Origin of the sequence: Kitasatospora sp. CB01950 (assembly GCF_001905465.1) — a bacterium.
In the GTDB taxonomy this organism is placed as follows: Bacteria; Actinomycetota; Actinomycetes; order Streptomycetales; family Streptomycetaceae; genus Kitasatospora.
The window spans coordinates 290246-514396 of record NZ_LISX01000001.1 but is presented as its reverse complement, the minus strand read 5'-3'; the positions used below and the strand labels follow the sequence as shown (position 1 = coordinate 514396).

At 73.0% G+C, this 224151-nt stretch carries 205 protein-coding genes, 3 tRNA genes, 1 other RNA gene and 6 pseudogenes (2 of these 215 only partly in view); 91 read left to right on the top strand and 124 right to left on the bottom strand.

The features are described 5' to 3' along the window. Window positions 1–381, bottom strand: partial view of a lytic polysaccharide monooxygenase auxiliary activity family 9 protein gene (locus tag AMK19_RS02385; protein WP_073807620.1) — the 5' portion only. 207 nt of this gene lie to the left of the window's left edge; the window shows 381 of its 588 coding nt (coding positions 1–381); its start codon is at window positions 379–381; its stop codon lies off the left edge, out of view. 258 nt (window positions 382–639) lie between these two features. Then, window positions 640–1401 carry a phosphoglyceromutase gene (locus AMK19_RS02380; RefSeq protein ID WP_073807619.1) on the bottom strand — a complete coding sequence of 254 codons (762 nt, stop codon included), beginning with the start codon at window positions 1399–1401 and terminating at the stop codon, window positions 640–642. A gap of 112 nt (window positions 1402–1513) precedes the next feature. On the opposite strand from AMK19_RS02380, the gene AMK19_RS02375 reads away from it, so the two are divergent. Further along, a complete protein-coding gene (locus tag AMK19_RS02375) occupies window positions 1514–2797 on the top strand; it encodes an MDR family MFS transporter (protein WP_073807617.1) in 1284 nt (427 codons plus the stop codon). Window positions 2798–2804: 7 nt separating this feature from the next. Here the strand turns inward: AMK19_RS02375 and AMK19_RS02370 are convergent, their stop codons facing one another. The 3 genes from AMK19_RS02370 to mshA form a co-directional block, all read right to left on the bottom strand. Beyond that, on the bottom strand, window positions 2805–3284 hold the full coding sequence (locus tag AMK19_RS02370; protein ID WP_073807616.1) for an SLATT domain-containing protein: 480 nt from the start codon (window positions 3282–3284) through the stop codon (window positions 2805–2807). 32 nt (window positions 3285–3316) lie between these two features. Continuing rightward, window positions 3317–3832, bottom strand: coding sequence for a YbjN domain-containing protein (locus AMK19_RS02365; protein ID WP_073807614.1), 516 nt, complete (start codon window positions 3830–3832; stop codon window positions 3317–3319). 108 nt (window positions 3833–3940) lie between these two features. Further along, window positions 3941–5224: a D-inositol-3-phosphate glycosyltransferase gene (gene mshA, locus AMK19_RS02360; RefSeq protein ID WP_073808329.1), complete on the bottom strand. Its 1284-nt coding sequence runs from the start codon at window positions 5222–5224 to the stop codon at window positions 3941–3943. Window positions 5225–5486: 262 nt separating this feature from the next. Here mshA and AMK19_RS02355 point away from each other — a divergent pair, with 262 nt between their 5' ends. Next, window positions 5487–6311: a class I SAM-dependent methyltransferase gene (locus AMK19_RS02355; protein ID WP_241844203.1), complete on the top strand. Its 825-nt coding sequence runs from the start codon at window positions 5487–5489 to the stop codon at window positions 6309–6311. A gap of 258 nt (window positions 6312–6569) precedes the next feature. Here the strand turns inward: AMK19_RS02355 and AMK19_RS02350 are convergent, their stop codons facing one another. After that, window positions 6570–7097: an O-acetyl-ADP-ribose deacetylase gene (locus AMK19_RS02350; protein ID WP_143200014.1), complete on the bottom strand. Its 528-nt coding sequence runs from the start codon at window positions 7095–7097 to the stop codon at window positions 6570–6572. Between the two features lie 217 nt (window positions 7098–7314). On the opposite strand from AMK19_RS02350, the gene AMK19_RS02345 reads away from it, so the two are divergent. Then, window positions 7315–8721 (top strand): PP2C family protein-serine/threonine phosphatase, encoded by a 1407-nt coding sequence (locus tag AMK19_RS02345; protein WP_073807609.1) that lies wholly within the window; start codon window positions 7315–7317, stop codon window positions 8719–8721. 67 nt (window positions 8722–8788) lie between these two features. Here AMK19_RS02345 and AMK19_RS02340 read toward each other — a convergent pair whose 3' ends face one another. The 3 genes from AMK19_RS02340 to AMK19_RS02330 all read right to left on the bottom strand — a co-directional run bounded on the left by AMK19_RS02340 (window position 8789) and on the right by AMK19_RS02330 (window position 10233). Next, window positions 8789–9121: a DUF2516 family protein gene (locus AMK19_RS02340; RefSeq protein WP_241844202.1), complete on the bottom strand. Its 333-nt coding sequence runs from the start codon at window positions 9119–9121 to the stop codon at window positions 8789–8791. Between the two features lie 99 nt (window positions 9122–9220). Next, on the bottom strand, window positions 9221–9799 hold the full coding sequence (locus tag AMK19_RS02335) for a hypothetical protein (RefSeq protein ID WP_073807607.1): 579 nt from the start codon (window positions 9797–9799) through the stop codon (window positions 9221–9223). 29 nt (window positions 9800–9828) lie between these two features. Next, complete coding sequence (locus AMK19_RS02330; protein ID WP_073807606.1) at window positions 9829–10233, bottom strand: helix-turn-helix domain-containing protein; 405 nt, start codon at window positions 10231–10233, stop codon at window positions 9829–9831. 267 nt (window positions 10234–10500) lie between these two features. Here AMK19_RS02330 and AMK19_RS02325 point away from each other — a divergent pair, with 267 nt between their 5' ends. Genes AMK19_RS02325 through AMK19_RS02315 form a run of 3 tightly spaced genes read left to right on the top strand, consistent with a single transcriptional unit; the run spans window position 10501 to window position 12691 of the window. Beyond that, window positions 10501–11175, top strand: a complete 675-nt coding sequence (locus AMK19_RS02325) for a Type 1 glutamine amidotransferase-like domain-containing protein (RefSeq protein ID WP_073808326.1) — start codon at window positions 10501–10503, stop codon at window positions 11173–11175. Window positions 11176–11206: 31 nt separating this feature from the next. Continuing rightward, complete coding sequence (locus AMK19_RS02320) at window positions 11207–11830, top strand: HAD-IA family hydrolase (RefSeq protein ID WP_073807605.1); 624 nt, start codon at window positions 11207–11209, stop codon at window positions 11828–11830. Between the two features lie 42 nt (window positions 11831–11872). Then, window positions 11873–12691 (top strand): alpha/beta fold hydrolase, encoded by an 819-nt coding sequence (locus tag AMK19_RS02315; protein WP_073807603.1) that lies wholly within the window; start codon window positions 11873–11875, stop codon window positions 12689–12691. 46 nt (window positions 12692–12737) lie between these two features. On the opposite strand, the gene AMK19_RS02310 is transcribed toward AMK19_RS02315, so the two are convergent. The 4 genes from AMK19_RS02310 to AMK19_RS02295 form a co-directional block, all read right to left on the bottom strand. Continuing rightward, window positions 12738–12953: a hypothetical protein gene (locus AMK19_RS02310; RefSeq protein ID WP_073807602.1), complete on the bottom strand. Its 216-nt coding sequence runs from the start codon at window positions 12951–12953 to the stop codon at window positions 12738–12740. Window positions 12954–12957: 4 nt separating this feature from the next. Beyond that, window positions 12958–16014 (bottom strand): DEAD/DEAH box helicase, encoded by a 3057-nt coding sequence (locus AMK19_RS02305; protein WP_073807601.1) that lies wholly within the window; start codon window positions 16012–16014, stop codon window positions 12958–12960. Between the two features lie 207 nt (window positions 16015–16221). Beyond that, window positions 16222–18030: a vWA domain-containing protein gene (locus AMK19_RS02300; protein ID WP_073807599.1), complete on the bottom strand. Its 1809-nt coding sequence runs from the start codon at window positions 18028–18030 to the stop codon at window positions 16222–16224. Continuing rightward, complete coding sequence (locus AMK19_RS02295) at window positions 18027–19091, bottom strand: ATP-binding protein (RefSeq protein WP_073807598.1); 1065 nt, start codon at window positions 19089–19091, stop codon at window positions 18027–18029. The genes AMK19_RS02300 and AMK19_RS02295 overlap by 4 nt, the downstream gene beginning before the upstream one ends. Before the next feature lie 240 nt (window positions 19092–19331). On the opposite strand from AMK19_RS02295, the gene AMK19_RS02290 reads away from it, so the two are divergent. After that, window positions 19332–19958 (top strand): YceI family protein, encoded by a 627-nt coding sequence (locus AMK19_RS02290; RefSeq protein WP_073807596.1) that lies wholly within the window; start codon window positions 19332–19334, stop codon window positions 19956–19958. Between the two features lie 75 nt (window positions 19959–20033). Here AMK19_RS02290 and AMK19_RS02285 read toward each other — a convergent pair whose 3' ends face one another. Beyond that, a complete protein-coding gene (locus tag AMK19_RS02285; RefSeq protein WP_073807595.1) occupies window positions 20034–20996 on the bottom strand; it encodes a LysR family transcriptional regulator in 963 nt (320 codons plus the stop codon). Window positions 20997–21120: 124 nt separating this feature from the next. On the opposite strand from AMK19_RS02285, the gene AMK19_RS02280 reads away from it, so the two are divergent. Then, complete coding sequence (locus AMK19_RS02280; protein ID WP_073807593.1) at window positions 21121–22323, top strand: MFS transporter; 1203 nt, start codon at window positions 21121–21123, stop codon at window positions 22321–22323. A 1073-nt stretch (window positions 22324–23396) separates the two neighbouring features. On the opposite strand, the gene AMK19_RS02275 is transcribed toward AMK19_RS02280, so the two are convergent. Beyond that, window positions 23397–23891 carry a GNAT family N-acetyltransferase gene (locus AMK19_RS02275; RefSeq protein ID WP_073807592.1) on the bottom strand — a complete coding sequence of 165 codons (495 nt, stop codon included), beginning with the start codon at window positions 23889–23891 and terminating at the stop codon, window positions 23397–23399. A 357-nt stretch (window positions 23892–24248) separates the two neighbouring features. Between AMK19_RS02275 and AMK19_RS02270 the strand changes: the two genes are divergently transcribed. After that, window positions 24249–25031 (top strand): TetR/AcrR family transcriptional regulator, encoded by a 783-nt coding sequence (locus AMK19_RS02270; protein WP_073807590.1) that lies wholly within the window; start codon window positions 24249–24251, stop codon window positions 25029–25031. 6 nt (window positions 25032–25037) lie between these two features. Here the strand turns inward: AMK19_RS02270 and AMK19_RS02265 are convergent, their stop codons facing one another. From AMK19_RS02265 to AMK19_RS02230, 8 genes are all read right to left on the bottom strand, one after another. After that, entirely contained in the window at window positions 25038–26330 is a 1293-nt protein-coding gene (locus tag AMK19_RS02265; RefSeq protein ID WP_073807589.1) for a GNAT family N-acetyltransferase, read from the bottom strand. Window positions 26331–26586: 256 nt separating this feature from the next. After that, window positions 26587–27609 carry a GNAT family N-acetyltransferase gene (locus AMK19_RS02260; protein ID WP_073807587.1) on the bottom strand — a complete coding sequence of 341 codons (1023 nt, stop codon included), beginning with the start codon at window positions 27607–27609 and terminating at the stop codon, window positions 26587–26589. 105 nt (window positions 27610–27714) lie between these two features. Continuing rightward, on the bottom strand, window positions 27715–28959 hold the full coding sequence (locus AMK19_RS37895) for a C40 family peptidase (protein WP_073807586.1): 1245 nt from the start codon (window positions 28957–28959) through the stop codon (window positions 27715–27717). 342 nt (window positions 28960–29301) lie between these two features. Next, a complete protein-coding gene (locus AMK19_RS02250) occupies window positions 29302–30258 on the bottom strand; it encodes a hypothetical protein (RefSeq protein ID WP_073807584.1) in 957 nt (318 codons plus the stop codon). Between the two features lie 49 nt (window positions 30259–30307). Continuing rightward, the gene (locus tag AMK19_RS02245) at window positions 30308–32026 is read right to left on the bottom strand and encodes a threonine/serine ThrE exporter family protein (RefSeq protein WP_083646491.1); all 1719 of its coding nucleotides are present in this window, start codon (window positions 32024–32026) and stop codon (window positions 30308–30310) included. Between the two features lie 124 nt (window positions 32027–32150). Next, window positions 32151–32705, bottom strand: coding sequence for a Uma2 family endonuclease (locus AMK19_RS02240; RefSeq protein WP_073807581.1), 555 nt, complete (start codon window positions 32703–32705; stop codon window positions 32151–32153). A 150-nt stretch (window positions 32706–32855) separates the two neighbouring features. Further along, window positions 32856–35189, bottom strand: coding sequence for a tetratricopeptide repeat protein (locus AMK19_RS02235; protein WP_073807579.1), 2334 nt, complete (start codon window positions 35187–35189; stop codon window positions 32856–32858). Continuing rightward, entirely contained in the window at window positions 35186–37138 is a 1953-nt protein-coding gene (locus AMK19_RS02230; protein ID WP_073807578.1) for an ATP-binding protein, read from the bottom strand. Before AMK19_RS02230 ends, AMK19_RS02235 begins: the two co-directional genes overlap by 4 nt. 423 nt (window positions 37139–37561) lie before the next feature. Between AMK19_RS02230 and AMK19_RS02225 the strand changes: the two genes are divergently transcribed. Continuing rightward, window positions 37562–38719 (top strand): acyl-CoA dehydrogenase family protein, encoded by a 1158-nt coding sequence (locus AMK19_RS02225; protein ID WP_073807576.1) that lies wholly within the window; start codon window positions 37562–37564, stop codon window positions 38717–38719. Between the two features lie 71 nt (window positions 38720–38790). Here AMK19_RS02225 and AMK19_RS02220 read toward each other — a convergent pair whose 3' ends face one another. Then, window positions 38791–39048 carry a hypothetical protein gene (locus tag AMK19_RS02220; RefSeq protein WP_073807575.1) on the bottom strand — a complete coding sequence of 86 codons (258 nt, stop codon included), beginning with the start codon at window positions 39046–39048 and terminating at the stop codon, window positions 38791–38793. Between the two features lie 135 nt (window positions 39049–39183). Between AMK19_RS02220 and AMK19_RS02215 the strand changes: the two genes are divergently transcribed. After that, entirely contained in the window at window positions 39184–39519 is a 336-nt protein-coding gene (locus AMK19_RS02215; RefSeq protein ID WP_073807573.1) for a cupin, read from the top strand. A gap of 41 nt (window positions 39520–39560) precedes the next feature. Here AMK19_RS02215 and AMK19_RS02210 read toward each other — a convergent pair whose 3' ends face one another. Further along, window positions 39561–40148, bottom strand: coding sequence for a TetR/AcrR family transcriptional regulator (locus tag AMK19_RS02210; protein WP_073807571.1), 588 nt, complete (start codon window positions 40146–40148; stop codon window positions 39561–39563). Between the two features lie 109 nt (window positions 40149–40257). Between AMK19_RS02210 and AMK19_RS02205 the strand changes: the two genes are divergently transcribed. From AMK19_RS02205 to AMK19_RS02190, 4 genes are all read left to right on the top strand, one after another. Then, window positions 40258–41787: an MFS transporter gene (locus AMK19_RS02205; RefSeq protein WP_073807570.1), complete on the top strand. Its 1530-nt coding sequence runs from the start codon at window positions 40258–40260 to the stop codon at window positions 41785–41787. A 142-nt stretch (window positions 41788–41929) separates the two neighbouring features. Next, entirely contained in the window at window positions 41930–42208 is a 279-nt protein-coding gene (gene tatA, locus AMK19_RS02200; protein WP_073807568.1) for a Sec-independent protein translocase subunit TatA, read from the top strand. Between the two features lie 152 nt (window positions 42209–42360). Further along, on the top strand, window positions 42361–43650 hold the full coding sequence (locus tag AMK19_RS02195) for a hypothetical protein (protein ID WP_073807567.1): 1290 nt from the start codon (window positions 42361–42363) through the stop codon (window positions 43648–43650). Continuing rightward, a complete protein-coding gene (locus tag AMK19_RS02190; protein ID WP_241844201.1) occupies window positions 43647–44150 on the top strand; it encodes a potassium channel family protein in 504 nt (167 codons plus the stop codon). Before AMK19_RS02195 ends, AMK19_RS02190 begins: the two co-directional genes overlap by 4 nt. A gap of 8 nt (window positions 44151–44158) precedes the next feature. On the opposite strand, the gene AMK19_RS02185 is transcribed toward AMK19_RS02190, so the two are convergent. From AMK19_RS02185 to AMK19_RS02175, 4 genes are all read right to left on the bottom strand, one after another. Further along, window positions 44159–45694, bottom strand: a complete 1536-nt coding sequence (locus AMK19_RS02185) for a protein kinase domain-containing protein (protein WP_073807565.1) — start codon at window positions 45692–45694, stop codon at window positions 44159–44161. Window positions 45695–45754: 60 nt separating this feature from the next. Then, window positions 45755–45892 (bottom strand): hypothetical protein, encoded by a 138-nt coding sequence (locus AMK19_RS35795; protein ID WP_158071854.1) that lies wholly within the window; start codon window positions 45890–45892, stop codon window positions 45755–45757. Between the two features lie 329 nt (window positions 45893–46221). Then, window positions 46222–47115 (bottom strand): hypothetical protein, encoded by an 894-nt coding sequence (locus tag AMK19_RS02180; protein WP_073807564.1) that lies wholly within the window; start codon window positions 47113–47115, stop codon window positions 46222–46224. Then, the gene (locus tag AMK19_RS02175) at window positions 47112–47846 is read right to left on the bottom strand and encodes an RNA polymerase sigma factor (RefSeq protein WP_083646441.1); all 735 of its coding nucleotides are present in this window, start codon (window positions 47844–47846) and stop codon (window positions 47112–47114) included. Before AMK19_RS02175 ends, AMK19_RS02180 begins: the two co-directional genes overlap by 4 nt. A 310-nt stretch (window positions 47847–48156) precedes the next feature. Between AMK19_RS02175 and AMK19_RS02170 the strand changes: the two genes are divergently transcribed. From AMK19_RS02170 to AMK19_RS02160, 3 genes are read left to right on the top strand one after another with little or no spacing between them, the layout of a single operon-like run. Continuing rightward, window positions 48157–48846 (top strand): hypothetical protein, encoded by a 690-nt coding sequence (locus AMK19_RS02170; RefSeq protein ID WP_073807562.1) that lies wholly within the window; start codon window positions 48157–48159, stop codon window positions 48844–48846. 58 nt (window positions 48847–48904) lie between these two features. Next, the gene (locus AMK19_RS02165) at window positions 48905–49645 is read left to right on the top strand and encodes a tyrosine-protein phosphatase (RefSeq protein ID WP_073807561.1); all 741 of its coding nucleotides are present in this window, start codon (window positions 48905–48907) and stop codon (window positions 49643–49645) included. A 53-nt stretch (window positions 49646–49698) separates the two neighbouring features. After that, window positions 49699–50394 carry a class I SAM-dependent DNA methyltransferase gene (locus AMK19_RS02160; RefSeq protein WP_073807559.1) on the top strand — a complete coding sequence of 232 codons (696 nt, stop codon included), beginning with the start codon at window positions 49699–49701 and terminating at the stop codon, window positions 50392–50394. Window positions 50395–50421: 27 nt separating this feature from the next. On the opposite strand, the gene AMK19_RS02155 is transcribed toward AMK19_RS02160, so the two are convergent. Both AMK19_RS02155 and AMK19_RS34920 read right to left on the bottom strand, forming a co-directional pair. Beyond that, window positions 50422–50916: an NUDIX domain-containing protein gene (locus AMK19_RS02155; RefSeq protein WP_073807558.1), complete on the bottom strand. Its 495-nt coding sequence runs from the start codon at window positions 50914–50916 to the stop codon at window positions 50422–50424. 60 nt (window positions 50917–50976) lie between these two features. Then, a complete protein-coding gene (locus AMK19_RS34920; protein ID WP_073807556.1) occupies window positions 50977–51252 on the bottom strand; it encodes a hypothetical protein in 276 nt (91 codons plus the stop codon). A 118-nt stretch (window positions 51253–51370) separates the two neighbouring features. On the opposite strand from AMK19_RS34920, the gene AMK19_RS02145 reads away from it, so the two are divergent. Next, on the top strand, window positions 51371–53914 hold the full coding sequence (locus AMK19_RS02145) for a lysylphosphatidylglycerol synthase transmembrane domain-containing protein (RefSeq protein ID WP_073807555.1): 2544 nt from the start codon (window positions 51371–51373) through the stop codon (window positions 53912–53914). 22 nt (window positions 53915–53936) lie between these two features. Here AMK19_RS02145 and AMK19_RS02140 read toward each other — a convergent pair whose 3' ends face one another. Next, window positions 53937–54164, bottom strand: coding sequence for a hypothetical protein (locus AMK19_RS02140; protein WP_073807553.1), 228 nt, complete (start codon window positions 54162–54164; stop codon window positions 53937–53939). 109 nt (window positions 54165–54273) lie between these two features. On the opposite strand from AMK19_RS02140, the gene AMK19_RS02135 reads away from it, so the two are divergent. Continuing rightward, window positions 54274–55809 carry an ATP-dependent DNA ligase gene (locus tag AMK19_RS02135; RefSeq protein ID WP_073807552.1) on the top strand — a complete coding sequence of 512 codons (1536 nt, stop codon included), beginning with the start codon at window positions 54274–54276 and terminating at the stop codon, window positions 55807–55809. A 4-nt stretch (window positions 55810–55813) separates the two neighbouring features. On the opposite strand, the gene AMK19_RS02130 is transcribed toward AMK19_RS02135, so the two are convergent. The 3 genes from AMK19_RS02130 to AMK19_RS02120 all read right to left on the bottom strand — a co-directional run bounded on the left by AMK19_RS02130 (window position 55814) and on the right by AMK19_RS02120 (window position 58973). After that, window positions 55814–56626, bottom strand: coding sequence for an ABC transporter ATP-binding protein (locus AMK19_RS02130; protein ID WP_073807550.1), 813 nt, complete (start codon window positions 56624–56626; stop codon window positions 55814–55816). Between the two features lie 213 nt (window positions 56627–56839). After that, window positions 56840–57865: an iron chelate uptake ABC transporter family permease subunit gene (locus AMK19_RS02125; RefSeq protein ID WP_083646439.1), complete on the bottom strand. Its 1026-nt coding sequence runs from the start codon at window positions 57863–57865 to the stop codon at window positions 56840–56842. A gap of 76 nt (window positions 57866–57941) precedes the next feature. Beyond that, window positions 57942–58973, bottom strand: a complete 1032-nt coding sequence (locus tag AMK19_RS02120) for an iron ABC transporter permease (RefSeq protein ID WP_198953154.1) — start codon at window positions 58971–58973, stop codon at window positions 57942–57944. Between the two features lie 305 nt (window positions 58974–59278). Between AMK19_RS02120 and AMK19_RS02110 the strand changes: the two genes are divergently transcribed. Further along, on the top strand, window positions 59279–60334 hold the full coding sequence (locus AMK19_RS02110; protein ID WP_073807545.1) for an ABC transporter substrate-binding protein: 1056 nt from the start codon (window positions 59279–59281) through the stop codon (window positions 60332–60334). A gap of 199 nt (window positions 60335–60533) precedes the next feature. Further along, the gene (locus tag AMK19_RS02105; protein ID WP_073807544.1) at window positions 60534–61136 is read left to right on the top strand and encodes a superoxide dismutase; all 603 of its coding nucleotides are present in this window, start codon (window positions 60534–60536) and stop codon (window positions 61134–61136) included. An 80-nt stretch (window positions 61137–61216) separates the two neighbouring features. Here the strand turns inward: AMK19_RS02105 and AMK19_RS02100 are convergent, their stop codons facing one another. Further along, the gene (locus AMK19_RS02100) at window positions 61217–61582 is read right to left on the bottom strand and encodes a nuclear transport factor 2 family protein (RefSeq protein ID WP_073807542.1); all 366 of its coding nucleotides are present in this window, start codon (window positions 61580–61582) and stop codon (window positions 61217–61219) included. A gap of 215 nt (window positions 61583–61797) precedes the next feature. Further along, complete coding sequence (locus tag AMK19_RS02095; protein ID WP_073807541.1) at window positions 61798–62655, bottom strand: helix-turn-helix transcriptional regulator; 858 nt, start codon at window positions 62653–62655, stop codon at window positions 61798–61800. An 874-nt stretch (window positions 62656–63529) separates the two neighbouring features. Here AMK19_RS02095 and AMK19_RS02090 point away from each other — a divergent pair. The 12 genes from AMK19_RS02090 to AMK19_RS02035 all read left to right on the top strand — a co-directional run bounded on the left by AMK19_RS02090 (window position 63530) and on the right by AMK19_RS02035 (window position 78527). Beyond that, window positions 63530–66550, top strand: coding sequence for an AfsR/SARP family transcriptional regulator (locus AMK19_RS02090; RefSeq protein WP_073807539.1), 3021 nt, complete (start codon window positions 63530–63532; stop codon window positions 66548–66550). 528 nt (window positions 66551–67078) lie between these two features. Next, entirely contained in the window at window positions 67079–68179 is a 1101-nt protein-coding gene (locus AMK19_RS02085; RefSeq protein ID WP_073807538.1) for an N-acetylneuraminate synthase family protein, read from the top strand. After that, entirely contained in the window at window positions 68169–68966 is a 798-nt protein-coding gene (locus tag AMK19_RS02080) for an SDR family oxidoreductase (protein ID WP_073807536.1), read from the top strand. Before AMK19_RS02085 ends, AMK19_RS02080 begins: the two co-directional genes overlap by 11 nt. Window positions 68967–68988: 22 nt before the next feature. Next, window positions 68989–70983 carry a transketolase C-terminal domain-containing protein gene (locus AMK19_RS02075; RefSeq protein WP_073807535.1) on the top strand — a complete coding sequence of 665 codons (1995 nt, stop codon included), beginning with the start codon at window positions 68989–68991 and terminating at the stop codon, window positions 70981–70983. Then, the gene (locus AMK19_RS02070) at window positions 70983–71657 is read left to right on the top strand and encodes an RraA family protein (RefSeq protein ID WP_073807533.1); all 675 of its coding nucleotides are present in this window, start codon (window positions 70983–70985) and stop codon (window positions 71655–71657) included. Before AMK19_RS02075 ends, AMK19_RS02070 begins: the two co-directional genes overlap by 1 nt. After that, entirely contained in the window at window positions 71657–72589 is a 933-nt protein-coding gene (locus AMK19_RS02065; protein WP_073807532.1) for an SDR family oxidoreductase, read from the top strand. The genes AMK19_RS02070 and AMK19_RS02065 overlap by 1 nt, the downstream gene beginning before the upstream one ends. Beyond that, complete coding sequence (locus AMK19_RS02060) at window positions 72586–73926, top strand: D-arabinono-1,4-lactone oxidase (protein WP_073807530.1); 1341 nt, start codon at window positions 72586–72588, stop codon at window positions 73924–73926. Before AMK19_RS02065 ends, AMK19_RS02060 begins: the two co-directional genes overlap by 4 nt. Beyond that, window positions 73923–74618 (top strand): HAD family hydrolase, encoded by a 696-nt coding sequence (locus AMK19_RS02055; protein WP_073807529.1) that lies wholly within the window; start codon window positions 73923–73925, stop codon window positions 74616–74618. Before AMK19_RS02060 ends, AMK19_RS02055 begins: the two co-directional genes overlap by 4 nt. After that, window positions 74593–75588 (top strand): branched-chain amino acid transaminase, encoded by a 996-nt coding sequence (locus tag AMK19_RS02050; protein ID WP_083646437.1) that lies wholly within the window; start codon window positions 74593–74595, stop codon window positions 75586–75588. Before AMK19_RS02055 ends, AMK19_RS02050 begins: the two co-directional genes overlap by 26 nt. Then, complete coding sequence (locus AMK19_RS02045; RefSeq protein WP_241844200.1) at window positions 75581–76630, top strand: quinone oxidoreductase family protein; 1050 nt, start codon at window positions 75581–75583, stop codon at window positions 76628–76630. Before AMK19_RS02050 ends, AMK19_RS02045 begins: the two co-directional genes overlap by 8 nt. 54 nt (window positions 76631–76684) lie before the next feature. Next, the gene (locus tag AMK19_RS02040; protein ID WP_083646489.1) at window positions 76685–77488 is read left to right on the top strand and encodes an aldo/keto reductase; all 804 of its coding nucleotides are present in this window, start codon (window positions 76685–76687) and stop codon (window positions 77486–77488) included. A gap of 136 nt (window positions 77489–77624) precedes the next feature. Then, on the top strand, window positions 77625–78527 hold the full coding sequence (locus tag AMK19_RS02035; RefSeq protein ID WP_073807523.1) for a LysR family transcriptional regulator: 903 nt from the start codon (window positions 77625–77627) through the stop codon (window positions 78525–78527). A gap of 35 nt (window positions 78528–78562) precedes the next feature. On the opposite strand, the gene AMK19_RS02030 is transcribed toward AMK19_RS02035, so the two are convergent. From AMK19_RS02030 to AMK19_RS02005, 6 genes are all read right to left on the bottom strand, one after another. Further along, the gene (locus tag AMK19_RS02030) at window positions 78563–79834 is read right to left on the bottom strand and encodes an MFS transporter (protein ID WP_083646436.1); all 1272 of its coding nucleotides are present in this window, start codon (window positions 79832–79834) and stop codon (window positions 78563–78565) included. Next, window positions 79834–81198, bottom strand: coding sequence for a hypothetical protein (locus tag AMK19_RS02025; protein ID WP_073807521.1), 1365 nt, complete (start codon window positions 81196–81198; stop codon window positions 79834–79836). Before AMK19_RS02025 ends, AMK19_RS02030 begins: the two co-directional genes overlap by 1 nt. Beyond that, the gene (locus AMK19_RS02020; protein ID WP_073807520.1) at window positions 81195–81956 is read right to left on the bottom strand and encodes an SDR family oxidoreductase; all 762 of its coding nucleotides are present in this window, start codon (window positions 81954–81956) and stop codon (window positions 81195–81197) included. Before AMK19_RS02020 ends, AMK19_RS02025 begins: the two co-directional genes overlap by 4 nt. 43 nt (window positions 81957–81999) lie before the next feature. Then, a complete protein-coding gene (locus tag AMK19_RS02015; RefSeq protein WP_073807518.1) occupies window positions 82000–83253 on the bottom strand; it encodes an ATP-grasp domain-containing protein in 1254 nt (417 codons plus the stop codon). Between the two features lie 89 nt (window positions 83254–83342). Further along, window positions 83343–84350, bottom strand: a complete 1008-nt coding sequence (locus AMK19_RS02010; protein ID WP_083646435.1) for a TauD/TfdA family dioxygenase — start codon at window positions 84348–84350, stop codon at window positions 83343–83345. Then, window positions 84347–85609, bottom strand: coding sequence for an ATP-grasp domain-containing protein (locus tag AMK19_RS02005; protein ID WP_073807517.1), 1263 nt, complete (start codon window positions 85607–85609; stop codon window positions 84347–84349). The genes AMK19_RS02010 and AMK19_RS02005 overlap by 4 nt, the downstream gene beginning before the upstream one ends. Before the next feature lie 264 nt (window positions 85610–85873). Here AMK19_RS02005 and AMK19_RS02000 point away from each other — a divergent pair, with 264 nt between their 5' ends. Then, complete coding sequence (locus AMK19_RS02000; RefSeq protein ID WP_073807516.1) at window positions 85874–86467, top strand: SigE family RNA polymerase sigma factor; 594 nt, start codon at window positions 85874–85876, stop codon at window positions 86465–86467. After that, on the top strand, window positions 86467–87069 hold the full coding sequence (locus AMK19_RS01995) for a PASTA domain-containing protein (protein WP_073807514.1): 603 nt from the start codon (window positions 86467–86469) through the stop codon (window positions 87067–87069). Before AMK19_RS02000 ends, AMK19_RS01995 begins: the two co-directional genes overlap by 1 nt. A 130-nt stretch (window positions 87070–87199) precedes the next feature. On the opposite strand, the gene AMK19_RS36810 is transcribed toward AMK19_RS01995, so the two are convergent. From AMK19_RS36810 to AMK19_RS01985, 4 genes and pseudogenes are all read right to left on the bottom strand, one after another. After that, window positions 87200–87970: a transposase gene (locus AMK19_RS36810; RefSeq protein ID WP_241844199.1), complete on the bottom strand. Its 771-nt coding sequence runs from the start codon at window positions 87968–87970 to the stop codon at window positions 87200–87202. A 641-nt stretch (window positions 87971–88611) separates the two neighbouring features. Further along, window positions 88612–88725 (bottom strand): annotated as a pseudogene (locus AMK19_RS36805) (transposase); the annotation flags it as partial. Between the two features lie 2 nt (window positions 88726–88727). Beyond that, complete coding sequence (locus AMK19_RS36800) at window positions 88728–88922, bottom strand: hypothetical protein (RefSeq protein ID WP_241844198.1); 195 nt, start codon at window positions 88920–88922, stop codon at window positions 88728–88730. Window positions 88923–89998: 1076 nt separating this feature from the next. Then, window positions 89999–90859, bottom strand: coding sequence for a DNA adenine methylase (locus AMK19_RS01985; protein ID WP_206745150.1), 861 nt, complete (start codon window positions 90857–90859; stop codon window positions 89999–90001). A 63-nt stretch (window positions 90860–90922) separates the two neighbouring features. Here AMK19_RS01985 and AMK19_RS01980 point away from each other — a divergent pair, with 63 nt between their 5' ends. Further along, complete coding sequence (locus AMK19_RS01980) at window positions 90923–91138, top strand: helix-turn-helix domain-containing protein (protein ID WP_241844197.1); 216 nt, start codon at window positions 90923–90925, stop codon at window positions 91136–91138. Continuing rightward, window positions 91135–92034 (top strand): DUF7687 domain-containing protein, encoded by a 900-nt coding sequence (locus tag AMK19_RS01975; protein ID WP_143200011.1) that lies wholly within the window; start codon window positions 91135–91137, stop codon window positions 92032–92034. The genes AMK19_RS01980 and AMK19_RS01975 overlap by 4 nt, the downstream gene beginning before the upstream one ends. 496 nt (window positions 92035–92530) lie before the next feature. On the opposite strand, the gene AMK19_RS01965 is transcribed toward AMK19_RS01975, so the two are convergent. Both AMK19_RS01965 and AMK19_RS01960 read right to left on the bottom strand, forming a co-directional pair. Beyond that, the gene (locus AMK19_RS01965; RefSeq protein WP_073807508.1) at window positions 92531–93370 is read right to left on the bottom strand and encodes an IS5 family transposase; all 840 of its coding nucleotides are present in this window, start codon (window positions 93368–93370) and stop codon (window positions 92531–92533) included. Window positions 93371–93645: 275 nt separating this feature from the next. Continuing rightward, window positions 93646–93927: pseudogene (locus AMK19_RS01960) on the bottom strand (transposase); the annotation flags it as partial. 291 nt (window positions 93928–94218) lie between these two features. Between AMK19_RS01960 and AMK19_RS38535 the strand changes: the two are divergent. Continuing rightward, a complete protein-coding gene (locus tag AMK19_RS38535; RefSeq protein WP_073807504.1) occupies window positions 94219–94635 on the top strand; it encodes a tyrosine-type recombinase/integrase in 417 nt (138 codons plus the stop codon). Window positions 94636–94871: 236 nt separating this feature from the next. Here the strand turns inward: AMK19_RS38535 and AMK19_RS01945 are convergent. From AMK19_RS01945 to bldG, 12 genes are all read right to left on the bottom strand, one after another. Beyond that, window positions 94872–94945, bottom strand: a tRNA-Thr gene (locus tag AMK19_RS01945). A 98-nt stretch (window positions 94946–95043) separates the two neighbouring features. Further along, window positions 95044–95694: a leucine efflux protein LeuE gene (gene leuE / locus AMK19_RS01940; RefSeq protein WP_073807503.1), complete on the bottom strand. Its 651-nt coding sequence runs from the start codon at window positions 95692–95694 to the stop codon at window positions 95044–95046. 170 nt (window positions 95695–95864) lie between these two features. Further along, window positions 95865–97463, bottom strand: coding sequence for an alpha/beta hydrolase (locus AMK19_RS01935; protein ID WP_073807502.1), 1599 nt, complete (start codon window positions 97461–97463; stop codon window positions 95865–95867). Window positions 97464–97646: 183 nt separating this feature from the next. Beyond that, a complete protein-coding gene (locus AMK19_RS01930; RefSeq protein ID WP_073807500.1) occupies window positions 97647–98765 on the bottom strand; it encodes a hypothetical protein in 1119 nt (372 codons plus the stop codon). A gap of 168 nt (window positions 98766–98933) precedes the next feature. Continuing rightward, window positions 98934–100139 (bottom strand): DNA polymerase III subunit delta', encoded by a 1206-nt coding sequence (locus tag AMK19_RS01925; protein ID WP_073807499.1) that lies wholly within the window; start codon window positions 100137–100139, stop codon window positions 98934–98936. Window positions 100140–100290: 151 nt separating this feature from the next. Next, a complete protein-coding gene (tmk, locus tag AMK19_RS01920) occupies window positions 100291–103464 on the bottom strand; it encodes a dTMP kinase (RefSeq protein WP_083646433.1) in 3174 nt (1057 codons plus the stop codon). Window positions 103465–103542: 78 nt separating this feature from the next. Further along, on the bottom strand, window positions 103543–106437 hold the full coding sequence (gene topA, locus AMK19_RS01915; protein ID WP_073807497.1) for a type I DNA topoisomerase: 2895 nt from the start codon (window positions 106435–106437) through the stop codon (window positions 103543–103545). A 469-nt stretch (window positions 106438–106906) separates the two neighbouring features. Next, entirely contained in the window at window positions 106907–107395 is a 489-nt protein-coding gene (locus AMK19_RS01910; protein ID WP_073807496.1) for a DUF3592 domain-containing protein, read from the bottom strand. A 267-nt stretch (window positions 107396–107662) separates the two neighbouring features. Beyond that, window positions 107663–109189 carry a DUF7059 domain-containing protein gene (locus tag AMK19_RS01905; protein ID WP_073807494.1) on the bottom strand — a complete coding sequence of 509 codons (1527 nt, stop codon included), beginning with the start codon at window positions 109187–109189 and terminating at the stop codon, window positions 107663–107665. Between the two features lie 75 nt (window positions 109190–109264). Continuing rightward, complete coding sequence (locus AMK19_RS01900) at window positions 109265–110032, bottom strand: hypothetical protein (protein WP_073807492.1); 768 nt, start codon at window positions 110030–110032, stop codon at window positions 109265–109267. 192 nt (window positions 110033–110224) lie between these two features. Beyond that, window positions 110225–110641, bottom strand: coding sequence for an ATP-binding protein (locus AMK19_RS01895; protein ID WP_073807491.1), 417 nt, complete (start codon window positions 110639–110641; stop codon window positions 110225–110227). Window positions 110642–110796: 155 nt separating this feature from the next. Then, window positions 110797–111138, bottom strand: coding sequence for an anti-sigma factor antagonist BldG (gene bldG / locus AMK19_RS01890; protein WP_073807489.1), 342 nt, complete (start codon window positions 111136–111138; stop codon window positions 110797–110799). 222 nt (window positions 111139–111360) lie between these two features. Between bldG and AMK19_RS36395 the strand changes: the two genes are divergently transcribed. Next, window positions 111361–113727, top strand: a complete 2367-nt coding sequence (locus AMK19_RS36395; protein ID WP_073807488.1) for a DEAD/DEAH box helicase — start codon at window positions 111361–111363, stop codon at window positions 113725–113727. Between the two features lie 102 nt (window positions 113728–113829). Here AMK19_RS36395 and AMK19_RS36795 read toward each other — a convergent pair. The 7 genes and pseudogenes from AMK19_RS36795 to ssd all read right to left on the bottom strand — a co-directional run. Continuing rightward, window positions 113830–114147 (bottom strand): annotated as a pseudogene (locus tag AMK19_RS36795) (Rv3654c family TadE-like protein); the annotation flags it as partial. Window positions 114148–114170: 23 nt separating this feature from the next. Further along, on the bottom strand, window positions 114171–114566 hold the full coding sequence (locus AMK19_RS01875) for a TadE family type IV pilus minor pilin (RefSeq protein WP_073807486.1): 396 nt from the start codon (window positions 114564–114566) through the stop codon (window positions 114171–114173). After that, window positions 114547–114795 (bottom strand): DUF4244 domain-containing protein, encoded by a 249-nt coding sequence (locus tag AMK19_RS01870; protein ID WP_198953181.1) that lies wholly within the window; start codon window positions 114793–114795, stop codon window positions 114547–114549. The genes AMK19_RS01875 and AMK19_RS01870 overlap by 20 nt, the downstream gene beginning before the upstream one ends. Before the next feature lie 44 nt (window positions 114796–114839). Next, on the bottom strand, window positions 114840–115622 hold the full coding sequence (locus AMK19_RS01865; RefSeq protein WP_073808313.1) for a type II secretion system F family protein: 783 nt from the start codon (window positions 115620–115622) through the stop codon (window positions 114840–114842). A 155-nt stretch (window positions 115623–115777) separates the two neighbouring features. After that, window positions 115778–116845: a type II secretion system F family protein gene (locus AMK19_RS01860; RefSeq protein WP_073807483.1), complete on the bottom strand. Its 1068-nt coding sequence runs from the start codon at window positions 116843–116845 to the stop codon at window positions 115778–115780. A 127-nt stretch (window positions 116846–116972) separates the two neighbouring features. Beyond that, on the bottom strand, window positions 116973–118493 hold the full coding sequence (locus tag AMK19_RS01855; RefSeq protein ID WP_241844196.1) for a TadA family conjugal transfer-associated ATPase: 1521 nt from the start codon (window positions 118491–118493) through the stop codon (window positions 116973–116975). A 9-nt stretch (window positions 118494–118502) separates the two neighbouring features. Next, window positions 118503–119603: a septum site-determining protein Ssd gene (gene ssd / locus AMK19_RS01850; RefSeq protein WP_073807482.1), complete on the bottom strand. Its 1101-nt coding sequence runs from the start codon at window positions 119601–119603 to the stop codon at window positions 118503–118505. 678 nt (window positions 119604–120281) lie between these two features. On the opposite strand from ssd, the gene AMK19_RS01845 reads away from it, so the two are divergent. Continuing rightward, complete coding sequence (locus AMK19_RS01845; protein ID WP_073808310.1) at window positions 120282–121082, top strand: HAD family hydrolase; 801 nt, start codon at window positions 120282–120284, stop codon at window positions 121080–121082. A 458-nt stretch (window positions 121083–121540) separates the two neighbouring features. Here AMK19_RS01845 and AMK19_RS01840 read toward each other — a convergent pair whose 3' ends face one another. Beyond that, window positions 121541–122422 carry an oxidoreductase gene (locus AMK19_RS01840; protein ID WP_073807480.1) on the bottom strand — a complete coding sequence of 294 codons (882 nt, stop codon included), beginning with the start codon at window positions 122420–122422 and terminating at the stop codon, window positions 121541–121543. 245 nt (window positions 122423–122667) lie between these two features. On the opposite strand from AMK19_RS01840, the gene AMK19_RS01835 reads away from it, so the two are divergent. After that, the gene (locus tag AMK19_RS01835; RefSeq protein WP_073807479.1) at window positions 122668–123654 is read left to right on the top strand and encodes an ATP-binding protein; all 987 of its coding nucleotides are present in this window, start codon (window positions 122668–122670) and stop codon (window positions 123652–123654) included. Window positions 123655–124026: 372 nt separating this feature from the next. Then, complete coding sequence (locus AMK19_RS01830) at window positions 124027–126381, top strand: SulP family inorganic anion transporter (protein WP_083646430.1); 2355 nt, start codon at window positions 124027–124029, stop codon at window positions 126379–126381. Between the two features lie 96 nt (window positions 126382–126477). On the opposite strand, the gene AMK19_RS01825 is transcribed toward AMK19_RS01830, so the two are convergent. Beyond that, on the bottom strand, window positions 126478–126999 hold the full coding sequence (locus AMK19_RS01825; RefSeq protein ID WP_073807477.1) for a hypothetical protein: 522 nt from the start codon (window positions 126997–126999) through the stop codon (window positions 126478–126480). A 308-nt stretch (window positions 127000–127307) separates the two neighbouring features. On the opposite strand from AMK19_RS01825, the gene acs reads away from it, so the two are divergent. The 5 genes from acs (at window position 127308) to AMK19_RS34910 (ending at window position 132752) form a co-directional block, all read left to right on the top strand. Further along, window positions 127308–129260, top strand: coding sequence for an acetate--CoA ligase (gene acs / locus AMK19_RS01820; RefSeq protein ID WP_073807476.1), 1953 nt, complete (start codon window positions 127308–127310; stop codon window positions 129258–129260). A 228-nt stretch (window positions 129261–129488) separates the two neighbouring features. Beyond that, a complete protein-coding gene (gene nhaA / locus AMK19_RS01815; RefSeq protein WP_073807474.1) occupies window positions 129489–130778 on the top strand; it encodes a Na+/H+ antiporter NhaA in 1290 nt (429 codons plus the stop codon). Between the two features lie 125 nt (window positions 130779–130903). Next, window positions 130904–131380, top strand: a complete 477-nt coding sequence (locus AMK19_RS01810) for a phage holin family protein (protein ID WP_073807473.1) — start codon at window positions 130904–130906, stop codon at window positions 131378–131380. Window positions 131381–131479: 99 nt separating this feature from the next. Beyond that, complete coding sequence (locus tag AMK19_RS01805) at window positions 131480–132427, top strand: alpha/beta fold hydrolase (RefSeq protein WP_073808308.1); 948 nt, start codon at window positions 131480–131482, stop codon at window positions 132425–132427. A 130-nt stretch (window positions 132428–132557) separates the two neighbouring features. Further along, a complete protein-coding gene (locus AMK19_RS34910; RefSeq protein WP_241844195.1) occupies window positions 132558–132752 on the top strand; it encodes a hypothetical protein in 195 nt (64 codons plus the stop codon). 103 nt (window positions 132753–132855) lie between these two features. Here the strand turns inward: AMK19_RS34910 and AMK19_RS01800 are convergent, their stop codons facing one another. Together AMK19_RS01800 and AMK19_RS01795 are read right to left on the bottom strand one after the other, a co-directional pair. Beyond that, window positions 132856–133557 (bottom strand): metal-dependent hydrolase, encoded by a 702-nt coding sequence (locus AMK19_RS01800; RefSeq protein WP_073807471.1) that lies wholly within the window; start codon window positions 133555–133557, stop codon window positions 132856–132858. A gap of 125 nt (window positions 133558–133682) precedes the next feature. Beyond that, window positions 133683–134867 carry a MarP family serine protease gene (locus AMK19_RS01795; protein ID WP_073807469.1) on the bottom strand — a complete coding sequence of 395 codons (1185 nt, stop codon included), beginning with the start codon at window positions 134865–134867 and terminating at the stop codon, window positions 133683–133685. Window positions 134868–135012: 145 nt separating this feature from the next. Here AMK19_RS01795 and AMK19_RS01790 point away from each other — a divergent pair, with 145 nt between their 5' ends. Next, window positions 135013–135819, top strand: coding sequence for a DUF4389 domain-containing protein (locus tag AMK19_RS01790; RefSeq protein WP_073807468.1), 807 nt, complete (start codon window positions 135013–135015; stop codon window positions 135817–135819). A 7-nt stretch (window positions 135820–135826) separates the two neighbouring features. Here the strand turns inward: AMK19_RS01790 and AMK19_RS01785 are convergent, their stop codons facing one another. From AMK19_RS01785 to AMK19_RS01770, 4 genes are all read right to left on the bottom strand, one after another. After that, window positions 135827–136522, bottom strand: a complete 696-nt coding sequence (locus tag AMK19_RS01785; RefSeq protein WP_073807466.1) for an NUDIX hydrolase — start codon at window positions 136520–136522, stop codon at window positions 135827–135829. Continuing rightward, window positions 136519–137394 (bottom strand): endonuclease III, encoded by an 876-nt coding sequence (nth, locus tag AMK19_RS01780; RefSeq protein ID WP_241844194.1) that lies wholly within the window; start codon window positions 137392–137394, stop codon window positions 136519–136521. The genes AMK19_RS01785 and nth overlap by 4 nt, the downstream gene beginning before the upstream one ends. Before the next feature lie 109 nt (window positions 137395–137503). Beyond that, on the bottom strand, window positions 137504–138931 hold the full coding sequence (locus AMK19_RS01775; RefSeq protein ID WP_073807465.1) for an MFS transporter: 1428 nt from the start codon (window positions 138929–138931) through the stop codon (window positions 137504–137506). A gap of 94 nt (window positions 138932–139025) precedes the next feature. Then, the gene (locus AMK19_RS01770) at window positions 139026–139970 is read right to left on the bottom strand and encodes a hypothetical protein (RefSeq protein WP_073807463.1); all 945 of its coding nucleotides are present in this window, start codon (window positions 139968–139970) and stop codon (window positions 139026–139028) included. A 501-nt stretch (window positions 139971–140471) separates the two neighbouring features. Between AMK19_RS01770 and AMK19_RS01765 the strand changes: the two genes are divergently transcribed. The 3 genes from AMK19_RS01765 (at window position 140472) to AMK19_RS01755 (ending at window position 143690) form a co-directional block, all read left to right on the top strand. Then, entirely contained in the window at window positions 140472–140744 is a 273-nt protein-coding gene (locus AMK19_RS01765; RefSeq protein WP_073807462.1) for a heavy-metal-associated domain-containing protein, read from the top strand. 53 nt (window positions 140745–140797) lie between these two features. Next, the gene (locus AMK19_RS01760) at window positions 140798–143050 is read left to right on the top strand and encodes a heavy metal translocating P-type ATPase (RefSeq protein ID WP_073807460.1); all 2253 of its coding nucleotides are present in this window, start codon (window positions 140798–140800) and stop codon (window positions 143048–143050) included. Between the two features lie 196 nt (window positions 143051–143246). Next, window positions 143247–143690, top strand: a complete 444-nt coding sequence (locus AMK19_RS01755; protein ID WP_073807458.1) for an iron chaperone — start codon at window positions 143247–143249, stop codon at window positions 143688–143690. Window positions 143691–143694: 4 nt separating this feature from the next. Here AMK19_RS01755 and AMK19_RS01750 read toward each other — a convergent pair whose 3' ends face one another. Continuing rightward, a complete protein-coding gene (locus AMK19_RS01750; RefSeq protein ID WP_083646429.1) occupies window positions 143695–144597 on the bottom strand; it encodes a hypothetical protein in 903 nt (300 codons plus the stop codon). A 143-nt stretch (window positions 144598–144740) separates the two neighbouring features. On the opposite strand from AMK19_RS01750, the gene AMK19_RS01745 reads away from it, so the two are divergent. The 3 genes from AMK19_RS01745 to serS all read left to right on the top strand — a co-directional run bounded on the left by AMK19_RS01745 (window position 144741) and on the right by serS (window position 147171). Beyond that, complete coding sequence (locus AMK19_RS01745; RefSeq protein ID WP_073807455.1) at window positions 144741–144944, top strand: DUF4287 domain-containing protein; 204 nt, start codon at window positions 144741–144743, stop codon at window positions 144942–144944. A 34-nt stretch (window positions 144945–144978) separates the two neighbouring features. Beyond that, entirely contained in the window at window positions 144979–145773 is a 795-nt protein-coding gene (locus AMK19_RS01740; RefSeq protein ID WP_073807453.1) for an alpha/beta fold hydrolase, read from the top strand. A gap of 102 nt (window positions 145774–145875) precedes the next feature. Then, on the top strand, window positions 145876–147171 hold the full coding sequence (gene serS / locus AMK19_RS01735) for a serine--tRNA ligase (RefSeq protein ID WP_073807452.1): 1296 nt from the start codon (window positions 145876–145878) through the stop codon (window positions 147169–147171). Window positions 147172–147236: 65 nt separating this feature from the next. Here serS and AMK19_RS01730 read toward each other — a convergent pair whose 3' ends face one another. Together AMK19_RS01730 and AMK19_RS01725 are read right to left on the bottom strand one after the other, a co-directional pair. After that, window positions 147237–148325 (bottom strand): sensor histidine kinase, encoded by a 1089-nt coding sequence (locus AMK19_RS01730; RefSeq protein WP_073807450.1) that lies wholly within the window; start codon window positions 148323–148325, stop codon window positions 147237–147239. Continuing rightward, on the bottom strand, window positions 148322–148981 hold the full coding sequence (locus AMK19_RS01725) for a response regulator (RefSeq protein ID WP_073807448.1): 660 nt from the start codon (window positions 148979–148981) through the stop codon (window positions 148322–148324). Before AMK19_RS01725 ends, AMK19_RS01730 begins: the two co-directional genes overlap by 4 nt. 69 nt (window positions 148982–149050) lie before the next feature. Between AMK19_RS01725 and AMK19_RS01720 the strand changes: the two genes are divergently transcribed. Both AMK19_RS01720 and AMK19_RS01715 read left to right on the top strand, forming a co-directional pair. Then, the gene (locus tag AMK19_RS01720; RefSeq protein ID WP_143200008.1) at window positions 149051–150379 is read left to right on the top strand and encodes a diacylglycerol/lipid kinase family protein; all 1329 of its coding nucleotides are present in this window, start codon (window positions 149051–149053) and stop codon (window positions 150377–150379) included. Beyond that, the gene (locus AMK19_RS01715) at window positions 150376–150963 is read left to right on the top strand and encodes a phosphatase PAP2 family protein (RefSeq protein ID WP_073807444.1); all 588 of its coding nucleotides are present in this window, start codon (window positions 150376–150378) and stop codon (window positions 150961–150963) included. Before AMK19_RS01720 ends, AMK19_RS01715 begins: the two co-directional genes overlap by 4 nt. Here the strand turns inward: AMK19_RS01715 and AMK19_RS01710 are convergent. The 10 genes from AMK19_RS01710 to AMK19_RS01670 all read right to left on the bottom strand — a co-directional run bounded on the left by AMK19_RS01710 (window position 150951) and on the right by AMK19_RS01670 (window position 160877). Beyond that, window positions 150951–151625, bottom strand: coding sequence for a response regulator (locus AMK19_RS01710; RefSeq protein WP_073807442.1), 675 nt, complete (start codon window positions 151623–151625; stop codon window positions 150951–150953). The genes AMK19_RS01715 and AMK19_RS01710 overlap by 13 nt on opposite strands. After that, window positions 151622–154165, bottom strand: coding sequence for an ATP-binding protein (locus tag AMK19_RS01705; protein WP_073807440.1), 2544 nt, complete (start codon window positions 154163–154165; stop codon window positions 151622–151624). Before AMK19_RS01705 ends, AMK19_RS01710 begins: the two co-directional genes overlap by 4 nt. Before the next feature lie 104 nt (window positions 154166–154269). Next, the gene (gene kdpC, locus AMK19_RS01700; RefSeq protein ID WP_073807438.1) at window positions 154270–154887 is read right to left on the bottom strand and encodes a K(+)-transporting ATPase subunit C; all 618 of its coding nucleotides are present in this window, start codon (window positions 154885–154887) and stop codon (window positions 154270–154272) included. Window positions 154888–154906: 19 nt separating this feature from the next. After that, window positions 154907–156994 carry a potassium-transporting ATPase subunit KdpB gene (gene kdpB, locus AMK19_RS01695; protein ID WP_073807436.1) on the bottom strand — a complete coding sequence of 696 codons (2088 nt, stop codon included), beginning with the start codon at window positions 156992–156994 and terminating at the stop codon, window positions 154907–154909. After that, on the bottom strand, window positions 156994–158655 hold the full coding sequence (gene kdpA / locus AMK19_RS01690; protein WP_073807434.1) for a potassium-transporting ATPase subunit KdpA: 1662 nt from the start codon (window positions 158653–158655) through the stop codon (window positions 156994–156996). Before kdpA ends, kdpB begins: the two co-directional genes overlap by 1 nt. 1 nt (window position 158656) lies before the next feature. Continuing rightward, window positions 158657–158746: a K(+)-transporting ATPase subunit F gene (gene kdpF / locus AMK19_RS34905; protein ID WP_100588158.1), complete on the bottom strand. Its 90-nt coding sequence runs from the start codon at window positions 158744–158746 to the stop codon at window positions 158657–158659. Continuing rightward, window positions 158743–158928: a hypothetical protein gene (locus tag AMK19_RS34900; protein WP_143200007.1), complete on the bottom strand. Its 186-nt coding sequence runs from the start codon at window positions 158926–158928 to the stop codon at window positions 158743–158745. Before AMK19_RS34900 ends, kdpF begins: the two co-directional genes overlap by 4 nt. A gap of 118 nt (window positions 158929–159046) precedes the next feature. Then, a complete protein-coding gene (locus AMK19_RS01680) occupies window positions 159047–159889 on the bottom strand; it encodes an NAD-dependent protein deacetylase (protein ID WP_073807430.1) in 843 nt (280 codons plus the stop codon). 114 nt (window positions 159890–160003) lie between these two features. Further along, entirely contained in the window at window positions 160004–160345 is a 342-nt protein-coding gene (locus AMK19_RS01675) for a hypothetical protein (protein ID WP_073807428.1), read from the bottom strand. Beyond that, a complete protein-coding gene (locus AMK19_RS01670) occupies window positions 160338–160877 on the bottom strand; it encodes a universal stress protein (RefSeq protein WP_073807426.1) in 540 nt (179 codons plus the stop codon). Before AMK19_RS01670 ends, AMK19_RS01675 begins: the two co-directional genes overlap by 8 nt. A 184-nt stretch (window positions 160878–161061) precedes the next feature. Here AMK19_RS01670 and AMK19_RS01665 point away from each other — a divergent pair, with 184 nt between their 5' ends. Together AMK19_RS01665 and AMK19_RS01660 are read left to right on the top strand one after the other, a co-directional pair. After that, window positions 161062–161457, top strand: coding sequence for a universal stress protein (locus AMK19_RS01665; protein WP_073807424.1), 396 nt, complete (start codon window positions 161062–161064; stop codon window positions 161455–161457). A 98-nt stretch (window positions 161458–161555) separates the two neighbouring features. After that, window positions 161556–162746: an amidohydrolase gene (locus AMK19_RS01660; RefSeq protein ID WP_073807422.1), complete on the top strand. Its 1191-nt coding sequence runs from the start codon at window positions 161556–161558 to the stop codon at window positions 162744–162746. A 60-nt stretch (window positions 162747–162806) separates the two neighbouring features. Here AMK19_RS01660 and AMK19_RS01655 read toward each other — a convergent pair whose 3' ends face one another. Continuing rightward, window positions 162807–164273, bottom strand: a complete 1467-nt coding sequence (locus AMK19_RS01655) for an APC family permease (RefSeq protein WP_073807421.1) — start codon at window positions 164271–164273, stop codon at window positions 162807–162809. Window positions 164274–164324: 51 nt separating this feature from the next. After that, a complete protein-coding gene (locus tag AMK19_RS01650; protein ID WP_073807419.1) occupies window positions 164325–165539 on the bottom strand; it encodes an amidohydrolase in 1215 nt (404 codons plus the stop codon). A 181-nt stretch (window positions 165540–165720) separates the two neighbouring features. On the opposite strand from AMK19_RS01650, the gene AMK19_RS01645 reads away from it, so the two are divergent. Further along, window positions 165721–166377, top strand: a complete 657-nt coding sequence (locus AMK19_RS01645; RefSeq protein ID WP_073807418.1) for a GntR family transcriptional regulator — start codon at window positions 165721–165723, stop codon at window positions 166375–166377. Window positions 166378–166552: 175 nt separating this feature from the next. Further along, on the top strand, window positions 166553–167227 hold the full coding sequence (locus AMK19_RS01640) for a Crp/Fnr family transcriptional regulator (RefSeq protein ID WP_073807417.1): 675 nt from the start codon (window positions 166553–166555) through the stop codon (window positions 167225–167227). 64 nt (window positions 167228–167291) lie between these two features. Here the strand turns inward: AMK19_RS01640 and AMK19_RS01635 are convergent, their stop codons facing one another. The 5 genes from AMK19_RS01635 to AMK19_RS36385 form a co-directional block, all read right to left on the bottom strand. After that, on the bottom strand, window positions 167292–168113 hold the full coding sequence (locus AMK19_RS01635; RefSeq protein WP_073807416.1) for an MBL fold metallo-hydrolase: 822 nt from the start codon (window positions 168111–168113) through the stop codon (window positions 167292–167294). Then, window positions 168110–168301, bottom strand: a complete 192-nt coding sequence (locus AMK19_RS01630; protein ID WP_073807414.1) for a hypothetical protein — start codon at window positions 168299–168301, stop codon at window positions 168110–168112. Before AMK19_RS01630 ends, AMK19_RS01635 begins: the two co-directional genes overlap by 4 nt. A 95-nt stretch (window positions 168302–168396) precedes the next feature. Beyond that, on the bottom strand, window positions 168397–169239 hold the full coding sequence (locus AMK19_RS01625; RefSeq protein WP_073808307.1) for an NUDIX hydrolase: 843 nt from the start codon (window positions 169237–169239) through the stop codon (window positions 168397–168399). A 97-nt stretch (window positions 169240–169336) separates the two neighbouring features. Then, window positions 169337–169801 (bottom strand): RidA family protein, encoded by a 465-nt coding sequence (locus tag AMK19_RS01620; protein WP_073807413.1) that lies wholly within the window; start codon window positions 169799–169801, stop codon window positions 169337–169339. A gap of 2 nt (window positions 169802–169803) precedes the next feature. After that, entirely contained in the window at window positions 169804–169959 is a 156-nt protein-coding gene (locus AMK19_RS36385; protein ID WP_014136749.1) for a DUF4177 domain-containing protein, read from the bottom strand. Between the two features lie 275 nt (window positions 169960–170234). On the opposite strand from AMK19_RS36385, the gene AMK19_RS01615 reads away from it, so the two are divergent. Beyond that, window positions 170235–171245, top strand: a complete 1011-nt coding sequence (locus AMK19_RS01615; RefSeq protein ID WP_073808305.1) for an ArsA-related P-loop ATPase — start codon at window positions 170235–170237, stop codon at window positions 171243–171245. After that, window positions 171242–172387 (top strand): ArsA family ATPase, encoded by a 1146-nt coding sequence (locus AMK19_RS01610; protein ID WP_073807411.1) that lies wholly within the window; start codon window positions 171242–171244, stop codon window positions 172385–172387. The genes AMK19_RS01615 and AMK19_RS01610 overlap by 4 nt, the downstream gene beginning before the upstream one ends. Window positions 172388–172424: 37 nt before the next feature. Here the strand turns inward: AMK19_RS01610 and AMK19_RS01605 are convergent, their stop codons facing one another. Next, a complete protein-coding gene (locus tag AMK19_RS01605; RefSeq protein WP_035864045.1) occupies window positions 172425–172748 on the bottom strand; it encodes a WhiB family transcriptional regulator in 324 nt (107 codons plus the stop codon). 400 nt (window positions 172749–173148) lie between these two features. Between AMK19_RS01605 and AMK19_RS01595 the strand changes: the two genes are divergently transcribed. Next, a complete protein-coding gene (locus AMK19_RS01595; RefSeq protein WP_073807406.1) occupies window positions 173149–175452 on the top strand; it encodes a transglycosylase domain-containing protein in 2304 nt (767 codons plus the stop codon). A 94-nt stretch (window positions 175453–175546) separates the two neighbouring features. On the opposite strand, the gene AMK19_RS01590 is transcribed toward AMK19_RS01595, so the two are convergent. Further along, window positions 175547–176002 (bottom strand): GatB/YqeY domain-containing protein, encoded by a 456-nt coding sequence (locus AMK19_RS01590; RefSeq protein ID WP_073807405.1) that lies wholly within the window; start codon window positions 176000–176002, stop codon window positions 175547–175549. Between the two features lie 141 nt (window positions 176003–176143). Here AMK19_RS01590 and AMK19_RS01585 point away from each other — a divergent pair, with 141 nt between their 5' ends. The 4 genes from AMK19_RS01585 to AMK19_RS01575 all read left to right on the top strand — a co-directional run bounded on the left by AMK19_RS01585 (window position 176144) and on the right by AMK19_RS01575 (window position 178831). After that, window positions 176144–177088, top strand: coding sequence for a metallophosphoesterase (locus AMK19_RS01585; protein ID WP_073807404.1), 945 nt, complete (start codon window positions 176144–176146; stop codon window positions 177086–177088). 88 nt (window positions 177089–177176) lie between these two features. Continuing rightward, window positions 177177–177250, top strand: a tRNA-Pro gene (locus tag AMK19_RS01580). Window positions 177251–177328: 78 nt separating this feature from the next. Next, the gene (locus AMK19_RS35790) at window positions 177329–177475 is read left to right on the top strand and encodes a hypothetical protein (protein ID WP_158071851.1); all 147 of its coding nucleotides are present in this window, start codon (window positions 177329–177331) and stop codon (window positions 177473–177475) included. Between the two features lie 240 nt (window positions 177476–177715). Beyond that, window positions 177716–178831 (top strand): aminopeptidase P family protein, encoded by a 1116-nt coding sequence (locus tag AMK19_RS01575; protein WP_073808304.1) that lies wholly within the window; start codon window positions 177716–177718, stop codon window positions 178829–178831. An 18-nt stretch (window positions 178832–178849) separates the two neighbouring features. Here AMK19_RS01575 and AMK19_RS01570 read toward each other — a convergent pair whose 3' ends face one another. Continuing rightward, window positions 178850–179737 carry a LysR substrate-binding domain-containing protein gene (locus AMK19_RS01570; protein WP_073807402.1) on the bottom strand — a complete coding sequence of 296 codons (888 nt, stop codon included), beginning with the start codon at window positions 179735–179737 and terminating at the stop codon, window positions 178850–178852. 90 nt (window positions 179738–179827) lie between these two features. On the opposite strand from AMK19_RS01570, the gene AMK19_RS01565 reads away from it, so the two are divergent. Continuing rightward, a complete protein-coding gene (locus AMK19_RS01565) occupies window positions 179828–180205 on the top strand; it encodes a YybH family protein (protein WP_073807401.1) in 378 nt (125 codons plus the stop codon). 4 nt (window positions 180206–180209) lie between these two features. Here AMK19_RS01565 and AMK19_RS01560 read toward each other — a convergent pair whose 3' ends face one another. Then, window positions 180210–180737: a GNAT family N-acetyltransferase gene (locus tag AMK19_RS01560; protein ID WP_241844193.1), complete on the bottom strand. Its 528-nt coding sequence runs from the start codon at window positions 180735–180737 to the stop codon at window positions 180210–180212. Window positions 180738–180803: 66 nt separating this feature from the next. On the opposite strand from AMK19_RS01560, the gene AMK19_RS01555 reads away from it, so the two are divergent. Continuing rightward, window positions 180804–181586, top strand: a complete 783-nt coding sequence (locus tag AMK19_RS01555; protein WP_073807399.1) for an SURF1 family protein — start codon at window positions 180804–180806, stop codon at window positions 181584–181586. 16 nt (window positions 181587–181602) lie between these two features. On the opposite strand, the gene AMK19_RS01550 is transcribed toward AMK19_RS01555, so the two are convergent. Both AMK19_RS01550 and AMK19_RS01545 read right to left on the bottom strand, forming a co-directional pair. Then, complete coding sequence (locus AMK19_RS01550) at window positions 181603–182202, bottom strand: hypothetical protein (RefSeq protein ID WP_073807397.1); 600 nt, start codon at window positions 182200–182202, stop codon at window positions 181603–181605. Window positions 182203–182234: 32 nt separating this feature from the next. Continuing rightward, window positions 182235–184058 (bottom strand): S9 family peptidase, encoded by a 1824-nt coding sequence (locus AMK19_RS01545; protein WP_073807396.1) that lies wholly within the window; start codon window positions 184056–184058, stop codon window positions 182235–182237. Window positions 184059–184199: 141 nt separating this feature from the next. On the opposite strand from AMK19_RS01545, the gene AMK19_RS01540 reads away from it, so the two are divergent. After that, window positions 184200–184787, top strand: coding sequence for a DUF6197 family protein (locus AMK19_RS01540; protein WP_073807394.1), 588 nt, complete (start codon window positions 184200–184202; stop codon window positions 184785–184787). A 4-nt stretch (window positions 184788–184791) separates the two neighbouring features. Here the strand turns inward: AMK19_RS01540 and AMK19_RS01535 are convergent, their stop codons facing one another. Further along, complete coding sequence (locus tag AMK19_RS01535) at window positions 184792–185604, bottom strand: helix-turn-helix transcriptional regulator (protein WP_073807393.1); 813 nt, start codon at window positions 185602–185604, stop codon at window positions 184792–184794. Between the two features lie 139 nt (window positions 185605–185743). Here AMK19_RS01535 and AMK19_RS01530 point away from each other — a divergent pair, with 139 nt between their 5' ends. Continuing rightward, the gene (locus AMK19_RS01530) at window positions 185744–186502 is read left to right on the top strand and encodes an SDR family oxidoreductase (RefSeq protein ID WP_073807391.1); all 759 of its coding nucleotides are present in this window, start codon (window positions 185744–185746) and stop codon (window positions 186500–186502) included. 7 nt (window positions 186503–186509) lie between these two features. On the opposite strand, the gene AMK19_RS01525 is transcribed toward AMK19_RS01530, so the two are convergent. From AMK19_RS01525 to ffs, 8 genes are all read right to left on the bottom strand, one after another. Beyond that, window positions 186510–187550 carry a hypothetical protein gene (locus AMK19_RS01525; protein WP_073807389.1) on the bottom strand — a complete coding sequence of 347 codons (1041 nt, stop codon included), beginning with the start codon at window positions 187548–187550 and terminating at the stop codon, window positions 186510–186512. Continuing rightward, window positions 187543–188070 (bottom strand): SigE family RNA polymerase sigma factor, encoded by a 528-nt coding sequence (locus AMK19_RS01520; RefSeq protein ID WP_198953175.1) that lies wholly within the window; start codon window positions 188068–188070, stop codon window positions 187543–187545. The genes AMK19_RS01525 and AMK19_RS01520 overlap by 8 nt, the downstream gene beginning before the upstream one ends. 308 nt (window positions 188071–188378) lie before the next feature. Then, window positions 188379–189659 carry an aspartate kinase gene (locus AMK19_RS01515; RefSeq protein ID WP_073807388.1) on the bottom strand — a complete coding sequence of 427 codons (1281 nt, stop codon included), beginning with the start codon at window positions 189657–189659 and terminating at the stop codon, window positions 188379–188381. Window positions 189660–189911: 252 nt separating this feature from the next. Next, window positions 189912–190610: a DUF5063 domain-containing protein gene (locus AMK19_RS01510; protein WP_083646428.1), complete on the bottom strand. Its 699-nt coding sequence runs from the start codon at window positions 190608–190610 to the stop codon at window positions 189912–189914. After that, window positions 190603–191202 (bottom strand): recombination mediator RecR, encoded by a 600-nt coding sequence (recR, locus tag AMK19_RS01505; protein ID WP_073808297.1) that lies wholly within the window; start codon window positions 191200–191202, stop codon window positions 190603–190605. The genes AMK19_RS01510 and recR overlap by 8 nt, the downstream gene beginning before the upstream one ends. Before the next feature lie 213 nt (window positions 191203–191415). Then, window positions 191416–191766 carry a YbaB/EbfC family nucleoid-associated protein gene (locus AMK19_RS01500; RefSeq protein WP_380477306.1) on the bottom strand — a complete coding sequence of 117 codons (351 nt, stop codon included), beginning with the start codon at window positions 191764–191766 and terminating at the stop codon, window positions 191416–191418. A 129-nt stretch (window positions 191767–191895) separates the two neighbouring features. Next, window positions 191896–194061: a DNA polymerase III subunit gamma and tau gene (locus tag AMK19_RS01495; RefSeq protein WP_073807385.1), complete on the bottom strand. Its 2166-nt coding sequence runs from the start codon at window positions 194059–194061 to the stop codon at window positions 191896–191898. 65 nt (window positions 194062–194126) lie between these two features. After that, window positions 194127–194223, bottom strand: an RNA gene (gene ffs, locus AMK19_RS01490) — signal recognition particle sRNA small type. A 128-nt stretch (window positions 194224–194351) separates the two neighbouring features. Between ffs and AMK19_RS01485 the strand changes: the two genes are divergently transcribed. Next, a tRNA-Ser gene (locus AMK19_RS01485) sits at window positions 194352–194436 on the top strand. A 74-nt stretch (window positions 194437–194510) separates the two neighbouring features. Here the strand turns inward: AMK19_RS01485 and AMK19_RS01480 are convergent. From AMK19_RS01480 to cseB, 4 genes are all read right to left on the bottom strand, one after another. After that, window positions 194511–197069 (bottom strand): ABC transporter permease, encoded by a 2559-nt coding sequence (locus AMK19_RS01480; protein ID WP_073807383.1) that lies wholly within the window; start codon window positions 197067–197069, stop codon window positions 194511–194513. A gap of 65 nt (window positions 197070–197134) precedes the next feature. After that, window positions 197135–197869: an ABC transporter ATP-binding protein gene (locus AMK19_RS01475; protein ID WP_073808295.1), complete on the bottom strand. Its 735-nt coding sequence runs from the start codon at window positions 197867–197869 to the stop codon at window positions 197135–197137. 305 nt (window positions 197870–198174) lie between these two features. Then, the gene (locus AMK19_RS01470; protein WP_073807382.1) at window positions 198175–199473 is read right to left on the bottom strand and encodes a sensor histidine kinase; all 1299 of its coding nucleotides are present in this window, start codon (window positions 199471–199473) and stop codon (window positions 198175–198177) included. 5 nt (window positions 199474–199478) lie between these two features. Beyond that, on the bottom strand, window positions 199479–200150 hold the full coding sequence (gene cseB / locus AMK19_RS01465; protein WP_241844229.1) for a two-component system response regulator CseB: 672 nt from the start codon (window positions 200148–200150) through the stop codon (window positions 199479–199481). A gap of 597 nt (window positions 200151–200747) precedes the next feature. Between cseB and AMK19_RS36790 the strand changes: the two genes are divergently transcribed. After that, window positions 200748–201047 (top strand): helicase-associated domain-containing protein, encoded by a 300-nt coding sequence (locus tag AMK19_RS36790; RefSeq protein WP_073807379.1) that lies wholly within the window; start codon window positions 200748–200750, stop codon window positions 201045–201047. Continuing rightward, a pseudogene (locus AMK19_RS38530) lies at window positions 201044–201301 on the top strand (hypothetical protein); the annotation flags it as partial. The gene AMK19_RS36790 and the pseudogene AMK19_RS38530, both read left to right, overlap by 4 nt. Window positions 201302–201476: 175 nt before the next feature. On the opposite strand, the gene AMK19_RS01455 reads toward AMK19_RS38530, so the two are convergent. Then, window positions 201477–201755, bottom strand: a complete 279-nt coding sequence (locus AMK19_RS01455) for a type II toxin-antitoxin system RelE family toxin (RefSeq protein WP_073807377.1) — start codon at window positions 201753–201755, stop codon at window positions 201477–201479. A 3-nt stretch (window positions 201756–201758) separates the two neighbouring features. Beyond that, complete coding sequence (locus AMK19_RS01450; protein ID WP_241844192.1) at window positions 201759–202040, bottom strand: type II toxin-antitoxin system Phd/YefM family antitoxin; 282 nt, start codon at window positions 202038–202040, stop codon at window positions 201759–201761. Window positions 202041–202497: 457 nt separating this feature from the next. Between AMK19_RS01450 and AMK19_RS35785 the strand changes: the two genes are divergently transcribed. After that, window positions 202498–202659 (top strand): hypothetical protein, encoded by a 162-nt coding sequence (locus tag AMK19_RS35785; RefSeq protein ID WP_158071850.1) that lies wholly within the window; start codon window positions 202498–202500, stop codon window positions 202657–202659. A gap of 38 nt (window positions 202660–202697) precedes the next feature. After that, a protein-coding gene (locus AMK19_RS01440; protein ID WP_443134986.1) for an IS5 family transposase occupies window positions 202698–203626 on the top strand; the annotation gives its coding sequence in 2 pieces (ribosomal slippage) (window positions 202698–203076 and window positions 203076–203626; 930 coding nt in all). Window positions 203627–203641: 15 nt separating this feature from the next. Here the strand turns inward: AMK19_RS01440 and AMK19_RS01435 are convergent. After that, window positions 203642–204061, bottom strand: coding sequence for a DUF7144 family membrane protein (locus tag AMK19_RS01435; protein ID WP_198953152.1), 420 nt, complete (start codon window positions 204059–204061; stop codon window positions 203642–203644). A 166-nt stretch (window positions 204062–204227) separates the two neighbouring features. Here AMK19_RS01435 and AMK19_RS01430 point away from each other — a divergent pair, with 166 nt between their 5' ends. The 3 genes from AMK19_RS01430 (at window position 204228) to AMK19_RS01420 (ending at window position 205265) form a co-directional block, all read left to right on the top strand. Beyond that, window positions 204228–204647: an NUDIX hydrolase gene (locus AMK19_RS01430; RefSeq protein ID WP_073807372.1), complete on the top strand. Its 420-nt coding sequence runs from the start codon at window positions 204228–204230 to the stop codon at window positions 204645–204647. Between the two features lie 76 nt (window positions 204648–204723). Further along, a complete protein-coding gene (locus tag AMK19_RS01425) occupies window positions 204724–205002 on the top strand; it encodes a type II toxin-antitoxin system Phd/YefM family antitoxin (RefSeq protein ID WP_073807371.1) in 279 nt (92 codons plus the stop codon). Further along, on the top strand, window positions 204999–205265 hold the full coding sequence (locus AMK19_RS01420; protein ID WP_073807369.1) for a Txe/YoeB family addiction module toxin: 267 nt from the start codon (window positions 204999–205001) through the stop codon (window positions 205263–205265). Before AMK19_RS01425 ends, AMK19_RS01420 begins: the two co-directional genes overlap by 4 nt. 40 nt (window positions 205266–205305) lie before the next feature. Here AMK19_RS01420 and AMK19_RS01415 read toward each other — a convergent pair whose 3' ends face one another. Beyond that, entirely contained in the window at window positions 205306–209256 is a 3951-nt protein-coding gene (locus tag AMK19_RS01415) for a Pls/PosA family non-ribosomal peptide synthetase (protein WP_083646426.1), read from the bottom strand. A gap of 458 nt (window positions 209257–209714) precedes the next feature. Here AMK19_RS01415 and AMK19_RS01410 point away from each other — a divergent pair, with 458 nt between their 5' ends. Continuing rightward, a complete protein-coding gene (locus AMK19_RS01410; RefSeq protein ID WP_073807368.1) occupies window positions 209715–209960 on the top strand; it encodes a hypothetical protein in 246 nt (81 codons plus the stop codon). Window positions 209961–210132: 172 nt separating this feature from the next. Here the strand turns inward: AMK19_RS01410 and AMK19_RS01405 are convergent, their stop codons facing one another. Both AMK19_RS01405 and AMK19_RS01400 read right to left on the bottom strand, forming a co-directional pair. Beyond that, on the bottom strand, window positions 210133–210594 hold the full coding sequence (locus AMK19_RS01405; protein ID WP_073807366.1) for an SRPBCC family protein: 462 nt from the start codon (window positions 210592–210594) through the stop codon (window positions 210133–210135). Between the two features lie 96 nt (window positions 210595–210690). Beyond that, a complete protein-coding gene (locus AMK19_RS01400; protein WP_073807365.1) occupies window positions 210691–211536 on the bottom strand; it encodes a helix-turn-helix transcriptional regulator in 846 nt (281 codons plus the stop codon). Window positions 211537–211688: 152 nt separating this feature from the next. On the opposite strand from AMK19_RS01400, the gene AMK19_RS01395 reads away from it, so the two are divergent. Continuing rightward, window positions 211689–212468: an NAD(P)H-dependent oxidoreductase gene (locus tag AMK19_RS01395; protein ID WP_073807363.1), complete on the top strand. Its 780-nt coding sequence runs from the start codon at window positions 211689–211691 to the stop codon at window positions 212466–212468. Window positions 212469–212588: 120 nt separating this feature from the next. Continuing rightward, window positions 212589–213140 carry a nuclear transport factor 2 family protein gene (locus tag AMK19_RS01390; protein ID WP_083646425.1) on the top strand — a complete coding sequence of 184 codons (552 nt, stop codon included), beginning with the start codon at window positions 212589–212591 and terminating at the stop codon, window positions 213138–213140. A 134-nt stretch (window positions 213141–213274) separates the two neighbouring features. Here AMK19_RS01390 and AMK19_RS01385 read toward each other — a convergent pair whose 3' ends face one another. Further along, window positions 213275–214177, bottom strand: a complete 903-nt coding sequence (locus tag AMK19_RS01385) for an AraC family transcriptional regulator (RefSeq protein WP_073807362.1) — start codon at window positions 214175–214177, stop codon at window positions 213275–213277. Between the two features lie 101 nt (window positions 214178–214278). Between AMK19_RS01385 and AMK19_RS01380 the strand changes: the two genes are divergently transcribed. The 5 genes and pseudogenes from AMK19_RS01380 (at window position 214279) to AMK19_RS34885 (ending at window position 219356) form a co-directional block, all read left to right on the top strand. Then, window positions 214279–215181: an MBL fold metallo-hydrolase gene (locus AMK19_RS01380; protein ID WP_073807360.1), complete on the top strand. Its 903-nt coding sequence runs from the start codon at window positions 214279–214281 to the stop codon at window positions 215179–215181. 243 nt (window positions 215182–215424) lie between these two features. Further along, window positions 215425–215953, top strand: a pseudogene (locus AMK19_RS01375) (sensor histidine kinase); the annotation flags it as partial. After that, window positions 215917–216559, top strand: a pseudogene (locus AMK19_RS01370) (response regulator). The pseudogenes AMK19_RS01375 and AMK19_RS01370, both read left to right, overlap by 37 nt. A 189-nt stretch (window positions 216560–216748) precedes the next feature. After that, window positions 216749–217558 carry a class I SAM-dependent methyltransferase gene (locus AMK19_RS01365; RefSeq protein ID WP_073807358.1) on the top strand — a complete coding sequence of 270 codons (810 nt, stop codon included), beginning with the start codon at window positions 216749–216751 and terminating at the stop codon, window positions 217556–217558. A gap of 1099 nt (window positions 217559–218657) precedes the next feature. Next, window positions 218658–219356 (top strand): hypothetical protein, encoded by a 699-nt coding sequence (locus AMK19_RS34885; RefSeq protein ID WP_158071849.1) that lies wholly within the window; start codon window positions 218658–218660, stop codon window positions 219354–219356. Between the two features lie 54 nt (window positions 219357–219410). Here the strand turns inward: AMK19_RS34885 and AMK19_RS01350 are convergent, their stop codons facing one another. Continuing rightward, window positions 219411–220373, bottom strand: coding sequence for an ArsR/SmtB family transcription factor (locus AMK19_RS01350; RefSeq protein WP_073807353.1), 963 nt, complete (start codon window positions 220371–220373; stop codon window positions 219411–219413). Between the two features lie 117 nt (window positions 220374–220490). On the opposite strand from AMK19_RS01350, the gene AMK19_RS01345 reads away from it, so the two are divergent. Beyond that, on the top strand, window positions 220491–221291 hold the full coding sequence (locus AMK19_RS01345) for an alpha/beta fold hydrolase (protein WP_073807352.1): 801 nt from the start codon (window positions 220491–220493) through the stop codon (window positions 221289–221291). Between the two features lie 80 nt (window positions 221292–221371). Here AMK19_RS01345 and AMK19_RS01340 read toward each other — a convergent pair whose 3' ends face one another. Further along, window positions 221372–222307, bottom strand: a complete 936-nt coding sequence (locus AMK19_RS01340) for a LysR family transcriptional regulator (RefSeq protein ID WP_073807350.1) — start codon at window positions 222305–222307, stop codon at window positions 221372–221374. A gap of 126 nt (window positions 222308–222433) precedes the next feature. Between AMK19_RS01340 and AMK19_RS01335 the strand changes: the two genes are divergently transcribed. Both AMK19_RS01335 and AMK19_RS01330 read left to right on the top strand, forming a co-directional pair. Further along, window positions 222434–223741, top strand: a complete 1308-nt coding sequence (locus AMK19_RS01335) for an MFS transporter (protein ID WP_073807349.1) — start codon at window positions 222434–222436, stop codon at window positions 223739–223741. Between the two features lie 46 nt (window positions 223742–223787). After that, window positions 223788–224151 carry the 5' portion of a cysteine hydrolase family protein gene (locus AMK19_RS01330; protein ID WP_073807347.1) on the top strand. Its footprint extends 191 nt past the window's final position, so the window shows 364 of its 555 coding nt (coding positions 1–364); its start codon is at window positions 223788–223790; its stop codon lies beyond the right edge, outside the window.

Below are 224151 nucleotides of genomic sequence, written 5' to 3'. Positions count from 1 at the left end.
GCCCGGCTTGGTGATGAAGTACCGGAACGATGTGGTGGCGTGCCGCGCCTCGATGCTCCAGGTCAGCGTGAGCTGCTGACCTGCGGTCACCTTGGTGGTCGGCCAGCCGCCGCTGCGCGGGTCGTCCAGCTGGGCCCAGCGGGCGTCGCCGCCGGCGCACAGGGTGCCGTCGGCCGGGCCCTGCGCCGGGAAGCCCTTGGGGCCCTCGACGCTCTGCGGCTCCCACTGGATGTCGCCGCACTTCTTCACCACGCCCGAGCCGCACAGGCCGGCCCGGCTGGGCGGGGTGGTGATGTATCCGTGCGAGCTGGCGGGGATCGCCGTCGCCAGGGTCGCCGCCGCGGCGGCGATGCCGACCGCGAGGATGTTGCGCTTGCGCATGGTGCTCCTCCGTGGGGGTGGATGGAGTACATGCACGGGCACGCGCGGAGCCGCGTGGGGGTGCGGCCATCATTGGCATGCCCGCGCTGACATTGGCCCCACGCTAGAAGCCCCCACCGACCCCCGTCAATGGTCTGAACCAATCTTCGCGGTCTGAACCACTCGGCCCCGCCCGGCAGTTGACGGCCCGGGCACGGAACAGCCCCCTGGGCCGGGGCGTCGTTGCGCCGGGCAGGGGGCTGAGGAGGACGGGAAGCGTTACTTCTTCTTGCCCTGGTTCTTGACGGCCTCGATGGCGGCGGCGGCGGCCTCCGGGTCGAGGTAGCGACCGCCGGGGTTGACCGGCTTGAAGTCGGCGTCCAGCTCGTAGAGCAGCGGGATGCCGGTGGGGATGTTGAGGCCGGCGATGGCCTCGTCGGAGATGCCGTCCAGGTGCTTGACCAGGGCGCGCAGGCTGTTGCCGTGGGCGGTGACCAGGACGGTCCTGCCGTCGGCGAGGTCCGGCACGATGGCGTCGTACCAGTAGGGGAGCATCCGCTCGACGACGTCCTTGAGGCACTCGGTGCGCGGGCGCAGCTCGGACGGGATCTCGCCGTAGCGCGGGTCCCCGGCCTGGGAGTACTCGGCGTCGTCGGCGAGGGCCGGCGGCGGGGTGTCGTACGAGCGGCGCCAGAGCTGGAACTGCTCCTCGCCGTACTCGGCGAGGGTCTGGGCCTTGTCCTTGCCCTGCAGGGCGCCGTAGTGGCGCTCGTTCAGGCGCCAGCTGCGGCGGACCGGGATCCAGTGGCGGTCGGCCTTGTCGAGGGCGATCTGCGAGGTGCGGATGGCGCGGCGCAGCAGCGAGGTGTGCAGCACGTCCGGCAGCAGGCCTTCGGCGAGCAGCAGTTCGCCGCCGCGGGCGGCCTCCTTCTCGCCCTTCTCGTTGAGGTCGACGTCGACCCATCCGGTGAAGAGGTTCTTCTGGTTCCACTGGCTCTCGCCGTGGCGGAGCAGGATCAAGCGGTAGGTCGTGTCAGCCATGGGGCCAGCTTAGTGGAGGGGGAAATTCGATGGCCGGGCTGTCCATGTGCGCCGTAATGTGCGTCCAGCTGTTTGACCTCTTACCGTTTTCCGCTGTTCCGGGAGCCCTGCCATGCCCCTCGCCGCCCGCCTGGTGTCCGAAGTCCGAAGGGCCGCGGGCGGGCTGCCGCGCCAGTTCTGGTGGTTGTGGACGTCCACGCTGGTGAACCGACTGGGCGGATTCGTGGTCACTTTCCTGGCGCTCTATTTGACGGTCGAGCGAGGCTATTCGGCGGCCTACGCGGGCCTGGTGGCGGGCCTGTTCGGGGCGGGGTCGGCGGTCGCCGCGATCGGGGCGGGGGTGCTGACCGACCGGCTCGGGCGGCGGCCCACGCTGCTGGCGGCGCAGTTGTCGACGGCCGTGTTCACGGCGGTGCTGGGGTTCACGGACGGGCCGGTGGCGATCGCCGTGGTGGCGTTCCTGGCGGGCCTGGCGAACAACGCCTCCCGTCCGGCGGTCTCGGCGATGATCGCCGACCTGGTGCCGGCCGCCGACCGGGTGCGGGCGTACTCGCTGAACTACTGGGCGATCAACATCGGCTTCGGCGCGTCCGGCGCGGTGGCCGGTCTGATCGCGACGCACGGCTATCTGACGCTGTTCCTGCTGGACGCGCTGACCACTCTGCTGTGTGCGGTGGTGGTGTTCGCGAAGGTCCCCGAGACGCTGGCGCACGCGGAGGCGGAGGCGGCCGGGGAGCCGTCGGGCCCGCCGATCGGTCTGGGCGCGGTGTTCGGGGACGGCCGGTTCATGGCGGTGGTCGGGGTGAACCTGCTGCTGGCGCTGGTCTACCAGCAGGGCTCCACCACGCTGGCGATGGACATGGGGCAGCACGGCATCTCGTCGTCCCAGTACGGCCTGCTGGTCAGCCTCAACGGGGTGCTGATCGTGCTGCTCCAGCTGCCGCTGACCAGGCTGATGGAGGGCCGCGACCGCACCGCGCTGCTGGCGGCAGGCGCGCTGCTGACCGGCTGGGGCTTCGGGCTGACGGCGGTGGCAGGTTCGTCCGTCGCGCTGTACGCGATGACGGTGGTGGTCTGGACGCTCGGCGAGATCGTCAGCACGCCGACGATGATGGCGCTGGTCGCCGAGCGGTCCCCGGCCCGGGCCCGCGGCCGCTACCAGGGCGTGTACTCGCTGTCCTGGTCGCTGGCGTCCTTCGTCGGCCCGATGGCCGGCGGCCTGCTGCTGCAGTACGGGGGCAGTTGGGCGCTGTGGGGCGGGTGCGCGGCCGCGGGGACGCTGGCGGCCGCGGCGTTCCTGCCGATCGGCCGTCACCGGCCGGTCGAGCAGGTGGCCGAGCAGGTGGCCGAGCAGGTGGCCGAGCAGGCCGCCGAGCCGGTCGCCACGGCGGTCTGACGGCCGTTCACGACCCGGCGTCACCGCTGCCGGCCTGCCGCAGCCGCACCCAGCTGTCGTGGTCGTCGGCCAGGATCCGTTGGTACTCCTCCACCAGCTCCGCCACCTGTGCGGGGTCGGCGGGGGTGTCGCCGCACTCGACCTTCAGCAGGTCGAGGCGGCGGCGCAGCATGGACAGCCGTTGGACGGTTTCGGTGCGCTGGATCCACAGCGTCCGGTAGCCGAAGAACGCGGCCCAGGCGGCCAGCACCGTCACCAGCGCGCCGCAGGCCAGGGCGGCGTCGGCGAGCCGGTCGGCGAGCGGCTCGCCGACCTTGAGGCCGAGCAGCACGGTGATCAGCGCGGACAGGCTGACGGTGGCCAGTTGCAGGCTCAGGGCCCGCCGCCGGTCCCAGTCGCGACGGCGTCGGCGCTCCTTCAGTTCGCCGCCGACCTCGGTCTCCAGCCAGGCCAACTTCCGTTGTGCGGCGGCGTGTTCGTTGTCCATCGGTATCCTCCCCGGGCGGGAGGATACCGGGCTCAGCTGTCGGTGGGAGGGTTCTCGCTCGCCAGGTGGGCGAAGGCGGTGAGGTTGCGGGTGGACTCGCCGCGCTTGGTGCGCCACTCCCACTCGCGGCGGATCGCGGTGGCGAAGCCGAGTTCCAGCAGGGTGTTGAACGGTTGGTCGGCGTTCTCCAGCACGGTGCCCAGCAGCCGGTCCACGGCGTCGGCGGTCAGGGCCTCCAGCGGCAACCGGCCCACCAGGTAGACGTCGCCGAGCCGGTCGATCGCGTACGCCACGCCGTACAGGCGGGTGTTGCGCTCCAACAGCCAGCGGTAGACGCCCTCGTGGTTCTCGTCCGGGCGGCGGATCACGAAGGCGTTCACCGACAGGGTGTGGTCGCCGACCCGCAGCGCGCAGGCGGTGGACAGCTTGCGGGTGCCGGGCAGGGTGGCGACCAGCGTGTACGGGTCGGTGGCGGCCGGCTCCCAGGCCACACCGGCCTCGTCGAGCGCGGCACGGAGGAGGGGCAGTGCGTCGTCCTTGGCGGCCATGACCCCACGCTAACGGGCGGTGCGCCCCTGCGGGGTGTCGCCCCGGTCACGCCGTGCGGCCGGTCACGCCGTGCGGCCGGTCACGCCGTGCGCGCGGACGAGGCGGCGTCAGAGGTGGCGCGCGCGGAAGGCCATCGCGCCTGCGTAGACATCGGCGGTGGCGCCGGCCGCCGTCAGCCAGCCGAACGCCGCCGCGTGCCGAGCGGCGGCCGCGCCGCGGGCGCGGGCGAGCGCCGGGTCGGTGACGTAGGGCAGCAGGGCCTGCGCCCAGGCGTCCGGGTCGTGGCCGGGCACCAGGGTGCCGGTGCGGCCGTCGCGGACCGCGACCGGCAGGCCGCCGACCGCGGCGGCCACCACGGGGGTGCCGCAGGCCTGCGCCTCCAGGGCGACCAGGCCGAACGACTCGCTGTACGAGGGCATCACGAGGGCGGTCGCGGCGCGGTACCAGTCGGCGAGCTGCTGCTGGCCGACCGGGGGGCGGAACCGCACCACGTCGTTGATGCCGAGCTGGGCGGCGAGCTTGTGCAGGCTCTCGGGGCGGGCCAGACCGGTGCCGGACGGGCCGCCGACCACCGGCACCACCAGTCGTTCGCGCAGCTCCGGGTGGCGTTCCAGCAGCCGGGCGACGGCCTTGAGCAGGACGTCCGGCGCCTTCAGGGGCTGTATGCGGCCGGCGAACAGCAGCACCGCGGCGTGCTGCGGGAGGCCGAGCCGGTGGCGGGCCGCGGCGCGGTCGCCGGGGCGGAAGACGTCGAGATTGACGCCGGGGTGGACCACGGCGAGCTGCTCGGGGCGGGCCGCGTAGTGGTGGGCCAGCTCGGCGGCCTCCTCCGCGGTGTTGGCGATCAGCCGGTCGGCCGCGCCGACCACCTGGGTCTCGCCGATCACCCGGGCGGGCGGCTCGGGGGTGTCGCCCTCGGCGAGCGCCGCGTTCTTCACCTTCGCCATGGTGTGCATGGTGTGCACCAGCGGCACGCCCCAGCGCTCCGCCGCGAGCCATCCGACCTGGCCGGACAGCCAGTAGTGCGAGTGCACCAGGTCGTAGTAGCCGGGGCGGTGGCCGGCCTCGGTACGCAGCACGCCGTGGGTGAAGGCGCACAGCTGAGCGGGCAGGTCTTCCTTGAGCAGGCCCTCGTACGGCCCGGCCGTGACGTGCCGGACCAGCACGCCCGGGGCGAGCTGCACGGTCGGCGCGTCGTCGGAGTTGATCGCCCGGGTGAACACCTCGACCTCGATGTCGAGGTCGGCGAGGCGCTTGGCCAGTTCGACGATGTACACGTTCATGCCGCCGGCGTCGCCGGTGCCCGGCTGGTGCAGCGGCGAGGTGTGGACGCTCAGCATCGCGATCCGGCGGGGGCGGCGCGGACGCGAGGGGGCCGCCCCGCGGGGCATGCGGACGAGGTGGTCGGTCACCTGCGGAAGCCTCCCTGGGCGCTGCCCGTCGCCTGTCTCGGTGGTGCTGTCGGTGCGTCCGGGCCGTTTTCCGGCCGTTCACGCGCCGCCGCCCGCGGCCGGGAGCTGCGGGCGGATGGACGTCAAGCATCCCAACCGCGTCGTCGCGCCCGCGTATTCCCGCCCGCGTTCCGGCCCGCGTTCCCATTGGTGTTCCCGCCGGTGGACGGGGGCACCGGGGCGCTGCGTACGCTTGGTGACCATGGCCGTAAGCGACATGCCGTCGTCCCGGGGCCGGTCGAGCCGGCCGGTGGGGACGATCACTCGGGGGACGACGAACACCAACCGGCTGCGGCGGATGGACCGCTGGATCGCGTACACGCTGAGTCGGGCGCTGCGGGCGGCGCCGGCCCCGCCGGTCGCCGTGGACCTCGGGTACGGGGCGGCGCCGTGGACGGCGGTGGAGCTGGCGGCGCGGCTGCGGGCGGTGCGGGCGGACGTCCGGGTGGTGGGCATCGAGATCGACCCGGCGCGGGTGGCGGCGGCGCTGCCGATGGCCGATCCGCCGCTGCTGGAGTTCCGGCGCGGCGGCTTCGAGGTGCCGCTGCCCGGCGGGGCGCGGGCCCAGCTGATCCGGGCGGCGAACGTGCTGCGGCAGTACGACGAGGACCAGGTCGCCGAGGTGTGGTCGCGGCTGTGCGGGCGGCTGGCGCCGAACGGGTTGCTGGTGGAGGGCACCTGCGACGAGATCGGCCGGCGGCACGTGTGGGTGGCGCTGGGCCCGGAGGGGCCGCGGACGGTGACCTTCGCGGCCCGGCTGGGGAGTCTGGAGCGGCCCTCGGACCTGGCGGAGCGGCTGCCGAAGGCGCTGATCCACCACAACGTGCCGGGGCGGCCGGTGCACACCTTCCTGCGGGACTTCGACCGGGCGTGGGCGGCGGCCGCGCCGCTGGGCGCGTTCGGGGCGAGGCAGCGCTGGGCGGCGGCGTGCGCGGCGCTGGCCGCGGACTGGCCGCTGCGGGACGGGCCGACCCGGCGGCGGCAGGGCGAGCTGACGGTGGACTGGGCGGCGCTGGCGCCGCGCTGAGCGCTGCCGGGGCCGGGCGCGGCTGGGGCCGGGGCCGGGGCTGGACGCAGCTGGGGCTGGACGCAGCTGGGGCCGGGCTGCGTGAGACCGGGGCCGGGCGGGGTGAGACTTCCGCCCAAGTCCGGTCATCCGTTCGGCAGTTCACTCGAACGAGTTATCGAATACCCCTGGCGTGTTGACGCCCTGGCGCGCCACCATGGGGAGCGCCCGAATGCGCCGTCGCGCGCCCCCTGCGCGCCGGTCAGCGCCCCTGCTCTGCTACGCCCCCAGTTCGTCCCGCACCCCAGCGAACACCTCATAGGTCTCGGCGCCGAACAGCACGAAACGCACCTCGTCCAGGTCGGGGGCCGCCTCGGCCACGGCCGTCAGGGCGATCCGGGCGGCATCGTCCACCGGCCAGCCGAAGATCCCGGCCGAGATCGCCGGGAACGCCACCGTCCGCGCCCCCAGTTCCGCCGCCACCCGAAGGGATTCCCGATAACACGAGGCCAGCAGCTCCGCGCGCTGCCGGCGGTCCTCCGGCCTGAAGACCGGCCCCACCGTGTGCACCACCCAGCGCGCCGGGAGACGGCCCGCGGTGGTCGCCACCGCCCGGCCGGTCGGCAGGCCCTTGCCGTAGTGCGAGGCCCGCAGCTTCCGGCAGTCGGCGAGGATCTCCGGTCCGCCCTTGCGGTGGATCGCCCCGTCCACCCCGCCGCCGCCGAGGAGCGAGCTGTTGGCGGCGTTGACGACGGCGTCCACCTCCTGCTCCGTGATGTCACCCTGCACCAGCGTGATCCGCATCACCGCTGCTCAACTCCCGTCAACTCCGGTTCTGTGGTGGCGGAAACCCTACGAAATCCGGCCACCGCACGCGTGGCAATAACCACATCGCCGCCGCTCAGGCGAAGAAATCCTCGGAGATCACGTTATGGTCGCGGGAAGCTCCCCGATGCCCGGTGCCACACGGGCACCGTGGACGGACACCGGCCGTTGGCCTGTCGGGGAAAGGAAGGACCGACCGATGCCCGCTACGGGAGACGGGCGGGCACCCGACGCGACCGACCACGCCGGGTCCGCCGAGCGCAGTCAGAGCCGACCCGGCACGCCGCAGCGGGCCGCGGCGATACCGCATCCGCGCAGCACCCCCGCGGGCGGCGGCGAGCCGGCCCGGGCCGCGGCCACGGACTTCCGGGTGCTGGTGATCGAGGGCGACGGGCCGGAGCACCGGCTGTTCGAGTCGCTGGCCGAGGAGCTCGGCGGGCACGCCGAACTGCACCGGGTGGACGGCATCCGCGCGGCGCTGGCCCTGCTGCCGCCGACGCCCGGCGCGGGGCGGCGCGGCGCCCGGTACCCCGACTTCCAGTGCGTGCTGCTCGACCTCGGCGCGCCCGGCGAACTGCCGCCCGGCAGCGACGGCCTGGACGCGCTGCGCGAGCTGCTGCAGCGCGCCCCGCACACCGCCGTGGTGGTCCTCACCGACACCGCGGGCACCGGACTCGGCGCGGCCGCGGTGGCCGCCGGCGCCCAGGACTTCCTGGTCCGGCAGGACACCGACGGCCCGCTGCTGGCCCGCGCGCTGCGCTACGCGGTGGAGCGCAAGCGCGCCGACGAGTCGCAGCGCCGACTGGTGGAGGCAGAGATCCGCGGCCAGGAGAACGCCCGCCTTCAGCGCCACCTGCTGCCCACCCCGCTGCTGGACGGCGCGGGCCTGTCCTTCACCCGCCGTTACCGCCCGGGCCGCCGCCGCGCCCTGCTCGGCGGCGACTTCTACGACGCCGTCCGCACCAAGGACGGCCGGGTGCACGTGGTGATCGGCGACGTCTGCGGCCACGGCCCGGACGAGGCCGCGCTCGGCGTGGCGCTGCGGATCGCCTGGCGGGCCCTGGTGTTCGCCGGGCTCAGCGGCCAGCACCTGCTGACCACGCTGCAGCACGTCCTGGAGTACGAGCGGCGCAGCGACGAGATCTTCGCGACGCTCTGCATGGTGGTGCTGGACGCGCCGGGCGAGCAGGGCACGCCGGAGTCGGCGGAGCTGTTCCTGGCCGGGCACCCGGCGCCGCTGCTGCTGGGGCCGGACGCCGTCCCGATGCTGCTGCCGTCCGAGCAGGCCGGCCCGGCGCTGGGCCTGCTGCCGTGCGATGCCGCCCAGGCCACCTGGCCGGCGCTGCGGCTGGGGCTGGCCACCGGCTGGCGGCTGCTGCTGTACACCGACGGCCTGGTCGAGGGGAAGGTCGGGGCGGGTTCGCCGCGGCTGGGCCAGGAGGGCCTGATCGAGCTGATCGCCGACCACCAGGCCGCCGGGCTGACCAGGGGCCGGCTGGTGGACTCGGCGATCGCCGAGGTCGAGGAGTTGAACGGCGGGGCACTGACCGACGATGTCGCGGTGCTGCTGCTGGAGCGCAACCCGGCGCCGGTGATCATGGGCTGACGGCCCGTCGGACCGACGGAAGGGGCGGCCCCGAACGGGACCGCCCCTTCTCGTTGTGCCCGGTGGCTCACCAGGGGCCGTACGGCCCGGGGTTGCGGCCGCGGCCGCGCCCGTCGCCGAGCAGCTTGATCGCGGGGCGGACGTCCACCACGTAGACGATCGAGGCGACCAGGCCGACCAGCACCAGCAGGCCGGTGAGCGGGTTGGCGCCGAACAGCAGGTCCGCGCCCAGCGAGAGGCCGAGCACGACCAGCCAGAACCCCTTGGTCTTCTTGTCGGCGGCCCGGTACGCGTCCTCGCGCCGGATCGCCGCGTCCACGAACGCGAACGCCTTGTAGCCGATGATCGCCGTGGCCAGCCACCAGAACGGGTTCAGGAGATCGATGTACAGGAACGGCACCTGGTGCTCCTCACTCTCTCCTCCATCCTGGCACGGACCGCGCCCGGTTCAACGGCCTTCGGCAGTGTGCCGTTCCCCGCACTCGTCACGGGCGGACCGTCACTCGGAGTCTGCGGCGTCGGCAGCGGCGGCCTTGTGGGCGCGGACGGGCTTCTTCGCGGCGGACTTGGGCGCGGCGGGCTTCGGCGCGGCCTTGGCGCCGGCCGGCTTCGCCTCGACGGCGGGCTCGTCCACCAGGACCTCGGCGAGCACGACCTCCTCGACCTCGACCTCGGCGGCCGGGTCGGCGCCCGGACGGGCGGTGCTCGCGGCGTCCACCACGGTGCGGCCACGGACGGCCAGTTCGTCGTAGACCTCCTTGGCCTTGACCGCGAACTCCAGCGCCCGGCCGACCTGCTGCATCGCGAACTCCTGGGCCTTGGCCTGGAGTTCCTTGACGTCGGCGGGCAGCGCGGTGACCGCGCCGGTGACCTTGGCCTGGGCCTCGACCAGCCTGCTGCCGGCGTCCTGCAGGGCGGCGGCGGCCTTGTCCTGGGTGCCCTTGGGGTCGGCGGCGAGCGCCTCCAGCTGGCCGGGGACCTCGCGCAGCTTCTCGTAGGCGAGGTCGCCGGCGCCGGCCAGGGCGTACAGGGGGGTGGGGTCGGTGAGGGTCTTCTTGAGCTCGTCGCTGATCGGCATGTCGGTCCTCCGGTCGGGGTGCGCCCGCGTCAGGCGGGGTCGGTCGGGTGGGCGGCGGCGGCCGGGTGGGCGGCGGCAACCGGGCGGGCGGCCTGGTTCTCCTTCAGGAAGGCCTCGTACACCGCCAGCAGGGCCTGCTTCTGCCGCTCGTTGATCTGCGGGTCGGCGAGGATCGCGGCCCGCAGGCCCGGCCCCTGCTCGTCCCGCTCCTCCAGAATCCCGGCCTGTACGTACAGCGTCTCCGCCGAGATCCGCAACGCCTTGGCGATCTGCTGAAGGATCTCCGCGCTGGGCTTGCGCAGCCCGCGCTCGATCTGGCTCAGGTACGGGTTGGACACCCCGGCGACCTCGGCCAGCTGCCGCAGCGAGTACTGCGCGTTCCGCCGTTGCTCCCGGATGTACTCGCCGAGCGAGCCCACGTTCAGTGACGCCATGCCCGCAGTCTGCACCGCCCTGCTTGCAATTGCAAGCAGGTTGCTAGCGGGCGCACGCATCCGGGTGCCGAGGCCCCGCCGACAGCGCGGTTGCCGCCGCGGCGGACCGGCCGCTGCTGCGGCGGGCCGGTCTTCGGGGAAGGGACGGCGGCGGTGCGCCCGTTCGTGCCATGGTGGCGGGGCGGCCGGCCGTCGGCGCACGGACCGGCGTGCCGGCCAGGGCGCCGGAGGGTCGGCCGCCCCTGGAAGGCACGAGGGAAGGACATGATGAAGCTCCTCCTCACCGACTCCGGCGTCACCAACGCGAGCATCCGGAACGCGCTGGTCGAGCTGCTGGGCAAGCCGATCGCCGAGTCCGACGCCCTCTGCGTCCCCACCGCGGGGTACGGGGCGCCGACCGCCGACCCGGGCGGGCCGTGGCGGTTCGTCAGCGGCCGGACCGCCCACCCGATGACCGACCTGGGATGGAAGTCGGTCGGCCTGCTGGAGCTCACCGCGCTGCCCGGCATCGACCGGGCGCGCTGGGTCTCCTGGGTCCGGGAGGCCGACGTCCTGCTGGTCAACGGCGGCGACGCGCTGTACCTGGCCCATTGGATGAGGGAGTCCGGGCTGGCCGGGCTCCTGCCGTCGCTGCCCGACCTGGTCTACGTGGGGCTCAGCGCCGGAAGCATGGTGATGACCCCCCGTATCGGGGAGGACTTCGTGGGCTGGCGGCCGCCCGCCGGGGGCGACAGCGCGCTGGGCGTGGTGGACTTCTCGATCTTCCCGCACCTGGACCACCCGGCCTGCCCGGAGAACACCACGGCCGCTGCGGAACGGTGGGCGGCCGACATCGCGGGTCCGGCGTACGCGACGGACGACCAGACCGCCGTCAAGGTGGTCGACGGCGTCGTGGAAGTGGTCTCCGAGGGTCGCTGGAAGCGGTTCGACCCGGCATCATGAGCCGTTCGTCCGGCTGGGAGGGGTGACGGGGATGACGGACCGACAGATTCGCGCGGTGCTGTGCGACCTGGACGGGGTGCTGCGGATCTGGGGCGATCTGGCGGAGGTGGACGCGGCGCACGGCCTGCCGGCGGGCACCGTCGCGGGCGCGGCGTTCCGGTCGGAGCGGCTGCTGCCCGCCGTCACCGGGCTGGTCACCGACGAGCAGTGGCGGGCCGCCGTCGCGGACGACCTGGCCGCGGTGTGCGGCTCGGCGGAGCGGGGCCGGGCGGTGGCCGCCGCCTGGGGGCGGCAGCCGTCGTGGGTGGACCCGGAGGTGCTGGCGCTGCTCGCCGAGGCCCGGCGGAGCGTGCCGGTGCTGCTGGTCTCCAACGGCACCACCCGGCTGGAGGCGGACCTGGCGGCGCTCGGCCTGGACACCGCCGTCGACGCGGTGCTCAACACCGCTCGCCTCGGCGCGGCCAAGCCCGACGCCCGGGTCTACCTGGCGGCCGCCGCACGGGCCCAAGTCCCGCCCGCGCACTGCCTGTTCGTGGACGACAGCGCCGGCAACGTGGCCGCCGCCGAGGCCCTCGGAATGCGCGGCCACCACCACCGGGGTGCCGCCGGGCTGCGCCGGGCGCTCGCCGACGGCGGGCTGCTGACCATTCCGTGAAATACCCGGCGCTCCCGTCCGGGGGCATGCCAGCATCGCCCCATGACGACCTTCTCCGGGTACGACAGAACCACCCTGCACTACGAGCAACTCGGCGACGGCGCACCGCTGGTGGCGATCCCCGGCGGCCCGGGCGCGGACGCCCGCTACCTGGGCGCGCTGGGCGGCCTGGACGCGCACCGGCGGCTGATCCGCCTCGACCCGCGCGGCAGCGGCCGCTCCGCCGAGCCGACCGACCGGACGAGTTGCGCCTTCGGCTCGCAGGTGAAGGACCTGGAGGCGCTGCGCGAGCACCTCGGGCTGGACGCCTTCGACCTGCTCGGCCACTCCGCCGGCGCCCTCACCGCGCAGCGCTACGCCGCCGAATTCCCGCACCGGGTACGGTCCTTGGTGCTGGTGACGCCGGTCGGCCGGGGCGTCCGGGAGCCGGACGAGGCGGAGCTCGCGGCGATCCGAGCCTCCCGCGCCGACCGGCCCTGGTACCCGGACGCGGCGCGGGCGGCGGAGCTGATGGCCGCCGGGGAGGGTGATCCGGCGGAGCTGCTGGCGCGCATCACCCCGTTCTTCTGGGGCAGTTGGGACGACCGGGCGCGCGCCGCGAGCTTCGATCCGGAACTGGTGCCGGGCGCGCCGTGGATGCGGGAGGCCTTCTACGCGAGCGCGGGCGAGGCCGCCCCGGTGGAGGTGCCCGTCCTGGTGGTGGCGGGCGAGCTGGACGGGATGATCGGCACCGCCCCGGCCCGACTGGCCTCCGCGCTCCATCCGCGGGCCCGACTGGAGGTGATGGCGGGCGTCGGGCACCGGCCGTGGGTCGAGGAGCCGGCCGAATTCGTCCGCCTGGTGGACGAGTTCCTGGGCTGAGGAGTCAACTGCCCTTCGCTGCCCGGCAAATTCCCGGGCCGAGGCGTCAACTGCCTTCCACCAGGCGGCGGTAGTCGGCAGCCAGCAGCTCGGCCAGGTCGCGGCCGCGGACGGTGAGGCCGCTCGGGCCGAGGTGGTCGAGGGCCGGGTCGGGGCGCTCCGGCGGCGCGTCCGGCGGGCGGAGGGTGAACTCGCCCTGCCAGAAGGCGTCCAGACACTGGTCGAGCGGGCGGTCGGAGTCGGCGGGGCGGGGCGTCGTCATGGTGTCACTCCCCCACGGCGTCGGCGGACAGGGCGAGCAGTTCACGGAGCTGCTCGGCGGGCAGTTCGGTCAGCCACTGTTCGCCCGAACCGACCACGATGTCGGCCAACTCGCGTTTGGCCTGGACGAGTTCGGCGATCCGCTCCTCCACGGTGCCGACGCAGACCAGGCGGCGGACCTGGACCTCGCGGTGCTGGCCGATCCGGTGGGCGCGGTCGGTGGCCTGGTCCTCGGCGGCGGGGTTCCACCAGCGGTCGAGGTGGATCACCTGGTTGGCGGCGGTCAGGTTGAGCCCGGTGCCGCCGGCCTTCAGCGACAGCAGGAACACCCCTGGCCCGTCCGGGGATTGGAACCGGTCGACGAGTTCCTGCCGGCGCGGCGCAGACAGCCCGCCGTGCAGGTACAGCACCTGGGTGCCGAGGCGGCGGCGCAGGTGCGGCTGGAGCATCGCGCCGAACTCGGCGTACTGGGTGAACACCAGCGTCCGGTCGCCCTCCGCGAGGGCCTCCCGGAGCAGCGCGACCAGCCGCTCGACCTTGCCGGATCGGCCGCTCAACGGCGAGCCGTCGTGCAGCAGTTGGGCGGGATGGTTGCAGACCTGCTTGAGCCGGCCGAGGGCCGCCAGCACCGCGCCCTTGCGCTCGACGCCGCGCACCCCGTTCAGGCGGCGCAGCAGTTCGGCGACCACCGCCTGGTAGAGCCCGGCCTGCTCGGGCGTCAGGTTGCAGCGGACGGTGAACTCCTGTTTGGCGGGCAGCTGTTCGCCGATCTCGGGGTCGCTCTTCAGGCGGCGCAGCAGGAACGGGCCGGTGAGGCGCTGGAGCCGTGCGGCGACCTCCCGGTTGCCGGACTGCTCGACCGGGACGGCGTAGCGCTCCTTGAACGACTCGGCGGTGCCGAACAGGCCGGGGTTGGCGAAGTCGAGGACGGCGTGCAGGTCGGCGAGGCGGTTCTCCACGGGCGTGCCGGTGAGCGCGATCCGGGGGCCGGAGCGCAGCGAGCGGATCGCCCGGGACTGCCGGGCCGAGCGGTTCTTGATGTGCTGGGCCTCGTCCGCGACCACTCGCCGCCAGCGGATCGCGCGCAGCGCGGCGGCGTCCCGCTGGAGCACCCCGTAGGTGGTGATCAGCAGGTCGGCGGCCGGGTCGGGGGCCTCCCGCTCGGGGCCGTGGTGGAGGTGGACGCGCAGACCGGGGGCGAACCGGGCCGCCTCGCGCTGCCAGTTGCCGACCAGCGAGGTCGGGCAGACCAGCAGGACGGGGCCGCGGGCGCCGCGGGCATGCTCCAGGGCCAGCAGGGCGAGCGTCTGCACAGTCTTGCCGAGGCCCATGTCGTCGGCCAGCACCGCGCCGAGGCCGAGTCGGCCGAGGGCGTCCAGCCAGGCCAACCCCCGTTCCTGGTACGGGCGCAGGGAACCGGTGAAGCCCGGCGGTGGTGGGGTGCGGTGGGCGCCGGGGAGGCGGCCGAGGCGGCCCGCGAGCAGGTCGCCGAGCGGGCCGTCGGCGTGCACGACGGTGACCGGCAGGCCGTCGACGATCGCGCCGTCGTCCAGGGCGAGCCGCAGCAGCGTCGCGGCGTCCAGCTGCGGGTCGTCCCTTCGCGCGGCCAGGAACCTCAGGGCGGCGGCGAGTTGGGCCGCGTCCACCTCCACCCACTGGCCGCGGAGCCGGACCAGGCCCTGCTGGGCGCCCGCGAGCTCGTCCAACTCCTTTTGGGTGAGCGGCTGTTCGCCGACCGCGAGCTGCCAGCGGAAGTCCACCACGGCGTCCCGGTCGGCCTGCGCGGACCGCTTCACCGAGCCCGGCGCGGGGCCGCTGTGCGCGGTGGCGGCCAGGCCGAGGCGGGGGCGGCGACGCCACCACGCGGGCAGCAGGACGCCGTACCCGGCGGCGGTCAGCCGCGGGGCGGTGTCGCGCAGGAACGCGAGCGCGCCGGCCCGGTCCAGTTCGACGCCGGTGGGCCGGGTGCGGTGCAGGGCGGCCCGCAGCTCGGGGCAGAGCCGGGCGGCCCGGTCGAGCTCGGCGAGGTACGCCTCCACCGGATCGCCCAGACTGCGCGCCAGCGCGGCGAACCCCGGCCCGTCGGACCAGAGTTCGGCCGCCGGCAGCAGCAGCGAGGGCCGGTCCGCCGGACCGGCCAGCACGTCCAACCGCCAGTTCTCGTCCGGGACTTTCGCATCGGGGTCGTCCGGCGCGCTGCCCAGCGGCTCCGTCAGCCGGAACGCGAGCCGCACGTCGCCGGTGGGCTCCGTCCCGGCGCTCCACGCCGCGAGGCGCTCCGCGACGTCGGGGTCGGGCGCGGCGGGAAGGCGAGGGTCGGCGCGGCGGAGGGCTGCCGGCCAGTCCTGCGACGCGGCGGCCGTGGGCGGCGCTTCGAGCGCGGTGCGAGTCTCGTGGTCGGTGAGCGCGTCCAGGACGGCGGCCAGCAGGGCGCTGCCGGTGCGTTCCGCGCCGTCCTCGGCGCGGGCGATCGGCGGGCACCCGGCCGCGAGAGCGGCGGCCTCCCGGCCCGCCGGGCCGTCGAGCGCGGGCCGCCAACGCGCCGCCCACCCGTCCGCCTCCTCCACCAGCGCGGGCAGCACCCGGCCCCGGCCGACCAGCCGCCACGCCAGGTCGTGCACCGCCGTCAGCCACCGCAGCGACGCCCCGTATGCCAGCTCCGCCGTCCGGCCGCCGGGCAGCTCGACGGTCGTCCCCGGCCAGTACGGATCGAACAGCTCACCCAGCAGCTGCGCCGCCTCCGCCCGGTCGAACACCAGCGCCGGAACCCGCCACGCCTGCAGCACCAGCCCCTTCGCGGTCGACCCCACCGGCAGGTCCGGCGACGGCGTCGGCCGCGAGCCCAGCGTCGGCAACCGCAGACTCACCCACCGCTCGGCCCCCCGCGAAGCGAGCCACGCCGGGCCCGCACCAACAGCGGCGAGCAACCCCGCCACCTCGCCCGCCGAGCACGCGTACGGATGCCGCGATCCTTGGACGGCCCGCCCCGTGAACGCCCCCGCATCCTCCGCCCACACCCCGAGCCGGCCGTCGGCCCGCCACAGCGCATGCAGGACGTACATGGGAGAGAAGCCTCCGGCAACGAGAAGCGGGCAGGGCCTTCCACCATAGGTGTTGCGAGCACCGCCAGGGACGCGGGGAACTGCACGACAAGCGCACGCCACGTCCGCAAAGTCGCGATCACGTGCAGGTCATTGCCCTGCGTCGCGATCTTGCGGTCGGATCCTTCCGCTTCGCGCAGTTCCCCGCGCCCCTGGTGGTGCTCACGTTCACGCCACGTGGAAGACCGGCCCCCGAGGCGTGAACGGCAGCGTCGCGCCCTGCGGGATCAGGTAGGCGTGTTCCCGTCGAGGCACCCGCAGGACGTCGCACTCGGCGTCCGTGATGATCAGCACCGGTGCCGTGGCCGGGAAGTCCGGTGCCCGTGTCAGCAGGTCGATGCCGGGTTGGAGCACCGTCCCGCCGCGGCCGTGGATGCGGACGCGGGAGGCGAGTTCGGCCACCGGCAGGTAGCCCGCGTCGTGCGGGGCGGCGTCGCAGCAGACGAGGCGGGCGGCGGGGACGTCGCGGGCGGCGGCGTAGGAGGCGATCGCGCCGAGGGCCTTGCCGAGCAGGACCCGGCTCATCGATCCGGAGGTGTCGAGCACGACCCCGAAGGTGCAGCGCGGGGTCTCCTCCGGAGGAGAGTAGCGGCCGGCGCGCGGGATGTCGGGGCTGGCCGCCTGCCGCCGGGAGGGCCTCGCGTAGGAGCGGAGGGGTTCCGGCCGGGGCACGAACTCGTCGAACCAGCGGGCGAGTTGTGCGTCCCAGGGAAGTGGCGGGTGGGCGAGGGCGCGGATCTCCTCGACCAGTCCGGCCGGCAGCAGGCCGCGTTCGCGGGTGTGCAGGTCGAAGCCCTGGAGGAGCCCGCGCCGGTAGAACTCGTCGAGGTCGACGTAGCTGCCGCTGCCGGCCCGGGGCAGCGGTTCGCCGAGGATGTCGCCGAGGCCCTTGCCGCGCAGGGTGGCGAGGCGGCGCAGGCGGCGCTGGTCGCGGACGAGGCGGTCGTAGACCTCTTCCGCGGAGAGGCCTTTCAGCGCGGGGTCGTGGAGCAGTCCTTCGGGCATGTCGCCGACGCCCATCTCCAGCAGCCAGCCGTTGATGACGTAGTCGGCGGCGACGTTGAAGAGGTAGGGGTCGCGTCCGCCGGTGCGGTCGCCGTGGCGGAGGGCGGCGTGCAGCATCTCGTGGGCGAGGATGAAGCGCCATTCCTCGTCGGTGTGGCGGCGCAGCGGGTTGAGGTAGATCTCGCCGGCTTCGGCGTTGACGGCGGCGATGGCGATGCCGTGGGCGCGGGCGAGTTCGGCGTCGGCGACCAGGGTGAGGCCGGCGGCGAGGCCGCCGAGCAGGGGGTAGTGGGAGACGAACCAGCTGAGCGCTCGTTCCCAGGGGCGTTGCGGGCGGCGGGGGCCGTCGAGGTGTTCGCGGCGGCCGGCCGCCAGGTCCATCGCGGCGGAGACGGTGCGGGTGAGGGCGTGGGCGAAGGCGAGGGTCCAGTCCTCGGGGTCGTCCGCGCCCCACCAGGAGTGCAGGAGTTGGTCGGGTGCGTCGCCGGCGGTGCCGCAGGCGCGGTATTCGGCGGGGATGCCGTCGCGGCGCCAGCGGGCGGCAAGGGTCTCTTCGTCGCCGCCGGGCCAGACGGCGGGGAGGTCGTCGGGGGCGCGGCCGATGTGGAAGGTGGCGAGGAAGCGGTTGACGACGGTGCAGCGGGCGGCGAGGTCGGCCGCGTCGGGCTGGGTGCGGGGGCCGTTGGCGGCGGGGAGGTGGCCGAAGCCGAGGTGGAGCAGGGCGTGGGCGAGGGCCCAGGCCCATTCCTCGGGTTCGGCGCGGCGGGTGCGGTGGGCGTGCAGGGTGCCGTTGGAGGTGACGACGACCCAGCCGGTGGTGGGGTGCAGGGAGCAGTGGTCCTGCTCGATGGTGCACAGTTCGGCGGGGACGGCGGCGAGTGCGGGGTTGGCCAGGGCTTTGGCGAGTCCGGCGGCGAACGCGGCCCTGGCCGGGTCCTTTTCGGGCGTGTCGGCGGGGCGGCGGGTGCTCACCGGCGGGCCTCGACGAGTCGGGGCAGGTCGCGGGCGGCTTCGATGAGGAACCAGGACGGCAGCACGGGGTGGCCGTCGGGGCCGTCGGCGATCACGATCTGGGCGACTTCGACGGAAATCTCGGCGAGTTGGACCAGCAGCGACTTGGAGCGGTAGGCGTGCTGCCGGACGGTCGGCGAGGCGTGTTCCTTGCGGGCGGGCAGTTCCTTGACCAGGCGGCCGCGGAAGCTGTCGGCGAGGTAGTAGAGCAGGTCGCGGTCCTCGACCCGGTGCGGCCAGGAGGCGTCGCCCTTGAGGATGGCCTCCAGCCCGTACGCGTTGCGGACGATCTTGACGTAGCCGCAGAAGGCGACGGCGTGCGCGGGGGTGAGCAGGCCGTGCGCGAGGACCTTGAGGGTGCCCTCGTCGAGGTCGGTGCCGAAGGAGTGCAGCGCGTCGGAGAGCATGTGCCAGGCGCGCGGGGTGGAGAACGGTTCCTCGGTCTTGGGCGGGGCGGACCACAGGTGGTCGGGCCGGTCGGTGAGGTGGTCGGTGATCCACGGGTGGACGCCGTGCCCGGCGGCCCAGCCGAGCCAGTCGTCGGCACTGGCCCGCAGGTGGACGTGGACCAGGCGGTTGAGCAGCGCGGACGGCATCGGGCGGGCGAGTGCGCCGTCGGTGGCGCGGTTTCCGGCGCCGATCACGATGGAGCCGGCCGGGAGCTCGTAGTTGCCGATGCGGCGGTCCAGGATCAGCGAGTAGAAGGCCTTCTGGACGTCCGGGGTGGCCGCGTTGAGCTCGTCCAGGAACAGGCAGTAGGGCTGGTCGCGGGCGATGGTCTCGGGCGGGCAGAACCGGGAGCGGCCCTCGGGGGTGATCTGCGGGACGCCGATCAGGTCCTCGGGGGCGAGCTGGGTGCCGAGCAGCGAGACGCATTCCAGGCCGAGCGAGTCGGCGAACTGGTTGACCAGCGAGGACTTGCCGATGCCGGGCGCTCCCCACAGGAACACCGGCCGCACGGTGGCGAGTCCGAGCAGCAGCTCGGGGACCTGGGACGGCGACACGGTGACGGCTGACTGCACGAGTCTCCTCGGGAAGCGGTTGGGGGTTCGGCGGTCAGTGTGAACCGCCGGATCCGCCCGGCGCACCCGGTTTTCCGGCCGCCGCACGGCCGTCCACAGGCTGGGGACAACCGGCCGACCCAGACTTTGGACAACTTTCAACATCATGATTGAAAGTTGAACCAAGCCGGTGTACGGTGAAGCCACGGACAAGTTGAAGCCTCAACAACACGGCTTCGACCCTCACCAAGGAGAGAAGCCATGGGCATCTTCAACCGCAGCAAGAACACCACCGCCACCGTCGCCCCGGCCGCCGTCACCCCGGCCGCCACCGTCCAGGGCCCGGACCTCGCCCACCTGACCGGCGACTACACCATCGACGCCACGCACTCGAAGATCGGCTTCGCGGTCCGCCACGCGATGGTCACCAACGTCCGCGGCGAGTTCACCGAGTACGAGGGCAAGCTGCACCTGGACGGCGCCAACCCGGCCGCCTCCACCGCCGAGCTGGTCATCAAGGTCGCCTCGATCCACACCAACCAGGCCCAGCGCGACGAGCACCTGCGCACCGGCGACTTCTTCGAGGCCGAGGCCTTCCCGGAGATCACCTTCAAGTCGACCTCCGCCGAGCAGATCAACGGCGACACCTACCGCCTGCACGGCGACCTGACCATCAAGGCCACCACCCGCCCGGTCGTCCTCGACCTGGAGTTCACCGGGGCGGCCACCGACGTGTACGGCGCCAACCGGGTCGGCTTCGAGGGCGGCACCACCATCGACCGCACCTCCTGGGGCCTGACCTACAACGCCGCGCTGGAGACCGGCGGCGTGCTGATCGGCGAGAAGGTCAAGCTGGCCCTGGACATCTCCGCCGTGCGAGCCTCCTGAGACCGCCTGCCCCGGCCGCCCCGCGGCCCCCGGTACCGCCCCCGCCGTCCCCCTCGGCGGGGGCGCCGCCGTTTCTCAGGTCAACAGCGCGGCGTCCTCGGCCGGCAGCCAGCTCCCCGGCGGACGCGTCAACCAGCCCTCGTCGGCGGCGAGTTCGGCCGACGCTTCGCGCAGCGCGGCCAGCGCGGGGTGACGCAGTTCGGGCCGGTGCACCAGGCCGACCAGGCTGAGCGGCACCGGGTCGACCAGCGGCCGGGCGATCCCGCCCGGGATGTCCGGCCCGTCCGTGGTGGTGAGGATCGGGCTGCCGTGCCGGGTCAGATAGCGGGCGAACTCGGCGGCGCCGACCGGCGGGGTGCGGCCGGGCGCGGCGGCCAGGCCGTGTTCGGCGAGCAGCCGCAGGCCGAGGTCGGTCCACTCGGCGGTGTCGGGCTGCCCCGCGAACACGTCCACCGGATGCCCGTCCAACGCGGCCAGCGGCACGGCCGGCAGCGCCGCCAGCGGGTGCCCGAACGGCAGGAACACCGCCATCCGCTCCAGCCGCACCGGCGTGTGCGCCAGCCGGGCCCGCACGGCGCTCGGCAGCCCCGCGTACCTCCCGAACGAGACGTCCAGCCGGTGCGTCGCCAACTCCCTTGCGGCAGCGGTCAGTCCACCCAGGTAGCGGGCCAGCAGCTCGGCGTCCGGAAGGCGACGGCGGGCGGCGGCGAGCACCCGCTCGGCGGTCAGTTCGCGGTCGCCGCCGGGGCTGTTGACGTCCACCAGCAGCACTCGGGTCCCGCCGAGCGCGGTGATCTCGCGCTGAATCTCCAGCAGGTGGCGGGCCTTCGGCAGCAGCGCCGCGCCCGTGTCGGTCAACTCGACGCTGCGGGTGGAACGTTGGAACAGCGCACAGCCGAGTTCCCGCTCCAGCGCCCGGACGTCCCGGCTGACGGCCTGCTGGGCCAGGTGCAGGCGTTCGGCGGCGCGGCCGAAGTGAAGGGTCTCGGCGACGGCGGCGAAGCTGCGCAGCAGGCGGGGGTGGACGTCGTGGGGCACGGCCGGAGATTAACAACAGGATTCGGTCAATCGGGCGGAATAAGTGTTGGACCACGCACCGTCCCCGGCCCGAGGGTGGGGAACCGTCCCCCTCCCCCTCTCCTGCCGGAGTTGCGTGTTGTCCATGCCGTTCGCCCGCTACCGCCCGGTGTTCGCCGCGCCGGGCGCCCTCCCGTTCACCCTGGCCGGACTGCTCGGGCGGCTCGCCCTGGCGATGTACGGCGTCTCGATCGTGGTGCTGATCGCCGACCGCCGCGGCTCGTACGCGCTGGCCGGCGCGGTCTCGGCGGTCGGGGTGCTGGCCGGGGCGGCGCTGATGCCGCTGCTCGGGCGGCTGGTCGACCGGCTCGGACAGGCCAGGGTCGCCGTCCCCGCCGTCCTCGCGACCGCGCTGCCGACGGGTGCGCTGCTGATGTGTGTCCGCTCCGGCGCGCCCGACTGGACGCTGTTCCTGTGCTGGGCGCTGTCCGGCACCAGCCCCAACCTGGGCGGCATGGCCCGAGCCCGCTGGGCACACCTGCACCGGAACGACGCCGCCGCGCTGCATCGGGCGAACGCGCTCGAACAGTCCCTGGACGAGCTGTGCTTCATGGCCGGACCGGTCCTCGGCATGGTCCTGTGCACGACGCTCGCACCCGAGGCCGGACTGCTCGCCGCCTGGACCCTGGGCACCGTCGGCACCCTGCTGTTCGCCGCCCAGCGCGGCACCGAGCCCCCACTCCCCGAATCCACCCAACTCGCCTCCGCCGGGCGGGGGTTGATCGCCACCCGGGGCTTCCCGGCACTGCTCGCCGGGTTCCTCGCGGCCGGCCTGCTGTTCGGCTCGCAGGAGGTCACCACCCTCGCCTACACCGACGCACTCGGCCGACAGTCCGCGGGCGGCGTGCTGCTGGCGCTGGTCGCGGCCGGGTCCTGCGTCTCGGGTCTGGCGTTCGGCGCGATCCGGCCACGCCGCCCGGCCGCGGTCCGACTCGCGTTCGGCGCGGGCGCGATGACCCTGCTGATGCTCCTCCCGCTCGCCGCCGGCCGGGCCGGCGCGGGCCTGGTGGTGCTCGGCGCGGCACTGCTGGCCGCCGGCTCGGGCACCGCACCGACCATGATCAGCGGCATGACGCTGGTGCAGGAACTCCTCCCCGCGCACCGCATGAACGAGGCCATGGCACTGGCCGTCTCCGCGATCCTGGTCGGCATCTCCACCGGCGCAACCCTCGGCGGCGCCCTCGTCCAACACACCACCCCCGGCACCGGCTACCTCCTCCCCGCCACCGCCGCCACCCTCGCCCTCCTCACCACCCTCCCCGCCGCCCTCCGCACCCGCACACCCTGACGCCCAGCCAGAAATCCCGAACCCCCAAGCCCCAGCCACCACGCACACACCAGGACGGCCACACCCCGGGGCGAACCCGCAGCGAACCAGCCGCACTGACGGCCTGGCGGCCTGGCGGGCTGGCGGACTCGCGGACTCGCGGACTCGCGGACTCGCGGACTCGCGGACTCGCGGACTCGCGGACTCGCGGACTCGCGGGCTGGCGGGCTGGCGGGCTGGCGGGCTGGCGGGCTGGCGGGCTGGCGGGCTGGCGGGCTGGCGGGCTGGCGGGCTGGCGGGCAACGATCGGCCACGCTTCAAGCGAGCCCGCAGCAGGCAGCCTGGTTTCAGGACGAGCGTGCAGCAAAGCAGGCGAGCTGGCGGACAACAAGCGCCCACGCCTCGGGCCCAGGGCCCAGCGGGCAGGCGCACAGCGCCGTCGAACGCCCGCCACCGCCTGCGCTAACCCGGGCCCGGACCCGGACGGAACGACCGACCGGTCGAACACCGGCCACGCTTCAAGCAAGCCCACAGCAGGCGAACGCGCAGCGAACCAGCCGCGCAGCGGCGAGCTGGCGAGCTGGCGAGCTGGCGGACAACGAGCGACCACGCCTCGGATCAGGGCCCAGCGGGCAGGCGTGCAGGCGCGCAGCGCCGTCGAACGCCCGCCACCGCCTGCGCTAACCCGGGCCCGCACGGAACGACCTACCGGTCGAGCACCGGCCACGCGCGCAGCGGGCGGCCCGCTTCAGAGCGACGCGCAGTGGGCAGCCGCGCAGCGCCGGACGTCCGCCGCGCCCTGCGCCAACCCCGGCTCGGACCGACCCGCCCTGGTATCCGCCGCCGGCTTCCGCACGAAGCCGGCCGCGCGCAGCGCCACGCACCGCGACCCCGGCCCACACCGCCCGACCCTCGCCCCACACCCGATCCAACGCCGCACGAAGCCGGCCGCGCGCAGCGCCACGCACCCCGGCCCCGGCCCACACCGCCCGACCCTCGCCCCACACCCGATCCAACGCCGCACGGAACCAGCCGCGCGCAGCGCCACCCGCACGCGCCCCGCCCCGCCCCGTGGAGCCCGCCGCGCGCAGCGGCTAGCGCCAGCCGTACTCGTACTCCGCCAGCGCCGTCCCGTCCGGGAAGTGGGCGGTGCCGTGGCCGGTGCGGTGGGCACCGTGGCGTTCGTAGAAGGCGATCGCGCGGTGGTTGGCGGCCAGGACGTCGAGGCGGACGGGCCGTTCGGGGTGGCGGGCGAGGGCGGCGTGCAGCAGGCGGGTGCCGAGGCCGGCGCCGGTGCGGTCGGGGTGGACGTGGAGTTGTTCCAGGCGGACGACCCCGCCGTCCGGGACGAGGTAGGCGAAGCCGGCGAGGGTGCCGTCCGGGTCTTCGGCGAGCAGCAGGGTGGGGGTGTCGGCGGGCGGTCCGTAGTCCGCGGCGAGGCGCAGTTCCCAGAGCATCGTCTGCGCGCTGTCGGCGGCGAGTGCCGCGTCCGGGACGAGTCCGGCGTAGGCGCTGCGGCGGCTTGCGGTCAGCAGGGCGGCGACGGCGGCGGCGTCGGGTGCGCCGCCTTCGCGCAGGGTGGCGGGCATGTCGTCAGCTTTCCACACGCCGGGGGTTGAACACGTTCAAGAAGTGCCCTAGAGTCATCCACGAGCGATTTTGAACGCGTTCGAAATCGCAGGACTTCCGGCCGAGGAGGGGTCCGTCCGCCCGCCAGGGGGGCCGGTGGACGGCAGGTCGGGGGCAGGGGGGTGGCACGCCGGTGCTGGGGGGCACCGGGGCCGCCCGTCCGGTACCGTTTCGCCCTCCCGGTCCGGAGTTGTCCCGGTCCGGGCTAGGCTCGTTTTTCACAGCTGACTACTGGGGCGAAGCGAATGGCAGGCGGGGCGAAGGTGCCAGGAAACGACCGGGAACGGCCCGACGGGGGCCCGGTAGGGTCGGGCGACGTGGAGAGCGCGAGCGACCGGAACGACCCGGGCACCGGCGTGCCCGCCGCCGAACTTGCCGGCGGCCGGGCCCAGCCGAAGACCGACAAGAGCGAGGCCACTCGGGCCCTGATCCTGGAGACCGCGATGCGGATGTTCCAGGAACGCGGCTACGAGAAGACCACGATGCGGGCGATCGCCGCCGAGGCGGGCGTCTCGGTCGGAAATGCGTATTACTACTTCTCGGCAAAAGAATTTCTCATTCAGGGTTTCTACGACCGAATGACGTACGACCATGCGGCGGACGCCAGGAAGCGCATGGCGAATACCCGCGATTTCGCCACCCGGCTGGAAATCGCACTGAATTCCTGGCTCGACACGGCGGCCCCGTACCACGAGTTCTCCGCGCAGTTCTTCCGCACCGCCGCCGACCCGACCAGCTCGCTCAGCCCGTTCTCCAACGAGTCCCACCCGGCCCGGGCCACCGCGGTCGAGCTGTTCCGCGAGGTCTTGCAGGGCTCCGAACTCGCTCCCAAGCTGGACGCCGAGCTGGTCGAGCTGCTGCCCGACGTCCTGTGGCTGCACCTGATGGTCGTCGTCCTCTACTGGGTCTTCGACCGCACCGAGGACACCGAGCGCACCCGGGAATTCGTCCGCCGGTCGACCCCCATGGCGGCCCGGGTGATCAACCTCTCCCGTTACCGGATATTCCGGCCGATCGTCCGGGACGCCAAGGGACTCATTCAGGATTTCATTCTGCCGACCATCGGAAAGACCGCCGTCAAGCAGCCTCCCGCCGAATAGGGCCGGTCAGAAGCTGTCGGGGTTCCAGGGGGCACGGGCCGCGCGGAACAGTGCGTCCGCCCGGGCGGCGGCCCCCGGGGCGAGCTCGGTGAGGAGCGCGGCGTCGGCGAGCCGGGTGGCGGTCTCGGCGCCCAGGTAGAGAGTGCCGAGCGCACCGACGCCGAGTGCCAGATCGGCCGCTTCCTCGGTCGGAACAAGTCGGCCGGTGCCGTCGGCGGCGGTCTCCAGCGCCCAGCGGCCGGTCGTCCAGCCATACGGGTCGGTGACGTCCAGCACCAGGCGGCCGACGGCCTGGTAGCTGCGGGCGGCGAACGCGGCGGGCAGGTCGAGCAGGCGCAGCCAGGTGAAGTCGGAGTCGTCCTCGTGCGGGCGGGCGCCGCGCGGGTCGTTCAGCAGCAGCGGCAGCGGGTCGTCGGGCCGCAGGGCGGGGACGACCACGTGACGCACCCAGTCGACGGAGAACGCGAGCTTCCACAGGGCGTTGGCGGTCTGCTGGTCGAGCGCGAGGAAGTCCCGGACGTTCAGCGGACAGTCCGGGTAGGCGCCGTCGAACTTCTCGTCGACGGTGTAGTTGATCAGGCCGGTGACGGTGCCGTCGGCGGTGCGGTGGAGGGCGGTGAAGCCTTCCTTCCACTCGAAGCCGGGCAGCTCGATCTCGCCGGTGCGCAGCTGCCACCAGCGCGCCGGGCGGCCGATCGCGCCGGACTGCGTGCCCTGCCAGCGTTCGTGCAGCTCGGGGCCGTACTTGCGGACCTCCTCCAGGGTGACGAAGTCGATCCGGTGCCCCTCGTGGACGGGCAGTCCGGCCCGCAGGCCGCCGCTGCGCAGCACGTCCACCCGCCAGCCGCCGCCGCGGGTGGCGGGGCCGAAGCCGAAGCGGCCGTAGATGTTGTACTCGGCGGCGATCAGGATCGCGGCGGACAGGCCGCGCTCCCGGGCGGCCTCCAGGTCGTTGCGCATCATGCCGCTGAGCAGCCCGCGCCGGCGGTGCGTGGAGTTGACGGTGACGCCGGTGACCGCGTCCACCTCCAGCCGGGCGCCGCCGGGGACGGTCAGCTCGGTGTCGTAGCTGAGGAAGGTGGCCACGCAGCGCGGCCCCACCGGCGTCGGGTCGGAGTGGTCGAACGCCGCCTGCATCCGCCCCGGTTCGAAGATGACCTCGCGCCACTCCTTCGCGACCGCGACGTGCGGCCGCAGGAAGCCCCGGGCGATCGCCCTGTCCCACACGGTGAGTTCGTCACGGGTGATCGGCCGGATCTCAATGCCCTGGTCAGCGGGTTGCTGCGTGTCGTTGCCCATCCGGCCACGGTACGTCCGGCCCCGGTACCCGTCACCCGAATTTCCCTCCGCCGCCGCTCCCCGATGCCACGTCAGAAGCCGTCCGCAGCACTGGGAACCACGCCCGCCATGAACGCGCCCGGCTCTCCACCGCCGACCTGACCGCCCTCCCCGCCGCGGTGGAGACCGCCCCGGCCGGCCCGGCCCGCGCCTGCAACGCGCTCAAGGAGCAGTACGCGCCGGTCAGTTGGCTCTGGGCGGACCAGCGGGCCGCCGTTCACCGGTCCTGCTCCGCCAGCCTCCCGGCGAGGCCAGCCGCCGCGGTCTCGACCCAGTTCATGGTCCGGGCCGTCTCGTAGCCGAGCGCGTGGTTGATGCCGATCATGTGGGTGTTGACGGTGGCCGTGGTGGTGCAGATCCGCTCCATGTCCGGCCGCTCGTCGGCGATCCGTCGCGACATGGCGGCCTTCATCGCCAGGCCGAGCCCGTACCCGCGGTGCGCGGCCGGTACGGAGGTGTCGTGGATGTAGCCGATCTCCCGGCGGTGCGGGTAGTTGTGCACGACGTGGACGCCGACGACCTGCCCCGTGGCGGCCTCGACGGCGACGACGACCCGCTGCTCCGCGCCGGCCTCCGCCAGCTCGCGGTCGGCCTCGCGGATCCGCTCCGGGGTCCAGCGGGTCGGCCGGTAGGCGGTCCGGCCCGACGGGGCGTCCTCGATGGCCTGCCGGGCCGCGGCGAAGGACTCGACGAGCCGCTCGGGCGTCTCCCCCGTCCACTGCTCCAGCCGGTAGCCGGCCGGGACGGGCACCTCCCACAGCCGGGCGGGAGTCTCCGCGAACAGCAGGACCTGCATCACCATGCTGTGCGTCACCTCGAACCCGAGGCCCGCCGCCCACGCGGCGCCTGCGGAGTCGGGCTTCATCGGCTGACCGAGGACGGTGCCGCGCCCGGCCGCCAGCACGGCGGGCATCGCGGCCCGCAGCAGCGCGGTTCCGACGCCGCGACGCCGCAGTTCCGGGTGCACATGGACCTCGACCTGGGCGATCCCGCTGTTGGAGTCCTCGGGCAGCGCCACCCGGACCGAACCGGCCAGGCGTCCGTCCAGGGTGCCGATCCAGAAGCGGCAGGGCCCGTCCTCGACCGGCGGGGTGCGCAGGCGGCCGATCGCCGAGGCGTAGGTCAGCGGCGGGTCCTCGGGGAAGTCCGCCGCCACGGCCGCCGCCCGCATCGCGTGGTAGTCGGCCAACTGCCGCTCGGAGGCGTGGTCCGGGTCGAGCGGCTGTATGTCGAGGGTCACCGGATCTCCGTGTTCGCTGCGGCGCCGTGAAGCGGTCGGTTCGTGAGCCACCGGCTTCAGTGTGCGTCACCCGCACGGAGTCCGGGCGGACTTCTGCCGATCCGGTCAGGGGCGGGCGTAGAAGTCGGGGCGGCCCATGATCCAGAGGCTGGCCTGTTTGATGTCGGTGCCGGGGCGGGGGGCCTCGATCATCTGGTCGTCGCCGATGTAGATGGCGACGTGGTAGATGTCGGCGGCGCGGCCGGTCTTGGTCCAGAAGACCAGGTCTCCGGGGCGGAGGTGGTCGTAGCTGACGTGGGTGGATTCGGCGTACTGGTCGGCGGCGAAGTGGGTGAGGTTCTTGCCGCCCTTGCGCCAGGCCATCATCGTCAGGCCGGAGCAGTCGTAGCCCTGCGGGCCTTCGCCGCCCCAGATGTAGGGCAGGCCGATGACGGAGCGGGCGAACTCGATGGCGGCCGCCGCACCCTCGGCGGACCAGGGCTGTTCGCGGTCGGGGACGGGGTGCAGGTGGGCCGCGGCGGCGGCGCGTTCGGCCTCGGCGCGGCGGGCGGCCTCCTCGGCCTCGCGGCGGGCGATCTCGTCCAGCGCCTCCTGGCGTTGGCGTTCGAGGTCGACGCTGGTGTCGCGGGCCGCGGCGAGTTCGGCGAGCAGGGCCTCCTGGCGTCTGCCGATCTCGGCGACCTGGCGTTCCTGGTCGGCGAGCCGCCGTTGGGCGGCGTCCTTGGCGGTGCGGACGGTCTCGGCGGCGGTCCGGGCGGTGGCCTCGGCGGTGCGGGCCTCGGCGGCGGCGCGGGCGGCGGCCTTCGCGGTGCCGGTGGCGTCGTCGAGGATCTGCCGGGTCTGGGTGCCGGCGATGCCGACGGCGGTCGCCTGCGCGGACAGCTCGGCGGGGCCGCGGGATCCCAACAGGGCGTCCAGTGCGGCGAGTTGCGGGGAGGCACCCTGACGGTACATCTCGGCGACCAGCCCGGCGGCCCGGTCGGCGGCCCGGGCGCGGGCGGCCTCGGCGGCGACGGCGCGGCCGGCGGCGGCCTTCGCCGCCTGCTGGGCCTTGGCGAGGCGGGCGAGGGCGCCGTTGTACACCTCGACGGCCTGCTCGGCGACCTGCCCGGCCCGGTCGAGGTCGGTGCGGGCGGCGGCGAGCCTGGCCTCCAGGGCGGTGGCGTCGGCGGCCTTGGTGTCGGCGTCGGCCTTGGCCCTGGCGACCTCCTCGGCGGACGGGTACGCCTCGTCGTCCGGGTCGTCGGCGAGCCGGACGGCGGGGACGGCGGCGGGGGCGCTCGCGGCGGGCAGCAGGGTGAGCAGGGCGGCGGAGGCGAGGAGGAGGGCGGGGAGGAGTCTGCGCGGCATGACGGTCCTTCCTCGGCACGGTCCGACAATCGACCGGAGGAATCGACCGACTGTCCCATCACGTGACAATTCGGCCACGCACCGTCAGATTCTCAGACCTGACACGGTGTCAGCGCCATCGCCATGCAGCCACCCGAGTGAGATGTCCGATTGTCGGAAGACGGGGCCGCGCGAAGCAGGTGGGTCGGTCACGAACCCTACCGGCCGCATGCCGCCCGCTCCGCCATCCGACGCCGCATCAGCGCGCCGACCGCCCGGCCGCACCGCCCGCCCGGCCGCACCGTCGATCGCCTGGCCGCACCGCCCGCCGAAGGCCCGCCCAGCCCGTGCCCCGCCGCCGCGTCAGCGCGCCCGCTGCGGCGGCTTGCCGGTCGCGGTGGTGCGCGGCCGCCCGGCCCGGACGGTGCGGCGGCGGCGCTGGGCGCGGGCCCGCCGGGCCGGGTCGGTGGCGGGCGCGGCGGCCCGCCGGCCGCCGGGCGGCAGCGCGGTGGGGCGGTGGGCCAGCGCCCGGGCGGCCATCCGTTCGGCCACCGCGTGCGCCTTGGGGTGGCCGGCCGGCACCTTGTCGGGCGCCCCGGCGATCAGGTCGAACAGCCAGGTGCGCGCCAGGTCCGTCCGGGCGTGCAGCCGCCGTTCGCGCCGGGCGGCGCGGGCCATCCGGCGGGGCCGGTCGGCGTACCGCCAGCGCGCCCAGGGGCTGGACGGGCGGGCCAGCCGGATCGCGCCGATCCAGGACAGGCCGGGCACCATGATGCCGAGCAGTCCCGTCCACACCTTGCCCTTGAGCAGTGCGATCAGGCTGACCAGCGCGTTGCCGGCGATCACCGCGACCACGCCCCAGCGGGTGCTCTGGTTGGGCACCAGGCCGAGCGGCACGTAGCCGGTGAGCAGCAGTGCGGTGAGCAGGATGCCGAGAATCACCGCGTCCACCGACTTGCGGCCCTGTTCGCTCCAGTAGACGTCGTCCAGGTGGAGGATCAGCGCGAACTCGTCCAGCACCAGGCCGCAGCCGATGCCGAAGGACAGGCCGAACCAGTCGATCCAGGGGTGGCCGCCGTTGGTGGCGAAGACGCCGATGCCGCCGAGCAGCAGGAAGCCCAGGCCGAACACCATGTGGTGGATGTGCAGTCCGCCGGGGGTGATGTTGCCGGGCCACCAGCGGACCTTGGCGCGGATCATCCGGGTGCTGAAGCGGATGAACACGAAGGACGAGATGAACCCGACCAGCAGTAGGAACAGGGGCTGCTTGTGGGCGTCCACAATGTGGTGGCGGTAGCCGTCGAGCAGTGCGCTGAGCATCGGGTGGTGCCTTCGATCTCGGGTTCGGTTCGTCCGCGGGGCCGCCGGGTCAGAAGCCTCGGGTGCGTTTCGCGGCCCGGCGCGGGATCAGCAGGTGCGGGGCGTCGCGGTCGCTGGCGCCGGGGTTCTTCAGGAACAGCCGGGCCACCTCGCCGCCGAGGTTGACGCCGATGGCCAGCGCCAGCGCCAGCGCGACGGCCCGGCTGGCGGAGACCAGTCCGCTGGAGGCGTGGCCCTGGGCGAACGCCAGCATGCCCAGGTACAGCGCCGAACCGGGCATCAGCGGGCCCATCGCGGCGGTCACGTACGGCAGCGCGGAGGACGCCTGGAAGCGGGCCAGCAGCTGGCCGAACAGGCCGACCAGGCCGGCGGCCAGGCCGGTGGCGACGATCGCCGAGATCCCGGCGTTGTAGACCAGCACGCCGTACGTGGACCAGCCGATGCCTGCGTTCAGCACCACCATCGGCAGCGAGCGCCGGTCGGTCTGCAGCAGCATCGCGAAGGCCAGCGCCAGCACCATCGCGGCGAGCAGCTGGACCGGCGGCGAGGTGGTGCCGCCGATCGACTCGTCGGGCCGCAGCTTGGCGTTGTAGTTGACGCCGATGTACAGCACCAGCATCACGCCGATGACGATGCCCGCGACCAGGTACATCACCTCCAGCAGCCGGGCGGCGGCGGTGATGTAGAAGCCGGTCAGGCCGTCCTGCACGGCGGCGACCATCGCGCGTCCGGGCAGCAGCGCGAACAGCCCACCGGTGATCACCACGGAGCCGCGCAGGTGCAGCTCGTTGAAGGAGAGCAGGATGCCGCAGAGCGCGGCGGGCATCGCGGCGATCACGAACTGGTAGAACTCGGGCAGCCCGCGGCGGGCGATGAACGAGGCCAGCCGGTCGCCGACCACGGCGGCGGCGAACGCGGCGCCGAACACCAGCCAGGCCTTGCTGTCGACCCTCCCACCGACCAGGAACGACGCCGCGCCGGCCAGCAGCCCGGTGGCCATCGACAGCAGCCAGGCCGGGTACGGGTGCCGGTTGCGGCGGATCTCGGCGAGCCGCCGGTAGGCGTCGTTGACGGTCACCTTCTCCGCGGTGATGTCGGCGACCAGCTCGTACACGGCGGCCAGCCGCGTGTAGTCGGAGGTGCGGCGGCGCACCACCCGGTCCGCGGTGACCGGCGGGTCGATCAGCGAGGGCTGGTGGGAGATCGAGATCAGGGTGAAGGTGACCTGCGGTTCGCAGTGGTCGAGGCGGTAGGCGTGGGCGATGCCGAGCATCGCCGCCTCCACGTCCTCGGCGGCCTCGCCACTGGCCAGCAGCAGTTCGCCGATGCGCAGCGACAGGTCGAGGATGCGGGGCACGTTGCGCTGGGTCTGCGCACCGGCGGCCGGGTGCAGTTCGCGCGGGGTGCGTTCGAAGGCGGGGCGCTCGGCCATCGGCGTGCGCAGCAGGGTGCGCATCCGGTCCGGCCAGGGGGCGTCGCCGGGGGCGCCCTTGTGCAGTTCGGTCAGGTCCAGGCCGTACGCGGGGGTGTAGCCGGCGGCGTTCCACTCCTCGGGGGTGAGGGTGTCCTGGGCGAGCGGGTTGCGGGCGCGGACGGCCCCGGCGGCTTCCTGGGCGGCCGTGTGCCCGAGCAGCCCCTCGGTCTGCGCGGGCTCGGGTGCGTGCGGGACGCTGACGGTCCGTTCGATGGGCGGGGCGTCCGGACCGAGCAGCCCTTCGGTGGGCGGCGCCTCCTGCGCAGGTGCGCCCTCCGGCTTGCGTTCGGACACGGTGCTTTCCTCCGCCACCCCGGCAGCCGCCCGGTCGGGCTGCCTACTGGCTCCACCTTGCCCGATCGCCCCCGACGGTGCGAACAAGGGGTGCCCACTCCCGCCGGGCCGAGCTGGAACGACCTCAGAACCTCGAGGTGTCCAGCACCAGCCCGAACGGCTCCGGCAGCCTGATCGCCACACCGAACGGGTGCGGACCGTCCACCACTGCATAGCCCAGGTCGTGGGGCTCGGAGAACAGGGTGCACTCGCGGCTCTGCCGGTCGGCGAGCAGGTACAGCGGCGCGCCGTACTGGGCATAGCGCTTGCGCTTGGTGACGCGGTCGGTGTCGCCATTGGACTCGGAGGTGACCTCGACGACCAGCAGGGTCTGGTCGGGAGTAAGCGCGCCGGCTCCGGCGGCGAGGTCGTCCGGGACGACGGCGATGTCGGCCAGGTACCAGTTCGGGGACCCCGGCAGGTCGAGATTGCCGGATCCGCTCACGCAGCCGAGCTCGTCGACCCGGGCGTCGAGCTGCCGGCGGATCCGGGCGACGAGTCGTTCGTGGTCCCACATCGGTGACATCAGAACGATTCGCCCCTCGATGACCTGGGCCCACCGGTCGTCGATGAGCTGCACCGCATACTTCAGCGCCGCCTCGTGGTCCACGTCGCCGTACGCGATCGGCTGCGCACTCATGCCCGGCTCCCTCGCTCGCGTGTGGTGTCCGTCCAGACGCCTGAGATTCCCACCGTACCTGTCCCGGCCGACAGGCCGACCCGTTCCGGGAGCAGAGCTGTGCCCGCCCGTGGTCCGGGAGTTCCGAACCAAGGGCGGCGGTGGTGCGGGCTACAGGCCGTAGTCCTCGACGATCTTCCGGTGTCGGTCCAGGTCGACGCCGGCGGCGTCGGCGAGGGCGGGCCAGGCGAGGGGGTGGGGCCAGTGGGCGGTGAGGTCGGCGAGGAGGGCGTCGGCCTCCTTGGCCGAGGCGGTCGGCGGGACGCCGAGCGCGGCGTAGACGCCGGGCAGGGTCTCGTCCTCGTGGTGCGGGTCGGTGACCCGGTACTGGTCGCCGCTGTAGGCCCACACCGCGTACCCGGCTTCCTGGAGGGCGTCGCGCAGGGCGTACCAGGTGTCGTTGTCGGGGCAGCAGCCGTCGATCCAGTAGGTGGTGAAGCCGGCCGGGTCGAGCAGGGCGAGGTGTTCGAAGACCGGGTGCCAGTCGTCCTCCTGGCCGGGCTCGGGGCGGTCGTTGAGCACGGCGGGCGAGAACACCACGACGTCGCCGTGGTTGAGGTCGTGGTCGTCGCCGAGCACCGGCAGCACCCGGGCGGTGGCCGGGCCGGTGCGCAGTGCGGGCAGGTCGACGGTGGTGCCGTTGTGGCGGGGGGCGCGGATCTCGATCAGCTGCCACTCCTCGTCGACCGGGCCGCTGTCGGCGTCGAACTCGATGCCCAGGCGGGTGCCGGCGGCGCGGACGGCCGCCCAGTCGCGGTTGGCGGTGGCGGCGGTGATGAGGTGCCACAGGTCGGGGGGCTGGACGGTGCGGTGCTGCTCGTCCTCGTCGGCCTCGGCGGGGTCGAGGGCGTGTTCCAGGAGTTCCTGGTAGAGCCGCTGGGCCTCGACGTGGTCGCCGCGGCGGGTGGCGGCGGTGGCGGCGAGGCGGCGGGTGTTGAGGGCGTCCGGTTCGTGGGCGAGGACGGCGGCGCACTGTTCGCCGACCTCGGCCCAGCGGCCCTGGGCGGCGGCCCAGCGGGCGCGCAGCCAGTGCGCGTCGCCGGGGTCGGCGGAGAGCCGGTCGGCGAGCCGGTCGATGCCGTCGCCGTCCTCGGCGTCGATCAGCAGCTGGCCGAGCATGCCGGTGAGGTAGTCGCTGCCGGGGTCGAGTTCGAGCTGGGCCCAGAGCAGTTCGGTGACGGCGCGGGTGTGGCCGAGGGCGCCGAGCGCGCCGGCCAGGTTGAGCACCAGGACGGTGTCGGGTGCCTCGGCGGTGGCGAGGGCGGCGGCCAGCAGGTCGGCGCCGGTCTCCGGCTCGGGGCGGTTCTCGGCCAGCCACTGCGGCAACTCACCCACGGGGACGGGAAGTTCGGGGTGCGGCAGAACTTCGGCGGCGGCCAGCAGGTCGGCGACCTGTTCGGCGACGCCGTCGGTGCGGCGCAGTTGGCCGAGCTTGCGCGCGCCGGTGCGGGCCAGGGTGCGGGCGACCTCGCGGGCGCCGCGGGCGAGGGCGAGCCGGCCGGCGGCCAGCACGGTGGTGAGGCAGGGGCGGTGCGAGCCGGCGGCGTCGAGTTCGCCGGCCCACTCGGCGAGCCGGGCGCCGAGCGCGGCGTCGTTGGGGAACTCCCCTGCGGCGACCAGCAGTTCGACGGCGGCGGTCCAGCGGTGGCGGATGTCGGGGTAGCGGTCGGCCTCTTCGGCGGCGGGCAGCAGTTCGAGGGCGGTCGCGGCGCGGCCGAGGGCGGCGTGCTGGAGGGCGCGGCCGACCCGGAGCTTGCGGCGGTCGTCGTCGTCGAGGCGTTGTCCGGCGGCGACGTGGGCGCGCTCGGCGGTGTCGTAGGCGTCCAGGGCCTCTTGGTGCCGGCCGAGCCGGTGCAGGGCGGAGGTGCGGCTGTGCACGAAGGCCAGCGAGACCTGTTCGCCGGCCGCCCGGATCCGGGTCTGCGCGCGGTCGAGGTGGGTCAGCGCGTCGGCGGGGCGGCCGTCGTCCTCCAGGGTGTCGGCGTACTCCCGGGACAGGCAGTCGAAGCAGGCCCGGGCGGGTTCGACCCGCTCCAGGGTCTCCTCCAGCACGGCGAGCCGCTCGGGGACGTAGCCGGGGCCGTCGATGTTGGCGTGGCAGATGGTGAAGTCCTGGACGGCGCACACCGATTGGGGGCAGGAGGCGGTCTCCTCGCGGTGTGCGAACTCCAGCAGCGACACCGCCTCGGACATCGCGGCCTCGCCCTGGTTGCGCTTGTTCAGCAGGTTCTGCAGCCGCCAGTGCCGCAGGAAGACCTCGACCCAGGGCAGGCCGAGGGCGCGGGCGGAGGCCAGCGCCTCGGGGTACATGGCGTCGAGCTGCTCGTTGCGGCCCTCGACGGCGTGGCCGGCGATCTCGGCGAGCGCGTCGGCCAGCCGGTGCTGGCCGGACTCGACGAGTTGGCGGTGGGTGTCGTGCACCCAGGACCAGATGTCGGTGGTCATCGTTCCTCGTCCCCCTGCGGAGTGTCTGCGGAGATGGTGTCGGGCACCACCGACAGGCCGTCGGCGGGGACGGCGACGGTGAGCGCGGCGACCGCCGTGGAGATGCCGCCGAGGGCCGCGGTCAGGTCGCCGCCGGCCGAGCCGGAGGCCGCCGCCATGATCACCTTGAGCGAGCGCAGCAGCGCGGCGGCGGTGGCGGCCCCGGTGTGGCCGTCGCGGTAGGCGGCGAGCAGGTCGCGCACGGCGGGCGAGGCCAGGTTGAGGTAGAGCCGGGCCTGGACGGTGCCGTCGGTGCGGGCGGTGAACGCCCGGGCCAGGCGCAGCGCGGCGGACGGGATGCGGGCGTCGGCCCGGTCGTCCTCGATCCGGGCCTTGAGCTCGGCCTCGCGGTCGGGCACCAGCACCAGCGGCAGGCCGGGCGGGTCGAAGCGGGCCGGGACGAGCTGTTCGCCGTCGTCGGTGAGGGCGGCGCTCAGCCAGGCGTGCTGTTCGGCGGGCAGCGGCAGGTCGGGGGCGCGGAACAGTTCGCGGTTGCCGCTCTCGCTGCCGAGTTCGACGATCCGGCAGTCCCGCAGCTGCGCGTAGCGGCGCAGGAACGGCAGGACGGCGTACCGGTCGCCGCGGGCGATCGGCACCTGCATGGCGCGGTACAGCATCTCCTCGAAGCCGCCGCCGCTGCCGAGGGCGACGTGCACGGCGCCGTCGCCGGCGGCGCGCAGGGCGCCGGCGGTGAGTTCGCCCTGCGAGGTGGGGACGGGAACGTCGTCGGCGAGCAGGGTGAACAGCCGGTCGTCGCAGAGGGCGGCGCCGAGCAGTTCCTGGCCGTGCCGGGTGAGGATCCGCCGCCAGGCGGCGGGGTGCAGCCGGGCGGTCTCGTACAGGCCGTCGACGATGGCGTCGGCGAGGACCTGCTGGAGGGCCCGGTAGTGCTCGTCGCGCTGGAGGTCCTCGCGGCTGGCGGTGGGGGTGAGGCGGGTGGACTCGACGACGCCGCCGATGAAGCCGGCCCAGCTGGGCAGCAGGTCGCGGGCGTCGTCGGCGAGCAGCATGCCGCGCAGGTAGACGGCGAGGTCGCGGTTGTCGGTGGAGCCGTAGGTGCCGCCGTCCTGCACCCAGAGCAGGCCGACGGCGTCGGAGCGGTCCTCGGCGGGCTGCACGGGGAAGGCGGTGAGCGGTTCGAAGCTGCGGGCGAAGGCCGTGGCGAAGCGCATCCGGTGCAGGTGGGGCGAGCCGGGGACGTCCTGCCGCCAGGGCACCACGACGTTGTTGACGGCCTGCTCGTCGTCGCCGACGAACACCTCGATGGGCAGCAGCACGCAGTACCGGGCGAGGACTTCGCGCAGCGCCTCCTGGTCGGCGAGGTGGGCGTGCTCGGGCTTGAGCCGGAGCGTCACCACGGTGCCGGGCGCGGGCCGGGGCGGGGCCGCCTCGACGCTGTACTGCTCGCCGCCGCGGCTGCGGTAGGTGTGCGCGGCGTGCGGTTCGCGGTGCGAGGCGGTGGTGACGGTCACCTCCTCGGCGACCGAGAACGCGGAGAGGAAGCCCAGTCCGAACGCGCCGATGAGTTCCTGGTTGCCGGTCAGGTCGCGCAGCATCCGGGTGTAGCCGGTGCCGACGGTGGCCAGGTAGGCGTGGATCTCGGGTTCGGTCAGTCCGGCCCCGTTGTCCTCGATCGCCACCGTCCGCGCGGCCGGGTCGCCGGTCACCCGGATCAGTGGCCGGTAGTCGCCCTCCGGGTCCTCCAGCCTGCGCCGGGTGTGCGAGTCGTGGGCGTTCTGCACGAGTTCGCGCAGTGCCACCAGTGGCGTCGAGTAGAGGTGCGTGGCGAGCACGCCCACCAGGCCGCCGAGGTCGACCTCCGTGGTGCGGAGATTCTCCGACTTCTCGGATGCGGGGAATTCGGCGCCACTTCCGTCGGCGCCGGAAACGGGGGGAAGGCCATCAGACATGAGGCCCCAGTGTGCCAGTACGACAATCAGGCGACCACTGTTTTCGACATTCCCTTCTTCTGTCGATACTCGGTCAACTCCGGCCCGCCGCCCGGGCGATCGCCCGGAATCCCGCCAACCCGCCGAAATCCCACGCCATTTACCGACCCGCCCGAAACGGCGGCCGCCCATCCGTACGACTTTCGCACCAGTTTGCAGGGAGACCACCGCCGGACGAATTAGCCGCGCAGACTCCGCGCGTATGCGATCGGCCGGTTGCCCCCACCCGGGTCGACCGCGACCACCTCGAACTCGCCGTCCGTCGGCGGTTCGGCTGACCTCGGGCGATGGCGGTCCGGCGGGGCGTCGGCGACCCTGGACAGCGGAAGCTACCGGCGATTAACTTGACTGCGCGTCCAGCCGCCCGCCCGAAGGGAGCGCACCGTGCGCCGCACTGTGTACAACGAGGATCACGAGGCGTTCCGGGAGACCATCCGGGACTTCATCGCGAACGAGGTCGTCCCGGCCTACGAGAGCTGGGAGGAGGCCGGCCACCCGCCGCGGGACTTCTACCGCAAGCTGGGCGAGCTCGGCGTCTTCGGCATCGAGGTCCCGGAGGAGTACGGCGGCGCCGGCGAGACCGGCTTCAAGTACCAGGCGGTGATCTACGAGGAGACCGCCCGCGCGGGCGTCACCTTCGGCTCCTCCGGCGTGCACACCGGCCTGGTGCTGCCGTACCTGATGGAGTACGCCACCGAGGAGCAGAAGCAGCGCTGGCTGCCGGGCTTCGTCACCGGCGACATCATGACCGCGATCGCGATGACCGAGCCGGGCGCGGGCTCCGACCTGGCCGGCATCGCCACCACCGCGAAGCTGTCCGCCGACGGCACCCACTACGTGCTCAACGGCGCCAAGACCTTCATCACCGGCGGCGTGCTGGCCGACCTGGTCCTGGTGGTCTGCCGCACCGCGCCGTACGACCCGGCGGACCGCCGGGCCGGCCTGTCCATCCTGTGCGTGGACACCGCCTCCGAGGGCTACTCGGTCGGCCGCAAGCTGCAGAAGATCGGCCTGCGCACCTCGGACACCGCCGAGCTGTCCTTCACCGACGTGAAGGTCCCGGTGGGGAACCTGCTCGGCGAGGAGGGCAAGGCGTTCTCCTACCTGACCCACAACCTGGTGCAGGAGCGCCTGGCGATCGCGGTCGGCGCGTACGCCTCGGCGGCCGCCGCGGTGCAGTTCGCGGTGAAGTACGTCAAGGACCGCAAGGTGTTCGGCAAGGCCGTCGCCGAGTTCCAGAACACCAAGTTCTCGCTGGCCGACTGCCAGGCCCAGGTGCTCGCCCAGCAGGCCATGGTCGACCAGGCGCTGGAGCTGTACCAGAACGGCGAGCTGACGGTGGCGGACGCCGCCGCGGCCAAGCTGTTCTGCACCGAGTCGGCCTCCGAGGTTATCGACAAGTGCCTCCAGCTGCACGGCGGTTACGGCTACATCCTGGAGTACCCGATCGCCCGCCTCTACACCGACAACCGGGTGTTCCGGATCTACGGCGGCACCAGCGAGGTCATGCGCACCATCATCGCCAAGTCGCTCGGCCTGTAAGGCAGTTCGGACCCGCGGGCACGACGGAGGCGGGCACCCGGTCCGGGTGCCCGCCTCCGTCGTGTCCGCGGTCAGTTCGCGCTCGCGCGCCAGGCCTCCAGTCCGGCCGCCGACGCGGCCTTCGCCTGGTGCACGGTGCGCTGCGCGAGCGCAGCCGGGTGGGTCTCCAGCTGCTGGAACCAGCCCCGGCCCGCGTTCGCCAGGGCGACGCAGACCAGCGCCGTGCCGGTCAGTCCGACGACGGCGCCGATCCCCGTGAGGGCCACGCCGACGGTGAGCATGCCGCGGTTCACCTGGAAACCGCCGATGAATTTCTGATTGGTCGCCATAGGACCACCATCGGGCCGCTTCCCGGGCCCCGCACGCCGAACGGGCCTCCCGTTGACCCCTGCGCGTGGCCCGGCGCGCGGCGCCCGCGAAGCCTGCCTAGGGTCGGTCCGGGGGGCCGACGGACGGAGAACGCGATGACCGAGCAGCCGGCCCGGATCGACCTGAACGCGCTGGCCGAGGAGCACGCCGCCAAGGCCGCCGCCAGCCCGCACGGCCGCAGCGCCCATCTGCTGCTGCACGACGGCGTACTGCGGCAGACCGTGATCGCGCTGCGCGCCGGAGCAGTGCTGGACGAGCACAACGCCCCGGTCGCCGCCAGCCTCCAGGTGCTGCGCGGCCGGGTCGCGCTGACGGTGGCCGGCCGGCAGCAGGACGCGACCGCGGGCGAGCTGCACTCGATCCCGCAGGAGCGGCACGGCCTGCTCGCCCACACCGACGCGGTGGTGCTGCTCACCGCCGTCACCGCCTGAGCCGCCCGACCGCTCGCCTGCCCGGCCCGCGGTCGGGCGACTCAGGCGGCGGGCGCGCCCAGCACCTCGCCGCTGACCAGCGCCATCGCGCGCAGGTAGTCCTCGCCGCCGGGCACCCCGTCCGGGTCGATCAGCCAGTGCGCGGCCTGGCCGAGCAGCAGCGACTGGTAGAAGACGCCCTTGGCGAGCTCGTCCGGGGTGTCCTCGTGCTCGGCCTTGCCCTGGAAGAGCGCGGCCAGGCCGAGCCGGCCGAGCTTCTGCGCCTCGGCCAGCTGTTCGCGCAGCTTCGGGAGGCTCTCCAGCTGCCCGAGGATCTCGAACTGCACCGTCCACAGCCCCCGGTGCGTGGCGAAGCTGTCCCGCATCGCGTCCCAGGAGCGGACGAACCGCTCCTTCGGGTCGGCGATGTCCGCCGAGGAGGCCAGCGCCGTGCCGATCGCGGTGCCCCACTCCCCCATGGCCTCCACCAGCGCCTGGATCAGCAGCGCGTCCTTGGAGCCGTAGTGGTAGCCGATCGCGGCCAGGCTGACGCCCGCTCCGCTGGCGATGTCCCGGGCGGTGGTGCGGCCGTAGCCCTTCTCGTACAGGCAGTGCTTGGCGCTGGCCAGCAGGTCCTCGCGATTTCCCATGCGCCGATGCTACGGCAGTCCAAGACGCTTGTCTTGCTCGGACGTCTGGCACACCCGATTGAGACGTTTGTACTAGACAGTCGTGCAAGACGTCCGTACAGTCCTCGGCATGACCACCGACCACGGCCGCGCCGGCCGACGCGAATGGCTGGGCCTCGCCCTCCTCCTGCTGCCGACCCTCGTCCTCGCCATGGACATGGGGGTGCTGTTCTTCGCCGTCCCGTTCATCGCCACCGACCTGCGACCCAGCGGCACCCAGCAGCTGTGGATCATGGACATGTACTCGTTCCTGCTGGCCGGGCTGCTGATCCCGATGGGCGCCCTGGGCGACCGGATCGGTCGGCGTCGGCTGCTGATCGGCGGCACCGCCGCGTTCGCCGCGGCCTCGCTGGTGGCCGCCTGGACGGACGGCGCGAACCAGTTGATCGCCGCCCGGGCCCTGCTGGGCGTCGCCGGGGCGGTCTTCGGGCCCTCCACGCTGGCCCTGGTGCGCAACATGTTCCCCGACCCCAAGCAGCGGCAGGCCGCGATCGGCGCGTGGAGCGGCGTCATGATGGCCGGCGCCACCCTCGGGCCGGTGGTCGGCGGGCTGCTGATGGAGCACTTCTGGTGGGGCTCGGCCTTCCTGATCGCCGTCCCCGTGATGCTGCTGGCGATGGCCGCCGCGCCGTTCCTGCTCCCCGAGTACCGCGCCCCGCAGCAGGGCCGCTTCGACGTCGCCGGCGCCGTGCTGTCCGTCGCCACGGTGCTGCCGGTCGTCTACGGCATCAAGACCCTCGCGGTGGACGGCTGGAGCCTGCGCCCCTCGCTGGTGCTGCTCGCCGGTCTGCTGGTCGGCGTCGGCCTCGCCGTGCGGCTTCGCACCGCGGCGCACCCGCTGATCGACCTCTCGCTGTTCCGGATCCGCACCTACAGCGGGGCGATCACCGTCAATACCATCGCGATGTTCGCGATGATGGGCTTCTGCCTCTTCACCTCGCAGTACCTCCAGCTGGTCAAGGGATACGGCCCGCTCGCCGCCTCGCTCTGGGCGCTGCTGCCCAGCGTCGGCGTCGGCGCGGCGGTCGGCGGCTTCGGTGCGCTGGCAGGGCGGGTGCGGCCCGCGGTGCTGCTCACGGCCGGCTTCCTGGCCAGTGCGGCGGGCTTCGCCGCGATGGCCTTCGTCGCCCCCGACTCCTCGCTGGTGCTGCCGCTCACCGCCGCCGGGATCATCTCCGCCGGCGCGGTCGGCACCGTCAGCATCACCGGCGAGATGGTGCTCTCCGCCGCCCCCGCCGAACGGGCCGGCGCCGCCGGGGCCACCTCCGAGACCGCCCAGGAACTCGGCAGCTCGCTCGGCATCGCGGTGCTCGGCGCGGCCGGCGCAGCGATCTACCGGACCCGTATGGACGGCGCCGCCCCCACCGCCGCCCGCGACACCCTCGGCGGGGCCGTCACCACCGCCGCCCACCTGCCCGGCGACGCCGCCGAGCAGTTGCTCACCACCGCCCGCGACGCCTTCACCGCCGGCCTGCACGTCGCCGCGCTGGTCGGGGTGGTGGTGATGCTGGGCGCCGCACTCGCCGCCCACCTGCTGATGCGCCACCTGCGCCCGGCCGGGCAGCCCGCCGCGAACTCCCCGGTGGTACAGACCACATGACTGGTATCACCTGCATTTCGGCCGCTGTTTGCCGACGGGTGTATACGTTCGCCGATGAGGACAGGCATACTGGCCGGGTCGGGCCTTCCGCCCGGCCCAGACGTCACAGCGAGAACTTCCACGAAAGGACCGGTGGTCAGGGATGTTCCGTAACGGTCTTGAGCCCTGGCACATCCTCATCATGGTGGTGGTGCTGGTCCTGCTGTTCGGCTCGAAGAAGCTGCCCGAGATGGCCCGCGGCCTCGGCAAGTCGATGCGCATCCTGAAGGCCGAGACCAAGGCCCTGCGCGAGGAGGACGCCCCCGCCGCCGAGGCGCAGAACGGCACCGCCGCCTCGCAGGCCGCCGAGCAGCCCCGCCAGGCCGTCGAGCCGACCGTGATCACCAAGGCCGCCGAGACGTCGAAGTCGACCACGGCCTGACACCCGCCGGCCCCGGCCGGCGCAGCAAGGTCTTCCGGAGCCCCGGACCGCCAGTCGCGGTCCGGGGCTCCTTCGTCGCACCCGAGTGGCTGGCCGCTCCGTCCTGGTATCTGCTGGTAGCCACCTGACGGCGGATCACCTGGACGGTAGCGATGACGGACGAGTCCCCGGACGAGCGCGAGCTCGCCGCCCTGCGCGCCCGGGTCGCCTCCTTGGAGTCGCAGGAGCCCCGCCGCCACCACCGGGTGCGGTCGTTCTTCGCCGCGGTGCTGATCGTGCTGGCCGCGGTGCTCACCCCATTGGCCGTGGTCTCCTCCTGGAGCCGGGCGCAGGTCACCGACACCGGCCGGTTCGTGTCGACGATGGCCCCGCTGGCGTCCGACCCGGCCGTGCAGGGCGCGGTCGCCAACCGGACGACGGACGCGATCATGCAGCAGCTGCCGATCTCCGACCTGCTGAACGAGGTCGCGCCGACCGACCGGCCGGCCCTGAACGCGGTGCTGGGCAAGGTCGGGTCGGCGCTGACCGACGGGCTGACCGGCTTCGTCCACGACCAGGTGCTGAACGTCGTCCGGTCGGACGCGTTCCCCGCCATCTGGGAGGGCATCCTGCGCAACGCGCACGCCGCGTTCACCAAGGTGCTGACCGGGGAGGGCGGCGGCGCGGTGCAGGTGAAGGGCGACACCGTGACCCTGGACCTGGCCCCGGTGATCGTCCAGGTGAAGGACCGGCTGGTGGCGAACGGGCTGAGCCTGGCGGCGAACATCCCCGAGGTGCACACCGACTTCGTGCTGGTGCAGTCGGACGCGGTGAAGAAGGCGCAGACCGGGCTGCGGCTGCTCGACCTGGCCGGGTTCTGGGTGCCGGTGCTGGCGGTGGTGTGCGCGGTCGGCGGCATCCTGCTGGCGGTGCGCCACCGGCGGGCCACCGTCACCACGGCGCTCGCGATGGCCGTCGCGGCGGGCCTGCTGGGCATCGGGCTGACCGTGTTCCGGGCGCTGTATCTGGACAAGCTGCCCGCCGACGTCGACCAGGCCGCCGCGGCGGCGGTCTACGACACCCTGGTGCGGTATCTGCGGGCGGCGGTGCGGATGCTGCTGGCGCTGGGCATCGTGATCGCGCTGGCCGCCTGGCTGACCGGGCCGGGCCGGCGGGCGGGCTGGGTGCGGCAGCTGTGGCAGGCCGGCCTGGGTGCGGTGCGGCGGGCCGCCGAGGGGATCGGGCTGCGGCTGGGCCCGGTCGGCCGGTTCGTGCACCGGTGGAAGGCGTGGCTGGGCTGGGGCGCCGTCGTGGTGGCCGCGATCGTGGTGCTGACCTGGGGTTATCCGACGGCGGTGGTGGTGCTCTGGATCGCGGTGGTGCTGCTGGCGGTGCTGGCGGTGCTGGAGTTCCTGGACGCCCGGCCCGAGGAGCCCGCGGACCGGAAGGCCCCGTCGGCGTGAAGGAGCTGACGCGGGTGTACCTCGCCCTGCTGGGCGGTCCGGTGCTGCTGCTGACGGCGTACTTCGCGGTGCCGCTGGACTGGCTCGGGCCGCGCCACCCGGTGGTCAGCTGGGTGCTGTTCGGCACCCTGCTGGCGCTGCTCGGCACAGGCCTGCTGGGCGAGGCACGACGGCAGGTGCTGGGCCGACCGGGACGGCCCGTCCCGGTGATCGTGATGCTGCTGTGCGGGGCGCTGGTGGTGTTCGCGGGCGCGTACCTGGCGATGTCCAAGCAGCCGGGCGAGTTGGAGGGCCTGAACACCAAGATCGACGCGCTGTACTTCACGGTGATCACCATGGCGACCGTCGGCTACGGCGACATCCACCCGGCCGGGCAGGTGGCGCGGGTCGTGGTGATGCTCCAACTGCTGTACACCGTGGTGTTCCTGACCACCGGTGTGACGGCGTTGAGCCGTCAGGTGAGGACCCGGACGATCCGGCGGGCGCGCGGCGGCGAGTAGAGCCCGCGCTAGTCCTCGCGCTGGGCCTGCATGTGCACGGCGGTGAGCAGGCCGGCGATCCGGACCTGCCAGCCGTTGGCGAGGGCGGGCTCGACGGCCTTGTGCTTCTGGAGGTCCTTGACCAGGCGCTGGGCGTCCTTGAGGGCGCTCTCGGCGTCGTCGGAGCGGTGGTCGTTGACGTCCTGGGTGGCCTGGTCGAGGAGCGCGGTCAGGTCGTTCTGGCGGTCGCGGTCGCGGGCGAAGGAGGCCTGGGCGACGTCGGCGCGCAGCTGGGCGAGCTGGGCGATCACGGTGGGCTTGGCGCTCGTGGACGGCTTGGGCGAGGTGCTGGGGCGGGCCGAGGCGCTGGGCGACGGGGACGGGGGCGCGACGGGGGCGCTGCTCTCGGCCGTGGCGGACGGAGCACCGGCGGACGGCTGGGCCTTCGGGGTGGGGTCGCCGCCGCTGAGCGAGAACGCGGCGATGCCGGCCACGCAGGCGAACACGGCGGCGCCGACGCCCGCGTACACCAGCGGGTTGCGGCCGCGCCGGGGCTCGGGTGCCTCGTCCCGGTGGCGGACCGGCATCGCCATCGGCATCGGCGGGAGCACCGAGGTGCGCTGCTGCTCGGTCCAGGGCTGCCGCTGCGGCGGGGGCGGGGGCGGCGACGGCATGGTCGCGGGGACCGGCGGCAGGACCTGGGTGGCGGCGCCGAGCAGTTCGGCGGTGCGGTCGGTGGGTGCGGCCGGGACGGCGGCGAGCAGTTCGGCGGCGGCCGCGTTGGCGTCGGCGGGGCGCTGGTCGGGGTGCTTGGCGAGCAGCCGCAGGATCGCGGCGTCCAGCGCGGGCGGCACGTCGGGGCGGAGCGCGGCGGGCGACACCGGGTACTCGGTGACGTGCTTGAAGGCGATCGCGACGGGCGTGTCGGCGGTGAACGGCGGTGCGCCGGTGAGCATTTCGACCAGCACGCAGCCGACGGCGTACAGGTCGGCGCGGGCGTCGACGGCGCCGGCGGTGGCCTGTTCCGGGGAGAGGTAGGCGGCGGTGCCGATGACGGAGGCGGTCTGGGTGAGCTGCTGCCCGGAGGAGGAGCCGGCCCGGGCGATGCCGAAGTCCACCACCTTCACCCCGCCGTCGTGGGTGATCATGATGTTGCCGGGCTTGATGTCGCGGTGCACCAGGCCCTGGGCGTGGGCGGCGGCCAGCGCGTCGAGGACGGCGGCGGCGATGCCGACGGCGCGTTCCACCGGGAGGGTGCCGTGGTCGGCGATCAGCCGGCCCAGGGTGTCGCCGTGGACGAGTTCCATCACCAGGTACGGGGAGCCCTGGTCGATGCCGGAGTCGAAGACCGTGACGATCCGCGGGTGCACCAGCAGCGCGGCCATCCGGGCCTCGCGGGCGAAGCGTTCGGCGAACCGGGGGTCGTCGGCGAGGCCGCCGTTGAGCACCTTGACCGCGACCGGGCGGCCCAACTGGTGGTCCACGGCCCGGTAGACGGTGGCCATTCCGCCGACGCCGAGTATCTCGCCGAGCTCGTAGCGCCCGTTCAGCGCGCGTCCGATCATCGGATACTCCCCTCGTCGGTCGGGCACCCGTGAACCATAGCGGTGCGGTGCGGCAGGGCTTTACGGCCGCTGCACCAGCAGGGCGGCGAGCAGGGCGGCCAGGGCGGCGGTGAGCAGGGCACGCGGGATGCGCGACGAGCCGTGGACGGCCCGTCTGGCTGCGCGTTCGACGTGCGGCGAGGTGCGCGGGAAGCTCATCGCCGACTCGCCTGGCGGTGCGTCGGGTCGGTCACCGGGGACTCCAGAGGTTTTCGGGCGGGACGCCGGGGTGGGCTCCGGACGGACGGTGGACCCGGGGGAGTCCAGCCGTCCGTCCGGAGCGGTTCCGGCCGGCCGTGGACCCGGGGGAGTCCGAGGGGCCGACCGGAGCGGTTTCCGGACGGGCGGGGCCCGGGGGAGCCGTCCGCCCGTCCGGAAGTCGGTCCGGGCCGGCCGGCGGGCACAGGGGAACCCGCCGGCCGTCCGGAGTCGGGGCCGGCCGGGCGGTGGACCCGGGGGGAGTGTCCACCGCCCGACCGGAGTCGGTGTCAGTCCTGGCTGTTGCCCCCGCCCTTGGACTGGTCGCCGCCCCGGCCCGGCCGGGCCGAGGACGACGGTGTGGCGGACGCCGACGGGGACGGACCTGCCGACGGGCGGCCGTGGCCGTTGCCGCTGCCCTTGCCGTTGCGGTCGTCGTTCCGGTCGTCGTCGTTGTGGCCGCCGCCGCGGACGAGCTGCGCGCAGTACCCGTTGACCTTCTCCGGGCCGCCGGCGGCGCGCAGCAGTTCGGCCAGCGCCGGATCGACGGCGGCCTCCTTCGGCTTGGCGCCGCCCGAGACCCGGGCCGCGAAACCGCGACACAGTGCGACCAGGTCGGGTGCCTGCCCCGGGTCGGTGGACGCCGGGTCGGTGGGCCGACCGGATCCGCCGGCCGGGCGGCCGGCGGTGCCGGACGGCTTGGCGGTACGGCCCGGGGCGGTGCCCGGCGACGACGCGTCGGGCGTGCCCGAGGGCGGCGCGGACGCGGCGGCGGCCGGCGGGGTCGGGGCGGGACCGCCCAGGACCTCGGGCAGCCGGCCCGCCCCGGCGGCGACGGCGACCCCGCCGACGGCGGTCACGCCCAGCGCGACGGCCATGGCCTTCGCGCTGAGGGCCCGCGCGAGCGCGGTGTCCGCCATCTTTCGTCTCCGGTGCTGACTGGGGGCCGGCTGGCGACGAGCCTGCCGGAACGCGGCCAGGGCCCCCTCTTCGCCGGGCAGCGGGCCACCGTCCTCCGGCCCGGTCGCCGCAGCGGCGGCGAGCAGGTCGGCGAGCTCGGGCCGTCCTGGCACGGACTGCTGCCCGGCGGAGGGGTTCTGACCGGCCTCCGGGTCGACCGTCGTACCGCCGAGCAGCTGCTCGGCGGCGGCGCGATCGATCCGGCGGGATCGGTTGGTGCTCATCTCATATCCCTCAGCGTCGGCACCTGCGCCGGTGTCACACCCTGCGCGGAGATCTTTTTGCCGGCCGCCCGACGGGGTACCCCGTCGGCCGCTCCCCCGGTCTGGTCGAGGGCCTTGGCAAGCCGCCGCAGCCCCCGGTGCGCGGCCATTCGGACGCTGCCGGCCCGTTTGCCCAGGACCTTCGCGGCACTCTCCGCGTCCAGCCCGAGCACCACCCGCAGCAGCACCGCCTCGGCCTGGTCGGGCGGCAGCGAGGCGATCAGCGCGAGCGCGTCGGAGGTGGCGACGGTGGCCATCGCCTGGCCTGCGGTGTCCTCGACGGCGGCCAGCTCGACCAGGTACTCGACCGGCAGGTCGGCGACCGGACGGCGGCGCACCCGGCGCAGGTGGTCCATGGCCCGGTTGCGGGCGATGGTGGCGGCCCAGCCGCGGAACCCGTCCGCGTCGCCGCGGAAGCCCGGCAGGTCACGGGCGATCTGCAGCCACGCCTCGGACGCGATGTCCTCGGCGTCCTCGGCCCTGCCTCCGACCAGCACCCGCAGGTAGCGCAGCAGCCCGGGCTGGACGGCTCTGAACAGGACCCGGAACGCCTCTTCGTCGCCGTCCTGCGCGGCCCGGACGGCCTCGGCGAGATCGGCCCGCCGGCCCGCCGGGCGGTCCGGCGGACCCGGACGGCCGCGTCGGTCGCCGTCGTCCGCCCCGTGGTGTTCAGCACTGTGCACCCGCCACATGATGCGCCATCCGGATGCCCCGGCCCACCCGCGGGGCAGGGCCCCCGCCGTGGTGGAGCGGTGGCCGCAGGGTGTGGGGGCGGGCGCTGCACGGTGTGCGCCCGGTGCAGACCGAGGCTCCGTCAGTTTCGGGACCAAGGACCCGGACCGGGCCGACTTTCGTCCTGTCGGACGCTGTCGTTCGCCCGCGGTTTCCCCCCACTCCCTCGCCATACCGTACAAAAGAGGGACATTCCGTCCCCGATCCGGAGCGCGACGGCCGTCCGCGCGCCGCCGCCCCCTGCACCGAGGCAGAGACACGGGAGACGCCATGAGCACCGCCCAGGAGCTGTACGCGACGGGAATCCGCGAGCACTTCGCGCCCGCCCTGCGCGCCCTCGGCCTGCACGGCTGGCGGCACTCGTTCTCGCTGCCGGACCACGACCGGTGGGCGGTGCTCGGCGTACAGGTCGTCCACGCGGACGGGCGGGTGCGCTACACCGTCAACCTCTCCGTCACCGACAAGGCCGCCTGGGACCGGCGCAGCGTCCGTCCGGACGCCAACACGCCCACCGGGCTGGAACGTTGGCGCGCCCCGATCGGCGAGGTGATGCCGGTCGGCGGCGAGGTGTGGTGGGAGGTCGCGCCCGGCCCGCGCTGGCTGGTGGCCGTCGAGGACTCGGTGGCCGCCGTCCGCGGCTACGCGCTGCCCGAACTGCGCCGCCGGCTGCGTCCCGACGACCGCGGCCCCTACCTGCTCCCGGTCGCCCTCGACGGCGTCAACAACGCCCTCGCGATCGCCGGTGTCGCGCGCATCCAACGCGCCGAACTCACCGACGGCACGCTTGAGTTGCACGGCGCGTGGAGCCGCCACGACCCGGCCGCCCGGCAGGTCCTGGCCGGCGCCGCCCGCGGCTTCCTGTCCGCCCGCGACCGACGTTTCCGGCTGGTCAGGGCGCTCGACACCCTCGGCCGCCCGCTGTGGGAGTTCCCCGACGGGAACCACGACGAGGCCCACTGAGTCCCAGTCAGTACCGGGGCGGGAGCGCGCCGGTACCGACGCATCCGGGGGGAAGCACATGACAGGGACCGCCACCACGGCCGGCACCACGGCCGAGTTGCACGAGGCCCGCCGACTCGACTGGGACGGCTGCCTGAACGTCCGTGACCTCGGCGGCCTGCCCACCCGGGACGGCCGGCGCACCCGCACCGGCGCGATCGTCCGCGCCGACAACCTCGACCGGCTCACCGCCGAGGGCCAGAACGCGATGCTCGCGCACGGTGTGCGCACCGTGATCGACCTGCGGGACCAGGTCGAGTACCGGCCGCTGCTGCCCACTCCCGACACCGTCGACCTGGTCCGCATCCCGCTCGACGCGCTGGCCGGCCCCGACTGGTGGGCCCGCTTCGGCGCCCTCGACGGCACTCCGCTGTCCTTCCGCCCCTACCTCGACCACTGCCGCGAAGCCGTCGCCCGGCTGGTCTCCGCCGTCGCCCACGCCCGGGACGGCGGCGTCGTGGTGCACTGCGGCGCCGGCCGCGACCGCACCGGCCTGGCCGCGCTCGTCCTGCTCGCCCTCGCCGACGTCGAACCCGCCGCGATCGCCGAGGACTACCTGCTCTCCGCCCCCAACCTGCGGCCGCTGTGGACCCTCCTCGACCTGCCCGACGAGGAGGCCGGCATCGCCCGCACCCTCGCCGACGCCGGCACCACCGCCGACGGGGCGCTGCACCAGGTGCTCGCCGAGTTCGACGCCGCGCAGTGGCTGCCCGCCGCCGACGCCGCCGCGCTCCGAAACCGCTTCCTCGAAGGGAACTGACGGTCCGTTAATTGGTTCGCGCGCCGGACTGCGGGCGAACCATACTGCGCCGCATGGTGGATTTCGCCCTTTTCGACACCCGCGGCTACCCGACCGTCGACGTCCGCACCGGCTACGCCGGATGGGTCGACAGCTACGAACAGACCGTCCAGGACGCGATGGACGTCGACGTCCTGGCCCGACTCGCCGTCCCCGCCTGGTCCGAGGCCGGCATCGCCGTCGACCTCGGCTGCGGCACCGGCCGCACCGGCGCGTGGCTGCGCGGGCGCGGCGTCGGCGCGATCGACGGCGTCGACCTCACCCCCGAGATGCTCGGACGCGCCCGCGAACGCGGCGCCCACCGCAGCCTCACCGAGGCCGACCTGGCCGCGACCGGGCTGCCCTCCGGGGCGTACGACCTGGCGGCCTGCTCCCTGGTCGACGAACACCTCGCCGACCTCGGACCGCTCTACCGCGAGGCCCACCGCCTGGTCCGCCCCGGCGGCCTCTTCGTCCTGGTCGGCCTCCACCCCGCGTTCATCATGTCCGCCGGCATGCCCACCCACTACGACGGCCCCGACGGCCCGGTCGCCATCACCACCCACGTCCACCTCGTCGGCGACCACCTCACGGCGGGCCTCGCTGCGGGCTGGCAGCTCGCCGAGATGCGCGAACAGACCGTCGGCGACGAATGGATCGCCCTCAAGCCCAAGTGGTCCCGCCACCGCGGGCAGCCGGTCTCGGCGGCGTACGTCTGGCGCAGGGGCTAGCCGACTCGGAAGCCGGAGTTAGCCGACTCAGAAGCCGGAGTCGGGCGCCGTCACCACGCGCGTCCGTCCGTCCGCGCGCGCGGCGAGGCCCGCTTCGAGGCGGAGGGCGCGGGCGGGGCCCAGCAGGGAGAGCGCCTCGGGGACGGTCGCCCACCGGTAGGCGTCGAGCTCGCCCGCCGGGAGCGTGATCGGGGTGTCGGCCGGGAGGACGCCGAGGTCGAAGAGGAAGTGGCAGGCGGGGTGGCCGAGTTCGCCGCTGGGGTGGGTCCAGGCGACGGCCAGCAGGTCGCCCGCCTCGCGGTGGAGGCCGGTCTCCTCGTGGAGTTCGCGGGTGGCGCACTGCTGCGCGTTCTCGCCGAGGTCGACGGTGCCGCCGACGAACTGCCAGGCGTCCCGGTAGCCGGCCTTGACGATCAGGACGCGCCCGTCGGGGTCGGTGATCAGGCAGCCTGCGGCGGCGTAGACCCGGGGCAGGGAGGCGAGCCAGTCCTCGCGCGAGGCGAACTGCGGGGCGTCGGCCATGGGGCTCCTTCGGCGGGGGTGGGTGCGGGCGGCGCCAACTCTCTCACCCCCGCCGGGGGTTCAGTGCTCCGAGTGCCGTTCCGCGCCGCGGTGCCGGTGGCCGGGCAGGTCGGTGTGGGCGGCGGGCCCGTCGGCCGGGCCGGCCATCGCCGCCATCCGGCGGCCGCCGTGGCTGAACTCGGTGTCGCCGGGATAGCCGCTGCGGGTGGCGCGTTCGGTGTCGGTGTGCAGCTGGGGTGCGAGGGGTGCCGGGTCGGCTTCCATGGTGCGGTCCCGCAGGACCAGTTCGGTGCCCTCGCGGAGCCTGATCATCTTGTCGGTCGAGCGCTTGGTCATCGCCGACCTCCCTCCATCGGACCGATATGACCATTATCAGCCCGTATGCGGCACGCCGCTCCGAATTCCCTTGACCGAAAGGCCAGCTCAGGACCCTCGCGGTGTGGGACCATGCCGCGTGGCCACGGTGATACAAGCCGACGAATCCCAGGAACAGCGCAGCGCACAGTCCGCCCCGCGCGGCGGTCACGCGGACCGGGTCCGGCACCCGGCCGCCCTGATCCGGCTGGTGTCCGGGCTGTGCTGGATTGCCCTGGTACTGCTGCTCGCGGGCTACGCCCGCTCCTCCGCGCTCGGCCTGGACACCGACGTCTCGCGCGCCGCCGATCTGCTGCCCTGGCCGCCCGTGAAGCTCGCGGCGGCGCTCTGCGGCGGCGCGCTGCTGCTGGTGCCGCTGGGGTACGCCGTGGACCGGGTGGTGTGCGCCGACGGCCGACGGGTCGCGGACGGCGTCCTGGCGGCCGTCCTCGCGTACGGCCTCTCGCTCGGCCTGGACCTGCTGGCCGGCGACCTCACCACGCTCACCCACGCGCTGCCCGGCAGCGGCGGCCGCACCGACCCGGTGTACGGGCACCTCGCGCCGGTGCTGGCGTTCATGACGGCGATCGGCACCGCCGGCCGACGCCGCTGGCGCACCGCGCTGGCGGTCACGCTGACGCTCTCCGGCCTGTCGGGGCTGGTCACCGGGTACGCCACCCCGCTGTCCCTGGTGCTGTCGCTGCTGCTCGGCTGGACCACCGCGCACGCCACCCGGTACGCCGTCGGCGAGCCGGTCGGCACGCCCACCGAGGGGCAGATCGGCGCGGCGCTCGCCGCCAGCGGGGTGCGCACCGACACGGTGCTCGCGATCGGGCCCAGCCGCTACCTGGTCACCCAGCGCGACGGCCGCCCCGACCTGGACGTTCATCTGCTCGACCGGCACGTCCAGGCCAGCGGGCTGCTCGGCCACCTGTGGCTGGCGCTCCGGCTGCGCACCGCGCCCCGCCCGCTCGGCCTGCGCCCCCTGCGCGCCGGGCTGGAGCATCAGGCGCTGCTCGGCCACGCCGCGTCCGCCGCGGGCGCGCGCACCCGGACGCCCGTCGCCGCCGTCGAGCTGGGCCCGGACGCCGCGCTGGTCGCCTACCACCGGATCGACGCCCGGCCGTTCGCCGACCTGTTCACCGAGTGCGTCCCGGCCGCTTCGGCGGACTCCGGCAGCGCCTCGGTCGCCGGCAGCCCCTCGGTCGCCGGCAGCCCCTCGGTCGCCGGCAGCGCCTCGGTCGCCGACAGGCCCTCGGTCGCCGACCCCGACAGCAGCCCGACCGACGCGGAACTGCGCGACGCCTGGCAGCAGTTGGCGCTGCTCCAGCGCCGCCGGATCGCGCACCGTTCGATCTCCCCGCAGACGGTGCTGCTGGACGCGGAGGGCAAGGTCCACCTGGTCGGGCTGGCGCGCGGCGAGATCGCGGCCGGCGACCTGCTGCTGCGGCTGGACGTCGCCGGGATGCTGGCCGTCCTCGCGGTGCACGCCGGGCCGGAACGGGCGGTGCGGGCCGCGATCGACGTGCTCGGCCGGGGGGCGGTCGGCGCGGCGCTGCCGCTGCTGCAGCCGATCGCGCTGGCCCGCGACACCCGGGCGGCGCTGGCCCGGCACAAGCAGCTGGCGGGCGAGCTGCGCGCCGAGGTGCAGCGGCAGATGCCGCAGGCCGCCACCGAGCCGGTCCGGCTGGAGCGGCTGCGTCCGCGCACCGTGCTGACCGTGGTCGGCGGGATCGTGGCCGGGTTCGGGCTGCTCCAGTTCCTGTTCGGCATGGACCGGAACCCGATCTCGCTGGTCGCCGACTCGGACCCGCTGTGGCTGACCGCCGCGGCCCTGTTCGCGGCCGTCAGCTACCCGATCGCGACCTTCGCATTCAGCGGGTTCGTCCCGGAGAAGCTGTCGTTCCGGGCCACGCTGGCCGCCCAGACCGCCGGTTCGTTCGTCAAGCTGGTCTCCCCCGGCGGCATCGGCGGCATCGCGCTGAACACCCGCTACCTGCAGTGCGCGGGCATCCCGACCGCGCAGGCGCTGTCCAGCATCGGTGCGACGCAGCTGTTCGGCCTGGTGCTGCACATGCTGCAGCTCGCCGTGTTCAGCGCGCTGGTCGGCACTGCCGTCGGCAAGGGGCCGGTGGAGGAGGGTTCGGCGTTCCCGACCGACTTGGTGCTGGTGCTGGCCGCGGTGGCCGGGGCCGTCGTCACGGTGTCGGTGGTGGCGGTGCCGTCGCTGCGGCGGCGCGCCCAGACGCTGCTACGGCCGCTGCGGGCCGAGGTGCTGCCGCGGCTGCTCGACCTGGCCCAGCAGCCCGGCAAGCTCGCCGTCGGGGTGGCCGGGCAGCTGCTGGTGTCGATGTGCTTCGTGCTGAGCCTGTACTGCTGCACCCGGGCGGTCGGCCAGCACCCGGGGTTCAATCCCGTCGCGGTCAGCTTCCTGGCCGGCAACGCGGTCGGCAACGTCGCTCCCACGCCGGGCGCGGTCGGCGCGGTGGAGGGGCTGCTCGCGGGGGCGCTGGCCTGGACCGCGGGCATGGACCGGGGCACCGCGTTCGCCGCGGTGCTGCTGTTCCGGCTGCTCACCTTCGTGCTGCCGGTGCTGCCGGGCTGGGCGGCGTTCGTCTGGCTGCAGCGCCGCCGCGCGATCTGACCGCACGATCTGACCGCGCCGGTCAGTCCGCCCGGTGGTCCTCGTCGCCCATCGTGACCTCCCGGACCTGCTCCACCGCGTCCCCCTCGTCGGCGGGCTCGGCCCCCAGCGCGCGCTGCCGCCGCAGCACCTCCAGGTCGTCCACCTCCGGCTCCACCGCCTCCCGGTCCTCCTCGGCCCCCTCCACCACGGTCGGGGTCCGCTCGTCGTCGTCCTCGGGATACTCAGGGTTCTCCGCATTCAGGCGCATACCGCCAGTATCCGGCGCAAACCCCCCGAACCCACACCTTTGGAGCGGCGGGTCTCCCCTCGCGGCTCCTACGGTGGTGGGTGGGGCCGTGCGGTGGAGGGTGGTCGGGATGTTGGTGGCGGAGGTGGCCGGGGCGTCGGGGCGGTTGGCGGGGACGGCGGCGCGGTCGGAGAAAGTGCGGGTGCTGGCGGAGCTGTTCGGGCGGGTCTCGGCGCAGGAGGCGCCGGTGGTGGTGGCGTACCTGGCGGGGCGGCTGCCGCAGCGGAAGGTGGGGGTGGGGTGGCAGACGCTGCGGGAGCGGCCCGCGCCCGCCGGCCGAGCGACGCTGGAGGTGCTGGAGCTGGACCGCCGGCTGTCCGCGCTGGCGGCCCTCGCCGGGCCCGGCTCGCAGGGCGAACGCCGGCGGCAGGTGGGCGAGTTGATGGCGCTGGCCACCGAGCCGGAGCAGCACTTCCTGCTCGGCCTGCTCTCCGGCGAGCTGCGGCAGGGCGCGCTGGACGCGGTGGCCGTGGAGGCCCTGGCGGCGGCGGTCGGGGCGCCGGCCGAGGCGGTCCGGCGAGCGCTCATGCTGTCGGGCGAACTCGGGCCGCTCGCCGGGCAGTTGGTCGCCCGAGGGCCGGCCGCACTGGACGCCTTCCGACTGACCGTCGGCCGCCCGGTGCAGCCGATGCTGGCGCAGAGCGCGAAGGACGTCGACGAGGCCCTGGACCGGCTCGGCCCGTGCGCGGTGGAGGAGAAGCTCGACGGGGTCCGCATCCAGGCGCATCGGGACGGCGACGAGGTACGTCTGTTCACCCGCACGCTCGCCGAGATCACCGCCCGGCTGCCCGAAGTGGTCGCACTGGTACGGGAGTTGCCGCAGGAGCGGCTGGTGCTGGACGGCGAGGTGCTGGTGCTGGACGAGGAGGGCCTGCCGCGGCCGTTCCAGCAGACCTCCGGCCGGGTCGGCTCGCACGGCGAGCGCGCCGAGCACGCCGAGCACCCGCTGTCCGCCGTCTTCTTCGACCTGCTGCTGGCCGGCGACCGGGACCTGCTGGACGCCCCCGCCGCCGAGCGGCGCGCCGCACTGGCCGCCCTGGTGCCGGAGCGCGCCCGGGTGCGGCGGCTCCGGGTGGACGATCCGTCCGATCCAGAACAGCGGTTGCTGGCAAGGGAGTTCACCCGCGCGGCGACCGCCGAGCACCGGCACGAGGGGGTGGTGGTGAAGTCGCTGGACGCGCCGTACAGCGCGGGGCGGCGCGGCTCCTCCTGGCTGAAGGTGAAGCCCGTCCACACCCTCGACCTGGTGGTGCTGGCCGCCGAGTGGGGACACGGGCGGCGCACCGGGCGGCTGTCCAACCTGCACCTGGGGGCCCGGCGGGCGGACGGCAGTTTCGCGATGCTGGGCAAGACGTTCAAGGGCCTCACGGACAGCCTGCTGGAGTGGCAGACCGTCCGGCTGCGGGAGTTGGCGGTCCGCGAGGAGCGGTGGGGCGTGGCGGTGCGGCCCGAACTGGTGGTGGAGATCGCCTTCGACGGGGTCCAGCGCTCCAGCCGGTACCCGGAGGGGGTGACGCTGCGCTTCGCCCGGGTGCTGCGGTACCGGGAGGACAAGCGCGCCGCCGAGGCGGACACCGTGGAGTCCGTGGCGGCGCTGCTGCCCTGACCAGTCAACTCCCCATGGCAACGCGGCGGTTGGCGGCGGGGACGACCAACGGGGTGCCGGTCTCCGGGTCCGGGATCACCCGGCACGGCAGCCGGAACACCTCCTCGACCAGGTCGGCGGTGACCACGTCCTGCGGGGGCCCCGCGGCGACCAGCCGACCGTCCCGCAGGGCGATCAGGTGGGTGGCGTAGCGGGCGGCCTGGTTGAGGTCGTGCAGCACGGCGACCAGGGTGCGCCCCTGCTCCCGGTGCAGGCGGGCGCACAGGTCGAGGACCTCGATCTGGTGCGCGATGTCCAGGTAGGTGGTGGGCTCGTCGAGCAGCAGCAGCGGGGTCTGCTGGGCCAGGGCCATGGCGATCCAGACCCGCTGCCGCTGGCCGCCGGAGAGTTCGTCCACCGGCCGGTCCGCGAGGTCGGCGACGCCGGTGTCGGTCATCGCCTCCGCCACCACCCGCTCGTCCTCCGTCGACCACTGGCGCAGCACGCCCTGGTGCGGGTACCGGCCGCGCGAGACCAGTTCGGCCACGGTGATGCCGTCCGGCGCGATCGACGACTGCGGCAGCAGGCCGAGGGTCCGGGCGACCTGCTTGGCGGGCAGCGTGGCGATCGACTGCCCGTCCAGCAGCACCTGGCCCGCCGTCGGCTTCAGCGTCCGCGACAGCGCCCGCAGCAGGGTGGACTTGCCGCAGGCGTTCGGGCCGACCACCACGGTGAAGGAGTGGTCGGGGATGTCGACGCTCAGGCCCTCCGCGATGACGCGCTTCTCGTACGCGAGGGTCAGCTCACGACCGGCCAGGCGGGGCTCGGACTGGGCCATGGGAGGGCTCCGTTCAGGACGAGGACGGACAGACGGACGGGGGGACGGGGGACGGGGGACGGGAAACGGCGGGAAAGCGCTTGCCGCAGGCAGCAGGAAAGCGCTTGCCGCAGGCAGCAGGAAAGCGCTTGCCGCAGGCAGCAGGAAAGCGCTTGCCGCAGGCAGCAGGAAAGCGCTTGCCGCAGGCAGCAGGAAAGCGCTTGCCGCGCTCGTTCACAGCCGGCCCGCCCGGCGCTGGCCGGCCAGCAGCCAGACCAGGTAGCCGCCGCCGAGGACGCCGGTGACCACGCCGACCGGCAGTTGGTGGTCGGCGAACAGGTGCTGCGCGGCGAAGTCGGCGGTGACCAGCAGCGCGGCGCCGGTGCAGGCGGAGGCGGCCAGGTTGGGGCCGGGGGCGCCGGTGAGCCGGCGGGCGAGCTGGGGGGCCGTCAGCGCGACGAAGTTGACCGGCCCGGCGGCGGCCGCGGCAAGGGCGGCGAGCAGGACGGCCGCGCTCAGCAGGGCGAGGCGCAGGCGTTCGGGGCGCACCCCGAGGCCGCTGGCGGCGTCGTCGCCGAGTTCGAGGGCGCGCAGCGCGGGGCCGCAGCCGAGCAGCAGCAGCGGGAGCAGCACGACGAGGGCGATCGCGAGCGGGCGGGCCTGTTCCCAGCCGCGGCCGTCGAGGCTGCCGGTGAGCCAGAGCACCGCGCGGGCGGCGTCCATGAGTTGGGTGCGGGTCAGCAGGTAGCCGTTGATGCCGGTGAGGATCGCGGCGGTGCCGATGCCGACGAGTACCAGGCGGGCGCCGTGCACGCCGCCGCGCCACGCCAGGGCGTAGATCGCGGCGCCGGTGAGCAGTCCGCCCGCGACCGCCCCGCCGGCCAGCGCCTGGCTGCTGCCGCCGGCCACCACGACCAGCAGCGCGCCGGTGGACGCGCCCTGGGTGAAGCCGAGGATGTCGGGGCTGCCGAGCGGGTTGCGCACCAGGGTCTGGAACAGTGCGCCGGCCAGTGCCAGCGCGGCGCCGACCAGCAGTGCGGTGGCGACCCTCGGCAGCCGCAGCTGGTTGACGATGAAGTCCTCGGCGGGGCTGCCGTCCCCGAGCAGGGTGCGCACCACGTCCCCGGGCGCGAGCGGGTAGTCGCCGTGCCCGAGCGCCAACACCCCGGCCACCGCCGCGACCAGCAGCGCCCCGGCGCAGGCGGCCAGCGCCCGCGGCCGGTACCGCATCGAGAACCGGGCGACTCGCAACGTCCTCATGCCACATCCTTCCCTCGTCGCCTCGCGCGACCGCAGCACCTGCCGGCCGCCGTCGGCCGATGAATCGTCGTCGCCCTCATGCGCGTGCCTTCCCCCGTCGTGCGAAGTACAGGAAGAACGGCCCGCCGAGGACCGCTGTGACGATGCCGACCTGGAGTTCGCCGGGCCGGCCCAGGACCCGGCCGAGGACGTCCGCGCCGAGGAGCAGGACGGGGGCGAGCACCGCGCAGTACGGGAGCAGGCGGCGCAGGTCGGGGCCGGTGAGGGCGCGGACCAGGTGAGGGATCATCAGGCCGACGAAGACGATGGGCCCGCAGGCCGCGGTGGCCGCCCCGCACAGCAGGGTGACGGCGAGGATCGCGGCGGCCCGGATCGCGCCGGGCCGGGCGCCGAGTGCGCGGGCCGCGTCGTCGCCGAGGGCGAGCGCGTTCAGCGGGCGGGCCAGCGCGAGGGCGAGGACGGCCCCGACGGCGACGAACGGCAGGACGCCGAGCACGGTGGACGGCTGCGCGCTGGCGAGTGAACCGACCGTCCAGAAGCGCATCTTGTCGAGCGAGGCGGTGTCCAGCAGCATCACGGCGCTGACGTACGAGTACAGCGTGGCGTTGAGCGCGGAGCCGGCCAGCGCGAGCCGGGCGGGGGTGGCGCCGCGTCCGCCGCCGACGGCGTAGACCAGGGCCGAGACGACGGCCGCGCCGGCCAGCGCCCACCAGATGTAGCCGGTGAAGGAGCTGACGCCGAGGAAGGCAACGGCGGTGGCGACCGCGGCGGACGCGCCGGCGTTGATGCCGAGCAGTCCGGGGTCGGCGAGCGGGTTGCGGGTGAGGGCCTGCATGACGCCGCCGGCCAGGCCGAGCGCGGTGCCGGCGAGCAGGCCGAGCAGGGTGCGCGGCAGGCGCATCTCGTGGACGGCGGTCCAGCCGGGGGCGGTCGGGTCGGTCAGTCCGTGCCAGACCTCGGCGGGGCTCAACTGCCGTGCGCCGAGGCCGAGGCTGAGCACCAGGACGGCGAGCAGCACGAGCAGTCCGGCGGCCAGGCCGAGGGCGGGCGGGAGGCCGCGGCGGGGGGTGGCGGTGCCGGGTGTCGGGAGGGAGCGGGTGATGCTCACGGGTGCTCCGGATCGGTCGGGGACTGCCGGCGCGGGCCGGGTAGGACTCAACGCGCCGGAACTTAGGTTAGGTTAACCTATCTAATGCCGCGGCAGGCAGCCTCTGCCCGTCAAGGAGCGGCGTCCGGTGCGTGCTCTCGGCGTGCCGGTCGGAAGCCCTCGTACTGGGTGTACTCGGGTTTTCGGCCGGTGCGGCGAGAGTGCGTGCAGGGCGTCGCGACGGGGCGAAGGCTGCCTGCCGCGGCACTAGCGCCTACCGCCGCGGCCAGGCCCCCACGCCCCCTGCTCCGAACCGAGGTCCCGCCATGCCGTTCTCCTTCCGCCCGACCCGTCGCGGCCTGCTCGCCGCAGGCGGCGCCACCGCCCTCGGCGCGCTGCTCGCCGCCTGCGGATCCTCCGGCGACAAGGGCTCCGGCAAGGGCGGCGGCCAGGCCTCCGGCGGCGCGAACTCCGGTGCGGACAAGGGTCCGTGGAGCTACACCGACGACCGCGGCAAGACCGTCACCGCCAAGTCCGTGCCGACCCGGGTGGTGGCCTTCACCGGTGCGGCCGCCGCCCTCGCCGACTTCGGCCTGGACAAGCAGCTGGTCGGCGTCTTCGGCGAGACAAAGACCGCCGACGGCAAGCCCGACCCGCAGGCCGGCAGCCTGAACGTCGATCAGGTCGAGATCATCGGCAACGCCTGGGGCGAGTTCTCCATCGAGAAGTACGCGGCGCTGCGCCCCGAGTTGCTGGTGACCCACATGTACGACCCGGACGCGTACTGGTACGTGCCGGACGAGTCCAAGGACAAGATCCTGCAGCTCGCCCCGTCGGTGCTGACCTCCACCGGCCGGGTGTCGATCCGTCAGCCGATCGAGCACTACGCCAAGCTGGCCGAGTCGCTCGGCGCGGACCTGAAGGCGCCCGAGGTCGTCGACGCCAAGACCCGTTTCGAGCAGGCCTCCGAGGCGCTGCGGCAGGCCGTCAAGGCGGCCGGCGGAATCAAGGTGATGGCCTGCTCGGGCAGCGCCGACCTGTTCTACGTCTCCAACCCGAAGATCTCCTGCGACCTGCTCTACTTCGCCGAGCTGGGCGTGGAGTTCATCCAGCCGGAGAAGACCGACGGCGGCGACTACTACGAGGGCCTGAGCTGGGAGAACGCCGGCAAGTACGCGGCGGACATCCTGCTGCTCGACCAGCGTTCCACCGCTCTCCAGCCCAAGGACCTGGCCGCCAAGCCCGCCTGGGGGCAGCTGCCCGCCGTGAAGGCCGAACAGATCACCCCGTGGGACGCGGTGCCGCGGTTCTCGTACGCCGGTTTCACTCCGCTGCTGGAGCGCCTGACCGCAGCGATCCAGAAGTCCCGCAAGCTGGGCTGAGACCGTTCAGCGCCGGGTGGCGGGCCGCCAGGACGGCCCGGCGCCCGCACGTCCGCAGGCCGGCCGGGCGCCGCCCGAGGACATCCGGCGACACCCGACGCCACCAGCCCTTAATGCCCCATCAGTGCTCCTGCAAAAGAGTTGCAATAAGGTGGCCCTCGCAACGGATCATCCGTCGACCGAGAGGGGCTGCTCAACCATGGGTGCCTACACGCTGCCTGACCTGCCCTACGACTACTCCGCCCTGGAGCGGGCGATGTCCGCCGAAATCCTGGAGCTCCACCACTCCAAGCACCACCAGGCGTACGTCAACGGCGCCAACCTGACGCTGGAGCAGCTCGCCGAAGCCCGCGACAAGGAGCAGTTCGGCTCGCTGGTCGGCCTGCAGAAGACCCTGGCCTTCAACCTGTCCGGCCACGTCCTGCACTCGCTGTTCTGGCAGAACCTCTCCCCCGAGGGCGGCGACCGCCCGGAGGGCGCGCTGGCCGACGCCGTCACCGAGCACTTCGGCACCTTCGAGGCGTTCAAGCAGCAGCTCACCACCGCCACCGTCGGCGTCCAGGGCTCCGGCTGGGGCATCCTCTCCTGGGAGCCGCTCGGCAAGCGCCTGATCGTCGAGCAGGTCTACGACCACCACGGCAACGTGGGCCAGGGCACCGTCCCGCTGCTCGCCTTCGACGCCTGGGAGCACGCCTACTACCTGCAGTACAAGAACGTCCGCCCCGACTACGTCACCCGCCTGTGGGACGTCGTGAACTGGCAGGACGTCACCACCCGCTTCACCGCCGCCACTTCCGCCTGACGACTGCCCCGCAGACGACCGACGGCACCCGACGACCCTGAACTCCCCGGGGCCGCGCGCCACTTCGCGTGCGGCCCCGCTCAGAAGTCGAGGAACTGGTGGTCGCTTCTGATCAGCCCGTCCTCGGTGAACACCACGAAGTCGAATCCGACGGACACCACCGCCCCCGAAGCGCGCTCCACCATCTCCCAGCCGAACCGCACCGTCCCGTGGTGCCCGTCCGCATGCGGCGCGGCCCGGAACAGGTACTCCCCCGGCGCCACCCACCTCTCGTACGCACCGCCGATCCGCGCCTCCAACTCCTCGTGCCCGCACACCACTTGCCAGGGCGTGAAGTGCCGCGCATCCGGCGCGAACATCGCCGCTATCCCCTCCCGCCGCACCACCGGATCCGGCTCGTGCCACAGCCGGACGTAGCGCCGTGCGAACTCGTTCGGATCAGTCATGGCCGTCCTTCTCCGTAGCTTCCTCGATGTGGGGCCGGCGTCGTGTCGCCCGAACCCGCCGCTCACCCGCCCCGGCGGCACCTGCCTGCCGGCGACGGCCCGGTCTCTCCCGGGGGTTTCCCGGCACCGGCGCCCGGTCGCTCCCACGGGCCTCCCGGCGTCTGCGCCGATGACCGGCCCGGCCCGGTTCGCGGCCATTCTCTCGGCGGCGGCGGTCAGGGCGTTGAAGATTCTTGCTCGGTTCCCGCCGGGGAGTCCGCCCGTCGCAGCGTGGCCCGGACGACCTTGGGGAGCTCGCCGGCGTACTGGCGGAACACCCGGGTCAGGTGGGCCTGGTCGGCGAAGCCGTGCTTCGCGGCCAGTTCGCGCAGCGGCCGGCCGCCGTCGAGTTCCTCCACCACCGCACGCACCCGCAGCTGATTGCGGTAGCCGGTGAGGGTGCGCCCGGTGACCGCCCGGAAGACCCGGCTGAGGTGGAACGGGGAGCAGCCGAGCTGCCGGCCGAGCTCCTCCAGTCCCAGGTTCGGCGGCCCGTCGATCAGTGCGGCACAGGCCCGGTGGGCGAGTCTTCGGTGCGCGACGGCGGTCGCCGCGCGGGCGGGCTCGCGGACGGCGCAGGTCAGTCCGGCGACCAGGCGGTTGGCCCGCTCCGCCACCTCGAACGGCTCCGCGCCGGCCCGGCAGGCGGCGACCAGGCGGCGGTGGGCGAGGTCCAGGCGCGCGTCCACCGGCAGCACCCGCGAGGCGGCCGCGCCCGGGCACTCGCCGTGCACGTCCTGGTGGAACTGGAGCACCGTGCTCAGGTCGGGCGCCCGGGCCGGGCGGGCGACGGCCGCGTCGTCCCCGCAGCGCAGCAGGAAGCCCGTGGTCGGGTCGACGAGGTCCTCGCGGTCGCCGCTGCGCAGCACCAGGCACCCCGAGCGGATCAGCGAGACGACGAGCACCGCCCCGTCCGGCTGCCCGGTCGCGGCCGTCCTGAACGAGCGGTGGTCCTGACAGCACGCAAGCTCGGTGATCCGCAGACCTGCCTGCTGCGCCAGGCAGGTCCGTGCCGCCTGGAGATCCTTTGTCATGCCGCCCTCCTCGGTGTTCGAACCAATTCCTCGGACCAGCAGTCTGGTCGCGGCCGGGAGCGGGAACCCGGGCCGATGGGGCGCTTGGCGCGGACCAATTCAAAGATGACTCAAACACGCCAAAAGGCTGGACAAGCGATCTCGCCCGCCGCGCCTTTCCGGAATCCATTCCGCCGGAACGGAATTCAACCAACGCTGCACGATCCCCGCCCCATACCCCCACCGAACCGCCCGCAGGATTTGACCCCACAACCCGCACATTACGCTTTACAATGACCGTGGAAACACCGTCCTGCCTGATCACGGCACCTGCGACAGCGCCGCCCCGGCCCGCTCCGCATTACCTCGCCCATAGGCGCCCGACCGCACTTCGGGGGGAGCGGGACGGGCCATGTCGGCGACTGCCGAGAATACGCAAGCAACCTGCAAAATCCGACGGGCCGCAGCGGCCGGCGCCCCGCCCGGCCGCTGCGGGGCACCGACTCCGCCGGGGAGTCCGCAGGCCGGGACAGGGGCGTCGAGCACTGCCTCTGTCCGGGCGCGGGCCGTCCGCCGTCCCGCCGGACATCCCGACGAACACCACGAAAGGCTGCGAACACGTCACCGGCCGCATAAGGCCCGAACTGCATTTAAACGGACTTAAGTTTGGCATGCATACGTCCGTGTATGCTGGCTTGGCTCCTGGCATGTGCCACGGGCGAACAGGGGGTGTGAGTCTCACATGGAGCACTTGCAGGGAAATTCCACCACAACGGGAACCGCGACCGAAAATGAAAGTGCCACGGGTTATTGGCGCTTCGGACTCCTCGGGTCGCTGGAAGTCACCTCGGACACGCACCAGCGAAAGCAATTGGGTGGCTCGAAGAACGAGAAAGTGCTCGCCATCCTGTTACTGGAGTCGGGACGAGTCGTTCCCACCACCCGCCTGACGGCGGCACTGTGGGAGGAATTCCCGCCGCGCACCGCGACCCACCAGGTCCGCAAGGCGATCGGCGAACTCCGGCTCCGCATACCGAAGAACGTGGCGCGGATCTGCACCGAGGGGCCCGGCTACCGGCTCCAGCTGGAGTCGGCCCGGGTCGACCTGCACGAGTTCAAGCGGGAGCTCGAACTGGCCCGGCAGGCCGACCCGTTGAACTCCGCCGCCGTGGCGGGCCATCTGCGGTCCGCCCTCGCGCTGTGGCGGGGCGAGGCCCTGGCCGGAATCAGCGGCCGGATCATCGAGGCTGCGGCGACCGCCCTGGAGGACAGCCGGCTGGCCGCCTACGAGTGGCTGTGCAACGTCCAGGTCAATCCCGACGAGGCCGCCACCACCGTCTCCGAGCTGCGCGAACTGGTCGACCGGCATCCGCTCCGCGAGTCGCTGCGGCACGCGCTGATGCTCTCCCTGTACCGCAGCGGCCGGCAGGCCGAGGCGCTCGCGGAGTACAACCGGGCACGGGAGCTGCTGGCCGACGAACTCGGGATCGACCCCGGCGCCGCGCTCAACAACCTGCACGCGGCGATCCTCTCCGCCGACCCCGCGCTGCTGGCCACCGCGGAGCCCGCGCCGTCGCCCGCCGATCCCGCCGCACCGGGTGCGCCGGCGGCCCCCCGGCCCCCGGCCGCCCTCCCGGCCCCGGCCGCCCCGTCCTCCGTCGCCCCCCTCGCGCCCACGGGCTGGCCGCGGCAGAACCTCGGCACCCCTCCCCCCAGCACGCTGCCCTACGACATCGACGACTTCACCGGCCGGCAGGAGGAACTCGACTGGTTCACCGACCTGTTGAAGACCCCGGGCCCCGCGCCGCGGCTGATCGCCGTCGACGGGATGGGCGGGAGCGGGAAGACCTCGCTCGCCGTGCACCTGGCGCACCGCATCGCGGACAAGTTCCCGGACGGGCAGGTCTTCGTCGACCTGCACGGCTTCACCCCGGGCTGCGAGCCGCTGCGGCCGGAGGCGGTGCTGGACGTGCTCCTGCGCAGCTTCGGCGTCAACGGCGACCAGGTGCCCGAGGGCCTGGCGGAACGCACCGCGGCCTGGCGCACGGCCTGCGCGAACCGCAGGCTCCTCCTCGTCCTGGACAACGTGCTCGACGAGACGCAGATCCTGCCGCTGATCCCGTCGTCGCCGAACTGCCTGGCGATCGTCACCAGTCGCCGCCGGCTGGTGAACCTCGACGGCGCCGCCCAGCTCTCCATCGGGCAGCTGCCGCCGGAGGAGGGCGTGGCCCTGGTGGAGCGGATCGTCGGCGTCGAGCGGTGTGCGGCGGAGCCGGAGGCCGTGGCCCAACTGGTCAGCCTCTGCGGCGGGTTGCCGCTGGCGCTGCGGATCGCCGCGGCCCGGCTGCGGCACCGCCGGCACTGGACGTTCGGGCATCTGGTCATGCGGCTGAGCGTGCGCCCGACCGGTCTGGACGAGTTGAGCACCGGCGACCGCGACGTGGTGGAGAGCCTGAAGCTGTCCTTCCTGGTGCTCCGTCCGGAGCAGCAGCGGGCGTTCCGGCTGCTGGGCCTCAACCCGGGTTCCGACATCGAGGTCGGCGCGGCGGCGGCGCTGTTCGGGACGGCGTTCGAGGAGGCCGAGCGGATCCTCGAGTCGCTGATCGACGTGCACCTGCTGGAACAGCCCGAGTTCGGCCGGTTCAGCTTCCACGACCTGGTGCGGGACTTCGCCCGCAGCCTCGCCGCCTCCAGTGCCGAACCCCAGGAGGACGCGGCGCGGTTCGCCGCCCTGGTGGACTACTACGTGGCGGCCGCCGAGGCCGCCGCCGACGTGCTGTTCCCCGGGCGGCTGCGCTATCTCGCCGAGCCGGTCCCGGCCGAGCCGTACGTGCTGCCGGCCTGGACCCCTCAGCTCGCGCTGAAGTGGTTCGACCGGGAGCGCCGCAACCTGATCGCCCTGCTGCGGGCGGCCTCCGACGCCGGGCTGCACCGGCAGGCCGCGGGCCTGCCGCGCAACCTCGGCGCGTACCTGACCCTCCAGGAGCACCCGCAGGAGCTCCTGGAGGTGAACGAGATCTCCGTCGCGGCCGCCCGGCGCCTGGGCGACAAGCTGCTGCTGCGGCTGAGCCTGACCAACGCCGGCCTGGGCCACTGGCTGTCCGGGCTGTGCGGCCGGGGGATCAAGTACCTGGAGGAGGCGCTGGAGCTGGCGATCGAGATCGGGGACCGGCACGGCCAGGCCGCGTGCCTCAGCCGCCTCGGCTCGTTCCACAACTCGCTGGGCCGGTCGCAGGAGGCGCTGCACTACCTGCGCCGGGCGCTGCCGATCCTGCGCAGCCTGTCCGACCACCGCGAGGAGGCCAACGCCCTCAATGCGATCAGCTCCGCCCTCAACGTGCTGTGCCAGCACAAGGAGGCCGAGAAGGCCGCCTTCATGGCGTTGAAGCTGGGCCGGCAAATGAGCAACCTCAGCGACGAGGCGCTCGCCCTGCTCAACATCGCGGAGGCCCAACTCGGCCTGGCGGAGTGGGAGATGGCGATCCACCGGTTCCAGCAGGCGGCCGATACGTACGCCCAGCTGCGCAACACGACGATGGTCTGTGTGGTGGACGCCTGGCGGGCGTACGCGCTCCGGCGCGCCGGGCACGCGAAGCAGGCGATGGACCTGGCCGAGCGGGTGCTCGCGGTGGAGATCGGCTCGCCGATGCGCCGTGCCGCCATCGCCAACCTGCTCGGCGCCGTTCTGCTGCGCGAGGGGCACGAGCAGCGCGCCGAGGACCAGCACGAGTCGGCCCGCCGGGACGCCGGGGCGGTCGAGAACATCTTCGAACTCGCCCTCGCACTCGACGGCCTGGCCGCGGTCGCGCTGCGGAGCGGCCGGCCCGGCGCGGCCGCCGCGTCCTACGCCAAGGAGGCGGAGGCGCTCTTCGCCCGGATCGGCACGCCGGTGTGCTGCCGCCGGCAGGCCGAATAGCCGCTCCCCGGCAGGCTGAACAACCGTCCCCGCATCCCGTTCCCGGCGCTCCGCCTCCCGGCGCGCCGTTCCCGGCCCGTCGTCACCGAGCAGGTGGCGGCGGGCCGGCCGTTTCCGCCGCGCACGGGGGATCCGCGGGGAAGGCGGCCGGCCCGCCGCGGTCAGTGGCCGGAGGGGATGAGGTTCGGACTCGGGTTGTCCGTGGTGGGCCCTCCGCCGAACGCCTGCTCCCGGCCCGTCGAGGCGGCCCCGATCCCGGTGGTGGGAAGGGGAGTTGCGGCCGCGAGGGAAGGCACTCGGTGGGTGACGCGACGCATGACTGGAAGCTCCCTTTCCGTGGTGTGTGTGACGTGCGTGACCACGCTCGCACAGAGAGGTACCGATCGAGTCCTGTTCGAGCGCCGCTCGATCCCGGTGCGGGCTCCGCCCCCGGGAGCGGACTGGTACGGCCGCGGGACACCGCCTTGCGACGGTTGGCGCGCTCAGAAGGCGAATCGAGTAGAGCAAGAGCAAAGGAACGTGACACAGATGCGGGAATTCCATATCGGTGGCCACCGGATTGCCGATGACACCGACGCCTATGTGATCGCCGAGATCGGCCACAACCACGGTGGCAGCCTCGAACAGGCCGAGGCCCTCTTCCGGATGGCGGCCGAGGCCGGCGCGAGTGCCGCGAAGCTCCAGAAGCGCGACAACAAGTCCCTGTTCACGCGGGCCATGTACGACCAGCCCTACACCGGGCGCAACTCCTACGGCCCCACCTACGGCGCGCACCGCGAGGCGCTGGAGTTCGGCCTCGACGAGTACAAGCACCTCTCCGGCGTGGCTGCGGAGCTCGGCATCGACTTCTTCTCCACCGCCTTCGACCTGCCGAGCGTCGACTTCCTGGCCGAGCTCGACCTGGCCGCGATCAAGATCGCCTCGGCGGACCTGACCAACACCCCGCTGCTGCGCTACGCCGCGCAGACCGGCAAGGCCCTGGTGGTGAGCACCGGCGGCGCCACCATGGCGGAGGTCCGGCGCGCCTGCGAGGCCATCCTGCCGATCAACACCAACCTGGCCCTGCTGCAGTGCACGGCCATCTACCCGGCCACCCCCGAGGACCTGAACCTCTCGGTGATCCAGACCTTCCGCGAGGAGTTCCCGGAGGTCGTCGTCGGCTTCTCCGGCCACGACCTCGGCCCCGAGGCGAGCCTGCTGGCCTACGCCCTCGGCGCGCGCGTCGTCGAGAAGCACATCACTCTCGACCAGACGCTGCCGGGCACCGACCACGCGTTCTCGCTCAACCCGGTGGAGCTGGCCGAGCTGACCGCCGGTCTCCGCCGCGCCAAGGCCGCCCTGGGCTCGCCGATCAAGCGCTGCAGCGAGACCGAGGCCCCCGCGGTGCGCAAGATGGGCAAGAAGCTCGTCGCCGCGCGCGCGCTGCCGGCCGGCCACAAGCTCACCGCCGAGGACATCGCCTGCAAGTCGCCGGGCGACGGCCTCAAGCCGTACCAGCTGGAGCAGGTCATCGGCATGACCCTCTCGGTCTCGCTGACCGAGGACGACGCGATCCTGCCGGACCACCTGGCCGCCGGCGACGCGCTGACCGCGCTGATCGAATCCGAGGCCGGCACGCATGCCGATTGACCTGACCGGCCGGGTGGCCGTGGTCACCGGCGCGGCAGGTCGGCTCGGCACGGTGTGGAGCGGCGCGCTGCTCTCCGCCGGGGCCGACGTCCTCGGACTCGACCTCGGGGCGTCCGTCCCGGACGCCCTGGCCGACCTGCCCGCCGGCTCGGGGCGCTACCTGCCCCTGGCCGCCGACGTCACCTCGCGGGCCTCGCTCCAGGAGGCCCTCGCGACCTGCCTGGACGAGCTGGGCAGCCCGACCATTCTGGTGAACAACGCGGGCATCGACCACCCGCCCAGCGCCGAGCGGGGCGGCTGGACCTTCGCCGACGTCCCGGAGGAGTCCGTCGGCAGCATCCTGGACGTCAACGTCCGCGGCGTGCTGCTGATGTGTCAGGTCTTCGGCGTCCACATGGCCGAGCAGGGCCGCGGCTCCGTGATCAACATCGGATCGCTGTACGGGAACGTGGCCCCCTACCCGCCGCTCTACGACCACATCCCGCTCGACCCGCCGTTCCTCAAGCACCCGGCCTACGGCATGTCCAAGGGCGCGGTGCACAACCTGACCCGGTACCTGGCCGCGTACTGGGGGGCGGACGGCGTGCGCGTCAACACCCTGTCCCCCGGCGGCGTGCTCGGCGGCCAGGACCCGGAGTTCCGGCGGAAGTTCGCCGAGCGGGTCCCGATGGGCCGGATGGCGGTGGACGGCGACCTGACCGGTCCGCTGCTGTTCCTCGCCTCCGAGCTCAGCGGCTACGTCACCGGACAGGAACTGCTGTTGGACGGCGGCTATGTCAGCTGGTGACCGAACCCCCGAAGGAGAGACAATGCCCGTCGCCCTGCACCGGGTGGAGGTCGCGGAGATCACCCGCGTCCTCGACGGGGTGGCAGACCCCCTGGAGCGCTGCCGTGCCTTCTCGGCACTCACCCGGATCAACACGCTGTACATGGTGATGCGCGCCGGCTCGGGCCACCTCGGCTCCAGCTTCAGCGCCGCGGACCTGGTCAGCCACCTGTACCTGCACGAGATGCGCGAGCCGCTGGCCGAGGACGGGGACCTCTACTTCTCCTCCAAGGGCCACGACGCGCCGGGCCTGTACGCCGCGCTGATCGGCCTCGGCGGGCTGCCCGAGGGGAAGCTGCACCGGCTGCGCCGCCTCGGCGGCCTGCCCGGGCACCCCGACGTGCACACCCCGCACATGCCCTTCAACACCGGCTCGCTCGGCATGGGCATCTCGAAGGCCAAGGGCGTGATCCTGGCCGACCGCCTGGCCGGCCGTTCGCGCCGGGTCTACGTGGTCACCGGTGACGGCGAGCTGCAGGAGGGCCAGAACTACGAGGCGCTGGCCGGCGCCGTCCAGCGCGGCATGAACGAGCTGACCGTCGTCGTCGACCACAACAAGATCCAGTCGGACACCTGGGTCGAGGACGTCAACAGCCTGGGCGACCTGGAGGCGCGCTTCGCCGGCTTCGGCTGGGGCGTGGTCCGTTGCGACGGCCACGACCAGGAGGCGCTGGAGGCCGCGTTCCGCAAGCGCTGGGAGTCCTTCCCGGAGCTGCCCGCGGTGGTCGTCGCGGACACCGTCAAGGGCGGCGGCTGCGAGGCCTTCGCCGCGACCTCGATGCCGGCGGCGTTCACCGACGACGACTCGGGGACGTTCTGGCGCTACCTGTTCCACAGCGGCGCCCCGGCGCCCGAGCACTACGAGGCCGCGCACGCGCAGCTCGTCGACTCGGCCCGGGAGATCCTCGACCGCAACGGCCTCGGCCCGCTGAACCTGGTGGCGGAGGAGCCGGCGCCGGACCGGCGCCCCGGCACCGAGAAGCTCTTCGAGGCGTACGGCAAGGAGCTCACCGAGCTCGCCTCGCAGGACGAGCGGATCCTCGCGCTGGACGCGGACCTGGTGCTCGACACCGGCCTGATCCCGTTCGCCCAGACCCACCCGGACCGCTTCATCGAGTTCGGCATCGCCGAGCAGGACATGGTCTCCGCGGCGAGCGGCCTGGCTTCCCAGGGCCTGCTGCCGTTCGTGAACTCCTTCGCCTGCTTCCTGCACTCGCGGCCGTACGAGCAGATCTACAACAACGCCACCGAGGGCCGCCGGATCGTCTACATGGGCGCGCTGGCCGGTCTGCTGCCCGCCGCGCCGGGCCACTCGCACCAGGCGGTCCGCGACGTCGCCGCGTTCAGCGCCCTGCCGGGCCTGACGGTGATCCAGCCGGCCAACTGCGAGGGCGTGCGGCTGGCGGTGCGGCACTGCGTCGCGACCGACGAGAGCTTCTACCTGCGGCTGGAGAGCGTGGAGGTGCCCGCCCGGGTGGCCGCGCTGCCCGCCGCGGAGCTGCGCACTGGCCACGGCCGGGTGGTGCGCGAGGGCGGCCGCACCGTCCTGATCGGCGCCGGTCCGACCGTGCTCGACCAACTCCTGCAGGCCGCCGACCTGTTGGCGGAGCAGGGCGAGGCCCCGACGGTCGTCGAGCTGCCCTGGCTCAACCGGGTCGACGCCGACTGGCTGACCGAACTGGCCGCCGGCGCCGACCGCCTGATCGTGGTGGAGAACCACTACGTGCGCGGCGGCCAGGGCGACGTCGTCGCCCGCACGCTCGCCGAGCTGAACCTGCCGGAGTCGCCGGCGTTCCGCGGCCTGGGACTGACCGAGGTGCCGCTGTCCGGCACCCCGGAGGAGATCCTGCGCGCCCACGGACTGCACTTCGAGGACCTGGCCGACGCCGTCCTCGCGGAGTCCCGCGGAACCGCCACGGCCCTGCCCCTCGCTGTCGCCGCCCGCACGCGGCGTCCCGAAGAGAACGGAGAAATCTGATGGAAACGGTGTACAACGACGTCAAGCGGCCGTCCGAGGCGGTGATCGAGGAGTTCCGCGCCGTGCTGCGCGAGTACAGCCCCTCCTGCCTGGTGACCGACGCGCAGGGTCGGATGGGCGCGATCGGCGGGCTGCTGCCGGTCAAGCCGCACCACAAGATCGCCGGTCCGGCGCTGACCGTCAGCCTGTCGATCGACAACCTGGTCGACTGCATGCCGCTGCTCGCCAAGGCCCAGCCCGGCGACGTGATCGTGGTGGCCTGCCACGAGACCACCCGGACCGCGATGTGGGGCGGCCTGATGTCGACCCTGTCGCTGAAGGCGGGCATCGCCGGCGGCATCGTGGACGGCGCCATCCGCGACGTGGACGAGATCCGCGACCTGGAGTTCCCGGTCTGGTACCGCTCCACGGTGCCGCGCCCCTCGCCCAGCGCCGAGCACAACCGCACCGAGCCGGTGCAGTTCAACGTCCCGGTGGTGATCGACGGTCAGATCATCCACCCCGGCGACATCGTGGTCGCGGACGAGAACGGCATCGCCGTCGTCCCGGCCGAGGCCGCCGAGGAGGTCCTGGAGGGCACCGGCCGGCAGATCGCCAAGGAGAAGCTCATCCGGGACAAGATCAACTCCGGTGCCACCCTGCAGCAGCTCCTGACCGAATTCGGGCACCTCTAATGGGCGGCGCACGGCCGGAGCGGATCTACGTCACCGGCGCGGACGGAATGCTCGGACAGGCGCTGATCCGGGCTCTGGGCGACGACCCGCGCACCGCGCACTGGCCGGTGCACGGCGTCTCGCTGGTCGACTTCGACATCGCGGACGGCCGTGCGCTCAGCCGGTCGGTGGCCGAGTTCCGGCCGACGGTCGTGGTGCACCTCGCCGCCTGCGCGATCGTGGACACCTGCGAGGCGGACCCGCGCCTCGCGATGCGGGTCAACGTCGAGGGCACCCGGAATGTCGCCCGGGAGAGCCGTCGGGCGGGCGCGCGGATGGTGTACCTGTCCAGCGACTACGTCTTCGACGGCCTCGCGACCCCGGAGCACGGCTACACCGAGCAGGACCTGCCCAACCCGGTCAGCGTCTACGGCCTGACCAAGGTGGCCGGCGAGCGGATCACCTCCCTGGTGCCCGACTCGCTGATCGTGCGGACGTCCTGGCTGTTCGGCGGCGCGGACGAGCGGGTGGACAACGTCCTCGCCGCGGTCCGCTCCGCCGAGCGCGGCGAGCCGGCCCCGCTGGTGAGCGACCAGTACAGCCTGCCGACCGGCACCCGTGACCTCGCCGAGGCGCTGGTGCACCTGCTGTGCCTGCCGGAGCCTCCCGGCGGCACCATCCACATCGGCAACGGCGGACGGGCCAGCTGGTTCGACGTCGGGCTGGAACTCCAGTCGGTGTTGAAGGACGACGAGGGCCCGGCGCTCGCGCCGACCCCGATACCGATGGCCGACTGCGGTTTCGTGGGCGCACGGCCGGTGGACTCCACCCTCAACACCGACCGGCTCCACTCGCTCGGGCACTCCATGACGACCTGGCGGGAGTCGCTCCGGACCTACCTGCGCACGCTCGGCATCGGCACTGCGACGACCGACGGAAAGGGGAACGCATGAGCGCCTCGGCCTCGCGCACCTCCTGGCGCAACTGGTCCGGCACCGCCCGGTGCACGCCGCAGCGCATCCTGCGCCCGGTCGGCGAAGCCGCGCTGGTGGACGCCGTGCTGATGGCCCGCCGGTTCGGCGTCGGCATCCGCGCGGCAGGCACCGGCCACTCGTTCAACCAGCTGGCCGTCACCGACGGCCTGCTGGTCGACCTGACCCGGCACACCGGCATCGTGTCCGTGGACCGCGCCGCGCCGTCGGTGACGGTCCGCTCCGGCACCCGGCTGGGCGACCTCGCCACCGCCCTGCGCCGGATCGGCCTGGCCCTGCCGAACATCGGCACGCTGGCCGAGCAGACCGTCGGCGGGGCGCTCGCGACCGGCAACCACGGCACCGGGCTGTCCTTCGGCCCGCTGTCGGGCATGGTCACGGCGCTGCGCCTGGTCACCGCCGACGGCGCCGTGCACGCGCTGGACGCCGAGCACGACCCCGCGCTGTTCCACGCCGCCCGCACCTCGGTCGGCGCGCTCGGCCTGGTCTCCTCGATCACCTTCCGCTGCGTGCCGGCGTTCAACCTGGAGGTCCGGGAGAGCTCGGCCCCGCTCGACACGGTGCTGAAGGACTTCTCCGGCTGGGCCGCGAGCGCCGACCACATCAGCATGTCCTGGCTGCCGTGGAAGCCCGAGGTCGGCATCCGGACGATGGACCGCACCGACGCCCCGCCGACCCCGCGGGCGCGGCTGCGCCGCTACACGACCACCGTGCAGGAGCTGTGCTGCGGCGTGACGGGCGTGGCCGGCCGCGGTTCGTCGACGGCCGTCCCGCTGCTCAGCCGGGCGCTGGCCCTGCCCCTGCCGGGGCCGGCCGACTACGTGGACGTCTCCGACCAGGTGTTCACCTTCCCGCAGCCGGTGAAGCAGATCGCCCTCGAACACGCGCTGCCGCTGGACCGGACCCCGGACGCGCTGCGCGAGTTGACGGGTGCGCTGAAGCGCGCCGGGCAGTACTCGCCGTACTCGGTGCTGGTCCGGGTGGGCGCCGGCGACGACTCGCCGCTGAGCCCCGCGTACGGCCGGGACACCGGCTACGTCAACCTCACCGTGTCGCGCAGCCCCGGCCAGGTGGAGCTGCTGCGGGTGATCGAGCACGTGATGCGCGCCCACGGCGGACGGCCGCACTGGGGCAAGGCGCACACCGCGACCGCCGAGGTGCTCGCACCCCGGTACCCGCGCTGGGCGGACTTCCAGCGCGAGCGGTCCCGCGTCGACCCCGACGGCGTCTTCGCCGGCGACTACGCGGTGCGCCTGCTCGGCCCGGTGGGCGCGCCGGAGCGAGCGGTCGTGGCATGACCCTCGACACGCTGCTGTTCGACTTCGACGGCCTGATCTGCGACACCGAGAACGCCGCCCGCGAGTCCTGGCAGCAGACCTACCGGGAGTTCGGCCTCGAACTCCCGGCGGGTCTGTGGGCCCGGATGCGCGGCCGGCACGACGGCGAGCTCCTCGCGGCGGACGACCTCGGCGAACGCCTGGGGCGGGCCATGACGGCGCAGGAGCTCGATCACCGGCGTGCGCTCAAGTCCGAACTCGCGCACGCCCAGCCGCTGTTGCCCGGGGTGGCCGAGCTGCTGGGCGAGGCCGACGGTCGCGGGCTCGGGATCGCGCTGGTGTCCAGCGCGGCGAGCTCGTGGGTGGAGTCGCACCTGCGGCGGCTCGGCGTGCGCGAGCACTTCCGGGCCGTCGTCACCGGCGACCTGCCGCTTCCCAACAAGCCGGCTCCCGACCTCTACCTCCACGCGCTGGGCGAACTCGGCGTCCGCGCGGACACCGCGGTGGCCTTCGAGGACTCGGTGCCCGGGGTGACCGCGGCCGTCGCGGCCTCGCTGCGCTGCGTCGCCGTGCCCGGCGCCGCGGCCGCCGCGGCCGCCGCGGACCCGTCCGCGTTCGCCGGCGCGGCGGCGGTGGTGCCCACCCTCGAATCCCTGTCCCTCGACTCCCTCGAAAGGCTCTTCGACGATGAGTTCCGCAGCACAGCGGCGTGAGCCCGCCGCACACCTCGGTTCCCTGGCCGCTCCCGGCGTGGACAGCGCCGAGTGGATCTGGCGCAGCGGTCGGCTGCAGCCCTGGGGCGAGGCCACGATCCACGTCAACGCCGTGGGCCACGCCTCGGTGGCGGCGGTCTTCGAGGGCATCAAGGCGTACCTGGCCGAGGACGGCGAGAACCTGCTGCTGTTCCGGTTGGAGGACCACCTGGACCGGCTGTACGCCTCCGCGCGCATCTGCCGGGTCGAGATCCCGTGGACGCGGGACGAGTTGACCGCGGCGATCGTCGAGCTGATGACGGCGAACAAGGCCTCGGACGACACCTACATCCGCCCGTGGGCGTTCCCCGAGGGCGTGATCCGGGAGCAGATGGTCCCGGCCGGGGTGCGCTGCGAGGTCGCCATCGACAGCTGGCCGTTCCAGTCCGGGTTCAAGCGGGAGGGCTGCCGGGCCGGGGTCAGCTCCTGGCTGCGGATCAGCGACGCGATCACGCCGCCGCGGGTCAAGGCGTTCTCGAACTACCACAACGGCCGCCTGGCGCTGATGGAGGCGCGGGAGAACGGGCACGACTGGCCGATCCTGCTCAACGACCAGCACAAGGTCAGCGAGGGCCCGGGCGCGTGCATCGCGATGGTCCGGGACGGCGTGGTGGTCACCCCGGCGCTGTCCAGCGGGGTGCTGGAGAGCGTCACCCGCTCCACCGCGCTGACCCTGCTCGCCGAGGAGGGCTACGAGGTCGAGGAGCGCACGGTGGACCGCACCGAGCTGTACCTCGCCGACGAGCTGTTCTTCCTGGGCACGGCATGGGAGGTGCTGCCGATCACCACGGTGGACGGCCTGCAGGTCGGCAAGGGCGTCGCCGGGCCGGTCACCGAGCACCTGTACGAGCTGTACTTCTCGCTGGTGCGCGGCCGTTCGGGCCGGCACCTCAGCTGGCTCACCCCGGTTCCGGTCAAGGCTCATGGCTGAGGCCGGGCAGGACGTGATGGACGCCGTGGTGCTGCACGAGCCGGGCGGCCCCGAGCAACTGCGCTTCGAGCAGTGCCCGGTGCCGACGCCCGGCCCGGGCGAGGCGCTGGTCGAGGTCGCCGCGGCGGGCGTCAACTTCGTCGACCTGTACCTGCGTTCGGGCCGCTACCCGGTGCCGATGCCGGCCGTGCTCGGGCAGGAGGGCGCGGGCGTCGTGCGCGCGTTCGGGCCCGACACGGACCCGCACGGCCTCCGGGTCGGCGGCCGGGTCGCCTGGGCGAACGTGCGCGGCGCCTACGCGCAGTTCGCCGTCGTCCCGGCCGAGCGGCTGGTGCCGGTGCCGGACGCGATCGACGACCGGACGGCGGCGGCGGTGCTGCTGCAGGGCATGACCGCGCACTACCTGGTGCACGACACCCACCCGGTGCGGCCGGGCCAGAACGTGCTGGTCCAGGCCGCGGCGGGCGGCCTGGGGCTGCTGCTGACGCAGTGGGTGACGCTGCTCGGCGGCCGGGTGATCGCGACCGTCTCCACCGCCGAGAAGGAGCAGCTGGCGCGGAAGGCCGGCGCCGCCGAGGTGGTCCGCTACGGCCCGGACGCCGGCGACGCCCCGCTGTCCGAGCAGGTCCGGGCGCTGACCGGGGGCGAGGGGGTGGCCGCGGTCTACGACGGGGTCGGCGCCGCGACCTTCGCCCAGAGCCTGGCGTCGCTGCGTCCACGCGGCACCCTGGTGCTGCACGGCGCGGCGAGCGGCCCGGTCGACCCGGTCGATCCGGCGCTGCTGCAGGCGGGCGGATCGCTCTTCCTGACCCGCCCCGACCTCACCCATCACATCCGCGACCGGTCCGAACTCCTCGATCGGGCAAGGGCGGTGTTCGACGGCCTGGCACGGGGCATGCTGCGGCTGGACGCAGTGGGTGACCGTCCGCTCCACGAAGCGGCACAGGCCCACGCGGACCTCGCCGGGCGTCGCGTGCTCGGAAAGGTCGTGCTCGTCCCTGCCGCCGGCTCCGACCGGCGTCGGGCATTTGCAAGCAACTGAGAGGAAACCGTGAACCAGACCTTCGTCCTCGGTGGCGATCTGACCGTCCAGCGCATGGGATTCGGCGCGATGCGGCTGACCGGGCCCGGGGTGTGGGGCCTGCCCGCCGATGTTCCGGCCGCGCTCGACCTCGCCCGGCTCGCCGTCGAGCTCGGCGTGACCTTCATCGACACCGCGGACTCGTACGGCCCCGGCACCAGCGAGGAGATGCTCGCCGAGGCCCTGTACCCCTACCCGGACGGCCTGGTCATCGGGACCAAGGCGGGCCAGTCGCGTCCCTCGCGGGACGAGTGGCTGCCGCTGGGCCGTCCCGAGTACCTGCGCCAGCAGGCCGAGTTGAGCCTTCGCCGGCTGCGGCTGGAGTCCCTCGACCTGTTCCAGCTGCACCGGATCGACCCGCAGGTGCCGGTCGCCGAGCAGTTCGGCGCGCTGGCGCAGCTGCAGAAGGAGGGCAAGATCCGGCACATCGGCCTGTCGCAGGTGTCGGTGGCCGAGCTGGAGGCGGCCCGGACCGAGATCGACGTGGTCAGCGTGCAGAACCGCTACAGCCTCAGCGACCGGGTCGACGAGGACGTGCTGGAGTACTGCGAGCGCGAGGGCATCGCCTTCGTCCCGTGGCTGCCGATCGCCCGCGGTGAGCACTCGCGCGACCGCGGCGTGCTGGCCGGGGTGGCCGCCGAGCTCGGCGCCACCACCACCCAGGTCTCGCTGGCCTGGCTGCTGCACCGCTCCCCCATGATGATCCCGATCCCGGGCACCAGCTCGGCCGGGCACCTGCGGGAGAACGTCGCGGCCGCCGAACTCGTGCTGACGGACGAGCAGTTCGCCCGTCTCGACGCCGCCTACCCGGCGAGCTGACCGGCCGGCTCCAGGCCATACGCACGGCGGACTCCGGCCGGCGGCACCGAACAGCCGCCCGGCCGGAGTCCGCCGTGTTCTGCTTCTCGTACCCGACGGCTTCGACGCCGCCGACCACCTGCGGAAGGACACGCACATGTTGGAGCTCAACGGGATTCGGGCCCTGCACGCGGTGTCGACCAGCGGGTCGATCAGCTCGGCCGCGGCCGTGCTGCACCTGACCACGTCGGCGGTGTCGCAGCGGCTCGCGAAGCTCGAACGCGAGGTCGGGCAGACGCTGTTGGAGCGCCACAGCCGGGGCGTGCTGCTGACCGACGCGGCGAAGCTGCTGGTCGACCGGGCCGACAAGATCCTGGCGCTGGTCGACGAGACCGAGGCCGAGTTGGAGGGGCACCGCGGCGCCGTGGTCGGGCAGGTGTCGATAGCCGGCTTCCCGACGGCCGCCCGCGGTCTGCTGACCGGCACCCTGACCAGCCTGGTGACCGAGTTCCCGTCGCTGTTCCCGAGGATCTCCGAGCTGGAGCCCGACGTGTCGGTGCCGCTGGTGATCCGCGGCGACCTGGACGTCGCGGTGGTGCAGGACTGGTTCAACGCACCGCTGAGCCTGCCGCCCGGGCTGAGCCGGACCGAACTCCTCGACGACGTCGCCGACATCGCGCTCCCGGCGAGCCACCCGCTGGCGTCCCGCGAGACGCTCGACCTGGCCGAGCTGCACGGCGACCGGTGGATCAGCTGGACGCCCGGCTCCGGCTGCTACGAGTGGCTGCTCTACACCCTGCGCGGGTACGGCATCGAACCGCAGATCGTCCACACGGCCGGCGAGTACGCCACCCAACTGGCGCTCGTGCAGGCCGGGTTCGGCATCGCGGTGATCCCGCGACTGGGCCGGGAACCGATCCCGGAGGGCGTCCGGGTGGTCCCGGTGCAGCCGCTGCTGAGCCGGCACGTCTACGCGGTCTGGCGGGCCGGCGGCGACCGCCGCCCGGCGATCCGGGCGACGATCGCCGCACTGTCGAAGACGGCGCAGACGACGCTCTGACCCGAACGGCCGGGCGTCGCCTGCGACGTGCGCGCTCACGCGGTGCCGGGCAGCTCCCGGATCGCGCGGACCGGCGAGAAGAACAGCATCAGCCAGCTCACGGCCAGGCCGGCGGCGCCGACCAGGACCGCGGTCCGCACCCCGGCCGTTCCCGCCAGCACACCGGCGGCGCCCGAGCCGATCGCCAGCACGCCGGTGATCAGGAAACGGTAGGTCGCGCCCATCCGGGCCATCATGTCGTCCGCGGTGACGAGCTGACGGATCGAACCCTTCAGCACGTTGTCGAAGCCGACCTTGACCGTCGCCAGGCCCCAGGCGACGATGCCGATCCACACCGCCGCGCCGTGCACCGCGAACGGCACCACCAGCGCGAACGGCCCGCAGCAGGCGCCCGACAGCCACAGCGCCCGGCCGTAGCCGACCTTGCTGCCGATCCGGCGGGCGACCGCCGCGCCGACGAACACCCCGGCGCCGCCCGCGGTCAGGAAGGCGCCGACCAGCGCGGCGGAGCGGTGCAGCTCCGAGACGTACAGCACCGGCACCAGCGTGATGACGATGCGCAGGCAGAAGTTGCTCCAGGACGTCTCCAGCGAGATCGTCCGCAGCACCCCGTTGCCGAACACGTACCCGAGGCCGGCCTTGACGTCCGGCCACAGCGGCTTGGCGGCGCCGGTCTTCTCCACCTGCGGTTCCTGCTTGCGGATCACGCCCAGCCAGAGCGCCGACCACAGGTAGGTGACGGCGTTGACCACCAGCGCGTACGGCGCGGTGAGCGCCTGCACGAGGAAACCGCCGATGCTCCGGCCCGCGACCTCGGCGCCCGCGAACATGCCGCCGAGCTTGGCGTTCGCCTCCAGCAGGTTGTCCCGGCCGACCAGGTGCGGGATGTACGCCCCGGACGCCACCTCGAAGAACACCGTCGCGACGCCGACCAGCAGCACCGCCAGGTAGAGGTGGACGCTGGTCAGCGCGTCGAAGGCCCAGGCGATCGGCACCGAGGCGATCAGCCCGCCGCGCACCAGGTCGGTGACGATCAGGACCGGCCGCCGCCGCATCCGCTCCAGCCACGCGCCGGCCTGCAGGCCGACCAGCAGGAACGGCAGCGAGCCGAGGAACGCCAGCGCACTGACCTGGGCGGAGCCCGCGTGCAGTGCCTCGATTGCCACCAGCGGCACCGCGACGTAGCTGACCTGGGTGCCCACCTGGCTCAGGCTGTACGCGGTGAACAGCCGGCGGAAGTCGGCGTGGCGGGCCAGCAGCGAGCGCTGCCGTTCCTCGGGCGCCGCCGTCGACACGTCGGCGGTCATCACGCCTCCTTGTCGGGCGCCGCGTAGTGGAAGACGCCGGTCTTGCGCACGTGCGGCACGTTGCCGAGCCAGAGGATGCCGTCGAGGTCGGCCGGCAGGGCGCGGATGTGGAAGCCGCCGTAGCCGTGCGGGGTGACGAACATGCCCCAGGTGGCCTGCCAGTCGCGGATCTGCAGGGTCTCCGGGTCCACCATCGGCTCGTTCCGGGGAACGACCCGGCGCTGCACCAGCCACTCCTTGCCGTTGCCGGACGCCAGCGCCTCGCGCCAGGTCCGGTCGTCGACGGTCCAGCCGGAGACGATGCCGCGGCCGCCGTCCTGGCCGCCGGGCTTCAGGAGCAGATCGGCGCGGTTGGCGTGGCAGTAGTCGAGCATGTCCACCCGCTCGCCGTCGGCGGTGGTCTCGCCGTCGGTGAGCAGCCGGGTCCACGGCAGCAGCCGGTCGATCAGCTCGGTCTCCTCGGCGGTGTACGCGCCGCGCCACTCGGGGTCGGAGAGCAGCGCCAGACTGGTCTTCTGCTCGAAGAGCAGGCCGTCCAGCGGCGTGTAGAGCAGCGTCTTGCCGGCCTCGTGGGCGCGGAAGAACGGCTCCGCCTCGGCGCCGTCGCGGCCGTCCGCGCACAGCTGGTTGGTCGAGAAGTAGCGCAGGACGACGTCGATCGGGGTGTCGTCCAGGTAGAGCTTGTCGTCCTTGCTGGTGACCTGGCTGACCTCGGCGAGCAGGATCTTCATGCCGAGCCGCGCGGCCATCTCCTGGAACGAGAGCACCAGGTGCAGGTAGGGCGCCAGACCCCCGTCGGCCTCGACGAAGGCGATGACGGGCTCCGATCCGCCGGTCACCTGCTCGCCGAGCTTGCGCAGCACGTCGATGATCTGCGAGCCGGTGTGCGCGTAGTCGAGCCGGTGCTCCTCGGCGAAGGAGCGGAACGCCTCGTCCTCCAGGTGGAGCCGCAGCACCTCCGCGCGGTCGGTGCCGCCCAGGTGGGTGCCCACGTTGAACTCGAGCAGCTTGAACGACGTCCCGTCGTGGTGCAGGTCGGCGCGTCCGTGCAGGATCGGGGCGACGCCGAGCCGCTTCATCAGCGCGGCCCGCCGCGGGCTGACGCCGACCGCGTCGGCGTACCGGTCGACGTTGCCGTCGAACAGCCGCTCCGGCAGCGCCGTCAGCAGGTCGAAGAAGCCCTTCAGGTCGTCGGTGAACTCCTGGATCTCCCGCTCGGCGAGGAACAGCGGGCGCGGCAGCGAGCCGGCGCCGTGCGCGGCGGCGAGCTTGGCCGGCAGCTTCAGCCGGCTGGTGACGTCGCGCAGCCGGCTGTCCGGGGACAGGCACTCCTGGTTGTACGCCTCGGTGATCGCGTCGGTCATCGCGCAGTCTCCCCCTCGAAGAGCGGGCCGCGGTGCAGCTTGTGCTGCGCGGCCTGGGCCAGTGGCCTGACGACCAGTTGGTCGATGTTGACGTGGATCGGCAGGCCGACCGTGAAGCCGACGCACTCGGCGATGTCCTCGGCGGTGAGCGGCCGGTCGACATCCGCATAGACGGCCGCGGCCTTGCCCGCGTCGCCGGCGAACCGGTTGAGGGCGAACTCCTCGGTCCGCACCATGCCCGGGGCGATCTCGACGACGCGGACGGGCCGGCCGGCCAGTTCCAGGCGCAGCGTCCCGGTGAGGGCGTGCGCCGCGTGCTTGGCCGCCGTGTAGCTGCCGCCGCCTTCGTAGACGGAGGTCCCGGCGGTCGAGTTCATGGTGACCACAGTCGCGCCCCGGGCCGCCAGCAGTGCGGTCAGCAGTGCCCGGGTGACGTGCAGCGTGCCGAGGACGTTCACATCGAAGCTGTGTCGCCAGACCTCCGGGTCGGCGGCTTCGAGGGTGGCCGCGTCGAACGCGCCGCCGGCGTTGTTCACCAGCACGTCGCACCGGTCGACGGTGGCGGCGAACCGGGCCACCGCCTCGCTGTCGGTGACGTCGAGCACGTACGGCGTGGCCCCGGTCCGCTCGGCCACCTCGGCCAGCCGGTCGGCCCGGCGGGCCACGGCGAGCACCCGGTAGCCGTCCTTGGCCAGCCGCGCTGTGATGGCCGCTCCGATGCCGCTGCTCGCACCGGTCACGACTGCGGTCTTCACCATGGTCTTTCCTCTCTGGTCGGTCGTGTGCAGTCGGCCCGGCGGCCTACTCGACGTGGAACTGGATCCGCTCGGTCAGCGCCGCGGCCTTGGCGACCGCGTCCTGCATGTCGCGGCCCTGGGCCAGCACGTAGCCGCTGTCGCAGTCCATGACCGCGCGCAGCGGGTTGACGGTGTCGCCCACGTCCTTGGAGATCACGACGCCGACCTCGTGCCCGGCGAGCCTGTACATGTACGGGATGATGTGCGGCGGCTTCTCGCCCGCGGGCACCCGCAGCACCGGCACGTCGAGGTCGTCCAGGCCGGTGATCTTGGTGATCCGGCCGCCTTCGGGGAAGACGAAGAAGCGGATCGCCGCGCCGCCGGTCGGCTCCGGGTGGGTCTCGGGGAGCTTGTCGATGCCGAGCGGAATGGTCAGGAACATCCGGGCCAGGTCCACGCCGGTCGCCCGGCGCACCAGGTCGGGGGCGCCGGAGCCGGCGAGCCGGTTGTGGGTCTCCAGCACCCGGGGGCCCTTGGGGGTCAGCACGAACTCGCTGTGCGCGGGGCCGTCGGTCAGGCCGACCGCGTCCAGCAGCTCGGCGGTGGCGGTGCGCAGCGCCTCGCGGTGCGGCCAGGCGGTCTCGCTGACCGTCGCGACCTGCCACTCGACGAAGGTCTCGTTCATGATGTATTCGGACATTCCGACCACGATGTGGCGGCCCTGGTACGAGAACGAGTCGACGCTCACCACGGGGCCGTCGAGGTATTCCTCGGCGATGACCCGCGGGTAGCCGGCCTCCTGCAGCGTGTTCCACGCGGCGGACGCCTCTTCCGGGGTGGTCGCGACGTGGATGTGCAGGCTGGCAACGCCGTCGATCGGCTTGAGCACGATCCGGTCGCCGACCGCGGTCTGGAAGTCGGCCGCGTCCTCGGCGTCGGTCAGCGACCGGAACTGAACCGGGGTCAGGCCGGCGTCGGCCATCGCTTGCCGGGTCAGGGCCTTGTCCTTGATGATCCGCGAGGTGCGCTCGCTGGTGCCGGGCAGGCCCAGCGCCTCGTTGACCCAGCCGACCGGGATCGCGGCGTCCTCGGTGGTGGTCAGCAGCAGGTCGAAGGGGCGTTCCTCGTGCAGCGGCTTGAGCACCGCGAGGATGGCCTCGCGGTCGTCGACCGGGGCGTGCACGATCCGCTCGCAGTGCGGCCCGGCCTCGTCGATGTCGTACTTGCCCTCCTCGTGGACCAGCACGACGTCGATGCCGAGTTCCTTCGCACCGCTGATGGGGGCCGGCTTTCCACCGACCACGGCGACCCGATACATCCGATGTTCTCCTCGTTCTGTGCGGTGAATCGGCTCCGGCCGTGAACTGGCCGGTGGAGCCGGGTTGTCAGCGGTGTTCCGCGTCGCGGTCAGCTGGCGTAGCAGCGACGCAGCCACCGGGCGACGTCGGACGGCGCCGGGTCGAAGGCCTTGCGGCGGTGCAGCGCCCGGTAGTTGTCGAAGATCAGGAACTGGCCCGGCTGCAGGACGGGCGCGAAGGCGGGCTTCCGGGCCAGCTGCTCGGACAGGATGTCCAGGGCCCGCTCGGCCTCGGCGTTCATGCCCCGCGTGGTGCCGCGGTCGTAGCGGATGAGGACGCCCTCGGGGGCACGCTGGAGCACCGCGGTGCCTTCCAGCGCGATCCGCCTCCCGTCGGACTTGACGTCGTTGGAGTCCGGCGCCGCCACCAGGAACTCGTTGGCGGACAGCCGCTCCAGGACCTCCTCCGGCAGCCCCTCCAGCGCGACGTCCACCCCGACGAACTCGGTGGCCACCTGCTCGACGTTGCGCACCGCGTAGAAGGTGAGGAACCGCGGCGGGAACGGCCTCGGGTCCAACCCCGCCTGGCCGAACGGCAGGTGGGGGTTGTCGGTGTGCCAGAAGAACTCGGTGTCCGCACCCCAGGAGCTGGTCTTGCCGGCCGCCTCGGGGTTGGGGACGACGTTGCGGATGAGCTTGCCGCTGTTCTCGTAGTCGACCGCGTACGGGGTCAGCCCGAGCAGCGAGATCAGGCCGAGCTGCAGCGAGTTGACGAGGGAGAGCTCGGTCTCCTCGCCGAAGCCGCTGACCGGGGTCGGCGGGAACTCCTGCTGCGGCAGGTTCGACAGCACCAGCACGTCGCTGCTGTCGCGGGTGAAGCCGGCGAGTTCGTCCAGCACGGCGGTCGGCAGCGTCCGGCGCAGCGCGTGCACGCCGATCCGGGCGAGGATCGCGGCGTCGACATCGGTGTCGAGCGGCGGGAAGGGGTCGCCGAGGGCGTCGTGCAGCCGCTCGGCCAGGGCGTCGCGGACACTGTCCGCGAGGCGGAGGTCGGTGAGGGCGATACCGCCGTCACCGATGGTCGACGACGCTGTCAGGGCTCCGCTCAGTGCGTTCATCGGGTCTCCAGCCGCAGTGTTCGAAGAAGTTCTGCGAACCGCGCGTCCAGACGCTCGATGTCCGGCGCGGTGAAGATGACGTGGCCGTACCCCTCGTAGGTGTTCGGCGGGACGTCGAGGGTGTCGCCGATCCCCCGGAGGATCTCCAGGTCGTGCACGTCGTCGGAAGCCTCGGTCTCCTCGGCGCCGACGATCTCGGTCAGCGTGCCGGGCTTCTCGGGGAAGATGTTGCGGAAGCCGATCGGGGTCGGCTCCGGCCGGGGGTCGATGGTGGGCGTCCGCCCGGTCGACAGGTCGAGCATCGCCTCCAGCATGTCGACGCCCGTGCTCAGCAGCACCGACCGGTAGATCGGGCCGCCGCCCATCCGGGCGCCGGCTTCGAGGATGACCGGCTCCTTGCCGTCGCGCAGCCGCCACTCGACGTGCGAGGCGCCGGTGGTGATGCCCAGCGCCCGGTGGCAGGCGGCGGTCGCGGCGTAGATCTTCTCCACCGTCTCGGCGGGCAACCGGGTCGGCGTGCAGGCGTAGACCTCCTCGAAGGTCGTGCCCTGCGGCAGCGGCTTGTCGTGGATCGCGATGGAGTGCGTCACCCCGTCGACGATCAGCGACTCGACGCTGATCTCGGTGCCGCCGACGAACTCCTCGATCAGGATGCCGCCGTTGTACCGCTCGAACGTCTGGTGGTACAGCGGGTCGAACGCGAAGCCCTCCCAGGCGCCCTTCTGGATCTCCGGGAACGCCTCGACCAGCTCCTGCTCGTTGTCGATCTTCTGTACGAACATGCTGTGCGCGCCGATCACCGGCTTGATGATCACCGGGTAGCCGAGCTGCTCCGCCTGCTCGACGGCCTGCCGCGCGTCGGTGACCAGCGCGAACTTCGGCTGCGGCACGTCCCCCGCTTCCGCGAACGCACTGCGCATCGCGAACTTGTCGCGCGCCGCGTACGCGGTCTGCTCACTCACCGAGGGCAGACCGTACTCCGCGGCGATCGCCGCAGCCGTCGGCACACAGAACTCGCTCAGCGTGATGACGGCCGTGACCGGCTCCGTCTCGTCCGCGAGCAGCGCCTTGCACGCCTTGAGGGTCTCTTCGATGCTCGTGGTGTCCGCAAGGCCGACCCGGTCGACGTACTCCGCCTCCCACGTCGGGTCCGCCATGATCATCAGCAGCCGGTCCCCGTGCCGCTGCGTGTACTCCCGGGCCTTCGCCAGAAGCAGACGCCGGCTCAGGTTCTTCTTGTGAACTAGCAGGATGCTCACGTGTTTTGCTCCCCGTCCGTCAAACGGCCATCGCCACGATCGTGGCCGGAACGGTTCGCTCGCGGTAGCGAAAGGTTTTGAACCCGGGGTTTAAGCAATCCTTGCGGCAGCCCACCGGCCTCGGCGCGAACGCACCGCTCCCGCCGACCCGGGCGCCGGAGCCAGTGATGTGCGTCACTTCGGGCGGGCCCCGTGCAGCAAGGAGCGGTGAGGGGCCGTCATGGGGGCGGGAACATCAAAGGAGCGGAACATGAGTGCATCGGCATGCGGCTGGTGAGGCTGGACAGGCGCGGCGAGGACCCCCGGAGGATCGACTTCGTCGAGTTCGTCCAGCAGCGTTCGGCGGCGCTGTTCCGGACCGCCTATGTCCTGACCGGAAGTCAGGAGAGCGCGGAGGACCTGTTGCAGGAGGCCCTGGAGAAGGCGTGCCGCCACTGGAACCGGGTCGCCGTCGCGGACTCGCCGGAGGCGTACGTCCGCCGGATCGTGGTGAACCTGGCCAACGACCGGTGGCGCAACCTCCGCCGGATGGGCACGCGTTCGCACGAGGTGGAGCGCGCCGACCCCCGCGACCCGTACCGGCTGGTGGATCTCCGCGACGAACTGGTGCAGGCACTCCACGCCCTGCCGATCGGGATGCGCACCGTCGTGGTGCTGCACTACCTCCACGACATGGAGGACCGCGAGATCGCCGAGACGCTCCGGATCTCTGCCGGCTCCGTGCGCTCGCAACTCGCCCGCGGGCTGGCCAGACTGCGCACCGCAGTCCCTCAGCCCGAACAGCCCCAGCCCGAACAGCCCCCGCCCACACCGGACGGCCGCCGGACCGCCCCACTGCCCCAGTTCGAAGGTGCGTGATGACCCCGTTCCCGCCCGACGACCAGACCGGTCACCACAGCACCGTGCCGGGCCCCGACTTCAGAGAGGCACTGCTCCGGGCCATGGACGACTTCGCGAACGACGCACACCCCCCCGCCTTCGACGGCACCGCCATCCTGCACCGCACCCGCACCCGCCGCCGGCGCGGCCTCGCCGCCCTCTCCGCCTCGGCCGCCGTCATCGTGCTCACCGCCGGCACGGCCTTCGCCCTGCACGGCACCGACCACCCGACCGACCACACCGCCGCCGCCACGACCGCCACCGCCGCCCCGAACACCCCATCACCCACCGCCGGCACCGCATCCCCCGGCACCACGATGGGAAGCGGAACCCCGTCGCCCGGCACCCACACCGAACCGGGCCCGCACGACGCCTCGATCACCGTCCCCCCCGTGCTCGGCATGCCCCAGGACCAAGCCGAAAAGACCCTCACAGAAGCCGGCCTGAAAATCGGACACATCCAGACCTTCACCGACTGGAACACCCCGACCGGAGCCGTCATCAACACAGAACCCCAGCCCGGCACCACCGTCGCCCCGGACTCCACCATCGCCCTCTTCATCTCGAAGGGGAAGCCCTGAGTGTTCCTGTGATCAACCTTCGGGTTCTGCCCCACTCCGGGGCAGAACCCTTGGACACGAGGCCCAGGCAACCCACCGACGAGCCACGGAGTTTGGCCGCACCCGCCTCCCGTCATGGCGGGCCGCCACCTCAGCTTGACTCTGTCGGGGATCTTGGTCGCTGCTGCGTCAGCTGACGGCTCGCCAGGAACGTAGGCGTGGGATGCCCTGCTGGTCGAGGTGGTCCTGGAAGGCTGTCGGCGGTCGCGGGAGCGCGCCTTCGCCTGAGGCGTTCGATGTCGACGGCGATGGCGGTGAGCACGCGTTGCAGGTACGCCTTGGGCTGTCCGCAGTAGCGGCAGCGGCGCATGCCGTGGCCACGGCCGTGGGCGAACTCGCAGATGGTGCCCTCGATGCCGGAACGGACCGCATACCGTTTGTGCCAGGCCGGGTCCTGCTGGTCGGCGCGGTTGCGCTGCTGGAGTTCGAGCAGCTCGTGCGGCGGGAAGCCCACGGTGCGGTGGGAGTCGCGGGAGCTGGTGCACTTGGCCCGGACCGGGCAGGGCTGGCACTGGTTCTTGGTGAAGCGGGCGACGATCAGCGGGGCTGCGGTCGGTGAGGAGGTCGGGTGGGGGCCGTGCCGGCCGGCGCTGGTCTGTCCCTGCGGGCAGGTGACCTCCTTGCGGTCGAAGTCGATGCGGAAGTCGTCGCGTGCGAAGCCCTCGCCGCGGCGGTGCTGGCGGGTGGGGTTGCCCGGCAGAGGTCCGAGGACGGTGACACGGTGTTCGCGTGTCGCCTGTTCCAGGTGGGGCAGGGAGGTGTAGCCGCCGTCGACCAGGTGCTGGTCGGGCAGCAGGCTCCGGCGCTCCAACCGAGTGTGGACGCCGGGCAGGACCTCGGTGTCGGAGCTGGTGGCGGGCATGGTGGCCACATCTGTGATGACGTTGGGGCCGTCGTGGAGCAGGTCTCGGTCACGTGCGCGAGGAACCCCGTCCAACGGGTGGCCTGGCCGCGGCGTGCGTAGCGGACCGGCGGGTCGTAGGGCGAGACGATCCGGTGCGCCGAGGGCGGCAGGCCGCTGCCGTCGTCCTCGTCGCGCCAGCGCAGGCGCCCGGCGGGGTCCCAGAAGCAGTTCTGCACCAGAATCTGTCGCAGGACCTGAACTTGAGGGCCTGCAAGCAGGGACGGGTGGTTGCGGATGAGGTGTTCGAGCAGGTGGCGGGCGTCTTCGCCGGTGTTGTTGATCCGGGTCCTGGGCCGCGTGGGGTTCCTGCCCAGGCGCACCGGGCGGCCGTAGCGGCGGCCCCAGTCATGGCCGACCAGGCCGTCCAGCGCGTGGCCGGCGGTGCGGGCGAGTTCCTCCGAGGCCGCACGTACGGCCTCGGTGACCAGCTCGAGGCGGGTCAGGTCGCGCACGGCGGCCAGGACGTGGGTGGAGTCGGTGCGCCGAGTAGTGCGCTCACGAACCAGCCCGGTGTCCTCAAGCCGGGCCAGGGCGAGGTCGAGGAGGCGGTCCGCCCTGTCCTCCCGCACCGGGCGGTCGCGGAAGTCGGTCAGCACGCTGTGGCGGAAGCCCGGATCGTCGAGTTCGAGGCCGAGCGCGTACTTGAAGTCGATCCGGCAGCGCACGGCCTCGGCGGCGTCGCGGTCGGACAGGCCCAGCAGGAACTGCAGCACGCTCACCGTGGCCGGCTGCGCGGGCGAGAGCCCGGGCGCCCGTCGCGCGGGTACCAGTCCGCGAAGTCCTCGTCCCGCCACAGGCCGTCGAGCCGGTCCCGCACCCACATCGCCGTCGTATCACCGAGCTTGCTGGCCCTCGCCATCCGCACCGTCAACACCGGGACCTTGCCACCCGGACGGCGACGGACCGACATCTGCACTCCTCGGGAATCTCACAGGCACGTACACCCGCGAGACTGGCGCGCCACCATGATCACCTGCAGTCGAACACCAAGATCCCCGACAGAGTCAAGCTCAGGGGAATTCGCGGAAACAAAAAAGGCCCAGGTCAGTGACTATCTGACCTGGGCCTTCATTGAACCGCCTATGGGATTCGAACCCATGACCTACGCATTACGAGCCCGCGAGCGATCACGTTGGTTGCTGCTGCCATCGATCACATGGTGATGAACCCGCAGGTCAGGACGTTGCGCCGTGATCCACGATCCCCCCGAACCGGCACGTGCTGCCCCGTCCGCTCACGCATCGCTCACGCAAATGAGCCTCCGGCCAGCTCGCCCAGGGCCCCTGGCGACGAACCGCCAGACCAAAGAAATCACGGCCCGCAGGATCGACCCGCCGACAGCGGCACCCTGGCAACGAACTACCAAGCCCTATACATCGGTCGAGCAAGCGCACCGGGCATTGGCAAGCTACGAGACCGAGCGCGAGGGGCTTGAGGCGCCTGAAGAGCACACGAAAGTAGGCAACGCGGAGGGTTCAAACAGGGGCACAGCAAGGTGGCGGTGTGAGCTCGCGATCACTTCACGCAGCTCGGCCTTCCCGCTCCGTGGTCACACTGCAGCTGGGCGGCGGTACTGCCCGCCCGCCCTGACCCATCCCAGCGACGGGTCACCTTAAAGATGGCCCCAACAGAAGCTGCTACTGACATGAGCGTTAGCCTTACGGCTCGTTGGTGGGCGCCAAAGTGGTGCCTCGCCCACGGACCGCGGCGAACATACTCGGGTGATCGAACGTGTTGTGCTGCGCACCGACATCCAGTGGGGGGGAACCTCCCCAGGAACTCGCAGCTCGGACACAACCTGCTGACGGTAGGCGGCAGTTTGGGCCAAGGCCGCGCGTACCAGTCCACGCCGTCCTGTTGAGCAAGCTTCGATCCGCCGAGCCGCTCGACTGGTCCCGGGCGGTAATCGGCTCCGGTCACGTCCGGGCCACCCGATTGGGCCCAAAGCAGACCCAGGCCAGTCGACTGCACATGACCGGGCAGCGGCTAAAAGAGAGCTGGCTCCTCCGCCCCTTCACCACCGACACTCGGGATCTCGTAATTCGTAAATACGAGGTCCCAACTCCCCCTGCTCTTCGCCTGCAAATTAATGTCCCGGCGCGTAGCCATGCGCATCACGTTAAATTCGGCGAAGATCTCCTCGGTCAAGGGTGTTGCGCTATTCGTCATCGTCACAAAGACACCGCGACTCCCAGCCTCGCGCATCGCCACGGCCAATCTATGCTGATCCTCCTCCCCGAACTGCTCAGCCGTGTACCGCTTAAAGTCAGACCAGCCGCCAAGCGGAATGTAGGGCGGGTCAAGGTAGACCCAGTCACCAGCCTTCGCCTCAGCGAGAGCAGCAGTGAAGTCGCGATGCTGGATTTCTACGCCCTGAAGCGCCCGCGATGCAGCCATAAAAACGCTTCGATTGTAGTAGGGTCGATCATATTCACCATAGGGAACGTTAAATCCACCCTTGCGATTTACGCGCCAAAGGCCTCTAAATCCAGTCTTGTTCAAGTAGATGACGCGCGCCGCACGCTCCAGATCCGACATGCCCGCGACATCACGAGCCCGCTCCTGGTTGTAGAATTCGCGCGTATTCGGCATCTCATCCAGAAGGGCGAGAACTTTCTCCGGATTCTCGGCGACCTGCTTGAAACAGACCACCAACTCCCGATTGGCGTCAGATAGAGAAGCCTTAGCTGGCGCCAATTCAAAGAAGACTGCTGCGCTACCCATGAAAGGCTCAAAGTATCGCCCATCGAACTTAGGGGCGATAGATACCAACTGATCCGCATACCGAGTTTTGCCACCCGCCCACTTCAGGAAGGAGCGACCGTCGCCGTAGCGGATGCTACTCATAGTCTGTAGACCCATTGTCGTCACGCCGGGCAGTGTACCTGTTTCGTGGATGATCGTGCGGTCTTGGTCAAGTTCGGCATCAGGGTCAGGGCGCTTCGAGAGGCAGCAGGGCTGTCGCAAGAGGCCCTGGCGGATGCTGCTCAGCTTCACCGCACCTACGTCGGCAGCGTGGAGCGTGGGGAGCGCAACATCAGCCTGATCAACATCTCTCGCCTCGCACATGCTCTCGGGGTCAGCCCCTGGTACCTGCTGAGCGATGACGAGAGTGAAGGTAAATGAAACGCGAACCGGGATTCGCCTCCGCGCGCTGGGATGACCCGTTCTGGCATGCCGTGCGAATGCTCGCAGATCAGCCGGCCACTAAGCGTAAGTACGCATCACACATCAGCCCATCCGAAATCAAATCGGTTCTAAGGTCTGCTGGAACGCGCGCTGCCGTCGGCCTCATTAACTACCTCGACGCCAATAGCGGCATGACGGAAATGCTGTCAGACTATTGGAGCAAGCGCCGCGAAGTGGCCGAGGAAGCTCTCGCCCTAATGCGCACAGAGGAGCAGGCAGTCGCTGATTACTCGCTGCTCTCGGACCAGGTTCTACAGAGCTACGGAGTGAAGCTCGACGGTTACCACAGTTCCCCGAAGGTCTTGGTCAACACGGTCGACGCCGTCGTATACCAAGAGTGCCAAAGGGCTGAAATTCCCGTAAATACGGACCCTCAGAGCCGGGCCGCAATCGTCTCTGATAAGCACATCTGGGTTTCACCTCGAAGGCTCGATGGCGCCCTCCCCGACCTGCTAAATCCGGTCGCACTCTGGGAAATCAAGGAGTACTGGGGGAAAACCGGCGGCGGCTCCAAAATGTCCGATGCAATCTACGAGCTCCACCTGGTCGGCCTTGAGTTGCGAAGGTTCGAAGACGAGTTCGGCATCCACGTGAATCACTATGCGATCATGGATGGGCGGCATCAATGGAGTAGCCGACAGTCTGATCTCCGACGAGCTGTTGACTTGCTCTACTCTGGCCTGCTTGATGAGCTCGTAATAGGCAGCGAAGTGCTGACAGAGTGGCCACGGATTGTCGAGCAGTCCGCCATCCTCGCTAAGGCCACGGCACCTCTTTTGGAATCCTCGCAGCCAGATGGCGCTCTCTTTCCGAAGTGGCACCCTTCCGAGTAGCCACTCCATACTGGTGGTGCCAGGGTGGGGTTCCCGCAGCACGAGGCGGGACTGTGGCTGCTTACCCCGGCCACACTGCTAACTAAAGTTCCCACAGGACCGAAGCGGATGGCAACGTCCGGCTCAACCCAAGCAATTACGGTGGCGTCAAGGGATTTCTACTGGTGACGGTGCAGTCCAATCGATTGATGGGACTGCACCTGGTCAGAGCGTTGCCTCGTGATCCACGGGCCTACTCGAACCCACGTCAATTCCCGCTGCCTGCCGGCCAGATCGTCAGGTGGGTGGCCATGACGTGGGCTAGCGCCTTCCTATTCGTGATCCATTCGGTGCCGCCTGCGGAGACCGAATGCTGCACGGCCTTGACGGCGTTTGCTTCGGCCTCCGAAGGCTGGGCCATGTACGCCCGCATGTAGTGCTTGAAGAGTGCCGAAAGCTGGTCCGGCGGAGTCGTGCTCTTGGCCCTCACTGGGCGTTTCACCCCGGATTCTGATGGTCAGGTTCCGCGCCAGGTGTGGGTGTTCTCGCCGGTGAGTCGGCGGGTCATGAGGCTGATCATCGCGACGTGGACCATGGCTTCTGAACGGGCCGGGAGGGCTTCGTAGTCGCGGGCGAGACGACGGTGGTTCATGAGCCAGCCGAAGGTGCGTTCGACGACCCAGCGACGGGGCTGGACGACGAATCCCCTGGTGGCGGGGTCGCGGCGGACGATCTCGACGTCGATGCCGAGGATGGCGCCGTGTTCGACGACGGCGTTCTTGTAGCCCATGTCCGTCCAGGCCTTGCGGACGGCGGGGTGCTCGGTGGCGACCGCGGTCAGCAGCTGTCGGCCGGCGGTGCCGTCCTGCACGCTCGCGGCGGTGACCAGGACCATCAGCAGCAGGCCGATCGTGTCGGTGACGATGTTCCGCTTCCTGCCCACGATCTTCTTGCCGGCGTCGACGCCCTGCGAGGAGGTGGGGACGTTCGTGGAGGTCTTCACGCTCTGGGAGTCGATGATGCAGGCCGTCGGCTCCGGAGCGCGGCCCTCGGCGGTGCGAACCAGCCGCCGTAGAAGGCCGTTGAGCTGCTCGAACACCCCCTCCTTCTGCCATCGGGCGAAGTAGGCGTAGACGGTTTCCCATGGCGGGTGGTCGTGCGGGAGGTAGCGCCAGGGAATTCCGGTGCGGTCGACGTAGAGGACCGCGTCCAGCAGGTCGCGCAACTCGTGCTCGGGCGGCCGGCCGAACGCGAGGGCCCGCTCGGTGCGGGCCCGACGCCAGGCAGTGAGGGTGGGCTCGACCAGGGCCCAGCGGGCGTCGGACAGGTCACTCGGATACGGTCGACGATCCGTCATGACAACGGCATACTGCGGGATTGCCGCGCTGCCCAGGACTCGCGGTACCCGAGAGACAAAAGCCAGTGGGCTCGACTTCTTGGGATGAGACAGGAGGAATCGCGCAGTTCCGGCGGACATAGGCGCAGCAGTGGCACTCCTGTCACCAGGCCCCCAAGCGTCACCGAACGACAGCAGCCCGAGCTCCCCGGAAATCAGGATGAACCATCCCGACTACGGGTGAAACGCCCAATCAGACCGTGTTTGAGATCTAATGGATCGGTGGGTGAAAGCGGTCGTGGGCCTTGTCTGGTGGCGGGGCGGCCTCGGGTGAGTCGGCGAACCATGATGCCGATCATCGCCCAGCGGATCATGGTCTCGGAGTGGGCCGGGCTGCTCTCGTAGTCGCGGGCGAGGCGGCGGTGGGCCGTGAGCCACGAGAACGTCCGCTCGATCGCCCAGCGCTTGGGCCGGGCCTGGAAGCCTCGCTGGTCGGGGGCCTTGCGGACGATGTCCAGGTCGCGGCCGAGGATTCGGGCGGTCCACTCGACCAGGCGGCCGGCGAAGCCCTGGTCCGCCCGCGCCACGCTCCGGACCGCTCTGAACGACGCGATCCCCGAGGGACTGATCACCTTCAACCCGGCCGCCCACGTCGAGCTCGACCCGGCCGCCAAGCCGAAGGCTCTGGTCTGGACGCCGGAGCGGGTCACCCAGTGGCAGGCGACCGGCGTGAAGCCCTCCCCCGTGATGGTCTGGACGTCGCAGCAGACCGGCGCGTTTCTCGACTTCGTGGCTTCCGACCGCCTGTACGCGATGTGACACGTGATCGCCTTCCGCGGACTTCGCCGGGGCGAGGCGTGCGGCCAGCCGTGGTCCGAGACCACCTCGACAACAGCTCGCTGTCCGTGACGGCCCAGCTCGTGCAGGACGGCTGGGAGGTCGAGGAGTCCGACCCCAAGACCGACGGAAGCTTCCGGACCGTGGCGCTGGACGACGACACGGTGGCGGTCCTGCGGCACCAGCGCGAGCGCCGGCAGAAGGAGCGGGACGACTGGGGGTCGGCCTGGAAGGACACCGGCCGGGTCTTCACCAACGAGGACGGTTCCCGGCTCCACCCCGGCAAGGTCACCGAGATGTTCGAGCGGCTCGTGACTGCGTCCGGCCTGCCGCCGATCCGCCTGCACGACCTCCGCCACGGCGCGGCCACCCTCGCGGGCGGGGTCGACATGAAGGTGGTGTCCGAAATGCTCGGCCACTCCTCCATCAAGATCACCTCGGACATCTGAACCAGCGTCCTGCCCGAGATCGCCAAGGACGCCGCCGAGGCCGAGAAGGCGAAGCGGAAGGCCGCGAAGAAGGCGAAGTCCAAGGCCAAGGAGACCAAGAGTTAGACCAAGATCAACACCCACGCTCACGCATCGCTCACGCAAGCGATCTTGTAGCGCGCCACCGACACCTGCCCACACCTCGGGAAAAGGCAAAAGCCCCAGGTCACGGCGAGTGAGTCCTGGGGCTTTCACAGAGCCGCCTATGGGATTCGAACCCATGACCTACGCATTACGAGTGCGTTGCTCTGGCCAACTGAGCTAAGGCGGCACCGCTGACCGAAGAAACCGGGCTGGTGGGCCCAGGGTCGCATCGGCAACGCGGGCCAGTCTACACAGTTTCCGGGGGTGGTCCGTACGCGCCGATGATCAGGCGGAGGAGACGGCGAGTTTGGCGGCGAAGCCGGCGAAGAGGACGGCGACGGAGGAGGTGAGGCCGGCGGAGAGGCGCTTGCGGCGGCGGAAGGCGTTGGCGAGGGAGGTGCCGGCGAAGATCAGCAGCGAGAGGTAGAGGAAGGAGAAGGTCTGCAGAACGCCGCCGAGGAGGGCGAAGGAGAGGGCGGGGGCGCCGTAGGAGGTGTCCACGAACTGGGTGAAGAAGGAGAGGAGGAAGAGAATCGCCTTGGGGTTGAGCAGGCTGATGACCAGCGCGCGGCGGAACGGCCGCTCGGCGTCCGCCTCGACGGCGTCGGTGGCGGCGGTGTCGACGACGGCCCGCTCGCGCCACATCTGCCGGGCGGCCCGGATCATGCCGAGGCCTATCCACAGCAGGTAGGCCGCGCCGCCGAACTTGACCACCGCGAAGACGGCGGGGTTGGCACGCAGCAAGGAGGCCGCGCCGAGCGAGGTGAGGCTGATCAGGGTGAGGTCGCCGAGGAAGACGCCGCAGGCGGCGCGGTAGCCGGTGCGGACGCCCTTGCGGGCGGCGACGGAGAGCACGTAGAGGGAGTTCGGTCCGGGCAGCAGGACGATGACCAGCGCGCCGAGGACGTAGGTGGTCAAGTCGTGGACTCCGAGCACGACGGTCTCCAAGGTGTCCGAGTGTCCGAATGATCGAGCGTTCGAGAGGCGGGAACGCCGAAGGGGCTGCGCCATGTTAGCGCCAGCCCCTTCACGCCTGAACACTCCTGACATGACCGTCCGCCATCCGGACAGCGGCCGTGCTCAGCAGCCGTGATCAGCGCCCGCGGTCAGTCCTTGCAGACCTTGCCGTTGTCGGGCGCCGCCCCGCCGAGCAGGTACCGGTTCACCGCGTCGTCGACGCAGGTGTTGTGCCGCCCGTACGCGGTGTGCCCGTCGCCGTCGTAGGTGAGCAGTCGTCCGGACTCCAGCTGCCCGGCCAGGGACTTGGCCCAGGCGTAGGGGGTGGCGGGGTCGCGGGTGGTGCCGACCACGACGATCGGGGCGGCGCCGGCCGCGCGGACGGTGTGCGGGGCGCCGCTGGCCTTGACCGGCCAGTACGCGCAGCTGAGCGCCATCCAGGCCATGTCGCTGCCGAAGTGCGGCGCGGCCTTCTGGAAGTCCGGGAGCGCGGCGGTGACCGCCGCCGGGTCGGCGAACGAGGCCGGCAGGTCGAGGCAGTTGACGGCCATGTTGGCGTACATCAGGTTCTCGTAGCTGCCGTCCTCGGAGCGGCTGTAGTACTCGTCGGCGAGCTGCAGCAGCCCGCTGCCGTTGCCGGACTGGGCTGCGGCCAGCGCGGTGCGCAGGTGCGGCCAGAGGGCCTCGGTGTACATCGCCTCGGCGACGCCGGTGAGCGCCTGGGCCTCGGTGAGCGGGCGGCTGGTGCCGGTGGGCATCGGCTCCGCGTCGAGCTTCTTGAACAGGGCGGTGAGCTTCTCGCCGGCCTCCTGCTCGGTGTGGCCGACGGGGCAGTCCTCACGCTTGACGCAGTCCTTCGCGAACGCCGTCCAGGCGGTCTCGAAGCCGCCGGCCTGGGTGAGGTTTCCGGTGAGGGCGTCCAGCGAGGGATCCATCGCGCCGTCCAGCACGACCTTGCCGACCTTGCTCGGGAACAGCCCGGCGTACGTCGCGCCGAGGAAGGTGCCGTACGACTTGCCGACGTAGTTGAGCTTCTGGTCGCCGACCAGCGCCCGCAGCATGTCCATGTCCCGGGCGGCCTCGACGGTGGAGACGTGGCCGAGCAGTTCGCCGGCCCGGGCCGAGCAGCCCGCCGCGAACTCCTTGTCGACGGCGACCAGCGCATCGATCTCGGACTGGCTGTCGGGGGTGACGTCGGCGGCCGCGTAGGCGTCCATCCGGTCGCCGCTCAGGCAGGTGATCGGCGCGGACTTGCCGACGCCGCGCGGGTCGAAGCCGACCAGGTCGTAGCCGGCCCGCACGTTGCCGTCGTAGCGCGACGCGACGCTCTGCACGTACTCGATCGCCGAGCCACCGGGGCCGCCCGGGTTGAGCAGCAGCGAGCCCAGCCGGTGCGTCTTGTCGGTGGCGGGCTTGCGGATCGCGGACAGTTCCACGTCGTGGCCGTCGCCGGGGTGCGCGTAGTCCAGCGGCACCTTGAAGGTGGCGCACTCGAAGTCCGTGGTGCACGGCTTCCAGCTCAACTGCTGCGCGTAGTACGGGGCGAGGCCGGCCGGGAGGTCGGTGGGCAGCGGCTCCAGCGGGGTGGCGCCGTTCGCGGGGGCCGGCGCGTGGCCGCCCGTCGAGCTGTCGGGCGAGCCGCCCGCCGTGGGCGCCGGGTGGCCCGAGGTGCAGCCCGCCAGCAGCAGGGACGCGGCGGCGGCCAGCGCGGCGGCGGACAGGAGCCGGCGGGGCCGGGCGACTCTCATGAACGTGGGTCCTCTCCCCTGGGAACGGGCCGGCCCGGACGCCGACCACCCCGGACGTCGCCGGGAGGCCGAGCCTAGCGGCCGCGACGGCCGTGCCCGGGCCACCCGACCGCCCGCCGCACCCCCGGGCCACTGCGGCGCGCCCACACCCCCGGACCGATCGTCATACCGCGAGGCGGGCGCTCATGGCTTCGGCAGCTGCTCCGTCAAGTACTGCACCGCGACCCGCAGCAGCCGCATCCGCTCCCGGTCCGCCGAGTAGTCCTGGACGACGTCGGAGATCCGCACCTGCGCCCGCGCCCCGGCGTCCCGCAGCGCCGCCTGCACCGCCCGGGCGGAGGCCAGCCCGTCCGCGTCCTGCTTCGCCACGGCCAGCAACAGCCTCGTCCGCACCCCGAAAGCCCCGGGAGCCCCGGGAGCCCCAGCAGACCCGGCAGGCCCGGCAGGCCCGCCAGGCGCATCGCCCGCCGCAGCCGCCAGCGCAGGCCCGTCGTACCGGCCGGACACCGCCGCGCCCACCCCGTACAGGTCGGGGCGGCCCAGGGCGGCCGCGGCCGCGCAGGGGGCGCCGTCGTCCACGCCCAGCACCGCCCAGCCGTCGGGGCCGGCCGGGCGGGTCCGGAAGACCGCACCGACGGCCGCGCGCAGCGCCTCGTCGTCCGCGACGGCCTGCGGCGCGGCGGCCACCAGCTCGCAGGGGTGGCCGGTGCCGCTCGGCGCCTCGGGGGCGACCAGCACGAACGGCCGGGCCCGGCCGAGCCCGACGGCCGAGGCCACGCCGTCGAACACGTCCGGCAGGTCCTGGTCGGCAGTCCGCCCGGCCGTCCCGGAGTGCACCACGATCACCGGGAACCGGGCCGCCGGCTCCTGCCCGTACTCGGCGGGCAGCCACACCCGCACCGCCCGCAGCCGCCCGTCCGGACCGGGCACCTCGCCCTGCAGCAGCTCACCGCCCGCCGGACGGCTCACATTGCTGAACAGCACCTCCACCGGCGGCGGCACGGGAACCGACGAAGGGACGGGGTCGGGCCGCCCCGCGCCGACCTGCGCCGCCGCGTGCCGCACTGCCACCCGGCCGGACGACCGCTCCCCCATCAGCGCGACCACCCCGAGCGCGCCCACGCACGTCAGGCACAGGGCCGCCGCCCCGGCCCGAACCAGCACCGGATGCGACTCCACCGCCAGCCCGTACGTCCGCGCGGCCCGCAGGTCCCGCCAGCGCGACACCGCCGCCCGGGCCAGCCGGACGCCCGCCACCACAGCCACCACCAGCAACAACAGGACGAGCAGCGTTCGGGCCATGGGGGACGCACCACCTCGGGGAAGGACCGGCCGAACGCGAGCGCGTGGCCAGTGCACAGGGTGCAAGACCGCACGCCCGCCGGCCGCCGGGCGGTACGGGCGTCTCCCCACGTTCACTCGAACGAGCTAACGACGAGCGGGGTCCACCGACGGTCGACCGCCCACGGCTCAGCCCGCCCGCAGCGCCACCGTCATCGCCTCGACCGCCAGCAGCGGGTCCACGTTCCGGTCCAGCGCTCGCCGGCAGGCCAGCACTGCCTCGATCCGGCGCAGCGTGTTCTCCGCCGCGCCCTCGCCGGCCACCCGCTGCACGGCCGGCCGCTGGTCCTCGTTGGCGAATGCCCCGCCCGCGCCCAGTTGGACGGCCAGCACGTCCCGGTAGAAGCCCAGCAGGTCGCCGAGCGCCACGTTCAGCGTCTCCCGGCGGGTCCGGGTGGCCCGGCTCTTCTGCCGCTTCTCCAGTTCCTTCACCGCGCCGGCCATGCCGCGCGGCGCCCGGCTGCCCTCGGACGCGCCGTACGCGGCCCGCAGGTCGTCGGTCTCCTTGGCGTCCTGGGTCTCGGCGAGCGCCTCGGCGTCCGCCTTCGCGGTGTCGACCAGCCGCTGCGCGGCGGCCAGGCAGCCGCCGAGGTCCGCGACCTCCAGCGGGATCCGCAGCACCTCGGCGCGGCGGGCCCGGGCCTGATCGTCCACCGCGAGCCGCCGGGAGCGGTCGATGTCGCCCTGTCCGGCCAGCGCGGCCAGCCGGGCCGCCTCGGGTTCCACCCCGTCGCGCCGGACCAGCATGTCGGCGACCGCGTCCGCAGGGGGCGTGCGCAGCACCAGCAGCCGGCAGCGCGAACGGATGGTCGGCAGCACGTCCTGCACCGAGGGCGCGCACAGCAGCCACACGGTGCGCGGCGACGGCTCCTCGACGCCCTTCAGCAGCGCGTTCGCGGCCGCTTCGGTGAGGCGGTGCGCGGCGTCCACCAGGATCACCGACCAGCGGCCGCCGGTCGGGTAGCTGGAGGCCCGCAGCACCAGGGCGCGCATGTCGCCGACGCCGATCGACAGGCCGTCGGTGCGGACCTGCTTGACGTCGGCATGGCTGCCGGCGAGCACGGTGTGGCAGCCGTCGCAGAAGCCGCAGCCGGGCGTCCCGCCGAGGTCCAGGTCCGGGCTGGTGCACTGGAGCGCCGCCGCGAAGGCCCGGGCGGCCGTCACCTGCCCCGCGCCGGGCGGGCCGGTGAACAGCCAGGCGTGCGTCATCAGCGAGGCGTTGCCCTCGGGTGCCTCCCCGCGGCCCGCCAGCACGGCGGCCCGGGCTGCCCGCGCGGCCGCCTGCAACTGTTCGACCACCCGGTCCTGTCCGACCAGGTCGTCCCACACACTCACGCCGCGCTCCTCCTCGTCGTCGCCGACCCGACGAGCCTAACGCCGCCCGGGGACAGCTCCTGCCCAACGCAGAGGGGCGTGGGGAGCGACGCGGCCGGTCCTGCACCGCGCGGCTCCCCGCGCCCCTCACTGCTGCATGTCGCTGCTGCCGTCAGTCCTTGCGGCGGAGCCAGCCCCGCTTCGGCTGTTCGTCCTGCGCCGACTCGGGGGCCTCGGCCTCCCAGCGGGCCCACTCCTCGCGGGAGCCGAGCAGGCTGTCGGTCAGGCTGGGCAGGTCGTCGAGCGGGGTCTCCTCCGCCCAGTCCGGCCGGGGCCGCAGCTCGCGAGTGCGGGAGGAGTCGTCCTCCTCGTCGCGGAACAGCCCGGGCGGCACCTGCTTGGCCTCGGGGCCCTGCTTCGGCTCCGGCTTCGGCTTCGGCTCCTGCACGGGCGCGGGCTTGGACACAGGCTTGGACGCGGGCTTGGGCGCGGGCTGCGGCTCGGCCTTGGGCAGCACCGCGGTCTCGGCGTCCTCGATCTTGGGCAGCACGGCGGTCTGGTCCAGCACCGGCTTCGGCAGCTCCCGCGTGGTCTCGCTGTCGGAGCCCCCGGAGCGGCCCGAGCCGTCCGAGCGGCCCGAGCCGTCCGAGCGGCCCGAGCCGTCCGAGCTGTTGGAGCCCTCGGCCTTCGCGTCCCCGATCCTGGGCAGCACCGCGGTCTCGTCCGCCTTCGCCTCGGCGGCCTTGCGGGCTTCCTCCGCACGCTGCAGGGCCTCCTCGGCGCGGCGGCGCTGCTCCTCGCGCTGCAGGTCGCGCTGGCGCTGGAGCTCGGCGCGGGCGGCCTCCTCGGCGGCGGCCTTGCGGGCGGCCTCGGCCTCGGCGGCGAGGCGGGCCTGCTCGGCGGCCTGCCGCTTCGCCTCCTCCTCGGCCTTGCGGGCGGCTTCCGCCTCGGTGGCGCGCCGGGCTTCCTCGGCGGCCTTGCGCTCGGCCTCGGCCTTGGCGCGGGCGGCTTCCTCGGCGGCCAGGCGGTCCCTCTCGGCCTGCTCGGCGCGGAGCTCCTCCAGCAGGGCGATCCGCTTGCGCTCGGCCTCCTCGGCGGCCTTGCGGGCGGCCTCGGCCTCGGCGGCGCGCCGGGCGGCCTCCTCGCGGGCCTTGCGTTCCTGCTCGGCCTTGGCGACCTTCTCCTGGTCGGAGAGCGGCAGCTCGCGGTCGAGCCGGTGCCGGATGGCGGTGGTGACGGTGGCGGGCACCTGGCTGCCGTCGACGACCAGGTAGCGGGCGGGGTCGGCGGCGGCGAGCGCGAGGAACCCGGAGCGGACCCGCTGGTGGAACTCGGTGGGCTCGGACTCCAGCCGGTCGAGGGCCTCGGTGAAACGATCCCGCGCGGCGGTCGGGTCGACGTCGAGGACGACGGTCAGGTCGGGCACCAGTCCGCCGGTGGCCCAGCGGGAGATCCGGGCGACCTCGGTGGCCGCCAGGTCGCGGCCGGCGCCCTGGTAGGCGATGGAGGAGTCCATGTAGCGGTCGGTGATGACGACGGCTCCGCGCTCCAGGGCGGGCCGGATCACGTTCTCGACGTGCTCGGCGCGGTCGGCGGCGTAGATCAGCGCCTCGGCGCGGTGCGACAGGCCGGTGTTGCCGACGTCCAGGACGAGGGCGCGCAGCCGCTGGCCGATCGGGGAGCCGCCGGGTTCGCGGGTGAGGACGACCTCGTGGCCCTTGGCGCGGATCCACTCGGCGAGGGCCTGCGCCTGGGTGGACTTGCCTGCGCCGTCGCCGCCCTCCAGGGCGATGAAGTAGCCCTTGCCGGCGACCCGGTGCGGTGCGGCCTCGGCCCCGCCGCGGACGGCCTGGGCGAGCTCGCGGCCGAACGGGACGACCCCGCGCTGGTCGTCGGTCTTCAGCAGGACGACGGCGGCGAGCACCAGGGTGAGCAGTCCGGCGGTGGAGACGGCGAGCGCGCCGCCGCCGTGGATGAAGGTGAAGCTGCCGGTGCGGACCTCGCCGAGCGAGACCTCGCCGTAGGCGGCGGCCAGCAGCGGCATGCCGATCAGCGCGACGGCGACGACCACCCGCAGCACGGCGTAGAGGTGCTCGGTGACCTTGCCGAGGCGGATCTCCTCGATCTCCTGGGCGAGCAGTCCCCGCCCGGTGGCGATGACCACGCCGGCGGCGAGGCCGGCCAGCACGGTGAACAGCAGCACCAGGACGAAGTCGAGGACCAGTCCGGCGAGGATCAGCGCCACGCCGGCGGTGACCAGGCCGAGGGCGAGCAGCCGGCGGCGGGACAGGCCGGGCAGCGTGGCGCGGCTGAGCCGGATGCCGACGGCGGGCGCGCCGGCGGCGGCGAGCACCAGCAGGCCGTAGCCGATCGGACCGGCCAGGTGCTCGACGGCGGTGAGCAGTCCGAGCGCGGCGACGCCCGCCATCGAGGCGTAGGCGGCGGCGATCGAGAAGGTGAAGTACGGGGCGGAGCCGGTGCGGCCCTTCTTCAGCGACGGGCCGGGGGTGGCGTCGATGGGGGCGCGCAGCCCCTGCAGGGGGGAGCGCGGCTTGGTGTTCGCGCCGGCGGGCAGCTCCTGGAAGTACAGCAGGGCGGCGTTGACGGCGAACAGCGCGGCGGTGCCGAGCGCGGCGACGGTGAGCTGGTGGTCGTGCAGCCAGTGCACGCCGAGCGCGGCGAGCACGTTGTTGACCAGTGTGAAGCCGACCAGTCCGGTGGCGGCCAGCGGCAGCGCGGCCCAGCCGGTGCGCAGGTCGAGGGTGCGGACGGCGTCCAGCGAGGCGGCGGCCGGCGGGCCGGGCTGCTCGGGGACGGCCAGCAGGGCGGGGACGGCGGCGGCCTTGCCGATGGTCCAGACCCGTTCGGCGACGCCGGCCAGGAACACCGTGCCGAGCAGCGCCCAGGTGGCGGAGCCGGGGGCCCAGACCACCCACCAGGGGGCGAGGCCGATCAGCAGGGCGCGGGCCAGGTCGGCACCTAGTAGGCTCCACCGCCGGTCGATCCGGCCGCCGACCAGCGCGTGCACCGGACCGAGCAGGGCGGCCCCGATCAGGGCGGAGGCGACCAGCCGGGCCGCGAACAGGGCGGCGACGGCCAGCGCCAGGGAGCGGTACCCGTGCCCGAACTGTCCGCCGAGCACGGCGGCGACCACGGTCAGCGGGACGAGCACCAGGATCGACAGCCGGTCGGCGGTGCCGCCGAGCAGCTGGGTCGTCCAGAGCTTCCGGTAGGGCTTCAGGCGGAGCAGCGCGCGAGCCCGTTCGCCTGGTGTCCCGGCGGGCGCGACCTCAAGGAGGCCGCGGGCGCCGGCGCGTGCGGTGGGGGGCAGCTCCTCGCTCGTCATACCGTCAGCGTAGCGAGTGCGCGGCCCCGACCTTAACGGGCCCGCCCGGATTCGAACAGGCCCGTTACGCAGTGTCCGTCAGCTCTCCTCGAATGTGTTCTCCGCGGTGGCGGACTCCGCGGCCGCCGTCTTCTTGGCCGCGGCAGCGGTCTTCGCGGTGGTCTTCTTCGCGGCCGTGGTCTTCTTCACAGCGGTGGTCTTCTTGGCCGCCGTCTTCTTCGCCGCGGTGGTCTTCGCCGTGGTGGTCTTCTTGGCGGCCGTGGCGGTCTTCTTCGCCGGGGCCTTCTTCGCGGTCTTCTTCACCGGTCCGCGGGCGCGCTTCTCGGCGAGCAGCTCGAACGCCCGCTCCGGGGTGATGGTCTCCACCTCGTCGTCCTTGCGGAGCGTCGCGTTCGTCTCCCCGTCGGTGACGTACGGGCCGAACCGGCCGTCCTTGACCACCACGGGCTTCTCACTGACCGGGTCGTTGCCGAGCTCCTTCAGCGGGGCGGCCGCGGCGGCCCGGCCGCGCTGCTTGGGCTGGGCGTAGATCGCCAGCGCCTCGTCCAGGGTGATGCTGAGCAGCTGGTCCTCGCTGGTCAGCGAGCGCGAGTCGGTACCGCGCTTGAGGTACGGGCCGTAGCGGCCGTTCTGCGCGGTGATCTCGTTGCCCTCGGCGTCGGCGCCGACGACGCGCGGCAGCGACAGCAGCCGCAGCGCGTCCTCAAGCGTGACGGTGTCCAGGTCCATCGACGTGAACAGCGAGGCGGTGCGCGGCTTGACGGCGTTCTTGCCGGTCTTCGGGGTGCCCTCGGGCAGCACCTCGGTGACGTACGGGCCGTACCGGCCGGCCTTGGCGACCAGCGGGTTGCCGCTGATCGGGTCGGTGCCGAGTTCGCGCTCGCCGCTGGGCTTGGCGAACAGCTCCTCGGCGAGTTCGACGGTCAGCTCGTCCGGCGGCAGCTCGTCGGGGACGTCGGCGCGCTGGCCGGGCTCGCCCTCGACGGTGGTGGGGCGCTCCACGTACGGGCCGTAACGGCCGACCCGGAGCACGATGCCGTCGCCGATCGGGAAGGAGCTGATCTCCCGGGCGTCGATCGCGCCGAGGTCGGTGACCAGTTCCTTCAGGCCGCCGAGGTGGTCGCCGTCGCCGTTGCCCGCGTCGGCGGCGCCGACGGCGGCCCCGGTGGCCTCGCCCTCGCCGAAGTAGAAGCGCTTGAGCCACGGCACGGACTCGGCCTGGCCGGCCGCGATCCGGTCGAGGTCGTCCTCCATCCTCGCGGTGAAGTCGTAGTCGACGAGCCGGCCGAAGTGCTTCTCCAGCAGGTTGACCACGGCGAAGGAGAGGAACGAGGGCACCAGGGCGGTGCCCTTCTTGAACACGTACTTGCGGTTGATGATCGTGTCGATGATCGACGCGTAGGTCGACGGGCGGCCGATCTCGCGGTCTTCCAGCTCCTTGACCAGCGAGGCCTCGGTGTAGCGGGCCGGCGGCTTGGTGGCGTGGCCCTCGGGGGTGAGGCGCTCGGCGGCCAGCGGGTCGCCCTCGGAGACCTGCGGAAGCCGGCGCTCGCGGTCGTCGAGCTCGGCGTTCGGGTCGTCGGCGCCCTCGACGTAGGCCTTCAGGAAGCCGTGGAAGGTGATGATCTTGCCGGAGGCGGAGAACTCGGCGTCCCGGCCGTCGGCGGAGCGGCCGCCGACCTTGACGGTGACGGACTGGCCGACCGCGTCCTTCATCTGGGAGGCGACGGTGCGCATCCAGATCAGCTCGTACAGCCGGAAGTCGTCGCCGGACAGCCCGGTCTCGGCGGGCGTGCGGAACCGGTCGCCGGACGGGCGGATCGCCTCGTGCGCCTCCTGCGCGTTCTTCACCTTGGAGGCGTAGGTGCGCGGCGCGGCCGGCAGGTAGTCGGCTCCGTAGAGCTGGGTGACCTGGGCGCGGGCGGCGGTGATCGCGGTGTCTGACAGCGTGGTCGAGTCGGTACGCATATAGGTGATGAAGCCGTTCTCGTACAGCTTCTGCGCGACCTGCATGGTCCGCTTGGCGCCGAAGCCCAGCTTGCGGCTGGCCTCCTGCTGCAGCGTGGTGGTGCGGAACGGCGCGTACGGGGAGCGGCGGTACGGCTTGGACTCGACGCTGCGGACGCTGAACGCGGTCTGTTCCAGCGCGGCGGCCAGCGCCCGGGCGGCCTGCTCGTCCAGGTGCAGGGTGTTCGCGGCGTTCTTCAGGCGGCCGTCGGTGCCGAAGTCGCGGCCGGTGGCGACGCGCTTGCCGTCGACCGAGGCCAGCCGGGCACCGAAGGTCTCGGGGTTGGCCGCGTCGGCGGCGGTGCGGCCGGTGCCGAAGGTGGCCACCAGGTCCCAGTAGGAGGCGGAGGTGAAGGCGATCCGCTCGCGCTCGCGCTCGACCACCAGGCGGGTGGCGACGGACTGGACGCGGCCCGCCGACAGCTTCGGCATGACCTTCTTCCACAGCACCGGGGAGACCTCGTAGCCGTAGAGGCGGTCCAGGATGCGGCGGGTCTCCTGCGCGTCGACCAGGCGCTTGTTCAGGTCGCGCGGGTTGCGCACGGCCTCCTGGATGGCGTCCTTGGTGATCTCGTGGAAGACCATCCGGTGCACCGGCACCTTGGGCTTCAGCACTTCCTGCAGGTGCCACGCGATGGCCTCGCCCTCGCGGTCCTCATCGGTGGCGAGGAAGAGCTCGTCGGACTCCTTGAGCAGTGACTTCAGCTTGGTGACCTGGGACTTCTTGTCCGCGTTGACCACGTAGATCGGAGCGAAGTCGTGATCCACGTCGACCCCGAGGCGACGCACCTCGCCGGTGTACTCGTCCGGGACCTCGGCGGCCGTGCCGGGCAGGTCGCGGATGTGACCGACACTGGCCTCGACGATGTAGCCGGGCCCGAGGTAGCCCTTGATCGTCTTGGCCTTGGCCGGCGACTCGACGATGACGAGTCGCTTGCCGTGGGCGGTCTCGCTGCTCGGGGACACCTTCGCTCTTCTCTCCCGGTCGTTTACCAAAGCTCCTGGGCAGTCGCACAGCGACGGTCCCACCAGCGGAGTGTGACCGTACCCTGGCCACCCTTGTCAAACGGACGGATGTCGCGTTTTCACCGGCAAGGCCGACCGACGCCACTCGAACGGTAACCCGATGTCCGCTCTTCGGGCATGTCTTTCCCGGCCAAGCGAGCCTTCGGCGGGGCCGGGCCACGCGGTGTGACCGGCTTCTTCGGGTGCCGGACACGGTGGGAGAAAGAGGAACGGAACAGTGCGCTCCGTAACCGGACGGGCCACGATGGGCGGGCCTCGACGGGTCGGGGCCGCGGCGAAACGGGCTGCGGCGAACGGGCCGCGGTGATCGGCGTCGGCCTCAGGCGGGCCTGAACGGTCGGGTCTGAAGGGCCGGTGCGCGCGGCTCCGGTTCGGTCGGCTGCCGGTTCGCTCGGCGCTGCCTGTTCGCTCAGCGCAGGGCGAGGGCGAGCAGGCTCAGGCCGCCCGCCAGTGCCGAACTGCCGAGCAGCGTCCAGAACAGATCGGCGGGCAGTGCGGGCAGTTCCTCGTGCGCGGCCAGCACCACCCGGTCCGGCCGCCGCGGGTCGTAGGCGACCTGGACGGCCGCCCCGGCGGCCAGCCGCGGCGCGCGACGCAGGGGGGTGTGCCCGCGCGGCCGGGACACCACCAGGCGGCCCACCGGGTCGGGGCGCAGCTCGTGGACGGTGCCGAGTCCGGCGTCGGCGGGTCCGCCGGCGGTGTCCACGGGGTAGGAGAGCAGCGGGCTGCTGTCCATCGCCTCGGAGCGGTCCCGGTCGGCGACGACCTGGGCGGTGGCGGGCACGCCGTTGCGGCGCAGGTGGTGGCGAAGGCGCACTTCCACGGCGCACCAGAGCAGCAGTGCGCTCCCGAAGGCCGCCAGGACCACCCCGCCCACCAGCGTCGTCGGCGTCTCCACCCGGTCCTCCCCCGCACTGTCCACAGCCTGTGGACAGCACCCTGGCAGTCGGTGGACAACCTGCGGCGGACACCCGGCGTCCGCCGGGCCACGCCGGGGGAACGCCCGGGTGAACGCGGCTGCCGGAGCGCCTGGGTGTTCAACGCGGCCGGACCCCGCCGGTCACCCGGGGACGCCGGGGAACCTCGGAGAACCCAGGGGAATCCCGCGGGATGCGAAGGCCCATCGGGTGATCAATGTCACCGCGCCGTCTCCTCCGGGGGCGGTTCAGCGGACCGGTTCGATGAACCCCTGTTCGGTGAGCAGCCGCAGCGACTCGGGCACCCGGGCCCGCAGCTGCGCCGCGTCCTCGCCGAGCAGCTGGGCGATCGCGTCGACGATCTCCCCGGCGGCCAGCGTGCCGTCGCAGACGCCGACGAAGCCCGCGCCGACGGTGTCCACCTTGGTGGCGCGCCGCATGCCCCGGTTGTGACGGAGCACCACGTGCTCGGGGTCCTCGGAGCCGGGTGCGCCGATCTGCTCCTGCACGACCTCGTCGGCGAGCAGGTAGCGGGCGGCCAGCAGCCCCGCGTCGTCGTGGCCGCGCAGGAAGTCCTGGCGGGCGAACCACTCCTCGATGTGCGGGCCGAGCGGCTGCTCGACCGGGTGCGGCCACTCCTCGATCCGCACCACCGGCTCGTCCGCGCCGGACGCCCGCAGGGTGATCCAGCCGAAGCCGATGGCCTCCACGCCGGCCGCCTCGAAGCTGTCCAGCCACTCCTCGTACCGGGCCCGGTACTCGTCGCCGCGGTGGTCGCCGCCGTCGCGCAGCCACAGCTCGGCGTACTGGGCGACGTCCTGCACCTCGCGCTGCACCACCCAGGCGTCCAGGCCGGTGCCGGCCACCCAGCCGGCCAGCCGGTCGCGCCAGTCCTCGCCCTTGACGTGCTGCCAGTTGGCCAGCAGCTGGCAGTGGCCGCCGGGCTCCAGGTGGGCGGCGGCACCGCGGACCACGCTGCGGCACAGCTCGTCGCCGGCCATGCCGCCGTCCCGGTAGGTGAACCGACCGGCCGGGGAGATCACGAACGGCGGGTTGGAGACGATCAGGTCGAAGCGCCGCTCGCCGATCGGCTCGTACAGGCTGCCCTCGGCGGTGGTGACGTTGTCGAAACCGGACAGTGCGGCGGTCAGCCGGGTGAAGTGCAGGGCGCGCGGGTTGAGGTCGGTGGCGGTGACCCGCTGGGCGTGTCGGGCGGCGTGCAGCGCCTGCACGCCGGAGCCGGAGCCCAGGTCCAGCACTTCGCGGGCCGGGCGGCGCACCGTCAGGTTGGCCAGCGTGGTGGACGCGCCGCCCACGCCGAGCACCAGGTCGCGGCGTTCGACACCGGCGTCGGTGCGGCCGGAGCCGATGCCGCCCGCGCCGCCGACGGCGCAGCCGAGGTCGGACACCACCCAGGCGTCCGCGCTGGGCAGGCCGGCCACCTCGTCGGCGTACGGCCGCACGTCCACGGTGGCGCGCAGCTCGGCGCCGTCGCGCACCAGCCAGCCGTCGGCCAGCAGGCCCTCGACGGGCAGGGCGGCCGCGGCGGCGGTCTCCTCCACGGGCTGCTGCAGCAGGAACAGCCGCGCCAGGGTCTCCAACGGCGAGCCGCCGCGGGTCGCCCGCAGCGCCGGCACGGCCTCGCTGCGGGCCAGCGCCGCGTAGGCGGCGGGGCCGAGCAGGTCGAGCAATCCGTCGGCGGTGAAGGAGGCCTTCAGCAGCGCCTCCCGGAACTCCGCGATTCGGCGGGAATCAAGAACGGGGCTGTTCGTCACCCCGCCATTCTCCCCCGTCCACCGGCCCGCCCCGCTCAGGCCCGCCCACCGCACCTGCTGCAGGCCGACCGGCCGTCAGCTCTTGCTCGGGGACGGCGATCCGGAACTCTGCCCGGGCGCGCCGGAGGACGGGGCACCGGAGGACGGGCTGCCGGAGGACGGCGTACCGGACGGGTTGGCGCTGGCACCGCCGGACGCGGCACCGGACGGGTTGGCGCTGGCACCGCCGGACGCGGCACCGGACGGGTTGGCGCCGGTCGACGGGCCGGCGCTGCCGGACGGTTCGGCGGCGGGCGCGCCGGGGGCGGCCGCCTTGCAGCCGGGCTGCTTCTTGATCGCGTCGCCGAGGGGTCCGCTCTGGAGCGTGGCGAGCGCGCCGGTGGACACCTGGGACAGGCGCTGCACCTGGTCGCCGACACTGCGCAGACCGTCCGCGAACTTGGCCTGATCGGCGTTGGTCAGCCCGTCCAGCTTCTTCTGCGCGTCCAGGAAGCCCTGCGCGACCTGCTTCAGTTCGTTGACGGCGTCCTGCTGGACCTTCGCCCCGTTGTCGATCTTCGGCACGCCGGCCTTCTGCACCGCGTCCGCCAGCTGCTGGTTGGTGGTGGCCAGCGCGGCCAGGTCGGTGGACAGCCGCTTCTGCAGGTCGACGGGGGACTCGCCCTCCTTGACGTTCCCGGTGTCGGCGAGCGCCGCCCGGGACTGCGAGATCGGGTCCCGCGCGGCGTCGCAGACGTTCTTCGCCCAGCCGTCGAGCTTCGCCGAGTCATCGGCGGAACAGCCGACGGCGGCGAGCGCGAGCAGCGCGCCGAGCGCGGAGACGGTGACCAGTCGCTTCTTCACCGGGGCCCTTTCGGTCGCTGACACCCGGTCCCGGGCATCGACCAGCGAACCTACACGGCCGCCCGCACCCGCCGACCGGGAAGGCCGCAGCCGAACGCATCCGCGCAGCTCAGCGGGCCCCGCAGGGTACGGGAAAGGTCCGGTGCACGGATGTACGGGGCTCGGGCTGTACGGGCGCGGGCGCGGCAGGGCTCAGGCGTCGGCGGAGGCCGGACTGATCGTCCAGCTCATCCGGATCACGCCGCCGTCGTCACCGTGGCCGACCTCGACGTCCTCGACCAGGCCGGTGATGACGGCCAGGCCGAGCGCGTCCTCGTCCTCCTGGCCGCCGCCGCCCGCGGCACCGGCAGCGTGCGCCGGGCCGGCCTCGTCGGCGACCTCGATGAGAAAACGCTTCTCCTGCTCGGTCAGCGCGACCCGGACCGCGCCGTCCCGGCCGTTGCGCTGGTGCAGCGCCACCGCCCGGGAGCAGGCCTCGCCCACGGCGAGTCGCAACTCGTCGAGCACCGACTCGTCCACCCCGGCGCGTCTGGCCACCGCGGCGGCCACCAGCCGGGCAGTGCGCACGTGCTCGGGAAGTGCGCTGAATCGAAGTTCGACGGTTGCCATGTCTCCCCTCCGGGGTTGCTCCCCGCCGCCGGGCACACCGGCCCGCACGGCGGGGGCGGGAACACCGACCACGCCGGCCGGGCAGGGCTCATAGCCCGGCCGACCGGCGGAGGTCGATCGAGAAGATTCGGTTGGAACGGCGGACCGACGGAACGTCAGTCGGTCGCCGCGACGGCGTCGTCCACCGAGTTGTGGATCGGGAAGACCTTGGTCAGACCGGTGATCCGGAAGATCTTCAGGATGCGCTCCTGGTTGCACACCAGGCGCAGCGAACCCTCGTGCGCACGCACCCGCTTCAGGCCACCGACCAGCACACCGAGGCCGGTGGAGTCGAGGAAGTCCACGCCCTCCATGTCCACGACCAAGTGGTAGTTGCCGTCGTTGACGAGCTCGACAAGCTGCTCGCGCAGCTTGGGGGCGGTGTACACATCGATCTCGCCGCCAACCTCGACGACCGTTCGATCGCCGACAGTACGGGTCGACAGGGACAGGTCCACGGAACCTCCAGCACCTTGCCTTGCTACGTCATTGCGATCTTCAGCCTGGCGGCTGCAACCGCATGGTCGCAGGCCCAGGGCGCGGCAAACCGGCAGGTCGGAGCCTCGGTTTTGCGGCCCTCGGCCGTGCGGCCGTCACGGGCTTCATTCAACCACTTGCGACCATGGGCGCACGATGGTTAACAGCGATTCTCCGTCACGCCGGTGACACACTGGGTCTTCATGCCGCCCCGTCACCACCAGCCCGAGGCCCTGCTCGCGACCCTTTCCACCGAGCGCGGCAGGTCGGATCGCCTCACCCATACGGAGCAATTGCCCGCCCGTGAGGCACGCTATGCCCCTTGGCCGGAAGGAATCCGGCAGGAGGTGGTGGCGGCCGCCGCCGAGCTCGGCGTGTTGCTGCCGTGGGCGCACCAGGCCGAGGCCATGGACCTGGCCGGGTCCGGGCGGACCACGGTGATCGCGACCGGGACCGCTTCGGGAAAGTCGCTGGGCTATCTGGCCCCCGTGCTGAGCGAGCTGCTGACCGGCACCGAGGCCCGCAACGGGCGCGGCGCCACCGCGCTGTACCTCGCCCCGACCAAGGCGCTGGCCGCCGACCAGCGCCGGCGCGCCGCCGAACTCGTCCCCGACCGGGTCCGGGTGGCGCTCTACGACGGCGACACGCCGCCGCAGGAGCGCGAGTGGGTCCGCCAGTACGCGTCGTACGTGCTGACCAACCCCGACATGCTGCACCGGGGCATACTCCCCGCCCACCCGCGCTGGTCGTCCTTCCTGAAGGCGCTGAAGTACGTGGTGATCGACGAGTGCCACACCTACCGCGGGGTTTTCGGCTCGCACGTCGCCCAGGTGCTGCGCCGGCTGCGGCGGCTGTGCGCCCGCTACGGGGCCTCGCCGACCTTCCTGCTGGCCTCCGCCACCACCGCCGAGCCGGCCGTCACCGCGCAGCGGCTGACCGGGCTGCCGGCCACCGCCGTCACCGAGGACTGCTCGCCGCGCGGCCCGCTGGTGTTCGCACTGTGGGAACCCCCGCTGACCGAGAACGTCGGTGAGCACGGCGCGCCCGTCCGCCGCTCCGCCACCGCCGAGGCCGGCTACCTGCTCACCGACCTGGTCCACGACGGCACCCGGACGGTGGTCTTCGTCCGCTCCCGCCGGGCCGCCGAACTGGTCGCCCTGCAGGCCCAGGAGCAGCTCGGCCAGCCGCTGGCCGCCCGGGTCGCCGCCTACCGCGGCGGCTACCTGGCCGAGGAGCGGCGTGCCCTGGAGCGCGACCTGCACACCGGTCGGCTGCTCGGCCTGGCCTCCACCTCCGCGCTGGAACTCGGTGTGGACGTCTCCGGCCTGGACGCCGTCCTGCTGGCCGGCTACCCGGGCACCCGGGCCTCGCTCTGGCAGCAGGCCGGACGCGCCGGCCGGGAGGGCCAGGGCGCTCTGGCGGTGCTGATCGCCCGCGACGACCCGCTGGACACCTACCTCGTCCACCACCCCGACGCGCTGTTCGCCACCCCGGTGGAGGCCACCGTCCTCGACCCGGACAACCCGCACGTACTCGCCCCGCACCTGTGCGCGGCCGCCGCGGAACTGCCGCTCACCGACGCCGACCTGGAGCTCTTCGGCCCGTCCAGCGAGCCGCTGCTCCCGGTACTGGAGCGGCGCGGGCTGCTGCGCCGCCGGAGCGACGGCTCCTGGTACTGGACCCGTCGGGAGCGTGCCGTGGACAACGTCGACCTGCGCGGCAGCGGCGGCAGCCCCGTGCAGATCGTCGAGGCGGACACCGGGCGGCTGCTGGGCACCGTGGACGCGGAGGCCGCGCACACCAGCGTGCACACCGGCGCCGTCCACCTGCACCAGGGCCGCACCTATCTGGTCCGCGAGTTCGACCTGGAGTCCTCGGTCGCACTGGTCTCCCCCGCGAACCCGCCGTACACGACCTCCGCGCGGGACGTCACCTCGATCTCGATCCTCTCCACCGACACCACCGAGGAGTGGGGCGAGGGCCGACTCAGCTTCGGCTCGGTGGAGGTGGTCAACCAGGTCGTCGGCTACCTGCGCAAGCGGATCTCCACCGGCGAGATCCTCGGCGAGAGCAAGCTCGACCTGCCGCCCCGGACCCTGCGCACCCGGGCCGTCTGGTGGTCCGTCACCGAGGACCAACTCCTCGACGCGACCATCCCGTTCGACCAGCTCCCCGGCGCGGCCCACGCCGCCGAACACGCCTCGATCGGCCTCCTCCCGCTGTTCGCCACCTGCGACCGCTGGGACATCGGCGGCGTCTCCGTCCCCCTGCACCCCGACACCGGTCTCCCGACGGTCTTCGTCTACGACGGCCACTCCGGCGGCGCGGGCTTCGCCGAACGCGGCTTCCACCGCGCCGTGGAGTGGCTGACCGCGACCCGGGACGCCATCGTCGCCTGCGAGTGCGACCGCGGCTGCCCGTCCTGCGTCCAGTCCCCCAAGTGCGGCAACGGCAACGAGCCCCTCGACAAGGCCGCCGCGATCCGCCTGCTCACCGTCCTGCTCGCCCACGCCCCCACCCGACCGGACGCCGCCGACGCGTCCGACTCGGCCGGCGGCTCGATCGGCTGACGGGTCGTCCGTTTCGGGGGCGCTGTCGCCCCAGGCCCACAGCGGGCCGGCCCGGGAACGTGCCCGGGCCGGGCCGAGCGGGACGGGCAGGCCCCGGATCGGGACCTGGACGACCACCTCGACGGCGTCCTGGCCCGACAGGACCTGGCAGGAGACGAGCTCGGCGCGCTCCTGGGCCCGCGTCAGCTCGGCCGCCCGACCGCAGCCGCCGTCCGGATCGAGCAGCAGCCGGTCGGCGGCGGCCAGTGCGGCCAGGTCCGCCGCCGACTCGGCGCGGTGCCGGGCGGCCACCACCTGCCCGACCGTCAGGCAGGCCGAGAACACCACCACGCCCAGCAGCCCCAGGGCGACCAGCCAGACCGTCGCCGACCCGCGGTCGGACGCGGCGGCCCGGCCCGGCGCAGTGTCTCGCTCTCGCACGGCAGGTCACCTCCTCTCGAATCTCAGCTGCCGTCGGTCAGGACGTCCTCGCGGGCGCTCACCGCGGCGGCGGTGAGGCGGACCGTCAGGAGGGCGGCCAGGCGGCCGGGGCCCGGGCAGGGAACCTCGACGGTGACGCGGGCGGTGGTGGCGTCCAGCACGACGGCGACCTTCGCGCCCTTCGGAGCGGCTGCCGCGGCAACCGCGGCGGCGTCGCCGTCCCCTCGGGCGGCGGCCCGGGCGCCGGACCGGGCCGCGTCCACGCAGCGGATCTGGGCGCCCGCGGCGACCACGCCCCAGATCAGCATCGCCGCGAGCAGCACCAGGGCGGGCAGGGCCACCGCGGTCTCGGCCGTGACCGTCCCCGCGTCCGGCGACCGGCCGCGGCCGGCCCGGCGCTCAGGCCGCGTGCAGGGCACGGTCGAGGACCTCCGACAGCGCGCCGGAGACCGTGTCGCTGGTCACCACCTTGTAGAGCACCGCCGCGAAGGCACACGCCGCCACCGTGCCGATCGCGTACTCGGCGGTGCTCATTCCGGCGTCCGGCGGCCCCTCAGCGACCTTTCGGTACCGCCGGCGCAGCCAGCCGCCGAGCCTGCGTACGGCGCGGATCGCGGATACCGGGCGGACCGGCAGGGAGAGCGTCATCATCGGTGAAGTCCCTTCAGAAGGTCGGAGATTCGACCGGTCGGTCAGAGTCGCTGGGAGAAGGCGCCGGTCAGTCCCATCACCACCGGCACGACTCCGATCAGCACGAACGCGGGCAGGAAGCAGAGTCCGAGCGGCGCGGTCGCCAGGACGCCGGCCCGGCGGACCCTCGCGTGCGCCGCCCGGGCGGCCGCCGCCCGTTGGGACTGCGCCAGGCCGACGAGGGCGGTGGCCGGCGGTGTGCCGCTGAGGGTGGTGCGGGCCAGGCAGCGGGCGAGCGGCGCCATCGGCGGGCAGTCGGCGGCCAGTTGCTCCCAGCAGCGTTCCGGGGAGGCGCCGAGGGAGAGTTGGGCCGCCACGCCGGTCAGGCGCTCCCGCATCGGGGACGGCACACTCTCGGCGACCGCGAAGGCCGCCCCGGCCGGGGAACCGCTCGACCCGAGGCAGGCCGCCAGCAGGTCGGCCGTGAGCGGCAGTTGACGCACCAACCAGTCCCGCTCGGTGGCCCGCCGACGTTCGCCGGGCGACCGGACCCGGGGCAGCAGCCGCCACCCCGCCCAGCCCACCGCCAACCCGACCGCCGGGCCCGCCCAGCCGCCGACCAGGACGGCCGCAGCCGCCCCGAGCAGCACGGCCTGCGGCCGGTCGCCCGCCACCCAGCCGATCGCCCGCCGCACGGCGGCCCCGGCCCACCCGTCCGGCGCGGGGACGGCCGCCACCGCCGCGGGGACGCAGTGCCCGGCCCTGCGGCGCACCGCCCTGCTCCGCGCCGTCGCCAGCACCTCGCCGGCCAGGCCGACGGCGGCCACCGGCAGCAGGATCACCATGACGTCCACCTCACCTCCGTCGCATCGGAATCGGCTCGAACTCAGGTCGCTCGAACTCAGGTCGCTCGAACTCAGGTCATTTGCCGGTCGGTCGGCGCGCCTCCCCGCGCCGTCCGGTGGGTCGCCCCGGACCCGGACCGGACCGGCGCACCCGTTCACTCCCACCGATCCACCCGAACAGCCAGGTGATCGCCCGCCAGGGGCGGTACGGCGGTGAGCCACCGGTCCTGCCGCGAGCGGGAGATCCCGCAGCCGCCGACCGCAGCCCGGACCGGACCGTGTCGGGCCGCGCGTTCGACCGGGTGGGGTCGGGCCGGGGCGTCCTCGGCCGCCCGGACGATCCGGGCGGTCCAGACGATGCCGGCGGCCTCCAGGGCCGCCCCGGCGAGCAGACTGAGCAGGCCGGCCGGGGTGTGCAGCAGGACTTGGACCGGGTGGGCGCCGAGTGCGCCGCCCAGGCCCATTCCCACGGCGGGCAGGGCCGCCAGCACGATCACGGTGGTGCGTGGACCGGCGAGTTCGCCCGCGATCTCCTCGGCGAGGGCCCGCTCGGCGCGCAGCGCGTCCGCGACCTGTTCCAGCCCGAACGCCAGCCCCGTGCCGCTCTCGGTGCTCACCCGCCAGCAGGCCGCGATCGCCGCCGCGCCCTCCCCGCCAGGCAGTTCGGCCACCTGCCGGAGGGCGGCGGGCAGGTCTGCCCCGTAGCAGCCCGCCGCCAGCCGGGCCGTCGGCTCGGGGCCGAGCCGACGGGCCCAGTCGGGAGCGGACCGGGAGACCACCGCATGCATGGCCTGCTCGGGCGTCGCGCCGCTGCGCAGTTCGGCCGCAAGGCCGGCGCACAGGTCGATCACCGCCGCGGCTCTTCGCCGCGCCGCCCTTCCTGCGGCGTACCGGGCCCGCCATCGGCGGAGCGGCAGCACGGCGCAGGCCGCCCCGATCAGCGGGAGCACCGAGGCGGTGCCCTGCCCGGCCGCCGCTCCGATCGGGAGCAGCAGCAGTTCGGGCACCAGCCAGCGCGGCCGTCGCCGTCGCCACCCGGCCCGGATCCGGGCCGGGCGGGCGTCCGGTGCCCGGTGGCGGTTCAGCATCTGCCGCAGCCGCCCGTCACCGTGCTGCCGGTGGCGGGCCGCCCTCAGCCAGACCGCCCCGAACAGCGCCGCGCCGAGTCCGGCGGCCGCACCGAGCAGAGTCACCGCGCAGGTGGCACCGCCGGCCGATGCCATCGCTGCCACAGCCTCGAACTCCCTTGCCATCACGACCTCCTGACTTCCGGGCGCAGCAGCCGTCGCCACGCCACCACCCCGATCACGCAGAGCGCGATCGCCCACACCAGTTCGATCCGGCCCGGCGTCACGACACCTCCACCGGGGTCTCGTCGGAGGGAGCGCCGCTCGGGCCCGCATCGGGCTCGGCGGTCGCTTCGGGGTGCGGGGGCAGCTCGACGCCGCGTTCGGCGCAGAGTTCCCGCAGCCGGGCCCAGCCGGGACCGGGTCGGCCGAGTCCGTCGCGGTCGAAGTGGACGGCGGCAGTGGTGGCGGTCAGTCCGTCCGGGGCGGCGACCAGGAGGTGCAGGCCGGTGACCCGGCGGCGGCCGTCGGCACGGTCGCGACCGAGGTGGACGACGGCGTCGAGCCCGGCCCGGAGCTGGCTGTGCAGCGACTGCCGGTCGAGTCCGGCGAGCGCGCCGAGGGCCTCCAGCCGGGCGGGCACATCGGCGGCGGTGTTGGCGTGGACGGTGCCGCAGCCGCCTTCGTGGCCGGTGTTGAGGGCGGCCAGCAGGTCGACCACCTCGGCACCGCGGACCTCGCCGACGACCAGCCGGTCGGGCCGCATCCGCAGCGCCTGCCGGACCAGGTCGCGCAGCGTCAGTTCGCCCAGCGACTCCTGGTTGGGCGGGCGGGACTGGAGTCGGACGACGTGCGGATGGTCCGGCCGCAGCTCGGCCGAGTCCTCGGCCAGCACGATGCGTTCGTCGACCGGGACGAGCCCGAGCAACGCGGCGAGCAGCGTGGTCTTGCCGCTGCCGGTGCCACCGGAGATCAGCAGCGACAGCCGGGCCCGGAGCACGGCGCCCAGCAGGTCGGCGCCGGACGGGGGCAGGGCCCCGGCGGCCACCAGTTCGGCGAGCGTGAACGGCGTGCTGCGGCAGGTGCGCAGCGAGATGTGGGTGCAGTCGGCGGCGATCGGCGGGAGGACGGCGTGCAGCCGGGTGCCGTCGGACAGCCGGGCGTCCACCCAGGGGCGGGCGTCGTCCAGGCGGCGACCGGCGGCGGTGGCCAGTCGGTGGGCGAGCCGACGGACGGCGTCGGTGTTCGGGAAGCGCACCTGGGGTGCGCGTTCCAGGCCCTTGCCGCGGTCGATCCAGATCTGGTCTGGCCCGTTGACCAGGACGTCGGTGACGCCGGGTTCGGCCAGCAGCGGGTCGAGCGGCCCGGCGCCGACGATCTCGGCGCGCAGGCTGCGGACGGTGTTGAGCAGGTCGGCCCCGCCGAGCGGTGGCCGGGTGGCACGCAGCGCGGCGGCGACCGAGCCGGTGGTGGGCGCGGCTCCGGATTCGACGAGCCGGAGCCGGACGGCGTCGACGAGTTCGGCGCCCCCGTCGGCCGTCGGCGGCCCGTCCCGTTCGGGTGTGGCCGGCGGTCGTCGGCGGACCAGGTGGCGCACGGTCGGGCCGGTGCGCGGGCCGGCTTCGGCCGGGGCGGCGTCCTCGGCGGGCCCCGGCGGGGCACCGAGCAGGGCTCGGGCGCGGGGCACGGCGATGCGCCGGTGGGTACGGGTGATCGGGTGCCGGGCGGGCCTCGGCTGCCCGGTGTGCCCGGCGGCGCCGGGATCGACGGGGTGGGTGTCGACGGCGTGCAGACGGTTGGCCATGGGTTCTCCTCAGGCCGCCACGACGGGCGGCATCGCTTCGGTCAGGAATCGCCCGCAGAACCGGGCCAGCGGCCCGCCGTCCCGCAGGCCGGGCGGGGCGCCGCGTTCGGCGTCCAGGGCGAGGCCGGGCTCGGGGGCGAGCTCCCCGGCCAGGCGCAGTTGCAGGCCGCGGGCGATGTCGGCGGCGGTGAGGCCGGACGGCCCGGGGGTGCGGACGACGGCCCGTAGGTCGGCGAGCCGTATCCGGACGGCTGCGGCGACCCGGTCGGCGGCCGCCAGCGCGCGCAGTTCGGCGGGGACCACGAGCAGCCCGGTGTCGGCCTGTTCGAGGGCCTGGGCGGCCGCCGCATCGAGGTGTCTGGGCAGGTCGAGGACGACCAGCCCGCCGCGTCGGCGGGCGGCGGCCAGGACGCTGCGCATGGCTTCGGCGGGGATGGTCAGGGTGTCGGAGCGGTCCCAGGACAGGGCGCTGAGCCGGTGTAGTTCGGGCAGTGCCTTGGCGAGCTCGGTGCCGCTGATCCGGCCGCGCGAGGCGGCCAGGTCGGGCCAGCGCAGGCCGCCGGTCTGTTCGGCGCCGAGCAGGACGTCGAGTCCGCCGCCGAGCGGGTCGCCGTCGATCAGCATCGTGCGGTGCCCGGCCCCGGCGGCGCGGACCGCGAGCGCGCAGGCCAGCGTGGAGGCCCCGGCGCCGCCGCGCCCGCCGAGCACGGCGACGGTGAGCGCGGGCGGCCCGACGCCTTCGGTGGCGTCCGCGATCCGGTCGAACAGCCAGGACTGCGCGTCGGGCAGGAACAGCACGTGCTCCGCGCCGAGCCGGACGGCGCGGACCCAGATCTCGCCGTCGTCGAGGTCGAGCCCGAGCAGCAGCACGCCGGGACGACGGGGCAGATCGGCGCACCGTTCGGCGAGGTCGTCGCCGACCAGCACCAGTGGGGCGTTCTCCCACAGCCGGGCGGGCGGTGGGGCGCCGCTGAGCAGCCGTGGTTCGGCTCCGGCGGCGGCGCACAGGCGGGTGAGTTGCTCGGCGAGGTTCTCGTCAGCGGTGAGGATCAGCGGGCCGAGCGGGGGCTCGGGGCCGGTGGCGTGCGGGTCGGTGAGGAATGCGGACAAGGCGGGCCTCCGCGTGGTGCGGGACGGGTCTGACGGCGCGTCGGACGCGGCGGCCCGGGTGGGCCGGCGCGGCGTCGCGGACACCACGGTGGGGGACGGCGCGGAATGTGTCAGCGGAGTTCGCAATGCCTGTGGATAACCCGCCCCTGTGGATAACCGGACTCACTCGGACGGGGGTCAAATCAGTTCGGAATTGACGCATCGGGTATACCGATATGACGTTCGATCCACTACGGAGCGTGACAAATCGATGGGGTGCAAAGAACCCTCGACAGCGACTCGGAAACCGCTGGAGCGCCCCCCTGAACCGCCCGTCACGCCACTCCCTGGAGGCTCAATTGCCTAGGAAAATGGCCCCGGACATGCGACGACCCCCGCCGGGGGGGAGAGCGGGGGTCGTCTATCCACGGCCCGGCTCGGGGGGGAGGAGCCGGACCGGGTTAGCACGGTCGCGCGAACGATCCGTGACTTCCATGGTGTACCCGACCGCCCAGAAACACAAACCCGCACGCCTCCGGGTCCACCGAATGGCCGCCTGTTTTGCCGGTCCCTCTATCCTCGGTTCCCGTGGACACCACCGAGAACGCCGACTTCGCCGACCGCGGTGCCGACTCCGACGCACCGGACTCCACCGAGCCCGTAACGGACACCACAGCGCCCGCCCGACCCGGGTACGGCGTGCCGCGGACCGCCGCCTTCTTCGACCTCGACAAGACGATCATCGCCAAGTCGAGCGCACTCGCCTTCAGCCGCCCGTTCTACCAGGGCGGCCTGATCAACCGCCGCTCGGTGGTGAAGAGCGCCTACGCCCAATTCGTCTTCCTGGTCGGCGGTGCCGACCACGACCAGATGGAGAAGATGCGGGCCTACCTGTCGGCGCTCACCCGGGGCTGGAACGTCCAGCAGGTGCGGGAGATCGTCGCAGAGACCCTGCACGGCATGATCGACCCGATCATCTACGACGAGGCGGCCTCGCTGATCGAGCAGCACCACGCGGCCGGGCGGGACGTGGTGATCGTCAGCAGCTCGGGCTCCGAGGTGGTCGAGCCGATCGGCCAACTGCTGGGCGCCGACCACGTGATCGCCACCCGTCTGCACGTCGAGGACGGCCGCTACACCGGCGAGATCGAGTACTACGCGTACGCCGAGAACAAGGCCGCCGCGATCCGCGAGCTGGCCGAGCGGGAGGGCTACGACCTCGCCAACTGCTATGCGTACAGCGACTCGTCGACCGACCTGCCGATGCTGGAGACGGTCGGCCACCCGGCTGCGGTGAATCCGGACCGGGCGCTGCGCAAGGAGGCGGTGGCGCGCGAGTGGCCGGTGCTGGTGTTCAGCCGGCCGGTCGAACTGACGCGTCGACTCCCGGAGTTCCGCGCACCGAGCCGTTCGGTGCTGGCCGCGGTGGCGGTCGGCGCGGCGGCGCTGACGGCCGGGGTGCTCTGGTACAGCGCGCGGCGGCGGCGCCCGACGACCTGAGCCGCGAACCGCGCAGTGCCGGGCGGAACGGTCCTGCACGGGGCAGCGGTTCGCCAAATCGGACAAACCACACGGGAACCCGGCAAACCTAGATTTTCCGGGTTCCCCTTCCGTCTGATCTGCGGTAGAAATGGATTAGGCCCGCGAGACCCGGTCAGGACCCAACAGGGTCGTTCCGACAACGCAGTTCAGGCCCCACGGACCCCACGCACGGACAATCGGGCACCCACATGCAGCCGACCCGCTGTCGGGCCGCCGCACCAGGCGAAGGGCAACAGGATCCCGCCTGATGGGCAATGAACGGTGCATGCACTGGTAACCCGGTCTCCGTGCCAGCGGCGACGCCCGGAAGTCTCGGACGTCGCCGCAACCATGTGGGCCGCAACCGCGCGCACCGACCGGGTGAGCCCCGACCGCGTGCGCGGAGTCGGCGCAACCGCGCCGGGGCTCCTGCCGGTTCAGACCATGCCGCGCTGCATCGCCTCGCACACCGCGGTGCTCTCCCGGACGCCCAGGCCGAGCCCGGTGGCGCAGTGGCGGAGCCAGCGGGCCATGCCCTCGGGGGTGCCCTCCAGGTAGCCCAGCAGCGCCTGCCGGTAGGCGGCGGTGCCGAGTTCGGCGAGACCGACCTCGGCGGGGCAGATCGCCTTCGGGTCGAGGCCCTCGGCGGTCAGCACGATCCGCTGGGCGGCGCGGGCGACCAGGCCGTTGTAGGTGCCGAAGGGGCGCAGCGCGAGCAGTTCGCCGTGCACGACGGCGGCGACCACTAGGGCGGGCGCGCCGCCGGTGGGGCGTTCGGCGCGGGCGGCCAGCAGCCCGGCGAGCTGGTCGAGGCGGGCGGCCACCTCGTCGGCGGGTGGCGGCGGCGGGAGTTCGCCGACCGGGCCGTCGGGCGCGGCGCCCTCGGTGGCGGCGAGTTCGCGCGGAAACAGCGGTGCGGTGCTCTCCCCGGGGTGGCGCGGGCGGCCGGCGGACGGGTCGGCGTCGCCGACGGCGAGCAGGTGGAGGCGGGCCAGCACCTGGAGCGGGGAGGTGCGCCAGACGCTGAGCAGTTGGCCGGCCTCGGCGGAGAGGCGCAGGGCCGCGCCGATCGTGCGGGCCTCGGGGTCGGCGCCGAAGTCGGTGCGGCGGCGGACTTCTTCGAGCGGCCAGTCGGCGCCTTCCAGGGCGGCGGAGGCGCGCGCGCCGCGTAGTGCGGACTCGGACGTCACCTCGCCCGCCCGGCGTCGCATCACGCGGTGTCCGTAGAGGCGGTCGACGTTCTTGCGCACCTCTGCGACGGCCTCGGGGACCCCGGACAGCTGGGTCAGCGGGGCGAGCGGGTCTGTTCCTGTGGTCACCTACCCGAGAGTAATGAATCGACGGGGCAACCGGGCAGCAACCCCTGGGTCACCCTTTCGTGGCAATCCGCCCTTCCCCCATGTGCGACACCCCAAACCACCGCTAGCATGAGCCGCAATCGGTGACGATAACGATTTCCAACAAGCGTCCACCGCGACAGTGGTGCCACCGCACCCCCGCGGCAGCGCGCGGCGAACAGAGCCATGCACCACAGAGCTACAGAGCCACAGAGCCGGAGACTCAGATGAAGATCGCCTTCGTCGGCAAGGGCGGCAGCGGCAAGACCACCCTGTCCGCACTGTTCATCCGCCATCTGGCCGCCGCCGGCTGTCCGGTGGTCGCCGTCGACGCGGACATCAACCAGCATCTGGGCCCGGCGCTGGGCCTGACGGATGCCCAGGCCGCAGCGCTGCCCTCGCTCGGCGCGCACCTGCCGGAGATCAAGGAGTACCTGCGCGGCGCCAACCCGCTGATCCGCTCCGCCGAGGAGATGATCAAGACCACCCCGCCCGGCCCCGGCTCCCGGCTGCTGCGGATCGTCGAGGAGAACCCGGTCTACGCGGCCTGCGCCCGGCCGATCGCGCTGGACGAGGGCTCGGTACGGCTGATGGCGACCGGCGCGTTCACCGAGGAGGACCTCGGGGTGGCCTGCTACCACTCCAAGGTGGGCGCGGTGGAGCTGCTGCTCAACCACCTGCTGGACGGCCCGGACGAGTACCTGGTCACCGACATGACGGCCGGCTCCGACTCGTTCGCCTCCGGCCTGTTCACCCGCTTCGACCTGACCTTCCTGGTCGCCGAGCCGACCCGCAAGGGCGTCTCGGTGTACCGCCAGTACAAGGAGTACGCCCAGGACTTCGACGTCCACCTGCGGGTGATCGGCAACAAGGTGCAGAGCCCGGACGACCTCGAGTTCCTGCGCCGGGAGGTCGGCGACGACCTGTACGCCGTGTTCGGGCACTCCGACTGGGTGCGACGGCTGGAGCGCGGGGACGAGCCGCCGCTGCGCGCGCTGGAGCCGGCCAACCGCGAGGTGCTGGGCCGGCTGCGCACCGCCGCGGACGCCGCCCACCCGCTGCGCGACCCCGGCCGCTACAGCGCCCAGGCGGTCCGCTTCCACCTGCGCAACGCGGAGAGCTGGGGCAACGCCAAGATCGGCGCGGACCTGGCCACCCAGGTGGACCCGGCCTACGTGCTGGGCGTCGAACAGGCCCGGACCGCCGGAGTCTGAGACCGCACCTGCCCCGAGGGGCCGACCCGTCCTGCTGGACGGGTCGGCCCCTCGGCGTTTCACCGCATTCCCGGTCGGTTCGGGTACCACACGATGTGGTGAAAAGCCCTTTTTGCGCTACCACCCGACGCACACGCTGTGCAAAGGTCTCATTACTCTCGGTTTGCCAAGTCTTGAACCCGGATCGCCACTGGCCGTCGCCGCGCCGTCCGGGCCCCGCGCGGCCACCCATCGTCCGGTCGCCCCCGACACGCCCGCTGCGACCCGCGACAGCCGATCCGGCCAAGAGACCCGAGAGATCAGAGAGACCCCACCACCGGGCGCGGCTGCGTCCGCTCCCCCGGAAACCACCGGAAGAAGACGGGAAGAGACATGCCCCTCGACATCTCCAGCGCCCCCATCGCCTCCGACACCACGGACCACGCCCCGCCGCCCGGGGTGGCCGCGCTGGCCGGGCGGCGGGTGCGCGCCCTGCTGGTGCACGACCTGCCGGCCTCGCTCGCGGTGTTCCTGATCGCGGTGCCGTTCTCGCTCGGCATCGCGTTGGCCACCGGCGCGCCGCTGACGGCCGGTCTGGTCGCCGCTGCCGTCGGCGGGTTGGTGGCCGGGCTGCTCGGCGGCACCCATCTGCAGGTCAGCGGGCCCTCGGCCGCGCTTACCGTGGTCACCGCCGGGGTGATCGCCCAATACGGCTGGCAGATCGCCTGCCTGGTGACGGTCGCCGCCGGGCTGCTGCAACTGCTGCTCGGCTCGCTGCGGGTGGCCCGCGCCGCGCTCGCGGTCTCCCCCGCCGTGGTACACGGCCTGCTGGCCGGGGTGGGCCTCACCGTCGCGATCGCCCAACTGCACGTCATCCTCGGCGGCTCGCCGCAGAGTTCGGCCATCGCCGACCTGCGCTCGCTGCCCGCCGAGCTGGCCGGCCCGCACCCGCCCGCGCTGATGGTCGGCCTGCTCGCGCTCGCCGTGCTGTTCGGCTGGCCGAAGCTCGGCCGGCTGCCGGGCCCGGTCGGCCGGGTCGGCGCCCGGCTGGCCCGGCTGCCCGCCGCACTGGTCGCGATCGCCGCCGCCACCACACTCTCGCTGATCGCCGAACTGCGGCTGGCCCGGGTCGAACTCCCGGTCTGGGAGCACCACCAGTTCTTCTCCCCACCCTCGCCGGGCGTGCTGGCCGGTCACTGGGCGGCGCTGCTCGGCCTGGTGCTCACGGTCGCCGCGGTGGCCGGCGTCGAGTCCCTGTTGTCCTCCGTCGCCGTCGACCGGATGACCCGCCGGGTCGGCGACCTGGATCGTGAACTGCGCGCCCAGGGCGTCTCCAACCTGCTCTCCGGGCTGCTCGGCGGGCTCCCGGTGGCCGGCGGCGCGGTGCGTTCCACCGCCAATGTGCAGGCCGGCGCGGCCACCCGGGCGTCCGCGGTGCTGCACGGGTGCTGGGTGGCGGTCGCGGCGCTGGTGCTGACGGCCGGGCTGCGCCGCATCCCCCTGGCCGCGCTCGCCGCGCTGGTGCTGGTGGTCGGCGTGCAGATGGTGAGCTTCGCGCACATCCGGCGGGTGCACCGGCATCGCGAGTTCCCGGTCTACCTGGCCACCGTGCTCGGCGTGGTGCTGCTCGGTGTCCCGCTCGGGGTGGTCCTCGGCGGTTCGGTCGCCGTGCTGCTCGCCCTGTACCGGCTGACGCGGGCCCATGTCGAGGTGGTCGCCGAGCCGGACGGCTCCTGCACCGTCCGCACCCACGGCCCGCTGACGTTCGTGGCCGTCCCCCGGCTGAGCCGGGCGTTCGCCCGGATCCCCGCCGGCACCCGGGTGACGGTCCGGCACGACGGCTCCTTCCTCGACCACGCCGCGTTCGAGGCGCTGCACGCCTGGCGCGCCGACCACCAGGCCACGGGGGCCCAGGTCTCCATGTCGACGGACCATCAGGCCCAGGAGGTGCTCGATCCCGACGGCACCGTCCTGGTCGAGGATGCCCCCGGCGCGCACCGCTGCAGCGCGTGGACGCCCTGGGTCGGCCACCACTGCATCGAGCCGAGCGCGGACGATCCGCACGTCCGGCTGCTGCACGGCGTGCGCGGCTTCCAGCAGCACACCGCCCCGCTGGTCCGCCAGGAGCTGGCCCGGCTGGCCCGCGACGGTCAGACGCCCTCACAGCTCTTCCTCACCTGCGCGGACTCCCGGATGGTCACCAGCATGATCACCAGCTCCGGCCCGGGAGACCTCTTCACCGTCCGCAATGTCGGCAACCTGGTACCCGCCCCCTACGAACCGGGCGCGGCGGACGACTCGGTGGCCGCGGCCGTGCAGTACGCGGTGGAGGTGCTGGAGGTCACCTCGATCACGGTCTGCGGGCACTCCGGGTGCGGCGCGATGAAGGCCCTGCTGGACGGCGTGACGGAGCAGCCCGGGCCGCCCACCGCCCTGGCCCGGTGGCTGCGCAACGGGCGCGGCTCGCTGGCCCGACTGCGGCGGGCCCCGGCGGAGTTCGAGGGCCGCGCGGCGGCGGACGTGGTCGAGCAGCTGTGCATCACCAATGTGGTGCAGCAGCTCGACCAGTTGATGGCCAATCCGGCCGTCGAACGCCGGGTCGCGGACGGGTCGCTGCGGCTGGTCGGCATGTACTTCGATCTGGCCGCCGCCCAGGCCTATGTGATGGACCGTCAATCCAAGTGTTTCGCGCCGGTGCACGCGGAGGCCGGGCAGACGCCGGGGCCGGAGACCGAGCTGGCGGCGTGACCGGCCGCCCGAAGGGCGAACCGGGGAGGGCCGACCGACGGTCGTGAAGAAGGAACAGGGGCGCGTGGAGAGTTCTCCAGCGCCCCTGGTTGTGCGTCAGCCGCCGGTGCGGCGGGTGAGCAGGTTGGCCAGGTCCGCCGGGGTGACATAGCCGGACCAGCGATGGTCGTCGAACAGGTGGACGCCGGCGTCCCGGTAGCACTGGTCGACGAGTTGCGAGCAGATCATGTGCTTGGTGGAGGCGACGTACTTGCGCAGCGGCGGGCCCGCGGGAAGGTGCAGGCGGTGCGCGCCGAGGGCGAGGTAGTCGGCGAAGGAGTAGGGGGTGCCTATGTAGGAGCGGGCAGCGGTGGTGACGGCGGTGCGCTGGTCGTCGGTGAGCGGTATGCGGTCGGTGGACCAGAGCACGTGTCGTCCGTCGTAGTTGCCGAGCGGATTGAGTGCCGCGCCGCCAGGTTGGGCCTCGACCAGGAGGCCGTCGCCGACGAAGACGAAGGCGTGTTCGTAGTCGGAGAATCCGTCGCCGTTGAGGAATTGGCCGATCCGGATCAGGCGGCCGGTGCGTCCGTCCATGGGGACGACCGCGAAGTCGCCGGGCCGGGGTGAGGTGTCGGTCATGCAGAACCCCCGTCACTGTCGCGTACGGTGATGGGTTGCGTACCGTCAGTGGAGTACCGGGGCGGGGGGTCGTCAAGGTGCTGTGCGGGATTGATCCGACCCGGGGGCGGGAAGGCGTCGGGAGGACCGGGCGAGCGACACCGGAGGCGTCCATCGGGGGCGCGGCCTGCTGCCGATCAAAGGTCTACACCAATTTTCCGGAGCCTCTTGTCAACACGGCTCTTGGCCTGGTGAGCTGTGCGCTGGGACACACGGGACCATCCTCCGCACGAGGTTCCCGGTATTTGAGACTCGATGAGGAGTGCGCGTTGAGCAACGAGAGCCTGGCCAACCTGCTCAAGGAGGAGCGGCGCTTCGCCCCGCCCGCGGAGCTCGCCGCCTCCGCCAACGTCACCGCCGACGCCTACACCCAGGCCTCCGAGGACCGGCTGGCCTTCTGGGCCGAGCAGGCCCGTCGGCTGAGCTGGGCGGTCGAGCCCACCGAGACCCTGGACTGGTCGAACCCGCCGTTCGCCAAGTGGTTCGCGGACGGCAAGCTCAACGTGGCGTACAACTGCGTCGACCGCCACGTCGAGGCCGGCAACGGCGAGCGGGTCGCGATCCACTTCGAGGGCGAGCCGGGCGACAGCCGGGCGATCACCTACGCGCAGCTGAAGGACGAGGTCTGCAAGGCGGCCAACGCCCTGCAGGCGCTCGGCGTGGCCAAGGGCGACCGGGTCGCGATCTACCTGCCGATGATCCCCGAGGCGGTGGTCTCGATGCTCGCCTGCGCCCGCATCGGCGCCGCCCACTCGGTGGTCTTCGGCGGCTTCTCGGCCGACGCGGTGGCCTCCCGCATCACGGACGCGGACGCCAAGGTGGTGATCACCGCCGACGGCGGCTACCGCCGAGGCAAGCCGTCCGCGCTGAAGCCGGCCATCGACGAGGCGCTGACCAAGGTCGACGGCGTGGAGAACGTCCTGGTCGTGCGCCGCACCGGCGAGGAGGTGGCCTGGACCGAGGGCCGCGACGTCTGGTGGCACGAGCTGGTCGACGCACAGTCCGCCGAGCACACCCCCGAGGCGCACGACGCCGAGCAGCCGCTGTTCATCCTGTACACCTCGGGCACCACCGGTAAGCCCAAGGGCATCCTGCACACCTCGGGCGGCTACCTGACCCAGGCCAGCTACACCCACCACGCGGTGTTCGACCTGAAGCCGGAGACCGACGTCTACTGGTGCACCGCCGACATCGGCTGGGTCACCGGCCACTCGTACATCACCTACGGCCCGCTCTCCAACGGCGCGACCCAGGTGATCTACGAGGGCACCCCGGACACCCCGCACCAGGGGCGGTTCTGGGAGATCGTGCAGAAGTACGGCGTCACCATCCTCTACACGGCGCCCACCGCGATCCGCACCTTCATGAAGTGGGGCGACGACATCCCGGCCCGCTTCGACCTGTCGAGCCTGCGGGTGCTGGGTTCGGTCGGCGAGCCGATCAACCCGGAGGCGTGGGTCTGGTACCGGGAGCACATCGGCGCGGGCAAGACCCCGATCGTCGACACCTGGTGGCAGACCGAGACCGGCGCCATGATGATCAGCCCGCTGCCGGGCGTCACCGAGACCAAGCCGGGCTCCGCCCAGCGCGCGCTGCCGGGCATCTCCGCCACCGTGGTGGACGACGAGGCCCGCGAGGTGCCGAACGGCTCCGGCGGCTACCTGGTGCTGACCGAGCCGTGGCCGTCCATGCTGCGCACCATCTGGGGCGACGACCAGCGCTACATCGACACCTACTGGTCGCGGTTCGAGGGCCGCTACTTCGCCGGCGACGGTGCGAAGAAGGACGAGGACGGCGACATCTGGCTGCTCGGCCGGGTGGACGACGTGATGCTGGTGTCCGGCCACAACATCTCGACCACCGAGGTCGAGTCGGCGCTGGTCGGCCACCCGTCGGTGGCCGAGTCGGCGGTGGTCGGCGCGACCGACGCCACCACCGGCCAGGCGATCGTGGCGTTCGTGATCCTGCGCGGGTCGGCCTCCGACAGCGCCGACCTGGTCGCCGAGCTGCGCAACCACGTGGGCAAGACGCTCGGCCCGATCGCCAAGCCGAAGCAGATCAACGTGGTCTCCGAGCTGCCGAAGACCCGCTCCGGCAAGATCATGCGCCGTCTGCTGCGCGACATCGCCGAGGGCCGCGAGGTGGGCGACACCACCACGCTGGCCGACTCCTCGGTGATGAACCTGATCCAGTCCCAGCAGTCGGCGAGCAACGAGGGCTGACCTTCCCTCAGCCACCGGGCCGGGCCCGCTCCGTGAGACATCGGAGCGGGCCCGGCCCGTTGTCGTTCCCCCGGGAACGAATCCTCATAAAGTAAGACAGAACGACATACCTCTTGCCGCGCCCCGTAGGATGTCAAGGAACCATCAAGGTTCTGAGGCGCGCCGGGAAGTCTGGTCGGCACTGCACCACCCGTGTGTCCGCATGCCGCCCGCCTCAGGAGGTCCCCCGTGGCCAGCCCGTCCAACGAGCGCCGTCAGTTTCTCGGCCTGCTCCCGCTGCCCGAACGCCGCTTCCTCGCGGACGCCCTGCGCACCGAGACGGTCGGCGGAATCCTGCTGCTGGGCGCCGCGATCGTCGCGCTGATCTGGGCGAACGTCTGGCCGCACGCCTACGAGACGGTGCGGGGGCTGACCTTCGGCCCGTCCGCACCGCTGCACCTGGACCTGCCGCTGGAGGCCTGGGCGCAGGACGGGCTGCTGACGATCTTCTTCTTCGTCGCGGGCATCGAGCTGAAACGCGAATTCGTGGCCGGGGAACTGCGGACGCCGAGTGCGGCGCTGCTGCCGGTGGTGGCGGCGGTGTGCGGTGTGGTGCTGCCGGCGGTGCTGTACACGGTGGTGAACGTGGTCGGCGACGGGCATCCGGCGGGCTGGGCGATCCCGACGGCCACCGACATCGCGTTCGCGCTGGGCGTGCTGGCCGTGGTGGGCAGTCATCTGCCGTCCGCGCTGCGGGCGTTCCTGCTGACCCTGGCGGTGGTGGACGACCTGATCGCGATCCTGATCATCGCGGTCTTCTACTCGTCCGGGATCACCTTCTGGGCGCTGGGCGCGGCGCTGGCGGGGCTGGTGCTGTTCTGGTTCCTGCACCGGCGCGGGCTGGGCCGCTGGTGGGTGCTGGTGCCGCTGGGCGTGGTGATCTGGGCGCTGATGCACGAGAGCGGCGTCCACGCGACGGTGGCCGGTGTGGCGATGGGCCTGATCCTGCGCTGCCACCGCGAGGAGGGCGAGGAGCGCTCCCCCGGCGAGCACGTCGAACACCTGGTGCGGCCGCTGTCGGCGGGGTTCGCGGTGCCGATGTTCGCGCTGTTCGCGGCGGGTGTGCCGGTGTCCGCGAAGGTGCTGGGCGAGGTGTTCACCGAGGCGGCGCCGCTGGGCATCGTGATCGGCCTGCTGATCGGCAAGTCGGTGGGCATCTTCGGCGGCACCTGGCTGGCCGCCCGCTACACCAGGGCCACCCTGAACCCGCAGCTGACCTGGTCGGACATGTTCGCGCTGTCCACCGTGGCGGGCATCGGCTTCACGGTGTCGCTGCTGATCAGCGATCTGGCGTTCGTCGACGACCCGCATTTGGCGGAGCTGTGCAAGGAGGCCGTCCTGGTGGGTTCGCTGACCTGCGCGGTGGTCGGCACCCTGCTGCTCAAGCGCCGCAACCGGTACTACCGGCAGCTGTGCGAGGACGAGGACCGCGATTCGGACGGCGACGGCATCCCCGATGTGTACCAACGCCGACGGTGACACGCCGTCCGCCGGGGACCCGGAGTGGTGCCCGACTCACCGGTAGGGGCATGATGCTGAGCTGACACCGGTGCGTGACGCACCCTCAGCACGCCGAACGCCCAGCCCCCGAAATGGAGACGCCGATGGCCGCAGGAGCCACCAACCCGAACGGCAACGGCCGCATCCCGCACGAGGGCGAGCGCACCGTCGGCGAGCTGTTCGCCGCAGCCTCCGCCGAGCTGTCCAGCCTGGTGCACGACGAGATCGCGCTGGCCAAGGCCGAGATCAAGGCGGACGTGGTGCGCGGCGGCATCGGCACCGCGGCCGGCGTGGTGGCCGGCGTGGTGGCGCTGGCGTCGATCCCGATGTTCTCGTTCGCCTTCGCCTGGGGCCTGCAGGCGCTCGGCATCACCACCGGCTGGTCCTTCGCCATCGTCGGCGGCGCGTACGTGCTGATCGCGCTGCTGCTGGCGTTCATGATGATCCGGTACTTCAAGAAGGTCCGGAAGCCGGAGCGCACCCTCGCCGGTGCGCAGGCCACCGCGCAGGTGCTGAGGAACGCCAGGCCGCGACCGGCCACCAAGGAGGAGATCGACCGGGCACTGGGCCGGATCCAGTGACCGACCGCCGGTAACGGTTTGCGTCCGGGTGCGAGTGCCGGGCAGGTACGGAGGGCGCGGGTATGACAGGCTGCGGGTATGTCGTTGGACCAGAAGCCCGTGGATGAGCCCGCCTCCGTTCCCGTCCGGCCGGCTGCCGGGGAGCCGTGGAGCGTCCGTTCGGCCGGGCCCTGGACGCACCGCGATCTGGCCGCGAACGGCGCGCGTTTCCACATCGCCGAGATCGGCGAAGGGCCGCTGGTGCTGCTGGTGCACGGCTGGCCGGAGTACTGGTGGGCGTGGCGGCACCAGCTGACGGCGCTCGCCGAGGCGGGCTTCCGGGCGGTTGCGCTGGACCTGCGCGGGATGGGCGGCTCGGACCGCACCCCGCGCGGCTACGACCCCGGCAACCTGGCGCTGGACATCACCGGCGTGATCCGTTCGCTGGGCGAGCGTCAGGCGCACCTGGTGGGGCACGGCACCGGCGGCACGCTGGCCTGGGTGGCCGCGGTGATGCGTCCCTCGGTGATCCGCAGCCTGACGGTGGTGTCGGCCGCGCACCCGCGGCACCTGCGGCGGGCGCTGCTGACGGACCGGAAGCAGATCGCCGCGTTCGAGCACGTGCTGGGCTTCCAGCGGCCGTGGATCCCGGAGCGCCGGCTGGTAGCGGACGACGGGGCGCTGGTGGGCGACTACCTGCGGGCCTGGACGGGGCCGAACATGCTGTCCGAGGAGGCAGTGGCCTCCTACCGCCAGGCGATCCAGGTGCCGAGCACCGCGCACTGCTCGATCGAGCCGTACCGCTGGCTGATGCGCTCGATGGCGCGGCCGGACGGCATCCAGTTCGCGCGCAGGATGAAGAAGCAGATCACCGCGCCGGTGCTGCACGTGCAGGGCGCGTCCGATCCGGTGCTGCTGTCGCGGACGGCGTTGGGGGCGGGCGAGTTCGTCTCCGCGCCGTACCGGTGGCGGCTGCTGCCGGGGGTGGGGCACTTCCCGCACGAGGAGGTGCCGGAGGAGTTCGCGACGGAGCTGATCGGGTGGGTCAGGCAGCACAAGGACGGCTGACTTCCCGGCGTCAACACCGGTGTGCTTCCTGAGACTTGACGACGTTCATATGACAAGCGCATAAGCCAGTCGCATGCCGCCAGGGCGGTTACTCCGGGCGGCCCCAGGGAATCCCTCCGGTATGACCTGGATGCCCGATCGAGAAGCCCAGCCGCGCCGAGGCCGCCGTGGCAGCAGCAGCTCGCAGCAGCACGTTCCGCAGCCGGAGTGGCCCTACCAGCCCGCCGAGCGGACGCCACGCAGCACGGGGTACCGGCTCGGCATTCCAAAGATCATCGGACGGCGCGCCCGCTGGGTCGGCGCGAGGCTGCGCCGGGAGGGCTGACAGAGCCTGTCGGCACGGAACCCGGGCGGGAGCGAACGGACCGGCGCAAAAGCGGAGGGAGCACCACCCCGGTGGTGCTCCCTCCCGTGTCGGCGAAGAGGTCTCAGCCCAGCACGGTCGGCGAGATCGCGGTGGACCAGAGCAGCAGGCCGAAGGTCGCCACCGTCATCACCGGGACGAGGATCTTCGTCTCCATGTCGTTGCCGGTGCGCTTGATCAGGACGATCTCGTAGCGCTCCTTGTGCGGCCACAGCAGCGGCGAGCCCTGCTTGGTCAGGCAGTCGCCGAGCAGGTGCGCCAGGGTGCCCAGGGCCACCGCGTAGGGCAGCCAGCCCGGGGCGTTGGGCAGCCAGGTAAGCATGCCGAAGGTGCCGAGCGCGGCCAGGCCGACCACGGTGATCCAGGACACCGCTCCGTGGCCCGGCGGGTGCAAACGCAGCGCCTTGATCGCCATGGCGAGCAGGAAGAAGCTCAGCCCGATGGTGAAGTACCGGCCCAGGAAGGTGATGCCGGCCCAGCTGCCGCCGCCCATCAGGGCCACGAACAGCAGTGAGTGGGTGGCGTGCCGGTGGCCGCCGGAGGCCCAGGCGACGAAGCGGCACAGCATCTTGGAGACCGGGCCGAGGAAGTTGGCGATCGTCCCGTCGTGGTGGTCGAGGTCCGGCAGCAGCGCCGCGCCGGCGCACAGCACGGTGCCCATCAGCACGTCGGCGGGCGTCAGGTGCATCCCCATCAGCGGTGGGACGAACGGCGCGGTGGCCGCGAACAGCAGCGCGCCGCTGACCGCGTGCGAGTGACCCATCATGACGTGTGTCGAACCTCTCCCGTCGAGCTCCGCCGGGGCGGCCCGGCTGGGCCGTTCGGGTGAGCTCGGCCGACGCTACCAGGCGAGGCCGACGGGTCGTCAGAGATTGCCCGGCGGGCGGCCGGTCAGAGCGCGCAGCCCTCGGTGTCGACCTTGCCGGAGGCGGCGGCGCCCTGGGCGACGTCGTCCTTCACCTCGTCGGCGGTCAGCACGTAGCCGGTGTCGGGGCTGTCCAGGGACTTGGCGAACACCACGCCGTACACCTGGCCGTCGGGAGTGAGCAGCGGACCGCCGCTGTTGCCCTGGCGGACCAGTGAGCGGATCGAGTAGACGTCGCGGACCACCTGGCCGCGGTGGTAGATGTCCGGGCCGTTGGCCTGGATGCGGCCGCGGATGCGGGCGGGCTGGACGTTGAACGCGCCGTTCTCGGGGAAGCCCGCGACGATCGCCGAGTCGTTGCTCCGGGCCTCGCCGGCGAAGGTCAGCGGCGGGGCGTTCAGCCGGGGGACGTCCAGCACGGCGATGTCGCGCTGCCAGTCGTAGCGGACGACGGTGGCGTCGTAGAGCTGGCCGATGCCGCCGATCTGCACGGTCGGCTCGTCGACGCCGCCGACCACGTGCGCGTTGGTCATCACCCGGTGCGGGGCGAACACGAAGCCGGAGCCTTCGAGGGTCTTGCCGCAGGAGGGGGCGGTGCCCAGCACCTTCACCAGGGAGCCCATGGCCCGGCGGACGCCGGCGCTGCCGGCCAGGGCCGGGTCGGGCGGCTCCACCTCGGTGATCGGCTCCTGCTCGAACGGGTTGAACACCTGCGGGAAGCCGTTGCGGGCGAGTTCCTTGCTGAAGTCGGAGAACCAGTTCGGGGCGTCGGGCGGCAGCGCCGCCTGCACCGATCCGAGCACCGCGGAGTTGCGCACCTGCTTGGAGACGGTGGGCAGCGAGGTGCCCGCCAGCAGCAGGCCGATCAGCCAGGCCACCAGCAGCATGGACAGCACGTTCACCAGCGAGCCGCCGACGGCGTCCAGGATCTTGACCTTGCCGCGGCCGATCCGTCCGCGCAGCTTCCAGCCGAAGTGGGTGGTGATCGCCTGGCCGACCGCGGCGAGCAGGACCACCCCCACGACCGCCACCACCGAGGCCGTGGTGCCCTGGGAGAGGTGACGCAGGAGCAGCGGCAGCAGCTGGACCGCGATCAGGCCGCCTCCGAGGAAGCCGAGCACGGAGAGCACGCCCACCACGAAGCCCTGCCGATAGCCGGAGACGGCGAAGCCCAGTGCGGCGGCGATCAGCAGGAGATCCAGGACATTCACCCGGATACCCTCCCACGTCCCACCGGGCGGGGGACACCGGCCGCCGGTGGTCGCCCGATCGGGTCAGCCCGGCAGGCACCGCGCCCGGGAAGGTTGCGACTGTCTGACCATCCGGACAGCTGACGAGGGATCAGGGAGTCGTGTCATGGAACAGCCCAGGTGGGACGTGCCGGTCGTGGACCGCACCGAATTCCGGCCCGCCCTGGACCTCCCGCCGTCGGCACGCCAGAACCGGTTGACCGTGCTGCTGCGACTGCTGCTGCTGATCCCGCAGTTCATCGTGCTGTGGCTGCTGTCGATCGTGGCGTTCGTGGTCGCGGTGATCGGCTGGTTCGGGGCGCTGTTCGGCGGTCGGCTCCCCCGGTTCGCCGCCGAGTGGCTCGCCGGATTCGTGGCGTACGACACCAGGGTCTACGCCTCGATGCTGCTGATCGTCGACCGCTATCCGCCGTTCCGCTTCCAGGCGCCCGAGCACCCGGTGCGGATCGAGCTGCGGCCCGGCGAGCCGCTGAACCGGCTCGCGGTGTTCTTCCGGCTGGTGCTGGTCGTTCCGGCGGCGATCGTCCAGGGGCTGTTGCAGGCCGGCTGGTGGACGGTGTCGGTGATCCACTGGCTGGTGGTGCTGATCATGGGGCGGATGCCGCAGGCGCTGTTCGAGGCCACCGCCGCGGTGCTGCGGTACCGGATGCGGTTCCAGGCGTACCTGCTGATGCTCACCTCCACCTACCCGAAGGGCGTGTTCGGCGACCCGCCGAACTCCGAGCCGGAGCGCTCCGCGACCCGGCCGCTGGTGCTGACCGGGGCCGCGAAGGCGCTGCTGGTGATCTACCTGGTGCTCGGGGCGGCGTCCTGGGCGGCGGGCTCGGCGAGCGACCAGTGGCAGTCCGAGGACGACAACCCCTACACCGGGGACGTGGTCTCGACGCTCGCCCCGCTGCCCGTCGGGCGCTGAGCGGCGGTCAGGAGCCGGAGCGCAGCGACAGGGCCACGGCCTCCTCGGAGAGTTCGACGGTGCGGCCGCCGTCCCAGGGGCGTTCCAGGCCGCTGAAGTGCAGCACCCGGTCGATCACCCCGGCGGTGAAGCCCCACACCAGTCGGCCGGCCACCTGGAAGGCGGGGCCGGTGAACCCCGACGGGTGGCGCAGCCGGGCCCGGTTCGCCGGGTCGGTGAGCTCCGTCAGCGGTACCCGGAACACCGCGCCGGTCTCCGCCGGGTCGACCACCGCGACCGGCGACTCGCGCCGCCACCAGCCGAGCACCGGCGTCACCACGAAGCCGCTGACCGGGATGTACAGCGCGGGCAGGCGGGCGAACAGTTGCACGCCGGACGGGTCGAGGCCGGTCTCCTCGGTGGCCTCGCGGAGCGCCGCGGCGAGCGGGCCGGTGGTGGCCGGGTCGCCGTCCTCCGGGTCCAGCGCGCCGCCCGGGAAGGACGGCTGGCCGGCGTGCGAGCGCAGGCTGCGGGCCCGTTCGATCAGCAGCAGGTCGGGGCCGGTCGGGCCCTCGCCGAACAGCATCAGCACTGCGGACGGGCGGCCGCCCTCGGCGGGCGGCAGGAAGCGGCTGAGCTGTTCCGGCACGGCGCGTTCGGCGGCGTCGCGCACCGGTAGCAGCCAGTCGGGCAGGCCGTCCCGGAGCACCGCGGGTTCCGTCATTCCTGGCCTCCGGCGTTCTTGCGGGCCGCCCGGACCGCGTCCGGGGCGGTGTCGGGCAGTGGGTGTCCGGCCGCGACCTCGGCGCGGGCCGCGACCTCGCCCGGGAAGTCGGCCGGGGGGCGCAGGCGCTGGCCGGGCTGCCCGGCGAGCTCGTACTTGAGCAGCTTGCGGGCCTGGTCGGGGTCGGTCTCGCCGATGCCGTACGAGGGGCAGAGCGGTGCGATCGGGCAGGCCCCGCAGGCGGGTTTGCGGGCGTGGCAGACACGGCGGCCGTGGAAGACCACCCGGTGCGAGAGCATCGTCCACTCCGACTTCGGGAAGATCGCCATGACGTCGGCCTCGACCTGCTCCGGGTCCTCGGCGGTGGTCCAGCCGAAGCGGCGGGCGAGGCGTCCGAAGTGGGTGTCGACGGTGATGCCCGCCCCGCCGAACGCGTTGCCGATCACCACGTTGGCGGTCTTGCGGCCGACGCCGGGGAGGGTGACGAGGTCCTCCAGTTTGCGCGGGACCTCGCTGTCGTAGCGGTCGCGCAGGGCGATCGACAGGCCGATCAGCGACTTCGCCTTGGCGCGGAAGAAGCCGGTGGGCCGGATGATCTCCTCCAGCTCCTCCGGGACGGCCGCCGCGAGGTCCTCCGGCGTCGGGTACTTCGCGAACAGCGCCGGGGTGGTCTGATTGACCCTCAGGTCGGTGGTCTGCGCCGACAGCACGGTCGCCACCAGCAGCTGGAACGGCCCGTCGAAGTCCAACTCGGGGTGCGCGTACGGGTACAGCTCCGCCAGTTCACGGTTGATCTTCCGGGCCCGACGCACCATCCCCAGGTGCGTCTCGGGCTTCTTCCGCCCGGTCTTCGCGACCTTGCTCTCTGCCATGCACGAAGGCTACGCCGATCCGCGAGGCCCACGGCCGCTTTGCGTGGGGGACGACGCACTGCCCGGCGCTCCGTCGGGGAGCGTCGGGCGGTCGGTGCGGCGGGACGGGTCAGGCGGCGGCCTCCGCGGGCTCGGCGGCGGGGGCCGGGGTGCGCAGGGTGAGCAGCGAGGCCAGGGCGCCGAGCAGGGCCAGCGCGGCGGCGCCGACGAAGGCGGCCGAGAAGCCGTGGGTCAGGGCGACCGGGTCGCCGAGTTCGCGGGAGCCGTTGGCGGCGGCGACGGCGGTCATGGCGGCCAGGCCGAGGGCGGAGCCGACCTGGTACGAGGTGTTGACGATGCCGGAGGCGAGTCCGCCCTCGGCGGGGTTCGGGACGGCGAGCGCGGTGCCCAGCGACGGGATGAAGGCGAGCGCCATGCCGACGGCGGCGAGCAGCGAGGCCGGCAGGACGTCGACCGCGAAACTGCCGTCCGGGCGGGCCAGCGACAGCCAGTACATGCCGGCGGCGAGCGCGGCCAGGCCGGAGACGATCAGCGGCTTCGGGCCGAAGCGGGCGATCAGGCGAGGCGCCAGGACGATCATCATCACCATGATCGCGGCGGTCATCGGCAGCAGCGCCGCACCGGAGGCGAAGGCCTTCAGGCCGAGCACCTGCTGCAGGTAGAGGTTGAGGAAGAACCACATCGGGATCCAGGCCGCCGCCATCAGCAGCTGCGCCAGGTTGGCACCGGCCAGATTGGGGCTGCGCCAGATGCCGAGGCGCATCAGCGGCTCACTGCGGCGGGACTGGACGGCGAGGAGCGCGGCGATCAGCAGCAGGCCGGCGGCCAGCACCAGCCAGGTCTGCGCGGAACCCCAGCCGATCTCGGGGGCCCGGACGATCGCGAACACGGTGACGGCGAGGCCGGCGGTGACGGTGATCGCGCCCAGCCAGTCGATCGAGCCCCGGCGGCCCGCGGCGGCGGGCATCACGGACGGGCTCATCGCGAGCACCAGCAGCGCCACCGGGAGGTTGATCCAGAACACCCACTCCCAGCTGGCGTACTGGGTGATCAGGCCGCCGAGGAAGACGCCCGCGGTGCCGCCGGCCGGGGCGGCCGCGCCGTACAGGGCGAAGGCCTTCGGCAGTTCGGTGGGGCGGCCGCCGAACAGGGTCATCAGCAGGGTGAGCGCGGCCGGGGCGATCAGTGCCGAACCGGCGCCCTGGGCGGCGCGGCCGACCAGTTCGACCCAGGCGGTGCCGGCCAGGCCCGCCACCAGGGAGCCGACGGCGAGGACCGTCCAGCCGGCAGCGAAGACGCGCTTCGCGCCGAGCAGGTCGGACAGGCGTCCGCCGAGCAGCAGCAGGCCGCCGAAGGCGATCACGTAGGCGTTGAACACCCAGGACAGGTTCTCCTGCGAGAACCCGAGCGCGGACTGCATCTTCGGCAGGGCCACGCCGATGATCGAGGTGTCCATGATGACCATGAACTGGGCGAGGGCGATCAGGGCGAGCGCCGTCCAACGGCGCGGTGCGGGTGGTGCGCTGAGGTCGGACATGGCCGGGGGCTCCTTGGTCACATACCGGGAGGGGGTATGCGCGAGACGTGGGTGTGCGCGGGGGTTTCCCGCGCGAGAGGGGTGGAGCGGCGGATCAGTGGTGGTGCGCGGGCTCGGTGGGCGCGGGGGTCGGGGCGTTGTCCGCGCCTGCGCCTGCGCCTGCGGTGAGGGTGAAGGCGGCGGTGTGGACGGTGCCCGCGTGCTGGAAGTCCAGGAACAGGCGGTAGTCACCGGCGCTGGGCGCGGTGGCCGTGAAGTCGACCTCCGGGCCGGGCTCGGTGACGCCGTCCCCGGGCTCGCCGTCCGGGTGGACGTGCAGGTAGCCGAGGTCGCCGGCGCGCAGCACCACCAGGTGGCCGTAGGCGGCGAGGTACGGGTCGAGGTCGTCGACCGGGCGACCGTCCTTCGACACCGCGAAGGCGAGACGGCCGGCCTTTCCGGCCGCCAGGTCGCCGGTGAGGGTCACGGTGTAGCCGTCGACGGTCACCGAGCGGCCGGTCTGCGGGAGGGTGGCGGGCCGGTAGTCGCCGGTGGCGTGCAGGTCCGCGCCGAGGGTCAGCGACTCGGTCTCGGCGGCCGGGACGAAGTCGGCGAACAGGCGGTAGTCGCCGGCCTTGGCGATGTCCGCCGGGACGGTCCAGGTGCCGTCGGCCGCACGGACCGGGTGGAGGTGCTGGAACGAGGTCAGGTCGCGGCTGGCGACGATCAGGTGCAGTTCCTTCTCGTGTGCCGGCTTGTACGCGGTGAGCGGGCGCCCGTCCGGGGCCAGCACGCGGAAGCTCAGTCCGGTCGGGCCGGCGGCCGGGACGATCGTGCGGTCGAGGCTCAGGGTGTAGCCGCGGTCGGAGACCTGCAGGCCGCCGACCGGGTGGTCGTCGTGGCCGGCGTGCTCGTCCTGCGCGGCGTGACCGGCGGTGTCGTGGGCGTGTCCCGCGGCCGGGGTCGGGGTGCGGCCGACCGCGTGGCCGACTCCGTAGGCGGCGCCGAACGCGAGGGCGAGACCCGAGGCGAAGACGGCGACCTTGAGTGCGGTGTTCATGGCGGACTCCCTTTGGGTGGGTGGGGTGCCTGGCGACACGACGGAGTAGATACCCCCTGGGGGTATGTGTCAAGCGTGACAGAGCCCTCCCGGAGGGGCGGCCGGAGGGAAAGGCGAGGTCAGGGCGGGCGGAAAAATCTCGCACCGTTCGGGAGGAGCGCGGCCGCGCGCAGGCCGCGGAGGGGAGGGAAATCGCAGGCCAGGGCACAGGCAGGCCGAAAGGGGCTTCGCGCCCGCCAGGAGGGGCGCGGTCACGTGCAGGCCATTGAGGCGCCGCGAGGCTCGGGGCTTCGCCTTCCGCCCCGCACAGTTCCCCGCGCCCCTGGCGCGCACGGGAGAGCCGGGGGGAGGGCGAGGGAGCACAGGTCGGGCGATCCGTCGGGGCGGGGTGGGGGCCGGCGGGGGTGGGGGTGCTTGCGTTGCATACCCCCTGGGGGTATAAATGGAGTCGCCGGGAGGGATACCCCCTCTGGGTATCGAGAACGACGACGGAGGAATCCCATGTCCTGCTGCTCCAGCGACGGCACCTGCTCCACCACTGTGACCGTCGACGCGCCGGCGGCCGTGACCAGCGTGTTCGCGGTGTCGGGGATGACCTGCGGGCACTGCGAGAAGAGCGTCGGCAAGGCGATCGGGGCCCTTGAGGGCGTCCGGGCCGTGCAGGTGGACGTGAAGAGCGGGCTCGTCACCGTCGGGTCGACGGTCGAGCTCGACGACGAGACGGTGCGTGCGGCCGTCGACGAGGCCGGCTACGAGCTGACCGGCCGCGCCTGAGAGAGCTGAGCCCGGCCGTCGGCCGGGATGTTCGAGACCACGAGGAGCCTCTGATGACCACCCAGGCAGCACCCGCCTCCACCGAGGTGGAACTCCGCATCGGCGGCATGACCTGTGCCTCCTGCGCCGCGCGGATCGAGAAGAAGCTCAACCGCATGGACGGCGTGCAGGCCAGCGTCAACTACGCCACCGAGAAGGCCAAGGTGGTCATCGACGGGCCCGTCGAGGTCTCCGACCTGATCGCCACCGTGGAGGCCACCGGTTACACGGCGGCCCTGCCGGAGCCGCCGGCCGAGGAGCGGGGCGGGGCGGCCGAGGAGACGGTCGACGAGCTGGCGCCGCTGCGGCAGCGGCTGATCACGGCGCTGGCGCTGGCCGTGCCGGTGATCGCGATGGCGATGGTGCCGGCGCTGCAGTTCGACAACTGGCAGTGGCTGTCGCTGACGCTGGCCGCGCCGGTGGTGACGTACGCGGCGTGGCCGTTCCACCGGGCCGCGTGGACCAACGCCAAGCACGGCGCGGCGACCATGGACACCCTGGTCTCGCTGGGCACCGGCGCCGCGTTCCTGTGGTCGCTGTGGGCGCTGTTCTTCGGCGACGCGGGCATGCCGGGCATGCGGCACGGCTTCGAGTTCACCATCGCCCGTTCCGACGGCGCGTCGAACATCTACCTGGAGGCGGCGGCCGGCGTCACCGCGTTCATCCTGGCAGGCCGGTACTTCGAGGCCCGGTCGAAGCGGACGGCGGGCGCGGCGCTGAAGGCGCTGCTGGAGCTGGGTGCGAAGGACGTGACGGTGCTGCGGGACGGCCGCGAGGTGCGGCTGCCGATCGGGCAGCTGGCCGTCGGGGACCGGTTCGTGGTCCGGCCGGGCGAGAAGATCGCCACCGACGGCACGGTGGTCGAGGGCAGCTCCGCGGTGGACGCGTCGATGCTGACCGGCGAGTCGGTGCCGGTGGAGGTCGGTCCGGGCGACGCGGTGACCGGCGCGACCGTGAACGCGGGCGGCCGACTGGTGATCGAGGCGACCCGGGTGGGTGCGGACACCCAGCTGGCGCGGATGGCGAAGCTGGTCGAGGACGCGCAGAACGGCAAGGCCGCCGCGCAGCGGCTGGCGGACCGGATCTCCGGCGTGTTCGTGCCGGTCGTGATCACCCTGGCGCTGGCCACCCTGGGCTACTGGCTGGGCACCGGCGAGGGCTGGACCGCCGCCTTCACCGCCGCCGTCGCCGTCCTGATCATCGCCTGCCCGTGCGCCCTGGGTCTGGCCACGCCGACCGCGCTGCTGGTCGGCACCGGTCGCGGCGCCCAGCTCGGCATTCTGATCAAGGGCCCCGAGGTGCTGGAGAACACCCGCAAGGTCGACACTATCGTGCTGGACAAGACCGGCACCGTGACCACCGGCCGGATGACCCTGGTCGGCGTGCACACCGCCGAGGGCACCACCGAGGACGAGGCACTGCGGCTGGCCGGCGCGCTGGAGCACGCCTCCGAGCACCCGATCGCGCAGGCCGTGGCGACCACCGCGCAGGAGAAGTTCGGCGGGCTGGAGCCGGTCGAGGGTTTCGAGAACGTCCCGGGTCTGGGCGTGCAGGGCGTGGTCGACGGCCACGCGGTGGTCGCCGGACGGGAGGCGCTGCTGGCCGACTGGGCGCAGCAGCTGCCGGCGGAGCTGCTGGCCGCGAAGGCCGCGGCCGAGCGGGCCGGCCGGACCGCGATCGCGGTCGGCTGGGACGGTGCGGCGCGGGCCGTGCTGGAGGTGGCGGACGCGGTGAAGCCGACCAGTGCGGAGGCGATCGCCGAGCTGCGGGCGCTGGGTCTGCGCCCCGTCCTGCTGACCGGTGACAACAGGCTGGTGGCGGAGTCGGTGGCGGCCGAGGTGGGCATCCCCGCCGAGGACGTGATCGCCGAGGTGCTGCCGGAGGACAAGGTGGCGACCGTGCAGCGGCTGCAGGCCGAGGGCCGGACGGTCGCGATGGTCGGCGACGGCGTCAACGACGCGGCGGCGCTCGCCCAGGCCGACCTGGGTCTGGCGATCGGCACCGGCACCGACGCGGCGATCGAGGCGGCGGACCTGACCCTGGTGCGGGGCGACCTGCGCTCGGCGGCGGACGCGATCCGGCTGTCGCGCCGCACCCTGGCCACCATCAAGGGCAACCTGTTCTGGGCCTTCGCCTACAACGTGGCGGCCCTGCCGCTGGCGGCGACCGGCCTGCTCAACCCGATGATCGCGGGCGCCGCGATGGCCTTCTCCTCGGTCTTCGTGGTCGGCAACAGCCTGCGGCTGCGGACCTTCAAGGCCCGCTGACCGGGCCCGCCGCCGACAAGGTCCGACAAGGCCTGCCGAGCACCGCGGGGCAGCACGCGAAGCGGCCCGGTCCGGGAGTCTCCCGGACCGGGCCGCTTCGCGTGGGCGCAAGCGATCAGTTTCCGAGAAGCCGGGTGGGCGGCCCCGTTCCTACGATGAGGGACATCAGCGAGGCAGCGGAACGGGAGAGCCGGTCATGGCGGAGAAGCACGAGGGTTTCACGGCGGACGAGCGCGCGGCGATGAAGGAGCGCGCCAAGGAGTTGAAGGCGGAGTCGAAGCGGGCGTCGTCCGCCGCGAAGGCGGCCGAGGCGGAGCGGGACCTGCTGGAGAAGATCGCCGAGATGCCGGCCGAGGACCGGGTGCTGGCGGAGCGCTTCCACGCGATCGTCACCGAGGTCGCGCCGGAACTGGCCCCGAAGACCTGGTACGGGATGCCGGCGTACAACAACAAGGACGGCAAGCCGGTGTGCTTCTTCCAGAGCGCCGCCAAGTTCAAGTCTCGGTACGCGACGATCGGTTTCAGCGACCACGCCCGGCTCGACGACGGCGACCTGTGGCCGGTGTACTACGCGGTCGCCGATCTGGGCGAGGCCGAGGCGGCACGCATCGCCGAACTGGTGAAGCGCGCCGTCGGCTGACTCCTCAGGAGTAGGCGCGCAGGGCGAGCAGGGCGGCCAGGGTGACGCCCGGGCGGGCTTCGTGCTCGGTGGACTCGGACCAGCGGGCCCAGTTGATCGGCCAGCCGCCGTCGGGGAGTTGGGCGGAGACCAGGTGGACGAGGCCGCGTTCCAGTTCGGCGTCGGTGAACCAGGCGCGGGCCAGGCTGTCCGGGCGGGGCGCGAAGTCGTGCGGCAGGTGGTACTCGCGGGGTGCGTACCCGGGGGCGATCCGGACCTGCTCGGGGTGGGCCGGGTCCAGCAGCACCAGCTGCCGGCGGCGCACCAGTTCGCCGAGGCGGGCGGCCTGTTCGGCGGCCCAGGCGCGGTCGGGAGCGGCGTCCAGGATGCCGACGGCGGTGAACACCTCGTACGGATGGGTGGTGTCGATCGCCTCGACGGCGCGGCGGCAGAACTCCTCGGCGCCCTTCAGCCAGGCGTGCCGGACGCCGTGGCGCAGCAGCGGGGCGGCGATCTGGCCGGTGGAGAGGAGTTCGGCGGGCGGGTCGTCGGCGATCGGCAGGAACGGCGGGTGCGGGTAGCGGCGCAGGCTGGGCAGGACGGCCGGCACGCCGCCGTCGGGGGTGGTCAAGGTGGCGACCCAGTCGCAGAGTTCGCGTCCGCGCGGGCCGTTCAGAGCGCCGGCCTCGCCGAGGATGCGGGCGGCGGCGCCGGCCGCCAGCGGTTGGGCGGCGGGGCCGCGGACGTCGGGTTCCAGGCCGTACGCCCAGCCGCCGTCGGGGGTGCGGTAGGCGTCCAGGGCGGCGAGGACGCCCGCCGGGTCGGGGGCGTCGAACAGGTGGGTGAAGCGCCGTTGCTCCAGGACCCGGCCCGCGGTCCACAGGTAGTCGCCGGCGCGCTCGATCGTGCTGTCGTCGATCCATGCCATGTGCCGACCGTAGGCGGCCGCGGCGGGCGGCGGGCGGTCTTCGCGGGGTGGCGCGGAAAAAGTTTCGCGGGGACCGATGAGTTCCGCCGGGGCCGGTCGTCCTTTCCTGTGACGGCAACGACGACAGTGCGGAGGACCTCGGGATGGGCGTCAAGGGACCGGCGAGCTACTTCCCCTCGATCGAGCAGAAGTACGGGCGTCCGATCGCGGACTGGCAGGAGCTGATCCGCAGTTCGCCGCTGACCAAGCACATGGAGCTGGTCGGCTGGCTGAAGAGCGAGCACGGGCTGGGCCACGGCCACGCCAACGCGCTCGTCGTCCACACGCTCGCCACGCTCGCCCGCTGACCATCGCACCGCACCTCACCTCAGGAGTTCGAAGATGACCGAGTTCGTGACGTCCGCCGACGGCACCCGCATCGCGTACCGGGCGGTGGGCGAGGGCCCCGCCGTGGTGATCGTGGACGGGGCGCTCTGTCACCGGGCGTTCGGCCCGTCCACCGGGATCGCCGACCGGCTGGCCGACGGGCACCGGGTGTTCGGCTACGACCGGCGCGGGCGCGGGGAGAGCGGGGTGGGCCCCGGATACGCCGTCGAGCGGGAGATCGAGGACCTGGCGGCGCTGGTCGCGGCGGCGGGCGGCTCGGCGACGCTGTTCGGCCTGTCCTCCGGCGGGGCGCTGGCGCTGCGGGCGGCCGGTGCGGGCATCGGCGTGGAGCGGGTCGCGGTGTACGAGCCGCCGTTCAGCACCACCGAGGAGCAGCGGGCCCGGTTCTCGGCGTACCGGGCGGGCGTGGGCGAGGATGTCGCGGCCGGTGAGCGGGGGGCGGCGGTCGCGCGCTTCATGGCGTTCGTCGGGATGCCCGAGCCGATGATCGACGGGATGCGGCAGTCGCCCGGCTGGCCGGTGTTCGAGTCGGTCGCGCCGACGCTGGTCACGGACGCGGAGGCGCTGGACGGCGCGGGCGGCGCGCCGGTGCCGGTCGAGCGGCTGGCCGCGCTGACCGTGCCGGTGCTGGTGCTGGACGGCGGGCTCAGCCCGGAATCGCTGCGGGACGCGGCCCGGGAGACGGCCGCCGCCGCGCACGCCGAGTACCGCACTCTGGAGGGCCAGACCCACGAGGTGGCGCCGGAGGCGCTGGCGCCGGTGCTCGCGGAGTTCGTCGCCAAGGGCTGATCGCCGCGAGCCGGCGGGCCCGCGGCAAACGCGATGCCGCGCGATCCGTGCCCCTGCTACCGTCGGGGAACTTCACCTGGCTGTCCCGAGGAGCAGACTCCGATGCATGATGCCCGCGCCCTGATCGACCTGGGGGACGAAGCCGTCCGGCGGCTCGCACGTCGCGGCTACCGGCTCGACCTGTCCGCGCTGGAGGGCCTGCAGTCCCGGCGCAACGCGGGCATCCAGAGCGGCGACGAGCTGCGGGCGCGGTCGAAGCAGGTCGCGCAGGAGGTGCAGCGGACGGCGAAGCAGGGCGGGGACGTCTCGGAGCTGAAGGAGAGCGCCCGTTCGCTGAAGGAGCAGATCCAGCGGAACGAGGCCGAACTCGAAGCCGTCCAGCAGGAGTTGACCGAGCTGCTGCTGACGATCCCGAACCTGCCGCTGGACGGGTCGCCGGACGGTTTCTCGGACGCGGACGCCCGTGAGGTGCGCCGGGTCGGCGAGCCGCAGTCGTTCGACTTCGCGCCGAAGGACCACGTCGACCTGGGCGAGACCATGGGCATCATGGACTTCGCCCGGGCCACCAAGCTCTCGGGTTCGCGGTTCAGCGTGCTGCGCGGCACCGGCGCGGCGCTGGAGCGGGCGATCGTCGCGCTGCTGCTGGACCTGCACACCCGCCGGCACGGCTACGTCGAGCACGCGGTGCCGTACCTGGTGAACCGGCGCTCCATGACCGGCACCGGGCAGCTGCCGAAGTTCGAGGAGGACCTGTTCCGGACGGGGGTCGCCGACCGGGACCTGTTCCTGATCCCGACCGCCGAGGTGCCGCTGACCAACCTGTACGCGGACGAGATCGTGCCGCCGGCCGAGCTGCCGTTGGCGCTGACCGCGCACACGCCGTGCTTCCGTTCGGAGGCCGGCTCGTACGGGCGGGACACCCGGGGGCTGATCCGGCTGCACCAGTTCTCGAAGGTGGAGATGGTGCGGATCTGTGCCCCCGGCGAGTCGGGCGAGCAGGCGCTGCTGATGGTGTCGCACGCCGAGGCGTGCCTCCAGGAGCTCGAACTCTCGTACCGCGTGGTCACGTTGGCGGCCGGTGACACCGGGTTCTCGTCGCAGCTGACGTACGACCTGGAGGTGTGGCTGCCCAGCCAGGACACCTACCGGGAGATCTCCTCGGTGTCGGACTTCGGCACCTTCCAGGGCCGCCGGGCGGGCATCCGCACCCGGGACGAGAACGGGAAGCCGACGCCCGCGGCGACGGTGAACGGTTCGGGTCTGCCGCTGGGCCGCACCATCGCGGCGGTGCTGGAGCAGCACCAGCAGGCCGACGGTTCGGTGCTGCTGCCGAAGGCGCTGCACAAGTACCTCGGCTTCGCCCGGATCGCGGCCGACGGCACCCCGATCGAGGAGTAGAACTCCCTTTTTGGACAGTTGAGTTGACGGCGCGCGGCCGGGAGGGCCGCGCGCCGTCGGCGTGTTCAGGCCCCGGTGGGGAGGGTCGCCGCGACCTGCCAGCCGGTGCCGTGCGGGCCGGCGGTGAGTTCGCCGCCGAGGTCGGCGATCCGGCTGCGCAGCGCGGCGAGGCCGGTGCCGCCGCCGGATCGGGCGTGGGGGTGGGCGGGGCCGGCGTCGGTGACGGTGACGGTGAGGCCTGCGCAGGGGTGGTGGGCGAGGGCGACGGTGATCAGGTCGGCGGCGGGCGCGTGGCGGCGGATGTTGGTGAGGGCCTCCAGTGCGACCCGGTAGGCGGCGTCCTCGACGGCGGGCGGCAGGGCGGGCAGTTCGGCGGGGCCGTGCAGGGCCGGCCGGTCGGGGAAGTGGTCGAGCAGGGCGGGGAGTTCGGTGAGGGTGTGGCGGCGCGGGGCGGCGTCGTCGGGGGCGCGCAGGGTGTCCAGGGTGTGGTCCATGGAGGTGAGGGCGCGCTGCCCGGCGGCCTCCAGGCGGGCCAGCAGCCGGGCGTTCTCGGCCTCGTCGTAGCCGCTGACCTGGGCCGCCTGCACCTCCAGCAGGATGCCGGTGAGCTCGTGGGCGACGTAGTCGTGCAGGTCGCGGGCGACGGCGAGGCGCTGTTCGCGGCGGGCGTCGCGGACGGCGCGGACCCGGCGGTCGTCCTGGCCGCGCAGGTAGAGGGCGGCGCCGAGGGCGGCGGCGACGGGGACGACGGCGAGCGCCAGCCCGGCCACGGAGGCGTCCAGCGGCACGGGTTGGCGCAGCGCGAAGCGCAGCGGCAGGGCCAGCGCGGCGGCGGCGGTGAGCGCGCCGGCGGCCCAGGCCGGGCGGGCCGGCAGCCGTCGGACCGTACGCACCACCAGGACCAGCAGGGTGGCGAACTCGGCGGGCATCCAGACCAGTTCGAGGCCGTGGTCGCCGAAGTAGCCGGCGTCGACGGCGAGCGAGAGCAGCGCGGCGGCGACGGGTGCGAGGACGGACGGCAGGCGGAGCGCGGTGAGGGCGAGGATCAGGGCGGCGGTGGCGGCGGGCAGCCAGGCCGAGCCGTGGGCGAACGCGGCGGGCAGGAACAGCAGTGCGGCCGCGACGGCGGTCAGGGCGGGGCGGGCGCCGGTCATGCGGGCAGGTCGGTGAGGTAGCCGAGCTCGAAGGCGCGCATGGCGACGCCGACCCGGTTGCGGACGCCGAGTTTGCGCTGGATGTGCGCGACGTGGGTCTTCACGGTGCCGGCCGAGATGAACAGGGCGGCGGCGATGTCGGCGTTGGTGCGTCCGGCGGCGACCTCGCGGGTGATCTCCTGTTCGCGGGTGGTGAGCGGTTCGGCGAGCGGCGCGGTCTCGGGGCGGCGGCCGGTGACGTGCTGGAGCAGACGGACGGTGACGGACGGGCTGATCAGGCTGTCGCCGGCCGCCGCGGCGCGGACGGCCTCGATCAGCAGGGCCGGTCCGGAGCGCTTGAGCAGGAAGCCGGAGGCGCCGCCGCGCAGCGCCGGGTACACGTACTCGTCGAGGTCGAAGGTGGTCACCACGACCACCTTGACCTGTGGGTCGGCGGTGGGCCCGCAGAGCTGCCGGACGACTTCGAGGCCGTCCATCCGGGGCATCCGGACGTCCACCAGGGCGACGTCGGGCCGCAGCGCGCGGGCGGCCTCGACGGTGGCGACGCCGTCGGCGGCCTCACCGACCACCTGGAGGTCCGGTTGGGTTTCGAGGATGCGGCGCAGTCCGCGGCGCACCATCTCCTGGTCGTCGGCGAGCAGTACCCGGATGGTCACCCGGCGGATTCTGCCACAGCCCGATTGTCGTGCCGGGCGCGACGGTTGACGGGGCGTTACGGTCGGAGGATGGCTGAGGTGGTGCGGGCGAAGTGGCTGGCGCGGGCCGCGATCGGGTGCGGGGCGGCGGCGGTCGGGGTGCTGGCGGCGGGGGCGGGGCTGCGCGGGGCGCTGGTGGTGGCGGTCGGGGTGGCGGCGTTGGCGCTGATCGCGGCGGGGGTGTGGTGGGCGCTGTCGCGGCGCGGGCCGGTGCGCTGGCTCGGGGCGCTGCTGGCGGTGGCGGCGCCGGCGGGTGCGGTGGCGCTGGTCGTCGGGGCGGGGACGTGGCCGTGGGTGCTGGGCGCGGTGGCGCTGTGGTCGGCGGGCCTGTCGCTGGGGCGGTCGGCGCTGCGGTCGGCCCGGGGGCCGCGCGAGGTGCGGGAGCGGGAGGCGCCGGGGCCGCGCAGGCCGGTGCTGATCATGAATCCGGAGTCCGGCGGCGGGAAGGTGCGGGAGTTCCGGCTGGCCGACCGGGCGCGGGAGTTGGGGGCCGAGGTGGTGCTGCTCGACCCCTCGGCCGGGCCGGCGCAGGACGTGGCGCTGCTGGCGGAGCGGGCGGTGGCCGACGGCGCGGATCTGCTGGGGGTGGCCGGCGGGGACGGCACGCAGGCGCTGGTGGCGCAGGTCGCGGCCCGGCACGGGCTGCCGTTCCTGGTGGTGGCGGCGGGCACCCGCAACCACTTCGCGCTGGATCTGGGCCTGGACCGGGACGATCCGGCGAGCGGCCTGGACGCGTTGACGGACGGCGTGGAGCTGCGGGTGGACCTGGGCGAGGTGGCGGGCCGGGCGTTCGTGAACAACGTGTCGTTCGGCACGTACGCGGAGGTGGTGCGGAATCCGGACTACCGGGACGCGAAGGCGTCGACGGCGCTGGCGATGCTGCCGGACCTGCTGGTGGGGTACGCGGGCGCGGAGCTGCGGGCCGAGGTGGGCGGGGAGGTGCTGGAGCGGCCGCAGGCGGTGCTGGTCAGCAACAACCCGTACGACGCCGGGGACCTGTTGGATCCGGGGCGGCGTTCGCGGCTGGATCTGGGCCGGTTGGGGGTGCTGGGGGTGAAGGTGGACGGCGCGGCGCAGGCGGCGGAGCTGGCGTTGCGGGGTACGAATGCGGAGGCGGTGCGGACGCTGATGGGGCGTGAGGTGCTGGTGACGGCGGAGGCGGCGAGGATTCCGGTGGCGGTGGACGGCGAGGCGTTGGAGCTGGACGTCCCGGTGCGGTGCGTGATCCGCCCGGGGGCGCTGCGGGTGCGGGTGCCACGGCGCCGGCCGGGTGCGGTGCGGCCGGCGCCGCCGCTGTCGTGGCGGCGGCTGTCGCGGCTGGCGGCGGGCCGCGTCGAGGCGAACGGCGGTGCGCGGTGAAGGTGTTGGATCGGTGGGCGCCGGCCGGGCGCCGGGTGGTGGCGGACCTGTCGGCGGTGGATCTGGCGGTGTACGCGGCGGTCGCGGCGACGCCGACGCCGGCGCTGGACGAGGGTCTGCGGCGGCTGTCGACGGCAGCGGACAACTCGAAGCTGTCGGTGGCGGTGGCGTGCGGCCTGGCGCTGGTGCCGGGGGCGTCGCGCCGGGCGGCGCTGGTGGGGCTGGGGTCGGTGGCGGTGGCGTCGGCGGCGGCGAACCTGGCGGGCAAGTCGCTGGCGCGGCGGACCCGGCCGGACCGGGTGGCGGGGAAGGTGCCGCAGGCGCGGCACGTGCCGATGCCGGAGTCGGCGTCGTTCCCGTCCGGGCACACCGCGTCGGCGTTCGCGTTCGCCACCGGAGTGGCCTCCCAACTTCCGTGGGCGGCAGCGCCGTTGGGGCTGCTCGCGGCGTCGGTGGGCTATTCGCGGGTGCACACGGGGGTGCACTACCCGGGGGACGTGGTGGCGGGCGCGCTGCTGGGGACGGTCGCGGGCAGTGTGGTGGCGGGCGCGGGCCGCCGCCTGGCGGCGCGTCAGGGCAGGTAGCGGTAGCCGAGGCCGGGTTCGGTGATCAGGTGCCGGGGGCGGTGCGGGTCGCGTTCGAGCTTGCGGCGCAGGGCCGCGAAGTGGACCCGCAGGTAGTTGCTGTGGTGTTCGTGGCCGGGGCCCCAGACGGCGGTGAGGAGCTGTTGGCGGCCGACCAGCCGGCCGGGGGCGGCGAGCAGCACGCCGAGCAGCCGCCACTCGGTGGGGGTGAGCCGGACCGGGCCGTCCGGTCCGGTGGCGCGGGCGGCGGCCGGGTCCAGGGTGTGGTCGCCGACCCGGGCGAGCGGCGGAGCGGCGGCGGGCGCGGGGCGGCGCAGGACGGCGCGCAGGCGGGCGAAGAGCTCGTCCATGACGAAGGGCTTGGTGAGGTAGTCGTCGGCGCCGCCGTCGAGGGCGTGGATGCGGTCGGCGGGGTCGGTGCGGCCGGACAGCACGATGACCGGCGCGGCGCTGTGGCGGCGCAGGGCGCGGAGCACGTCCATGCCGTCCTGGTCGGGCAGGCCGAGGTCGAGCAGGACGGCGTCGGGCGGGGTCCGCTCGGCCAGTTCGAGGGCCCGCCGGGCGGTGTCGGCGGTGAGGGCGGCGTACTGGCGGGCGAGCAGGTTGAGGCGCAGGGTGCGCAGCAGGCGGGGTTCGTCGTCGACGGCGAGGACGCGGGTCATCGGGTTTCCTCGTGGGGTGCTTCGGTGGCGGCGGGCAGGGTGAGCAGCATGGTGGTGCCGCCGCCGGGGGTGTCCTCGACGTCGAGGCTGCCGCCCATGGCTTCGGCGAGGCCGCGGGAGAGGGCGAGGCCGAGGCCGAGCCCGGTGGTGTTGTCGGTGTCGCCGAGGCGTTGGAACGGCAGGAAGACCCGGTCGCGGTCCTCGGGCGGGATGCCGGGCCCGCGGTCGACGATGCGGATCTCCACCCGGTGGGCGTGGGCGGAGGCGGTGACCAGGACGGGTGCCCCGGGCGCGTTGTGCCGCAGTGCGTTGGTGACGACGTTGGCGAGGACGCGTTCGAGCAGCGGCGGGTCGGCGAGGACCGGCGGGACGGTGTCGAGGTCGAGCGGCCGGACGGGCACGTCGGGGTCGGGCAGCGAGTCGAGGGCGCGCGGCAGGATCTCGTCCAGGTGGGTGGGTTGCAGGTGCAGGGTGAGGGCGCCGGCCTGGAGGCGGCTGAGGTCGAGCAGGTTGTCGACCAGGCGGGTGAGTTCGACCAGGGACTCGTCGGCGAGGGCGAGCAGTTCGGCGCGGTCCGCGGCGGAGAACTCGACCTCGGGGCTGCGCAGCGAGCCGACGGAGGCGAGGGCGGTGGCGAGCGGGGTGCGCAGGTCGTGGCTGACGGCGGCGAGCAGGGCGGTGCGCATCCGGTCGGCGGCGCGGATCGGTTCGACCTCGGCGGCGACGGTGGCGAGCCGGTCGCGTTCGAGGGCGGCGGCGAGGTGGGCGGCGAACGCGGCCAGCACCCGGTGGTCGGTGTCGGGCAGCCGGCGGCCGGTGAGCACCAGCAACGCGTCGGCGCCGACCGGGAGTTCGGTGGTCTCGGGGTGGTCGTCGGCGGCGGCCGGGGTGTCGGTGCGGGCGAGCACCTCGCCGGTGGCGGGGTCGAGCAGGGCGACGGTGTCCAGGCCGAAGGAGGTGCGGGTGCGTTCCAGCAGGGCGGGGACGGCATCGGCGCCGCGCAGCACCGAGCCGGCCAGGGTGGAGAGGGTCTCGGCCTCGGCGGTGGCGCGGGCGGCCCGGGCGGTCTGCCGGGCGGAGTGGTCGACGACGGTGGACACGCACAGCGCGACGGCGGCGAACACGGCGAGCGCGATGAAGTTGTTGGCCTCGCCGATGGTGAAGGTGTGCACCGGCGGGATGAAGTAGTAGTTCAACAGCAGCGAGGCGACCACGGAGGCGAGCAGCGCGGAGACCGCTCCGCCGAGCAACGCGACGGCGACGACACCGAGTTGAAAGATCAGCGCGTCGGTGGTGAGGTTCAGCGCGGTGTGCGCCTGGGAGAGCAGAGCGGTCAGCAGCCAGGGGACGGCGAGTCCGGCGGCGTACCCGGCGAGGGTGCGGCGGCGGGAGTGCCGGCGGCCCAGCGAGGGGAGGCGACCGCGGCCGGTGAAGGCGTGGGTGACCATGTGGACGTCGATGTCCTCGGACCGGTCGACGGTGGTCTCGCCGATGCCGGGGCCGGTGAGGAAGCGGTTGGTGCGGCCGCGCCGGCTGGTGCCGAGGACGAGTTGGGTGGCGTCCCGGGCCCGGGCGAAGGTCAGCAGCGCCTCGGGGATGTCGTCGCCCACCACCACGTGGTAGCTGCCGCCGAGGGATTCGACCAGGCTGCGCTGTTCGGCGAGCCGGCCGGGCGAGGCGCCGGCCAGGCCGTCGCTGCGGGTGACGTGCACGGCGATCAGTTCGCCGCCGGCGGTGCGGTCGCAGATCCGGGCGGCGCGGCGGATCAGGGTGGGGCCCTCCGGTCCGCCGGTGAGGGCGACGACGACGCGTTCGCGGGTCTCCCAGACCCGGTCGATGTTGTGCACGGCCCGGTAGTCGCGCAGCCCTTCGTCGACCCGGCCGGCCAGCCAGAGCAGGGCGAGTTCGCGCAGCGCGGTGAGGTTGCCGACCCGGAAGTAGTTGGCGAGCGCGGCGTCGACCTTCTCGGCCTGGTAGACGTTGCCGTGGGCGAGGCGGCGGCGCAGCGCCTGCGGGGCCATGTCGACCAGTTCGATCTGGTCTGCGCGGCGCACCACCTCGTCGGGGACGGTCTCGCGCTGCGGCACGCCGGTGATCTTCTGCACGACGTCGTTGAGCGACTCCAGGTGCTGGATGTTGACGGTGGTGACCACGTCGATGCCGGCGGCGAGGAGTTCCTCGACGTCCTGCCAGCGCTTGGCGTGCCGCCCGCCGGGGATGTTGGTGTGGGCGAGCTCGTCGACCAGGGCGAGTTCGGGGCGGCGGCCCAGCAGCGCGTCCAGGTCGAGTTCGGCGAACTCGGTGTCGCGGTAGCGCCGTACGGTGCGCGGGAGTTGCTCCAGGCCGTCGAGCAGGCGGGCGGTGCGCGGGCGGTCGTGGGTCTCCAGCAGGCCGACCACCACGTCGGTGCCGCGTTCCCGGCGGCGGTGCGCCTCGTCGAGCATCCGGTAGGTCTTGCCGACGCCGGGGGCCGCGCCGAGGTAGACCCGTAGCCGGCCCCGCCGGCGGCCGGTGGGCTGGGCTCCGAGGTCGGCTGGCATGGCGGCTCGTCTCGCGGTGGTGGGCGGAAGGGGCTCGGGGACGCGGCCGGCCGACCCGGGCGGGGGAGCGCCCGGGTCGGCCTGCTTCGGTAAGGGACGCGTCGTCACTTCAGGTCGGCGACCGCACGGTTGAGCAGGACGACGTTGACGCCGGGCTGCCCGAGGAAGCCGAGGCTGCGGCCGTCGGTGTACTGGGCGACCAGCTGCTCCAGCCGCTCGGCGGGCACGCCGCGGGCCTCGGCGACCCGCTTCACCTGCTGCTCGGCGTACGCGACGGAGATCTGCGGGTCGAGTCCGGAGCCGGAGGCGGTCAGCGCGTCCGGCGGGACGCTCGCCGGGTCGACGCCGTCGAACGCGGCGACGGCGGCGCGGCGCTCCTCGACGGCCTTCAGCAGCTCGTCGCTGTTCGGGCCGAGGTTGGAGGCGCCGGACGACTTCGGGTCGTAGCCGCCGGCGGACGGGCGTGGCTGGAACCACTTCGGGTCGGGCTGCGCCTGCTCGTCCGGGTCGTCGGGGTTCTGCTTGGGCAGGTCGAAGCTCTGGCCGAGCAGGCTGGAGCCGATCTCCTTGCCGTCGGCCTTCACCACCGAGCCGTTGGCCTTGGCGGGGAAGGCGAGTTGACTGATGCCGGTGATCAGCAGCGGGTAGGCGATGCCGAGGATCACGGTCATCACCAGCAGCATCCGCAGCGCGGTGAGGTGGGTGCGCAGGAAGGTGGGCATGTCTCGTTCTCCTCTCTTGTCAGTTCAGGCCGGGGATGAACTGCACGACCAGGTCGATCAGCTTGATGCCGACGAACGGCACCACCAGGCCGCCCAGGCCGTACACCCCGATGTTCCTCGACAGCAGCGAACTGGCATCGGAGGGACGGTACTTGACGCCGCGCAGGGCCAGCGGGATGAGGCCGACGATGACCAGGGCGTTGAAGACGATCGCCGAGGTGATCGCGGAGGTCGGGCTGTGCAGGCCCATGATGTTCAGGTGGCTCAGGCCCGGGTACACGCCGGCGAACATCGCGGGGATGATCGCGAAGTACTTGGCCACGTCGTTGGCGATCGAGAAGGTCGTCAACGCGCCGCGGGTGATGAGCAGTTGCTTGCCGATCTCGACGATCTCGATCAGCTTGGTCGGGTTGGAGTCCAGGTCCACCATGTTGCCGGCCTCCTTGGCCGCCATGGTGCCGGTGTTCATCGCCACACCGACGTCGGCCTGGGCGAGCGCGGGGGCGTCGTTGGTGCCGTCGCCGGTCATCGCGACCAGCTTGCCGCCCTCCTGCTCCTTCCGGATCAGGGCCATCTTGTCCTCGGGCGTGGCCTCGGCGAGGAAGTCGTCGACGCCCGCCTCCTCGGCGATCGCCCGCGCGGTCAGCGGGTTGTCGCCGGTGATCATCACGGTCTTGATACCCATCCGGCGGAGCTCCGCGAACCGCTCCCGCATGCCCTCCTTCACCACGTCCTTGAGGTGGATGACGCCGAGCACCCGGGGCGGGCCTCCGCCCTCGCGGTCGGCGACCACCAGCGGGGTGCCGCCCGCGGCGGAGATCCCGTCGACCAGCTGCGCCACCTCGGAGCCGACCGAACCGCCGTGCGCGGTCACCCAGTTGGAGACCGAGGCGGCCGCGCCCTTGCGGACCTCACGCCCGTCCACGTCCACCCCCGACATGCGGGTCTGCGCGGTGAACGGCACCCACTCGGCGTGCGCCAACTCGCCCTGGGCGCGGGCCCGCAGGCCGTACGCGGTCTTGGCGAGCACCACGATCGAGCGCCCCTCGGGGGTCTCGTCGGCCAGCGAGGACAGCTGCGCGGCGTCCGCCAGCTCCTCGACGCCCACGCCCGCGGCGGGCTGGAACTCGGCGGCCTGCCGGTTGCCGAGCGTGATGGTGCCGGTCTTGTCGAGCAGCAGCGTGTTGACGTCGCCGGCGGCCTCCACGGCGCGGCCGGACATCGCCAGCACGTTGCGCTGCACCAGCCGGTCCATGCCGGCGATGCCGATCGCCGACAGCAGCGCGCCGATGGTGGTCGGGATCAGCGCCACGATCAGCGCCACCAGCACCACGGTGGGCTGCGGGGCGCCCGCGTAGGTCGCCATCGGCTGGAGGGTGACGACCGCGATCAGGAAGACGATGGTCAGCGAGGCCAGCAGGATGTTCAGCGCGATCTCGTTCGGCGTCTTCTGCCGGGCCGCGCCCTCCACCAGGGCGATCATGCGGTCGATGAAGGTCTTGCCGGGCTCCGAGCTGATCTTCACCACGATCCGGTCCGACAGCACCTTGGTGCCGCCCGTCACCGCCGAGCGGTCGCCGCCGGACTCGCGGATCACCGGCGCGGACTCGCCGGTGATCGCCGACTCGTCGACGCTGGCGATGCCCTCGACCACGTCGCCGTCACCGGGGACGACCTGCCCGGCCTCGACCACCACGTGGTCGCCGAGGCGCAGCGCGGTGCCCGGCACCTCCTCCTCGTCCTTCCGGGCGGGCCAGTCGACCAGCCGCCGGGCCGTGGTGTCGGACTTGGTGCGGCGCAGCGTGTCGGCCTGCGCCTTGCCGCGGCCCTCGGCGACCGCCTCGGCCAGGTTGGCGAACACCGTGGTCAGCCAGAGCCAGGCGGTGATCGCCCAGGCGAACACCGACGGGTCGGCGATCGCGGCGACGGTGGTGACCACCGAGCCGACCTCGACCACGAACATCACCGGGTTCTTCACCATCACCCGGGGGTCGAGCTTCTTCACCGCGTCGGGCAGCGCGGCGAGCAGCAGCTTCGGGTCGAGCAGGCCCGCGGAGACTCTGTGCAGCGCCTGTTCGGGGGCCGCCGGTTCAAGGGTGGTGGACATCAGTGGAGACCTTCTGCGATCGGCCCGAGGGCCAGGGCCGGGAAGTAGGTGAGGCCGACGACGATCAGCACCACACCGGAGAGCAGTCCGACGAACAGCGGCTTGTGCGTGGGCAGCGTGCCCGCGCTCGCCGGGACCGGCTGCTGCCGGGCCAGCGAGCCGGCCAGCGCCAGCACGAACACCATCGGCAGGAACCGGCCGAACACCATCGCCAGGCCCAGCGCCGTGTCGTACCAGGCGGTGTTCACGGTGATGCCGCCGAACGCCGAGCCGTTGTTGTTCGCGGCGGAGGTGAACGCGTACAGCACCTCGGAGAAGCCGTGCGCACCGGAGTTGAGCATCCCGGCGCGCTCGCCGGGCAGGGCGATCGCGGTGCCCGCGCCGATCAGCACGATCGTCGGCGTGGTGAGGATGTACAGCGAGGCGAACTTCATCTCCCGGCCGCCGAGCTTCTTGCCCAGGTACTCGGGGGTGCGGCCGACCATCAGACCGGCCACGAACACCGCGACGATCGCCAGGATCAGCATCCCGTACAGGCCCGATCCGGTACCGCCGGGCGCGATCTCGCCGAGCATCATGTTGAAGATCGTCAGACCGCCGCCGAACGGCGTGTACGAGTCGTGGAAGGAGTTCACCGCGCCCGTCGAGGTGAGCGTGGTGGACGCCGCGAACAGGCTGGACCCGGCGATGCCGAGCCTCTGCTCCTTGCCCTCCATCGCCGCGCCGGCGGCCTGCAGGGCGGTGCCGCCGTGCTGGTGCTCGAAGAAGGTGATCAGCACGGCCGAGGCCACCCAGAACAGGCCCATCACCGCGACGATCGCGTAGCCCTGGCGGTGGTCGCCGACCATCCGGCCGAAGGTGCGCGGCAGCGAGAACGCGATGACCAGTATCAGGAAGATCTCCACCAGGTTGGTGAAGCCGGTCGGGTTCTCGAACGGGTGCGCCGAGTTGGCGTTGTAGAAGCCGCCGCCGTTGGTGCCGAGCAGCTTGATGACCTCCTGCGAGGCCACCGGCCCGCCCGGGACCGCCTGCTGACCGCCGGTCAGCGTGGTCACCTCGTGGAAGCCGTGGAAGTTCTGCACCACGCCGTTGGCGGCCAGCACCAGCGCGAACACGATCGCGATCGGCAGCAGCAGGCGCAGCGAGATCCGGGTCAGGTCCACCCAGAAGTTGCCGACCCGGTCGGTGCGGTTGCGGGTGAACCCGCGGATCAGCGCCGCCACCACGGCGATGCCGACGGCCGCGGAGACGAAGTTCTGCACCGCCAGGCCCGCCATCTGCACCAGGTGGCCCATCGCGGACTCGCCGCTGTACGACTGCCAGTTGGTGTTGGCGGTGAACGAGATCGCGGTGTTCCAGGCCTGGTGCGCCTCCATCTCGGGCACGCCCAGGCTCAGCAGCAGGTGCGTCTGCAGCCGGATCAGCCCGTACAGGAACAGCACCGACAGCGCGGAGAACGCCAGCACCGACCGCAAGTACACCGGCCAACGCTGATCGGCGTCGCCATCGACGCCGACCAGTCGGTACAGGGCCTTCTCGGCTCTCAGATGTTTCGCGGTGGTGAGCAGCCGCGCGATGTAATCACCCAGCGGCCGGTAGCACAGGGCCAGCGCTCCGACCAGGGCAACAGCCTGGAGCCAGCCGGCAAGAGTGGCACTCATGTCAGAACTTCTCCGGGTGGATCAGCGCGAGAACGAGGTAGCCGACCAGCGCGGCGGCGACGATGAGACCGACGATGTTCTCCGTGGTCACAGCTTCTCCACCCCCCGCGCGATCAGGGCGATGACGGCGAACACGGCAACCGTGACGCCGACATAGATCAGATCCGACATGGCATCCACCAAGGTGGCTCGGGACAACGGCCTGCGTATCTCGCCGGCTCCCTGAGCCAACCAGCGCAACGGCCCGCCTCGACGGTCCCTGACGCCCTCCATACGGGTGGTTCCCCGACCTTTACGCCTCCTTGACGCGAGCCTTCCCGGCCGCCCGGAGCTCGTCGCGATCTGCCGGCTCACCGCGCCACCGGAGGCGTGAGCCGGGCCCGGCCGGGGGCTATGCGCCGAGGTGCGCGGCCAGGGCGGTCAGCGTCTCGCCGAGGGGGCGGTCGAGGCGGAGGGCGGCGAGGGCGTCGGCGCGGGTGGTGCCGCGGTTGACGATGGCCACCGGCTTGCCGGACTTGGCGGTGTGGCGGACGAAGCGCAGGCCGGACATGACGGTCAGCGAGGAGCCGAGGACCAGCAGGGCGCGGGCCTCGTCGACCAGGCGGTAGCAGAGCTCGACGCGGTCCTTGGGGACGCTCTCGCCGAAGAACACCACGTCGGGCTTGAGGACGCCGCCGCAGCGGGTGCAGTCGGCGACCACGAACGACGCCACCAGGTCCTCGGGCAGTTCGACGTCGCCGTCCGGGTTGAGCCGCGAACCGGCGTCCCGGAAGGCCGGGTTGAGGACGGCGAGGCGTTCGTCGAGTTCGGCGCGGGGGCTGACGGCGGCGCAGCCGAGGCAGATCACCCGGTCGAGGCCGCCGTGCAGTTCGACGGCGTCGGCGGTGCCCGCGGCGCGGTGCAGGCCGTCGACGTTCTGCGTGATGACGGCGGAGAGCGGTCCGGCGGCGCGCAGCCGGGCCACCGCGAGATGGCCGACGTTCGGCCGGGCCCCGGCGATCACGGCGCGCCCGGCGTGGCTGCGCGCCCAGTAGCGGCGGCGGGCCGGCTCCCCCGCCAGGAACTCCTGGTACGTCATCGGCGCCCGGTGCCGCCGGATCCCGTCCGGCCCCCGGTAGTCGGGAATGCCGGACTCGGTGGACAGCCCGGCCCCGCTCAGCACCGCCACCCCGCCACCGGCCAGCAGCCGCACCAGCGCGGGCAGGCCGTCCTCGTGCGCAGTCATACCGTCCATTGTGGAACGTCCGGAGCGGAACCGGCAGGCAGACGGTCCGGACGGTGCCCCCATGCACCGTCCGGACCGTTCGGGGTGCGGCGTCCGGGCCCCCACGGCCCGGCGCCGCCGTTTTCAGTGCCGTTCCCGGCGGGCCTTCTCCCAGGGGAGGGCGGCGAGGAGTGCGGCTGCGGTGAAAAGGGCGAGGTGGCGGGCCTCGGCGGCCGGGCCGGACCAGCCGAGTTGGGCGTAGCGGTGCTCGGCGAAGCCGTTGTGGAACAGCCAGAGCGCCAGGCCGACGAGCGGTGCGGCGGCCGGCCGCGAGCGGGTGCCGAGGGCGGCGCAGCCGGCGGCGAAGGCGGTGAGCGCGAAGCCGCCGGCGCGCAGTTCGCCGAGCGGGGCGAGGGCCAGCGCGATCGCCGCGCCCAGCAGCAGCGCCGCCGCGCCGGACATCGCGACCGGCAGCCGCTCACGCATCGCCGGACACCGCCACCAGTCCGCGCAGCTCCGCGTCCAGGGCCCGGGCGGCGAACAGGCGTCCGCTCAACTCGTCGAGGGTGTGGGCGAGTTCGGGGCGCGGCACGACCAGCACCGGGCAGGTCGCGCGGCGCAGGCAGGCCCGGGGCACCGAGCCGCGCATGCCGCGGTGCAGCCAGGAGCCGGACGGGCCGAGGACCAGCAGGTCGCCGGGACGGTCGGCGGCAGCCAGCAGGGTCGGGGCGGTCCGGCCCCGGACGGTGCGGGCGGTCAGCGGGACGCCCGGGTCGGCGCCGCCGAACGCCTCCGCCATCGCCTCGGCCAGTGTCGTCACGGCCAGCTCGCGCACCGCGGACATCAGCGGCGGGCACGGCGAGCGGCGGTGTCCGAACTCGCCGCTCGGCGGCTCCCAGGCGTGCAGGGCGAGCACCTCGCCGCCCAGCCGCCGGGCCTCGGCCACCGCCCGGTGCACGGCCGCCAGGCTGCCGAGCGACCCGCTGACCCCGACCACGATGCGCGGCCGCTGCTCCATCACACGCCCTCCGTCCGGAAACCCGCAGGCCCGACGGGGCCCGCAGCACCCAGCAGATCGTGTCCCGCCCCGCTGTCGGCCGTCCTTGACGGCTCCCTGACGCCCAGGGCCGGTTTCCCAACGCCGCCCTGACGCCCGGCTGCTCCGCACGGGCGTTGACTGGAGGGAGAGAAGGAGGTGCGCCATGGATCGCACTGCGGAGTCCCGGGTGGTGGTCGGCGTCGACGGCTCGACCGCGAGCCTGGCCGCGCTGCGCCGGGCCGTGCTGGAGGCGGCGGTGCGCGGGGCGGTGCTGGTCCCGCTGTTCGCCGGGCAGCCGTCCGACCGCACCGCCTGCCGGCTGTTGGACAGCGCGCTGCGCTCCGCCGTCGGCGGCTGGCCGAGCGAGCTGGTGATCCGCCCGACCGTGACCGCCGGACCGCCCGGACCGGCCCTGGTCGCCGCCGTCGCCGGCCCGGACGACCTGCTGGTGCTCGGCGCGTCCGGCCACCGCCACTGGCACCCGCACGGCGACCACGCCGTACGGCACTGCCGCGGCCACTCCCCCTGCCCCGTGCTGACCGTCGCCGGGCAGCCCTGACCTACAACTCGCCTATTCTGCAAGTGAGTTGACTGTCAAAGCCGAAGCGGCTTGGTTGGTTCCGGAAAGGCCCTCAGCACCTCCCCGGGAGCGACACCATGCACGCCGCACTGTTCCGCCAGGTCCGCCCGTTCGGCGGGCCTGTCACCGATCTGGCCGCCGTGGACGGCGTCCTGGTGGCCGAACTGCCGGAGCACGCCCACCCGGTGGTGGTGGAGGGCGGCGGCAGGATCGCGCTGCCGACGCTGGTGGACGCGCACATCCACCCGGACAAGACCAGCTGGGGCGAGCCCTGGTACAGCCGCCGCCCGGCCGGGGGCCTGCCGGAGTACGTGGCGGGGGACGTCGAGCTGTTCCGGCACCGGCGCAGCCCGATCGGCGAGCGCGCCCACCGCCTGCTGGCCCACGCGGTGACCCGCGGCACCCGCGCCGTCCGCGCGCACGTCGACGTCGCGCCCGCGTACGGCCTGGCCGGGGTGGAGGGCCTGCGGGAGGCCGCCGAGCGGCTGGCCGGGAAGCTCGACGTGCAGTCGGTGGCGTTCCCGCAGCACGGGGTGGTGCGCACGCCGGGCGCGGCCGAGCTGCTCACCGAGGCGGCCCGCGAGCACCTGGTGGACGCGGTCGGCGGCATCGACCCGGCCGGGTTCGACGGCGGCAGCGCGGACGGCCGCGAGCAGCTCGACCTGCTGTTCGGCCTGGCCGAGCGGTACGGGGTGCTGCTGGACGTCCACCTGCACGACCGCGGCGCGGCCGGCCTCGGCCCGCTCCGGGCCCTCGCCGCCCGGACCGTCGCGGCGGGCCTGCAGGGCCGGGTGACGGTCAGCCACGTGTTCTGCCTGCCGGAGCTGCCGGACGGTGAACTCGACGCCGTGGCGGAGCTGTTGGCGTCCGCCGGGATCGCGCTGACCACGGTCGCCCCGTCCGCGCACCAGGTGCTGCCGTTCCGCGCGTTGCAGGCCCGCGGTGTGCGGGTGGGCCTCGGTTCGGACGGGGTGCGGGACTCCTGGAGCCCGTTCGGCAACGCCGACATGCTGCACCGGGCGCACCTGCTGGGCTGGACCACCGACGCCCGCACCGACCGGGAGCTGACCGACTGCCTGGAGCTGGCCGCGCACGGCGGCGCCGACCTGCTCGGCCTGCCGAGGGCCGACCTGACGCCGGGCTCCCCCGCCGACTTCCTGCTGGTGGACGGCGAGTGCCCGCCGCAGGTGGTGGTCGACCTGCCGGAGCGCGAGCTGGTGGTGAAGGCCGGCCGGGTGGTCGCCGAGCACGGCACGTTGCTGGACTGACGCACGCCGAAACGGCGGCACCGACCCGCCATGGGCCGGTGCCGCCGCTTCGCGCTGCGCTCAGTCGCGTTCGACATCGACCTCGGTGAGCCGGGCGAACCGCTCCGGGTCGGTGCGTCGGATCCGCCGGGCGACCAGCCAGCCGGCCACGCCGACCAGCGGCATCGGCACCAGCAGCAGCCAGTTCACCAGGCCCGAACGTCCGCTCAGCAGATCGAAGTTGAAGACCGCGAGCACGGTGAGCACGGCCATCCCGGCGGCCGCCAGCAGCGGCGCCCAGACCACCCGGAACGCGGAGAGCCCGCGCCGGTCGCGGCGGAAGAACGCGAACACCGCGACCGCCGCCAGCCCCTGCATCGCCATGATGCCGAGCACCCCGACGCTGTTCGACCAGAGCAGCACCACCAGGTACGGGTCGACGGCGAGCACCGCGCCCAGGCCCACCACCAGCACGTTGAACACCGACTGCACCAGCACCGCCCGCCCGGGCGACCCGGTGCGCGCCGACACCCGGCCCAGGCTGCGCGGCAGCAGCCCCTCCCGGCCCAGCGCGTACAGGTAGCGGGCGGCCGCGTTGTGGAAGGCCAGCGCGGAGGCGAACGCCGAGACGATGATCAGCACGTGCATGGTGTCGGACAGCCACAGTCCGACGAACCGCTCGGCGGCCCGGAACGTCAGGTCGGGCCCGCCGTCCGCGCGGGCCTGCGCGACGGCCTGGTCGGTGCCGTACGCGCCCATCACGATCCAGGTGCCCAGCGCGTAGAACACCGCCAGGAAGCCGATCGCGATGAACGTCGCCCGCGGCACGGTGCGGGCCGGATCGCGGGCCTCCTCGGCGTAGATCGCCGTCGCCTCGAAGCCGGTGAACGCGCCTATCACCAGCACGAACATGCCGGCCACCCCGGCCTGGGTGAGCAGCGACGGGTCGAAGGACACCGGGTCGAGCGCGGCCGTCCCCCGCTCGGCCAGCACCCCGCCCTCCATCAGCAGCAGCGACAGCACTTCCAGCACCAGCGCCACCCCGAGCACCTTCGCGGACAGCGTGACCTTCAGCCAGCCGAGCACGCCGACCACCGCCACGCACACCCCGGACAGCAGCCACCACGGCACGTGCGCGCCGGTCCGCTGCTCGATGTGCCCGGCCGCGAAGTAGCCGAACGCGGCCGCCACGCCGGGGGTGATCAGGTTGTAACTGACCACCGCCACATAGGCGGTGACCACCCCGAGGGTGCGCCCCAGCCCGCGCGCCACGTACGCGTAGAACGCGCCCGCGTTGCGCACGTACCGGCTCATCGCGGTGAACCCGGCGGCGAACAGCACCAGCAGCGCCCCGGAGATCAGGTACGCGGCGGGCGCGGACGCCCCGCCGACACCGATCGCGAACGGCGCGATGCCGGCCAGCACGGTCAGCGGCGCGGCCGCGGCGACCACGAAGAACACCAGGTCGGTGGTGCCGATCAGGCCCTTGGCGAGTTGCCCGGACGGCTCGGTCGGCGGTCTTTCGGTGCGGGTGGAGACGGTGGTCATGGTGTGGGGGTCCTTCCGAACACGGGGTGGTACGGGGGGAGTTCGGGCGTGTCAGGGGGCGAGCCGGTCGAGCACGAGGTGGCCGCGGTGCAGCACCAGCAGCCGTTCGGGGTGCGCCGCGACCGCCTCCGGCACCGAGTGGGCGGCCACCGCGACCAGGTCCGCGCGTCCCCCGACGGCGATCCCGTACTCGGCCAGCCCGAGTGCCCGGGCGGCGTGCCCGGTCGCCAGGTCGGCGGCCAGCCGCAGGTCCTGATCGGTCATCAGGTCGCCCTGCAGGCCGATGACGGTGGCCCGCTCCAGCATGTCGCCGGTGCCGTACGGCCACCACGCGTCGCGGATGTTGTCCGAGCCGGCGAACACCAGGACGCCGCGCTCGTGCAGGCGCTTGACGGGCGGCATCGACCGGGCCGGGCCGTTGGTCATCACGGCCACCCCGGCGTCCGCCAACACCGCTGCCACGGCGTCGAGTTCGCGTTCGTCCAGCTGCCCGAGGCAGTACGCGTGGCTGACCGCGACCCGGCCGGCCAGGCCCAGCGCGGCCGTCCGCGCGGCGATCGCCCGCAGCTGCGCCGCGCCGGGCGCGCCCCCGTCGTGCAGGTGGATGTCGACGCCGACGCCGTGCCGCTCGGCCAGGCCGAAGACCACGTCCAGCTGGCCGTCGACGTCCTGGTCGAAGCCGAACGGGTCGAGCCCGCCGATCAGTTCGGCACCCTCCCGGAGGGCGGCGTCCAGCAGCCGGGCCACCTCGGGCTCGGCGACCACGCCGCTCTGCGGGAACGCCACCAGCTGCACGTCGATCAGCTCGCGCACCCGCTCGCGGGCCTCCAGCACCGCGTACAGGTGGTCGAGCCCGACGCCCGGGTCGACGTCCACGTGCGAGCGGACGTGGCCGGTGCCGAGCGCCGCCATCCGGCGGGCCAGCGCCTCGGCCCGGTCCACCACGGGGAGCCGGTCGGCGACCACGCGGCGCAGCTGCCGCTCGGAGGCGATCTGGGCGCGCAGGTCGGCGGTCTCGCGGTGCGGCTGCCAGGGCGCGCCGAGGAAGGTCTTGTCCAGGTGGGCGTGGCCGTCGACCAGCGCGGGCAGCAGCAGCGCCCCGTCCAGGTTGCGGCCGTCGGGGCCTGCGGGGCGGCGCTCGCGGCCGGGCGGCACGGGCGTGATGGACGCGATCCGGCCCCGGTCGATCGCCAGGTCGGCGCGGGCGCCGTCCGGGAGGGTGGCGTCCAGCAGCAGTCGCGGGCCCGGGGGCGGGAGGGTCGGCACGGCGGGGCTCCTCGGATCGGCGCAGTTCGGTGAGTGCGGGCGCGGCTCGGGGCGCCGTTCGGACCCGCTGGGCGGCCAAGGTAGCTGGTATACCGAATACCAGACAAGGGGTGGCGGAAAGCGATCTGGAATGATCTGATCCTCAGACCGCTCCGTCCGCCCGCTTCCGTTGGAGCCCCCGATGCCCGACACCCTCGGCGACGCCCACCAGTCGCTGGCGGAGCTCGTCTACCTCCGGTTGCGCGAGCGGATCATCGAGGGCGAGTACCCCACCGGACAGCGCCTGGTGGAACGCGAGCTCGCGGAGAGCCTGGGCGTCTCCCGGATCCCCCTGCGGGAGGCCCTGCAGCGCCTGGAACGCGAGGGCTTCCTCACCTCACAGGCCCGCCGCGGCGCCGTCGTCGCCGACTTCGGGCCCGAGGACGCCGAGCACTTCTTCGCCATCCGCGAATCCCTGGAGGCGCTCGCCGCCAGCCTCGCCGCCCGGCGCGCCACCGCCGCCGGCATCCGCGGCCTCGAACGCCTGCTCGCCCGCACTCGCAAGGCCGCCGAGGCCGGGCGGCTGCGCGAGACCGTCAGCCTGAACGCCGACTTCCACCGCGAGATCGTCGAACTCTCCGGCAACCCGCTGCTGCGCGACATGATGGCCCCGCTCGACGGCCGCCTGCGCCGGCTGTTCCGCCTCACCTCGGACACCGAGACCGGCATCCCCATGTGCACCGAGCACCAGCAGCTGCTGGACGCCATCAAGGCCCGCGACCCGGAGACCGCCGCCGCGCTGGCCCGTCACCACGTCGCCGGAACTCGGGCGTTCGCGCTCCAGGCACTCGGGCGCTGACTGCCGTTCGCCGGGGGACACGCCGCGGGGCGGCTGGTGGCGCGGTCGTCACTCGAAGTGCGCGAATGGCCGCGTAGGCCGCACCCGGGCCCACCCCCTCCTCATATGATCGGAGCGACATGCGTCATCCTTGGTGGTGAATAGCACTGCCCATGACACCAGCAGGAGGAAGCTCGTGGACGACGTTCTGCGGCGCGCCGCGCTGTTCGCGGCACTCGACGACGACCAGGCTGCCGAGCTCCGGGCTTCCATGACCGAGGTGACGCTCGCCCGCGGCGAGTCGCTGTTCCACGAGGGCGACCCGGGCGACCGGCTCTACGTCGTGGTCGAGGGCAAGGTCAAGCTGCACCGCGCCTCGCCGGACGGCCGTGAGAACATGCTCGCCGTGCTCGGCCCGTCCGAGATGATCGGCGAACTCTCACTGTTCGACCCGGGCCCGCGCACCGCCACCGCCACCGCCCTCACCGAGGTCAAGCTCCTCGGCCTCGGCCACGGCGACCTGCTGCCGCTGCTGCACGCCCGGCCCGAGGTCTCCATCGCCCTGCTGCGCGCGATCGCCCGCCGGCTGCGCCGCACCAACGACGTGATGTCCGACCTGGTCTTCTCCGACGTGCCCGGACGCGTCGCCAAGGCGCTGCTCGACCTGTCGCGCCGCTTCGGCGTGCAGTCCGAGGAGGGCATCCACGTCGCCCACGACCTCACCCAGGAGGAGCTGGCGCAGCTGGTCGGCGCCTCCCGCGAGACGGTCAACAAGGCGCTGGCGGACTTCGCCGGGCGCGGATGGCTGAAGCTGGAGGCCCGGGCGGTCGTGCTGCTCGATGTGGAGCGGCTTTCCCGCCGTTCGCGCTGAGGACTGCGACAGGGGCGCGTGGAGGTACCTCCACGCGCCCCTGTCTGCGTGCCCGCTGCCGTTCTCAGATGAGGCCGTGGTCCTTCAGGTACGCGAGTTGGGCCCGGACCGACAGTTCTGCCGCCGGCCAGAGCGCGCGGTCGACGTCGGCGTAGACGCGGGCGACGACCTCGGCGGCGGTGCGGCAGCCGGCTTCGACGGCGGTTTCGACCTGGGCGAGGCGGCCGGCCCGGTGGGCGAGGTAGTAGTCGACGGCGCCGAGCGCGTCGGCGAGGACCGGGCCGTGGCCGGGCAGGACGGTGCGGACCTCGTGTTCGGCGGCCATCGCGTGCAGGTGGCGCAGGGAGGCCAGGTAGTCGCCGAGGCGGCCGTCGGGGTGGGCGACCATGGTGGTGCCGCGGCCGAGGACGGTGTCGCCGGTGAGGATCGCGCCGTCGGCGGGCAGGTGGAAGGTCAGCGAGTCCGAGGTGTGCCCGGGGGTGGCGACGACCCGCAGGTCGAGGCCGCCGATCTCCAGCCGCTGGCCGCCGTGCAGGCCTTCGTCGCCGAGGCGCAGTGCCGGGTCGAGGGCACGGACGGCGGTGCCGGTGAGTTCGGCGAAGCGGGCGGCGCCTTCGGCGTGGTCGGCGTGGCCGTGGGTGAGCAGGGTGAGGGCGATGCGCTTGCCCTGCTGTTCGGCGGTGGTGACGACGCGTCGCAGGTGGGTCTCGTCGAGCGGGCCGGGGTCGACGACGACGGCGAGGTCGGAGCCGGGCTCGGAGAGCAGCCAGGTGTTGGTGCCGTCCAGCGTCATCGGGGACGGGTTGGGGGCGAGCACGCACTGGGCGCGCGGGGTGGCGGCCCCGCCGATGTGGTCGGCGGGGTCGCCCGGAAGCAGACCGCTCACGCGGCGTCCGCCTCGGCCCGACTGAGTCGGCGCAGCGGGAGCGGCCGCACCAGGCTGCGGGTGAGGTCGCGGACCAGCAGGCGGGTGGGGGCGGTCGCGGGCACCGGTCCGTCGCAGGCGGCGGCGCGGGGGGTGACGGTGCGGGCGGGCGTGGCCGAGGTCCGGCGAGCCACATCGTTGTGAGTCATCGGAGGTCTCCTTCCGAGGTGTACGCGGTCGGTGCTGTCGCAGCGAAAAGGCACTGGTCGGCGCGGCGAATGCCGTGCTTTCCGGGGGAAGGTTCTCATGCCGGGAAGACGCCGTCGACAGTCAGTTCGTCATACCCGGGCCAGCGGACCGTCATGCGGTCGCCGGCGAGCTCGGCGCGGCCCAGGACCGGGGTCACCTTGCGGTCGGCGGCGGCGGTCAGCGCTTCGGCGGCGGTGCGCACCGGGGTCAGTTCGCGGAGCACCGTGACGGTCGGCGGCATCATGCCGAAGCGGCCGTCGTGGAAGCCCGCGACCGCGTCGGCGGGCGTCATCCAGGCGACCCGGTCGGCCTCGCCGACGGTGTCCGCGGCGGCCTGTCCGGCGGGCAGGGCGGCGACGAAGAACCAGGTGTCGAAGCGGCGTTCCTCGAACTCGGGGGTGACCCAGCGCGCCCAGGCGGCCAGCAGGTCGCTGCGCAGCACCAGCTGGTGGTTTCTCAGGAACTCGGCGAGGGACAGCTCGTGCGACTCCAGCGCGGCCCGTTCGGCGGACCGATCGCCGGGTTCGACGAGCGTCCGGTCGTCGGGGCCGGCCAGCAGCACGCCGGCCTCCTCGAAGGTCTCCCGGACGGCGGCGCAGACCACCGCGCAGGCGGTCGGCTCGTCCACGCCCAGGCGCTCGGCCCACTCCGCGGTGGACGGGCCGGCCCACGGCGGGCGCACCTCGCGGTCGCGCGGGTCGACGCCGCCGCCGGGGTAGGCGTACATGCCGCCGGCGAAGGCCATCGTGGTGCGTCGGCGCAGCAGGTACGCCTCGGGGCCGGTGGCGGAGTCGCGCAGCAGCACCACGGTGGCGGCGGCCCTGGGGGCGGCGGGGACGAGTTCTCCGGTGGCCAGGGCGCGGATTCGGGCGGGCCAGGACGGCGGCATCTCGGGCATGTTCACGGATGTTAACCGTCGTCGCGCGGGCCGGACAGGCCCGATCGCACAGGGCCCGCCACCGCGGTGCGGTGACGGGCCCCAGGGGTGTGTGCGGTCAGTCGCGGACGCGGACCATCAGCTCGACCTCGACCGGCGCGTCCAGCGGCAGCACCGCGACGCCGACGGCGCTGCGGGCGTGCACGCCCTTGTCGCCGAAGACCTCGCCCAGCAGCTCGCTGGTGCCGTTGACGACGCCGGGCTGGCCGGTGAAGTCGGGGGCGGAGGCGACGAAGCCGACCACCTTGACGACCTGCTCGACCTTGTCCAGGTCGCCGACCACGGACTTGATCGCGGCCAGCGCGTTCAGCGCGCAGATCCGGGCCAGGTCCTTGGCCTCCTCGGCGGTGACCTCGGCGCCGACCTTGCCGGTCAGCTGGAGCTTGCCGCCGACCATCGGCAGCTGCCCGGAGGTCATCACGTAGTGGCCGGTGCGCAGTGCGGGGACGTACGCGGCGACCGGCGCCGCCACCTCGGGCAGGGTCAGCCCGAGCTCGGCGAGCTTCTGCTCTACCTGACTCATGACTACTCCTTCTCGCGCTTCAGGTACGCGACCAGCTGCTCCGGGTTCGGCCCGGGAACGACCTGGACGAGCTCCCAGCCGTCCTGGCCCCAGGTGTCGAGGATCTGCTTGGTGGCGTGCACGAGCAGCGGCACGGTGACGTATTCCCACTTGGTCATGGGGGTGACTCTAGCCGCCCCGGCCGGTGTGAGGTGGGACACAAAGGGGCCATCAATCGTCGGAGCGGCCGGGATGCTCCCGTCATCCGGAGCGCTCGCTCGTTACCCTCGCGGGGAGGGACGCCACGGCGCGCCCCGGCAGAGGGGCCGCCCCGGCGGTCCTTCGACAGGCGACAGGCAGCGACGGACGGAGAGCGGGCGTGGCGGGCAGCAGCGGTACGGCGGGGCCGACCGGGCAGGCGTCGCCGCGGGAGCCGGACTGGGACGGCGTCAGGCTGCACGTGGTCAGCGGCAAGGGCGGCACCGGCAAGACCACGCTGGCCGCGGCGCTCGCGCTGGCGCTGGCCGCGGACGGCCGCCGCACCCTGCTGATCGAGGTGGAGGGCCGACAGGGCATCGCCGAGCTGTTCCGGATCGCCGCGCTGCCGTACGAGGAACGCCGGGTGGCGACCGTGACCCCGGCTCAGCTGGGCCTGCCCGGCAAGGGGCACGGCGAGGTGCACGCGCTGGCCATCGACACCGAGCAGGCGCTGCTCGAATACCTGGAGATGTTCTACAAGCTGGGCCGGGCCGGGAAGGCCCTGCAGAAGGTCGGCTTCGTGGACTTCGCCACCACCGTCGCCCCGGGCGTCCGCGACGTGCTGCTCACCGGCAAGGCCTGCGAGGCGGCCCGCCGCAAGGGCCCGGACGGCCGGCGCGCGTACGACGCGGTGGTGATGGACGCCCCGCCGACCGGCCGGCTCACCCGCTTCCTGAACGTCAACTCCGAGGTGGCGGGCCTGGCCAGGTTCGGCCCGATCCACACCCAGGCGCAGGCCGTGATGCGGGTGCTGCGCTCCCCGGAGACGGCGGTGCACTTCACGACCCTGCTGGAGGAGATGCCGGTGCAGGAGACGGTGGACGGGATCGCCGACCTGCGCGAGGCCGGGCTGCCGGTCGGCGGTGTGCTGGTGAACATGGTGCGCCCGCCGATACTGGACGCGGCCGCGGTCGAGGCCGCCCACGGCGACCACCGCGAGGACGTGGCGCTGGCCCTCGGCGAGGCCGGCCTCGGCGGGCGCTCGCGCAAGCCGGAGACCGTACGGGCCGCCGTGGAACCGCTGCTCGACCCGCTGCTGGAGCAGGCCAGGGAACACGCCGAACGGGTCGAACTGGAACGCACCCAGCGCGCCGAACTTCAACAACTCCGGCTCTCCACCTACGAGTTGCCACTGCTCGGCGGGGGCGTGGACCTGGCCGGCCTGTACCGGCTGGCGGGCGAACTGAAGCGGCAGGGAGCGGCATGACCGGGCTCGACATCGACACCCTGATCGACGACCCGGCGACCCGGATCGTGGTCTGCTGCGGCTCCGGCGGCGTCGGCAAGACCACCACCGCCGCGGCGATCGGCCTGCGCGCCGCCGAACGCGGCCGCCGCGTCGTGGTGCTGACCATCGACCCGGCCCGCCGGCTCGCCCAGTCGATGGGCCTGACCGAGCTCGACAACACCCCGCGCATCGTCAAGGGCACCCGGGGCGACGGCGAACTCCAGGCGATGATGCTGGACATGAAGCGGACCTTCGACGAGGTCGTGCTCGCCCACGCCGAACCCGGCCGGGCCAAGGCGATCCTGGAGAACCCCTTCTACCAGTCGCTGTCGGCCGGTTTCGCGGGCACCCAGGAGTACATGGCGATGGAGAAACTGGGCCAGCTCCGCGCCGAGGACCGCTGGGACCTGATCGTCGTCGACACCCCGCCGTCCCGCTCCGCGCTGGACTTCCTGGACGCCCCCAGCCGCCTCGGGTCCTTCCTGGACGGCAAGGTGATCCGGCTGCTCGCCGCCCCCGCCAAGGTCGGCGGGCGCTCCGCGATGAAGTTCCTGAACGTCGGCATGGGGCTGATCACCGGCACCCTCGGCAAGATCTTCGGCGCCCAACTGCTCACCGACGTCCAGACGTTCGTCTCCGCGATGGACTCGATGTTCGGCGGCTTCCGGGAACGCGCCGACCGCACCTACCAGTTGCTGAAGGCCGAGGACACCGCGTTCCTGGTGGTCGCCGCGCCCGAGCGCGACGCGCTGCGCGAGGCCGCGTACTTCGTCGACCGGCTCGCCGCCGACACCATGCCGCTGGCCGGCCTGGTGCTCAACCGGGTGCACACCAGCGGCGCCCCGCAACTCACCCCGGAACGCGCCCTCGCCGCCGCCGAGGCGCTGGAGGAGAACGGCACCGCCACCTCGACCGTCGAGGCCGAGACCCTGGCCGCCGGACTGCTCCGCCTGCACGCCGAACGGATGCAGGTCATGGCCCGGGAGCGGCGCACCCGGGACCGCTTCGCGTCGGTCTACCCGGACGTGCCGATCGTCGAAGTGCCCGCACTGCCCGGGGACGTCCACGACCTGGACGGACTGCGGGCCATCGGCGACCGCCTCGGCTCCCCCGCCGAGTGATCCGAAGGCCCGCCCCACCGCCCTTCGTGACGGATCGTCAGCCCGCCTGGGCGTAGTCCCGCAGGACCACCCCGGTGGCCAGCGACTCCTCGTACTCGGTGCGCGCGGTCTCCAGCAGCCTGCGCCAGGACCCCACGGTCGGGCGCCGGCGCAGCAGCGCCCTGCGCTCGCGCTCCGTCATTCCGCCCCACACGCCGAACTCGACACGGTTGTCGAGTGCGTCCGCGAGGCACTCGGTGCGCACCGGACACCCGCTGCACACCGCCTTGGCGCGGTTCTGCGCCGCCCCCTGCACGAACAGTTCATCCGGATCGCTCGTGCGGCACGCGGCCTGCGCGCTCCAGTCGTCCACCCAGCCCATCCCGGCGCCGTCCTCTCCCGATTCGGGGCTCCCCCACGGCGGCAACGGCATATTCACCGTTGCCAGTTGAGGACGTTACGGAAGAACGACACAACGCAACAGCCCCTGTCGGCCCAATCTCGAATGACCCGATCGGACTATGGGTGTCCGACAGCTCACTCGTTGGAGTGACTGCAGGTCGTGGGGCTTGCCGGGGCCGAATAGTGCGTTTTCGTCACGGTGCGCAACAGCGGCCCGCCATGCAGCCGCCGGAAGTTGGGGCACAATGCCCCGAATCGGGCAAAGCTCATCACTCACAAGAGTGATGAGGATAGACAGAGCGAAGCTGTCGCAGTTCTGTGACAAGCGTAGGCGAACACCTGCCCCCCTGTACGGGATTCCGCGACGTAGGGTTCTCCCCATGGCACCTACGCGATCCCCGGGCACCGCACTGGACAAGGCAGGGCTCGGCGTCAAGTTCCTGGGCAGCGCCGTGCTGGCCGGCATCCTGGTCGCCGGAATGGCCCTGCCGGCCGTCGGCGCGTTCGGCCTGACCGCCAAGGACACCGCCGAGTCGTTCGACAACATCCCGGACGACTTCAAGACGCCGACGCTCTCGCAGGTGTCGATGATCTACGACGCCAAGGGCGGCCTGATCGCCAAGGTGTACGACCGCGACCGCACCATCCTCTCCAAGGAGCAGATGGCACCGATCATGCGTCAGGCCCAGGTCGACATCGAGGACAACCGCTTCTACGAGCACGGTGCCGTCGACCTCAAGGGCGTGCTCCGCGCCGCCACCAAGAACGCCGAGTCCGGCACCACCGCCCAGGGCGCCTCGACGCTCACCCAGCAGTACGTGAAGAACGTCTTCGTCGAGCAGGCCGGCGACGACCAGCAGGCCTTCCTGGAAGCCACCAAGAAGAGCATGGGTCGCAAGATCCAGGAGCTGAAGTACGCCATCAAGCTGGAGGAGGACCTGAGCAAGGATCAGATCCTCACCAACTACCTGAACATCACCTTCTACGGCCACCAGGCGTACGGCATCGAGGCCGCCGCCAAGCGCTACTTCAACAAGAGCGCCAAGGACCTCACCATCCCCGAGGCCGCGATGCTGGCCGGCCTGGTGCAGAACCCCTCGGCGTACGACCCGATCACCCACCCGCAGGCCGCGCAGAACCGCCGCAACACGGTGATCAACAAGCTGCTGGAGTACAAGCACATCTCGCCGGACGAGGCGAAGGCCGCGCTCGCCAGCGACCTCGGCATCAAGTACACCGAGCCGCAGAACGGCTGCATCACCGCCAGCAACGGCATGGGCTTCTTCTGCGACTACGTGCGCCACGTGATCAAGCAGGACCCGGTGTTCGGCAAGACCGCCGCCGACCGGCAGAAGCTCTGGTCGCAGGGCGGCCTGCGGATCAACACCACCATCGACCCGGACAAGCAGCAGGCCATGTACAGCGCGGTCACCAAGAAGGTCAACGTGACCGACAAGGTGTCCGCCGCCGGCACCATGGTCAAGCCCGGCACCGGCGAGATCCTCGCGATGGCCCAGACCCGCCCGTACGGTCTGGACGAGTCCAAGAAGCAGACCGTCCTCAACCTGAACGTCGGCCAGTCCATGGGCGGCGGCAGCGGCTTCTCCCCCGGCTCGACCTTCAAGCCCATCCTGGCCGCGGCCGCCCTGGAGAACGGGGTGCCGATCACCCAGGAGCTCTCCTCGCCGCCCAAGATGGAGTACCCGTCGATCTCCACCTGCCAGGGCACCTGGAAGGACGCCGGCCACCCCACCGTGCAGAACGAGTCGGACAAGGAGATCGGCCCGTACAGCATGCAGGTCGCCATGCAGAAGTCGGTCAACACCTACTTCGTGCAGCTGGAGCAGCAGACCGGCCTCTGCCCGATGAAGCAGATGGCCGACAAGCTCGGCGTCGGCACCCTGGCCAACGGCAAGGCACTGCAGGAGGTCCCCTCCATGGTGCTCGGCACCCAGGAGGTCAGCCCGCTCCAGATGGCCTCGGTCTACGCCTCCTTCGGCGCCCGCGGCATGTACTGCTCCCCGGTCGCGCTGACCTCCGTGGTCACCAGTGACGACAAGAAGCTCGACGTGCCGAAGGCCAACTGCAACCAGGCGATGACGCAGACCACCGCGGACGGCGTCAACACCCTGCTGCTCGGCGTGACCGAGAAGGGCACCGGCTCCTCCCTCGGCCTCGACGACGGCCGTCCGATCGCCGGCAAGACCGGCACCACCGACGAGCGGTACGCCGCCTGGTTCACCGGCTACACCCCCGACCTCGCCACCTCGGTCTGGCTCGGCGGCGTCGGCGGCAACGTCTCGATGAAGAACATCACCATCGGCGGCAAGTACTTCGGCGCGGTCTACGGCGCCGACGGCCCCGGCCCGATCTGGCAGATGGCCATGAACGACGCCCTGGACGGCACCCCGCCGACCCGCTTCAAGCTCTTCGACATCGCCCCGCAGACCCCCACCCCGCCGGCCAACGACAACCCCGGCGGCACCTCCGGCGACAGCACCCGCGGCAACTCCGCCGGTGGCAACCCGGCAGGCGGCAACCCTACCGGCGGCAACCAGAACGGCGGCAACAACCCCGCGGGCGGCAACCCCGTCGGCGGAACCACCGGCTGGCCGGACGGCGGCCTGACCACCACCGGCGGGATCTCCTTCCCGCCCAGCACCGGCAAGCCCGGCCACCGCTGACCGGCGTCGGCCCGCGCCGAACACGAAGCCGCCCGCCCGGAGATCACCTCCGGGCGGGCGGCTTCTTGGCTCGCTGCTTCTCCCGCTGCGTGGCTCAGCCGGCCAGCGCGGCCTTCACCGCGGCGGCCACCCGGCCGCCGTCCGCCTTGCCGTCCACCTTCGGACGGACCAGCTTCATCACGGCGCCCATGCCCTGCGGGCCGCTCGCCCCGGACTCCGCCACTGCGGCGGCCACGATCCCGGCCAGCTCCTCGTCCGTCAGCTGCTTCGGCAGGTAGCCCGCCAGCACCTCGCCCTCCGCGCGCTCCCGCGCGGCCTGCTCGGCCCGGCCGGCCCCCTCGAAGGCGGTCGCCGCCTCGCGGCGCTTCTTCGACTCCTTGCCGATCACCTGAAGCACCTCGTCGTCGGACAGCTCGCGCTTCGTGCTACCCGCCACCTCGGCGCTGGTCACCGCGGCCAGCGTCAACCGGAGGGTGGACGAGATCAGCTCGTCCCGTGCCTTGATGGCAGCCGTGAGGTCCTCGTGCAGCTGCTCCTTGAGCGTCGTCATGCCGCCGATTCTGACATCTGCGACGCCGTGACGCCGCCCCATTACTTACCGGTACCGGCCGGTTCGCACTGACGACCCGTCACGCTCCGTGGAACCCCGGGCGCTTGTCCACCTTTTCGAACGGTCTGCGACCATGGACCGATGCGACCGCTGTACTCCGTCCCGCTCGGTGTCGCCGCCACCGGAGCCGCCTGTCTCGTCTACGCCGCCGGGTACGAGGTCCGCTCGTTCCGCCTGCGCCGCGTCGAGGTACCGATCCTCCCCGCCGGCGCGCGGCCGATCCGAATCCTCCAGGTGTCCGACATCCACATGGTCACCGGGCAGGCCAAGAAACAGCGCTGGCTGCAGAGCCTCGCCGGGCTCCGCCCCGACCTGGTCGTCAACACCGGCGACAACCTCTCCGACCCGCTCGGCGTCCCCGCCGCCCTGGACGCGCTCGGCCCGCTGATGGACTTCCCCGGCGTCTACGTCTTCGGCTCCAACGACTACTACGGCCCCGCCCGCAAGTCCCCCACCCGCTACCTCAAGGCCCTGCGCAGCGGCGTCCACGGCCTCAACAACCCCGACGGCACCAGCCGCCGCGGCATCACCGGCGCCGTCCACAACCCCTGGCAGAAACTCCGCGACGGCTTCGACCGGGCCGGCTGGCTCAACCTCAACAACGCCCGCGGCCGCCTCGACATCGCCGGCCTCGACATCGAGTTCACCGGCCTCGACGACCCGCACATCCGCCTCGACGACTACCCCTCCGTCGCCGGCGGCCCCTCCCCCGACGCCGACCTCTCGCTCGCCGTCGTCCACGCCCCCTACCTCCGCACCCTCGACGCCTTCACCGCCGACGGCTACCCCCTGATCCTCGCCGGCCACACCCACGGCGGCCAGCTCTGCATCCCCTTCTACGGCGCCCTCGTCACCAACTGCGACCTCGACACCGACCGCGTCAAAGGCCTCTCCACCCACACCGCCGCCGGCCACCGCGCCCACCTGCACGTCTCCGCAGGCTGCGGCACCAACCGCTACACCCCCCTCCGCTTCGCCTGCCCCCCCGAAGCCACCCTCCTCACCCTCACCCCCGCCCCACGCTGACCAGCCCCTAAACCGGATTTCGTCTCTGGCCCCACCTCCTGTAGAGTTCTACTCGTTGCGCCGGACACGGAAGGCAACAAAGCAGGACCGGGGTATAGCGCAGCTTGGTAGCGCGCTTCGTTCGGGACGAAGAGGCCGTGGGTTCAAATCCCGCTACCCCGACCGAGCAGTAAGGGCCGTATCGGAGAAATCCGGTGCGGCCCTTACTCGTTGTGGGCCTTGGCAGTGTTCCCGGCTCGGGTGGCTGAGCGGTTGGTGGCGCGGCAGGAGTTGCCGGCGAGTGGCCAGAGTGCGGCGTGTGCGCACCTGTTGCGGGAGGTCCGGGTGCTGTTCGGCGCGCACACGGAGGCGGCCGGGGTGCGGATCCGGGACGGCGCGACGGCCTGATCCTGTGGCCGCTGGAGGTGTTCGGGTCGGGCGGTTCGAGTTCCGCTGTGTAGCGGTCCTGTCGTGCGGGGGCCGGGGTCGGCGATGATCCTGAGGGGGTGTGAAGGAGCGCCGTTGGCAGCTTCGTGCGTCCAGTGGGAGCGTCGACCCGGGCGAGATCGTGTGCGTGGCTCTGGTCGAGGTGTTGTTCATGTGTCGCTGTGCGGCCGTCGGCCGCTGACCCCGTGGGAGGGGATTGTGATGAGCGAGCCGTTCATGACGGCGGATTTTCAGGCCCGGATGGCCCGTGCGGCGACGGCTGCTGCGGATGCGGAGCTGGCCGGGTTGGTTGTCACGCCCGGGCCTGATCTGACGTATCTGACGGGGTATCTCCCGGTGAACACCGAGCGGCTGACGGCGTTGGTGGTGGCGCCGGGGGCGGAGCCGGTGTTGTTGGTGCCGAAGTTGGAGCGGCCGGATGCGGAGCGGGCTGCGGGGGCGGAGGCGGTTCGGATGGCGGACTGGGTGGACGGGCAGGATCCGTTCGCGGTGTTGGCACCGAGTATGGATCCGGTGGGGCGGTACGGGATCTCGGACAACGCGTGGGCGATGCACCTGCTGGGGTTCCAGGAGGCGTTGCCGGGTACGTCGTACGCCTCGTTGACGGCGGCGCTGCCGATGTTGCGGGCGGTGAAGGAGCCGGACGAGTTGGCGCGGCTGGCGGCGGCGGGTGCGGCGGCGGACCTGACGTACGGGGCGATCCTAAGTGTGCCGTTCGCGGGGCGCACCGAGCGGGAGGTGGCGGCGGATCTGGCGGCGCTGCTGATCGAGCACGGGCACAGCCAGGTGGACTTCACGGTGGTGGGTTCCGGTCCGAACGGGGCCAATCCGCACCACGAGGCCGGGGACCGGGTGATCCAGCGCGGTGACACGGTGGTACTGGACTTCGGCGGGCTGAAGGACGGCTACGGCTCGGACACCACCCGGACGGTGTTCGTGGGCATCGAGCCGCCGAAGGAGGTGCAGGAGGTGCACGACCTGGTGCGGCGGGCGCAGCAGGCGGCGTTCGACGCGGTGGCGCCGGGGGTGGCCTGCCAGGAGATCGACCGGGTGGCCCGGGCGGTGATCACCGAGGGCGGGTACGGCGAGTACTTCATTCACCGCACCGGCCACGGCATCGGGCTGACCACCCACGAGCCGCCGTACATGATCGAGGGCGAGACCCGGCCGCTGGTGCCGGGGATGTGTTTCTCCATCGAGCCGGGCGTCTATCTGCCGGGCCGGTTCGGTGTCCGGATCGAGGACATCGTGACGGTGACGGAGGACGGCGGTCTGCGGTTCAACGGGACGCCGCACGAGCTGGCGTTCGTCAACTGACCTTCCTCCGAAGGGCGTTCACCCGGACAGGCGCTGACCGAACGCCCGGCGGAGTTCGGCGCGCAGGGCGCGCAGTGCGGGGGCGGGGCCGGGGCGGGAGACCAGGGCGAGCAGGCCGGGGGTGGTGAGGTCGGCGACGCCGACCGGCAGCAACGCGGGGAAGGCCTGGGCCATGGAGCGGCTGAGCACGGCGACGCCGAGCCCGCGGGTGGCGAGGTCGGCGATCGCGGAGGCGGCGGAGGCCTGCAGGGCGATCCGCGGGGTGAGTCCGGCGGCGGCGCAGTCGCGGTCGAGGACGGTACGGACGCCGGTGCCGGGCGGCAGGCAGATCAGCGGGTGGGCGAGCAGGTCGGCGAGGGTGACGTCGGGCTGCCCGGCGAGCGGGTGGCCGGGCGGGACGGCGGCGACCACGGGTTCGTCGATCAGGGTGTGTGCGTCGAGGCCGTCGGGGGTGGTGCCGGCGCAGCCGATCAGGGCGAGGTCGAGGGCGCCGGTGCGGACGGCTTCGGAGAGGTGGGCGGAGTCGTCCTCCAGCAGGGCGAGTTCGACGCCGGGGTGGGCGCGGTGGAAGGCGGCCAGGCCGTCGAAGAGCGGCGTGAGGGTGCAGCCGGCCACCATGCCGACGGTGAGGCTGCCGCGAATCAGGTCGCTGACCTCGCCGACGGCCTGGCCGACGGCGCGGGCGGCGGCGACGGCCTGCCGGGCGTGTTCGAGGGCGGCCTTGCCGGCCACGGTGAGGGTGACGGTGCGGGCCGAGCGGTCGAAGAGTTCGGCGCCGAGTTCGCGTTCGAGTTGCCGGATCTGGGCGCTGACGCCGGACTGGCTGATGTGCACCCGCTCGGCGGCGCGGGTGAAGTTGCGTTCCTCGGCGACGGCGAGGAAGTACTCCAGCTGCCTCAGTTCCATAACTGGCAATGATAGTTCGGATCAGATCCAGCTGTTGGACTTCTGATACGGCCCAGGGAAGGCTGGGAGCAGGACGACGAGGAGGACCTGATGAGCGAGTACGGCGAGTACGAGAAGGCGATGCGCCCCGAGGAGCTGACCCGGCTGTTCGTGGAGCGCTCCAACGCGGGTGACGCGGCCGGTGTCGCCGCGCTGTACGAGGAGCACGCTGTCATGGCGTATCCGCCGGGGCAGTTCACGGTCGGCCGGGAGGCGATCCGGGCGCTGTGGGCGCAGGTGCTGGCGCACCGGCCGCAGTTCACCCCGGAGCCGCCGCTGCCGACGCTGGCCGCGGACGGCATCGCGCTGACCGCCACCCCGCCGAAGGACGGTGCCGGGGCTCGCGCCCAGGTGGTGCGTCAGCAGCCGGACGGCAGTTGGCTGCGGCTGCTCGACCAGCCCGAGTTCCTGCGGCCGGGCACCGAGTGATCGGTCAGCCGATGAGCTGCTTGTAGTAGTACGTGGTGTCGGCGAGGACGCCGTCGGGCGTGGCGGCGTGGCCGGGGACGGTGCCGAAGGACGTCCACCCGGCGCTGCGGTAGAGGTGTTCGGCAGCGCTGCCGGTCTGGGTGTCGAGCAGCAGCAGGGTGGCGCCGGTGTCCCGGGCGGCCTGCTCGACGGTGGTCAGCAGCCGCCGTCCCAGGCCGGCGCCGCGGGCGTCGCGGTGCACCAGCAGCTTGGAGACCTCGGCGCGGTGCCGGCCGTTCGCCCGGACCTCGCGGACCAGGGCGACGGTGCCCAGCACGCGCCCGTCGGCGTCGGACGCCGCCCACAGCAGTCGGCTGCCGTCCGCGACGGACGGGTGCAGGGTGCGCCACCAGGCGGCGGCCTCGTCGCGGCCGGTGTCGGCCAGGAAGCCGACGGAGGCGCCGTCGGCCACGGCGTCCAGCAGCAGGTCGGCGAGGGCCTCGGCGTGGGTGTGGAGTGCGTCGGCGGTCAGCGGGTTGATCAGGGCTGTCACGTCGCCACCCTACGGTGGGCGTACCCGGCGGTCGGGGGCGTTGTCAGGAATGGTTACCGTGGTGGGGTGTACCGGTTCCTGTTCAGCCCGCGGTGGCTCGTCGGCACGGTCGTCGCGGTGGCGGCGATCGGGGTCTGTCTGATGCTGGGCTCCTGGCAGTTGGGCCGGTTCGAGAGCCGGGTCTCCACCCACCAGGAGATCGACAAGGCGGCGGCCGCCGCGAGCGGGACGCCGGCCCGGCCGCTGGCCGAGGTGCTGCCGGACGCCGCGGCGAAGGTCGGCACCGACACCCTGGGCCGGACGGTGAGCGTCACCGGCTCGTACGACGTCGAGCACCAGCTGCTGGTGCCGAACCGCACGGTGGACGGCCGTTCCGGCTACTACGTGCTGACGCCGCTGCTGGTCGACGGCGGCCGGGCGGTGCCCGTGGTGCGCGGCTGGGCGGAGGGTTCCCCGGGCACGGCTCCGGCGGCGCCGTCCGGGCAGGTCGGCGTGACGGGCCGGTTGCAGGCCCCGGAGAACAGCGGCAGCGGCGGCGCGGTGGCGGGCGGCCTGCCGGCCGGGCAGCTGGGCACGATCAGCCCGGCGACGCTGGTGAACGTGCTGCCGTACCCGGTGTACGACGGCTGGGTCGCGTCCGACGACGTTCCGGCGGGGCTGACGGCGGTGCCGACGGTGCAGCCGCAGGGCGGGGACGGGCTGAGCCTGCGGGCGTTCCAGAACCTCGGGTACACGCTGGAGTGGTTCGTCTTCGCCGGGTTCGTGGTCTTCATGTGGTTCCGGCTGGTGCGCCGCGAGGCGGAGGCCGTCCAGGACCGGGCCCTCGGACTGGACCCGGCCCTGGACTGACCCGCTCGCCGCTCCGTCAGCGCGTCCCGGACCTGGACGCCGACGCGGAGGGTGACGGCGACGGCCCCGCGGACGGCGAGGCCGAGGCCGAGACCGAGACACTGGCCGACTGCGAGGCGCACGGCACCGGCGGGGCCGCGGAGCTCGGCGAGGCCGACCCGCCGGACGACGCCGACGGCGAACCGGTGGCCGAGGTCGCGGCGGGCAGCGCGCCCGGAGTGGCGCAGGCCCCGTTGCCGAAGTCGCCGAAGCCGGAGCCCGGGGTGGGCGACGGGTTGCCGCACTCGTCGACGTAGTCGTCGCTGCGGGTGGAGCCCGGCCGGTGGTGGTAGTGGTGCACCACCCGGGTGCCGCCGCCGCCCGAGTACGGCGACGTCCCGGAGCCCTTGCTGCCGGAGCCGCCCGACCCCTTCGACCCCTTCGACCCGTTGGACCCGCTGGAGCCCTTGGAGCTGCGGCCGCCGCTCTTGCCCTTGGCGAGGACGATGCCGGTGTCCGCCTTCGCGGGGGCGGCGGCCTCCACGCAGTCGTACCTGTCGTTGTTCGACGAGCAGCCGGCCGCGGTCAGCACGATCGCGCCGACCGCGGCGACGGCCAGCGCGGCGCGTCCACCCATCGGTTGTCCCCCCTGCCGCCCGGGTCTACCGGTCACCGGACCGTGCCGGGGGCCAGGTGTCGCCGGACGAAGTCGATCTCCAAGCGAAGCTGCTTGATCCGCTCGTCGACGACCAGCGAACCGTGCCCGGCATCGTAGCGGTACACCTCGTGGACCTTGCCGAGCTCCTCGAGCCGCTGGACGTAGTTGTCGATCTGCCGGATCGGGCAGCGCGGGTCGTTGACGCCGGCGCTGATGTACACCGGGGCCTTGACCTGCTCGACGTAGGACAGCGGCGAGGAGGCGTGCCAGCGCTCGGGGACGTCCTCCGGGGTGCCGCCGAACAGCGTGCGGTCGAGCGACTTCAGCGCCTCCATCTCGTCCGCGTACGCGGTGAGGTAGTCGGCGACGGGGACGGCGGCCAGGCCGAGCGTCCACCGGTCGGGCTGGGTGCCGAGGCCGAGCAGGGTCAGGTAGCCGCCCCAGGAGCCGCCGGAGAGGACCAGCCGGTCCGGGTCGGCCAGGCCGGAGGAGACCGCCCAGTCGCGGACGGCGCCGATGTCCTCCAGCTCGATCAGGCCGACGCGTTCGGTGAGCGCGTCGGTCCAGGCCTGGCCGTAGCCGGTGGAGCCGCGGTAGTTGACCCGGACGACCGCGAAGCCGTGGTCGAGCCAGGCGGCGGGGCCGGCCGCGAAGGAGTCGCTGTCGTGGTGGGTGGGGCCGCCGTGCACCTCGAACACCGTCGGGAACGGGCCCTCGCCGGTGGGACGCTGCACCAGGGCGTGCACCCGGCCGCCGGGGCCGTCCACCCAGACGTCCTCGACCGGCACCGAGCCGGGCGGCACCGGGCCGGGCGCGCGCAGCACCACCGTCCCGGCGGTGGAGCGCACCGCGGACGGCTCGGCGGCCGAGGACCACAGGAACTCGACGGTGCCGTCGGGGCGGGCGGTGGCCCCGGCGACGGTGCCGCGCGGGGTGTCCAGCCGGGTCAGCTCGCCGGTCTCCAGCTGGTACGAGAACAGCTCGGAGCGGGCCTCGTATTCGTGCTCGATCAGCAGCGAGCGGGCGTCGGGCCGCCACTGCGCGGACAGGTCGCCGGGGAACGGGTGGCCCTGCTCGTCGCGGAGGGCCAGCTCGGTCTCGGTGCCGGTGGCGACGTCCCACAGCATCGGCTCCCAGCGGCCGGTGCGCTGGTGGGCGACCAGCAGCCGGGTGTCGCCGGCGGCGGGCGCGAAGCCGAGGCAGGCCACGCCGCGCGGCTCGGTACGGCCGGTGACCTCGTCGAGTTCGGCGACGGTCGTGCCGTCGGACAGCCGCAGCACCCGGATCGCGGAGTGCATGGCGTCGCCGTGCTCGGTGTGGTCGACGGCCAGCAGGGCGCTGTCGTGGGACAGATCGCCGACGCCGCCGTACTCGGCGTGCCGGTAGACCACCTCGGACTCGTCCGCGCCGGGGCGGCGCAGGTAGAGGGTGGTGCCCTCGTCGTCGGTGGAGGTGCCGACCACCACGGTGCCGTCCCGGCCGAGCGCCAGGCCCGCCTCGTAGGCGGCGGGGACACCGGGCACGGCCTCCTGGTCGGGGCCGCCGGCGAACGGCTGGCGGCGCCAGACGCCGAACTCGTCGCCGTCGGTGTCGTCGAACCACCAGATCCACGCGCCGTCGGGGCTGAGCTCCGCGTCCGTGGTGCCGTTGGGGCGGTCGGTGACCCGGCGGTGCTCGTCGGTGGCGCGGTCCCACGCGTACACCTCGTAGGTGCCGGTCGCGTTGGACACGTACAGCGCCCGCTCCGGTGCCTCGTCCGCCCAGTCGGGCAGCGAGACCCGTGCTGCCCGGAACCGCTGCTCCCACGCCGGAACGACGTTCGTCTGCTCGTTCATACCCTCATCCAACCCGATTCCGGGTGGTGAGCGGAACGGCGGTGACGAACCCCGGGGACACGGAACGGCTGCGGTGCGGCACCCTACTGACGATCAGAGGAAGAGGTACAAATACGACATAACGACCGGAGGAGTTGTGCCATGCCCGCTTCCGCGCCGCCGTTCGACCAGCTCGACCGACTCGAACTGCCCGTTCTCGCCCAGCACCTCGGCCTGGTCGAGGAGATCGAGCAGTACCTGGCCGGGCTCCCCGCCCCCGCCCGGCTGCCCCTGCTGCCGCTGCCCGCGCCGCCGCCGGTGGAACCCGGCTGCGACGGCGGGCCGTACGGATCCGCCCGCCAGCCCTGGAACTTCGGGTACCCGCTGCCGCGCCGCACCCTGCTGGACCGGGCGGTCGGCCGCCCCGCCCGCCCGGTGGCGGTCACCGTGGCCGGGCACCTGCGGCTGACCTCCCGCTACCTCGCCGAGGCGGGCTGGATCCAGGGCGCGATGTGGGACGCGGTCGGCCGGGTCTGCCTGCTCGGCGCGCAGACCGCCGTCCTCGCGCACGGATACGGCACCGCGTACACGGTGCGCCGGGCCCGCGTCCAGGTGATGGAGGTGCTGCACGCCACCGGCCGTCCGACCGCCTCCCCCGACCTGTGGAACGACCGGCCGGGCCGGCGGCAGGCCGAGGTGCACGCCCTGCTGCAGCGCGCCGAGGCCCGCGCCGAGTCGCTCGGCATCTGAAGCGTCACACCCGGGCGGCGCCCGCCAGCAGCGCGAGGCGCTCGGCGGTGGGCGAGCCGGGCTCGGCGGTGTAGACGACCAACTGCAGCCCGGGCTCGCCGGGCGGGGTCAGCGTCTCGTAGCCGACGTCCAGCTCGCCGACCCGCGGGTGCAGCAGCAGCTTGCGGCCGTGCGCCTTCTCGCGGACGCCGTGGCGCGCCCACAGGTCGGCGAACAGCGGGTCGGTGCTGAGGTCGGCGAGCAGCGCCGCCAGTTCGGGGTCGTCCGGGTGCCGGGCCGCGTCCACCCGCAGGAAGGCGGCGGTCTCGGCGGCGACCCGCTCGAACTCGGGGTAGAGCCGGCGTCCGGCGGCCGACAGGAACGCGTGCCGGGCCACGTTGACCTGCCCGGGCGGCAGCGCGGAGAAGCCCATCACGGCGTCGCCGAGCGCGTTCCAGGCCACCACGTCCAGGCAGCGGCCGAGTACGAACGCGGGCGCGTCCAGCGCGTCCAGCAGCAGCCGCAGCCCGCTGCGCAGCTGCCGGGGGCCGGGGCGGGCGGGTTCGCGCGGCGGCCGGGCCAGGTCGTGCAGGTGGCGGCGTTCGGTCCGGTCCAGCCGCAGCACCCGGGCCACCGCGTCCAGCACCTCCGCCGAGACGCCGTCGCCGCGGCCCTGTTCGAGCCGCACGTAGTAGTCGACGCTCACCCCGGCGAGCTGCGCCACCTCCTCGCGGCGCAGCCCCGGTACCCGGCGGCGGCGTCCGAACTCCGGCAGCCCGACGTCGGAGGGCTGGATCCGGGCCCGGCGCAGCCGCAGGAACTCCCCCAGTTCGTTCATGCCCCGACGATACGTCGGGCCGCCGGCCGCGAAGGTGGTTCCGGCGGACCCAGGAAAAGCTCAGCCCTGGGTGGGCGGGCGGCGCGCGCCGAGACTCGTGGACGTCACCGCAGCAGACCCGAACAGGAGCGTGGTTCCCATGGCACAGCAGACCCTGCACAGCCGCACCGCCGTCGTCACCGGCGCCGCCAGCGGCATCGGCGAGGCCGTCGCCCGGCGGCTCGTCGCGGACGGCGCCCGGGTGGCGCTGCTGGCCCGCCGCAGGGACCGCCTGGAGCGGCTGGCCGCCGAGCTCGGCCCGAACGCGCTGGCGGTGCCCGCCGACGTCACCGACCAGGCCTCGGTGGACGACGCCCGGCGGCAGGTGCGGGCCGCCTTCGGGCGGGTCGACCTGGTGGTGAACGCGGCCGGCGTGATGCTGCCCAACCCGGTGGACGACGGCCGGATCGACGAGTGGACCCGGATGATCGACACCAACGTGACGGGCGTGCTGCGCGTCATCGGCGCGTTCGGCCCGGACCTGGTGGCCGCCGCGGCCGCCGGTGCCACCGCCGACCTGCTGAACGTCTCCTCGATCGGCGCGCACGTGGTGTTCCCGAACTACGCGGTGTACGGCGCGACCAAGGCCGCCGTCACCCAGCTGTCGGCCGCGCTGCGCGCCGAGTACGGCCCGCGCGACGTGCGCGTCACCTCCGTCGAACCCGGCCTGACCGACACCGAGCTGGGCAGCCACATCGACAACCCGGCGCTCGGCCCGGACGGTCAGCTGGGCGCCATGTTCGACGCGATCGGCGCGCTCTCCCCCGCCGACGTCGCCGACCTGGTCGGGTACGTCGTCTCCCGGCCGCGGCACGTCAACCTGCGCCACGTGGTGGTGCTGCCGACCCGGCAGGCCTGAGCGGCCGTCAGGGGGCGGCGCTCGACGAGGGGGCCGGGCCGCCGGGAGCCGGGGCCGGTTCGGGGGGCGTGTGGTAGACCGTGCCGCCGCAGCCGACCGGAAGGGCGGCGGTGGCGGCGGGCCGGGCGGACCGGTCGGGGATGTAGCCGAGCGCGAAGGTGGCGGGCGACGAGGGGCCGGGGGTGCCTCCGGGAGCGGGCTCGCCGGTGGGGCTCGGGTCGGCGGCGACGGCCGCGGGGGCGGGCTCGGCCGGGGTGCCGGCGCCGGGCAGGCCCGCGGAGCTGGGCGCGAGGGTGGGCCGGCTGCTGGGGACGGGCGGCGGGGTGTCGCAGCGGGCGGGCACCCAGGCGAACCGGACCAGGTAGGAGCCGCCGGGGCCGAGCAGCAGTTCGCGGGGCAGCCCGGCCGGGTCGGGCAGCGCGCCGGCCGGGTCGCCGACGGTGTGGGCGGCCAGGCGGACGCCGGTGGCGCCGGTGCCGAGGTCGAGGACGCCCGGGTCGGTGACCCGGCACGGGTGGTCGGAGGTGTTGGTGAGCCGGAACCAGCCGTAGATCCGGCCGTCGGCGGGGATGGCGTCGGCCTGCTGGGCGTCGACCCGGCCGAAGTCGGCGCGGGTGCACAGCGGCGGGACGGCGGGCGACGCGCCCGGGCTGCCGTCGGCGCTCGGGTCGGCGGTGGTCTCGGAGCCGGTGCCGTCGGCCCCGGTGACGCTCGCGGTGGGCAGGCCGTGCGGGTGGCCGGGGGCCGCCGCGGAGCTGTCCGGGACGGCGGCGTGGCCCTCGCCCGCGGCCTGACCGCCGGTCGGGTCGCCGGACAGGTGGAACGGCTGGGCGGCGTGCACCAGCGGCAGCACGGCGGCGGCGCCGGCCAGCACCGCCGCGCCGCTCCAGGCGCGCCGCCGGGCGGCCCGGCGGCGGGGCACGGCGGTGCGCAGCCGGGGCAGCGCGCCGGGTTCGGGCTGGACGGTCGCGACCGCGCGGTGCAGCAGGTCCCGGAGCTGGTCCTCGGTCAGTTCGTGGTGCGGGCGCGGACGGTGCTGGTCAGTCATCGCCGCTCTCCAGCCGCACCCGCAGGGCGGCCAGTCCGCGCGACCCGTACGCCTTGACGGAGCCGACGGAGATGCCGAGCACCTCTGCGACCTGCGCCTCCGTCAGGTCGGCGTAGTAGCGCAGCACCAGCACCTCCCGCTGACGGCGTTGCAACCCCCTTAGCGCGGCCTTCAGTTCATCGCGCTCCAGCGCATCGTATGCCCCCTCTTCTGCACTGGCCATGTCAGGCATGGGCTTGGGCAGCAGGCGCAGGCCGAGCAGCCTGCGGCGCAGCGTGGAGCGGGACAGGTTGACGACGGTCTGCCGCAGGTATGCCAGGGTCTTCTCGGGATCCCGGACCCGGCGCCGGGCGGCATGCACCCGGATGAACGCCTCCTGCACGACGTCCTCGCAGGAGGAGAGGTCGTCCAGCAGCAGTGCGGCGAGCCGCAGCAGAGAACGGTAGTGGGCCCGGTAGGTGTCGGTGAGCTGGTCGACGCTGGCCCCGGTCGCGTCCGCTGCCGCCGCAGCAAAGCCCATCCGACTACCGGCCCGCCGGGCCGCCCCGGGCAGGGTGATCGCCACCGCCGCCCCTGTCACGTTCATCACGCTTGTTGGACACCCGATCCCCTGTCCTGGTTGCCCCCCGCCGGGGGAGTTCTTCCGCAGAGAGGGAATCCCCCTCCGGAACACGTCGCTCCGAAGGGGGATTCTGACAGAACCGGCGGACGGTCAGGGTCCGCTTCACCCGTCCCGCACACAACCTCTGCGCCGTGCGCGAGCCGGGCGCGAGCCCCGGGCGCGGGGCCGGTGGCCGGAGGCCGGAGGCCGGTGCCCCGAAGCCGTGCCTAGCGGCCGGTGCCGCCGTAGACGACCGCCTCGTCGCCGGAGCTGTCCAGCCCGAAGGCGGTGTGCACGGCACGGACCGCCTCCGGCACGTCCTCGGCGCGGGTGACCACCGAGATCCGGATCTCCGAGGTGGAGATCAGCTCGATGTTCACGCCCGCCTCGGACAGCGCCTCGAAGAACGTCGCGGTGACGCCCGGGTTGGAGCGCATGCCGGCGCCGACCAGCGAGATCTTGCCGATCGCGTCGTCGAAGCGCAGCGACTCGTAGCCGATGCCCTCCTTGACGCGGTTCAGCGCGTCGATGGCCTTCTGGCCCTCGTTGGTGGGCAGGGTGAAAGAGATGTCGGTGAGGCCGGTGGACGCGGCGGAGACGTTCTGCACCACCATGTCGATGTTGACCTCGGCGTCCGCGATGGCGCGGAAGATCCGGGCTGCCTCGCCCGGCTTGTCCGGAACGCCGACGACGGTGACCTTGGCCTCCGACGTGTCGTGGGCGACTCCGGAGATGATGGCCTGCTCCATCTCGCCCCCTTCGGGCTGGTTCGGGTTGGTGGCGCTGACGATAGTCCCCGGCAGGCCGGAGAACGAGGATCGTACGTGAATCGGGATGTTGTAGCGCCGGGCGTACTCGACACAGCGGTCGAGCAGCACCTTCGAGCCGGACGAGGCCAGCTCCAGCATGTCCTCGAAGCCGATCCAGTCGATCTTGCGAGCCTTCTTGACCACCCGCGGGTCGGCGGTGAACACGCCGTCCACATCGGTGTAGATCTCGCAGACCTCGGCACCCAGCGCGGCTGCCAGCGCCACCGCCGTGGTGTCCGAGCCGCCGCGGCCCAGCGTGGTGATGTCCTTGGAGACCTGCGAGACACCCTGGAAGCCGGCCACGATCGCAACGTTGCCCTCGTCCAGGGCATTGCGGATGCGGCCCGGCGTCACGTCGATGATCCGCGCCTTGTTGTGCGTCGCATCGGTGATCACACCGGCCTGGCTGCCGGTGAACGACTGGGCGTCGAAGCCCAGCGTTTTGATCGCCATCGCCAGCAGCGCCATGGAGATGCGCTCTCCGGCGGTCAGCAGCATGTCGAACTCACGGCCGGACGGAATAGGCGTCACCTGTTCCGCGAGTTCGATGAGCTCGTCCGTGGTGTCACCCATCGCGGAGACCACGACGACGACCTCATGGCCGGCCTTCCGGGTGTCCACGATTCGGCGGGCGACGCGCTTGATGCCTTCGGCATCAGCGACGGATGAGCCGCCGTACTTCTGCACGACAAGGCCCACGGGGGCTCCTCGACTTGGGGTGGTAGGTCGCCGTCAGTCTAACGAGCAGGGATGTTCCGGCCGCCGCTTTCCAGATGGTGAGATGCGAATATCGAACTCTGATCACCGTGGACCGTCAGGTCTGCGGGCCCGGACCGCCCGGCCCGAAGAATCGCCGCCGGGGCGCCGCCTCCGCGTCCGGAATCTTCGCCTCCGCCTCGGGGGGTGACGGATGCGTCACACTCCCCCCGTCGTCGCCGTCGCAGTGGGCTGCTACAGCCCGAGTTCGGCCGCCATCAGGTCGCCCGCCTGCTGCTCCAGCTGCTCGTCCGTCAACCCGTCGTCGTCGGTGTCCGCGCCGTCCGGCACCGCGCCCAGCGGCGAGTCCAGCCGCACGTGCGCGATCAGCGACTGCAGCGCGCGCAGCACCGCCGTGCAGGTCGAGCCCCAGTTGGACAGGTACGAGAACTGCCACCACCAGAGCGCCTCCGACACCCGGCCCTCGCGGTAGTGCGTCAGGCCGTGGCGCAGCTCGCTGACCACCCCCGCCAGGTCGTCCGAGATCCGGAACGCGCTGGGCTTCTCCGGCGGGCCGTACGGGTCGAACACCTCGTGGTAGACGTCGATCGGCGCCAGCAGCTCGGCGAGGCGCTCGCGCAGCTCCACGCCGTCCGGCTCCGGGCCGGCGTCCGGCTCGAAGCGGTCCTCGGGCAGGACGTCCTCGATCGCGCCCAGTCGGCCGCCCGCCAGCAGCAGCTGCGACACCTCCAGCAGCAGCAGCGAGATCGCGCTGCCGGGTTCGTCGCCCTTGGCGACCTCGGTGACGGCCAGGACGAAGCTCTCCACCGAGTCCGCGATCTGCACCGCGAAGTCGTCCGGGGCGTCCGTCCGGTGGGCGGTGTCCGTCCGGTGGTCGGTGTCGGGCCGCGGGGTGGTGTCGGGTCGGTGAGGGGTGTCGGTTCGGTCAGACATCGAGCAGTCGTCTCCCTTCGAACGCCCGGCCGAGGGTGACCTCGTCGGCGTACTCCAAGTCCCCGCCGACGGGCAGTCCGCTCGCCAGCCGGGTGACCTTGAGGCCCATCGGCTTGCACAGCCGGGCCAGGTAGGTCGCGGTCGCCTCCCCCTCCAGGTTGGGGTCGGTGGCCAGAATCAGCTCGGTGACCGTGCCGTCCGCGAGCCTGGTCATCAGCTCGCGGATCCGCAGGTCGTCCGGGCCGACCCCCTCGATCGGGCTGATCGCCCCGCCCAGCACGTGGTAGCGGCCGCGGAACTCACGCGTCCGCTCGATCGCCACCACGTCCTTGGACTCCTCCACCACGCAGATCACCGCGAGGTCGCGGCGCGGATCCAGGCAGACCCGGCACTGCTCGGACTCCGCGACGTTGCCGCAGACCGAGCAGAACCGCACCTTCTCCTTCACCTGCTGCAGCGCGAACGCCAGCCGCCGTACGTCCACCGGATCGGCCTGCAGGATGTGGAAGGCGATCCGCTGGGCGCTCTTCGGACCGACTCCGGGCAGCCTGCCCAGCTCGTCGATCAGGTCCTGCACCACGCCCTCGTACACCGCCACGCCTTCCTTCGACCGGGGTTCGCACTCCGGTGCCATCATCCAACGAATCGGGCGCCGGACACACCGCCCGACGCCCTACTGGCTCATAAATCACACAACTCGCGGTCAGCGAGCGTTCAGGCACCGCAGGGGGCCGTACGGCGTCCCTGCTCGACGCTGTGCGCGGCTCCGTGGCTCAGAGCCCCGGAGAGCCGGAGAGCCGGAGACTCAGAACGGGAGGCCGGGGATGCCGCCGCCGCCGAGGCCCTGGGCCAGCGGGCCCATCCGCTCCGCCTGGAGCTTCTGCGCCGTCGCGTTGGCGTCCCGGACCGCGGCCAGCACCAGGTCGCCCAGGGTCTCGGTGTCCTCCGGGTCGACCGCCGCCGGGGAGATCTTCACCGACGTCAGCTCGCCGGCGCCGGTCACCGTCACCTGCACCAGGCCGCCGCCCGCGGACCCCTGGACCTCGGTCTCGGCGAGCTCCTTCTGAGCCCGGCCGAGCTCCTCCTGCATCTTCTGCGCCTGCTTCAGCAACTGCTGCATGTTCGGCTGGCCACCAGGGAACACGGCATTCTCCATCTGTCCGTCGGCACTCACACCGCCGACGCGAACCACCGCAAGCGCCCGCGCCGGCACCTGCCCCCGAGCCTACGCGGCCGCCGGTCGGCCCCACGTCAGTTCCGGTGCGGCGCTCGCCCCCGGTGCGGCTCAGCCCGGGCGGTGGTGGATCTCTTCCAGCACCGTCGCGCCCAGCTCGCGGACGATCAGGTCCTGCGCGGAGAAAGCCTCCTCGTTCAAGTCCGGGTCGTCCGCCTCCGGGATGTCGTCCTCCGGGGCCACCGCGGGCGGGGCCTGCACCGGCGGGGCAGCCGGGGACTGCTGCACGGGCGGCGCGGGCGGTGCCGCGGCGGGCGGCGGGGCCTGCTGCGGGGCGGGGGCCGACGGCTGCGCTTGCGGCTGCGGGGCGGGCGGGGTCGGCTGCGCGGGGGCCGGCGGCTGCGGGGCGCGCGCCGGGGCACCCCAGCCGCCACCGGCCGGCGCGGCCGGCGGGGCGTACGAGACCGACGCGGACTGGCCGGACGGCGAGGAGGTGGCGCCCGACGGGTCGACGATGCACTCCACCCGCCAGTCCACGCCCAGCGCGTCCGTCAGCGCCTGCCGCAGCACCTCGTCGCTGTGACTGCCGACGAAGCTGTCCCGGGCGCCCGCGTTCACGAACGACACCTGCAGGGTGCTGCCGTCGAAGCCCGCGACCTGGCCGTTCTGGCTGAGCAGGATCCAGGTGAACCGGCGGCGGTTCTTCACCGCCTCCAGGATCTGCGGCCACATCTGGCGGATCTGCGCCGCGCCCTGCTGCGCCGCCACCGAGGGCTGCGCGGCGGACGGCGCGGGGGCGACGGGCTGCGGGGCCGGGGCCTGCGGTTGTGCCTGCGGCTGCGGCTGTGCTTGCGGCTGCGGGGCGGGCGGGGTCGGCTGCGAGGTCTGGTCGGCCGGGGGGAAGCTGCGCGGGATCGGCCAGGCGCCCGGGGCCGGGCCCGACGGCGCGGGGGCCGGGGCGGGCACGGGTGCGGGGGCCGGCACGGGGGCGGGTGCGGGTGCTGCGGGTGCGGGTGCTGCGAGGGCCGGGGCCGGGGCAGCCGGGGTCTGGACCGCCGGCGGTACGGGGGCCTCGACCGGCGCGGGCTGGAACGCCATCGGCGCGGCGAACCCGCCGGTGGCGGCGCGACGCTCCAGCTTGTCCAGCCGGGCCTGCGTCGACAGCTCGTCCCCGTACGCGCCGGGCAGCATCACCCGGGCGCAGATCAGCTCCAGCTGCAGCCGCGGTGCGGCGTTGCCGCGCATCTCGGTCAGGCCGGTGTTGACCAGGTCCGCGGCGCGGCTCAGTTCGGCCCGGCCGAAGCGGTCGGCCTGGGCCTGCATCACGGCGACCCGGTCGGCCGGGGCGTCGATCAGACCCTTCTCCCCGGCGTCCGGCACTGTGGCGAGGATCACCAGGTCGCGCAGCCGCTCCAGCAGGTCGGCGACGAAACGCCGAGGGTCGTGGCCGCCCTCGACCACCCGGTCGATCACCTGGAAGACCGTCGCGCCGTCCTGCGCCGCGAACGCGTCCACCACCTCGTCCAGCAGCGAGGAGTCGGTGTACCCGAGCAGCGAGGTGGCCATCTGGTACGTCACGCCGGCCTCGCCGGCACCCGCGAGCAGCTGGTCCATCACCGACATCGAGTCACGCACCGAACCGGCGCCGGCCCGCACCACCAGCGGGAACACCGGGTCCTCGACCTGGATGCCCTCGCGTCCGCACACCTGCACCAGGTAGTCGCGCAGCGTGCCGGGCGGCACCAGCCGGAACGGGTAGTGGTGGGTGCGGGACCGGATCGTCCCGATCACCTTCTCCGGCTCGGTGGTGGCGAAGATGAACTTCAGGTGCTCCGGCGGCTCCTCCACCACCTTCAGCAGCGCGTTGAAGCCGGCCGAGGTCACCATGTGCGCCTCGTCCAGGATGAAGATCTTGTAGCGGCTGTGCACCGGCGCGAAGAACGCCCGTTCCCGCAGCTCACGTGCGTCGTCCACACCACCGTGCGACGCCGCGTCGATCTCGATCACGTCGATCGAACCCGGCCCGCCGGTCGCCAGGTCGCGGCACGACTGGCACTCACCGCACGGCTCCGGGGTCGGGCCCTGCTCGCAGTTCAGGCAGCGGGCCAGGATGCGGGCACTGGTCGTCTTTCCACAGCCGCGCGGCCCGCTGAACAGGTACGCGTGGTTGACCCGGTTGTTGCGCAGGGCCTGCTGGAGCGGGACGGTCACGTGCTCCTGCCCGATGACCTCCGCGAAGGTCTCGGGGCGGTAGCGGCGGTACAGGGCTAGGGACACGCCACCGACGATATCGGGACCAACCGACAAACGTGGCCTCCCCACCACCCACCGGCCCCCGAAAACGCAAGGACCCCTCGTGCACCCGCCAGAGCCCTCCTACCCTTGCTGCCTTCCGGCCCTGGGGGGGTTCAGAGAGATGACGCCACACGAGGGGCTGCCCCAAGAGTAGCGGATCCCGGCCCCCACTCCCCCCACCCACCCCAATCTCCGATCCGCAGGCCACCCCCACCGCCCACCTGCAAGACCGTGGTCGCAACCACCCCTCAACATGTACTAAGCTCTCCCACGGAGGATTCGCCTAGAGGCCTAGGGCGCACGCTTGGAAAGCGTGTTGGGGGCAACCCCTCACGAGTTCGAATCTCGTATCCTCCGCCTTCACGAAGGCCCCGACCGCTCAGCGGTCGGGGCCTTCGTTGTTCCGCGATTGCTGTGCCGGAGGCCCGGAGTCACGTCTCCGCGACGGCTTCGAGCGGCTTCAGGGCGGCTGCCCGGCGGGCCGGTACGGCGGCAGCGAGAGCGCCGACCGCGAGGGACAGCAGGCAGACGAGGAGCAGGGTCCCCCAGGGCAGTGCCAGGGAGTACTGCTTCACTGCGCCGTTGGCCAGCGCTCCGACGGCCCAGGCACCGAACAGGCCGCCGGCCAGGCCGAGCAGGGTGCCGAAGCCCGCGACGGTCACCGCTTCCAGGCGGATCATCCGCCGGACGCCCGCGCGGTCCATGCCGATGGCGCGCAGTACGCCGATCTCGCGGGTTCGTTCGGCGACCGAGATGGCCAAGGTGTTCACGATGCCGAGCCCCGCGATCACGACGCCGATGGCGAGCAGCCCGTACATCAGGGTCAGCAGGTTGCCCATGGTGCCCGCGGCCTCGCGGACGAGTGCGGGCCGGTCCTGCACCTTCAGCAGCGGGTTGTGGCCGACGGCGGCACGCAGCCGGTCCTCGGTGGCAGGGGAGACCGAGCCGGGGTCGGTGCGGACCAGGATCCGCTGGACGGAGTGCGGCAGGAAGCCGTCCTGCTGCACCTCGGTGCGGGCGCCGAGGGCGTCGTGGGCGGTGGGATTGTCCTGGTAGACGCCCACGACGGTGTACTTGGCGAAGGTCTGGCTCCGGCCGATGGTGGCGTCGACCTGGCTGCCGGTGCTCAGGCCGTTCTCCCGGGCGATGGTGCTGGAGACGGCGATCCGGCCGGGCCCGAGGTCCTTCGCGGAGCCGCTGAGGAAGTCGAGCTTCATGACGTCGTTCACGGAGTCGGGGTCGACACCGGAGATGTCACGGACCCGGCCGCCGATGAACAGGACGGAGTCCGCGACGGCGCTCGCGGCCCGCACCCCGGCGGTTTGGGTGACTCGCTGGACGGCGGCCGGGTCGACCCCGGTCGTGGTGGTGCGGGTGCTGATCACGTATTCGGCACCGAGGCCGGCCGAGGCCTGACGGTCGAGCGCCTGCCCGGTGGAGTTGCCGATGACAGTGAGGCCGGTCACCAGCGCGGTGCTGACCAGCAGGGTGGCGGCGGTGGCGGCAGTGCGTCGCGGGTCGCGCAGCGCGTTCTGCTGTGCGAGGTGACCGGTGATCCCGGAACGGCCGGTCAGGCGGCCGATCAGCCGGATCGCCGGGACAGCGAGTAGCGGCGCCAGCACGATCAGGGCGAGGACGAGGACGCCGCAGCCGAGCATCGCGCTGCGCAGGTTCCCCTCCGAGGCGTCCTTCGCGCCGGTGAGCGGGACGAGCAGGACGACGCCCGGAGTGAGGAGGGCGAGCCCCGCGACGGCGCGGATGCGGAACCGGTCGGCGGGCGGCTGCTGCGCCGTACGCAACGCCTCGACGGGCGCGACGCGTGCGGCCTTGCGAGCAGGCAGCCAGGCGGCGAGCACGGTGACCCCCACCCCGACGCCGAGCGCCGCCAGGACGGGGCGCGGGCCGACAACCAGCGGGCCGTCGGGCAGCAGCTCCCCGCCAGTGCTCAGCAGGCCGGGCAGGACAGCGGCGATGCCGAGGCCGAGGACGAACCCGGCCGCCGAGGCGGCGAGCCCGACCAGGACAGCCTCCACGAGGACGGAACGGACCACCTGACGGCGTGAGGCTCCGATCGCCCGAAGCAACGCGATCTCCCGGGTGCGCCGGGTGACAAGCATGGTGAAGGTATTGATGACCAGGAAGGACCCGATGAACAGCGCGATTCCGGCGAAGACCATCGGCATCTTCTGGTAGCCCCGGGTCAGGGTGCTGACGTAGACCGCCTGCTGGGCGGCCCGGGCGGCGGCGGTGGTGACCTCGGCCCTGTCGGGCGGGATCACGGCGGCGACCCGCCGGGCGAGTTCGGACTGGCCGGTGCCGGCCGCGGCGGACAGATCGATCGCGGTGTAGTGGCCCGAAGTGGCGAACAGTTGCTGGGCGGTCGCCCGGTCGAACAGGACGAGGGTGCCGCCCGCAATCACCTGGGTGTCCGTGGTGGTGACGATGCCGACGAGCCGCATGGTCATGGCCGGGCCGTCGGTAGCCAGCGTGACCGAGTCACCGACGTGCAGGTGCCCGGCGGCAGCGGTGCCACTGTCCACGGCGATCTCGTCGCCGCCTGCCGGGGCACGGCCTGCGGTGAGGGGGTAGCGGCGGTCCTTGCCGTCGGGGCCGGGTACGTAGGCGGCGGCCGGGTTCGCGCCCGGCCTGACGCGCAACGGGGTGCCGTCCGCCGCGTTCAGGGCGGCCCAGCCGTCGACGGACGGTCGCACGGCGGCGACACCGGGGACGGCGGCCAGTCGCCGGGCGAGCACGTCGTCGAGGACGCTGTCCGGCTGGTCCGCAGCGGCCCCGGCCGGGGCCTGTTGCGCGGTGACGGTGACCGCGATGTCGGCGAAGTTCCTCGACGCGGCGGCGCGGTAGGCGGCCGCGGCCGAGTCCGCGAAGACGAGGGTGCCGCTGGCGAATGCGACACCCAGGCAGACCGCGAGGACGGTCATGACCAGTCGGGCCTTGTGCGCCAGGACGTTGCGCACGGCTGTTCTCAGCATGGGTTCGGCTTCCGGGAGCGTGGGAGGGACAGGGCGTGGGAGGGACGGGGATGTGCGGGCGCGGGTCAGCTGGTGCGGGCGCGGGTGTCGAAGCGCTTCATGACGTCGAGGATCCGGTCCGGGGTGGGGCGGGTCATCTCGTCGACAAGCCGTCCGTCGGAGAGGAACACCACGCGGTCGGCGTAGCCGGCGGCGACGGGGTCGTGGGTGACCATGACCACGGTCTGGCCGAGTTCGCGCACCGAGTCGCGCAGGAAACCGAGGACCTCGGCACCGGAGCGGGAGTCGAGGTTGCCGGTGGGCTCGTCGCCGAAAATGATCGCGGGCCGCGAAGCGAGGGCGCGGGCGACCGCGACGCGCTGCTGCTGACCGCCGGACAACTGCGCGGGCCGGTGGTCGAGGCGCCCGGAGAGGCCGACCATGGAGACCACGCGGTCCAGCCATTGCTGGTCGGGGTGGCGGCCGGCGATGCTCAGCGGCAGCGTGATGTTCTCCAGCGCGGTCAGCGTCGGCAGCAGGTTGAACGCCTGGAAGACGAAGCCGATCCGGTCGCGGCGCAGCCGGGTCAGCGGCCGGTCGCGCAAGGCGCCCAGTTCGGTGGTGCCGATGCGGACGCTGCCGGAGGTGGGGGTGTCGAGCCCGGCGGCGCAGTGCATCAGAGTGGACTTGCCGCAGCCGGAGGGGCCCATGATCGCGGTGAACTCGCTCTCCCGGAAGCCGATGCTGACCCGATCCAGGGCCACGACCCGGGTGTCGCCGCCGCCGTAGACCTTCGTCAGGTCGGTGGTGGCGGCCGCGATCCCGGGGGCCGGGTTCGGCGGGTACGGAGTGAGGGGGACGGTGGTCACGGGGACTCCTCTTTGGGTGCGGACGGTGCACTTCGAAGGGTGTCCGGGCGACGTATCGAGACCCGCGCCGGCATGTATCGGCGTCCGCTCCGCTTCGTAGCAGTTCGGTGGGCGGAGTTCGGGGCCGGTGGGTGCCGCGATGCCGACAAGAGCCAGGACTTCCCGGCGGGCTGCCAGCTCCGAGGAATGTCTCCGGGTCTGCGCGACCGCGTATCGGCGGCTGCTCCGCTCGGTGGCAGTTCTGCGGAGCCGGGCGGTCAGGCCGGCAGGCGCAGAGTGGTGACAGCCCCACCGTCCGGGGCGTTGTCCAGGCGAAGCTCGGCACCGAGCAGCCGAGCCTGTCCGAGGGCAATGGTCAGGCCCAGGCCGTGGCCCGAACCGCGCTCGGCAGCACCGGTGTGGAAGCGACGCGGGCCGTGGAGCAGCAGGTCCGCCGGGAAGCCGAGGCCGTGGTCGCGCACCACGACGGTGCGGCCCTCGACGGTGACCCGCACCGGGGCCCGTCCGTGGCGGTGGGCGTTGACGACGAGGTTGCTGACGATCCGTTCGAGGCGGCGCGGGTCGGTCTCCACGGTCGTGGCGTCCTCCGGGCCAGGCGCGGCGGCCGGGCCGTGCGCGGCGGCCGGGCCGTGCGCGGCGGCGACGGTGACCTCGGCTTCGAGGCCGGTGCGCGCCACGGCATCGGCGACGACCTCGCCGAGCGGAACCCGGGCGCGGACCGGCTGCTCGGCCCCGGCGTCCAGGCGGGAGATCTCGAGGAGATCCTCGACCAGGGCGCGCAGGTCGCGCACCCTGGCGCGGAGCAGGTCCTCGGTCTCGCCGGACGGCAACAGGTCGACGGTGGCCAGCAGGCCGCCGACGGGTGTGCGCAGCTCGTGAGCCACGTCCGCGGTGAACTGGCGCTCGATGCGCAGCCGTCGGCCGAGGCTGTCGGCCATGAGATCGACGGTGGCCGCGATGTCGGCGACCTCGTCGTTACCCCCGGTGGGCCCGGTCCGGGCATCGAGGTCACCGGCGGAGATCCGGACCGCGGTTTCGGAGACCTGCCGCAGCCGACGGGCGACCAGCCCGGCGCCGTAGACGGCGAGAGGTGTGGCCGCCGCAAGCGCGACCAGCGACGCGACGGTCATGGTCAGGTCGAGCCGGTGCAGTCCGTAGAGTTCCGGGCCCATGTTGACCCGGACGGCGAGGACCGGGCTGCCGGGGCCGGCGGTTCGCTGGGCGGCCCAGACACTCGGACCGAGGGGTCCGTCGACCCGCCCGTCGTAGACCGTGTGCCGGGCGTCGTCGGCCGGGTGGCGCAGCGCGGCGGGCAGCTCGGCCGGGTCGAGTTCGGCTCCGTCCGCCAGAGTTCCGGTGCGTCGGTGGACATCCATGGCCGAGTACACGACGTTGAAGGCCTGCGCCTCGGCCCGGTCCCGGATGTCGCGGGCGGTCCACAGGTGCACGAGCACGCCCACCGCCGCCACGACCAGGCAGGCCGTGGCCGCCGCCAGCGCGGCGATCTTCCACCGCAGGGACGCCCGGGCCGGCCGCGGCCGGCGGAACCCGCGCACCGGGCTCAGCGCCTGAACTTGTAGCCGAAGCCGCGGACCGTCTCGATCCGCTCTCGCCCCAGCTTCCTGCGCAGCCGCTGCACGCACAGGTCCACGACCCGGCTGTCGCCGTCCCAGCCGTAGTCCCAGACGTTGCGCAGCAGGGTGTGCCGCTCCAGAACCACGCCCGGGTGTGCGGCGAACTCCAGGAGCAGCTTCAGCTCGGTCGGGGTGAGCGCCACCGGTTCTCCGGCGACGGCCACCTCCAGTCCGGCAATGTCGAGGCGCAGGTCCCCGAACACCAGCACCTCCCCGTCGACGGGCGGCACCTCGGCAGTGACGCGCTCGGGCTGAGAGGCGGCGGCCGGCGGGTAGGTGGCCCGCCGCAGCAACGAGCGGATGCGTGCGACCAGCACGTAGGTGTCCACGGGCTTGACCACGTAGTCGTCCGCCCCGGCCTCCAGGCCGGCGACGACGTCGAGCCCGTCGCCACGGGCGGACATCATCAGGACGGGTACCAGGCTGGTCTCTCGGACTCTCCTGCACAGGCCGATCCCGTCCAGTCCAGGCAACATCACGTCGAGGATCAGCAGGTCGAAACTCCCGTCACGGAAAATCTCCAGCCCGCTCAGGCCGTCGGCGGCGGCCGCCATCTCGTAGCCGTAGCGTTCCAGCGCGACGGTGAAGGACCGGCGCATCAGGTCGTCGTCCTCCACCAGCAGCACGCGGACCGGGCGCGAGCAAGCCCCGGCCGGAGCGGAAGATGACACGGGCGGATGGCTCCTGTTCGAACGGTCCGGTGATCAGCCGACCGCCCACGGGACGGCAGCCATACGGGGACGATACGGCAGACACCGAACACGCCCCCCGACGCGCGGCAGGACCTGCGGCACCATTCCCACACCCCCTCTCCTGCACGAAACCCCAGGTCAGCCCAGGTGTGATTGGCCCGACCGCCGAGGAGGGCCGCCGCGCTCCCGCACCCTGTGCACCCCTTCGCACGGACCGGCGCGCCTATTCGATGGACAACCGAGCGCTCCCTGATACCCACCTGATACAGACCTCGTCGGCCCCGGCGACACCCTCCTGACCACTGCCGGGAACTCCCCCAGGACGCCACGCCGTTCGCCACGCTGATCCGCGAGGCGGAACTGCTCGGCACTCTCGCTCTCGAGGCGCTGTCCCCCATCGGAACCGCGCTGCTCGCCGGTGACACCCGCGCACTGGCCGACGTCTGTCGACAACTGCTGCCCGCCGCCAGCGGGACCGCCCGCTTCGGCAGCGATTTCACGGCCGTGGTCGCCGGAACGCCGCCGACAGGCTTGGTCGTGCTGTTGGACTCCGCCGCGGACCGGGAAACCGCCGGGACCGCGTCCGTGTGGCGGTTCAGCCCGGGAAGCGTCCGCCGCGCCCTCGACGCGGGCCTGACCCCCGACGCGATCACGGCCGACCTGACCGGCGTTGCCGTCGAGCCGTTTCCCCAGCCACTCTCGTACCTGATTCAAGACACCGCCCGGCGACCCCGGTCCCGTCCCCGCGCCTGCCCGGCGGCAGGTCCCGGCCGCAGCAGGCAGGGAACCGCACCGTCGACGTGAACGCCCTCGCCATCCGGCTGCTGGCCGGCCTGCAGGACATCCCGGAGCCCTACCCACGGGACGGCCGCCCCTACGACAGCGACACCGAAGAGATCATCGCCGGGTACGCACGCAACCTGTGCTTCGCCGACGTCCGCCAGCTTGACCAAGCGGTCAACGAGGGCCTGGCGGTCACCAACGAGTACATCGCCACCTCCGGCAGCGATACCGTCCGCACCCTCAGCCGTCTGGATCTCGACCCGCCTTACCTCCAGGCGTGGTGCCATCTGCGAAACGACGAGCGCGTGTTCACCCTGTCCCGGATCCACGGGGTGATGCCCGTGCAGCCAACGCCTTGGGCGTCTCGCCTCTCGCATCGCGGTCGGCACGGAGCCACCCCCTCGTCGGCCTCCTGTCCCGGGACCTCCGGTTGGGCGGCCGAGGTCGGGCCTACAGGTTGCGGTAGACATCGCGGCGGTTGCCGACGGTCAGGATCCACACGATCAGTTGGCCGTCTTCAACCGTGTATACGACGCGACAGTCGCCGACCCGCAGTCGCCAACGTGCACTGTGCCCCTGAAGGGCTTTGACATCGAAGCCCCCGGTATCCCCATCGTCCAGCGCCCTCTGGAGATCAGTGAGGCGATGCAGGATACGCACCGCATCAGGCCGGGGAATCTTGAGCATGTCCCGCTGGGCGTGCGGGGTGAACCGCGTGACGTAGCCCATGGCTCAGGCGTGGTGGTCGCGGAGCATCGCGGCCATCTCTTCGAGCGAAACGGATCCGTCGAGCCCTTCGGCCTCCGCCTCGTCGGCCAACCGGTTGAGCCAGGCGTCTTCGGCCTGCTCCGCCAATTTGCGCAGGTGCTGGTACTCACGGATGTCGATCACCACGGCTTCCTGCTTGCCGCGCCGCGTGATGATCGTCGGGGTTTCGTCCCTGCGCGCGCGATCGAGGACATCCGCAAGGTGACTGCGGACCTCGGCCATGGATTCGATCACCGGCTCGCTCATGCAACGAATGTAACAGATGTACATCCATGCCATCTGTGTTGGCAGTACTCGATGGCCCGAGCACGCATGACGCCAAGCTCGACTGGTTGCAGTCCTGGTTGCATTCACCCCCGTTCAGCACCATCCAAAGCCCAGCCGCGGGTCGCTCCGCCGCAGGCCAGACCCCCTACGGACGTCCCCGGACGGCCGGGCGGACAGTTGGAAGGCGTGTTGGGGGGCAACCCCTCACGAGTTCGAATCTCGTATCCTCCGCCTCCGCCCGCCAGGGCAAGCGAAGGCCCCTTGAACTCGAGCTCGCGGTCGGGGCCTTCGTCGTCTCGTGGCCTCAGTTGGCGCTTTGGGCCACGTCGGCCCGTCCCAACCAGGGGTCCCACTGGCAGATCGAGGAAGCCGACATCACCGGCCGTCGCGCCGCCCTGGTCGACGACGTCGCGCGTTCGACAGCCAACTTCTCACCATGGCGCGGACGTTGTGGATGGCCGGGTCCCCGATCACCGACGTGATGTGCATCCTGGAACGCCCGCTCGGCGGTCGACAGACGCTGGCCGGGTACGCGATGTCGGCACTCGGGCGGCGACGCGGCCATCCCCACCACCTGCAAGCGCCGCTGCAGTACTAGACAGTGTCCTGGCGATCAGTTGAGTCGTTGATATGACTATGGGGAGTAGGAGTGATCTGACGGATGCCCAGTGGGAGCGGCTGGAGCCGTATCTGCCGGTGAGCAACGGGCGCTGTGGCAGGTGGCGGGACCATCACCAGGTCGTGAACGGGGTGCTGGACCGGATACGCACGGGCGTGCAGTGGCGTGATCTTCCGGAGCGGTACGGGCCGTGGAAGACGGTGCACGAGCGGCATCGCCGCTGGTCGGCGGACGGGACGTGGGAGATGCTCCTGCGGCGGGTCCAGGCCGGGGCGGACGCGGCGGGCGAGGTCGACTGGGACGTGTCGGTCGACTCGACGTCCGTGCGCGCGCATCACCACGCCGCCGGCACACGGCACGCTCCGCCGCCCGCCCTCAAAGGGGGCTCCGCCCGGGCGGTCAGAGCCGCTCGGATCCGGGCGGAACTGATCGACCGGCTGGTGGAGGTGGTGCGGGAGGCGAGGCGCTCGGCCGCTCGCGCGGCGGGTTCACCAGCAAGATCCACCTGAGCGCGGACGGCCGCTGCCGGGTGCTCTCGCTGGTCATCACACCCGGGCAGTGCGCCGACTGCACCCGGTTCGAAGCGGTCCTGGAAGGGATCCGCGTGCCGCGGCTCGGCTGCGGCAGGCCGCGCACCAAGCCTGACAGCGTCAGCGCGGACAAGGGCTACAGCAACCGTCGAACCCGCCGCTACCTGCGCAGACGCGGAATCCGGCACGTCATCCCCGAGAAGCGCGACCAGGCTGCCGGCCGGGCCCGACGCGGCCGCGCGGGCGGCCGGCCGGCCGGCTTCGACAAGCACCGCTACAAGAAGCGCAACACCGTCGAGCGGGCGATCAACAAGCTCAAGACCTTCCGCGCGGTTGCGACCAGATTCGACAAGCGCGGCTACGTCTACCTCGGCACCGTCACCGCAGCCGCACTCGTCATCTGGCTTCGCTCATGATCGCCAGGACACTGCCTAGGCGGGGTACAGCTGGAATCTGCTCAGTGCCCAAATGACGAGCAGATCGAGGGTCATCACGGGAATCGACCACACCGGGTAGTACGGAATGAACATGAACTGGGTGATCAGACTGATCGCAGCCGCCGTCAGCCCGGCCCATCGCCCCCATGCCTGGCCGGCCAGCACCCCGATACCGGCGGCGGACAGCCACACACCGATCACCAGATGGATCCAACCCCAGGAGGTCAGGTTGAACTGGTAGGCATAGCCGGACGAGGAGAACAGGCTGTCCTGTGCGATGCCGGCCGCACCCAGGAGAATGCTCAAGGTCCCGCTGACCGACAGCCCGATCCCGGCGAACATCGACGCGCCACTTACGGTCGTGTTGGTGGCACCTCCCGTCTGCCCGCGCCGTTCGTGTGAGCCCTGCACCATGACCGTCGCCTTTCTTCCCGGCACGACACACTCACGCGTCACGCTCCATGGAAGTCTCACCCGGAGTAACGAGTCGCTACAGGCGCGACACGCAGTTCCGCGTCCCGCTTCATTCCCGTCGATGCGTTCTTCCCGCCCATCCCGGCCACCCTAGAGGAGCCGCAGAATGGCTGAGCCGACCAGCACCAAGCCGGGCATCGCCGCCGCCATCGTGGTCCAGGGCGGCCGCGTCCTGATGGTCCAGCGCCGCATCGCCGAGGGCGAGCTGTCGTGGCAGTTCCCGGCCGGTGAGATCGAGGCCGGCGAGACGCCGGAGGAAGCCGCCGTCCGTGAGACCGCGGAGGAGGTCGGCCTGACGGTGAAGGCCGTAGAACTGCTCGGCGAGCGCGTGCACCCGAAGACCGGCCGGCAGATGTCGTACACCGCCTGCGAAGTGGTGGCCGGCACGGCGACGGTGGTCGACACCGAGGAGCTCGCCGAGCTGGCGTGGATCACGTACGAGCAGGTCGCCGAGTACGTGCCGTACGGACTGTTCGAACCGGTGCAGGCATACCTGGACGCCAAGATGCAGCCGGAGATCTCCTGACCCAAACCGCAGCCCAACACTCGATCTGCCCCACCTTCCTGACCCCGCTCGACAGGTGTACGTTATTCTGTACGCTATGAAGACGATGAGTGCCACCGAGCTGCGCGGCAACCTCGCCGCTGCGCTGGACGCCGTCGAGAGTGACGCCGAAGAGCTCGTCATCACGCGTGCCGGCCACGAGCCGCTGGTCATCGTCTCGTTGGCCGAGTACGCCTCGCTCCGCGAGACCGACTACCTGCTGCGGTCTCCGGCCAACGCCGACCACCTTCGCCGCTCTCTTCAGGAGTACCGGGAAGGCCGTGCGGTGACCCGCGAACTGATCGACCCCGAGGACCTCACCGAGCAGAGCGCGTGAAGGTCCGGTTCACCGAACACGGCTGGAACGACTACCTGTCCTGGCAGGCAGACGATCGCCGCCTCCTCAAGCGCATCAATCTGCTGATCGACGACATTCGCCGGAACGGCAACGGGGGCATCGGCAGACCCGAACCCCTGCGGTACGAGCTCGCTGGGGCCTGGTCCCGCCGAATCGACCAGGAGCACCGCCTGGTCTACGTCCTTGACGAGCAGGCCGACGCCCTGTGCGTCATCGCCTGCTGCTACCACTACGGCACGTAGGGCCCGCCCGGGAGAGACGCGCCCCGTCTGGTCTCGGGTGCTACGGGTGGACCGGTCGTTGCCGGCGGTGCTGCTGCGACGGGCCGGGCGCGTGGGCGGTCGGCCAGGCGGCCACCGGGTTGCCGATCCACCGGGTGCTGGCCGGGATCGACTCCCCGCGCATCGCCAGCGAGGCCCCGCCGATCGAGGCGTCGGCCCCGATCGTGGCCCCGAGCAGCACGATCGAGTTGGGCCCGAGGGTGGCGCCCTCGTCCAGTTCCACGGGGCCCAGCCGCATCACCCGGTCGTGGAACAGGTGGGTCTGCAGCACGGTGCCGCGGTTGACGCTGGCACCGGGGCCGATGGTGACCAGGTCGGCCTCCGGCAGCCAGTGCGTCTCGCACCAGGCGCCGCGGCCGACCTTGGCGCCGAGACTGCGCAGCCACAGGTTGAGGTAGGGCGTGCCGAGCAGGGTGCGGCCGCCCCATGGCATGGCCAGCTCCTCGACGAAGGTGTCGTAGAGCTCGTTGCGCCAGACGAAACTGGACCAGAGCGGGTGCTCGCCGCTGCGGAACCGGCCGACCAGCAGCCACTTGGCGAGTGTGGTGACCAGGCAGGCGGCCAGGGTCGCGCCGGCCAGCACGATCCCGCCGACGGCCAGCGCCGCGGCCAGGCCGTCCTGGTCGATCACCTCGTTCAGCGCGCCGAAGACCAGGTCGCCCAGGATCACCGTGAGCACCACCGGCAGCAGCCGGCACAGCTCCACGCAGGCCCGGGCCAGCATCAGCCGACGCGGCGGGTCGTAGGTGCGCCCCTCGTCGGCCTCGTCGGCCACCCGGGGCAGCTCGATGCCGGGTCGGCCGAACCAGGAGGAGCCGGGCGCGGCCTTGGCGGGCGCGTCGGAGAGCACCCCGACCAGAGCCCGGTCGGGCAGCTCGCGGTCGGCGCCGACGATGCCGGAGTTGCCGACGAAGGCCCGCCGGCCGATCCGGGAAGGGCCGATCCGAAGCCAGCCGCCGCGTACCTCGAACGGGGCGATCAGGGTGTCGTCGGCGAGGAAGGCGCCGTCGTCCACGGACATCTGGCCGGGCAGCGCCAGCACTGTGGAGGCTTCCACCCGGCTGCCGATCCTGGCCCCGAGCAGCCGCAGCCAGACCGGGGTGAAGAGGCTGGCGTAGAACGGGAAGAGGGTGCGGCGGGCGGTGTCCATCAGCCTGTTGACGGCCCAGACGCACCAGGCGACCTTGCCGTGCGCCGGGTGGTGGCCGGGCTTGATCGGCACGCTGAAGATCCGGATCAGCAGCACCAGCAGCAGCGCGTAGACCGCCAGGGTCATGACCGTCAACTCCAAGCTGAAAGACACAAGTTGGAGCAGCGCACTGCCGAGCGTGGGATCAGTGTCGAGCATCGGGTAGAGCACCAGCAGCCCGGGCACGGCGGCGAGCAGCGGCAGCAGGGTGAAGCCGAACAGGCCGAGGCCGTAGGCGAGGTTCCAGAAGCCCCCGTGGCGGCGGGCTCGGCCCGGGGCGGGCCAGGGTTCGCCCGGTTCGCTGCTGGGGCGGGCGGGCGCGCCGTGGTAGCGCCGGCCGGCCGGGACGGCGTCGAGCACGCAGCTGCCGGGGGCGACCTCGGCGGCGGCGCCGATCCGGGCACCGGGCATCAGGGTGGCCCGGGCGCCGATCCGGGCACCGGCGCCGATCTCGATCGAGCCGAGGTGCAGCAGGTCTCCGTCCAGCCACCAGCCGGCCAGGTCCACGCCCGGTTCCACCGAGCAGGCGGCACCGAAGCCGGCCAGGCCGGTGATCGGCGGCAGGGCATGCAGGTGGACGCCCCGGCCGACCTTGCAGCCGAGCAGCCGGGCGTAGTGCCGGGCCCACGGGGTGCCGATCAGGTCGCCGGCGCCGAACGCCACGGCGGCCCGTTCGGCGGCCCAGAGCCGCAGATGGACCAGGCCGCCGCGGGGGTAGCTGCCGGGACGCAGCCGGGCGGTGAGCAGCCGGGCGCTGAGGGTGGTCAGCAGCAGGCGGCCGATGGAGCTGGAGAACACCAACAGGCCGGTGATGATCAGCCACCAGGGGGTGTGCGGGGCCCAGTTGAGCCGGCCACCCATCAGGTTGTCCACCCCGGCGACGGCGAGTACCCAGCGCACGCTGGTGACGGTGTAGAGGACGGCGAGCACCAGGGTCTGGCCGACCGCGGTCCAGCGGGGGGTGCGGCGTACCCGGCGCTGTCGGTCGGGTCCGCCGTCCTGGCCGTCCAGTACGGCGGCGAGGTCGGCGAGCACCGGGTTGGCGTACAGGTCGGCGACCGAGAGGCTGGGGAACCTGGCGCGCAGCACCGAGATCAGCCGGGCCGCGACCAGGCTGGAGCCGCCGAGCGCGAAGAAGTCGCTGTCGGCGCGGACCGGCAGGCCGAGGGTGGCCTCCCACTGCTCGGCGAGCCAGCCGGCGGTGCCGGTGAGCCGGGCCCGGTCGCCGCCGTCGCCCGCGCCGAGGCCGGGCAGCGGCCAGGGCAGGGCGTTGCGGTCGACCTTGCCGGAGGTCTTGGTGGGCAGGTGGTCGACGACGGCGAGCAGCGGGACCAGGGCAGCGGGCAGACGTTCCTGCAGGAGTTTGCGGGCCAGGGCGAGGTCGGGATCCACCCCGGGGTGCGGCACCAGGTAGCCGACCAGCAGTTGGGTGCCGCCCGGGTTGGTGCGCACGGCTGCGGCGGCGGCCCGGGCCTCGGGCAGCGACTGCAGGGCGGCGTCCACCTCGCCGAGCTCGATCCGCCGGCCCCCGAGCTTGACCTGCTCGTCGGCGCGGCCGACGAAGAGCAGGCCGCGCGGGTCGGCCACCACCAGGTCGCCGCTGCGGTAGACCCGCCCGCCGGGCAGCGCGGGGTGCGCGGTGAACTTCTCCGCGTCCTTGGCCGGGTCCAGGTAGCGGGCGGTGCCGATGCCGCTGATCAGCAGTTCGCCGGTCTCGCCCCAGCCGACCGGGTACCCGGCCTCGTTGACCACTGCGAGCTGCCAGCCGTCCAACGGGGCGCCGATCCGCACCGGTTCGCCGGGCAGCATCCGGGCGGCGGTGGCGACCACGGTGGTCTCGGTGGGGCCGTAGGTGTTCCAGAACTCGCGGTGCGGGGCGGCGACCCGGTGCACCAGGTCGGGCGGGCAGGCCTCGCCGCCGACGATGACCAGCCGGACCCGGTCCAGGCACTCCTGGGGCCAGAGCGCGAGCAGGGTGGGCACGGTGGAGATCGCAGTGATGGCGCGTTCGACCAGCCAGGGGCCGAGGTCCGTGCCGGCCTTGACCAGCGAGCGCGGGGCCGGGACCAGGCAGGCGCCGTACCGCCAGGCCAGCCACATCTCCTCGCAGGAGGCGTCGAAGGCGACCGAGAGGCCTGCCAGCACCCGGTCTCCTGGACCGAGCGGGTGCTGCTGGAGGAATATCCGCGCCTCGGCGTCCACGAAGGCGGCTGCGGAGCGGTGGGTGACCGCCACGCCCTTGGGGCGGCCGGTGGTGCCGGAGGTGAAGATGATCCAGGCGTCGTCGTCCAGTGACGGGCCGGCGGCCCGGCCGACGGGCGGGACGGCCCGATTCAGGACGACCTGCCGGTCGGCGCCGATCACGGCACAGACCCGGGCGTCCTGCCAGATCATCTCGGCCCGCTCGTCGGGGTCGTCGGCGTCCACCGGCACGTAGGCGGCACCGGCGGCGAGCACCGCGAGGATCGAGACGTACAGATCGGCGCAGCCGGAGGGGACTCGGACGCCGACCCGGTCGCCGGCGCCGATCCCCCGGTGGGTGAACCAGTTCGCCAGAGTGCCCACCTCGTGGAGCAGCGCCTGGTAGTCGAGCACCGTGCCGCCGGCGTCCAGGGCCGGAGCCCGGGGAAACGCCTGCGCGGTGGCGGACAGGATGTCGAGCAGGGTGCGCGCCTGGGGCACCGGGGTCACGGGCCAGACGGCGACCTCACGAGCGGACCGGTGCGGATGCGCGGTGGGCACCGGGTCGTGGCTCGCAGCCATGGGGTATCTCCTCGAGTCTGTGAACTGCCGAATACGAAGCTGGCGGGGCCGAGTATTGAACCGGAACGACTGCAGGCGATTTTTCAGGATGGACAGCATGCCCATTCACTCTGCCCGAGACCGAAGCTTTCCCGAGCATGCAACCGCGAAATCAAAGCAATTTCTCATCTAGCCCAGAGGGCCCTTCGACCCCGATCGGATCGGATGCAGAAATCGACACCATGGCAGCAAAGTACCTGGTCAGCACGCCCACCGAGGTCGTCGACCCACCCTCTCGGGCGATATGGATTTTCGGCGAACCCGCAGCTCGGCGACGGAGAGAAGGCCGCCACCTGAAGCAGACCTTAACGGGCGATAAAGTCATTACCAAATACGGTTGGATTCTTTAGACAAGCCCGAGCGCCCTGCACCACAAGAGATATTCACATAATGTGATTTTCCACTGTTGAAGCTCAAGAGTGAGGGCTGTACGGGCCGCTGCCGTCGGCCAGAGCTGGTCGTCCGATCACTGGCACCTGTTGGAGGACGCCCCCGACCTGACGGTCTGGGCGGTCGCCCGGCAGCTGCCGTTCGACCGGTTGCACTGCGACCAGCACGACCCTGCGGCACCGGCGTGGGAGGAGATCTACTGGTACAAGCTGCTCGAAGCTGCGGGCATGAGTCACCAGCGCGAAAGCTCTCCGCCGGTTCCGGGGAATCCTTGATCTCCGGAGTAGGCAGGCGTCCCCGGGCGCACATCAGGACGTAGCCCTGGAGGTCGGGTCGGCTGATGGTGACGGTTTCGCACCCGGGTGTGCGGGCGTCGCCGTCGAGGGCGATGTACGGAGGGGCAAAGGGAGAGCCGGGTTGCCGGTGGGCCGTCGGCGTTTTTCTGGGTCAGGTGGGGTTGTTCAGTCGGTGGGCCAGGACTCGGGCGCGTTCGGTCTGTACGGCTCCGGCTTTGCCGGCTGCGTAGTGGAGCAGGCCGAAGGGGGTGTGCAGGCGCAGGGTGTCGGCGATGCGGGAGCTGCCGTCGGGGCGGGCGGTGATGGTGAAGCGGTAGGTCATCCGTACTCCGCCGGGGCTGGCCACCTCGCCGCCGACTGTCGCTGTGTCGGGCAGGTGGGTGTCTTCGGTGCGGATGGTGACCTGGATGACGTTGTCGTGCTGGAGCAGGCCGAGGAAGCGGAAGCGTTCGACGGCCGCGTAGTGCGTCACTCCGTTCTCGCGGCGTATGTCCCGTACGTCGACGAGCAGCGGGGAGAGGCCGATGTAGTTCTGGGGTTCCGCGAGGTGGGCGAGCACGGTGGCGGGTGGTGCCGCGATGTCGTAGGTGCGGCTCAGTTCGGTGCTGGGCACGTCCGGCTCCCCGTCCGATTCGGCTCCGGCCGTCGCCGTGGGACGGGGCGGCCGATGGTCGGTGGCATCATCCCGCCGCTCCTGGCCGGCTGTCACTCAGGAGAACGAGGGGGTCGAGGAGGTCGAGGGGGTGGTGGTCGGGGGGTCGAGGGTGGCGAGGAGGCGGAGGGCGTTTTGGGCGGGGGTGCCGGGGGGTGCGGAGAGGACGAGGAGTTCGATGCCGGACTCGTCGGGGAGGGCGAAGTTCTCCTGGTGGAGTTCGAGCAGGCCGACCAGGGGGTGCTGGTAGGCCTTGCGGCCGTGGGTGCGGGCGCGGACGTCGGCGCGGGCCCAGAGGCGGCGGAAGCGGTCGCTGCCCATGGCGAGTTCGCCGATGAGGGAGGCCAGGCGCGGGTCGTCGGGGTACTTGCCGGCGGCCAGGCGGAGGTGGCCGACCACGTCGCGGGTGCAGCTCTCCCAGTCGGCGTAGAGGCCGCGTTCGGCTTCGTCGAGGAAGATGTGGCGGGCGGTGTTCAGGCCCGGTGCGGGGCGGCCGAGGAGGAGTGCGGCGAGGCGGTTGCAGGCGAGGACGTCCAGCCGGTGGTTCATGATCAGCGCGGGTGCGTCGGGGACCAGGTCGAGGACGCGCAGCAGCTCCGGGCGGATCCGGGCGGCCGGGGTCTTCGTGGTGCGGCGGCGCTGGCGGGCGAGGCGGTAGAGGTGCTCGCGTTCGGTCCCGTCGAGGTCGAGGACGCGGGCCAGCGCGTCGAGGACCTGCTCGGAGGGCTGGGTGGCGCGGCCCTGCTCCAGGCGCACGTAGTAGTCGACGCTGACGCCGGACAGGTGCGCGACCTCTTCGCGGCGCAGCCCTGCGACCCGCCGGCGGTTGTCGGTGGGGATGCCGACGGTGGCCGGGTCGACCCGGGAGCGTCGGGTCCGCAGGAAGCCCGCGAGATCGTCCATGGGCTCAAGTATGGGTACGGGCGGCGCCGTTGAGGGTGGTCCTGCCGGTACCAGGAAGTCCGGTCCGACGGTGGCGGGGGCCCTGAACGGCGGGCGGCGGAACGTCCAGGATCGAGGGCGTCGAAGGCATCCGAACCGATGAGGGAGTTCCCATGAAGACGCTGATCGTCCACGCCCACCCGGAGCCGAAGTCGCTGAACGGCGCGCTGAAGGACCTGGCGGTGTCCACCCTGGAGGCGGCCGGGCACGAGGTGCGGGTGAGCGACCTGTACGCGATGGGCTGGAAGGCGGTGGTGGACGCCGAGGACTACGGCCCGCAGGCGTCGAACCCGCTGAAGGTCGCGCTGGACTCGGGGCGGGCGTTCGAGGCCGGGACGCTCTCCGCGGACGTCCTCGCCGAGCAGGAGAAGCTGCTGTGGGCCGACACGATCATCTTCCAGTTCCCGCTGTGGTGGTACTCGATGCCCGCGATCCTGAAGGGCTGGGTGGACCGGGTGTTCACCTACCGCTTCGCGTACGGCGTCGGCGAGCACAGTGCCACCAAGTACGGCGAGCGTTTCGGCGAGGGCACCCTCGCGGGCCGGCGGGCGCTGCTGTCGGTGACGGTCGGCGGACCCGAGTCGCACTATGCCGCGCGCGGCATCAACGGGCCCATCGACGACCTGCTGTTCCCGTTCCAGCACGGCATCCTCTACTACCCCGGCGTCGAGGTGCTGCCGCCGTTCGTCCTGTACGGCGCGGACCGGCTGACCGAGGAGGCGTACCCGGGCATCGCCGAGGCGTGGAAGCGGCGGCTGCTCACTCTGGAGTCGACCGGGCCGATCGCCTTCCGACCGCAGAACTTCGGCGACTACGAGCTGCCGTCGCTGCTCCTGAAGGAGGGGCTGGAGCCGGCGGGCCGCCAGGGTTTCGGGCTGCACGTGCGCGGCTGACCGCCTGGTACTTGGCGCCTGGTACTTGGCGCTTGGCACTTGATCTGAAGCGGGCTTGAAGTTCTAGCCTCGCCGGTGTGCGGCCGGGGCGGCCGCTCTCGTCCCCTGGGAGGTACGGACATGAGCATCAGCACTGCGGAGTTCGCCGCGCTCGAACGTCGGGTTCAGGCCCTGGCCGACCGCGCCGAGATCGCCTCTCTCGTCGACGGCTATCTGATCAGCCTCGACACGGTGCCCCGGGACGGGGGGCGGTTCGACGAGGCGTGGGCGCGGCGGTACTTCACGTCCGATGTACGGATCAGCACACCGGTGGGCGACCACCAGGGGATCGAGGGACTGGCCGAGGCCGAGCAGGCCACCCTCGGCAAGTTCGAACGCACCCAGCACGTCGGCGCCAACTACCTGATCGCCCTCGACGGCGACCGGGCCACCGTCCGCTGGAGCGCCATCATGACCCACGTCCACCTCGCCACCACCCAGCAGGCCCGCGGTGAGGCCCCCGGCGGCCACTTCGACGTCGGCGGCACCTTCACCGGCGAGGCCGTCCGCACCTCGGACGGCTGGCGGCTGCGCAGCCTCGACGTCCAGGCGGTGTGGACGACCGGTCAGGGCCCGCTCGCCTTGACCCCGAAGGCCGAGGCGACGCTGCGCGAACTCGCAGACGGTGCCTGACGGCGCTCGACGGCACTTGACGGCACTTGGCCAGCGCGGCCGGATCACGCTGGTGGGTTGGGACGCCACCTACCCGAACACATACCGCAAGGTGCTGCCGGTGGAGCCGACCGGGACGGCGGCGGCTGGGCCGGTCAACGGCTGCGGTAGCGCCCGGGGGTGGTGCCGAACTCGCGCAGGAAGGCGTGGGAGAGGGCGTAGGGCGTGCCGTAGCCGACCTGGCGGGCGATGGCGGCGAGGGGGTCGGGGGTGTCGCGGAGGCGGGCGGCGGCCAGGGCGAGCCGCCACCAGGTGAGGTAGGCCATCGGGGGGCGGCCGATCAGGGTAGTGAACCGGCGGGCGAGGGTGGCGCGGGAGACGCCGACCTCCGCGGCCAGCCGGTCGTTGGTCCAGGGGGCGGCCGGGTCCGCGTGCAGGGCGCGGACCGCGGCCGCCGTCACCGGGTCGGCGAGGGCGGCCGGCCAGGCGCCGGCGGAGTCCTCGGCGAGGCGGGCTCGGACCATGTAGACGAGCAGCAGGTCGAGCAGGCTCGGCACGGCGATCCCGGAGCCGGGCCGGTGGCCGTTCAGCTCGCGCCCCAACAGGTCGATGGCGGACCGCAGTTCGGGGTGGTGGCCGACCCGGTTGGGCAGGTGGACGACGTCCGGGAGTTCCGCGAGCAGCGGGTGTGCGCGGCTGTGGTCCAGGCGGTACTTGCCGCACAGCAGCTCCACCTCGCCGGGGCTGCCGGGCGGCACCTTCGGCAGCTCGCCGGCGAACTCCTCGAAGGGGACGGCGTGTTGGGCCCTGGAAGGATCGGCCTCGGCGTCCGCGAGCACGTGGCCCGCGCCGCGCGGGAGCAGCACCGCGTCGCCGGCCGCGAGGGTCAGGGCAATGCCGTCCGCGCCGAACAGTCGGCAGCCACCCGAGAGGACGACGTGGAATCCCGCGCCGTCGTAGGGCGCGAAACGGGCACACCAACTCCCGCTCACCCGTACGCGGTTGGAGGAGGGTCGTCCGATCCGGACGGTCGATATCGCGTCGCTGACCACATCCATGGCGGGAGTGTATCGATGCGCTCGGCCGTGAGAGTTTCGCGTATCCGGATGAGGTGTTGCGGCATTGAGGCGCTCCCCGGGTGCCGCGTAGCTTCGGAGGCATGAACCGCACACAGAGCGTCGTGCTCGGCGAGGTCGAGGTCCTCCGCATCGTCGAGTGGCAGGGTCCGTTCCTGCCGGCCGATCAGTTGGTCCCGCAGGGCGGGCCGGGGTTGTGGGAGGAGAACGTCGGCTGGCTCGCGCCGCACCACTGGGAGCCGGAGAGCGGGATGGCGGCGGCCGCGCTGCAGACCTGGGTGCTGCGCAGTGGCGGCCGAACTGTCGTGGTGGACACGGGAATCGGCAACGACCGGGAGCGGCCGGAGACGCCGATGTTCCATCGGTGGCAGGGCGACTTCCTGGGCCGGCTCGCCGAGGCGGGCGTCCGTCCGGAGGAGGTGGACGTGGTCGTGAACACCCATCTGCACGCGGACCATATCGGCTGGAACACCACCGAGGTCGACGGGGAGTGGGTGCCGACGTTCCCGAACGCACGCTACCTGCTGAACGCGGCGGACGATTTCCACTTCGGGCCCGAAAACTCCTTCGACGGAGGGAAGTTGGAGAGTCGGCTGATCTATCTGGACAGCATCGCCCCGGTCGTCCGGAGCGGGCAGTTGGAGCGCTGGGAGGGCGTCCACCGGATCGACGAGAACCTGGTGTTGGAGTCGGCGCCCGGTCACACACCGGGCTCGGCGGTGCTGCGGTTGGAGTCGGGCGGCGAGCGGGCGGTATTCGTCGGCGATCTGATACACAGTCCGGTGCAGGTCCTCGCGCCGTCGTGCAGCAGCTGCTTCTGCGTCGACCCGGAGCAGGCGGCGGCGAGCCGTCGCCGGATTCTCGAACGGGCGGCCGAGCGCCGGGAGTTGGTGGTTCCGGCGCACTTCGGTGGGGCGGGGGCGCTGGAGGTCCGGTGCACGCCGGGGGGCGGATTCGGCGTGGAGCGGTGGGCGGCGTTCGCCTGAGCCGAGCTCGGCGGGGTGGAGAAAGTTCTACTTCGCAGACGCCAGGGAATGCCAGCGTGCCCGGCGGCGGCCGTTCCTGGCGTTGGTCAGGTGTTCGCGCGAGGTGCGCGGCCGACCGGGTGGAGGGGTTGCGGTGCAGGTGCAGGGGGACGGGCCGGCGGTCCGGTTGGAGGCGGTGGGGAAGGTCCACGGCCGGGGTGACGGGGAGGCGGTGGCGCTCCGGGAGCTGAGCCTGGTGTTCGGGGCGCGCTCGAACGCCACCTCGACAGCAACCCGGACGAGGCCCGCAGGCTGCTGCGGGACGCCCGCACCTCGTCCGTCACGGCGCTGCGCGAACTGCGCGAACTGGTGCGCGGCATCCACCCGCCGGTCCTTGCCGAACGCGGCCTGGCGGACGCGCTGTACGCCCTCGGCCTGACCAGCCCCGCTGCACGTCGAGGTGACGGTGGAGCTGCCCGGCGCGGTGCCGCCGCCGCTCGAATCCGCGCTGTACTTCGCGGTGTCCGAGCTGCTCACCAACGCGCTCAAGTACTCCGGCGCCGAACGCGTCGAGGTCGTCGCCCGGCACGACCGCGCCGTGCTGCACGCCCGGGTCGTCGACGACGGCCGGGGCGGCGCCGACCCCGCCCGGGGTACCGGCCTGCACGGCATCCGCCGCCGGCTGGCCACCTTCGACGGCACCGTCGACATCACCAGCCCGCCGGGCGGCCCGACCGCCATCACGATGGAGATACCGTGCGCGTTGTCCTCGCCGAAGACCTCTTCCTGCTGAGGCAGGGGCTGATCCAACTCCTGGACGCCTACGGCTTCGAGACCGTCGCGGCCGTCGACAACGGCCCCGACCTGCTGACGGCCGCCGCCGAGCACCGTCCCGACATCCTGCTGGTCGACGTCCGCCTCCCGCCGACCTTCACCACCGAGGGCCTGCGGGCCGCGCTGCAGGCGCGGCGGCAGATCCCCGGCCTGCCGATCCTGGTGCTCTCCCAGCACGTCGAGCAGATGTACGCCCGTGAGCTGCTCGCCGACGGCACCGGCGGCATCGGCTACCTGCTCAAGGACAGCGTCTTCGACAACGAGCAGTTCATCGGCGCGATCCGCCGGGTCGCCGCCGGCGGCACCGCGATGGACCCGGCCGTGGTCTCCCAGCTGATGGTCAGCCACTCCCGCGACCAACCGCTCGGCACGCTCAGCGCGCGAGCGCGAGGTGCTGGAGCTGATGGCCGAGGGCTGCTCCAACACCGCGATCGCCGGGCGGCTGTTCGTGACCGAGGGCGCGGCCGCCAAGCACATCTCGAACATCTTCGTGAAGCTACGGCTGCCACCGGACAGCGACAGCAACCGGCGGGTGCTGGCCGTCCTCGCCTGCCTGAACGGGTAGGCGGAAGATGGCGGTTTCCCGTCGTGATCGGACCGGATGAGGATTCCGCCCGCCCGTCACCGGGCCGCGCCACGCGCCGTTGTCAGGCGGTGCGCGCCCACGGCACGCTGGGCGTCGCACGCCATTCGACGACCGCTCGATCCGGAGGTGCGCCCCGTGGAACCCGATGCCCGTCCTGACGTTCCCGAGATGAGTCCCGCCGTGCGGGAGACGTACGGCCCCGCCGACCTGGGCGCGGAACGGATCTTCGCCGGAGGATTCATCAACTTCGGTTATTGGCATGACATCGATCTGACGCACCCGATTGACGAAGCCGACCGGATCCGCAGCCAGCAGGACCTCTACCGGCGCGTCCTGGACGCCGCCCGGCTTCCGAAAGCGCCCCGGATCCTGGAGGTCGGCTGCGGGCTCGGCATGGGCTGCGTACTCGCCCTGAACGAATGCGACGCCGCCACCGTGACCGGTCTGGACATCCACCCCGCCCAGCTGGAACGGGCCCGCCGGGCCCACGCCGAGACGCTCCGGCGCGAACCGGACCGGCTCCGGTTCGTCCGCGGCGCGGCAGGCCAACTGCTGTTGGAGGACCGGCAGTTCGACGTCGTCATCAGCGTCGAGGCCGCCCAGCACTTTCCGAGCCTGACCGACTTCGCCGCCGAAACCTTCCGCGTACTGCGCCCCGGCGGGCGGGTCGCCGTCGTCAGCTTCTTCACGCCCGACGACTCCCCCGGCCGCCCCGAGGACCTCGCCGGCCTGCTCGACACCTTCGCCGACGGCCTCGACATCGCCCGCCCGGTCGGCGCACTCACCGACGCCTTCGCGGCAACCGGGCTGGCCGACCGGCGTGTCGAGTCGCTCGGCGCGGACGTCTGGCCGGGCTGGGACCGCTGGCTCAGCCGCTGGTGGGACGAGGGCAGCTGGCCGCGAAACTTCCTGCACGCGTACGAGCGGGGGCTGCTCGACTACTACCTGGTGACGGCGGGGCGTCCTTCGAACGGGTGATCTTCAGGCGAAACGGTCAGAAGCGGTCAGGAAGATGACAGATTTTGACCGTTTACGATCGCGAACGGTCCGATTGCGTACACACATGGCGACCATCCGGTCAGCGGACTCTCTCACCCGTCTTCTGCCACGGTTCGGGTGCTAAGTTCCGCTTCCAAGAAACCAAATAGCCCCGGCGACGCGCCAACGTCCCGGGGCCCGGCAACAGGAACAGCAATTTCCGATGCGCGTTTATCGTAGCGCCCACGAGGGCGAATGCACCTATCTGCCAACCGAGATTCTGCAGAATCCTGCCCTCTCCTTCACCGCCCGCGGTGTGATCGGGTACCTCCTCTCCCTGCCGGACGGCCACTGGGAGACCGCCAAGAACCTCGCCGACTCCAGCTGCCTGGGTCGAGCCGCCGTCAACAACGCCCTGGCAGAGCTGAAGGCCGCCGGGTACTACGTGACGGTGAAGACCCGCTTCCAGGGTCGGGTCACCACCCAGATCCACGTGCACGACAAGCCCCACCTCCCCTCCCGTGACCGGGGACCGGGGACCGACGGGCCGGGCTTCGGTGGAGTGACGTTCGACGCGCCGGGACTCCTCCTTAAAGACCTGGAGGTAAAAACCACCCCCCTACCCCCCGGCGAGCTCAACGGGCTCGCCAAGCTCGCCGAGCAGCGCGAGCCGGTCGGGGCGGGACGGCCGGAACGGCGGATCGAGACCGACCCGCCGAACGCGCCTCAGCCGGACTCGGGCCGAGCCGACACGCCGAACGCGCCGGAGGGCCTTGGCGGGCCTGCCGAGCAGGGCGGCGTTGCCGGGCCAGTCCCGCCGAACGGCCTTGGCGGGCCGGACGAGCAGGGCGGCGTTGCCGGGCCAGTCCCGCCGAACGGCCTTGGCGGGCCGGACGAGCGGGACGGTCTTGGCGGGTCCGGTGTGCCTGGCGGCCCCGATGGCCGTGGCGGCCCCGACGACCCGGGTGGGCCTGCCCGGCCTGACGAGCCCGGTGGGCCCGGTGGCCCGGGTGGGTCCGGTGGCCCCGGTGGGCCCGGTGGCCCGGGTGGGTCCGGTGGCCCCGGTGGGCCCGGTGGCCCGGGTGGGTCCGGTGGGCCCATGGGCTCGCCTCGGCCGAACCAGCCCGCCGCGCCCGCCGCGCCGAGCCGACCAGCCGTTCCCGTCGCCCGACGCGAACGCGCCGCACGGCCCGCCGCACCCGCCGCACCCGCCGCGCCCGTCGCCCACGCCGTCCCCGCCCCCGCCGCCGTCCCCGCCCAGCCCGCGTCTGCCGAGCAGCTGGATCCGAGCACGCGGGCCGGGCGTGAGGCCGTGCATCAGCTGGTGGCCGAGGCCGTGAAGGAGCGCAACCGGAAGGCCGTCTCCGTGCTGCTCCGGGCGATCGCCGGCACGCCGCGTCTGCGGATCGGCCAGGCCGAGGCGCGGAGGCTCGCGCCGCAGGTCGTGCCGTGGCTGGAGCGCGGTGTGCCGGAATCGGAGCTCACCCGGGCCCTCACGGACGGTCTGCCGGACCGGATCCTCTCGCCGGGGGGCTTCCTGCGCTACCGGTTGGAGACGAAACTGCCGCCCGTCCCGGAGGCCGCGCCGCCCCCACGGGCTCCGTACGCCGAGTGCGCCAGGTGCTGCGATCCGATCCCCGAGCCGGGCATCTGCCGCCCGTGTGCCGGTCTGGGCGCCCGTACCCCCGCGGTCGGCGGCGGCCAGGCGTTCGCCCGGACCGGTGCGGCCCGGGTCCGCGAGGCGATGCAGTGGGTGCGTGCCGGCAAGGGCGTCGGCAACCCCGTCCCGGCGGGCTGACATGACGGGCCGACACGGCCTTCCAGGGCACCGTCAGGGCCCGCTCGGCGCCCCTCAGGGGTTGGCTGCCAGCAGGGCGTGTCCCAGGGGCGTCAGGGCGTGCTGGACGCCGCGCCCCTGCCGGGTGGTGGTGATCAGCCCGGCGGCCCGCAGCGCGTTGGTGTGCGGCGAGGCCGAGGACGGCGCGATGCCGAGCGTCGCCGCCAACTCGGTGGTGGTGCAGGGGCCTTGGGCGATCGCTCGGAGGGTGCGGGCGCGGGCGGGGCCGAGCAGTGGGCGCAGGCCGTCGGAGTCGTCGGCGGTCCGGCGGGACGGGAGCAACACCGGGTGCAGGAGGGCGGTGGGACGGTCGTGCTGGTGCAGGACGGCGCACTTGTCGAGGAACAGGTTCGGGTGGAGTTGCAGGCCCCGCCCGGCGAGCCGGTGCCGTACCGGCGGGCCGGGGCGGTCGACGGTGAGGGTGCCGGTGTCGCGCCAGTCGAGCCGGGGGTGCAGGCGCTCCAGCATCGCGGCGGGCCCGTCCGTCACCACCGCCTGTGCGTGGCACCGGACTTCGGCGTCGAGGGTGCGCCGGATCTCGCGCCACTCGGGGGCCAGGCACGCGCGGTAGAGCGCGGCTGCGGCGTTCACCACGGGCCGCAGCGCGCTCGCGCCTTCCTCGCGCAGGCGTTGGACGACGGGCGGTGCGGTGCGGTCGTAGCAGTGGTCGAGTTCGGCGTGGATGCGTTCGTCGGTGGTGGTGAGCACGCTGTCGAGTTCGTCGGCGAAGGTGCGCAGGTAGGCGGTGCTGTCGGCGAGCAGGAAGTCGGGCAGGCCGCGCGGGCTGTCGGCGAGCAGGTCGAGGAAGGGTGCGGCCCGGTGCGGGACGCGCGAGCGGATGCCGCGCCACCAGCGGGCCTTCGGGCCGGTGCGGCGGCGGCTGTCGACGGCGAGCGAACCGGTGAGCAGTTGTTCCAACGGCGAGATGCTGAAGCTCGTCCGGGCCAGGTCGTGGACGTCGAGCGCGAGTTCGATCACGGGTGCCTCCCCCGGGGCCGGTCCGGTGGGCGTTTTGTCGCTATGAGGCCGGGGGCCTCACAGCTCCCCCGGGCCGACCGGCGCTGCGACAGTTCGAACATGCTGATCAACGATCATATGGCGAAGTACGTTGAGATTCCCGGGGGTTACCTGCACTACCGGACGGCGGGCACGGGCCGGGACGTGGTGCTGTGCAACGCGGGCGCGGCGGATCTGCGGATGTGGGAGTCGACGCTGCCCTGGCTGTCCGGGGCGGCCCGCGTGATCACCTTCGACTACCGCGACACGGGCCTGTCCTCGGCGGGGACGGCGCCGTACAGCGAGGTCGAGGACATCGCGGCGGTGTTCGACGCGGCCGGGGTGACGGACGCGCTCCTGCTGGGCGTCTCGGACGGGGCGCGTCGTGCGCTGGCGTTCGCACACCGGTACCCGGCGCGGATCCGCCGGGTGGTTGCGGTGGGCGGCACGTTCGGGCCGTTCCCCGACCCGAACGCCGAGGAGGAGACCTCCCGCGCCCTGCTGCCGGCGCTGTTCGAACGGATCGCACGGGTCAGGGCGGCCGAGGGGATGCACGCCTCGGCGGCGGTGGACGTGGACGCGTGGGGTCCGGCGCTCGGACGGGACCAGCGCAGGCTGATGATCGGCCTGGAGGTGGCGAACACCCACCTCGTCACGCTGCCCGACGAGGAGTACCTCGGCACCGAGCTCGACCCGCCCGTCAAGACCCGGTTCGCCGAACTCGCCGTTCCTGTCAGCGTGTTGGTCGGGGAGCACGACCTCCCGGCGACCCGGCTGTGGGCCCGGCGGCTGGCCGAGCAGGTGCCGGACGCGGAACTGACGGCCCTGCCGGAGGCCGACCACTACCCGATGCTGTCCGCCCCCGCCGCCTTCGAACGTTTCCTGCGCGGACTGCTTTAGGTCCTGCTTTAGGTCCTGCTTTAGGTCCTGCTTTAGGTCCTGCTTTAGGTCCTGCTTTAGGTCCTGCTTTAGGTCCTGCTTCAGGCCCTCCGCGCCCAGCCCGGCACCCAGGTGCCCGGGGCGTCCTGGACAGTCCCCGCGGCGGCCAGGTGGGCGCGCAGGGCGGCCAGCGCCGGGTGTGGGTTGTCGCGGTGCCAGACCAGGGAGTGCGGGTAGACCGGCGTCGGGTCGGTGAGCGGAATCCGGCGCAGGTCGTGGCCGGCCGGCCAGACCAGGCGGGTGCCGTCGCTCATGAAGGTGGCCAGTGCCGGGGTGTCGGCGATGGTGTCGAGCAGCGCGTCGGAGCCGAAGTTGGGCCCGGTGGCCTCGATGGTGAGGCCGAACTCGGCGACCAGGTCGTCGTAGTAGGCCGCCCACTCGGAGCCGGGGAGGATGCCGGGCATCCAGATCCGGTGCCCGACCAGCTCGCCCGGTGTCACCGCGCGGGCCCCGGCCAGCACGTGGCCGGGGCCGGTGAGCAGTTCGAGCTTCTCGTCGATCACCCGGACGGACGCCAGGTCGTCGGGCAGCGGCCGGCCCGGCGTGCCGACGGCGCGGAAGGACGCGTCGATGGTGCCCGCGCGGATCGCGTCGATGGCCTCGTCGATGTCGAGCAGCTTCACCACGTCGAGTTCGATCTCGGGGCGGGTGCGGTGGAAACCGCGCAGCAGGCCGGACGCGGCGCCGCGCAGGTTGATCACGTCCACCCGCAGCGGGCGGCGGGCGGTGTGCACGGAGGCGACGGCGCGTTCGGCGACCCGCAGCAGCTCGCGGGCGTGCGGCAGGAACGCCTGGCCGTCGATGGTGGTCTCGGCGCCGCGCGGAGTGCGGGCGAACAGCCGCACACCGAGGTCCCGTTCGAGGGCGGCGATGCGTTTGGAGACGGCCTGCTGGGTGACCGCCAGGTCGGCGGCGGCCTTCTGGAACTGGCCCGCCTCGGCGACGGCGAGGTAGGTGCGTACGGCTTCGAGGTCCACGCCGTCCACCTTAGTGAACAACCAGCGGTTGTATCCGAGGCCCTTCCCGGTTGTTTGACCTGCACCTTCACGACCCGATTTGCTCTGCCGGGTCAACGCGGGTTTGTGCGGTCGAACGGGGTGGCGATGGGCAGTCGGCGGTCGTTGGGACGGCCCTTCGGGTGGCTGTGGGCGGCGTACGCGGTGAGCGCGTACGGATCGGGGCTGGGGTTCGGGGCGCTGCCGCTGATCGCGGTGCTGGTGCTGCACGCCGGCCCCGCCGAGGTGTCGGCGCTGTCCGCCGTGGGCCCGGCGGTGGGGGCGCTGCTGGCGCTGCCGCTCGCGCCGTGGGTGGAGTTCCGGCGCAAGCGACCGGTGATGGTCGCGGCCGACCTGGTCAGGTGCGGCGCGATGGCGTCCGTCCCGCTCGCGTACGCCTGCGGGGTGCTCGGGTTCGGCCAGCTGCTCGCGGTGTCGGCGGTGGTCGCCGCAGCGAAGATCGCGTTCGGCGCGGCGAGCGGGGCCTACCTGAAGGCACTGGTCCGGCCGGACGACCTGCTGGTCGCCAACTCCCGTTTCGAATCGACGAATTGGAGCTCGATCGCGGTCGGCCCGCCGCTCGGCGGGGCCGCGATCGGCGTGTTCGGCCCGGTCGTCACGGTGCTGGCGGACGCGGGCAGCTATCTGCTCTCGGCGCTCGGCCTCGCGGCGATCCGCCACCGCGAGGAGCCCCCGCCCGCCCGCGACGGCGGCCCGGCCGGACCGGGATCGCTGTTGGACGGCTGGCGACACCTGCTGGGCGACCCGGAACTGCGGGCGCTGTACCTCAACAACCTGCTGGTGTCCGGCCTGATCATGGCCACCGAACCGGTGCTCGCCGTCCTGCTGCTGCGCCAACTCCACTTCCCCGCCTGGCAGTACGGCCTGGCGTTCGCCGCACCCTGCCTCGGCGGGCTGATCGGCTCCCGGCTGGCCCGCCGGGTGGTGGCGCGACGCGGCCGGACGTGGGTGTTCCGGACGGTCGGCACGCTGCGCGTCGTCTGGCTGATCGGGCTGGCCTTCGTCCCGTCCGGCGTGGTCGGCCTGCTCACGGTGATGGCCGTCGAGCTGGCGATCATCGTCCACATGAGCCTGTTCACGCCGGTCCTCGCCACCTACCGGCTGGAACGCACCCCCACCCACCTGGTCGCCCGCACCCTGTCCGCGTGGTCGATCGGCCAGCAGGCGACGACCGCCGTCCTCACCGCGCTCGGCGGTCTGCTCGCCACCCTGACCGACCCGCGCACCACCCTGGCCGTCGCCGGGCTGCTGGCGCTGGCGACCCCGCTCCTGCTCCCGCGCCGCGAGCCGGCGCCAGCGCCGGTGCCGGAGCCGGAGCCGGAGCCGGAGCCGACGCGCGAGCCTGCTCCGATCAACGGCGTTGCAGGAACGCCCACTTCGACGCCCACTCCGTGAAGCGAAGCCGCGCTGTTCGTCGATCCGCCACTTCGAGGACCTCTCCATGAAGCACACCGCACTGCTCCTGCTCGACTGCCAGCCCGCCGTCCTGGCCGCCCTGCCCGATCCCGCTCCGCTGCTCGCCCGGCTGGAGCGAGCCGCCGCCGACGTCCGTGCCGGGGGCGGCACGGTGGCCCACGTGCGCACCGCGTTCACCGAGTCCGACTGGGCGGCCGTCCCCGCCACCAACCAGGTCTTCGCCGCCGTGGCCCGGCATCGCGTCCTGCACCACGATGACCCGGACGCCGCCTTCCACCCGCAACTCCCCCAACTGGACGACGACTTGGCGGTTCGCAAGACCCGCCTCTCCGCCCTGTCCGGCACCGGCCTGGACCAACGGCTGCGCGCCCGCGCCGTCGACACCCTGA

Bases quoted from the DNA above. Each gene is read 5' to 3' on its own strand.
- AMK19_RS02380 (WP_073807619.1), bottom strand. From the start codon at position 1,401: ATGGCTGACACGACCTACCGCTTGATCCTGCTCCGCCACGGCGAGAGC.
- AMK19_RS02375 (WP_073807617.1), top strand. From the start codon at position 1,514: ATGCCCCTCGCCGCCCGCCTGGTGTCCGAAGTCCGAAGGGCCGCGGGC.
- AMK19_RS02370 (WP_073807616.1), bottom strand. From the start codon at position 3,284: ATGGACAACGAACACGCCGCCGCACAACGGAAGTTGGCCTGGCTGGAG.
- AMK19_RS02365 (WP_073807614.1), bottom strand. From the start codon at position 3,832: ATGGCCGCCAAGGACGACGCACTGCCCCTCCTCCGTGCCGCGCTCGAC.
- mshA (WP_073808329.1), bottom strand. From the start codon at position 5,224: ATGCCCCGCGGGGCGGCCCCCTCGCGTCCGCGCCGCCCCCGCCGGATC.
- AMK19_RS02355 (WP_241844203.1), top strand. From the start codon at position 5,487: ATGGCCGTAAGCGACATGCCGTCGTCCCGGGGCCGGTCGAGCCGGCCG.
- AMK19_RS02345 (WP_073807609.1), top strand. From the start codon at position 7,315: ATGCCCGCTACGGGAGACGGGCGGGCACCCGACGCGACCGACCACGCC.
- AMK19_RS02335 (WP_073807607.1), bottom strand. From the start codon at position 9,799: ATGCCGATCAGCGACGAGCTCAAGAAGACCCTCACCGACCCCACCCCC.
- AMK19_RS02330 (WP_073807606.1), bottom strand. From the start codon at position 10,233: ATGGCGTCACTGAACGTGGGCTCGCTCGGCGAGTACATCCGGGAGCAA.
- AMK19_RS02325 (WP_073808326.1), top strand. From the start codon at position 10,501: ATGAAGCTCCTCCTCACCGACTCCGGCGTCACCAACGCGAGCATCCGG.
- AMK19_RS02320 (WP_073807605.1), top strand. From the start codon at position 11,207: ATGACGGACCGACAGATTCGCGCGGTGCTGTGCGACCTGGACGGGGTG.
- AMK19_RS02315 (WP_073807603.1), top strand. From the start codon at position 11,873: ATGACGACCTTCTCCGGGTACGACAGAACCACCCTGCACTACGAGCAA.
- AMK19_RS02310 (WP_073807602.1), bottom strand. From the start codon at position 12,953: ATGACGACGCCCCGCCCCGCCGACTCCGACCGCCCGCTCGACCAGTGT.
- AMK19_RS02305 (WP_073807601.1), bottom strand. From the start codon at position 16,014: ATGTACGTCCTGCATGCGCTGTGGCGGGCCGACGGCCGGCTCGGGGTG.
- AMK19_RS02290 (WP_073807596.1), top strand. From the start codon at position 19,332: ATGGGCATCTTCAACCGCAGCAAGAACACCACCGCCACCGTCGCCCCG.
- AMK19_RS02280 (WP_073807593.1), top strand. From the start codon at position 21,121: ATGCCGTTCGCCCGCTACCGCCCGGTGTTCGCCGCGCCGGGCGCCCTC.
- AMK19_RS02275 (WP_073807592.1), bottom strand. From the start codon at position 23,891: ATGCCCGCCACCCTGCGCGAAGGCGGCGCACCCGACGCCGCCGCCGTC.
- AMK19_RS02265 (WP_073807589.1), bottom strand. From the start codon at position 26,330: ATGGGCAACGACACGCAGCAACCCGCTGACCAGGGCATTGAGATCCGG.
- AMK19_RS37895 (WP_073807586.1), bottom strand. From the start codon at position 28,959: ATGCCGCGCAGACTCCTCCCCGCCCTCCTCCTCGCCTCCGCCGCCCTG.
- AMK19_RS02250 (WP_073807584.1), bottom strand. From the start codon at position 30,258: ATGCTCAGCGCACTGCTCGACGGCTACCGCCACCACATTGTGGACGCC.
- AMK19_RS02240 (WP_073807581.1), bottom strand. From the start codon at position 32,705: ATGAGTGCGCAGCCGATCGCGTACGGCGACGTGGACCACGAGGCGGCG.
- AMK19_RS02235 (WP_073807579.1), bottom strand. From the start codon at position 35,189: ATGACCACCGACATCTGGTCCTGGGTGCACGACACCCACCGCCAACTC.
- AMK19_RS02230 (WP_073807578.1), bottom strand. From the start codon at position 37,138: ATGTCTGATGGCCTTCCCCCCGTTTCCGGCGCCGACGGAAGTGGCGCC.
- AMK19_RS02220 (WP_073807575.1), bottom strand. From the start codon at position 39,048: ATGGCGACCAATCAGAAATTCATCGGCGGTTTCCAGGTGAACCGCGGC.
- AMK19_RS02215 (WP_073807573.1), top strand. From the start codon at position 39,184: ATGACCGAGCAGCCGGCCCGGATCGACCTGAACGCGCTGGCCGAGGAG.
- AMK19_RS02210 (WP_073807571.1), bottom strand. From the start codon at position 40,148: ATGGGAAATCGCGAGGACCTGCTGGCCAGCGCCAAGCACTGCCTGTAC.
- AMK19_RS02205 (WP_073807570.1), top strand. From the start codon at position 40,258: ATGACCACCGACCACGGCCGCGCCGGCCGACGCGAATGGCTGGGCCTC.
- tatA (WP_073807568.1), top strand. From the start codon at position 41,930: ATGTTCCGTAACGGTCTTGAGCCCTGGCACATCCTCATCATGGTGGTG.
- AMK19_RS02195 (WP_073807567.1), top strand. From the start codon at position 42,361: ATGACGGACGAGTCCCCGGACGAGCGCGAGCTCGCCGCCCTGCGCGCC.
- AMK19_RS02185 (WP_073807565.1), bottom strand. From the start codon at position 45,694: ATGATCGGACGCGCGCTGAACGGGCGCTACGAGCTCGGCGAGATACTC.
- AMK19_RS35795 (WP_158071854.1), bottom strand. From the start codon at position 45,892: ATGAGCTTCCCGCGCACCTCGCCGCACGTCGAACGCGCAGCCAGACGG.
- AMK19_RS02180 (WP_073807564.1), bottom strand. From the start codon at position 47,115: ATGAGCACCAACCGATCCCGCCGGATCGATCGCGCCGCCGCCGAGCAG.
- AMK19_RS02175 (WP_083646441.1), bottom strand. From the start codon at position 47,846: ATGTGGCGGGTGCACAGTGCTGAACACCACGGGGCGGACGACGGCGAC.
- AMK19_RS02170 (WP_073807562.1), top strand. From the start codon at position 48,157: ATGAGCACCGCCCAGGAGCTGTACGCGACGGGAATCCGCGAGCACTTC.
- AMK19_RS02165 (WP_073807561.1), top strand. From the start codon at position 48,905: ATGACAGGGACCGCCACCACGGCCGGCACCACGGCCGAGTTGCACGAG.
- AMK19_RS02160 (WP_073807559.1), top strand. From the start codon at position 49,699: ATGGTGGATTTCGCCCTTTTCGACACCCGCGGCTACCCGACCGTCGAC.
- AMK19_RS02155 (WP_073807558.1), bottom strand. From the start codon at position 50,916: ATGGCCGACGCCCCGCAGTTCGCCTCGCGCGAGGACTGGCTCGCCTCC.
- AMK19_RS34920 (WP_073807556.1), bottom strand. From the start codon at position 51,252: ATGACCAAGCGCTCGACCGACAAGATGATCAGGCTCCGCGAGGGCACC.
- AMK19_RS02140 (WP_073807553.1), bottom strand. From the start codon at position 54,164: ATGCGCCTGAATGCGGAGAACCCTGAGTATCCCGAGGACGACGACGAG.
- AMK19_RS02135 (WP_073807552.1), top strand. From the start codon at position 54,274: ATGTTGGTGGCGGAGGTGGCCGGGGCGTCGGGGCGGTTGGCGGGGACG.
- AMK19_RS02130 (WP_073807550.1), bottom strand. From the start codon at position 56,626: ATGGCCCAGTCCGAGCCCCGCCTGGCCGGTCGTGAGCTGACCCTCGCG.
- AMK19_RS02125 (WP_083646439.1), bottom strand. From the start codon at position 57,865: ATGAGGACGTTGCGAGTCGCCCGGTTCTCGATGCGGTACCGGCCGCGG.
- AMK19_RS02110 (WP_073807545.1), top strand. From the start codon at position 59,279: ATGCCGTTCTCCTTCCGCCCGACCCGTCGCGGCCTGCTCGCCGCAGGC.
- AMK19_RS02105 (WP_073807544.1), top strand. From the start codon at position 60,534: ATGGGTGCCTACACGCTGCCTGACCTGCCCTACGACTACTCCGCCCTG.
- AMK19_RS02100 (WP_073807542.1), bottom strand. From the start codon at position 61,582: ATGACTGATCCGAACGAGTTCGCACGGCGCTACGTCCGGCTGTGGCAC.
- AMK19_RS02095 (WP_073807541.1), bottom strand. From the start codon at position 62,655: ATGACAAAGGATCTCCAGGCGGCACGGACCTGCCTGGCGCAGCAGGCA.
- AMK19_RS02085 (WP_073807538.1), top strand. From the start codon at position 67,079: ATGCGGGAATTCCATATCGGTGGCCACCGGATTGCCGATGACACCGAC.
- AMK19_RS02080 (WP_073807536.1), top strand. From the start codon at position 68,169: ATGCCGATTGACCTGACCGGCCGGGTGGCCGTGGTCACCGGCGCGGCA.
- AMK19_RS02075 (WP_073807535.1), top strand. From the start codon at position 68,989: ATGCCCGTCGCCCTGCACCGGGTGGAGGTCGCGGAGATCACCCGCGTC.
- AMK19_RS02070 (WP_073807533.1), top strand. From the start codon at position 70,983: ATGGAAACGGTGTACAACGACGTCAAGCGGCCGTCCGAGGCGGTGATC.
- AMK19_RS02065 (WP_073807532.1), top strand. From the start codon at position 71,657: ATGGGCGGCGCACGGCCGGAGCGGATCTACGTCACCGGCGCGGACGGA.
- AMK19_RS02060 (WP_073807530.1), top strand. From the start codon at position 72,586: ATGAGCGCCTCGGCCTCGCGCACCTCCTGGCGCAACTGGTCCGGCACC.
- AMK19_RS02055 (WP_073807529.1), top strand. From the start codon at position 73,923: ATGACCCTCGACACGCTGCTGTTCGACTTCGACGGCCTGATCTGCGAC.
- AMK19_RS02050 (WP_083646437.1), top strand. From the start codon at position 74,593: ATGAGTTCCGCAGCACAGCGGCGTGAGCCCGCCGCACACCTCGGTTCC.
- AMK19_RS02045 (WP_241844200.1), top strand. From the start codon at position 75,581: ATGGCTGAGGCCGGGCAGGACGTGATGGACGCCGTGGTGCTGCACGAG.
- AMK19_RS02040 (WP_083646489.1), top strand. From the start codon at position 76,685: ATGGGATTCGGCGCGATGCGGCTGACCGGGCCCGGGGTGTGGGGCCTG.
- AMK19_RS02035 (WP_073807523.1), top strand. From the start codon at position 77,625: ATGTTGGAGCTCAACGGGATTCGGGCCCTGCACGCGGTGTCGACCAGC.
- AMK19_RS02030 (WP_083646436.1), bottom strand. From the start codon at position 79,834: ATGACCGCCGACGTGTCGACGGCGGCGCCCGAGGAACGGCAGCGCTCG.
- AMK19_RS02025 (WP_073807521.1), bottom strand. From the start codon at position 81,198: ATGACCGACGCGATCACCGAGGCGTACAACCAGGAGTGCCTGTCCCCG.
- AMK19_RS02020 (WP_073807520.1), bottom strand. From the start codon at position 81,956: ATGGTGAAGACCGCAGTCGTGACCGGTGCGAGCAGCGGCATCGGAGCG.
- AMK19_RS02015 (WP_073807518.1), bottom strand. From the start codon at position 83,253: ATGTATCGGGTCGCCGTGGTCGGTGGAAAGCCGGCCCCCATCAGCGGT.
- AMK19_RS02010 (WP_083646435.1), bottom strand. From the start codon at position 84,350: ATGAACGCACTGAGCGGAGCCCTGACAGCGTCGTCGACCATCGGTGAC.
- AMK19_RS02000 (WP_073807516.1), top strand. From the start codon at position 85,874: ATGCGGCTGGTGAGGCTGGACAGGCGCGGCGAGGACCCCCGGAGGATC.
- AMK19_RS01995 (WP_073807514.1), top strand. From the start codon at position 86,467: ATGACCCCGTTCCCGCCCGACGACCAGACCGGTCACCACAGCACCGTG.
- AMK19_RS36810 (WP_241844199.1), bottom strand. From the start codon at position 87,970: ATGCCCGCCACCAGCTCCGACACCGAGGTCCTGCCCGGCGTCCACACT.
- AMK19_RS36800 (WP_241844198.1), bottom strand. From the start codon at position 88,922: ATGTCGGTCCGTCGCCGTCCGGGTGGCAAGGTCCCGGTGTTGACGGTG.
- AMK19_RS01985 (WP_206745150.1), bottom strand. From the start codon at position 90,859: ATGAGTAGCATCCGCTACGGCGACGGTCGCTCCTTCCTGAAGTGGGCG.
- AMK19_RS01975 (WP_143200011.1), top strand. From the start codon at position 91,135: ATGAAACGCGAACCGGGATTCGCCTCCGCGCGCTGGGATGACCCGTTC.
- AMK19_RS01965 (WP_073807508.1), bottom strand. From the start codon at position 93,370: ATGACGGATCGTCGACCGTATCCGAGTGACCTGTCCGACGCCCGCTGG.
- AMK19_RS01935 (WP_073807502.1), bottom strand. From the start codon at position 97,463: ATGAGAGTCGCCCGGCCCCGCCGGCTCCTGTCCGCCGCCGCGCTGGCC.
- AMK19_RS01930 (WP_073807500.1), bottom strand. From the start codon at position 98,765: ATGGCCCGAACGCTGCTCGTCCTGTTGTTGCTGGTGGTGGCTGTGGTG.
- tmk (WP_083646433.1), bottom strand. From the start codon at position 103,464: ATGACGAGCGAGGAGCTGCCCCCCACCGCACGCGCCGGCGCCCGCGGC.
- AMK19_RS01895 (WP_073807491.1), bottom strand. From the start codon at position 110,641: ATGGCAACCGTCGAACTTCGATTCAGCGCACTTCCCGAGCACGTGCGC.
- AMK19_RS36395 (WP_073807488.1), top strand. From the start codon at position 111,361: ATGCCGCCCCGTCACCACCAGCCCGAGGCCCTGCTCGCGACCCTTTCC.
- AMK19_RS01870 (WP_198953181.1), bottom strand. From the start codon at position 114,795: ATGACGCTCTCCCTGCCGGTCCGCCCGGTATCCGCGATCCGCGCCGTA.
- AMK19_RS01865 (WP_073808313.1), bottom strand. From the start codon at position 115,622: ATGGTGATCCTGCTGCCGGTGGCCGCCGTCGGCCTGGCCGGCGAGGTG.
- AMK19_RS01860 (WP_073807483.1), bottom strand. From the start codon at position 116,845: ATGGCATCGGCCGGCGGTGCCACCTGCGCGGTGACTCTGCTCGGTGCG.
- AMK19_RS01855 (WP_241844196.1), bottom strand. From the start codon at position 118,493: ATGGCCAACCGTCTGCACGCCGTCGACACCCACCCCGTCGATCCCGGC.
- AMK19_RS01835 (WP_073807479.1), top strand. From the start codon at position 122,668: ATGAAGATCGCCTTCGTCGGCAAGGGCGGCAGCGGCAAGACCACCCTG.
- AMK19_RS01830 (WP_083646430.1), top strand. From the start codon at position 124,027: ATGCCCCTCGACATCTCCAGCGCCCCCATCGCCTCCGACACCACGGAC.
- AMK19_RS01825 (WP_073807477.1), bottom strand. From the start codon at position 126,999: ATGACCGACACCTCACCCCGGCCCGGCGACTTCGCGGTCGTCCCCATG.
- AMK19_RS01810 (WP_073807473.1), top strand. From the start codon at position 130,904: ATGGCCGCAGGAGCCACCAACCCGAACGGCAACGGCCGCATCCCGCAC.
- AMK19_RS34910 (WP_241844195.1), top strand. From the start codon at position 132,558: ATGCCCGATCGAGAAGCCCAGCCGCGCCGAGGCCGCCGTGGCAGCAGC.
- AMK19_RS01800 (WP_073807471.1), bottom strand. From the start codon at position 133,557: ATGATGGGTCACTCGCACGCGGTCAGCGGCGCGCTGCTGTTCGCGGCC.
- AMK19_RS01790 (WP_073807468.1), top strand. From the start codon at position 135,013: ATGGAACAGCCCAGGTGGGACGTGCCGGTCGTGGACCGCACCGAATTC.
- AMK19_RS01785 (WP_073807466.1), bottom strand. From the start codon at position 136,522: ATGACGGAACCCGCGGTGCTCCGGGACGGCCTGCCCGACTGGCTGCTA.
- nth (WP_241844194.1), bottom strand. From the start codon at position 137,394: ATGGCAGAGAGCAAGGTCGCGAAGACCGGGCGGAAGAAGCCCGAGACG.
- AMK19_RS01775 (WP_073807465.1), bottom strand. From the start codon at position 138,931: ATGTCCGACCTCAGCGCACCACCCGCACCGCGCCGTTGGACGGCGCTC.
- AMK19_RS01770 (WP_073807463.1), bottom strand. From the start codon at position 139,970: ATGAACACCGCACTCAAGGTCGCCGTCTTCGCCTCGGGTCTCGCCCTC.
- AMK19_RS01765 (WP_073807462.1), top strand. From the start codon at position 140,472: ATGTCCTGCTGCTCCAGCGACGGCACCTGCTCCACCACTGTGACCGTC.
- AMK19_RS01760 (WP_073807460.1), top strand. From the start codon at position 140,798: ATGACCACCCAGGCAGCACCCGCCTCCACCGAGGTGGAACTCCGCATC.
- AMK19_RS01755 (WP_073807458.1), top strand. From the start codon at position 143,247: ATGGCGGAGAAGCACGAGGGTTTCACGGCGGACGAGCGCGCGGCGATG.
- AMK19_RS01750 (WP_083646429.1), bottom strand. From the start codon at position 144,597: ATGGCATGGATCGACGACAGCACGATCGAGCGCGCCGGCGACTACCTG.
- AMK19_RS01745 (WP_073807455.1), top strand. From the start codon at position 144,741: ATGGGCGTCAAGGGACCGGCGAGCTACTTCCCCTCGATCGAGCAGAAG.
- AMK19_RS01740 (WP_073807453.1), top strand. From the start codon at position 144,979: ATGACCGAGTTCGTGACGTCCGCCGACGGCACCCGCATCGCGTACCGG.
- serS (WP_073807452.1), top strand. From the start codon at position 145,876: ATGCATGATGCCCGCGCCCTGATCGACCTGGGGGACGAAGCCGTCCGG.
- AMK19_RS01730 (WP_073807450.1), bottom strand. From the start codon at position 148,325: ATGACCGGCGCCCGCCCCGCCCTGACCGCCGTCGCGGCCGCACTGCTG.
- AMK19_RS01720 (WP_143200008.1), top strand. From the start codon at position 149,051: ATGGCTGAGGTGGTGCGGGCGAAGTGGCTGGCGCGGGCCGCGATCGGG.
- AMK19_RS01710 (WP_073807442.1), bottom strand. From the start codon at position 151,625: ATGACCCGCGTCCTCGCCGTCGACGACGAACCCCGCCTGCTGCGCACC.
- AMK19_RS01705 (WP_073807440.1), bottom strand. From the start codon at position 154,165: ATGCCAGCCGACCTCGGAGCCCAGCCCACCGGCCGCCGGCGGGGCCGG.
- kdpC (WP_073807438.1), bottom strand. From the start codon at position 154,887: ATGCCCACCTTCCTGCGCACCCACCTCACCGCGCTGCGGATGCTGCTG.
- kdpB (WP_073807436.1), bottom strand. From the start codon at position 156,994: ATGTCCACCACCCTTGAACCGGCGGCCCCCGAACAGGCGCTGCACAGA.
- kdpA (WP_073807434.1), bottom strand. From the start codon at position 158,655: ATGAGTGCCACTCTTGCCGGCTGGCTCCAGGCTGTTGCCCTGGTCGGA.
- AMK19_RS34900 (WP_143200007.1), bottom strand. From the start codon at position 158,928: ATGGAGGGCGTCAGGGACCGTCGAGGCGGGCCGTTGCGCTGGTTGGCT.
- AMK19_RS01680 (WP_073807430.1), bottom strand. From the start codon at position 159,889: ATGGACGGTATGACTGCGCACGAGGACGGCCTGCCCGCGCTGGTGCGG.
- AMK19_RS01675 (WP_073807428.1), bottom strand. From the start codon at position 160,345: ATGCGTGAGCGGCTGCCGGTCGCGATGTCCGGCGCGGCGGCGCTGCTG.
- AMK19_RS01670 (WP_073807426.1), bottom strand. From the start codon at position 160,877: ATGGAGCAGCGGCCGCGCATCGTGGTCGGGGTCAGCGGGTCGCTCGGC.
- AMK19_RS01665 (WP_073807424.1), top strand. From the start codon at position 161,062: ATGGATCGCACTGCGGAGTCCCGGGTGGTGGTCGGCGTCGACGGCTCG.
- AMK19_RS01660 (WP_073807422.1), top strand. From the start codon at position 161,556: ATGCACGCCGCACTGTTCCGCCAGGTCCGCCCGTTCGGCGGGCCTGTC.
- AMK19_RS01655 (WP_073807421.1), bottom strand. From the start codon at position 164,273: ATGACCACCGTCTCCACCCGCACCGAAAGACCGCCGACCGAGCCGTCC.
- AMK19_RS01645 (WP_073807418.1), top strand. From the start codon at position 165,721: ATGCCCGACACCCTCGGCGACGCCCACCAGTCGCTGGCGGAGCTCGTC.
- AMK19_RS01630 (WP_073807414.1), bottom strand. From the start codon at position 168,301: ATGACTCACAACGATGTGGCTCGCCGGACCTCGGCCACGCCCGCCCGC.
- AMK19_RS01625 (WP_073808307.1), bottom strand. From the start codon at position 169,239: ATGCCCGAGATGCCGCCGTCCTGGCCCGCCCGAATCCGCGCCCTGGCC.
- AMK19_RS01620 (WP_073807413.1), bottom strand. From the start codon at position 169,801: ATGAGTCAGGTAGAGCAGAAGCTCGCCGAGCTCGGGCTGACCCTGCCC.
- AMK19_RS36385 (WP_014136749.1), bottom strand. From the start codon at position 169,959: ATGACCAAGTGGGAATACGTCACCGTGCCGCTGCTCGTGCACGCCACC.
- AMK19_RS01610 (WP_073807411.1), top strand. From the start codon at position 171,242: ATGACCGGGCTCGACATCGACACCCTGATCGACGACCCGGCGACCCGG.
- AMK19_RS01605 (WP_035864045.1), bottom strand. From the start codon at position 172,748: ATGGGCTGGGTGGACGACTGGAGCGCGCAGGCCGCGTGCCGCACGAGC.
- AMK19_RS01595 (WP_073807406.1), top strand. From the start codon at position 173,149: ATGGCACCTACGCGATCCCCGGGCACCGCACTGGACAAGGCAGGGCTC.
- AMK19_RS01590 (WP_073807405.1), bottom strand. From the start codon at position 176,002: ATGACGACGCTCAAGGAGCAGCTGCACGAGGACCTCACGGCTGCCATC.
- AMK19_RS01585 (WP_073807404.1), top strand. From the start codon at position 176,144: ATGCGACCGCTGTACTCCGTCCCGCTCGGTGTCGCCGCCACCGGAGCC.
- AMK19_RS01575 (WP_073808304.1), top strand. From the start codon at position 177,716: ATGAGCGAGCCGTTCATGACGGCGGATTTTCAGGCCCGGATGGCCCGT.
- AMK19_RS01570 (WP_073807402.1), bottom strand. From the start codon at position 179,737: ATGGAACTGAGGCAGCTGGAGTACTTCCTCGCCGTCGCCGAGGAACGC.
- AMK19_RS01565 (WP_073807401.1), top strand. From the start codon at position 179,828: ATGAGCGAGTACGGCGAGTACGAGAAGGCGATGCGCCCCGAGGAGCTG.
- AMK19_RS01550 (WP_073807397.1), bottom strand. From the start codon at position 182,202: ATGGGTGGACGCGCCGCGCTGGCCGTCGCCGCGGTCGGCGCGATCGTG.
- AMK19_RS01545 (WP_073807396.1), bottom strand. From the start codon at position 184,058: ATGAACGAGCAGACGAACGTCGTTCCGGCGTGGGAGCAGCGGTTCCGG.
- AMK19_RS01540 (WP_073807394.1), top strand. From the start codon at position 184,200: ATGCCCGCTTCCGCGCCGCCGTTCGACCAGCTCGACCGACTCGAACTG.
- AMK19_RS01535 (WP_073807393.1), bottom strand. From the start codon at position 185,604: ATGAACGAACTGGGGGAGTTCCTGCGGCTGCGCCGGGCCCGGATCCAG.
- AMK19_RS01530 (WP_073807391.1), top strand. From the start codon at position 185,744: ATGGCACAGCAGACCCTGCACAGCCGCACCGCCGTCGTCACCGGCGCC.
- AMK19_RS01525 (WP_073807389.1), bottom strand. From the start codon at position 187,550: ATGACTGACCAGCACCGTCCGCGCCCGCACCACGAACTGACCGAGGAC.
- AMK19_RS01520 (WP_198953175.1), bottom strand. From the start codon at position 188,070: ATGGGCTTTGCTGCGGCGGCAGCGGACGCGACCGGGGCCAGCGTCGAC.
- AMK19_RS01510 (WP_083646428.1), bottom strand. From the start codon at position 190,610: ATGTCTGACCGAACCGACACCCCTCACCGACCCGACACCACCCCGCGG.
- AMK19_RS01500 (WP_380477306.1), bottom strand. From the start codon at position 191,766: ATGGAGAATGCCGTGTTCCCTGGTGGCCAGCCGAACATGCAGCAGTTG.
- AMK19_RS01480 (WP_073807383.1), bottom strand. From the start codon at position 197,069: ATGCTGAGAACAGCCGTGCGCAACGTCCTGGCGCACAAGGCCCGACTG.
- cseB (WP_241844229.1), bottom strand. From the start codon at position 200,150: ATGCGCCGGTCCTTCACCGTCGCGCTGGAACGCTACGGCTACGAGATG.
- AMK19_RS01455 (WP_073807377.1), bottom strand. From the start codon at position 201,755: ATGGGCTACGTCACGCGGTTCACCCCGCACGCCCAGCGGGACATGCTC.
- AMK19_RS01450 (WP_241844192.1), bottom strand. From the start codon at position 202,040: ATGAGCGAGCCGGTGATCGAATCCATGGCCGAGGTCCGCAGTCACCTT.
- AMK19_RS35785 (WP_158071850.1), top strand. From the start codon at position 202,498: ATGGCGCGGACGTTGTGGATGGCCGGGTCCCCGATCACCGACGTGATG.
- AMK19_RS01435 (WP_198953152.1), bottom strand. From the start codon at position 204,061: ATGGTGCAGGGCTCACACGAACGGCGCGGGCAGACGGGAGGTGCCACC.
- AMK19_RS01430 (WP_073807372.1), top strand. From the start codon at position 204,228: ATGGCTGAGCCGACCAGCACCAAGCCGGGCATCGCCGCCGCCATCGTG.
- AMK19_RS01425 (WP_073807371.1), top strand. From the start codon at position 204,724: ATGAAGACGATGAGTGCCACCGAGCTGCGCGGCAACCTCGCCGCTGCG.
- AMK19_RS01415 (WP_083646426.1), bottom strand. From the start codon at position 209,256: ATGGCTGCGAGCCACGACCCGGTGCCCACCGCGCATCCGCACCGGTCC.
- AMK19_RS01400 (WP_073807365.1), bottom strand. From the start codon at position 211,536: ATGGACGATCTCGCGGGCTTCCTGCGGACCCGACGCTCCCGGGTCGAC.
- AMK19_RS01395 (WP_073807363.1), top strand. From the start codon at position 211,689: ATGAAGACGCTGATCGTCCACGCCCACCCGGAGCCGAAGTCGCTGAAC.
- AMK19_RS01390 (WP_083646425.1), top strand. From the start codon at position 212,589: ATGAGCATCAGCACTGCGGAGTTCGCCGCGCTCGAACGTCGGGTTCAG.
- AMK19_RS01385 (WP_073807362.1), bottom strand. From the start codon at position 214,177: ATGGATGTGGTCAGCGACGCGATATCGACCGTCCGGATCGGACGACCC.
- AMK19_RS01380 (WP_073807360.1), top strand. From the start codon at position 214,279: ATGAACCGCACACAGAGCGTCGTGCTCGGCGAGGTCGAGGTCCTCCGC.
- AMK19_RS01365 (WP_073807358.1), top strand. From the start codon at position 216,749: ATGAGTCCCGCCGTGCGGGAGACGTACGGCCCCGCCGACCTGGGCGCG.
- AMK19_RS34885 (WP_158071849.1), top strand. From the start codon at position 218,658: ATGGGCTCGCCTCGGCCGAACCAGCCCGCCGCGCCCGCCGCGCCGAGC.
- AMK19_RS01345 (WP_073807352.1), top strand. From the start codon at position 220,491: ATGGCGAAGTACGTTGAGATTCCCGGGGGTTACCTGCACTACCGGACG.
- AMK19_RS01335 (WP_073807349.1), top strand. From the start codon at position 222,434: ATGGGCAGTCGGCGGTCGTTGGGACGGCCCTTCGGGTGGCTGTGGGCG.